Raw genomic sequence first — 227,160 nt, 5'->3', positions numbered from 1 at the left:
CCAGGGCAGGGCGCCCGCGCCGGTGTCGGCCATGGAGCCGGACCCGGTGCCGCCCGAGGTCGTGGTGGCGGAGCCGCCGTTGCCCGGGGAGGCCGAGGCGTGACCGGTGCCCGGGGTCGCCGTGGCGCCGCCCGACGTCGAGCCCGTACCGCCCGTGGACGTGGTGGAGCCGTCACCCAGCTTGCCGTCGACGGTCACGGTGATGGGGGCGGTGTTGTTCTTGGTGTTGCTGTCCTTGTAGTCCCTGCTGCCGCTGTCCCGCTCGCGCTGCACCGTGATCGAGCCCGGGGCGAGGGCCTTGGGCTTGTCGATGCGCAGGTCGAAGACGAACGGCGCGGTCTGCCCCGCGTTGAGGTAGGTGTCGTGGAGGTCCTGGAGGCACCGGTAGGCCCTGGCGCCGGGGACACTGGTGTAGGGGGATGTCGTCGCGCGGCAGTCGGCCGGGACCTTGACCGCCGTCGTGCCCTGCGGGATCTTCACCGAGACGCCGGAAGTGGCGTCCTCGCCCGGATCCTCGCCCTCGTAGTTCACGAGGGTGGCCGGTCCGTTGTTGCGGGCGCCCAGCTCGGCCGTCACCACCTGCCCGGCCTTGCCGTCGAGGGTGGCGCCCAGCGCTTCGAGGTCCGTCGAGTTGTCCGCCGCGACCCCGCCGTAGAAGTAGAAACCCAGCTGCTTTCCGGGGCCTTCCGCGCGCTTCGTGAGCTTCAGCTCCCGTCCGGTACCGCGGTGCGGGGAGATGAGTTCGCTGCTGCGGTCGCGCTCACCGAGGCTGCCGGTCCATCGTTCGTACAGGGCAGTGGTGCCGATCTTCACTGCCGACACGTCCAGGTCGTACGTGGCGCCGGGCTCGACGGGCCCCTTGACGCGGCACATCATCGCCGTGTCCTCGGAGGGGTATCCGGACCGGTCACCGTACTCGCAGTTGCTGAACTCCTCGACGTACGACAACCCCTGGGTCATCATCACCGATACGTAGACGTCCTGCACGGTGCGGGTACTGAAGTTTCTGAAGCCCGCCAGGGGCTGGACGGTCCGGCCGGGCTGCGACTCCGGGGAGCGGGAGCCGTCCCTGTCGATGTACAGCCCCTCGTCCGCCACGGCCGCCTTCATCGTCGTCTTCCCGACGGGAACGCCGTTCGACGTGGCGGATATCCGGATCTGCCCGGCGAAGCCGGGCTGGGAATTCGCGAACACCCGCAGTTGCCCGCTCGTGACGAAGAACGCCCCCGGCTCGAGCGGCTTGCCACCGTTCACCCCCTGCTCCGAGCAGACGATGATCAGCTTCTCTTTCACCTCGCAGCCCGCCTCGTTGCTCGACAACGACATCTGGTCCTTGAACGCGGTGGCGTCGATCGTCACTGTCAGGTTCTTCAGGTCCTGCTCGCCTGTGTTGCGCGTGGAGAACGTGATACCGGACGAGCCGATCGGATCGACCTCGACCGAATCACGGTCCCCGGCGAACTCGAACTTCAGCGGCGCGTCCCCGTCGGCCGCCTGCCCGGGAGAAGCCGTGCCGAGCGCCAGCAGCCCCGCCGTGAGGGCGGCGGCGCCGGCGCGCAGTGCGTAGCGGGGTAGGGGTCTTGACGGCATGGCGCTCCTTCAGCGGTCACTGATCGAAGGTGTTCCGATCGGCGACTCAGACCGGCGATGCCGGATGAAGGTTGTATGAACGCGGAACAAACACCTGGGCGCGCGAGACGAACACCTAGGCGCGCGAGACGTTGCGCTCGTAGACCAGCCGCAGACCGATCAACGTCAGCCACGGCTCGTGCTCGTCGATGACCGAGGCCTCGCCGAGGATGATCGGGGCGAGGCCGCCGGTGGCGATGACGGTCACGTCGTCCGGGTCGTCCGCCAGCTCCTTGGCCATGCGCTGCACCACGCCGTCGACTTGGCCGGCGAAGCCGTAGACGATGCCCGACTGCATCGCCTCGACGGTGTTCTTGCCGATGACGCTGCGCGGCCGGGCCAGTTCGATCTTGCGCAGCTGCGCGCCGCGCACGCCGAGCGCCTCCACGGAGATCTCGATGCCGGGGGCGATGACGCCGCCGGTGTACTCGCCGCGCGCGGAGACCGCGTCGAACGTCGTCGCCGTGCCGAAGTCCACGACGATCGCCGGGCCGCCGTACAGCTCCACGGCCGCGACCGCGTTGATGATGCGGTCGGCGCCGACCTCCTTGGGGTTGTCCATGAGGATCGGGACGCCGGTCTTGATGCCGGGTTCGACCAGGACGGCGGGGACGTCGCCGTAGTAGCGGCGGGTGACCTCGCGCAGTTCGTGCAGGACCGAGGGGACGGTCGAGCAGATGGCGATGCCGTCGATGCCGTCGCCCAGTTCGTCGCCGAGCAGCGGGTGCATGCCCATCAGGCCCTGGAGCAGGACGGCGAGTTCGTCGGCTGTTCTGCGCGCGTCGGTGGAGATGCGCCAGTGCTCGACGATCTCCTCGCCGTCGAACAGGCCGAGGACGGTGTGGGTGTTGCCTACGTCGATGGTCAGGAGCATGGCGGCCGCGTCACTCCGCTTCGCGCAGGTCGAGGCCGATGTCCAGGATCGGCGAGGAGTGGGTGAGGGCGCCGACGGCGAGGAAGTCGACCCCGGTCTTCGCGTACTCCGCCGCGTTCTGCAGGGTCAGCCGGCCGGAGGACTCCAGGAGCGCGCGGCCGGCCGTGAGCGCCACCGCCTCCTCGGTCTCGGCGGGCGTGAAGTTGTCGAGCAGGACCAGGTCGGCGCCGGCGTCCAGGACCTCGCGGAGCTGGTGCAGCGTGTCGACCTCGACCTCGACGGGCAGGCCGGGGAAGCGGTCGCGGACCGCCTGGAACGCCTGGGCGACGCCGCCCGCGGCGACCACGTGGTTGTCCTTGACCAGGGCGGCGTCGGAGAGCGACATGCGGTGGTTGACGCCGCCGCCCGCGCGGACCGCGTACTTCTCCAGGGAGCGCAGACCGGGTGTGGTCTTGCGGGTGTCGCGGACCTTGGTCTTCGTGCCCTCCAGCGCGTCGGCCCACGCGCGCGTGGCCGTCGCGATGCCGGAGAGGCGGCACAGGAGGTTGAGCGCGCTGCGCTCGGCGGTCAGCAGGTCGCGGGTGCGGGTGGTGACGGACAGGAGCCTGTCGCCCGCGCTCACGAGGTCGCCGTCCTCGGCGTGCCGCTCGACCTCGAACTCGTCGGTGGCCACGACGGAGATGATCGCCTCGGCGACCCGCAGGCCGGCCACGACCCCGTTCTCCCGGGCCGTGAAGTCGGCGGTGGCGACCGCCTCTTCGGGGATCGTGGCGACGGTCGTCACGTCGACGCCGCCGTCCAGGTCCTCGGCGATCGCCATGTGGGCGATGTCCTCGATCTCGACCGGGTGCAGCCCCGCGTCGAGCAGCAGCTGGGCGAGCGAGGGGTCGAGGCCGCACTCCATGGCGGACTCGGCCCCGGCCGACGCCTGCGCGCAGCCGCACGCGTCGCCGCAGCCGTCGCTGTCGGCGTCTGCCAGGGGGAGGTCGGGGGTGGCGCTCACGTCGGTCACTGCTCCTGAAGGGTCGTTGCCGGGAAGTCTGCGGTCTGAGTGGTGTACGTGGCCAGAGTGCGGTCGGGATTGAGGCCCACGACGATGTGGCGGCGCCAGTTCGCGTCGTCGCGGTCGGCGTGGTCCTCGCGCCAGTGGCAGCCCCGGGTCTCCTCGCGGCGGCGGGCGGCGGCGACCAGGACGCGGGCCACGCAGAGCAGGTTCGTCGCCTCCCAGGTGTCCACGCCCGGCTCGGCCGTCTTGCCGTCCTCGGCCAGGGAGTTGACGGCGTCGGCGTGGATGCGGCCGAGCTGGGCCGCGGCCTCGGCGAGTGAGTCGGCGGAGCGCAGCACGCCCGCGCCCGCGGACATCACCCGCTGGATGGCGAACCGGGCCTCGCGGGGCAGCAGGGGGTGGGTCGGGGTCGACGGGTGCGGGACGGGTGCGGGCACGCGCGCGGGGAGCTGCTGCGCGGCGTGCTGGCGCGTGATGTCGTCCGCGATGCGCTCCGCGTAGACCAGGCCCTCCAGGAGGGAGTTGGAGGCGAGCCGGTTGGCGCCGTGGACGCCGGTGCAGGCGACCTCACCGCACGCGTACAGGCCGGGCACCGTGGTGCGGCCGTGCGGGTCGGTGCGTACGCCGCCGGAGGCGTAGTGCGCGGCCGGGGCGATCGGGACGGGCTCGGTGACGGGGTCGATGCCGTGGGCGCGGCAGGCGGCGAGGATGGTGGGGAAGCGGTGCTCCCACATGTCGGCCCCGAAGTGGCGCCCGTCCAGGTACATGTGGTCGGTGCCCTGCTCCTGCATGCGGCGCGTGATGCCCTTGGCGACGATGTCGCGGGGGGCGAGTTCGGCCAGTTCGTGCTGGCCCACCATGAAGCGCACGCCGTCCGCGTCCACCAGGTGGGCGCCCTCGCCACGGACGGCTTCGGAGACGAGCGGCTGCTGGCCCTCGGCGTCCGCGCCCAGGAAGAGCACCGTCGGGTGGAACTGGACGAACTCCAGGTCGCTGACCTCGGCTCCGGCGCGCAGGGCGAGGGCGACGCCGTCCCCGGTCGACACGTGCGGGTTCGTGGTCGCGGAGAAGACCTGGCCCATGCCGCCGGTCGCGAGGACCACGGCGGGGGCCAGGGCCGCGCCGACGCCGTCGTGCTGGCCCTCCCCCATGACGTGCAGGGAGACCCCGGCGGTGCGGCCGTCGGCATCCGTGAGCAGGTCCAGGACGAGGGCGTTCTCCACGGTGCGGATGCCGCGCGCGCGGACCGCGTCGACGAGGGCGCGGGAGACCTCCGCGCCCGTCGCGTCACCGCCGGCGTGCGCGATGCGGCGCCGGTGGTGGCCGCCCTCGCGGGTGAGGGCCAGCCCGCCGTCGTCGGCCGCGTCGAAGTGGGCGCCGGTGGCGATGAGCCGGCGTACGGCGCCGGGGCCCTCGGTGACGAGGGTGCGCACGGCCTCCTCGTCGCACAGGCCCACGCCCGCCACCAGGGTGTCGTCCAGGTGCTGGGCGGGGGTGTCGCCGTCGCCGAGCGCGGCGGCGATGCCGCCCTGCGCCCAGCGGGTGGAGCCGTCGTCGAGGCGGGCCTTGGTGACCACGACGGTGGTCAGGCCCGCGGCCTCGCAGCGCAGGGCCGCGGTCAGGCCCGCGACGCCGGAGCCGACGATCACGACGTCGGCCGCGACGGACCAGCCGGGGGCCGGGGCGTGCAGACGTATGCCGGTGGAGGTCACAGCTGGGCTCCGAACGTCAGGGGCAGATTGTCGATCAGCCGGGTCGTGCCGACGCGCGCGGCGACGGCGAGGAGCGCGTCGCCCTCGAAGTCCTCGCCCACGTCGGAGAGGTCGGCCGGGTCGACCAGGGCCAGGTAGTCCAGTTCGACCGGCGGCCGCAGGCGCGCGGCCTCGTCCAGGATCTGGCGGGCCGCCGCGCGGACGGCCGCGGGGCCGCCGGGGGTGGCGACGGCGTGGGCGTCGGCGGCGGCGCGGGCCTCACCGAGGGCGCCGAGGGCCTGGGCGCGGGCGCGCGTGGCGGGGTGCTCCGCGGCCCGTGCGCGCAGCGCCTGCTGGGCGGCGTGCCGCTCGCGGCCCGCGAACAGGGCGCGGGACAGCGCGAGCGCGCTGCGGCGCTCGTCCGGCGACAGGTAGCGGTTGCGGGAGGACAGGGCCAGGCCGTCGCTCTCGCGGACCGTGGGCACGGCGACGATCTCCACGTCGAAGTTCAGGTCGCGCACCATGCGGCGGATCAGGGCGAGTTGCTGGGCGTCCTTCTGGCCGAACAGGGCGACGTCCGCGCGCGTGAGGTGGAGCAGCTTGGCGACGACGGTGAGCATGCCGTCGAAGTGGCCCGGGCGCGCGGCGCCTTCGAGCAGCTCGCCCATGGGCCCGGCCGCGATGCGCACCTGCGGCTGCCCGCCGGGGTAGACCTCGTCGACGGAGGGCGCGAAGACGGCGTCGGCGCCCGCCTGTTCGGCGATCTTGAGGTCGGCGTCCAGGGTGCGCGGGTAGCGGTCGAGGTCCTCGCCCGCGCCGAACTGCAGCGGGTTCACGAAGACGGTGACGACCACCTCGCCGTCGGCGCCCGCGCGCTCGCGGGCCGTGCGGATCAAGGTGGCGTGGCCTTCGTGCAGGGCACCCATGGTCATGACGACGACGCGCTGCCCGCTACGCGCGCGTGTCCGCAGTTGTGCGCCCTCGTGCAGCAGGGCCGTGCTCCTCGTGCTCATCGGGTCTCCTCCGCGCCGGTCGCGAGGACGCCGAGCAGGTCCTCGGCGAGTTCGGGCTTGAGCAGGCCGTGCGCGAGGGCGCGGTCGGCGGTCGCGCGGGCCATCGCGAGGTAGCCGGGGACGGTCCCGGGGGCGTGTCTGCGCAACTCCGCGACGTGCGCGGCGACCGTGCCGGCGTCCCCGCGGGCGACGGGTCCGGTGAGGGCCGCGTCGCCGGACCTGAGGGCGTTGTCGAGCGCGGCGCCGAGCAGCGGGCCGAGCATCCGGTCGGGGGCGCTCACGCCTGCGTCGCGCAGCAGGTCCATGGCCTCGGCGACCAGCGTGACCAGGTGGTTCGCGCCCAGGGCGAGAGCCGCGTGGTAGAGCGGGCGCTTCTCCTCGGCGATCCACTCGGGCTCGCCGCCCATCTCGATCACCAGGGCCTCGGCGGCGAGGCGCAGCTCCTCGGGGGCGGTCACGCCGAACGAGCAGCCGGCCAGCCGCTGGACGTCGACGGCGGTGCCGGTGAAGGTCATCGCCGGGTGCAGCGCGAGGGGCAGGGCGCCCGCGCGCAGGGCCGGGTCGAGAACCTTGACGCCGTACCGGCCGGAGGTGTGGGCGAGCAGCTGGCCGGGGCGGATCGAGCCGGTCTCCACGAAGCCGTCGACGAGACCCGGCAGCGCGTCGTCCGGGACGGTGAGCAGCACGAGGTCGGCGCGGGCCAGGACCTCGGCGGGCGGCACCAGCGGCACGTCCGGCAGGAGGGCGGCGGCGCGGCGCACGGAGGCGTCGGAGACGCCGGAGACGGCGACGGGGCGGTGCCCGGCCAGCTGGAGCGAGGCGGCGAGCGCGGGCCCCACGCGGCCCGCGCCGACGACGCCGACGGTGAGGCGGGCCGGGCGGTCCTGGGGGTCGAGGGGCTCGGGTCGGGGGTTCGGGGAGGGAAGTGACACGGGGCGAGGGCCTTCCGTTCCAGTCCGCTCGGGGTACCGGACGATTTCTCGTCATGTTAACGCTATCTGGGCGCAGCGGGCTCGGTTGTCCACAGGCTGTGGGCAAGCGCACGCGCGTACGACATGATCCGTGGATGAACGCGAACGGCGAACCCGATGAACCTGAGGCCCGGCAGACGGCGCGACGGCTCGCGGCCCGCCGGGGCGCGAAGCGGACGCTGGCCCGGCAGCCGGGCGACAGCACGCTGGGCGAGCGGCTCGCCCAGGTGTCGGCCGCCGCGGACTCGGTGACCGACCTCGCGGGCGGCCTCGACTTCTACGGGGACGGCGTCGTCGCCGACCTGGAGGCGCGGGTGGCCACGCTACTCGGCAAGGAGGCGGCGGCGTTCTTCCCCACCGGCACGATGGCGCAGCAGGTCGCGCTGCGCTGCTGGGCCGGGCGCACCGGCAGCGCCACGGTCGCCCTGCATCCGCTGGCCCACCCGGAGGTGCACGAGCGCGGCGCTCTGGCGCAGGTGTCGGGGTTGCGCACGGTGCACCCCACTCGGGAGCCGCGCCCGTTCACGGCCGACGAGATCGACGCGCTGGACGAGCCGTTCGGGACGCTTATGCTCGAACTGCCGCTGCGGGACGCCGGGTTCGTACTGCCCTCGTGGCAGGAGCTGGTGGACGTGTGCGGGGCGGCACGCGCGCGGGACGCCGTCGTGCACTTCGACGGGGCGCGGCTGTGGGAGTGCGCGGCCCACTTCGGGCGCCCCCTGGACGAGATCGCGGAGCTGGCGGACAGCGTCTACGTGTCGTTCTACAAGACGCTCGGCGGGCTCAGCGGCGCCGCCCTCGCGGGCCCCCGGTCGTTCGTGGAGGAGGCGAGGGCCTGGCGGCACCGCTACGGGGGCCAGGTCTTCCAGCAGTTCCCCCAGGTGATCGCCGCGCTGGCGGGCCTGGACCAGGAGCTGCCCCGGCTGCCGCAGTACGTGGCGCACGCGCACGTGGTCGCGGAGGCGATGGAGGAGGGTTTCGCCGGGTCCGGGGTGGCGTGGGCGCGGGTCCACCCGCGGCCGCCGCACACCCACCAGTTCCGGGTCTGGCTGCCCTACGAGCCCGACGCGCTCACGGAGTCGGCCGTGACGCAGGCGGAGGAGACGAAGGTGGCGCTGTTCGGGCGCTGGTCGGCGAGCGGCACGGCGCCGGGCGTGTCGGTCACCGAGGTCACGGTCGCCGCGGCGGGCCTGGAATGGAGCGCCGACGACGTCCGCGCGGCCGTCGCGGATTTCGTGGGGCGGTTGCCGGGGCGGGCGTAGCGGAGCCTCAGCACCCCGCCGCGGGCCCGCGGCGGGTGCCGGGGTGCCGCAGCCAGGCGCGCACGGCGTGGCGGCGGCGGGCGAGCGCGGCCCGGACGCGGCCGCGGGCCGGGCGGCCGGCGAGGACCGCCTCGAACCGGCGGTGGTCGCGCAGTTCGCGCAGGGCGGCCCAGTCGTGCGTGCCCGGAACCGGTCCTGGTACCTCACCGCGCTGGGCGGCCCGGTAGACGTCGAGGGCGTACTGCTGGCTGACGGTCATGGCGAACACCTCGCTCCACATCAATTGTCACCCTGTGCCCCGGAATGCGCCGAGTCGCGGCGGTAAGGGCCGCTCTGCCGCGCTTCGGGGCCGATGACCAGGAGGTTGCTCCGCGCCCGGCGCCCCGGTCACGTCGATTGACGGGAGCTGTCAATCGACGTCCCGGATGTCGGTGGCGGCGGGCACCATGGGGCCCATGAGCGTGCGGATCGACATCACCGGCCTGACGCCCGAGCGCGTCGGCGTCGTGCCCTCCCCGCTGGCGGAGCTCGGCATGGCGCTGCACGCGCTGGCCGAGCCCGCCCACCACCCGGGGCTCCAGGGCTGGACGACGAGCGTGTCCGCCTGCCTGGACGCCTGCCTGGCCGACCGGTTGTGCGAGGCGGACTTCCTGTGGCGGACGACGTTCTCGGACGTCTTCACGCCGTCGGCCGGGATCGCCGGGCGCCGCACCCGTCCGGGAGCGACGCTCACCGAGGAGCTCGACCTGCTCGACAAGCTCTCCGACGAGCAGTTCGTGGACGCGGCCCTGGAGTTCACCTGCCAGTCCACGTACGCGAGCAGGACCGTCAGCCGGCTCGACGACCCGCGCACCCGCGAGCGCGCGCTCGACCTGGCGGCGGCGCGCGGAGCGCACCAGGTGCGGTTCACGCGGCGTCTGCTGGACGATCCGCCCGCGGTCCGGGCCTGGTTGCGCGAGCTGCTGCGCGACTGCGAGGAGGCGTTCTTCGCGGACGTGTGGTCACGGGTGCAGCACCAGCTGGCGGCGGACGCGCGGCACAAGACGGAGCTGATCCGCCGCAAGGGGCTCGGCGCCGCCCTCCAGGCCGCCTCCGCCGCGGTCTCGCTCGACGCGGCGGGCCGCACCGTCACCGTCGACAAGATCGCCGAGGGGGTCGCGTCGGTGGCGGACGGCGACCTCGTCCTGGTGCCGACCAGCCTGGGATGGCCGCACCTGTGGGTGCTGCACCGCGCGGGCTGGCAGCCGGTGATCACCTACCCCGTCTCGGCGCCGGGGCCCGCCGCGCCGCCCTCCGTGGAGCAGCTGACCCGGCGGATGTCCGCGCTGGCCCACCCGGTGCGGATGCGGCTCTGCCGGCACCTCGCGCGCGGCTCGTACACGACGGGCGAGCTGGCCGACGCGCACGGGAGGTCCGCGCCGGAGATATCCCGGCACCTGTCGGTGCTCAAGAAGGCCGGGCTGGTCACGACGCGGCGTCAGGGCCGCTACGTACAGCACCAGTTGGACCTGGGCGTGGTCGTCCGCCTGGGCGGCGACTTCATCGAGGGGGTGCTGCGGTGACGGCGGCTCAGCCGTGCCCGCCGGCGCGGACCAGACCCGTCTCGTAGGCGAGGACGACGACCTGGACGCGGTCGCGCAGGTCCAGTTTGGTGAGGATGCGGCCGACGTGCGTCTTCACGGTGGCCTCGGAGAGCACCAGGTGCGCCGCGATCTCGCCGTTCGACAGTCCCTGCGCGACCAGGATCATCACCTCGCGCTCGCGCTCGGTGAGCCGCTCCAGCTGCTTGTGCCGCGGCTCCTTGGAGCCGCTGGGCAGCATCGGCGCGAACCGGTCCAGCAGCCGCCGCGTAGTGGACGGCGCGACGACCGCGTCGCCGCTGTGCACGGAGCGGATCGCGGTGAGCAGCTCGCCCGGGGGCACGTCCTTGAGCATGAAGCCGGAGGCGCCCGCCTTCAGGCCGGAGAACGCGTACTCGTCGAGGTCGAACGTGGTCAGGATCAGCACCTTCGGCGGGTGGGGGTCCGCGCAGATCCGCCGCGTCGCCTCCACGCCGTCCAGCTTCGGCATGCGGACATCCATGAGGACCACGTCCACCGCCGTCGCGCGCAGCACCTCCAGGGCCTCGACGCCGTCGCCCGCTTCGGCGACGACCTCCATGTCCGGCTGGGCGGCGAGCACCATCCGGAAGCCGGTGCGCAGCAGCACCTGGTCGTCGACGAGCATGACCTTGATCGACATCAGGGAGGGTCCTCACATGTGGTGGCGACTTGTGCGGGTTCGGTTGCTGGTACGTGTCACTGGGCGGGCTTGAGAGGCAGCAGGGCGCTGATACGGAAGCCACCGCCGGGGCGCGGACCCGCGTCGAGCGTGCCGCCGACCATACCGATGCGCTCCCGCATCCCGATCAGACCGTGGCCGCGGCCGTCCGCGCCCCCGTCCTCGTACAGCTCGTGCGGGGCGCCCTTGCCGTCGTCCTCGACGAGCAGGCCGAGGCCGTCGTCGAAGTAGACCAGGCGCACGCTCGCGCCCGCGTTCGGGCCGCCGTGCTTGCGGGTGTTGGTGAGCGCTTCCTGCACGATGCGGTACGCGGTCAGCTCGACGCCGCTGGGCAGCGGGCGCGGCGTGCCCTCCACCTTGAAGTCGACCGGCAGTCCGGCGGTGCGCACCTGGTCGACGAGGTCCTCGATCTGCTCGACGTCGGGCTGCGGCACGTACTCGCCGCCCTCCTCGTGCTCGCCGGTGCGCAGCACGCCGAGCAGCCGGCGCATCTCGGCGAGCGCCTGGCGGCCCGTGCCCGAAATGGTCTCCAGCGCCTTCTTCGCCTGCTCGGGCGCCTGGTCGAGGACGTAGGCGGCGCCGTCGGCCTGCACCACCATCACCGACACGTTGTGGGCGACGACGTCGTGCAACTCGCGCGCGATGCGTGCCCGTTCGGCGGCGACCGCGACCTTCGACTGGGCCTCGCGCTCCTTCTCCAGGCGGTTGGCGCGCTCCTCCAGCTGCGCCAGGTAGGCGCGGCGGGTGCGCAGCGAGTCACCGAGCACCCAGGCGAGGGCGAAGGGCACCATCTGGAAGACCGTGACCCCGACCTGCTCGACGCCGCTGGAGGTGTCCGTGGGCCAGCGCAGCTCCGCGAGCGGCGCCGCGCACAGCCCGCCGGCGAGGGCGAGCCGGGACGCCCAGCGCGGACCGCTCACAGCGACGGTGTAGATGATCACCAGCATCGCGAAGTCCGACGGATTGACCCGCGCGCCGAGGACCAGCTGACCGAGGCCCGCGGCGATCGCGAGCAGGAGCATCTTCTGCGGCATCCGGCGGCGCAGCGCCACGACCGCCGCCAGCAGGACGGCGCAGACGACCGACGCCAGTTCGTTCCCGCGCGGCGGCGAGCCGTTCATGGTGCTGCCGCTCGCCACCGAGATCCCGAGCAGGATCACGGCCCAGAAGCCGTCGACCCACGTCGGGTGTCTGCGGAGGAAGTCGTAGAGGCGCTGCACGTAACCCAGCGTAGGCAGGCCCGCGGCGTGCCGGGGTCAACCGGAGGGCCGATCCGCGCCGGGCGCGCGTACTCCCCAAGGTGGAGGCGCGTCCGCCCCCTGCGCATAGCCTTCAGGCGTGGAGCACGGACGGCAGGGCGGAAGAACCGGGTGGCGCGAGGCCATGGAGGAGGCGCTGTACGGGCCGCGGGGCTTCTACCGCAGGCCCGAGGGGCCCGCCGGGCACTTCCGTACGTCGGTGCACGCCTCCGCGCTGTTCGCGCGCGCCGTGGCCACACTGCTGTGCCGGGTCGACGCGGCGCTCGGTGAGCCGGCCGAGCTGGCCTTCGTCGACATGGCGGCGGGCCGCGGCGAGCTGGTGTCCGGGGTCCTGAAGGAGCTGCCGGGGGACGTCGCCGCACGCGTGCGTGCCTGTGCGGTGGAGAAGGCGGACCGTCCCCCGGGCCTCGATGAGCGGATCGCCTGGCGGGCCGAGGCGCCCGCCGGGGTCAGCGGCCTCCTCTTCGCGAACGAGTGGCTCGACAACGTGCCCCTGGAGGTCGTCGAGACGGACGCCGCGGGCACGGCCCGGCGGGTGCTGGTGGGACCGGACGGCACGGAGAGCCTCGATCCGGCGCCGCTCGACGAGGAGGCGCGCCGCTGGCTGGACACCTGGTGGCCGATGGCGGCCGAGCCGGGGCTGCGCGCCGAGGTCGGGGCGGCCCGGGACGCGGCGTGGGCGGAGGCGGTCGGTTCGCTGCGGCGCGGTCTCGCCGTCGCCGTGGACTACGCCCACACGCGCGCGGCCCGGCCGCCCTTCGGCACGCTCACCGGTTTCCGGGACGGCCGCGCGACCACGCCGGTGCCGGACGGCTCCTGCGACCTCACCGCCCATGTGGCCCTGGACGCGTGCGCGGTGACCCCGCAGGCCCGCGTCGTGGCGCAGCGCACCGCCCTGCGGGCCCTGGGGGTCACCGCCGGGCGCCCCGCGCTCGCGCTGGCGTCCCAGGACCCGGCGGCGTACGTACGGGCGCTCACGCGGGCAGGAGAGGCCGCGGAGCTGACGGCCCGCGGCGGACTCGGCGACTTCGGCTGGCTGGTGGAGCCCGTGGACCTGGCGGGCGGTGCCCTACTTGTCGATGTCGCCGACGACGAACAACAGTGACCCCAGGATCGCCACCATGTCGGCGACCAGCGTGCCGGGCAGCAGCTCGGCGAGCGCCTGGATGTTGTTGTACGAGGCGGAGCGCAGTTTGAGCCGGTACGGCGTCTTCTCGCCCTTGCTGACGAGGTAGTAGCCGTTGATGCCGAGCGGGTTCTCCGTCCACGCGTACGTGTGGCCCTCGGGCGCCTTCAGGACCTTCGGCAGGCGCTGGTTGACCGGCCCCGGCGGGAGGTCGGCGAGCCGGTCCAGGCAGGCGTCCGCGAGGTCGAGGGCGACGTGGGACTGCTCCAAGAGGCACTCGAAACGCGCCAGGCAGTCGCCTTCGTGCCGCGTGACGACCTTCAGGGTGTCCTGCAGCTCCCCGTAGGCGAGGTACGGCTCGTCGCGGCGCAGGTCGAAGTCGACACCGGAGGCGCGGGCGATCGGACCGCTGACCCCGTAGGCGTGCACCGCCTCCGCCGACAGGACACCGACGCCGCGCGTACGGGCCCGGAAGATCTCGTTGCCGAGGACCAGCCGGTCGTACACGTCCATCCGGGAGCGCACGTCCGCCACGGCGGCACGCGCGCGTCCCGTCCAGCCGAGCGGCAGGTCCTCCTTGAGGCCGCCGACCCGGTTGAACATGTAGTGCATGCGGCCCCCGGAGACCTCCTCCATGACGTTCTGGAGTTCCTCGCGCTCACGGAAGGCATAGAAGACCGGAGTGATTCCGCCCAGTTCGAGCGGGTACGAACCCAGGAACATCAGATGGTTCAGCACCCGGTTCAGCTCGGCGAGCAGGGTCCGCAGCCAGACCGCGCGCTCGGGGACCTCCATGCCCAGCATCCGCTCCACGGCGAGCACGACGCCCAGCTCGTTCGAGAAGGCGGAGAGCCAGTCGTGGCGGTTGGCGAGCATCACGATCTGCCGGTAGTCACGTGCCTCGAAGAGCTTCTCGGCTCCTCGGTGCATGTAGCCGATGACCGGTTCCGCCTGCTGGATGCGCTCGCCGTCGAGCACGAGACGCAGCCGCAGCACGCCGTGCGTGGACGGGTGCTGCGGACCGATGTTGAGCACCATGTCCGTGCTCTCCGCGGCACCACCGATGCCGACCGTGGCCTGAGTCGTGGGCGTCATGCGGACAGTCTCTCCTACGTAGGGTGGTCGGATGGAAACGGGGACTACGGGGGCCGCAGAGCCCGCCGGCGGCATCGCGGGCCGCTCGGAGGCAGGACCGGTATGGACGGGTGTGCAGCCCGGCCTGCTGAAGGTGCGCCGGCTGCTGCTGGTGCTCTGGGTGGTGCCGCCCGCAGTGGCGGCCGGGGTGCTGCTCGGCCTCTTCGCGGGGCCGCTCTGGGCGCTCCTGGCCCTGCTGCCGCTGGCCGCGGTGGCGTGGGGCTGGCCGATGCTGGGCCGCAACTGGCGCTCGTGGCGGTACGCGGAACGCGCCGACGACCTGCTGATCAGCCGGGGCGTGCTGTGGCGCGAGGAAACGATCGTGCCGTACGGGCGGATGCAGCTGGTCGAGGTGACCTCGGGCCCGCTGGAGCGCAGGTTCGGCCTGTCCAGCCTGCAACTGCACACCGCGGCCGCCGCCACCGACGCGACCATCCCGGGCCTGGTGCCGGCCGAGGCGGAGCGGCTGCGCGACCGCCTCACCGAGCTCGGCGAGGCCCGATCGGCGGGCCTGTGAGGACCTCCCACGAGCCCAGGGGCTCCACGGACCCGGTGCCGCCCGACGCCGTACGAGAGCAGCGCCTGCACCCCGTCACGCCGCTGCGCCGGGCCTGGGCGCCGATCGCCGTCCTGTTCGGCTGGGCCGTCCACGACATGGACCAGGCCCAGCGCCAGCTGGCCCACCTCACCGGCACCGCACTGCTCATCGGGATCGCCGTGCTGGTCCCGGCCGCGGCCCTGTACGGCTTCCTCACCTGGTGGTTCACGCACTTCGCCGTGACCGACACCGAACTGCGCATCCGTACGGGCCTGCTGTTCCGCCGCACCGCCCACATCCGGCTGGACCGTCTCCAGGCGGTCGACATCACCCAGCCGCTGGTGGCCCGCCTCGTAGGCGTGGCCAAGCTGAAACTCGACGTCGTAGGCGCCGACAAGAAGGACGAGTTGTCCTACCTGGGCGAGAAGCAGGCGCGCGACCTGCGGGCCGAACTCCTGGCCCGCGCCGCCGGGTTCGCCCCCGAGTCGGCGCGTGAGGTGGGCGAGGCCCCGGCGCGGCAGATCCTGCGCACGCCCCCGCGCATGCTCGCGGTGGCGCTGCTCCTGACGGGCGCCCCCTGGGGGATGCTGCTGGCGGCTCTGGCGGTGCCGGCCTTCTTGTGGTTCGCCACCCACAACCTGTGGACAGTGATCGGCGCCGGGGTGCCGCTGGCCGGCGCGGCGTTCACCCAGAGCGCGGGCCGTTTCATCAAGGAGTACGACTGGACGGTCGGTGAGTCCCAGGACGGGTTGCGCATCGACCACGGGCTGCTGGACCGGGTGCACGAGACGGTGCCGCCCGGCCGCGTGCAGACCGTCCGCCTCGTCGAGCCACTGCTGTGGCGCAGGCTCGGCTGGGTCCGCGTCGAACTGCACGTCGCCGGGTCCGCCAACTCCGTGCTGGTCCCCGTCGCCCCGCGCGAGCACGCCGAGGACGTCGTCGCGCGGATACTGCCGGGCGTCGCGGTGCCCAAAGCGGGCGACTTCGTGCCCGCGCCGCGGCGCGGGCGCTGGTGCGTTCCGGTCTGGTGGCGGGCCTACGGGGTCGCCGTCACGGAGACGGCGTTCGCCGCGCGGGACGGGCTCCTGCGACGCCGGCTCTCGCTCGTCCCGCACGCCAAGGTCCAGAGCGTGCGCCTCACCCAGGGGCCCTGGGAGCGCTGCTGGCGGGTGGCGGGGCTGCACCTGGACACCGGGGCCGACAAGACCGTGACAGCCCGCCTGCGGGACGCGCAGGAGGCGGCGGAGCTGCTGCGGGCCCAGGCGGACCGGTCGCGGACCGGTCGGCGAGTGGCCTGGCCGGACCGGTGGATGAGCGGGGCGCCGCAGGGCGAGGGCGGGTCGTAGAGTCCGGGCCAGCAGGAAGCAAAATGGCGCCCTACTTCCTGTAGGGCGCCGTTCTCGTGGCGGTGGGGCTCCGTAGAAGGTCTCAGGCTCGCAGCGCGGAGCGCAGGTCACCCACGTCGATCTGCTCGGTCTCGTCGTGGGCGGTCAGGTCGATGACCTCCTGCTCGGCGAGCGCCTCTTCCCCGATGACATCGGCCAGGTCCTCGTCCTGCGCCGCACCGCCCTGGACCCGCGGCTGCGTCTCCGCGTCGGCGTCCGGGTCGGCCTCGGCGTCGGAGCCGCTCGTCCCGAAGAAGTCGAAGCCGCCCTGGGGCACCTTGCGCACCGGCGCCGCGGGCGCCACCGCCGCGGCGACCGGCACGGTGTAGTGACCGGACGCCGCGCGGGACTTCCCCCGCGCATCGCCCTCCTCGGCGGCGGCGACAGGCGTCTCGGAGCGCCGCGCGAGCCGGTCGAGGGCCGCATTCGCCCGCAGGTACAGGGCCGCGGTGGCTCCGGACCGGGGGCCGGACGGAGCCGGGGCCTGCTCCTGGGCCTGGCCCCGGGCCGGCGGCAGCGCCCGGGTCGGGACCGCCGCCTCGATGGCGAGCCGGCGCCGGCCCTCCAGCGCGCTGGCCCGCTCCGTCTCCGCGTTCGCGTACCGCCGCAGCAGCGCCGCGTGTTCGTTGCGCAGCCCGGCCAGCTCGGACCGCTTCGCGCGCAGCTTGGCCTCCAGCCTGGCGCGCAGCTCCCGCGACTCCTCGAGGTCGCCCTCCAGCTCCGCCACGGCCTCCTCGTGCCGCCAGCGCTCGCTGGCCGCGCCCCGGGTCAGATCGGCGACCTGCTTGCCCGCGAGCCGGTCCCAGCGGCGCATCACCACGGAGCCGACCACGGCGGCCGCCGCAGCGGCGGCGGTGACGCAGCGCAGGACGAGTGGATCACCGGACAGCCAGACGCCGCCCGCACAGACGAGCGGCACACCGGCGATCACCGAGGGCGGCAGGATGCGGTGCAGGGGTGGGGAATGGCGGTGGCGTCCACGTGGCATGGCCAGAAACTTACCGCGCGTAGGCGAATCGCGAAGCCCCGCCCGGCAAAATCCGGGCATCGGCGGCACAGAAACCTCCGAACTCCCACCAGAAGGCGCCCGCTTAAGCCCCTGTCACTCCCCTGAACCCGCTTCCGATCCCGCCCCTGATCCCACGCCCGAGCCACTCCCGGGCCCGATCAAGATCATTTTCCGATGAGGCCCTTGGACTCCAGATAGTCCTTCGCGACATCGGCTTCCTTCTGGCGCTCGGCGTCGACCTTGCGGTTCAACTCGACGAGATCCTCCGTCGTGAGCGTCTTGGTCAGCTTCCCGAGAACGTCGGTTATCCCCTGATCACCCGCGTCCTTCGCGTTCACCACCGGAATGATGTTGTCCGCGTTCTGCAGCTTCTTGTCGTCCTCCAGCAGGACGAGGCCGAAGTTCTTCAGCGTCGCGTCGGTCGTGGTCGTCAGGACCAGCTGGTCCGTGCCGTTCTTCACCGCCTGCTTGGACTGCGTGGTGCCGACGCCCTTGGGGTCGATGCCGGTGACGTCGATCCCGTACGTCTTCTTCAGGCCCGGCGCGCAGAACGGCCGCTCCTCGCATTCGTCGCCGGCCGCGATCTTGACCTTCTGGCCCGACGTGCCGAGATCGGAGAGCGTCTTGAGCTTGTGCTTCGCGGCGAAGCTCTCGCTCACCGCGAACGCGTTCTGGTCGACCGCTCCGCCCGCGTCCAGCACCTTCAGGCCCTGCGGCTCGGCGAGCTTGCGCAGCGCGGCGACGGTGGCGTCGACGTCGCTGGAGGCGACCGGCTTCGCGTCCGCGCCGTTCTTCTTCAGGTTCAGGAATTCGGTGAGCGTCGCCGCGTATTCGGGCACGACGTCGATCGCGCCCTTGGCGAGCTGCGGCTCGTAGATCTCGCGGTTCTCGACCGTCTTGACCGACGCGTCGTACCCGGCGTCGGAGAGGATCTGCCGGTACAGCTCACCGAGCACCTTGGCCTCGGTGAAACTGGCGGCGCCGACGACGACCTTGCCCTTCTCGGCGGCGGAGCCGCCGGAGCCGCCCGCGTCGTCCTTGCCCTCCAGGCTGTCGCCGCCGCACGCGACCAGCCCCGCGCCCAGCGCTCCGACCGCCACAGCGGTCACGGCCATTCGACGCATTCTGCTGTTCATCGCTCTCCTCGTTGAACTGGTCTGTCGCACTGCAGGAAATGCACACCACACCGCACGCGCCCGGTCGCCCGGCCGCGGCCGGGGCCGCAGCGGACGGGACGGCTCGTCGTCGCCTCAGGCCCTCCCCCGCATGGGGTCGAGCGCCCGGCCCAACGCCACGAACACGGCCTCCACCAGCAGCGCCAGCGCGGCCACGAGCATGGCCCCGGCCACCACTTGCGGGGTGTCCTGGAGGTTGAAGCCGGCCGTGATGATCCGTCCGAGCCCGCCCTCACCCGCCATCGCGGCCAGCGTCGCCGTCGCGATGACCTGTACCGCGGCCGACCGCAGCCCGGTCATCACCAGCGGGTACGCCAGCGGCAGCTCGACCCGGGCGAAGACCTGGCGGCCGCTCATGCCCATCCCGCGCGCGGCCTCCACCACCGAGCGGTCGACCTCGCGCATCCCCACATAGGCGTTGGTCAGCAGCGGCGGCACCGCGAAGAGCACCAGCGCGATCAGCGTCGGCACGTCCCCGTGGCGGCCGAGCGGGGTGAGGGTCAGCAGGACGAGGACGGCGAGGGTCGGCACCGCGCGCCCCACGTTCGACACGTTGATCGCGAGGGCGCCGCCCTTGCCGATGTGGCCGAGCCACAACGCGAGCGGCAGCGCCAGCAGGCAGGCGACGGCGAGCGCGACCCCGCTGAAGTACAGGTGCTCGGTGAGGCGGTGCCACACCCCCTTCTCGCCCTGCCAGTTGGCTCCGGTGCTCAGCCAGTCGTACGCACCCGATATCGCGTTCATGCCACCTTCTCCGGCTCCGCGGCGACCGCGGCCTTCCGTATGCGGGCTCCGCGCGCGGAGCGCCCGGCGCGCACGCGCGTCCACGGTGTGAGCCACCGCTGCACGCCGAGCAGCAGCAGGTCGGCGAGGATCGCGAGCACCACGCAGAGCACCGAGGCGGTGAGCACCTGGGCCTTGAAGTCACTGTCGAGGCCGTCGAGGATCAGCGTGCCGAGGCCGCCGTAGTCGACGATCGCGCCGACCGTGGTCAGCGCCACCGTGGAGACCGTGGCGATACGGACGCCGGCCAGCAGGGCCGGCAGCGCCAGCGGCAGTTCGACCTCCCACAGCAGCCGCAGCGGCCCGTACCCCATCCCGCGCGCGGCCTCCCGGGCCTCCTCGGGCACGGCCTGGAGCCCCGCCAATATGTTGCGCACGAGAATGGTCAGCGAATAGAGCACCAGCCCGGTGACCACCAGCGTCACCGAAAGCCCGAAAAGGGGCAGCAGCAGCGAGAACATCGCCAGCGACGGAATCGAGTAGAAGACGGTCGTCAGACCGAGGACCGGGCCCGCGAAAGCCCGCTTGTGCCGGGCGAGCAGCGCGAGCGGGAAGGCGATCAGGACGCCGATCAGCACCGAGACCACGGTGATTCCCACGTGCTGGACGGTCGCGTCGACCAATTCCTGGCTGCGCGTGCGCAGATACTCCCCGCACACCCAGTCGTTCGCCACCAGGCAGTTCTGTTCGCTCACCCCGCCCACCTCCCCCGATTCCCCCGAACGTATGTCAGGTGTCCGTACCCGCGCACGCACGTTTCCCGACTGCCGACGACCCTAGCGGCCGCCACTGACAATGGCCGAGACCCGCCCCCCGCCCGCAACATTCCCGTCACATGACTGCCGCACAAGGGCGTGCCGAACGCGGTCGCGGCGCGGCAGAATGGGCTCCCATGATCCGGTTCGAGCACGTCAGCAAGCGGTACGCGGACGGCACCACTGCCGTCGACGATCTGTCCTTCGAGGTGAACGAGGGCGAACTGGTCACGCTCGTCGGCCCGTCGGGCTGCGGCAAGACCACGACGATGAAGATGGTGAACCGGCTCATCGAACCCACTTCGGGCCGGATATTCCTCGACGGCGACGACATATCCGCCATCGACCCGGTCCAGCTGCGGCGCCGGATCGGCTACGTCATCCAGCAGGTGGGCCTCTTCCCGCACAAGACGGTGCTGGACAACACCGCGACCGTGCCGCACCTGCTCGGCGTCAAGCGCGCCAAGGCCCGCGAGCGCGCGGCGGAGCTGCTGGACCTGGTGGGCCTGGACCCGAAGACGTTCGGTGACCGCTACCCCGACCAGCTCTCGGGCGGCCAGCGCCAGCGCGTCGGCGTGGCCCGGGCGCTGGCCGCCGATCCGCCGGTGCTGCTGATGGACGAGCCGTTCGGCGCGGTCGACCCGGTGGTGCGCGACCACCTCCAGACCGAGTTCCTGCGGCTCCAGCAGACGCTCGGCAAGACGGTCCTGTTCGTCACGCACGACATCGAGGAGGCGGTGCGCCTCGGCGACCGCATCGCCGTCTACGGACAGGGCAGCATCGAGCAGTTCGACACCCCCTCGGCCGTCCTGGGCGCCCCCGCCACCCCGTACGTGGCTGATTTCGTCGGCGCCGACCGGGGTCTGAAGCGCCTGTCCGTGACGCCCATCGAGGAGGGCGACCTGGAGCAGCCGCCCGTCGTCCACCTCGACGACCCGCTGCCCCGGGAGCTGGCTGCCCCCTGGGCCGTCGTCCTGGACAGCGACAACAACCTGCACGGCTGGATCTCCGCCGAGCACGCGCGCGGGGGCGCGCGGCAGAGCGGCGCGACGGGCGGCACCGTACGCGACCACGCGCGCCGCATGGAGGCCTGGCTGCCGGTCGGCGCCTCGCTCAAGCAGGCGTTCGCGACGATGCTCCAGCACGACGCCGGATGGATCGCGGTCATCGACGCCCGCTCCGAAGGCCGCTTCCTGGGGGTGCTGACCCCGGCCAGGCTGCACGAGGCGCTGCGCCGCTCCACCGCCGCGGACGCCCGGGACATCGCGCGCGCGGAGGTCGAACTGGAGACGGTGGCACCGCTCCAGGCGTAGCGGCACCGCCGCGGAACGAGCCGTACCGCTTCGTCCGTCCGTCCGCGCAACCGGGTGCGCTCCGCAGTGAACCCGCGTCCGCCGCGAACCGTCCTAAAGGGCGCACGTCGCGGATGCCGCCTTTGGCCCCCGCGTTCACGTTTCATGCGGAACCCCGGGAATGCGATGTTCGTCAGGATGGATGCGGGAAGCTCGCGCGGGGCTCCGCGGCGGGTGCTGCGCGGCCCGCGCCCGCAGGCAGTGCCGCAGCTGGTGGCCGGGGCCTGCGTCCTGGCCGGGCTCCTGGATGTGGCGGCCGGCGTCCTGCCTCCCGCCCGGCACCACGGGCTCTCGCACCTCGCCCAGCCGCTGCCGGGTGCGCTCGCCCCGTACGCGGCGGCGCTCGCGCTCGGCAGCGGCGTCCTGGTGCTCCTGCTCGCGCGGGACCTGGGCCACCGCGAGCGGCGGGCCCGGCGGGCGGCCCTGGTGCTGCTGCCGCTCGGCGCCTGCGCGCAGGGCGCGTACCGGCCCTCGGTCGTGGGCGTCGTCGTCCCGCTGCTCCTCCTGTGGCCGCTCGTCACGCACCGGGAGCAGTTCGCCGCCCCGCCCGACCCGCACGGCCGCCGGCGCGCGCCGGCCACCTTCGTACTGATGGGCGCCGGTTCGATCCTGCTCGGCCTCGTCGTCGTCAGCGCCCACCCGGACCGGCTCGTCGGGGATCCGAGCCTGGCCGAGCGCCTGGAGCACGTCCTGTACGGCCTGTTCGGTGTCGCCGGGCCGCTCCACTACACGGGGCAGGTGGCGAGCACCGTCACGTTCTCGCTCCGCGCGCTCGGCACGGTCACGGTCCTCACCACGGTCTGGCTCGCGTGCCGTCCCGGCCGGCCGGCCGCACGTCTCGGCGAGGACGACGCGGCGCGACTCCGTGCCTTACTTGTGCAGCACGGCGACCGCGCCGCCGCCAGGCGCGTCGTCTGGCGCCGCGACAAGGGGGTGGTGTTCTCACCCAGCGGCAAAGCGGCCGTCCGCTACCGCGTCGTCTCCGGAGTGATGCTCGCCACCGGCGACCCGGTCGGCGCCAAGGAGGCCTGGCCCGGCGCCATCGAGCGCTTCATGGACGAGGCACGCGCCCACGCGTGGACCCCGGCGGTGACCGGCTGCTCCCGGACGGCCGGCGAGGTCTGGACCCACGAGACGGGCCTGACGCTCCACCAGACCCCCACCGGCCTCGCCCTCCCCCACCTCCCGCTCGGCCAGGTACTGCTGCGCCGGGCACGCGCGCGTGCGGGGGTGGAGGGCGGGGGTGCGGGGTCTGGGGGCGCCGGTTCTTAGGGCGCGGGGTTCGAGGGCGCCGGGTTCGAGGGCGCGGGGTTCGTGGGCGCCGGGTGCCGAGGGCGCCGGTTCCCCAGGGCGCCGGGTCTGAGGACGCCGGTTCCCCAGGGCGCCGAGTCTGAGGACGCCGGTTTCCAAGGCACGGGGTTCGTGGGCGCCGGTCCCGAGGACGCGGGTACCGAGGACCCTCGTGCCGAGGACCCTGGTGCCGCCTCGGGCCGCCAGGGCCGCCAGGGCCGCCAGGGCGGCCCTGGCGGCCAGGACGACGACCCCGCACCGGACACACCCCCGGCCCCGGGGCGGAGCCCCCCGCCCCGGCACAGCCACCCCCCACCCCGCTCTAGGCTGGAAGCCATGAGCACGTCCCAGGTCCTCCGCGGCCACGTAGCCCACCTCCCCGCCTGGGACCGCTGCGCGGTCATGGGCGTCGTCAATGTGACGCCCGACTCCTTCTCCGACGGTGGCCGCTGGTTCGACACCACCGCCGCCATCAAGCACGGCCTGGACCTGGTAGCCCAGGGCGCCGACCTCGTGGACGTCGGCGGCGAGTCCACCCGCCCCGGCGCCACCCGCGTCGACGAGGACGAGGAGCTCAAGCGCGTCATCCCCGTCGTGCGCGGGCTCGCCGCCGAGGGCGTCACGGTCTCCGTCGACACCATGCGCGCCTGCGTCGCCGAGCGGTCCCTCGCGGCGGGCGCCCGCCTGGTCAACGACGTCAGCGGCGGTCTCGCCGACCCCGCGATGGTCCCGGTCGTCGCCGCCGCGGGCGCCCCCTTCGTGGTGATGCACTGGCGCGGGTTCCTCCAGGGCGCGACCGTACGCGGCACCTACGAGGACGTCGTCCGCGAGGTCGTGAGCGAGTTGCACGCGCGCGTGGCGGCCGTCATCGAGGGCGGTATCGCCCCCGACCGCGTCGTCGTCGACCCGGGCCTCGGCTTCTCCAAGGAGCCGGGGCACGACCTCGCCCTCCTCGCCCACCTCGGCGAACTGCGCGCCCTGGGCCACCCGATCCTGGTCGCCGCCTCCCGCAAGCGGTTCCTCGGCCACGTCCTGGCCGGCGAGGAGGGCGCCCCGCCGCCCGCGCGCGAACGCGACGCCGCCACCGCCGCCGTCTCCGCGATCGCCGCGCACGCCGGAGCCTGGGCGGTGCGCGTCCACGAGGTGCGGGCCACCGCCGACGCGGTCCGCGTGGCCCGCGCCGTCGAGGGAGCCCGGTGACCGTCGCCGACACCCAGGCCGTCGAGGACGCCAACCGCGCCTACTACGAGGCGGTGGAGCGCGGCGACTTCGAGGAGCTGACGTCCCTGTGGCTGGCGCCCGAGGACGCCTCCTACGCGGAGGACGCGGACCCCGACGACGCCGAGGACACGTCCATCAGCTGCGTGCACCCCGGCTGGCCCGCGCTCACCGGACGCGGTGAGGTGCTGCGCTCGTACGCGCTGATCATGGCGAACACCGAGTACATCCAGTTCTTCCTGACCGATGTGCGGATCAGCGTCGTCGCCGACACCGCCCTGGTGACCTGCACGGAGAACATCCTGAGCGGCGGCCCCGCCCCCGGGGACGGCGACGAGCTCGGCCCGCTCGTCGGCCAGCGCGTCGTCGCCACGAACGTGTTCCGGCGCACCCGCGAGGGCTGGAAGCTGTGGTCGCACCACGCCTCGCCGGTGCTGGCCGACGCGGCCGACTCCTCCGACGAGGACGGCATCGTCGGCCTTCCCGACAACCCCGGGGACGAGGGGCCACTCGCCTGAGTGGTCACAGCCGTCGACGGGGCTGGAAATCTCCGCGTTCGGGTTGGGTTCCCGGCTGCCGGGGTATGGGCCGCTACCAGCCGGGGGCCGGTCTGTCCATAGCCCCCGCGGGCGGGCATTGTCAGTGCTCGCAGGTAGATTCGGGCGAGGCCGACCGGTCGACCGCACATCGACGGACCGGCCTCTACCGACGATTGCAGGAGTGATTCGCGTGGATCGTGTCGCGCTGCGCGGCCTCAAGGCCCGCGGGCACCATGGCGTCTTCCCCAAGGAGCGCGAGGAGGGCCAGACCTTCATCGTGGACCTGGTACTCGGGCTCGACACCCGGGCGGCGGCGGCCGACGACGACCTGGCGAAGACCGTGCACTACGGCGTGGTGGCGGAGGAGGTTGTGGCCGTTGTCGAAGGCGAGCCGGTCGACCTCATCGAGACGCTCTCCGAGCGCATCGCCCAGACCTGCCTGAAGCACGAAGGGGTCCTGGAGGTCGAGGTCTGCGTCCACAAGCCGGACGCCCCGATCACCGTGCCCTTCGACGACGTGACCGTCACCATCACCCGGAGCCGAGTATGAACCAGACTCAGTTCGACCCGACCGTCCAGCCGGTGCCGACCTCCGTGGTGGAGCAGGTGGACGCCGCCGACAGCACCCTGTCCAACCCGCGGCGCGCGGTGCTCTCGCTCGGCGCGAACCTGGGAAACCGTCTGGAGACCCTCCAGGGCGCCATCGACGCCCTGGAGGACACGCCCGGCGTCCGCGTCAAAGCCGTCTCCCCGGTGTACGAGACGGAGCCCTGGGGCGTCGAGCCCGGCAGCCAGCCGTCGTACTTCAACGCCGTGGTGGTCCTGAAGACGACGCTCCCGCCCGCCTCGCTCCTGGAGCGCGCCCACGCGGTCGAGGAGGCCTTCCACCGGGTCCGGGACGAGCGCTGGGGCCCGCGCACCCTCGACGTCGACATCGTGGCCTACGCCGAGGTCGTCTCGGACGACCCGACGCTCACGCTGCCCCACCCGCGGGCCCACGAGCGAGCCTTCGTGCTGGCGCCCTGGCACGACGTGGAGCCGCAGGCCCAGCTGCCCGGCCGCGGCGCGGTCGCCGAGCTGCTCACCGCTGTGGCCCGGGACGGCGTGACGCCCCGGGCCGACCTGGAACTTCGGCTGCCCGAGTAGTCGTTAAGGTCTAGCGGGCAGACCGAAGACACACGAGGGGCGAGCTACGGGGATGAAGCAACTGCGCATCAGGACTCTGGCCGGCCTTTTCCTGGCCGCCGGGGTGCTGTCCTGGGCCGGTGCCCGGCTGTGGGACTCGGTCGGCACCCTGCCGCGGGTCCCACCGGCCGCGCCCATCGTGCTGGCGGTGATCGCCGCCGCGCTCTTCGCGACGGCCCTCTCGCTCCGCTCCCGGCTGCGCGCCCAGCGCGAGCGCCGGCCCGGAGCGAAGGGCGTCGACCCGATGATGGCCGCGCGGGCGCTCGTCTTCGGCCAGGCCAGCGCGCTGGTCGCGGCGCTCGTGGCGGGGATGTACGGCGGGGCGGGCGCCTTCCTCCTGGAGTCCCTGGAGGTGCCGGCCCGGCGCGATCAGGCCATCTACGCCGGGTTCTCCGTCCTCGCCGGCATCGCGGTGATAGCGGCGGCCCTCTTCCTGGAGCGCGTCTGCAAGCTCCCCGAGGACGACGACACGGACGGCACGGCGGCCCCAGCGGCTTGACCTTCCCGGGGCTACGAGCAGCGCCGCCGACGGCCGACTCCAGCTCCACCGGCAAGCAGATCAAGCCCCTCCGGCGATTGAGGAGCGGCGACCGGGGCAGAGCCCCGTGCCCTCAGCCTCAGCGCCCCCGCTCCCCCCCAAGCGCCCGCGCTCAAAACCCCGCCCGCAAAACCTACTCAGCGCCCGATGATCAAGCTCATCGCCTCGGCCCGGGTCGCCGGATCCCGCAACTGCCCCCGCACGGCCGACGTAATGGTCTTGGCCCCTTGCTTGCGCACCCCGCGCATCGTCATGCACATGTGCTCGCACTCCACGACCACGATGACGCCGCGCGGCTCCAGGATCTCCATCAGGGAGTCCGCGATCTGCGTCGTCAGCCGCTCCTGCACCTGCGGGCGGCGGGCGTAGACGTCGACGAGCCGTGCCAGCTTCGACAGCCCCGTGATCTTCCCGTCGGCCGACGGGATGTAGCCGACGTGCGCGACGCCGACGAAGGGCACCAAATGATGTTCACAGCTTGATTGGACCTCGATGTCCTTCACCAGGACCATCTCGTCGTGCCCCAGGTCGAACGTCGTCGTCAGAACGTCCTCGGCCTTCTGCCACAGCCCCGCGAATATCTCCTTGTACGCCCGCGCGACCCGGGCCGGCGTCTCCCGCAGGCCCTCGCGGTCCGGGTCCTCGCCGACCGCGATGAGCAGCTCCCGCACGGCGTTCTCGGCCCGCTTCTCGTCGAACTCACCGATCGAGCCCTCGCCGTCCAGCGTCACCGGGTCGGTCATTGTGGTGCCTCTTCCTCGTCTGTACCGGCACGGCACCGCAAAAAGGCCGCGCCCCCCACACCGTAAAGCGTGGGGGACGCGGCCTGCATTCCGGGCCTGGTGAGGCTCCGGTCAGCTTTCGGGGCGCTCTTCCTTCACCGTGTCCACCGGGGGGGTGGTCTCGATGGCGGGCGTCGAACCGTTCGCCCCGTTCGTCAGCGACAGCTCCTTGGGGGAGAGCACCGGCGGGCGGGTCGAGGGGGTGCGGCGCGAGGAGCCGGTCCACGCGGGGCGGGCCGGGCGCTTCACGATCGGAGTGAAGATCTCGGCGATCTGCTCCTTGTTCAGCGTCTCCTTCTCGAGCAGCGCGAGGACGAGGTTGTCGAGGACGTCGCGGTTCTCGACCAGGATCTCCCAGGCCTCGTTGTGCGCGGTCTCGATGAGCTTCTTGACCTCTTCGTCGACGAGCGCGGCGACCTCTTCCGAGTAGTCGCGCTGGTGACCCATCTCACGGCCGAGGAAGGGCTCGCTGTTGTCGCCACCGAACTTGATCGCGCCGAGCCGCTCGGTCATGCCGTACTGCGTGACCATCGCGCGGGCCGTACTGGTGGCCTTCTCGATGTCGTTCGCCGCGCCCGTGGTCGGGTCGTGGAAGACGAGCTCCTCGGCCGCGCGGCCGCCCAGCATGTAGGCGAGCTGGTCGAGCATCTCGTTGCGCGTGGTCGAGTACTTGTCCTCGTCCGGCAGCACCATGGTGTAGCCCAGCGCACGGCCTCTGGAGAGGATCGTGATCTTGTGGACCGGGTCGGAGTTCGGTGAAGCCGCCGCGACCAGGGCGTGTCCGCCCTCGTGGTAGGCGGTGATCTTCTTCTCCTTGTCCGACATGATCCGGGTCCGCTTCTGCGGGCCCGCGACCACCCGGTCGATCGCCTCGTCGAGCGACAGGTTGTCGATCAGCTTCTTGTCCGAACGGGCCGTCAGCAGCGCGGCCTCGTTCAGCACGTTCGACAGATCGGCACCCGTGAAGCCCGGGGTGCGGCGCGCCACGGCCGACAGGTCGACGTCGGGCGCGACCGGCTTGCCCTTCTGGTGCACCTTGAGGATCTCCAGGCGGCCCTGCATGTCCGGGCGGTCGACCGCGATCTGCCGGTCGAAGCGGCCGGGGCGCAGCAGCGCCGGGTCGAGGATGTCCGGCCGGTTCGTGGCGGCGATCAGGATCACGCCGCCCTTCACGTCGAAGCCGTCCATCTCGACGAGCAGCTGGTTCAGCGTCTGCTCGCGCTCGTCGTGACCGCCGCCGAGGCCTGCGCCGCGGTGGCGGCCGACCGCGTCGATCTCGTCGACGAAGACGATCGCCGGAGCGTTCGCCTTGGCCTGCTCGAAGAGGTCGCGGACCCGGGAAGCACCGACACCGACGAACATCTCGACGAAGTCGGAGCCGGAGATCGAGTAGAACGGGACCCCCGCCTCGCCGGCGACGGCGCGCGCGAGCAGCGTCTTGCCGGTGCCGGGCGGGCCGTAGAGCAGCACGCCCTTGGGGATCTTGGCGCCGACGGCCTGGAACTTCGCCGGCTCCTGGAGGAACTCCTTGATCTCGTGGAGCTCCTCGACCGCCTCGTCCGAGCCCGCCACGTCGGCGAAGGTCGTCTTGGGGGTGTCCTTGGTGATGAGCTTGGCCTTGGACTTCCCGAACTGCATGACGCGGGAGCCGCCGCCCTGCATCTGATTCATCAGGAACAGGAAGACGACCACGATGAGGACGAAGGGCAGCAGCGTCAGCAGGATGCCCACGAAGGGGTTCTGCTTCGACGGGGAGACGGTGTACCCGTCGGGGATCTGCTTGTCCTCGAACTTGGCCTGCAAGTCCTTGGCCACCGCGACGCCCTGGTCGCCGATGTAACTGGCCTGGATCTTGCTCGAGCCGTCGACCTTCTGGCCGTCCTTCAGCTCGGCCTTGATGGTGTTGTCGTCACCGGTGGTCAGCTTGGCCGACTGCACCTTGTTGTCGTTGATGGCCTGAATGACCTGGCCGGTGTCCACCGTCTTGTAGCCGCCGGACGAACCGACGACCTGCATCAACACGACCACGGCAAGGACGGCCAGCACGATCCACATGACCGGCCCACGGAAGTATCGCTTCACGTCCATCCATACGGAGCGATGACGCCCCGTCCCTCCTGCCATAGTGAGTTTGATAAGGCTGTTTGAAGCTGTTTGAAGAACTGTTCTTCGGACGGTACCCCAGCATTGTCACCCGACGCCGCAGGGGACGACCGACAAACGGGCCTTCGCTTCTCCAACGGCGGGGACCCCGCGAGGGTTCCCGGCCGCCCGGCGCCGGCTCAGCCGCCGTAGACGTGCGGTGCGAGCGTGCCGACGAACGGCAGGTTCCGGTACTTCTCCGCGTAGTCCAGGCCGTACCCGACCACGAACTCGTTCGGGATGTCGAAGCCGACCCACTTCACGTCGATGGCGACCTTCGCCGCCTCCGGCTTGCGCAGCAGCGTGCACACCTCCAGGGAGGCGGGCTCGCGCGAACCGAGGTTCGTGAGCAGCCAGGACAGCGTGAGCCCGGAGTCGATGATGTCCTCGACGATCAGGACGTGCCGGCCCTTGATGTCGGTGTCGAGGTCCTTGAGGATCCGCACGACGCCGGACGACTGGGTGCCCGCGCCGTACGAGGACACCGCCATCCAGTCCATCGTGACGGGGGTGGCCAGCGCACGCGCCAGGTCCGCCATGACCATGACGGCGCCCTTGAGCACTCCGACGATCAGCAGGTCCTTGCCCGCGTACTCCGCGTCGACCTTCGCGGCCAGCTCTGCCAGCTTCGCGTCGATCTCTTCCTTGGTGATGAGCACCGACTGAAGGTCGGTGCCCATGTCTTTCGCGTCCACCCGCATCACTTTCGGTCGTCCCACCGGCCACTCGGAGCCCACCGAAAACGTGGCCTCTCGTCAGCCTTGCCGGATGACCAGTCTGCCACCCTGCCGCTGGGCGACGACTTTGCCCGGGAGGTTGATCTCTCCCTGGCCCCGCCAGCCGGTGATCAGGCGGTCGACCTCTTCGATGTGGCGGGCGAAGAGCGCGCCGGCCGGAGCGCCTGCCTCGATCGCGGCGCGGCGCAGGATGCGGCGGCGCACGGCGGGCGGCAGCGCGTAGAGCTTGGCGCATTCGAGGAGGCCCGCGGTGTCCCGTACGGAGTCGGCGGCCTGCTGGGCCCAGGCGTCGAGGGCGTCGGCGTCGTCCCGGGAGAGCTGGGCCGTCCGGGCGAGGGCCTCGACGACGCCTTTGCCGAGCGCCTTCTCCAGGGCGGGCAGCCCTTCGTGGCGCAGCCGGGAGCGGGTGTATGCCGGATCGGTGTTGTGCGGGTCGTCCCAGACGGGCAGGTGCTGGACGAGGCAGGCCTTGCGCGCGGTCTGCCGGTCGAGCTGGAGGAAGGGGCGGCGGTAGCGGCCGCCCGCCCCGGAGACGGCGGCCATGCCGGACAGGGAGCGGATGCCGGAGCCGCGGGCGAGGCCGAGCAGGACGGTCTCGGCCTGGTCGTCGCGGGTGTGGCCGAGCAGGACGGCGGCGGCGCCGTGGCGCTCCGCCGCGGCGTCGAGGGCGGCGTACCGGGCGTCGCGGGCGGCGGCTTCGGGGCCGCCGGCCCGGCCGACGGCGACGGCGACGGACTCGACGGGGTCCAGGCCGAGGGCGGTCAGGCGCAGGGCGACGTCCTCGGCGCGGCTGTCGGAGCCGGGCTGCAGACCGTGGTCGACGGTGATGCCACCGGCGCGGAGGCCGAGTTTGGGGGCTTCGAAGGCGAGGGCCGAGGCGAGCGCCATGGAGTCGGCGCCGCCCGAGCAGGCGACGAGCACGAGGGGCTGCGCGGCGGAGGAGGGCTGGGGGTGTGCGCTGAGGATGTCGTGGAGGACGCGGCGGACCGCCAGGCGTATCGCCGCGACCGCAGGATGGGGACCCATGTCCGGTTCCCTTCATTCCGTTGTCTAGGGGGGTGGGCGCCAGAAACTGCACCGGCTGGAACGCTCAACGGTGATCCGGCGGTTCGGTCACGCAGAGTGTGACGATGGTGACAGAGACGAGCGATTCCCCGAGCATCGCACGCCCACCCACGGGCCACGGTCCCTCGGATGGGTGATCCTGAGCAATTCCTGGCGTGCCCTACGGGGCGTCGTGGGCGCCGTCCGCCTTGTTGTGCACCCGTGCGACCCACTCCGCCGGTTTGGCGATCTCCGCCTTGGTGGGGAGGGTGTTGGGCGAGGTCCAGACGCGGTTGAAGCCGTCCATGCCGACCTGGTCGACGACCGCGCGGACGAACCGCTCGCCGTCGCGGTACTGGCGCAGCTTGGCGTCGAGGCCGAGGAGCTTGCGCAGCGCCATGTCGAGCCGGGAGGCGCCCTTCTGGCGGCGCTGCTGGAACTTCTCGCGGATCTCTTCCACCGAGGGCACGACGGCGGGTCCGACGCCGTCCATCACGTAGTCCGCGTGCCCTTCGAGCAGGGACATGACGGCGGTGAGGCGGGCGAGGATCTCGCGCTGGGCGGGGGACTGGACCAGCTCGACCAGGGAGCGTCCGCCGTCGTCCTCCTCGCCTTCGGGGCGGCCGCCGGCGAGGGACTGGGCGGCTTCCCTGATGCGCTCCAGGAACGTCGAGGGGTCGACCTCGGTCTCCGCGAGGAACGACTGGATCTCGCCCTCCAGGTGGTCGCGGAGCCAGGGCACGGCGGTGAACTGGGTGCGGTGGGTCTCCTCGTGCAGGCAGACCCAGAGCCGGAAGTCGTGCGGGGCCACGTCCAGTTCGCGCTCCACGTGCACGATGTTGGGCGCCACGAGCAGGAGGCGGCCACCGTTCGGCGCGGCCGGCAGGTCGCGGGAGGCGGGGGCGAAGGTCTCGTACTGGCCGAGGACGCGGGAGGACATGAAGGACAGGAGCATGCCCAGTTCGACGCCGGTGACCTTGCCGCCGACCGCGCCGAGCACGGCGCCGCCGGGGCCCGAGCGGCGCTGCTGCATCTTGTCGAGGAGCGGCTTGAGGATCTCGCGAAAGCCCTCGACGTTGGCCTGCACCCAGCCGGGCCTGTCCACCACCAGGACGGGGGTGTCGTGCACGTCCTCCGTGGCCATGCGCGTGTACGCGCGTACGTGCTCCTCGGACGCCTTGGCGTGCCGGCGCAGCTCCGCGACGATGGCGCGCGCCTCGTCGCGGCTGACCTCCGGTCCGGGTCGCACGAGTCGGGTCGCGGTGGTCACCGCGAGGTTCCAGTCGACCATCCCTGAAGCACCGCCGATGCTCGTCATGCGTCAACGGTACGTGACCCCTCCCGTACGCGGAGGGGGTCGGACCCCGGGAGCGGCCCCCAGTTCGCCCTTGTCGTCCCCTAGGGGAGGCCAGGGCTCAGCGGCATCCGCAGTTGGCGACGGAGGAGGCGAGGCGGTCCAGGCCCGCCTGGGCCGACTGGGGGCCGGGGGCGCCCTGGGTCATGAACGCGAAGACCAGCAGCCGGCCGTCGGCGTCGACGACCGTGCCCGCGAGGGTGTTGACCCCGGTGAGGGTGCCGGTCTTGGCGCGGACGAGGCCGATGCCCGAGGCGTCGGCCGCGTCCTCGTAGCGGCTGCTGAGGGTGCCGGTGAAGCCGGCGACGGGCAGGCCGGTCAGGACGGAGCGCAGGCCGGGGCGGCCGGGCTCGGCGGCCGCGGCGAGGAGGCGGGTGAGCAGGTCGGCGGAGACCTTGTCGGCGCGGTCGAGGCCGCTGCCGTCGGCGAAGCGGGTGCCGGAGAGCGGGAGGTGGAGCCGGGCCAGCTGCTTCCTGACCGCCCGGCCCGCGCCGTCGAAGTCGTGGCTCTCCTCGGCGGCGACGGCGGTCTGCCGGGCGAGGGCCTCGGCGATGTCGTTGTCGCTGTGCGTCAGCATCCGTTCGACCAGGGCGGAGAGCGGCGGCGAGGTGACCTTCGCGACGGCCTCGGCCTCGTCGGCGGCCTTGTGCGGGGCGGGGGCGCCGCCCTTCGTGCGGATGCCGCGGTCGTGCAGGAGGTCCGCGAACTTCTGCGCCGCCGAGGCCGCCGGGTCCACCGCGCGCGTGGCGGGGCCGCTGTCGGAGTCGTCGGTGCGGCCCTCGTCCACCATGAGGGCGGTGACCTCGGCCAGGTTCTCGTTGGGGCCGATCGGGTGGGTGGCGGGCCCGGAGTAGAGCGAGGTGTCGTACGTGAGGGTGATCTCGGTGCGGCCGTCCTTCTTCAAAGAAGCGGCCGTTCTGTCGGCGAGAGTGCGCAGGCTGGCGGCGCCGTAAGGATTCTTCTGACGCGCCGTCAGGGTGGGGTCGCCGCCGCCCACCAGGATCAGCCGTCCGGCGTCCTTCTCCAGGGCCGTACGGGTGGCGATGCGGTGGTCGGCACCGGCCGCCGTCAGGGCGCCGACGGCCGTGGCCAGCTTGATGGTGGACGCCGGGGTGAGGGCGTCCCCGGCGGACTTCCCGTACAGCTGCTCGCCGGTGACCGCGTCGACGACCGCGGCCGTGCGGTGCGTGCCCAGCGCCGGGTCCTTCAGCAGCGGATCCAGGACGTCGGCCAGCGCGCCGCGGGCCGGGCCGGGCACCGCCGCGCCGGGCGCGGCGAGGACCGCGGGCGCGCTCGGCGCGGCGGGCGGCACCCCGGGCCGCGTCCCGGGGGCACCGTGATCTGCGCCACCCCCGGCGTCCCGGGCGACCGCCCGGTGCGCCTCGGCCGTACGCTGACCCGAAGCGTCCCAGGGACCGGTCGTGGCCACCACGACGGCCGCGAGGGCAAGGCCCACCGCCGTCGCGCCCACCGTGACGTGCTTGGTCCCGCTCCTCGCAACCGACGTGGCAGCGGTCTTCGCCGCGCTCGTCAAGAGCTGCGAAGCCTTCAGCTCCGGCACCGCGGACCAGCCCCTTTCGCGATCACACACCTGCGTGAGGGACACTTAACCACCAGTCGTATGTGTTGATCATGGAGGAGCCACCGGTGGAGTTCGACGTCACGATCGAGATTCCGAAGGGATCGCGGAACAAGTACGAGGTCGACCACGAGTCCGGTCGGATCCGTCTGGACCGTCGTCTGTTCACCTCGACCGCCTACCCGACGGACTACGGCTTCGTCGAGAACACCCTCGGCGAGGACGGCGACCCGCTGGACGCCCTGGTCATCCTGGACGAGCCGACCTTCCCGGGCTGCCTCATCAAGTGCCGCGCCATCGGCATGTTCCGCATGACGGACGAGGCCGGCGGCGACGACAAGCTGCTGTGCGTCCCGGCGACCGACCCGCGGATGGAGCACCTGCGCGACATCCACCACGTCTCCGAGTTCGACCGCCTGGAGATCCAGCACTTCTTCGAGGTCTACAAGGACCTGGAGCCCGGCAAGTCCGTCGAGGGCGCCGACTGGGTGGGCCGCACCGAGGCCGAGGCCGAGATCGAGCGTTCGTACAAGCGCGCTCAGGACCAGGGCGGTCACTGACCGAACCGTTCACGAACGGGCCGTACGACCCCTGCCGGGGTTGTGCGGCCCGTTCGTGTATTCGTGCGCATACTGAGGCGTACGGGAGGCAGACGTCTACGTAGACGTGCGTAGACGTACGTAGACGCGCGAAGGCAAGGAACCACAGAGGTGCCGAACAGGTGACGGAGCGCGAGTCCCAGGCCCCGGAGGACCGCAAGCCGCAGTCCGACGAGGCCCGCAGTCAGTTCACGCAGCCCATCGGGGTGGTGGCGGCGGCCCCGGTGGTGGAGGAGGAGTCCTCGGTCACCTCCGAGTTCGCACTGCCCGACGGGCTGAACGTGCAGGCGCCCGAGACGGTCGACGCGGAGGGCTCCGCGTTCACGCCCCCGAAGACCTACAGCTCCCGGCAGTCCCCGGCCGCGTTCACCCCCGCGCACGGCGTCCCCATGGTCAAGCTGACCAAGGAGGCGCCCTGGCAGGACCGGATGCGCACGATGCTGCGGATGCCGGTCGCCGAGCGGCCCGCCCCCGAACCGGCGCAGAAGCAGGACGACGCCGGGCCCGCCGTGCCCCGCGTGCTCGACCTGACGCTGCGTATCGGGGAACTGCTGCTGGCCGGCGGTGAGGGCGCGGAGGACGTGGAGGCGGCGATGTTCGCCGTCTGCCGCTCCTACGGGCTCGACCGGTGCGAGCCGACGGTGACGTTCACGCTGCTGTCGATCACCTTCCAGCCGTCCCTGGTCGACGACCCGGTGAGCGCCTCGCGCACCGTGCGCCGCCGCGGCACCGACTACAACCGGCTCGCCGCGGTGTTCCGGCTCGTCGACGACATCAGCGACGAGGACGACGAGGTCGACATCACGCTGGAGGAGGCCTACCGGCGGCTCGCGGAGATCCGCCGCAACCGCCACCCCTACCCCGGCTGGGCGCTCACCGGGGCGAACGGGCTGCTCGCCGGCTCCGCCTCGATCCTCGTCGGCGGTGATCTGCTGGTGTTCGTCGCCGCGGCCGTCGGCGCGATGCTGGGCGACCGGCTGGCGTGGCTCTGCGCGGGGCGCGGCTTCCCGGAGTTCTACCAGTTCACGGTGGCCGCGATGCCGCCCGCGGCGATCGGCCTGGTGCTCAGTCTCGCCCACGTGGACGTGAAGGCGTCGGCGGTGATCACCGGTGGGCTCTTCGCGCTGCTGCCCGGGCGGGCGCTCGTGGCGGGCGTGCAGGACGGCCTGACCGGCTTCTACATCACGGCCTCGGCGCGGCTCCTGGAGGTCATGTACTTCTTCGTCGGCATCGTCATCGGCGTGCTGATCATGCTGTACGTGGGGGTGCAGCTCAACGCGCAGCTCAATCCGGAGGCGGCGCTGAAGCCCGTCGAGCGGCCGCTGTGGCAGATCGCCGCGTCGATGGCGCTCTCGCTCGCGTTCGCGGTGCTGTTGCAGCAGGAGCGGTCCACCGTGCTCGCGGTGACCCTCAACGGCGGCGTGGCGTGGGTCGTCTACGGGGCGATGCACGACGCGGGCCAGATCTCGCCGGTCGCCTCCACCGCCGCCGCGGCCGGGCTCGTCGGCCTCTTCGGCCAGCTGTTCTCCCGGTACCGGTTCGCGTCGGCGCTGCCCTACGTCACGGCCGCGATCGGGCCGCTGCTCCCCGGTTCGGCGACGTACTTCGGGCTGCTCGCGATCGCCCACAACGACGTGAACCAGGGGCTGGTGTCGCTGTCCAAGGCGGCCGCCCTCGCGATGGCCATCGCCATCGGGGTGAACCTCGGTGGTGAGATCTCCCGGCTGTTCATCCGCTCCCCCGGGGCGGCGAACCGCCGCGCGGCCAAGCGCACACGCGGCTTCTGAGGCCCGGCGCGGGGCGCCGGGGCCCGTCCTACCGCTTGGCGTGCCGGCCGCGCTGCGAGGGGGCCTGGGCCGGGTCCGCGGGGCCGCCCTGCTGGGCCCGGGCCGCCTTCTTGGACTTGCCGCGCGCCCGCAGGAACTCGATGGCGATGGGCACCACCGAGACCAGGACGATCAGGATCAGGATCGCCTCGATGTTCTTGTGGACGAACTCGATGTTGCCCAGCCAGGAGCCGAGCAGCGTCACACCGGCGCCCCACAGCACCCCGCCGATCACGTTGAACGTGAGGAACGAGCGGTACTTCATGCCGGAGACGCCGGCGATGATCGGCGTGAACGTGCGCACGATCGGCACGAACCGGGCCAGGACCAGCGACTTCGGGCCGTACTTCTCGAAGAACTCGTGCGCCTTCTGCACGTTCTCCTGCTTGAAGAGCTTGGAGTCCGGGCGCCGGAAGAGCGAGGGGCCGACCTTCTTGCCGAAGACGTACCCCGCCTGGTCGCCGAGGACCGCGGCGAGGCAGATCAGGGCGACGGCCCCCCAGAGCGGGAAGTCCATGGTGCCGGCGGTGATCAGCAGACCCGTGGTGAACAGCAGCGAGTCACCGGGCAGGAAGAAGCCGATCAGCAGCCCCGACTCCGCGAACACGATCAGGAGCAGGCCCCAGATGCCGAACGTGTTCAGCAAGTAGTCCGGGTCCAGCCAGCTTGGTCCGAGAGCAAGCGTCATCACGGGTCCGGGCTCCTGAGGGCTTGGGAAAAGGAACAGAACGAGATCAGCCAAGGCAATGGCGATGCAAAGTTATCAACGCCGCTCGCCGCCGCCAGGTTCCAGTGGCCCTCTCAGGATGCACTGTGCGTCAACTGTGGCAAACCTGCCGGTATGTGCGGCCACGCGCGCGTGGCCGCACCACCTCAGCCGGTGTGCCGGGCCGCGTTCGCGTGGATCGCGTCCCGCAGGTGCCGGGCGACGCCCTCGCCCATGGCGTCGTAGTACGCCGTGAAGCGCTCGTCGGCCACATACATGTCGCCGAAACAGACGTGCAGCTCGTACGAGCACGCGTGGAACCAGCGCCCGATGTGTACGCGGTGCTCCTCGGCCAGGTCCATGGCCGGCCCGCCCGCGGGGTCCTCGCCCGCGGCGACCAGGGCGGCGTAGCGCGCGCTCCAGTCGTCGACCTCGGCCTGGAGACGCTTCCAGTCCTCCTTGGTGTAGGCCGCGGTCCGCCGCTGCGTCTCCGCGTACGCCTCCGTGCCGCCCCAGCGCTGTTCGGCCTCCTCGGCGTACTGCTCGGGGTCCTTCTCCCCGAAGACCTCGAACCGCTCCTCCGGGGTGAGCTGGATTCCCATCTTCTGTGCCTCCATGGCGTGTTCGACGGCGTCCGCCATCTCCTGCAGTCTCTGGATGCGGGCGACGAGCTCCTCGTGCCGGCGCCGCAGGTGGGCGCGCGGGTCCGTGGCCGGGTCGTCGAGCAGGGTGCGGACCTCCTCCAGCGGGAAGCCGAGCTCCCGGTAGAAGAGGATCTGCTGGAGCCGGTCCAGGTCCTTGTCGCTGTAGCGGCGGTGGCCGGCGGTGTTGCGCTCGCCGGGTACGAGCAGGCCGATCTCGTCGTAGTGGTGCAGGGTGCGCACCGTGACACCGGCCAGTGCGGCCACGTGCCCCACCGCGTAGTTCATCCACAACTCCCTGGTCGTCGCGTTCCCGCTCCCTTCCGTTGGTCAGCTTGGCTCCTCACGTCACGTGAGGAGCAAGCCCGGCCACACGCTCCGGGTGTTATGCGCCCAATGTCCGCTTAAGGTGACGCCGTGAGCAATGAAGCCGCCGTCGCGCCGCCCCCGGCCGCACCGCCCGCCGTCTCCGCTCGCACCCTGCTGCCCCTCGTCGCGCCCGCCCTGGTGGTGGGCGTCGGGTGCAGTCTGCTGTTCCTCGCGGTGAGTGAGGCCGCCGAGAGGCTCCAGGACGTCCTGTGGACGCGGCTGCCCGGCGCGCTGGGCGTCAGCGGCTACGGCGCGCTGTGGATGATCGTGATGCTCACGGCCACCGGTGTGCTGGTCGGCCTCGTGGTGTGGAAGGCCCCCGGGCACGCCGGCCCCGATCCGGCCACGCTGGGCCTGGGCGCCGAGGAGCCGGTGGCGCCCTACGTGCTGCCGGGGCTGGTCGTCGCGGCGGCCCTGATGCTCGCGGGCGGCCCCAGCCTCGGCCCGGAGAACCCGATCATCGCCACCAATGTCGCGCTGGCGTTCTGGCTCGGCCGCAAGGCGGCGCCGGCGTCCCCCGGCGCCCTGTGGGCCTCGCTCGCCTCGGCGGCCACGCTCGGCGCCCTGTTCGGCACCCCGGTCGCCGCCGCGCTCGTCGTCTCCGAGGCGCTGGCCGGCAAGCCCCTGCCGATCAAGGGGTCGCTCTGGGACAACCTCTTCGCGCCGCTGCTCGCCGCCGCCGCGGGCGCGCTGACGACGACGCTGATCGCCTCGCCCTCCTTCGACCTGGGCCTGCCGCCCTTCGGCCGGCCCGGCTGGGGCGATCTGCTGGCCGCGCTCGTCGTCTCCTGCGCGGCCACCGTGCTCGGCATGCTCGCCGTCCACGCCTTCCCCTACGTCCACGCCGCCTTCGCGCGGCTGCGCCACCCGATGCTCATGCTGCCGCTCGGCGGGCTGCTGCTCGGTCTGCTGGGCGCGCTCGGCGGGCATCTGACGCTTTTCAAGGGGCTGCACGAGGTGGGGGAGCTGGCCGCCGACCCGCAGGGCTGGTCGGCCGGGCAGTTCGCGGTGATGACCGTGGTGAAACTCGCCGCACTGGTGACCGCCGCGGCGTGCGGGTTCCGGGGCGGGCGGATCTTTCCCGCCGTGTTCGTCGGCGCCGCGTTCGGCCTGTGCGCGCACGCGCTCGTACCGGCGGTGAACGTGTCGGTCGGCGTCGCGGCGGGCGTCCTCGGCATCCTGCTCGCGATCACCCGGCAGGGCTGGATCAGCCTCTTCACCTCCGCCGTCCTCGTCGCCTCGCCCGCGATCCTCGCCCTGATGTGCGTCGCGTCCCTGCCCGCCTGGCTCCTCGTGACGGGCCGCCCCCAGATGCAACTGTCGGCGGACGGCACGTCCGTGCGCTGAACCGCCCCGCCCCGCCCGTTCGCGACCCAGGAGTTGACGTCATGGCCCCGCTGCACCAGAGCCCCTCCGGCGAGCCCGGCGAGGAGCGCCACCTGTCCGTGAACCCCTTCTACGGGGAGGCCGATCCGACGGCGGGCATGGCGGACGCGCCGCCCAAGCACCGGCTGCCGCAGAAGCCGCTCGCGCCCGCGACCGCGTACCAGCTCGTCCACGACGAACTGATGCTGGACGGCAACGCCCGCCTGAATCTGGCCACCTTCGTCACCACGTGGATGGAGCCGCAGGCCGGCGTCCTGCTGGCGGAGTGCCGGGACAAGAACATGATCGACAAGGATGAGTACCCGCGCACCGCGGAGCTGGAGAAGCGGTGTGTGGCGATGCTCGCCGATCTGTGGAACGCGCCCGACCCGTCGGCCGCCGTGGGCTGTTCGACGACCGGGTCGAGCGAGGCGTGCATGCTCGCCGGCATGGCGCTCAAGCGCCGCTGGATGAAGCGCAACACGGACCGCTACCCCTCGCGCGAGGCCCGGCCCAACCTCGTGATGGGCGTGAACGTGCAGGTCTGCTGGGAGAAGTTCTGCACCTTCTGGGAGGTGGAGGCCCGGCAGGTGCCCATGGAGGGCGACCGCTTCCACCTCGACCCGGCGGCCGCCGCCGAGCTGTGCGACGAGAACACGATCGGCGTCGTCGGCATCCTCGGCTCCACCTTCGACGGCTCCTACGAGCCGATCGCGGAGCTGTGCGCCGCGCTCGACGCCCTCCAGGAGCGCACCGGGCTCGACATCCCGGTCCACGTGGACGGGGCCTCGGGCGCGATGGTGGCGCCCTTCCTCGACCCCGAGCTGGTCTGGGACTTCCGGCTGCCGCGCGTGGCGTCCATCAACACCTCCGGCCACAAGTACGGCCTGGTCTACCCGGGCGTGGGCTGGGCCCTGTGGCGGACGGCGGACGCCCTCCCCGAGGAGCTGGTCTTCCGGGTCAACTACCTCGGCGGGGACATGCCCACCTTCGCCCTCAACTTCTCTCGGCCCGGCGCCCAGGTGGTCGCCCAGTACTACACGTTCCTGCGCCTGGGCCGCGAGGGCTTCCGGGCGGTGCAGCGGGCGACCCGCGACGTCGCCCGGGGCCTCGCCGAACGCATCGAGGCGCTCGGCGACTTCCGCCTCGTCACCCGCGGCGACGAGCTGCCGGTCTTCGCCTTCACGACCGCGCCGGACGTGAGCGCGTACGACGTGTTCGACGTCTCCCGGCGGCTGCGCGAGCGCGGCTGGCTGGTCCCCGCCTACACCTTCCCCGCGCACCGCGAGGACCTGGCTGTGTTGCGGGTGGTGTGCCGCAACGGGTTCTCGGCGGACCTCGCGCAGCTCCTGCTCGACGACCTGACCCGGCTCCTGCCCGAGCTGCGGAGGCAGCCGGGGCCCTTCACCCGGGACCGGGCCGCGGCGACCGGCTTCCACCACTGAGGCCGCGGCGGACTCAGCCCTGCGCGAGGGCCACCAGCTCGAACGCCGTCTTCCCGTCCAGCGACTCCCGGATGATGTCGGCGTGGCCCGCGTGCCGCGCCGTCTCGCGGATCAGGTGGAGGCCGAGCCAGCGCACCGAGACGGCGGGGCAGCCGTTGAACCAGGGCTGGTCCGGCAGCGGGAACGTGTCGTCCAGGCTGGGCACGGCGCGGAAGAACGCCTCGGTGCGGCGCGCGACGTCCGTGTAGCGGTCCAGGACGTCCTGGACCGTCTCGTCGCCGACCAGACGGAAGCTGTCGCCCCAGGTGTCGGGGGTGCGCTCGACGTCGGGGGCGATCTGCTGGGCCCGCGCGATCCAGCCCTGCTCGACTTCGGCCACATGCTTGAGCAGTCCGGCCAGGGAGAGCTCGGAGGCGCTGGGCCGGGACGCGGCCTGCTCGTCGGTGAGGCCGAGCAGGGCCCGGCGCACCCCGCCACGCTGTTCGGCGATGAAGGCGAGCAGCGCACCGCGCTCGTCGCCGGGAGCCTCGGGGTTCACGTGCATGACCATGAGGGCCACCTCTCGTCCGGAAATGTTCCTGGGCGCCGTCGCCGTACTCGCTCCGACACAGAGAAAGATATGCGCCATGTAGGTCAGATCGTGTCCTCTATCGTGGCGCGTGGGGTGTCACGATCCGGGGCAGGTGCGCAGTGCCCTGTAACCGCGGGACCACCCCCTGTGCACGTGCATCTGCCCATGCATTGGCATATGAACGCAGCTATGCTCCTGGGCAGTCGGGAAAGTTGATCACCGCATTCACCTCTGCCACAGGTCAGTTCACAGTCACAGCATCAGCGGGGGAGCGAACCGTGCATCAGGCGTACAACGGTATGGCGGCCACGGAGCTGCACGGAGTGGTCTGGCAGAAGAGCCGGCACAGCAACTCCCAGGGCTCCTGCGTGGAGTTGGCGAAGCTGCCCGGCGGCAGGGTGGCCATGCGCAACTCGAACTTCCCGGACGGCCCAGCCCTCGTCTACACGCCCGCCGAGATCGAGGCGCTGCTGCTCGGCGTCAAGGACGGCGAGTTCGACCACCTGATCGCGGGCGCCTGATCCGGCCACGGGAATCTCGACGCGCGTAGACATCGGGCCCGTCGCGGCCTGTTCGCCGTACAGCGAGACGGACGCGGTTTCAGAGGGTGAACAGGGCCCAGACCACTTTGCCGCTGAGCGTGCCGGCCAGCGGGTGCCAGCCCCAGCCGTCGCTGAAGGACTCGACGAGGAACAGGCCGCGCCCGGACTCGGCCGCGAAGTCCTCCCCCGCGCCCCCCGCCACCGGGCTCTCGTAGCTGGGGTCGCGCACCGCGCAGACCGCCCGCGAGGCCCACCGCATCAAGTGCAGCCGCACCGGCGGCTCCTGGCCGAGCGGGGCGTCGGCGGGGAGCGCGTGCCGCAGGGCGTTGGTCACCAGCTCGGAGACGACCAGGCAGATGTCGTCGAACCGCTCGGGCACCTCCCAGTCCGCGAGCGTGCGGCGGGTGAACTGCCGGGCGCTGCGCACCGCTTCGTAGCGGGCGGGCAGGGCGCAGGACGCGGAGCTGGAGACGGCCGAGGGATCGAGCGGCGGCAGCCCCTGCCGCAACGCGTCGACGGGCTCGAGCATGGCCGATCTGTTCGTCCCCATGCGAGGCACTCCCCAGATTCGCGGTACGTAGCGAGCGGTGGCGTGGCCATCGTTCCGAATGCGTACATCGGATGCAAGGGCAGATGCACGTGCACGCGCCGGAACTGTCCCTTCCCGTACCGCTTCTTGTTCATTTCTTCCTACGACTTATTGCGCAGGTCTTTCGCGATCTTTCCATTTCCGTAACCGGACGAGTACGGGGTGGAGCGTTTTAATGGCAGACTTCGGCCCTTGAACCGATGGGGAGGCAGTGACGTGAGCGCTGGGGACGCGAGCGGCTCAGTGGTGCGGCGCATTCTGCTGGGCTCGCAACTGCGGCGCCTGAGGGAGGCGCGCGGCATCACCCGCGAGGCCGCCGGGTACTCGATCCGCGCCTCCGAATCCAAGATCAGCCGCTTGGAGTTGGGACGGGTGAGCTTCAAGGCCAGGGACGTCGAGGACCTGCTCACCCTGTACGGGGTGAGCGACGAGGCCGAGCGCGAGGCGCTGCTCGCCCTCGTGAAGGCCGCCAACGTGGCGGGCTGGTGGCACAGTTACTCCGACGTCCTGCCCGGCTGGTTCCAGACGTACATCGGGCTCGAAGGCGCCGCGTCGGTGATCCGCGGGTACGAGGCGCAGTTCGTGCACGGGCTGTTGCAGACCGAGGCGTACGCGCACGCGGTGGTCGAGAAGGGCATGCGGGGCGCGTCCCGGGAGGACGTGGACCGGCGGGTGGCACTGCGTCTGGAGCGGCAGAAGGTGCTGGTCTCCGAGCGGGCGCCACAGGTCCGGATCGTGCTCGACGAGGCCGCGCTGCGGCGGGTGCACGGCGGGCCCGGCGTGATGCGGGGCCAGCTGGAGCACCTGGTGGAGATGGCCCAGCTGCCGCAGGTGACCGTGCAGGTCCTGCCGTTCAGCCAGGGCTGGCACGCGGGCGAGTCCGGCACCTTCACCCTGCTCTCCTTCCCCGAGTCCGACCTCTCGGACCTCGTCTTCCTCGAACAGCTCACCAGCGCCCTGTACCTGGACAAGGCCGAGGACGTGGCCCAGTACGAGCGGGCGATGGCGCGGCTGGGGGAGGAGTGCCCCGCGCCGGACGAGAGCCTGGCGCTCCTGCGCCGCATCGCGACCGAATTCGACTGAGTACATGGCTAGTTGATGCCGTAAACGCTGCGACTCGCTGGTAACAACCGTACGATGACGTCCCATCAGGTGTCCGGCGCTGCAGCAAGGATCTCCCCCATGACAACGCAACCGACGCAACCGTCACAGTCCGCCCGGGACTACTTCACGGAGCTGGACCGCCAGTACATCGACGGCACCTGGCGTCAGGGCCGCGGCGCGTGGGACATCCTCGACTTCAACCCGTACAACGGCGACAAGCTCGCCTCCATCACCGCCGCCTCGGTCGAGGAGGTCGACGAGGCGTACCGGGCGGCCGAGCGGGCGCAGAAGGAGTGGGCGAAGACCAACGCCTACACGCGCCGGCTCGTCTTCGAGCAGGCGCTGCGGCTGGTCGAGGAGCGCGAGGGCGAGATAGCCGAGGCGATCATCGACGAGCTGGGCGGCACCCGGGTCAAGGCCGGGTTCGAGCTGCACCTCGCCAAGGAGTTCCTGCGGGAGGCGGTCCAGCTGGCGCTGCGCCCGCAGGGCCGCGTCATCCCCTCCCCCGTGGACGGCAAGGAGAACCGCCTCTACCGGGTGCCGGTGGGCGTGGTGGGCGTGATCTCGCCGTTCAACTTCCCGTTCCTGCTGTCGCTGAAGTCGGTGGCGCCCGCGCTGGCGCTCGGCAACGGCGTGGTGCTCAAGCCGCACCAGAACACCCCGATCGTCGGCGGCTCGCTGGTCGCGAAGATCTTCGAGGACGCGGGGCTGCCGCCCGGGCTGCTGAACGTGGTGATCACCGACATCGCCGAGATCGGCGACGCGCTGCTGACCCACCCGGTGCCGAAGGTCATCTCCTTCACCGGCTCGGACAAGGTCGGCCAGCACGTCGCGACGGTCTGCGCCGCGCAGTTCAAGCACGCGGTCCTGGAGCTCGGCGGCAACAGCGCGCTGACCGTCCTGGACGACGCCGACATCGACTACGCCGTCGACGCGGCGGTCTTCAGCCGCTACGTCCACCAGGGCCAGGTCTGCATGGCCGCCAACCGCATCCTCGTGGACCGCAAGGTCGAGCGGGAGTTCACCGAGAAGTTCGTCGCGAAGGTGGCGACGCTCAAGGCGGGCGACCCGCGCGACCCGGCGACGGTCATCGGCCCGGTCATCAACTCCACACAGGCGGAGGCGGTGACGGGCGTCGTCGACCAGGCGGTCCGGGAGGGCGCGACGGTGCTGCTGCGCGGCGAGGTCGACGGGAACCTGGTGGAGCCCGTGGTGCTGACCGGGCTGCCCGCCGACTCCCCCGTGCTGCGCCAGGAGATCTTCGGTCCCGTCGCGCTCCTCATCCCCTTCGACGGGGACGAGGAGGCTGTCCGGATCGCGAACGACACCCCGTACGGGCTGAGCGGGGCCGTGCACACCGGCGACATCGAGCGGGGCGTGGCGTTCGCGCACCGGATCGACACCGGCATGATCCACGTCAACGACGGCACCGTGCACGACGAACCGCTCGTCGCGTTCGGCGGCGAGAAGCGCTCGGGCCTCGGCCGCCTGAACGGCGAGGCCACCGTGGAGTCCTTCACCACCCAGAAGTGGATCTCGGTGCAGCACGGGCGCAGCCGCTTCCCGTTCTGACCCCGGCTACGCGGTGGTGCCGTAGCGGCGCTCGAAGCGCTCCACGCGGCCCGCGGTGTCCAGGACCCGCTGGTTGCCGGTGAAGAAGGGGTGGCTGACGTCGGAGATCTCGACGTCGACGACGGGGTAGGCGGCGCCGTCCTGCCACACGATCGTGCGCTCGCTCGTCATGGTCGAGCGGGTGAGGAACGCGTGGCCGGCGGCGCGGTCGCGGAAGACGACCGGGGCATAGGCGGGGTGGATGGCGTTGTTCATGGTCAGCGCTCCTCTCGGAAGTCGGTGTGCCGGCCGGCGACGGGGTCGTACTTGCGCAGCGTCACGCGGTCGGGGTCGTTGCGGCGGTTCTTGCGGGTCACGTACGTGTAGCCGGTCCCCGCGGTGGACCTGAGCTTGATCACTGGGCGGAGTTCGTTGCGTGCCATGCGGCCAGTATATGGAAATGGTACCCATTTTCAATAAGCCAGCGGGCCTCCGTGCGGTGAGATGCGTCACTCCCGCTCCCGGCCGTAACGGCTGGTAACTTCGGCGGCGACAGCGGCGAGTAGGGGGATGGTGTGCGGATCAGGAATCGGATGGCCGTGGGTGCCGCGGCGGTCGTGGCGGCCCTGGCCGTGACCGGCTGCAGCGGCGACGACGGCAACGACACGGCGTCGGACGGCCCGTCGTCCGCGGCGTCCGGCGGGGCCTCGTCCGGAGCGGACGACTCCGGTGCGGCCGGCTCGGGCTCGCCGGGCTCCGCCAAGGACAGCGAGGGCATCTGGAGCGCCACCACCGGCGGGCAGGCCGTCGTCCTCGTGGTCGGGGGCGCGCAGGCGTCGCTGAGCACCGGCGACGGGCACCTGTGCACCGGGACCGTGACGGGCGCGCAGAAGCCGGCGCTCGACCTCAAGTGCGCGGACGGGAACACCGACCGCACCGTGGGGACGGTCGAGTCCAACGACGGCACGACCATGAAGGTGACCTGGAAGGCCGGGACCGCCGACACGTTCACGAAGTCGGCGGACGGCAAGCTGCCCACAGGGCTGCCGACCGGGCTCCCGAGCGGCATGCCGACCGGCTGATCCCGCTCCTCCAGGCTTCGACGGGCCGCACGACCTCAGGGTTCGCGCGGCCCGTCCGTCTCGTGCGCCGGTTTGACGGTCATCGGCGGCACGTCGGTGTCCAGCGCGTCCGAGAGCGCCTCCAGCGCCTCCAGGAGCATGCCGGCGCCGCGCCGCACGACACGGTCCGGGACCCCCTCGCCGTCCCAGGCCTCGAGGGCCGCGCGGACCGGCCCCCACCGCGGGACGCGGCGTTCGCGCAGGGCGCGGGCGCCGTCGCGGGTCGCTGTGCGCAGGGCGTCGGCGAGGGCGGCCGCGGCGGGGACGGGGGTGGCGTCGCGCTCCGGGAGGTGGGCCTCCATCAGCATCGCGACGCGGCCCAGATGGTGCAGGGCGTGCGCGGCGTCGTCGGCGGCGGCGTTCGACAGGCCCCGGTGGCGGACGGGTTCGGTGCCGGCCCGGTCGATCGCGTCCTGCCAGGCGATGTGGGCGTCCCGCGCCTTCAGCAGGGCCGCGCGCACCTCCGGTCCTGCCTTGCCCGCCGGGTGCGCGTAGTGGTCGACGACCACGGCCGCGTACTCCCCGAGCGCGCCGAGCCAGTCGGCGAGCCGGGTGCGCAGGCGCGGCGTCTCCCAGGCCGGGTAGAGCGCGTAGGAGAGCGTCGCCAGCAGGCCGCCGGCGAGGGTGAGCACCAGGCGCTCGGGGACCGTCTGGCTCCAGGTCTCGCCGCCCATGCCGAGCAGGAAGACGACGTACGCGGCGACGCAGGCCTGGGACGCGAGCTGGCCGGTGCGCATGAGCAGGTACATCAGCCCGGCGCAGAGGACGGCGAGGGCGGCGGAGAGCTCAGTGCCGGGGTGGGCGAGCTGGACGACACCGGTGGCCAGGGCGACCCCGACGAGGGTGCCGCCGAAGCGGGCGACGGCCCGGGAGTACGTCTGCGAGAAGTCCGGCCGCATGACCATGACGGCCGACATCGGCGCCCAGTAGCCGTGGCCGAGGGGCAGGGCGCCGCCGATGAGGTACCCCGCGACGGCGACCGCGCAGACCCGGGTGGCGTGCCGCAGGACCGGCGATCCGGGCCGGGCCTCCCGCCGGATCGCCCGCACCGCGGCGGGGACCAGCTCGAAGAGGGTGGGGCGGCGCAGCGGCCGGCCGGGGTCCCGGTACGGGGGCGCGGCCGGTGCCGCCGCGGTGAGCGGGGCCAGGTCCGGGGGCCGGGCCGCCGGACCTGCGCGGGGACGGCGGGGCCGGGTGAGGCGGCGGCGCAGGGCCGCGGCCGGGGGGAGCGCGGCGGCCTCCTCGGGCAGCGTGCCGCCCGCCGTCTCCACGACGTCCCGCAGGAGCGGCCCGAGGCGGTCGGCCGCGCGCTGCGCCGGGCCGGAGAGGATCGTCCCGTTGTCGGGCGTGCGGAACGCGGCGATCGCGCCGGGCGGGATGGTGACGGGGGTGCCGTGGCGGATGGCGCGGGCCGCCGCGTCCAGGATCGAGCCGGCGGCGGCCAGCAGTTCGCGGGCCCGGTCCCGCTCGGGCCCCTCGGCGGGGACGCCGACGGCCGGGTCGGCGAGGGAGGCGAGGACCGGGCGGATGCGCTCGGCGACCCCGCGCGTGCCGTGCAGTTGGGCGGGGCGGGTGCGGGCCTGGCGCGGGGTGAGCGCGGCGGCGCTGCGGGCCAGCATCAGCGGCGCCGGGTCGAACTCGGCGACCGGGTCGTGCCGCAGCCGCCGCGCGTAGTCGGCCTCGGCGGCCAGCGCGTCGGCGAGGGCGTCCCGGTGCGCTCCCCAGCGGCGTACGGGGAAGAGGATCACCAGCGCGGCCTGGACCAGGCCGCCGAAGACCATCATGGCGGCGTGGCCCGCGGCCTCGGCGACCGTCGTCGGCAGGGTGATGGTCACCAGCATCATCGCCACGTTCGAGGAGGCGATGATGCCGATGGTCGGGCCCGCCGCCCAGGACAGGCCCGCCAGGAACGTCCAGAGGCCGAGCAGCGGCAGGAACAGGAAGAGGTGGGAGCCGGTGAGGTAGCCGAGGAAGGTGGAGACGCCGAGGCTCGCGCCGGAGGCGAGCGCCAGCTCCGGCCGGGGCCGCCAGCTCCGCTGGAACGTGGCGATCGCCGCCTGGAACCCGCCGAACGCCGAGCCCGCCGCCACCGCCGGCCCGAACAGCGACAGGCTGATGGCGATCACGACCGCGAGGCCGGCCGTGCCGCGCAGGGCGATCAGGGGCTCCAGCCGTTTCCGCTCGACGGTCAGGCCCGAGCGGGTGGTGTCCTTGAGCGCCCGGAACCAACTCACTCCGCGATAATACGGGCATTTGGTGCGGGTGGGTGTGGTGCGCCGGGTGGCTTCGGGGAGTCGCTGCTGCGGCGCCGTCGTGGCTGGGCCGGCCGGGCTCATGTCGTGCCCCGCCAGGGGCGCGGGGAACTGCGCGAGCAAGGTACGACGGCGCGCACTCGCCCACGGGAGCCGCACCCACGGGCCCTATGAATCCCGCCGCACCCTGGCCCGCTCCGCCGCCGCCGCACCCTCGACCCAGCCCGCCTCGTCCACGACACCCCGCACCCGCGTCGTCACCGTCTCCGGGAACATCTCCTGCGCGCGGCCGGTCACCGCGACGTCCCGCGCGGCGAGCACCGGCAGCAACGTGTCCTGTCCGCCCACCACGTGTTCGGTCGCGGCCGTCAGCCGGTCGCCGATCCGGTGCGCGTACGCGGCCAGGAACGCCTGCCGGAACGTCTTCGTACGCTTGCGCCCCGCGGCCCGCTGCTCCGCCTCGGCCCGGGTCATGGCGGCGACCGCCTGCACAAGCAGCGACGTGTAGAGCACCTCGACCGCCTCCAGGTCGGGCGGGAAGCCGACGACCGTGGAGAAGCCGAACGCGCTGTTCCACACCGCGCGGCAGCGGTTCGCGCCGGCCACCGCGTCGAGCAGCACCGCCTTCGCCGTCTCGTACGGGGCGTCGACGCCGATCCGGCAGGCGCCGGGCGCGTCCGTGGCGTGCGTCCGGGCGGCGAGCAGCGCCTCGTCGACCGAGTGCCGGGCCATCAGCTCCTGCGCCTTGGCCGACAGCGCCTCGGCCTCGGGCGGGTAGCCGGTCGCCTCCGCCTTCGCCAGCAGCGCCCGGATCCGCGCCAGGGCGCGCGGCTCACCCGCGACCGGGGTGCCGACGGACTCCCCCGGCACCGGTCCCACCGGCTCGATCGCGGGCAGCCGCAGCAGCAGCCGGTACAGCTCCAGGGTCGCGGTGGCGGCCGAGAAACGGTCCCGGCGCGGCTCGTCGGCGGGCAGGGCGGCGATCTGCTCCGCCCAGCGCGGCGGCAGCGTCCCGTAGCGGCCGGTCTCGGCACGGATCAGCCGCGCGGCCAGCCCCGCGTGCTCGGGCGCCAGTTCACGCCCGGCCATCCGGAGCACATCGGCGGGCTGCCAGCCGCGCTCCCAGGTCCGGCGCACGAACTCCCGCCCCCGCAGCGCGAGTTCGGCGTCGGCGGACGGGTCGGCCGCGAGCAGGGACGCGGCGGTGTCCAGGTCGCCGTCGGCGGAGAACAGCGCGGTGGCGAAGGCGCGCTCGACGGTGGAGCCGGCGCTCATGCCGCTCCCGCGCCCGGCACGGGGCCGGCCGCCCCGCTGTGCCCCACTGTCATTCCGTGCCTCCTCGCGCGCGCCCTGCTCCTATGGTCGCAGCAGGGACGACGCGGCCCGGGACGGGTCCCCGCACGGGGACTTCTACGCGGCGGCGATCAGTTCGGCGGCCCGCGCCACCAGCGCGTCGTCGGCCACGGCGTCCCGCGCGGGCTCCGTGGTGAGCACGGACAGGACGACGGGGGTGCCGGACGGGGTCCAGGCGATGCCGACGTCGTTCGCCGTGCCGTACGAACCCGTCCCGGTCTTGTCGGCGAGCACCCAGCCGTCGGGCAGCCCCGCACGGAACCGCTTGTCGCTGGTGGTGTTGGCCAGCAGCCATCCCGCGAGGCGGGCCCGGTCGCCGCGGTCGAGGACCCGGCCGAGGACGAGCCGCGCGTACGTCGACCCGATGGCGCGCGGCGTGGTGGTGTCGGTGCGCCGCCGCGGCTCGGCCGAGTTCAGCTCGGGCTCCCACCGGTCGAGCCGGGTCACCCGGTCCCCGGCCGAGCGGGCGAAGCGGGTGACGGCGCTGGGGCCGCCGAGCCGGTCCAGGAGGAGGTTGGCGGCGGTGTTGTCGCTGTAGGAGATCGCGGCGCCGCAGAGCCCGGCGACGGTCATGCCGTGCGCGAGGTTCTCCGGCCGCCCCGTGACGGGGGCGCCCCCGGCCCGGTCGATGTCGGCCTGCGTGTAGCGGACGCGGCGCTCCAGGTACGTACCGTCGTGGTCGAGGTCGCGCAGGACCGCGGCGACCGCGAGGGTCTTGAACGTGGAGCACAGCGGGAAGCGTTCGTCCGCGCGGTGCGTGTGCACGGCTCCGGTGCGCAGGTTCTGGGCGAAGACGCCGAGGCGGGCGCCGTGCTCGCGCTCCAGGGCGGCGAGCCGGCGGCCGACCTCGCCGCCGGTGCGCGCGGCTGCGGGACCGGCGCCGATGACGGCGGTCGCGCCCAGGGCGGTACCGGTGGTCAGCAGGGTGCGGCGGCTGATGCGCAAGACGTTCTTCCTCCACGTTGCGGCGGTGCGGCGGTGCGGCGCCGGTACGGATCGCTGGGCCGTACCGGCACCGGCTCTCTGGGGCGCTCAACGGCCCCCGTGGGGATCTCTGTGGCGCTCTACGGCGGAGTCAAACAGCGGCGGTGGCCTGCCGGGGGCCTCCGCCGCGATCTGGCCGAAATGTTGGCGCACCGAAATGTCAGTGGCAGGTGTGAGACTCGGCCGTGTGAACGATCGCTGGGCACTCGCCCCCACCGAGCACGGCGGCGCCGAGCTCGTGCCGCTGGGCCCGGACGGGCTGCCCGCGGGGCCGGTGGCCAGGGAGGACGACCTGGTGGAGGCCGTGCGGAGCCGGCCCGGCGTGGCCCGGTGGGTGTGGCGGGAGACGCACGCGGTGTACCCGCGGCTGCTCGCCGCCGGGGTCGCGGTCGAGCGCTGTTACGACATCGAGGCGGCCGAGAATCTCCTGCTCGCCCACGAGGGGCGGCACGGCGAGCCCCGCTCCGCCGCCGCGGCCCTGGCCCGACTCCGCGGGCTGCCGGTCCCGCCGGACCCGCCGCCACGCGTCGCCGCGCCCGGCTCCCAGTCGCCGCTGTTCGAGCCGCGCCCGCCGGTCGACGTCCCGCTCGGCGACCTCGTCGAGGTCTACGCCGGCCAGCAGCGCAGACACGCGGCGACGGCGCTGCCGGAGCGGATGCGGCTGCTCACCGCGTCGGAGTCGGCGGGCATGCTGGTGGCCGCCGAGATGCACGCGGCCGGGGTGCCCTGGCGCGCCGACGTGCACCGGGACCTGCTGCACGAACTGCTCGGCGAGCGGTACGGGGGCGGCGGTGAGCCGCGCCGGCTCGCGGAGCTGGCGGACGAGGTCTCCGCGGCGTTCGGCCGGCGCGTGCGGCCCGAACTGCCCGCGGACGTGGTGAAGGCGTTCGCGGAGGCCGGCTTCAAGATCACCTCGACCCGGCGCTGGGAGATCGGCGCGCTCGACCACCCGGCGGTGCGGCCGCTGCTGGAGTACAAGAAGCTGTACCGGATCTACACCGCGCACGGCTGGTCGTGGCTGCAGGACTGGGTACGGGACGGGCGGTTCCGGCCCGAGTACCTGCCGGGCGGCTCGGTCTCGGGCCGCTGGACGACGAACGGCGGCGGGGCGCTGCAGATCCCGAAGATCATCCGCCGCGCGGTCGTCGCCGACCCCGGCTGGCGGCTCGTGGTGGCCGACGCCGCGCAGATGGAGCCGCGGGTACTCGCGGCGATCTCGCGGGACCCGGCGTTCATGGAGGTGGCGGGCCAGGAGGGCGACCTGTACCAGTCGGTCTCGGACCGCGCGTTCTCCGGCGACCGCGGCCAGGCCAAGCTGGCGGTGCTCGGCGCCATATACGGGCAGACGTCCGGCGACGGCCTGAAGAACCTCGCGCTGCTGCGCCGCCGCTTCCCGAAGGCGGTCGCGTACGTCGACGAGGCCGCCCGGGCCGGCGAGGAGGGCCGGCTCGTGCGCACCTGGCTGGGCCGCACCTGCCCGCCCGCGGCGGGCGCGGCCGAGGCCGAGGAGGCGGGCCTGCCGCAGGAGGCGTCCGGCGACCCGGACCCCGGCGGCACCCCGGCGCCGGGGTCCGGATACGGCTACGCGTCCTCGAACTCCCGCGCCCGCGGCCGCTTCACCCGTAACTTCGTCGTGCAGGGCAGCGCCGCCGACTGGGCCCTGCTGATGCTGGCCGCGCTGCGGCAGACCCTGGCGGGGACGGCGGCCGAGCTGGTCTTCTTCCAGCACGACGAGGTGATCGTGCACTGCCCCGAGGACGAGGCGCCCCGGGTGACCGAGGCGATCCGGGAGGCCGCGGAGCGGGCCGGCCGGCTGACGTTCGGCGCGACGCCGGTGCGGTTCCCGTTCACGGTGGCCGTGGTGGAGTGCTACGCCGAGGCGAAGTGAGCGCACGTGGCCCGCGGCCCGGCGGTCAGCGGGTGCGCCAGGCCGCCGACAGCACGATCTTGCGCAACTCGGCCATGGTCAGGGCCGGTTCGGGGCGGGTCGCGTCGGTGTGCTGCGACCCGGAGTTGAACGCGGAGACCACCACCCGGGACCAGGGAGTCGACGGTCCCCATGACGAGGCCGGAGCCGCCCTTGTCGTCACCGGCTCCCTTGTGCGTCGCCACCAGCGTGCCGTTCGGCAGGGTCTCGGCATCGGCGCCGAACAGGTCACCGGCCACACCACCCATCCCGGACTGCACATTGATCTGCACGAAGGTCGCGCCCTTGCCGTCGTCGACGACCACATACGCCTGCCCGTCCTCCTGCCCGCCCTTGCCGGTGACCCGGACCCGGGAGGGCAGCAGCAAGGTGAGCGTCTTCAGCGTCTGCGCCCCTTGCGTCTCGGGCGCGGACGGTGGCGCGCGTACGCCGCCGGATTGCCGAGCCGTACCGCGGGCCGGGCCCGGACCACGTACATCCGGCCCAGGGTCTCCTGCACCAGATCCTCGGCGAGATACGTGCCCCCGCTGGTCAGCAGAGATCCGGACCGGTACAGATGCCCGGTCCGTGCCTCGGCGGTGTTTCACGGCGCACGGAAAAACGTGACGGGCAGACGCCCCAGGCACCTCACCCGACGGTTGGGGCATCGGGCAGCGCCCGGATCAGGACCACCTCACGCACCCACTCGGTGTCGAGCCGGGCGAGCGATCCCGTGAGCCCGTCGAGGAAGACCACGTGTCCGCGGTCGTTGTGGGCGTAGAGCAGGTGGCCCGTCACGTCGTGACCGCCGATCGCGCGGCGGATCCAGAGCACTCCGCGGGTGCCCGGACCCGGATCCCGCTGAGCCCGGACCACGTCGTCCCAGTCCCGCACGGGCACGTGAGCGAAGCGCGGGAAGTAACGCCGGTGCAGCCTGGCCCACCAGCCAGGGGCCTCGTGTGCCGGCTGCCAGGGCACCGCGACCGACGGCCGGCCCTCGATCATGGAGTGCAGGGCGGCGACGCCCCCTCGGGCGTTGATCCTGCGACTCTGCTCGGTGACCCGCAGAGCGGACTCCGTCGGAGGCACGGCGCGCAGGTCCGCCAGCGGATCGGACGACGCGGGGTGGTGCGGGTAGCCGCCGATCCTGGGCACCACGACGGAAGCCGCGAGCATCGGCGTGCGCGGGAACCCCGGCTGGGCGACCGTGCGGCAGGCCATCAGCCACGCGGTCTCCGTCTCGGCCACCGGGCGCGGCGCGGCGAGTTCGGCCAGCCCGCCATAGACCTCGCCGAGCCACGCGGTCGCGCGCTGCGCCGGACCCTGCGGGCCGGGACTCCTCATAATGCTCCGTTCTCTCCCCTCCCCGCAGGTCAGCCCGCGTCGTCCCAGACGGCGGCCAGCGCGCTGATGCGGCCCTCGTACTCCAGGGCCGCGCGCCACTCCGGCGGCCAGTACACGAGTCCGCGAGCGGCACCGGCGAACGCGCCCGCCAGCGCGGCGATCGAGTCCGAGTCACCGGAGGAGTGCGCGGCGCGCGCCACCGCCCCGCGCGGGTCACCGCCGACGACGAGGAGGCAGTACAGGGCGGTGGCGAGGGCCTCCTCGGCGATCCACCCGGCGCCGACCGCCTCCGACGGATCGCGGCTCACGTCCTTCGCGCGGAGGGCGGCAGCGGCGGTGTCGAGAGCACGCAGGCACTCGTCCCAGCCCAGGGCGATGAAGGCCCGCGCGTCCGGGGCACCCGCCTTGGCGGCCAGGTCGCCCAGCCACTCCGCGTGGTACGTGTGCCGGGACTCCTGTGCGTAGGCCCGCAGCCGGGGCAGCAGGTCACCGAGTGCACAGCCGTGCGCGAGCAGCCAGGTGGCGTGCGCTGTCAGGTCGCTCGCCGCGAGGGCCGTGGGGTGGCCGTGGGTGAGCGCGGCCTGCAACTGTGCGATGCCCGCCCGCTGTTCGGGGGACAGACCGGGGACGAGGGCGACCGGGGTGACGCGCATATTGGCGCCGCACCCCTTGGAGCCCAGGACCGTGGCGTCCTGCCAGCGGATGCCGCGTTCTAGCGCCGCGCACGCACGCAGGCATGTCTGGCCGGGGGCCCTGTTGTTGTCGGGGTCGTGCAGCCAGCGCACGAAGTGCTTGCGCAGGGCGGCTTCGACCGTGGCGGGGGTGAGGGCGGTTGCCGCGCCCGCGCCACGGGCCCGGCGGACTCCCGGCTCACCGGCACTCGCCTCCACCAGCGCCTCTCCCACAGCCAATGCCATCTGGGTGTCGTCGGTCACCCGGACCACGTCACCCGCGGACAGCGGCAGACCCATGCGCTCCCACGGACCGAACTTGGCGGTGATCTGGGCCATGTTCAGGAACTCGGTGGGGTAGCCCATGGCGTCCCCGATGGCGAGGCCGAAGAGGGAGCCGGGAGTGGACTTCCATACGCGCTCATGGGCGGGGTGGCCGGCGAGTTGCTTCAGCGCCGTCAGACTCGGCGCTTCCCCGAGGGAGCCCGTGACGATGTGGGTGGAACGGGCGGAAGGCCACTGCTCGATCAGTTCGGTCACCGCTTGAGAGGGCGTGAGGCCACGTGCCTTGCCCGCCTCAAGTCGCACAGTCCATGCTTCGCCAAGGCTACTGGCGCGCGAGCCACCCGACTTGAGTGGTTCCCAGTCGGCGGCGTCGTCCTCGTCGTTGAACCACAAGTAGCCGACAAGGTCGTCCTGGTCGTCGGCCACGGCCACGTACTCGACGCGACCGCTGGTCCTGAACTTGTAACGTGGTGGCCCCCCGGAGACGATCTGCCCCGCGCCGTCGTCTTCGTGCAGGCGGGGGTTGGTCGTGCGCTTGACGAAGCGCGGTTCGGCACCGCCGTGATCGGAACTCATACGTGTCTTCCTCTTCTTACTTGCCGGGCAGGACTTCGCCGTAGATGTGCCATTGCCCGTTGTCCTGGAAGGCCCGGGTCACCCGGTACGTGGTGTCGCGCCCGAGGAGAAGTTCCCGCTCACCCATGCCGAAGTGGCTTACGTTCTCCATCCAGATGGCCGGATGCCCCTCAGGGACGCGAAGGTGCACGATGGCCTTCTCATTGGCGAAGCCCCCCACGGCCCCGTTGTCGCCAAGTGAAGACGAAAAGTAACCCGGCTCGGTGATTTCCTTCCCGACCATCTGCTCGGGGCGGCTGAAGCCTAGATAGTCCACCCCTTGCCCCCGCACCACTGTGACGTCCTCCGGCAGGGGCCGGCCGGCCAGCCCCTTGTCGGCGTGCTCGATGTGGTGCAGGACGTCGGGTGTACCCAGATCGGCGTTGCCCCGGAGGTACCCGTTCATCTCCTTGTAGGTGACGGGGGCGCCACCTTCTCGCGAGTAATCGTAGAGTGCGTCCCTTTCGGCCTGCGGAAGGTTGGCGGCGTGGTCGTTCCAGTAATCCCTGCCGTAGGAAATCGCCTCCGCGTCGTCAGCGAAGGTACGTACGCCGTCCCGCATTTCAGCAGACGCGACAGCATGCTTCTGCTCGACGCTGAGATCGGCGAATTCCTCTCTTGTGAGCTTCGAGGTGGACTGGAGACCGTCGTCGACATGTGCCGCAGCACCCTCGTCCAGCTTCCAAGAGTCCGGCAGATGCGGTGCGCCGCCGATGTCGTGCGTCGCACTCAGACCTCCGCGCGCGCCGCCGAAGTCGTCCGCCGCCCGTAGCCCCCTGCTCGCCGCACTGGTCGCGGCCGCCTCCGTGCCCTCCCTCATGGCGAGCCGCACACCGCTCTTGGCGAACCCCGCACCCTTGGTGCCGAGCAACTCCGGCAGGAGTCGCCCGACAAACTCCGACCGGTCGTTCTTGAGTCCCTCGACAGCCGCGCTGACGATGCGCTCGGGGTGCGTACCGGTGGAGACCAGGCCGGTGAGCGTCATGTTGAGGCTCTGGTAGTACGCGGCCGGATGCGTGAGGTTGTAGGGATCGCTGGGGTTGAGGCCCCGGGCGAAGTTGACCAGGCCCGCGCTGCCCTTGATCACACCGCCGAGGAGGTGCGTGGCCTCGACGTCGAGCGCCGTACTGGCGTCGCCGAGTGTGTTGCTCAGCTGGGTCAGGGGCGGTGGCTCGGCCGGCGCATGCGTCAGGGCGGCCGCCACGGCCGCCTCGGCACGGGCGCCGGCTTCGTCACGCGCGCGGCGGGCATCCTCCAAGATGTGCGCGGCCTTCGCGCGCTCCGCCTCACCCGGGTCCTTCCAGGGCTCCGGCTCGGGGCCGGGGTCCTCGCCGGAGAGGGCTTTGACGTTGTAGGCGTCGATCTTCTTGTTGTACGCCGCGGCGGACGCCGCACTGGTGCGCTTGCCGCGGTTGTACGCGTCGATCGCGTCCTGCGCCTTGTCCTGTGCCCACTTGACGGAGTCGGCGTAGGAGTCCAGCGCCTTCGCCGCGTCCTCGCACGCGTCGGCCGCCTGGGCCCACTTGGCGGGATGGGTGCTGATCTTGCGGTGGAAGACGTCACTGGCCTCGCCCTTCCACCCCGAGGCGTCGACCTTCCGCATGCCCCGGCCGACCTTGTCGAAGGCGGTGGAGAAGTCCTTGAGGTGCTTGGCCGCTTCCCGGATCGCGCCAGGCTTGCCATGGACGAGTTCCGTGGGGTCGTCCGTGTGGCCCAGGCCCTGTTCGGTCGGGGTCGCGCCCAGACCCGCCGCGACGTAGTCACCGCCCTCGTGGACCCAGTCGCCGGCCTTGTCCAGACCGACGTGGTCCAAGCCGTCGCCGAGCTTGTCGCTGCCGTAGTCGACGACCTCGCCGAGCTTCCTCTTTCCCGAGTCGATCAGCTCCCCGCCGGCCTTCAGGCCGTCGTTGAGACCGTCCTTGAGGTCGCCGATGAGGCCCACTACTGCTCGCCCCCGGTCCGACCGCCCTGCTGTTGTTCGGCGGCCTTGGCACGGGCTTCGGGGGAGGGCCCGAAGCGGTCGTCGAGCCACTGGTCGTACTCGGTGTCCGACATCCCGGCCTCATCGTGCAGGTTCTGCGGGTTCAGGCCGTACAACGCGGTGCGGGAGGTCATGATGTCGCGGCCCGCGTCCTTGTATCCCTGCTTGACGTTCTCGTGGGCCCGTTCCCAGGACTCCCCGCTGTAGTCCGGCCCACCGAGCACCCCGGAGGTGGTGATGTCTCCCCAGCCCTGCCGCGTGACCTCGTCCTCGGTGGCGTAAGGGTTGCCGATCGCGGAGTTCAGGCCGATCTTCAGGGCGCCCTCCACGTAGTGGTCGGTCTCGTAGTAGGTGCCCGCCGACAGCCCGACGCCCTCCGCGAACGTGTTCCCCTCATGGATCAGCGAGCGCACACCCCACTCCCACCGCTCACAGAACGACTGGAGCTTGTCCGTCACGCCCTCATGTCCCAACTCGAGCCCCGACAGCGCGATATCGCCGAAGCCACGTCCGGCCCCGGCCTCGCCGACCATCCCGAGTTCCTTCAGCTCTCCCAGCGCTTCGGTCAGCCCTCTCGCGACCAGGTCCAGGCCCTCGGCCTGAAGATCCTTCGCACCCTTGCCGCCCCCGTCGGTCACGCCTGCTTCTCCTCGCCGTAAAGGTCCACGGCGGCCTCGTCCGGCACGATGCCCTTCACAGGCGGGAAGACCATCCCTCCGTCCGGGGCGTCCGCACAGTCCAACGCGATGCCACACGGCACGCCGGCCGCCGGCACCGCCACATCCAGCAACTTCGCGCCGAGCACGGTCTGGTACACCCATTCACGGCCTGATTCGCCGCGCGCCCGTGCGTACCTGGCCAGCGCGTACTTGTCCGAGAAAGCCAGGATGAAACGGATCCCGTTGAGGTCGGCCGTCAGCCAGCCCTGCGCACCGTCGGAACCCGGCTCTCCGCCGAGCGGTACCAGTACCGCCGTGCGCCGGAACTCACCGAGCAGTTCTGCGAACTCCCGTCGCCTCGACGCCACGCCGAGGTCTTCAGCGGCTGGTCCGACACCGGACGGCCCGGCCGCACTTCGCGCCTCCGGCGGCTCACCAGGCTCCTGTGAGGCGGTCCGTCCCAATGGCGTGGTGCCCGGCATTCCGTCGCTGTGCACCGCTCCAGGGCGCGTCCTGCCTGCGGCGGGCGGAGTCTTCTCCGCGTACGTGTCGAACACGGAACGGCGAATCGGCTCCGGTGCCCCGCTGCTCCCCCCACCCCCTGACATGCCGAGCATCCTCACACCCACGCCTTGCCGATCGCAACGCGGGAAGACGAGGACCACTCGCAATAGTGCCGGGTGCCGCCGAGCCTCGCCCGGGGCCCACGGAGTACGGCGCAGAGCGGGTCCTACTGGCGGACGCCGTGGCCAGGGGCGGGTGTGGCGGACACGCGCCGCACTCCTGACGGCCCATGGCCTGGGTGGTGGGGTCCGTGGCACCGCTGACCGTGCCGCCCTTGGGCGGCAGTTCCACTCCGTTCCTCGGCTGCCCTTCCGGGTAGGTGACGCTGCCGTCCGCGTTGACCGTGAGTTTCCGGGATTCCGCGTCATCCAAAGCCGACTGGAGCTTCTTCTTCGCCGCGTCCATGTCATGGGCGAAGCCGTTCAGCGCCGTGCTGACCAATCCGCATTCGATCTGCGTGTAGTGGAAGTTGGCCGAGAGCTGTTTCAGCTCCCTGAGTGCGGCGTCGAGGGCCTGTCCCTTGAGGGCTTTGCGCATCCCGGCTGCGACCACATTGTCGATCTCGTCCTTGGCCGCGCATGCCATGTCGCCGACCGCGCGATAGCCGTCGGCAGCCTGCTCGTACTCGGCCGGCTTCAGCTTCTTGAGCGTGGCGAGGTCCATGTCAGCCCGTCACCGAACCGAATCCTGGCCGCCGACGGCGGGAGTGTCCGTGTAGGCGACGTCGATGTTGCCGAACGCTGCACGGACCCCTTCATCTGTAAGAACCAGGTCATGGCCGACCTGCTCAAGTACCTCTTCGATGCTGCCGCAGCGTTCGTCGACGGACTTCACATAGCGAGCCCAGGAGCTGTACACGTCCTGCTGGACGCCGGCGGTCAGGCACCCGGCACCGTCGCCGAGCCCCTTCTGCCCCTCCGACAACTTGGTCAGCGCCTTGCCGATGCCGTCCCGCAAACTGCCGACGCCCTCGCCCGCCTTGTTCCACGCAGCCTTCGTCGACTTGAGCCCGCCGGTGACACCGCTCTGGGCCGGCCCGGACCCCCCGTCGTCCGCGACGTGGTCGATCCGCATATGGGCCGGGCCGCCGCGTGCGGCAGCATCGGCTTTGAGCTGTTCCCACTCGTACCACGCCATGCGCGGCCCCTCCCCCGTAGCCCGGGCACGTCACCCAGGCGAACTCCACCAACTCCCGCCGTGCTCTGTGAGGTTGCTGCAACGGACGTTATCGGGCGGGTGCGCTGCGTGACGTCCGCGCGATCGCTCAACCGGACCTGAGTATCCGTACCTACGCGGGGAGAGACCGGAAGAAACACACCGGCGAAACGTGCCTCGGCTCAAACCTGTCGCTCGACGCACGAGAGGCTTCGAGGATCTGGGCTGGTGGGCTCGGTGCCACGGAGGAGCCGGGTGGCCAGGTCGCACAGACGGATTGGCTTGATGGGGTAGGTGAGCCGCGCGAGAGGGCTGAGTCGCGACGACCGCTGCCGTCACGGCTCCGCACGGCACCACGCCCATGGTGCGTCGCTCACCGCCCGCCCTACCCGGGCATGAAAAAACCCCAGGTCACGGCGAGTGAGTCCTGGGGTTGATCCGAGCCGCCTTCGGGATTCGAACCCGAGACCTACGCATTACGAGGGCCTGCAAGATCATCCCGGATGATGTTGCGAGATGCCAGGAAATCCCGTTTTCGCTGATCAGGGCCTCGCAGCCGTGATCGTCGTGACAGCTGGTCCACCCCTGTGCCACCCAGTCCGCTCACGCAGCGCTCACGCAATTCCGCCGCCTTCGACCTCGCCGGCACCCGGGCTGACCAGCCTCGGGACCGGGCTGAACGACGGAACAGAGACATGACACTCCCTGGTGGAGAGGCGCGGAACACTGCTCACTTCCCCCTGCCCGTCCGCGTGACGCTGCAGCTCTTCCGCGACACCGACCAGCGCCTGCTCGACGGCAGCCACAGCCATCCGTGATGCGCTCATCGCGCCACCAGACCCCATCAGTTGCCCCGTTATCTCTTTCGCGGTCCTGCAAGAGGGCCGCTGGCCTCCGGGCCCGGCATGACTGTTGCCCCTGTCGATGGGATGACCTGGGGGGTGGTGTCACCGGGTCTGAGGGGTGCCGTCGGAGACGCTGATCAGAGGTCCGACCACCGCCCGGCCTGGCGCAATGCCAGGCCGCTTGCGGGCGGCAGGTCTGTATAACGTGGATGCGGGAGAACGGCTCCCGACCTTGAGGCCGGCACGCATCGACGCATGTGGGGGCACGGTGATCAGCATCAACGGGGTGGACGTCTTCCTGGCCTGGACGTCGGCAAGCAGACACATCACGGCCACGGCCTGACCCCGGCCGGGAAGAAGGTGTTCGACAAGCAGCTGCCGAACAGCGAACCGAAGCTGCGGGCTGTCTTCGACAAGCTCACGGCCAAGTTCGGCACCGTCCTGGTGGTTGTGGACCAGCCCGCCTCCATCGGCGCCCTCCCACTGACCGTCGCCCGGGACGCCGGCTGCCAGGTCGCCTACCTGCCCGGACTGGCGGTGCGACGGATCGCCGACCTCTACCCCGGCGAGCCCAAGACCGACGCGAAGGACGCCGTGGTCATAGCGGACGCTGCCCGCACCATGCCCCACACCCTGCGCACCCTTGACCTGACCGATGAGGTCACCGCGGAGCTGACCATGCTGGTCGGCTTCGACCAGGACCTCGCAGGCGAGGCCAACCGCACCTCCAACCGCATCCGCGGCCTGCTCACCCAGTTCCACCCCAGCCTGGAGCGCGTCCTTGGCCGCGCCTGGATCATCCGGCAGTGACCTGGCTCCTCGAGCGCTACGGATCCCCGCAAGCACTCCGCAAAGCGGGCCGCCGCAAGCTGGTCGAGGTCGTCCGGCCCCGGGCACCGCGCATGGCCGAGCGGCTGGTCGACGGCATCTTCACCGCACTCGACGAGCAGACCGTCGTGGTCCCGGGCACCGGCACCCTCGACGTGGTCGACCCGTCGCCGGCGAAGTCGCCGGCCGCCGTTCACGAACAACGCCGGGCCCTGGAAAGCCGGATCGAGGCACTGCTGGGGGCCCACCCTCTTTCCCAGGTCCTGACCTTGATGCCCGGCATCGGCGTCAGGACCGCCGCAGTCCTCCTGACCACCGTCGGCGACGGCAGCAGCTTTCCCACCGCAGCTCACCTGGCCTCCTACGCCGGCCTCGCCCCGGCAACCCGGCAGTCCGGCACCTCGATCCACGGCGAGCACGCCCCCAGAGGCGGCAACCGGCAGCTGAAACGAGCGATGTTCCTCTCCGCGTTCGCAGCCCTGCACGATCCCGCCTCCCGCACCTACTACGACCGCTGCCGAGCCCGCGGCAAAACCCACACCCAGGCCCTCCTCCGCCTCGCCCGCCACCGCATCAGCGTCCTGTTCGCCATGCTCCGCGACGGAACCCCTACGAGCCGAGGAGCCTCAACTCGCTTGACGAAGGACATAGCGGCACCCCCCGGCTCAGGAGGCAGTAGGCGGTGCCGAGTGAGCGAGGATCCGACGCCGCTCAACCTCGTAAATCTCGCACGCGGCGCGCTTGCGATCGTAGAACTCTTCCCAGAAACCGACCTGATTCCACGCGTCAGGACACAGGGAAACAGAGCCAGTCTCAAGCTGGAAGTACTTCCAGCTCGGCGGGATTTCATGCGACGTGACAGCGAACAGCCTGCTGTCGAACAAGGCGGAGTCTTCTCCGTCGATGAATTCGACCCTGAAGAGCGGACTCTTCCCCTCAGGAATGAAAACCTCAAGGACGACATATTCCAGCCCCTCTTTGAGCGATCCGGCACCTTGCAGCATGCCCTTGTCCGCGCTCTCAGGGTTGACGAATCGCGCGCGCAGCTCAATCACGACCTTCTATGTGTGGCTAATTCTGGGGCCTTCTGTTCATGATCACCTTGTAATCATAATTCAGCACTCTACCCGTCTCGGGGTTGTAGTAGTAATGCACCTGGAAGTCCCCGTACGGCGACTGATGGGTCCGCGTCGTGTACTTTGCCCCAGTCACTCAGCTTACTGCCGTCCTGCACCATGAGATCGCGGACTACCTGATTCCCGAGCCTGTCGCCGGGGATGACGCGACGGGACTCCGCTATCACTTCGGGAGTGAGCCAGCCGTTCTCGTTGAAGAGGGAGTTAGCGGACTCTCCGCGTAGCCGGTCAGCGAGCTTCTGACCTTCCGCAGATCCGGAAATGTAGTCCTCATCGGCGGTCTTTCCTTCCTTGCCGGTCTGGTTGAGGCAGCGAGGATAGAGCCCGAGCGGGTCCGCCCATGTGGTCGGGTTGTGTACGTAGGTTGCCGGATTGGGCGCCGGGGCGAGGCCGAGGGGATCAGACGAGAGATAGCGGGATGTTTCTGGGTCGTAGTAACGGAAGTAGTTGTGATGGAGTCCGGATTCCGGGTCGTAGTACTGACCCGGGAAGCGGAGAGGCGTGTATGTGGAAGCGTCAACGTTCCAGGTGGTGGTTCCCCAGAGGGTGCTGCGCGTACGCCACGCGATCTCACCGTCCTCCCCCACGAGTTCGCGCGGAGTGCCGACCAGATCCGTGACAATCGCGAAGAACCGGGAGTCGATCTCCTCCTGCGATGTGCCCGAAGCCGTAGATGTGATGCGTTCGGTCTGGGCGATCGGTTGGAGGTTCTGGTGGTCCCAGGTGAGGGTGACCGGATTCGGCAACTCACTGGCGTGCGTGGTCTGTTCGCACAGGATCGTGCCGTCCCAGGTGAACGTGACCCGCTCGGCGACCGTCGCGCCGTCCGCCTCCATGCGTAGCTTGGCCGTGCGGCGTCCCAGCGGGTCGTAGCAGTAGCGCCACACCGTGCCGTCGGGCGTCGTCACCTGGGTAAGACGATCTTCCGCGTCCCATGCGTAGCGCCAAGTGTCCGGCTTACGGGACAGCCGCGTCTTCTGACGCAGGATGGTTCGGCCGAGCGCATCGTGTTCGTAACGGACGCCGCCGGCGCGGGTGATGCGGGTGCCCGAATAAGCGCGCTCGCCGGTGGCCTCGTGGCCGGGGCGGGTCGCGGGCCAGGTGGCCGAAGCCTGGTTACCCGCCGCGTCATACGCGTACGTTTCCGACCAGCTGGCGGCGTGGACCGCTGTGATGCGGCCAGCCGGGCTCCTTGCCTTCGCGCTCTTTGACGCCAGGACCGGGCTCGGAGGCTTTGCCGGGCACACCCGCGAAGTCGTAGAGCTGGCGGGGCACATCCTTCACCGCGGTAAGCGCCTCGTCCGTGGTGGCGGTGCCGGAGTCAGGAACTTTAGTTAGCGGAGGCGTCCGACGTGTTGGCGTCACCGCTCGGCGACATGGTCATGTCGTCGCTGTCAGTCATGCCACATCCGCTGAGGAGAAGTCCGGTAAGTGCACGTGCCATGGGAGCGCCGCTCGCTCGTGGCCGACGGGTGGCGGAGCGTAGTGCACGGAGCATGGGCCCCTAGGGGTGCTTGAAGCGGGTCGGATGCGGGCCGGCACGCGGCAGTACGGTCCCCGGCCGCGGTGTTCAGTTGGGTGCCGTGACGTCGCCACCTCGGCCGACCACGACCAGTGTCTGATTCTTCAACGCGGTCGTGCCCGGTTCCAGTGCTCACTGTGGCTGTGCCCTTCCAGTCCCGTGGGCGCGTGTTGATCTGGTTCGCGGCGAAGACCTCGTCACTGGGGATGAGGAAGGTGCCGCCGCCGAGTTTCCACTGGCTGCCGCCGTGTCCTTCAGCGGCCGATGTTGGCTCACCGGGGCCGCTGTGTGAAGTGTCGAGGCCCATACCCCGCCGATCTGCGATGTAGGGCTGTAGAGGATGTAGTGGATTTCCCAGAAGGGCCCCGAAGTCCCGCCTAGGAGGCCCACGCCCCGAGTTCTCCGTTCGGGGCGCCTCGCGCATTGGCCGACCATCATGGAGATCCTGCGGCACACGCAAATCCGATAGACGCGCCCCTGCGTCAAGGGCCGCTCGCATCTCTCCAAGGACGCCCTGCGGCGTAGGGGAGACGCCTTCCTGCCTGCCCGGCGCTACCCTGTGAGCCCGCGACCGAGGCTGGAACTGAGACGGAGGCCCGACGCGCGGCCCTCGCGTGACGGCGCCGTCGTATCCGGCAAAAGCAAAAGCCCCAGATCACGGCGAGTGAGTTCTGGGGCTTCCACAGAGCCGCCTTCGGGATTCGAACCCGAGACCTACGCATTACGAGTGCGTTGCTCTGGCCATCTGAGCTAAGGCGGCGCCGCCGCGCGCACCGGAGTGCGTCAGCAACGTCGCCAATCCTACACGGTCCGCCGGGGTGCTCCGCCCGGGGTTTTCGCCCCCGGTGATCACCGGGGGCAACTGCGGGGCACCGGTCGGCCGGCGTCCGCTCACCCCTTACGAGCAGCGCTTTCCGTCCTTCGGCGGGGTGCCCGTCAGCAGGTACGTGTCGATCGCCCCGTCGATGCAGTCGCTGCCGCGGCCGTACGCCGTGTGGCCGTCGCCGTCGTAGGTCAGGAGGCGGCCGGAGGAGAGCTGGGCGGCCAGGGCCTTGGCCCAGGGGTAGGGGGTGGCCGGGTCGCGCAGGGTGCCGACCACCAGGATGGGGGCGGCGCCGTCGGCCGTGATGCGGTGGGCCTCCCCCGTGGCCTTGACCGGCCAGGACGCGCAGTTCAGGGCGGACCAGGCGAGCCCCGCGCCGAAGACCGGGGACGCCTTCTCGAACGCGGGCAGCGCCTCCTCGACCTCCTTGGTGGAGGAGAAGGAGGGCGGCTGGTCGAGGCAGTTCACGGCGGCGTTGGCGGCCATCAGGTTGGTGTACGTGCCGTCGGGGTCGCGCTCGTAGTAGCTGTCGGAGAGGGCCAGCAACCCCGCCCCGTCCTTCTTGGTCATCGCCGCGGTGAGGGCCTCGCGCAGTTGCGGCCAGGCCCCTTCGTCGTACATCGCCGCGATCACACCGGTCGTCGCGAGGGACTCGACCAGCTTGCGGCCGTCGGGGTCGCCGGTGGCGATGGGGGTCCGGTCCAGCTCGTCGAAGAAGGCCTTCAGGCGTTGCCCCTGCCGCGTCGGGGTGCCCGTCCCGAGCGGGCACCCGGCCCGGGACGCGCAGTCCTTCGCGAAGGACGTGAACGCCGTCTCGAACCCGGCGGTCTGCTGCCGGTTCATCTCCCGGGCCGGCAGCGAGGGGTCCATCGCCCCGTCGAGCACGAGCCGCCCCACCCGCTCCGGGTACAGACCGGCGTACGTGGCGCCCAGGAACGTGCCGTAGGAGGCACCGACGTAGTTCAGCTTCTCGTCGCCGACCGCGGCGCGTACCAGGTCCATGTCGCGGGCCGCCTCGACGGTGGAGACGTGCGGCAGCACCCGCTTGGAGACCCGGTCGCCCGTCTGGCAGCCGGACGCGAACTGCTCGAACGCGGTGGAGAGCTGCTGCTGCTCCCGGGCGTCGTCCGGGGTGACGTCGGTCTGTGTGTACGTGTCCATCCGCTTGCCGTCGAGACAGGTGACGGGTGCGCTGCGGGCGACGCCGCGCGGGTCGACGGCGACCATGTCGTAGCGGGCGCGGACCTTCTTGGGGTAGCCGATGCCCGCGTACGCCTGGAGGTAGCCGACCGCGGAGCCGCCGGGGCCGCCCGGGTTGACCAGGAGCGAGCCGAGGCGCTTGCCCGGCCCGGTGGCCTTCTTCCGGGAGACCGCGAGGTCGATGTCGCCCGCGGACGGCTTGTCGTAGTCGAGCGGCGCCTTGAGCGTGGCGCATTCGAAGCCGGACGTGCCGCACGCGCGCCACTTGGGGCTCTGGTCGTAGTAGGCGCTCAGCCGCGTCTGGTCGGAGCTGGGCAGCGCGGCGAGCGCGACGTCCGTGGAGCCCGAACTCCCCTGTGAGCAGGCCGACATGCCGGCCACGAGCAGTCCGGTGGCGGCGGCGAGCAGGGCGGTACGGCGACGAACGGTGGAGGGGTGGCGCCTGAAGTCCATCGAGTGAGCGTAACGCTCCGCGCGGAGTTGGTCACTTTCAGTACCGATGGGCGAGAGGCGCCCGCCCGGCCTACCCCGCCCGCAGCGCCAACGTCATCGCCTCCACCGCGAGCAGCGGCGCGACATTGCGGTCCAGGGCGACCCGGCACGTCCCGATCGCCTCGATCCGTCTCAGCGTGGACTCCGGCGACGTGTCCCGCGCCAGCCGCTCCAGCGTGTCCTGGATGTCGGTGTTGGCCAGCGCCACCCGTGAGCCGAGCTGGAGCGCCAGCACGTCCCGGTAGACCCCGGTCAGCTCGGTGAGCGCCAGGTCGAGCGAGTCGCGCTGCGAACGCGTCCGGCGCCGCTTCTGCTTGTCCTCCAGGTCCTTCATGACCCCGGCCGTACCGCGCGGCATCCGGCCGCCGGGCCCCGCGCCGAGCGCCGCCTTCAGCTCGTCGGTCTCCTTGGTGTCGACCTCCTCGGCGAGCTGCTTGGAGTCCTCCGCCGCCGCGTCGACCAGCTCCTGCGCCGCCTTGAGGCAGCCGCCGACATCCGCGACGCGCAGCGGCACCTTCAGCACGGCTGCTCTGCGCTCCCGCGCGCGCGGGTCCGTGGCCAGGCGGCGGGCCCGGTCGATGTGGCCCTGGGTGGCGCGGGCGGCGGTCGCGGCGACGTCCGGCTCGATGCCGTCGCGCCGTACGAGCATGTCGGCGACCGCGTCCACGGCGGGCGTGCTCAGAGTCAGCAGCCGGCAGCGGGAGCGGATCGTGGGCAGCACGTCCTCCACCGAGGGCGCGCAGAGCAGCCACACCGTGCGGGGAGCGGGCTCCTCTACGGCCTTCAGCACGGCGTTCGCCGATTTCTCGTTCAGCCGCTCCGCGTCCTCGACGAGGATCACCTGCCAGCGGCCCGTCGCCGGTGACGTGTACGACTTGCGGACGGTGTCGCGCATGTCCTCGGCCAGGATCTGCGTGCCGACCGCGGCCACCGCCGAGACGTCGGCGTGCGTGCCGAGCAGGGCGGTGTGGCAGCCGTCGCAGAACCCGCAGCCGGGGGCGCCGCCGAGCGCCCGGTCCGGCGACACGCACTGCAGTGCCGCGGCGAAGGCCCGCGCGGCGGTGACCCGGCCCGCGCCGGGCGGCCCGGTGAACAGCCAGGCGTGCGTCATCTTCGACGCGGCGGGCGGCGCGGCCCCGGACCCGGCCGCGGTCACCTGGGCGTCCGCGTCCCGCGCCGCCGCGCTCAACTCCGCGACCACGCGCTCCTGACCGACCAGGTCGTCCCATACGGCCATGGGGACACCGCCCTTCCTCGTGCTTCCGCCATTGTGCCGGGCGCCACTGACAAGACGGGCCACGCCGGTTGGCTCCGCGGATGACCGCACGGGTTCTGCCCGCAAACCGGGGACGCGGGTTCGGGCGGGCGCCCGGTACCGGCTGGGCGGTGACACTGTGGGCCGGGGTGGAGTCGGGGCTGCGGCCGCCCCGGGCCCAGCCAAGCAAAGCTATAGCCGACCTGAGCCGCCCCGCACCCAGCGGGCAGAGCTGAAACTGCTGCCCCGAGCCACCCGGACCCAGCCGGGCGGAGCTAAGCCAGGCCGACCTGCGCCGGCCCGGGACCAGCCGCGCGCCCCGCCTCACTCCACCCCACCGAGCGACGCCCCGTCTACCGGCGGCGCCGGTTCTTGCGGCCCCCGCCCGTGGCGCCCCCGTCATCACCCTCGGCGTGCTCATCGTCCTGGTCGCCCAGCAACTCGTCCGCCAGCGTCGGCAGGTCGTCCAGCGGGGTCTCCTCCGCCCAGTCCGGGCGGGGGCGGCGGCGCGGCCGGCCCTCCTCGTCGAGTTGCGGCAGCTCCGCCGTACGGTCGGCGGCGCTCTCCGGCGGTGCCTCGTGCGCGGGGTGCTCGTCCCGGAAGTAACCCTGCGGCACCCGGTCCCCGGCCCCCTCGGAGACCTGCGGCAGGACGGCCGTCTCGTCGGCGGGGCCGGCGGAGAGCCGGGGCAGCTGCGCCGTCTCCTCCGCCTCCCGGGCAGGCTCCGGGGCCGCGTCCCGGACGGGCGGCAGCACCGCCGTCTCCTCGGCCGCGGACGGCGCCTGCGGCCGCACGATCGGCGTCTGCACCGTCGTCTCGTTGTCCGGCACGGGCGGCACGGGCGGCGCGGAGGGCGCGGGCCGGTCCGGGGTCGCGGCGGGCGTCGATGAAGGCGCCTCCGGCTTGCGGGGATGCGCCGGCGCGGCGGGCGCGGACCGGTTCACCGTCGTACTCGCCCGGGCCTCCTGCGCGGCCTGGGCCGCCTGCGCCGCGAGGCGTCGGGCCTCCTCCGCGCGCAGCAACGCCTCCTCGGCCTTGCGCTGCTTCTCCAGGCGCCGCTCCTCGGCCTCGGCCCGCAGTCGCGCCTCCTCCTCGGCCCGCTTGCGCAGCCGTTCCTGCTCGGCGGCGCGGGCCTTCTCCTCGGCGAGGAGGCGGGCCTGCTCGGCCTCGGCCTTCTTGCGGGACTCCTCGGCGCGCTGCCGGGCCTCCTCCGCCTGCCGCTCGGCCTCGATGCGCTGCGCCTCCTCCAGCTCGCGGCGCTTGCGCTCCTCCTCCTCGGCGCGGAGTTTGGCGAGCTGCTCCTGGCGCTCGCGCTCGATCCGCTCCTCCTCCGCCTTACGCGCGGCCTCTTCCTCGGCCTTGCGCCGAGCCTCTTCCTCGGCGGCCCTGCGGGCCTCTTCCCGCGCCTCGATCTCGGCTTCCGAGAGCGGCAGGAGCTGGTCGAGACGGTGGCGGACCACCGTCGTCACGGCCTCCGGCTCCTGGCCCGCGTCGACGACGAGGTAGCGGCCCGCGTCGCCGGCGGCCAGCGTCAGGAAACCGGCGCGCACGCGCGCGTGGAACTCCGCCGGCTCCGACTCGAGCCGGTCCGGTGCCTCGGTGAACCGCTCGCGCGCGGCCTCGGGGTCCACGTCGAGCAGCACCGTCAGGTGCGGTACGAGCCCGCCGGTGGCCCAGCGGTTGATGCGGGCGACCTCGGTCGGGGACAGGTCGCGGCCCGCGCCCTGGTAGGCGACGGACGAGTCGATGTACCGGTCGGAGATGACGACGGCGCCGCGCTCCAGCGCGGGCCGCACGACCGTGTCGACGTGCTCGGCGCGGTCGGCGGCGTACAGCAGTGCCTCGGCGCGGTGCGAGAGGCCGGCGGACGAGACGTCGAGGAGGATCGAGCGCAGCCGCTTGCCGACGGGTGTCGCGCCGGGTTCGCGGGTGAGCACGACCTCGTGGCCCTTGGCGCGGATCCATTCGGCGAGGGCCTCGGCCTGCGTCGACTTGCCGGCGCCGTCGCCGCCTTCCAGGGCGATGAAGTATCCGGTGGCGGCCGGGGCCTGCGCCGGGTCGTTCCCCCCGAGCAGCGCGTCCCTCAGGTCGTGCCGCAGGGGGACGCCGCTGCGGTCGTCGGCCTTGGCGAGGACCAGCGCGGCGACGGGCAGCAGCAGGGCGCCCACCAGCATCAGCGTGAACGCGGCGCCGCCGTGGGCGAAGACGAACTTGCCGTTCTCCAGGCGGTGCGGCCCGATGAGCCCGGCGAGCACCGGCGCGAGCACGGCGCCGAGCGCGACGCTGACGCGGACGACGGCCTGGAGGTGCTCGGTGACCCGGGCCCGCCGGTACTCCTCGCTCTCCTGGTCGAGCAGCGTGTGCCCGGTGTTGGCGGCGATGCCCGCGGTGACACCGGCGAGGCTCACCATGAGGAGCACGGTCGTCACGTCCGGGACGAGCCCGGCGGCGAGCAGCGCGATGCCGGTGAGGGCGAGGACGAGCGCGAGCAGCCGGCGCCGGGACAGCGCGGGCAGCACGGTCGGCGCGGTGCGGATGCCGACGACGGTGCCGCCGGTCAGGCCGAGGACGAGCAGCCCGAACGTCACCGGGCCGCCGCCCAGGTCCTTGGCGTGCAGCACGGAGACGGCGACGGCGGCGGCGATCGCCCCGGCGACGGCGGCGCAGGCCAGGACGAGCAGCGGGATCGCGCCCGTACGGCCCTTGTCGACGCCGTTGCCGGTGCGCGGGCGGCGCAGTCCTTCCAGCGGCGAGCGCGCGCGGGGCGTCTGCGCGCCGGGCAGTTCGAGGAAGAAGACGACGGAGAGCGAGGCGGCGAAGAGGCCCGCGCCCACGTACGACGAGAGCGCGACCTGGTGCTGGGCGAACCAGTCGAGGCCGGCGCCCAGCAGGTTCTGCACCAGCGTCACGAGGACGAGGACGGCGGCGGCCAGCGGGATCGCCACGAAGCCGGTGCGCAGGGAGAGCCGGCGCAGCGCGTCCATGTGGTCGGGCAGCGGCCGCACGGCCGCGCCCTCCAGGGGCGGCGCGGGCAGCAGCGCGGGCGCCGCGCTCTCCTTGGCGACGGTCCAGAACCGCTCGGCGACACCGGCGACGAACGCGGTGACGAGGAGCAGCGCCGGTGCGTTGTCCGGGGTCCAGTCGATCCACAGGGGCGCGACGATCAGCAGGGCGGCGCGCAGTCCGTCGGCGCCGACCATGGTCCAGCGCCGGTCGAGGGGTCCGCCGGGGGTGGTGAGCGAGGTCAGCGGTCCCAGCAGGACGGCGCCGAACAGCAGGGTCGACAGGATGCGCGCCCCGAAGACCGCGGCGACGGCGAGGGCCACGCCCCGGTATCCGCCGCCGAACGTCCCTTGGGCGATCGCCGCCTGGAGCGCGAGCACCACGAGCACAAGCAGCCCGAGTACATCACCGACCCCGCCGACGAGCTGCGCGGACCACAGTCGCTTCAACTCGGGTACCCGCAGGAGAGCGCGCACGGCGCGCTCCCGGGAGTCCGCTACCAGGGCGTCGTCTGGGGCCTCGTGGGGGGCCGTTGGCTGCTCGGCACGGGTCATTCGTCCAGCCTATCGGGAGGGACCGACACTCCGGAGGCGCACCCGAACAAACGGACGCCTCCAGGTCACCGGACCCGGAGGCGTCCCGTCCACATATGCCGCGAACCGCCCGCGGGCGGACGCGCTGCCCGCTACTCGGCCGGAGCCGCCTTCGTGGCCGCGGTCGTCTTGGCCGCCGCCTTCTTGGCGGTCGTCGTCTTGGCAGCGGTCTTCTTGGCGACCGCCTTCTTCGCGGGGGCCTTCTTGGCCGGTGCCTTCTTGGCGGCCTTCTTCGCGGTCTTCTTGGCGGGCCCCTTCGCCCGCTTCTCCGCGAGCAGCTCGTAGCCGCGCTCGGGGGTGATCTCCTCCACGGAGTCGTCGGAGCGCAGTGTGGCGTTGGTCTCGCCATCGGTGACGTACGCGCCGAAGCGGCCGTCCTTCACGACGACCGGCTTGCCGCTGACCGGGTCCTCGCCGAGCTCCTTGAGCGGCGGCTTGGCGGCCGCGCGCCCGCGCTGCTTGGGCTGCGCGTAGATCGCCAGCGCCTCTTCGAGGGTGATCGTGAAGAGCTGGTCCTCGCTCTGCAGCGAGCGGGAGTCCGTGCCCTTCTTCAGGTACGGGCCGTACCGCCCGTTCTGCGCGGTGATCTCCACGCCCTCCGCGTCGGTGCCCACCACGCGCGGCAGCGACATCAGCTTCAGGGCGTCTTCCAGCGTCACCGTGTCGAGCGTCATCGTCTTGAAGAGCGAGGCGGTCCGCGGCTTCACCGCGTTCTTGCCGGTCTTCGGGGTGCCCTCGGGGAGCACCTCGGTGACGTAGGGCCCGTAGCGCCCGTCCTTGGCGACGATCTGGTGGCCGCTGGCCGGGTCCGTGCCCAGCTCGAAGTCGCCGCTCGGCTTGGCGAGCAGCTCCTCGGCGTACTCCACGGAGAGCTCGTCGGGGGCGAGGTCCTCGGGGACGTCCGCGCGCTGGTGGTTCTCGGAGTCGCGCTCGCCGCGCTCTACGTAGGGGCCGTAGCGCCCGACCCGCAGCACGATGTCGTTGCCGACGGGGAAGGACGAGACCTCGCGGGCGTCGATCGCGCCCAGGTCGGTCACCAGCTCCTTGAGGCCGCCGAGGTGGTCGCCGTCGCCGTTGCCCGCCTCCGCGGCCGAGCCGGAGCCGTCGCCCTCGCCGAAGTAGAAGCGGCGCAGCCACGGCACGGCCTGCGCCTCGCCGCGCGCGATGCGGTCGAGGTCGTCCTCCATCTTGGCGGTGAAGTCGTAGTCGACGAGCCGGCCGAAGTGCTTCTCCAGCAGGTTCACGACGGCGAAGGACAAGAAGGAGGGGACCAGCGCGGTCCCCTTCTTGAAGACGTAGCCGCGGTCGAGGATCGTGCCGATGATCGACGCGTACGTCGACGGGCGGCCGATCTCGCGCTCTTCCAGCTCCTTGACGAGCGAGGCCTCGGTGTAGCGGGCCGGCGGCTTGGTCGCGTGGCCGTCGACCGTCAGCTCCTCGGCGGTCAGCGGGTCGCCCTCGGTGACCTGCGGCAGGCGCCGCTCGCGGTCGTCCAGCTCCGCGTTCGGGTCGTCGGCGCCCTCGACGTAGGCCTTGAGGAAGCCGTGGAAGGTGATGGTCTTGCCGGACGCGCTGAACTCGGCGTCGCGGCCGTCGCTGGAGCGGCCGGCGATCTTCACGGTGACCGAGTTGCCGACGGCGTCCTTCATCTGGGAGGCGACGGTGCGCTTCCAGATCAGCTCGTACAGCTTGAACTGGTCGCCGGAGAGTCCCGTCTCGGCGGGCGTGCGGAAGCGGTCGCCGGAGGGGCGGATCGCCTCGTGCGCCTCCTGCGCGTTCTTCACCTTGCCGGCGTACGTGCGCGGCTTGTCCGGCAGGTAGTCGCCGCCGTACAACTGCGTGACCTGGGCGCGGGCCGCCGTGACGGCCGTGTCCGAGAGCGTCGTGGAGTCCGTACGCATGTAGGTGATGAAGCCGTTCTCGTACAGCTTCTGCGCCACCTGCATGGTCGCCTTCGCGCCGAAGCCGAGCTTGCGCGAGGCCTCCTGCTGCAACGTCGTCGTCCGGAAGGGCGCGTACGGCGAGCGGCGGTAGGGCTTGGACTCCACCGAGCGGACAGCGAACGAGGTGTCCTGGAGGGCGGCGGCGAGCGCACGGGCGTTCGCCTCGTCCAGGTGGAGGGTGTTCGCCGAGTTCCCGCCCTTGATCTGGCCGAGCGAGTCGAAGTCGCGGCCCTGGGCGATGCGCTTGCCGTCGACCGCGCTGAGCCGTGCGACCAGCGCCGAGGGGTCGGACGGGTCGCCGGCCCGGCCGGTCGCGAAGGTGCCGGTCAGGTCCCAGTACTCGGCGGAGCGGAAGGCGATCCGCTCGCGCTCGCGCTCGACGACGAGCCGGGTCGCCACGGACTGCACGCGCCCGGCCGACAGGCGCGGCATGACCTTCTTCCACAGGACCGGCGAGACCTCGTAGCCGTAGAGGCGGTCGAGGATGCGGCGGGTCTCCTGGGCGTCGACCATCCGCTTGTTCAGCTCGCGCGGGTTGGCGACGGCGGCGCGGATCGCGTCCTTGGTGATCTCGTGGAAGACCATCCGGTGGACGGGGACCTTGGGCTTCAGGACTTCGAGGAGGTGCCACGCGATGGCCTCGCCCTCGCGGTCCTCATCGGTGGCGAGGAAGAGTTCGTCGGAGTCCTTCAGCAGGTCCTTGAGCTTCTTGACCTGTGCCTTCTTGTCGGCGTTGACGACGTAGACCGGCTCGAAGTCGTTGTCTACGTCCACGCCGAGGCGGCGCACCTCACCCGTGTACTTGTCGGGCACCTCCGCGGCGCCGTTGGGGAGGTCGCGGATGTGCCCGACGCTCGCTTCGACGACGTACCCAGGGCCGAGATAGCCCTTGATCGTCTTCGCCTTGGCGGGCGACTCGACGATGACGAGTCGGCGGCCGCCCTGTGCGGTCTCGCTGGTCGGGGACAACTTCGCTCTTCTCTCCGGTCGGCGGTCGGGGCCGTGCGGTGACGGTGTCCCGTCGGTCATCGGGGGTGGTCGGGGCCGTGTCGGCGACGGGTGTCCCGTCGGTGGTCGCGGCACTGCTGCGGAGTGTGACGCTACCTCCCGCCGGTGTGTCAAACGGGAAAAGCACGCAGCAGCCACTCGGAACGGTAACCCGACTCTTCTTGATCCTGCCCGCGGACCGGGGAGCGGACCCTTCGCCTCCGTGTAGCCGGGAGATCACGGTGCGTGGCGCGCGGTGCCACACTCTCGTCACGAGCGTCCCTATTGCGCTCCTATCGTGCTCCCTCACTCCCCAGCCCTTATCCGCTCCTGACAAGATGGCGGATGGCTGGGGGAGCCCGAGGGAAGCCCCGGTCCGTCCCCACCGGCATCCCGACCCAGGAGCATCCCGATGTCCGACAGCAATCCCTACGGCCAGCAGCCCCCGCAGGACCCGCCGGGAGCCGGCCCGTACGGCTACCCGCAGCAGGGCGGGCAGCCCGGATACGGCGCGGCACCGGGCCAGCCGCCGCAGGGCGGCCAGCCCACCTACGGCTACCCCTACCCGGGCTCCGCCCCGGCCGGGGGCGGCTACCCGCCCCAGCCGCAGCCCGGCATGCCCGCGCCCTACGACCCGATGGCGCCGTACGGCTACGACCCGTACGGGCGGCCGTACTCGGACAAGTCGAAGATGACGGCGGGCCTGCTCGGCATATTCCTCGGCACGTTCGGTGTCGGCCGCTTCTACACCGGCCACACCGGCCTGGCCGTCGGACAGCTGCTCGTCGGCGTGCTGACCTGCGGCATCGGCGGCATGTGGGGCTTCATCGACGGCATCGTCATGCTCGCCGGCAGCAACACGACCGACGCGCAGGGCCGCATCCTGCGCTCCTAGTGGCCACCCCCTCGCGCCGCTCGCCCCGCGCCCCGGCCGCGGCGCCCCTCGCGGTGTTCGCCGCCGGGGCCGCCGGGGCCGCGTACCTCTACGGCACCGACCCGCACGAGCCGGGGCACTGGCTGCCCGGCTGCCCGTTCCGCGCGCTCACCGGGCTGCTCTGCCCCGGCTGCGGCGGCACCCGCATGGCGTACGACGTGCTGCACGGCCGGCTCGGCACGGCCTGGCACGACAACGGCCTGCTGCTGGCCGCGTCCCCGTTCGTCCTGTACCTGCTGGGGCGCTGGCTCTACGCGGGGCTGCGCGGACGGCGGTGGCGGCCGGTGGTGAGCGTCCGCCTCCAGGTGGCCCTGCTGGGCGTCGCCGCCGTGTGGACCGTGGCGCGCAACGTCATCTGACCCGGCATCACCGCGCCGCGCACAAGGTCACGAACTCGCCACGATCACCTGCCCGGGTACATGACACCCCCGGGTCCCCCTCTACGCTTCGTTCTCCCGAGGCCACGCCGTGTCCCCACCGGTGCGTCGCTCTCGGCTTCTTCCGCTCACCGGCGCGCTCCGTCGCGCCATTTTTCCGTCCCTAGGAGCAACTCCCATGTCCCAGCCCTTCCCCGGCGCCACGCCCGAGGCCCCGTTCGGCGTCGACCCGCAGGGCCGCCCGTACTCCGACAAGCAGAAGCTGGTCGCCGGCCTGCTCGGCATCTTCCTCGGCTCGTTCGGCGTCGGTCGCTTCTACGTGGGCGACACCAAGACCGGTGTCTGGCAGCTCGTCGTCTCCATCGTGACCTGTGGCGCGGGTGGCCTGTGGGGCTTCATCGACGGCATCATCTTCCTCACCAGCAACGACCGCACGGACGCCCAGGGCCGCCCCCTGCGCTGACGTCGCGACGCGCCGACGCCCGCCCCCGGACCCGATCCGGAGGCGGGCGTCGCCGTGTCCGGGCGCCGCGCTGACGCCATGTCACATCTGGCCGAAACACCACGCTCCCAGCGCCAGGCAGACGAGACCCGCCACCCCGGCGGCCACCGCCGACGCCACCGGGCGCGCCCCGTGCGCCACCGGCTCGCGGTGCGCCGTGCGCGCCCCCGTCCACACCACGAGCCCCGCGCCGAACAACGCGAACACCGTGCCCGCGAAGACCGCAGGTGCACTCTCCATCGCCTTGCCTCCCGCCTTCGGGCGGCGCGCGCCGCCCTGGCCGGACGCTGGCACGGGCGGGGGAACCCCGGGTGAACTCCCGGGCAGCGGCAGGCGAAGAGGAGCTAGCCGCCGTGCCCGGCGGGGGTGATGAAGCCCTGCTCGATCAGGGTGCGGATCTGAGCCGGCGTGCGGTCGCGCAGCAACACCTGCTCCTCGCCGACCAGTTGCGCGATGGCGTCCAGGATGCGTCCGGCACTCAGCGACCCGTCGCACACGCCCGCGAACCCGGCGCCGATCGTGTCCACCTTCGTCGCCCGGCGCATGCCGCGCCCCTGGCGGAGCACGACGTGCTCGGGGTCCTCGGCCCCCGGCAGCCCGACCTGCTCCTGCACGACCTCGCCGGCGAGCGTGAACGAGGCTTCCAGGAGCGCGGCGTCGTCGTGCGTGCGGAGCCAGTCGACCCGCTCGAAGTGCGCCCGGACCGTCTCGCCGAGCGGCTGCTCGACCGGGTGCGGCCACTCCTCCACGACGATCGAGGGCTCCGCGGCGGCGCTCTTGCGGAGCGTGATCCACCCGAAGCCGACAGCGGTCACCCGGCGCGCCTCGAACTCGTCGAGCCACGCGTCGTACCGGGCCGCGTACTGCGCCGGGTCGGTGCGGTGGTCACCGGCGTCGCGCAGCCACAGCTCGGCGTACTGCGTGATGTCCTGCACCTCGCGCTGCACGATCCAGGCGTCGCAGCCACGCGGCACCCACGAGCGCAGCCGCTCGGTCCACTCCTCGCCCTCCACGTGCTGCCAGTTGGCGAGGAACTGGGCGTATCCCCCCTCGTTCAGATGCTCCCCCGCTCCCTGCACGAGCGAGCGGCACAGATCGTCCCCGCCCATCCCGCCGTCGCGGTAGGTCAGCCGCGCGCCGGGCGAGATGACGAACGGCGGGTTCGACACGATCAGGTCGTACGTGGCCTCGCCCACCGGCTCGTACAGGGAGCCCTCGCACAGGTCGGCGGCGGGCACACCGGACAGCGCGAGGGTGAGCGCGGTGATGTGCAGGGCACGGGGGTTGAGGTCGGTCGCCGTGACGCGGGTGGCGTGCCGCGCGGCGTGCAGGGCCTGGATGCCGGAGCCGGTGCCGAGGTCCAGCGCCGAGGCGACGGGGGTGCGCACGGTGATGCCGGCGAGCGTCGTGGAGGCGCCGCCGACGCCGAGCACGACGCCCTGCGCGTGGCTGCCGATGCCACCGGCGCCGCCGACCGCGCAGCCGAGGTCGGAGACGATGAACCAGTCCTCGCCGTCCGGTCCGCCGTAGGGGCGTACGTCGACGGCCGCGGCCACCTCGTCGCCTCCGGTCTCCCGCAGCCAGCCGTCCTCCAGGCAGGCGGCGAGGGGCAGCACCGCGGTGGCGTGCTCGCGCGGCACGGGCTGTTGCAGCAGGAAGAGCCGGACGAGTGTTTCCAGGGGCGTGTCGCCCCGGGTGGCGCGCAGGGCGGGCACGGTCTCGCTGCGGGCGAGCGCGGCGTAGGCGGGCGCCCCGAGCAGGTCGAGCAGCCCGTCGGCGGTGAACTCGGCTTCGAGGAGGGCGTCGCGCAGGGCGCGGGCGGTGTCCGGACGGTCGGCGGCGGGCAGCGGGGCGGCAACGGGTGAACTCACACCGCCCATTGTGACCCGGCCCGCGCCGTCCCGGAGGTGCGCCCCGCGTCGCTGGGAGCGCCACCCGGCACCTCGGGCGTCCCGGGCCGCGTTTCCCTGCCGCGTTCCCGGCGGGCCGGCGCGAAGCGACCCCGGACAGCCGGAACCCCCGGGCACGGCGCACGGCGGCACCGCCCCCGGGGGCACGTGACAGCAGGGGCCGGGCTACGAGGCCGACGGCGTGGCGGACGCCCTCTTGCAGCTCTCCTGCTTGGCCATCGCCTTGCCGACGTCGCCCTCTTCCAGGTTCTTCAGGGCGTCGCTGCCGCTCTGGCTCAGCTTGTCCAGCTCGCCCGCGATGCTCTTGAGGCCCTCGGCGAACTTCGCCTGGTCGCCGGTGTCCAGCTTGTCGACCTGCTTGCGCAGGTCGGCGTAGGACGTCGAGATCTTGTCCAGTTCCTTGACGGCGTCCTGCTGCTTCTTCTCGCCGCCGTCGACGTTCGGGGCGCCCGCCTTGTCGACGGCGTCCCCGATCGCCTTGTAGGCGTCGGACATGTCCTGGAACGCCTTCGAGTCCGTCTTCTTGACGTCGGCCGGCGCGCTGTTGTCCGACGTCTCCTTCTGGATCGCGGCGTTGGCCGACTCGATCTTCTTCGCCTGCGGCTGGACCTTGTCGCAGACCTGCTTGGCCCAGGAGTCGAGCTTGTCGTTGCCGTCGTCGCCGCAGCCCGACAAGGCCATTACCAGTACCGCACCGCCGGACAGTGCGGCAGCAAGCTTCTTGTTCACCGGATCGGTCCCTTCCATGGCTCTCGGCCCCGGAACTTACACGCCGGGCACACGACCATCGCACGTCAGCCATCCCATACGACCGCTTTGTTCACCTTTAGCAGCCATTTGCACCAAGGGAGAGAAGGCTCACGGAAGAGAGGCCCGCCGGCGCGGGAGACGGAACGAAGACGCAGGTGGCGCGGGGTGCGGACACGGCAGCGGGCAGACAGCGCGTCAGGAGCCGCTGTCCGCCCGCCTGTTGGGACCGCCTGTTGAGACGCCGGTTCGCCGTGGGCGTACGCCGCTACGTACGGGAGGGTGCCACCGCCGGGTCGGCCGGCTTCGGCACCCGCCCGGCGCCCGGGCCGCTGTCGCCGTCGTCGTCGCTGACCGCGATCCCACGCCGTTTGGAGACGTAGACGGCGCCGATGATGACGGCGAGCGAGATGACGGCGACCACGACCCGTACGGGCACGCTCGCGTCGTCCCCGTAGCTGAACTTGACCACCGCGGGCGCGATGAGCAGCGCGACCAGGTTCATCACCTTCAGCAGCGGGTTGATGGCGGGTCCCGCGGTGTCCTTGAAGGGGTCCCCGACCGTGTCGCCGATCACGGTCGCCGCATGGGCCTCACTGCCCTTGCCGCCGTGGTGGCCGTCCTCGACGAGTTTCTTCGCGTTGTCCCAGGCGCCGCCGGAGTTGGCGAGGAAGACCGCCATCAGCGTCCCCGTGCCGATGGCGCCGGCGAGGTAGGCGCCGAGCGCGCCGACGCCGAGCGTGAAACCGACCGCGATGGGCGCCATGACGGCGAGCAGCCCGGGCGTGGCGAGTTCCCGCAGCGCGTCCTTGGTGCAGATGTCGACGACGCGCCCGTACTCCGGTTCTTCCGTGTAGTCCATGATCCCGGGGTGCTCGCGGAACTGCCGGCGCACCTCGTAGACGACCGCCCCCGCCGACCGGGACACGGCGTTGATGGCGAGCCCGGAGAAGAGGAAGACGACCGCGGCGCCGCCGATGAGCCCCACCAGGTTGTTGGGCTGGGAGATGTCCATCACGAGGTTCATCGGCCCGCCGTCGCCGACCTTCTCCCCCACGTCATGGGCGGCGGTGAGGATCGCGTCCCGGTACGAGCCGAACAGCGCCGCCGCCGCGAGGACGGCCGTGGCGATGGCGATGCCCTTGGTGATGGCCTTGGTGGTGTTGCCGACGGCGTCCAGGTCGGTGAGGACCTGCGCGCCCGAGCCCTGGACGTCGCCGGACATCTCGGCGATGCCCTGCGCGTTGTCGGAGACCGGGCCGAAGGTGTCCATCGCGACGATGACGCCGACGGTGGTGAGCAGTCCGGTGCCCGCCAGCGCCACCGCGAAGAGCGCGAGCATGATCGAGGTGCCGCCGAGCAGGAACGCCCCGTAGACGCCGAGCCCGATCAGCACGGCCGTGTAGACCGCCGATTCGAGGCCGAGGGAGATGCCCGCGAGCACGACGGTCGCCGGTCCGGTCAGCGACGTCTTGCCGATGTCCCTGACCGGGCGCCGGGTCGTCTCGGTGAAGTACCCGGTGAGCTGCTGGATCAGCGCGGCGAGCACGATGCCGATCGCGACCGCGATGACGGCGAGGACGCGCGGGTCGCCGCCCTTGGCGCGGATCGCCGCGTCGGTGACCCCGTCCAGGTCGGCGTAGCTGCCGGGGAGGTAGACGAAGACCGCCGCCGCCACGAGGACGAGCGAGATCACCGCCGAGATGAAGAACCCGCGGTTGATGGCGCTCATCCCGCTGCGGTCGGCCCGGCGCGGCGCGACGGCGAAGATGCCGATCATCGCCGTGACGACCCCGATGGCGGGGACGATCAGCGGGAAGGCGAGACCGGCGTCGCCGAACGCCGCCTTGCCGAGGATCAGCGCGGCCACCAGTGTGACGGCGTAGGACTCGAAGAGGTCGGCGGCCATGCCGGCGCAGTCCCCGACGTTGTCGCCCACGTTGTCGGCGATCGTCGCGGCGTTGCGCGGGTCGTCCTCCGGGATGCCCTGCTCGACCTTGCCGACCAGGTCGGCCCCGACGTCGGCCGCCTTGGTGAAGATGCCGCCGCCGACCCTCATGAACATCGCGATCAGCGCGGCGCCGAGCCCGAATCCTTCGAGCACCTTGGGCGCGTCGGCCGCGTAGACGAGCACGACACACGAGGCGCCGAGCAGTCCGAGCCCCACCGTGAACATGCCGACGACGCCGCCCGTACGGAAAGCGATCTTCATGGCTTTGTGCGAGACGGCGGTGAGATCCTTTTCCGGCTCGCCTTCCGTGGGGGTCGCTTCCCGGGCCGCGGCGGCGACGCGCACATTGCTGCGCACCGCGAGCCACATTCCGATATAGCCGGTGACCGCCGAGAAGAGGGCGCCGATCAAGAAGAAGATCGACCGCCCCGCGCGCTGATTCCAGTCGTCCGCCGGAAGCAGCATGAGCAGGAAGAACACCACGACGGCGAAAATGCCGAGGGTGCGCAGCTGCCGGTCCAGATAGGCTTTCGCGCCTTCCTGGACCGCGGCCGCGATCTTCTTCATGGAATCCGTTCCCTCGCCGGCCGCGAGCACCTGGCGCACCAGGACTGCGGCGACGGCGAGCGCCGCGAGCGCGACGACGGCGATGATGATCACGATCAGACGGTTGCCGTCCGTCAGGACTGCGGCTGCGAAGGTAGAAGGCTCCGCCATTCGTCCTCCTTGACGCTTGGGCTGAGCTCAAGATGTGGACGGATTGTAGGGAGCGGAACCTGATCAAAACAGTGCGCGGGCAAACGTTGATGTTCTTCTTCTTGCTACCCGACAAATGATCGCCGGACACCAAAGGGGCCGGTCCGGAGGACAAATGGATAACACCCTCAGGGCATTAACGGAGATCACCGATCAAGAAATGCGGAGGCGTTCACGCAGGTCGAGACAGGTGCACACGAAATACGTCCCACAAACCCCGGGGAACGCAGAAGAGGCCCGGTTCACCACGTGGGCGAACGGGACCTCGTCGAAAAAAACGGCTCGGAAAGGTCGGAAGGCCGCAGCGGGCGGGGCGCGGTCAGCGCGGCCGCGAACTGGGCCGGCCGCGGTCCGCCAGTCGCGCCCGGGAGCTACGGCAGCGGTGGCTGCGGCAGCGTCAACGGCGCGGTCGGCCATGTCATCCGAAGGAGACCTCCGGACTCGTCCGCGGTGACCTCGACATCGTCGACGAGGCCGCTGATGACGGCGAGACCCATCTCGTCCTCGCCCTCCGCCTCCAGCTCCTCGGCGCCATGGGCACCGGGTGCGCCGGGATCGGCCACCGTACGGGGAGCCTCGTCACCGACCTCGATGGAGAACTGCTTCTCCTCCTCGATCAACGCCACCCGCACCGGCGCCTGGATGGAGCTGCTCTGGTGCAGCCCGACCGCGCGCGTGCACGCCTCACCGACGGCCAGCCTGACCTCGTCGAGGACCGCCTCGTCCACCCCGGCCCGGCGCGCCACGGCGGCCGCCACGAGCCGAGCGGTCCTGACGTGCTCGGGCAGAGGGCTGAAGCGGAGTTCGACGGTGGCCATGCATCCCCCTCGGTCGTACGGGCGTGCTTTCGGGGACCGGGCCGGCCAGGCCCGATCCCCGCCATCAAGCTGATCCACCGGACCGGCCTGACCGACTGACGAGTCAGTCGGTCGCCGCCACGGCTTCCTCGACCGAGGTGTGAATGGGGAACACCTTGGTCAGGCCCGTGATCCTGAAGATCTTGAGAATGCGCTCCTGGTTGCAGACCAGGCGCAGCGAGCCCTCATGGGCCCGCACCCGCTTCAGGCCGCCGACCAGCACGCCGAGCCCGGTGGAGTCGAGGAAATCCACGCCCTCCATGTCGACGACAAGGTGGAAACTGCCGTCGTTCACCAGCTCGACCAGCTGCTCGCGCAGCTTGGGCGCGGTATATACATCGATTTCGCCACCGACCTCGACGACCGTACGATCGCCGACGGTACGGGTCGACAGGGACAGGTCCACGGATCCTCCAGCACCTTGCTATCGAGCGGTCGCCCCTCGGGGATACCTCGGCTTGATCCCCCGGGACGGTTCGCCAGCCGCGATGGCATTCAATCACTTACCGGCAGGCGTGCACGACGCCTTGGAGGCATTGTCCGTCACGCCGGTGACACACTCGGTGCCGATGGCCAAGAAACACCGACCCGACCGACCCCTGTCGTCCGCTGCCTCCCGCCCCTCTCCGGGGGCGGTTCTGGAGCGGCTCGCCTCGGGTCCGGACAGGGCTGCGCGCATCACTCATACGGAGCACTTGCCCCCTCGACCGGGTCGTCATGCAGTCTGGCCGGACCGGATCCGTCCCGAGGTCATCGCGGCCGTGCGGGCGGCCGGGATCGACGACCCCTGGGCCCACCAGGCCCGCGCGGCGGAGCACGCCCTGGACGGCGAGTCGGTGATCGTCGCCACCGGCACCGCCTCCGGCAAGTCCCTCGCCTATCTGGTCCCGGTCCTGTCGCGGCTGCTCGACGGGGCCGAGGCACCGAACGGGCGCGGCGCGACCGCTCTGTACCTCTCCCCGACGAAAGCGCTCGCCGCGGACCAGTGCCGATCGGTGAAGGAACTTTCACAACCGCTCGGCACGGCGATCCGTCCCGCGGTCTACGACGGCGACACCCCCTTCGAGGAACGCGAGTGGGTACGCCAGTACGCCAACTACGTCCTCACCAACCCCGACATGCTCCACCGCGGGATACTGCCCTCGCACCCGCGCTGGTCCTCCTTCCTGAAAGCCCTCAAGTACGTCGTCGTCGACGAGTGCCACACCTACCGCGGCGTCTTCGGCTCCCACGTCGCCCAGGTGCTGCGACGCCTGCGCCGCCTGTGTGCCCGCTACGGCTCCTCCCCGGTCTTCCTGCTCGCCTCGGCCACGGCGGCCGATCCCGCGGTCTCAGCGGGCCGTCTGACGGGCCTGCCGGTCGTCGAGGTCGCCGACGACGCCTCCCCCCGCGGCGACCTCGTCTTCGCCCTGTGGGAGCCGCCCCTCACCGAGATACGGGGCGAGAAGGGCGCGCCCGTGCGGCGCACCGCCACCGCCGAGACCGCGGACCTGCTCACCGACCTGACCGTGCAGGGCGTCCGCTCGGTCGCCTTCGTCCGCTCCCGCCGCGGCGCGGAGCTGATCTCGGTCATCGCCCAGGAACGCCTGGCCGAGATCGACCGCTCGCTCGTCCGCCGCGTCGCCGCCTACCGGGGCGGCTACCTCGCGGAGGAACGCCGCGCCCTCGAAGCCGCCCTCCACTCCGGCGAGCTCCTGGGCCTCGCCGCCACCACCGCCCTCGAACTCGGCATCGACGTCTCCGGCCTCGACGCCGTCGTCATCGCCGGCTACCCGGGCACCCGCGCCTCCCTGTGGCAGCAGGCGGGCCGGGCCGGACGGTCGGGGCAGGGCGCCCTCGCCGTCCTCGTGGCCCGCGACGACCCGCTGGACACCTACCTGGTCCACCACCCAGAGGCCCTCTTCGACCAGCCGGTCGAGTCGACGGTCCTGGACCCGGACAACCCGTACGTCCTCGCCCCGCACCTGTGCGCGGCCGCGGCGGAGCTTCCGCTCACGGAGGCGGACCTTGCCCTGTTCGGCCCGACGACGACAGAGCTCCTCCCCCAGCTCGAAGCGGCGAAGCTGCTGCGCCGCCGGGTGAAGTCCTGGCACTGGACGCGCCGCGAGTCCGCCGCCGACCTGGCCGACATCCGCGGCGAGGGCGGCAACCCCGTCCAGATCGTCGAAGCCGCCACGGGTCGCCTCCTCGGCACGGTCGACGCCGGCTCCGCACACACCACCGTCCACGACGGCGCGGTCCATCTCCACCAGGGCCGCACGTACGTGGTGAAGCACCTCGACCTCGACGACGACGTCGCCCTCGTCGAACCCGGCAACCCCACCTACTCGACCACCGCCCGCGACACCACGGCCATCTCCATCCTGGAGACGGACGTCGAAGTCCCCTGGGGCGAGGGCCGGTTGTGCTACGGCTCGGTCGAGGTCACCAACCAGGTCGTCGGCTATCTCCGCCGCCGTCTCATCACCGGCGAGGTCCTCGGCGAGACCAAGCTCGACCTCCCTCCCCGTACGCTGCGCACCCGCGCCGTGTGGTGGACGGTCACCGAGGACCAGCTCGACGCGGCCCGCATCAACCCCGAGATCCTCGGCGGCGCCCTGCACGCCGCCGAACACGCCTCCATCGGCATGCTCCCCCTCTTCGCCACGTGTGACCGCTGGGACATCGGCGGCGTCTCCGTCCCCCTCCACCCGGACACGCTGTTGCCCACGGTTTTCGTCTACGACGGCCACCCCGGCGGGGCGGGCTTCGCCGAACGCGCCTTCCACACCGCCGAGGAGTGGCTCACCGCCACCCGCGCGGCCATCGCCTCCTGCGAGTGCGAGGCCGGCTGCCCCTCCTGCATCCAGTCCCCCAAGTGCGGCAACGGCAACGATCCCCTCCACAAACGGGGGGCGGTCCGCCTGCTCACGACGCTGCTTGCGGGGGCGCGGGGTGGGGGGAGTGCGGGTGCGCCGGGTGGGGCTGGGGTGGGTGCGGGGTGAGTGCGGGGGCTGGGTTGAGCCTGGCGGGGCTGAGCTGACCGGGCCTAGGTAGGAGTGGGTTCGACCCGCTCGACGGGTTGGAGCGGCTGCGCCGAGCGGAGCCCGGCGGGGCTGGGCTGACCGGGCCGAGGTAGGAGTGCGTTCGACCCGCCCGACGGGCTGGAGCGGCTGCGCCCAGCGGAGCCCGGCAGGTCTGGAGCGGATGCCCCTAGTGAACCGAGCCTCGCTCGGTTCCGCCGGCCCCGCCGGCCCCGCCCGGGCTCTGACCTGCGCGGCGAACGGCGCTGTTCCGGCCGCCGCCGTCACGTCCGAGACCTCCTCGTACACCGAACAACGGACGATCCTCGCCCCTTGTGCCCGCGCCACCCGCCCGGCCAGGGCACACGCGTCATCGCGGCCCTCCATCCAGTGATCGGCCGCCGCGAGCGCCGCCAGATCGGCCGCGCCGCCCGCCCGGTGCCGTGCCTCCACCGCCCGGCCCATCGCCAACACGCCTCCGAAGAGCGCCCCGATGGCGGCCAGTGCCATGGCGACCCACACGGTCGCGGACCCGCGATCCGACCCCACCCGGCCGGACCACCACCCCTGGAGCCTTTCCCGCAAGCCCCTCCATTCGCCCCTCCACACGCCTTCCCGCACGCGCCTCCCCCTGACCCACCAAGCGCCTCCTCGCACCTGCTTCCACCCGCCCCTGCCAGCCCCTTCCCGCACGGATCTCCTCCCGCCCCGCCAGGCGCCTCCCCGCACATCAACACCCCGCGCATCACCACCCGCACCCCGCGGCAGCGGCACAGCTTCGCTCACGTCTCCCTCACCGTGTCCTCCGCCACCGCCACGGCCTGCGCGCTCAGTTCGACGGCGAGGGGGCCCGGGCCGGCCGCTCGGGCCCGCACTGTCACCCGGACCAGGTCGCCCTCCCGGCTCACCTCGACCCGCGCCCCGCGCGGGGCGGCCTGGCGCGCAGCGTCGACGGCGGGGCCGCGTGCCTCCTGCCGGGCCACCGCCCTGGCCCCGGTCCGCGCCGCGTCCACGCACCGGATCTGCGCCGACGCCGCGAGGAGCGCCCAGAGCAGGCCCATCGTGAACGCCACCAGCACCGGCAGCACCACAGCAGCCTCGGCCGTCACCATGCCCCGGTCCCGCCGCCATCCGCGCACCGCCTCAGAACGATCCATGGAGCGCCTTCGCCACCAGGGACTGCAGCGCCGACTGCACGCCACCGCTCGTCATCACCTGGTACAGCAACCCGGCGAAACCCACCGCCGCGATCAGCCCGACGGCGTACTCGGCGCTGACCATGCCCGCATCCCGGCGCACCGACCGCACCGCCCGCACCCAGCGCAGCACCCGGTTCCACCACCGCCCGCGCGCCCGTACTCCGCGGCCGCCACGCGTTCCCCGTGTTTCCTGTGTCTCTGCCCTCATGACCTCAACCCCTCTTCTCATCAACGTCGTTCCCCCCTCACCCACGGAGGCGGCCCGGGTACGGGCTCCTCGCGGGCGTCCCCTCAGCGGCCGCCCAGCACCCCGTCCGCAAGGCCGATCACCACCGGCACCACCCCGATCACGAGAAATGCGGGCAGGAAACAGAGCCCCACCGGCGCGGTGATGATCACCGCGGCCCGGCGCGCGACCGCCGTCGCCCGCCGCCCCCGCTCGGCTCTGCACTCCGCGGCGAACTGCGCCACGGGTGCCGCCGCCGGGGCCCCGGACTCGCCGGCCCGTTCCAGCAGCCGGACCAGTGCCACGGCCCGGGGTATCGCTCTCAACTCCCTCCAAGCGACCCCTGGTTCGCCACCGAGCCGAACCTGCGCGGCGCCCCGCTCCATCGCCCGGCCGACCGGTCCTCCGACGGACTCCCCGACCACCCGCGCGGCCACCACCGGTTCGGCACCCGCCGCGATACACGCCGCCAACAGATCGGCCACGAGCGGGAGTTGTCGCTCGGCCTCGGCCCGCTCTCCTGCGTCCGGCACCGACGACGCCCCCACCCCCGCGGTCCGCCGCCCCTCCCGCTCACCCCACCATTTCCAGACGAACGCGCCTGCGATCACCCCGGTCACCAGGCCCGCCGGACCACCCACGAGCACATAACCCGCGCTCATCGCCCCGGCCGCCGGAGCCCATCGCCGAAACACGCCCGGCACTCCCCGCGACCGTCGCTCCGGCCGTGCTTCCGCTGCCGCCAGTACGATCCGCACGCGTCGCAGGGCCGCTCGTTCCCGCCGCCGCGCCGCGACCTCCTCCACCAGCAACGCCACCAGTACGGCAACGCACAGCACTACCCCCAGCCTGTGGAAAACCTCCATCACCTCTCCCTCCCTCGCTCCGAAGCGCCCTGTTCACGAGGCGCTCGGACATCACGCCGGTCACCACTGCGGACATCACGAACCCCGCCCGCACCCCTCCGCCCCCCGCACGATCCGCACGGCCCACCACAACCCCGCCGCCTCCAACGCCCCGCCCACCACCAGGCACCCCACCCCGGCTCCGGTGTGCAGCAACACCCGCAGCGGCTGCGCCCCCATGGCCGAGCCGAGCAACAGCCCCAGTGCCGGCAACCCCGCGAGCATCACCGCGGTCGACCAGGGACCGGCCAACTGCGCTTGCAGGTCGGCCCGCTGGTCCCGCTCCGCCCGCAGTGCTCCCGCCAGGCGATCGAGCCCGGCCGCCAGCCCGGCACCCCGGTCCACGGCCACCCGCCAGCACGCCGCGAGCCCATGCAGCCCCTCCGCTCCCGGCCGGCGCGCCGCCTCCCGCAGAGCACCGGCCACGTCGCCACCGAACCGCGCCGCGGCCACCACCCCCGCACCTCTCGCCCCGGGAAGCGCGTCCGACTCCCGGGCCGCGACAGCGAGCGCCTCTCCCGGCTGGCGGCCGGCCCGCACCTCGCCCGCCATGAGCCCGCACATCCGGATCACCGCGTCCCCGTGCCGCTCCCGCTCCCGGCGCGCCTCCCGGGCCCGCCGCGCCCGCGCCGCCCCGGGAACCGCGCCCAACCCGAGCAGAAGCGGCAACGGCGACGCCCCGGCCACCCCGATCACCGCCCCGGCGACCGCACACCCCCATTCCGGCCGCGCCCGGCCCCACCCCCACCACCGCTCGACCGCGCCCCGCCATCCCGGCACCGCCGCAGCGCCGAGCCCGCCGCCCATCACCACCCGGGCCCGCCGCACCTCAGCCTCCCGACGCGCGGCGGCCCACACCACCGCCACCACGCCCACCACGCCCAGCAGCGCCCCCGTCACCACTCCGCTCCTCACAGCGTCCGCACCCCCAACAGCCCCGCGAGCCGCGGCCACCCGTCCCCCGGTACGAACCCACGCTCGCCCCACTCCAACGCCGACACCGTCCGCACCCACCCCGCCGCGTCCCGCTCCAGCACATGGACCTGCGCGACCCGACGGCGCCCGCCCCGGTCCCGTACGAGATGGAGCACCACCGACACCGCGGCGGCCAACTGGCTGTGCAGCGCGGCCCGGTCGAGTCCGGCCGCCGTCCCCAGGGCCTCCAGGCGCACGGGAACATCGCCCGCCGCGTTGGCGTGGACCGTCCCGCTGCCTCCTTCGTGCCCGGTGTTCAGCGCGGCGAGCAGCGAGACCACCTCGGCGCCGCGCACCTCACCGACGACCAGCCGGTCGGGCCGCATCCGGAGGGCCTGCCGCACCAGGTCCGCGAGGTCGACCGCGCCGGCCCCCTCCTGGTTGGCCGGCCGCGCCTCCAACCGCACCACGTGGGGATGGTCGGGCCGCAACTCGGCGGAGTCCTCGGCCAGTACGATCCGCTCCTGCGGCCCGGCCAGACCCAGCAGCGCGCTCAGCAGCGTCGTCTTGCCGCTGCCCGTACCGCCGCTGATGAGATAAGACAGCCGCGCGTCGAGCAGCGCTCGCAGCACGCGGTCGCCGCCCGGTGGCACCGTGCCCGCCGCCACCAGTTCCTCCAGCGTGAAGGCGCGGGGCCGCACGACGCGCAGCGACAGGCAGGTGCAGCCGACCGCGATCGGCGGCAGCACCGCGTGCAGCCGCGTCCCGTCGGGCAGTCTCGCGTCCACCCAGGGCCGGGCATCGTCGAGGCGCCGCCCCACCACCGCCGCGAGGCGTTGCGCCAACCTCCTTACGGCGGCGGCACTTTCGAAGGAGACCGTGGTCGGTTCCAGGCCGCCACCCCGGTCCACCCACACCCGGTCCGGCGCCGACACCAGGACGTCCGTCACCGACGCGTCCGCGAGCAACGGCTCCAACGGCCCCGCACCCACCAGCTCGGAGCGCAGCTGCCCCGCCGCCCCCAACACCTCGGCGTCACCGAGGATCCGCCCCTGCGCCCGCAACGCCTCGGCCACGCGGGCCGGCGTCGCCTCCGCCCCGTTCTCCGCGAGCCACTGGCGCACGCCGTCCAGCATCCGCGCCCCCACCACCGCACTCATCCGCACTCCCCCGCATCCCTCGCCCACCACACCGACACCGACACCACAGCCACCACCGCCACCGCCACCACCGCCACAACTCCCGTCACTGCCAGCAGCACCGCCGCCGGAAGCTTCCGACTCACCCCGCTCACCCGAGCCATCGCCCAACCAGCTCCTCCACCCGCACCAGCACCACCGGCACAACTCCCGCCGCCACCACGGACACCACTCCCACCACCACCGGAACCATCCGCCTCACCCCACTCACACCACTCGCCCCCCTCACTGCACTCGCCCTGCTCACGCCACCCGCCCCACTCACTGCACCCGCCCTGCTCACCCCACCCGCCCCACTCACCCAACCCCGCTCATCACGCCCCACCCCCCTCCTCCACCCCCACCGGCATCCGCTCCCAGAACGCCGTGCAGAACCGCCCCAACGGCCCACCCGCCCCGAGCCCAGCCCCCGCACCGACCCCCGCGCAAGGCCCCGCCCCCGAACCCGTCCCGAGCCACCCCCGTCCCGGCCCCGCCGGCACCCGCCCGTCCACCGGGACCTCACCCGCGAGCGGCAGCCCCAGCAGCCGTGCCACCTCATCCCCGTCGAGCGTCCCGGCTCCGGACGCGGGTGCCGTGAGCACGCGCAGGTCCCGCAGCACCATCCCGACCGCGCCGGCCACCCGCCGGGCCGCCGCGACGGCTCGCAGCTCGGGTGGCACCACGAGCAGCCCGAGGTCGAGCTGGGCCAGCACCTCCACCGCCGCGGCGTCGACCCGGCGTGGCAGGTCCACCACGACGACCCCACCCCGGCGGCGGCCGGCCGCGAGCACCGCTCGTACCGCTTCGGGCGGCACCGGGGCCGACTCCCCGCGGTCCCAGCTCAGCAGCCGCAGATCGTGCAGCCGGGGCAGCGACTCCTCCAGCGCGGTACTGCCGACACGCCCCCGCGACTGAGCAAACGCGGGCCAGCGCAGGCCCTCCACCGCCTCGCCGCCGAGCAGTACGTCGAGCCCGCCGCCGAGCGGATCGGCGTCCACCAGGAGCGTGCGGTGGCCGGCGCGCGCGGCGGCCACCGCCAGCGCGCAGGCCAGCGTCGAGGCCCCCGCCCCGCCCCGGCCGCCGATCAGCCCGACGGTCAGCGCGGGGCGTCCCGCGCCCTCGGCGACATCGGCGATCCGGTCCATCAGCCACTGCTCGCCGTCGGGCAGCATCAGCACATGGTCGGCGCCGATCCCGACGGCGCGCTCCCACACCCCGGAGTCGTCCTGATCCCGCCCGACCAGGACGACGCCACGCCGCCGGGGCGCTCCGCGCAGCCGTACCGCCGCGTCGTCCCCGACCAGCACCAACGGCGCCGACTCCCAGCCGCCTCTGCCCCCGGGCGCCCCGTGCCCGACCTCCGGCCGTACGCCCGCCGCGGCGCACAGCCGCAGGAGGTCGTCAAGCAGCTCCACGTCCTCCGTCACGATCAGCGGCGCACGGCGCGCTCGCCACGCCTCGCCCGTCATGGCCTCCACCACGATCCGTCCCCCTTCTCGGCGCGCGCACCTGCACGCCCTCCGCACGCGTCCACACCGTCCGCACGCCTGTCGCGCACATCCGCATGCGTCCGCCCGCACCACCCGCCCGCACCCGCGGGCGATCCGACTGCCGCGAGGCCCGGCGCCCGGGCGCCGAATACCGGCCGTCCCGGCAGGGCCCGGCCATAACGAACCGGCCATGAACACCGGTCCGAACTTCGCGTGCGGAAACACCGTGCAGCGATCCCGGAAATCGTGGGGATCTTGGTCAATAACTGTGGACGTGAGAAGACTTGTGAATATCCCCATCACCCATACCGGTGACAAGCTGGATCCCGCGCAAAACTTTCACAGAGCAGCCCAACGGTCACGTAGAGTGACGACACGGGCCAAGGGCCGGATCCGGGCACTACACGAGGCGCGCACCGGCTCGAGGGCCGGGCGGACATGAAAAAAGGACCCGAAAACGGGTCCGGACATGCGACGACCCCCGCCGGGGGGGAGAGCGGGGGTCGTCCCCACGATCTGACTCGGGGGGGGAGGAGCCAGATCGGGGTAAACACGGTCGCGAACGATCCGTGACTTCCATGGTGTACCCGAGAGCCTTCTCAAGCAAACCCACACGCCACAGCTTACGCCGAATGGTGGGCGCCTATGCTCGAACTCGTGGAAATCCAGTCCTTGAGCCACTCCATGCCGCGCACAGCCGCCTTCTTTGACCTGGACAAGACGGTCATCGCTAAGTCGAGCACGCTCACCTTCAGCAAGTCGTTCTACCAAGGCGGGCTGATCAACCGCAGGGCCGTGCTGCGCACCGCGTACGCGCAGTTCGTCTTCCTGGCCGGCGGCGCCGACCACGACCAGATGGAGCGGATGCGCGCGTACCTGTCGGCCCTGTGCCGCGGCTGGAACGTGGAGCAGGTGAAGGAGATCGTCGCCGAGACGCTGCACGACCTGATCGACCCGATCATCTACGACGAGGCGGCGTCGCTCATCGAGGAGCACCACGGCGCCGGACGGGACGTCGTCATCGTCTCCACGTCGGGCGCCGAGGTGGTCGAGCCGATCGGCGGCCTGCTCGGCGCGGACCGGGTGGTGGCCACACGCATGGTCGTCGGCGAGGACGGCTGCTTCACCGGTGAGGTGGAGTACTACGCCTACGGGCCGACCAAGGCGGACGCCGTCAAGGAGCTGGCCGCGTCCGAGGGGTACGACCTCGCACGCTGCTACGCCTACAGCGACTCGGCGACCGACCTGCCGATGCTGAGCGCCGTGGGGCACCCGCACGCGGTCAATCCCGACCGGGCGCTGCGTCGCGAGGCGCTCGCGCGCGCATGGCCGATCCTGGATTTCCATCGGCCGGTCAGGCTCAAGCAGCGGCTGCCGAACCTCTCCGCCCCCTCCCGCCCGGCCCTTGTCGCGGCCGCGGCGGTGAGCGCCGCGGCCGTCACCGCGGGCCTGGTCTGGTACGCCAGCCGCCGCGGGACGGCAGCAGGCTCCCAGTAGGGCGCGCAGCCTCCCGGTAGGGCGGCACGCGGTGCGCCCGATTCGCCCCTAGTTGACCGTAAAAGTAAAGAAGTGGATCCAGGGCTTTCTCTTCCCCGAGGGGAGGAGTACAAAGGAATCAACGGCCCGCGAGACCAGGGACATCCGAGAGGATCACCTTCAACCGCAGTAAGGCCCCACGGACCGAAGCATGAACGCCGGGCACCCACGCGACGTCGACCCGTCGATTACGGGCCAGCCGCACCAGGCCACGGGCAACGTCCCGACCTGATGGGCAACTTTCGAGGACGCTTGGTAACCCGACGCTTCATGCATGGCGGCGGTACGAGTGCTCGTACCGCCGCACCCCTTTTCTTTGGCCCTACTACGGGCTCACACCGGCGGGCGTCCTATGCGGCGCCGCGTTGCAGCGCCTCGCACACCGCGGTGGACTCCCGGACACCGAGTTCCACGGCCTTGCCGCAGTGCGCGATCCACGCGGCCATCCCCTCCGGCGTACCGGACACATAGCCTTCGAGCGCCGCCGCGTACGCGGCCCGCCCCAGCTCCGCGTGGCCGACCTCGGCCGGGCAGATCGACTTCGGGTCGAGGCCGCTGCCCACCAGGACGACGCGCTCGGCGGCCCGGGCGACCAGGCCGTTGTGCGAGCCGAACGGGCGCAGGGCCAGCAGTTCGCCATGGACGACCGCGGCGCTCACCAGGGCGGGCGCCGAGGTGCCGCCGATGACCAGCTGCGAGAGCCCCTCCAGCCGGCCCGCCACCTCGGCGGCGTCCGGCAGCGGGAGTTCGATCAGCGGCTCGTCGACCGGTTCGCCCGCGGTGCGCGGACGCCCCACCGCCTCCGCCCGGTCGGCGGCGGCCACCAGGTGCAGCCGCGCGAGCACCCGCAGGGGCGACTGCCGCCAGATGGACAGGAGCTGGCCCGCCTCGGCGGTCAGCCGCAGGGCCGCGCCGACCGCGGGGGCCTGGTCGTCGCCGTCCGCGCCGCTGAAGTCGGTGCGCCGGCGCACCTCTTCCAGCGCCCAGTCGGCGCCGGACAGCGCCGCACTGCCGCGCGCGCCGCGCAGTGCCGCCTCCGAGGTGACCTCGTTGCTGCGGCGCCGCATGACCCGGTGTCCGTAGACCCGGTCCACGGCCTTGCGCACGGAGTCCACGGAGTCGCTCACGCCAGGGAGCGTGCCGAGCGTGGCAAGGGGATCGGCTGTCGTACTCATGAGTACGACCCTACGGGCCGCGGGACCGCGCCCCACGAAGGAGTGGTCTTCTTCACGCCCTTTCGCCACCACCCGCAGTCATACCACTACGCTACGTGAACATGAAGATCGCTTTCGTGGGGAAGGGCGGCAGCGGCAAGACCACGCTGTCCTCGCTCTTCATCCGTCACCTCGCCACCACCGGGTCCCCGGTCGTCGCCGTGGACGCCGACATCAACCAGCACCTCGGAGCCGCGCTCGGGCTCGACGAGGAGGTCTCCGCCGAGCTGCCCGCCATGGGCGCGCGGCTGCCGCTCATCAAGGAGTACCTGCGCGGCTCGAACCCGCGGATCGCCTCGGTCGACACGATGATCAAGACGACGCCGCCCGGGGAGGGCTCCCGGCTGCTGCGCGTCGGTGAGAACAACCCGGTCTACGACGCCTGCGCGCGGCCGGTGGAACTCGACGGCGCCACCGTGCGTTTGATGGTCACCGGACCCTTCACCGAGGCCGACCTCGGTGTCGCCTGCTACCACTCCAAGACCGGAGCGGTGGAGCTCTGCCTGAACCACCTCGTCGACGGCAGAGGGGAGTACGTGGTGGTCGACATGACCGCGGGCTCCGACTCCTTCGCCTCGGGCATGTTCACCCGCTTCGACATGACCTTCCTCGTGGTCGAGCCGACGCGCAAGGGCGTCTCCGTCTACCGCCAGTACAAGGAGTACGCGCAGGACTTCGGCGTCGCGCTGCGGGTGGCGGGGAACAAGGTGCGGGACGACAGCGACCTCGACTTCCTGCGCTCCGAGATCGGGGACGACCTGCTCGTCACCGTCGGCCATTCGGACTGGGTGCGCGCCATGGAGAAGGGGCGTCCGCCGCGCTTCGACCTCCTGGAGGAGCACAACAAGGCGGCCCTGCTGGCGCTTCAGGACGCCGTCGACGCGACGTACGAGGCGCGGGACTGGGAGCGGTACACGCGGCAGATGGTGCACTTCCACCGCAAGAACGCGCAGAGCTGGGGCAACGAGAGGACCGGAGCCGATCTCGTGGCGCAGATCGACCCCGGCTTCGTCCTTCAGGAGAGCGTCAGCGCGCCTGTCTGACCGGGCTCACGACCTGGTGGCCGGTGTCCCCGAGGCCGCTGGGGACGCCGGAGCGGCAGCGGCCGGCTTGTCCGTGAGGAGGGCGTCCCAGCCGTGCTCGGGCGCCTTCCCCACTTCGAGGCCGGCGAGCTTGTCCAGGGTCTTCGGGTCCTGGGCGTCGAGCCAGTCGGCGAGCTGCCGGAAGGAGACGCAGCGGACCTCGGGCTTGTTGCAGACCGTCTCGACGGTCTGTTCGACGGCCCGCATGTAGACGCCGCCGTTCCAGGACTCGAAGTGGTTGCCGATGAGCAGCGGGGCGCGGTTGCCGTTGTAGGCGCGCTCGAAGCCCGCCAGGAGGCTGTCGCGCATCTGGTCACCCCAGTAGGCGCGACGGGAGGGGTCGCCCTTCGTCGTGCCCGACTGGTTGACCATGAAGTTGTAGTCCATGGTGAGCTGCTCGTAGGAGTGCCCGCGGAAGGGGACGAGCTGCATGGACAGGTCCCACAGGCCTTCCTTCTTCTTGGGCCACAGCTGGTTGTTGACGCCGCTGGTGTCGTAGCGGAAGCCGAGGTCGTGGCCGGCGCGCATGAAGTTCTTCTGGCCTTCGAGGCAGGGGGTGCGGGCGCCGACGAGTTCCTTGTCGTAGTCGAAGGGCAGCGGCGCCGCCTTGTGGGTGCCCGTGTTGGTCTTCCACGTCTTGACGAAGGACTTGGCCTGCTCGATCTCGCTCTTCCACTCGTCCACCGACCACTCGCCGACGCCGCCGCCGCCGCAGAAGTGGCCGTTGAAGTGGGTGCCGATCTCGTTGCCCTCGAGCCAGGCGCCGCGCAGTTGCTCGACGGTGTCCTTGATTCCCCTGGCGTCGTTGAAGCCGATGTCCGAGCGGCCGGGCGAGTGCTGCGGCGGGTGGTAGAGGTCCTTCTTGGCCCCGGGCAGCATGTACACGCCGCTGAGGAAGTACGTCATGGTCGCGTGGTTCTTCTTGGCGACCTCGCGGAAGTGCGAGAAGAGGTGCTGGCTGTCCTCCCCGGCGCCGTCCCAGGAGAAGACCACGAACTGCGGGGGCTTCTGTCCGGGTCTGAGCCGCTTGGCCGTGGGCAGGTGCGGCTGCCGGCCGGTGTACGCGGTCGAGCCGTCGCCGATCAGCTGGACGGCGGTGCCGGGTGCGGCGGGAGCGGCTTTCTTGGGACCCCCCGCGCCCGGGTCGGGCGCCGCGGGGGTGGCGCGGTGCGCGCAGCCGGCGAGGGCCGCGGCACACGCCGCGGCGGCGGCGACGGCCGCGGTGATCCTCAGGGTGTCGATCCTCTGGGTGGCGGCCATCGGTGGCCCACCTGCTCTCTGGAGTCGGCCCGCAAGACGGGTGGCGTGGGCCGCCCGCGCACGTGCGGGCGGCCCCGTCAACGTCGCACGAAGATCGCGCCGTATTAATACGACAAGCCGACTTAAATGACGAATAACTCCATAGAGTTGATTTCTAGCCCATTTGCACCATTTATCCGACCCCAAGCTTTACTCTGCATTACGATCCATTTACCGAGTGTTGCATTCCTCCCGCCGCTGCACGCCGTGAACCACGGCCGCGAACCGACCCCGCCCACCGTTCGGGGTCCCCCCTTTCCGCGACCGCGCTGCACCCCTCAGGAGACGGGATCCATGACAGCCTGCGTACCCACCCGCCCCAGTGACCCCGACCGGACGGACGAGCCCACCGCCACCGCCCGCACGGCGCACAGCCCCCCACCGGCGCCCCGCCGCTTCCGGATCGCGGGAGCCGACCTGTCGGCCTCCATCGCGGTCTTCCTCATCGCCCTGCCCCTGTCCCTCGGCATCGCCCTGGCCACCGGCGCCCCCCTCGAAGCGGGGCTCGTCGCCGCCGCCGTCGGCGGACTGCTCGCCGGGCTGCTGGGCGGCGCCGCACTCCAGGTCAGCGGCCCCGCGGCCGGACTGACCGTGGTCACCGCCGAGCTCATCCAGCGGTACGGCTGGCGGACCACCTGCGCCATCACCGTCCTCGCCGGCGTGGCCCAACTCGGCCTCGGCTGCCTGCGGGTGGCCCGCACGGCGCTCGCCGTCAGCCCCGCCGTCGTCCACGGCATGCTCGCCGGCATCGGCGTCACCATCGCCGTCGCCCAGCTGCACATCGTCCTCGGCGGCACCCCCGAGAGCGCGGTGCTCGCCAATGTGGCGGCGCTGCCCGCCCAGTTGCTCCACGCCCAGCCGGCCGCGTACGGCGTCGGCCTCCTCACCCTCGCCGTCCTCTTCTCCTGGCCGCGCCTGCCGGGCCGGGCCGGACGCCTGCTGCGCAAGGTGCCCGCGGCGCTCGTCGCGGTGACCTCCGCGACCGTGGTGACCGCGCTGTTCGGCCTCACCCTGCCCAAGGTCGACCTGCCCTCATGGAGCAGCCATGCGCTGGCCGGGCTGCCCGACGGGCCCGTCCTCGGGATCGCCGCCGCCGTCCTGACCACCACCCTGGTCTGCAGCGTGCAGTCGCTGCTCGGCGCCGTCGCCGTCGACAAGCTGGCCGCCTCCCGCTCCGACCTGCCGCCCACGGCGCGCCGCTCGAACCTGAACAGGGAGCTGCTGGGCCAGGGCGCCGCGAACATCGTCTCCGGATCGCTCGGCGGCCTGCCCGTCGCCGGGGTCGCGGTCCGCTCGACGGCGAATGTGAACGCGGGCGCGGTCAGCCGGAACTCCACGATGCTGCACGGCGTTTGGGTAGTAGCGGCCACCCTGCTCCTGGTTCCCGTCCTGGAGCTGATCCCGCTCGCCTCGCTCGCCGCCCTGGTGATGGCCGTCGGCATCCAGATGGTCTCCCTCCACCACATCCGCACGGTCACCCGCCACCGTGAGGTCCTGGTCTACGTCGTGACCACCCTCGGCGTCGTCGTCCTCGGCGTCCTCGCAGGCGTGGGGCTCGGGGTCGCGGTGGCCGTCGCCGTCGCGCTCCACCGCCTCGCCCGCACCCGTATCACGCACGAGGAGGACGCGCGGGGCGCCCACCACGTGCGCGTGCGCGGGCAGTTGACGTTCCTCGCGGTGCCGCGGCTCAGCCGGGTGCTGCACCACGTACCGCACGGCGCGCAATGCGTCGTGGAGCTGGACGGATCATTCATGGACCATGCCGCGTACGAGGCGTTGCAGGACTGGGAGAAGACGCACACCGCGCAGGGCGGCCAGGTGGAGCTGGCCGGGCGCGGGGGGCGGCGGATCGCCGAGCCCGCGCGCGCGAGCCACTCCTGCTGCCGGCCCTGGACGCCGTGGCGCAACCACCACTGCGACCGGCCCACCGCCGCGGCGCCCGAGACCGCCCCGCCGCGCGGCGCGTACCAGCTGGCCAGCGGGATCAGCGCGTTCCAGCGCACCACGGCACCGCTGGTCCGTGGTGAGCTGGCCCGGCTGGCCGCGGAGGGGCAGCAGCCCACCCAGCTCTTCCTCACCTGCGCCGACTCACGGCTCGTCACGTCGATGATCACGTCGAGCGGACCGGGCGACCTCTTCGTCGTGCGGAACGTGGGGAATCTGGTCCCGCTGCCCGGCGCCGAGAGCGGCGACGACTCGGTGGCGGCCGCCATCGAGTACGCCGTGGACGTGCTGAAGGTGCAGTCGATCACCGTCTGCGGGCACTCCGGATGCGGGGCCATGCAGGCGCTGCTGAGCACTCCGCCGGCCGGGGCGGGGGCGCTCACCCCGCTCAAGCGGTGGCTGCGGCACGGCGCGCCGAGCCTGGCGCGGCTGGCCGACGAGGGGCTGCCAGGGGCGCGGCTCGCCGGGCGGGCGCCCGCCGACGAGGTCGAGCGGCTCGGTCTCACCAACGTCGTCCAGCAGTTGGAGCACCTGCGGGCGCACGGGTCGGTGGCCGCGGCCCTGGCGCAGGGCACGTTGGAGTTGCACGGCATGTACTTCCACGTGGGCGAGGCGCAGGCGTATCTGCTGGAGGAGTCCGATCTCGTCTTCGGACAGGTCGCCGCGGCCCCCTTCGACGAGAGCGAGGTGGGCGGCGAGGTCACCGGCGGCGCGCGGAGCTGAACCCTTCCTGTCCCTCTCCCGTGCCCTGGGTGAGCACGTACGGCTCCCGGCTCTCACGGCCGGGGGCCGTCTACAGGTCTAAACCAATTCGCCGACCCCCCTTGTCACCAGGGGCCGGCGTCTGATGAGCTGTGGTTTGGGACACAACGGTCGCCCGGCGAAGCACCGTAAGGGAGATGTCGTGAGCAACGAAAGCCTGGCCAACCTCTTGAAGGAGGAGCGTCGCTTTGCGCCGCCCGCCGACCTGGCGGCGCACGCCAACGTCACGGCGGAGGCGTATGAGCGGGCCAAGGCTGACCGGCTCGGTTTCTGGGCCGAGCAGGCCCGCCGCCTGAGCTGGGAGACCGAGCCGACCGAGACGCTGGACTGGTCGAACCCGCCGTTCGCGAAGTGGTTCGCCGACGGGAAGCTGAACGTCGCCTACAACTGCGTCGACCGGCACGTCGAGGCGGGGAACGGTGAGCGGGTCGCGATCCACTTCGAGGGCGAGCCGGGCGACAGCCGGGCGATCACCTACGCGGAGCTGAAGGACGAGGTCAGCCGGGCGGCGAACGCGCTGACCGAGCTGGGCGTCCAGCAGGGCGACCGGGTCGCGGTCTACCTGCCGATGATCCCCGAGGCGGTCATCGCGATGCTGGCCTGCGCCCGGATCGGCGCCGCGCACTCGGTGGTCTTCGGCGGGTTCTCCGCCGACGCGATCGCCAAGCGGATCGAGGACGCGGACGCCAAGGTCGTCATCACCTCCGACGGCGGTTACCGCCGCGGCAAGCCCTCCGCGCTCAAGCCCGCCGTCGACGAGGCCGTCGGCCGGGTCGCCGGTGTCGAGAGCGTGCTCGTCGTGCGCCGCACCGGGCAGGACGTGGCCTGGACCGAGGGCCGTGACGTGTGGTGGCACGACGTCGTCGGACGTCAGTCGGCCGAGCACACGCCGCAGGCGTTCGACGCCGAGCAGCCGCTGTTCATCCTCTACACCTCCGGCACGACGGGGAAGCCGAAGGGCATCCTGCACACGTCCGGCGGCTACCTCACCCAGGCCAGCTACACGCACCACGCGGTCTTCGACCTCAAGCCGGAGAGCGACGTGTACTGGTGCACGGCCGACATCGGCTGGGTCACCGGGCACTCCTACATCACCTACGGGCCGCTCTCGAACGGTGCGACGCAGGTCATCTACGAGGGCACCCCGGACACCCCGCACCAGGGCCGGTTCTGGGAGATCGTGCAGAAGTACGGCGTCACGATTCTCTACACGGCCCCCACGGCCATCCGTACGTTCATGAAGTGGGGCGACGACATCCCCGCCAAGTTCGACCTGTCCACCCTGCGCGTGCTGGGCTCGGTGGGCGAGCCGATCAACCCCGAGGCGTGGGTCTGGTACCGCAAGAACATCGGCGGCGACCGGTGTCCGATCGTCGACACCTGGTGGCAGACCGAGACCGGCGCCATCATGATCTCGCCGCTGCCCGGTGTCACCGAGACCAAGCCCGGCTCCGCCCAGCGCGCCCTGCCCGGCATCGCGGCGACCGTCGTCGACGACGAGGCCCGCGAGGTACCCGACGGCGGTGGAGGCTACCTGGTCCTCACCGAGCCGTGGCCCTCCATGCTGCGCACCATCTGGGGCGACGACCAGCGGTTCATCGACACGTACTGGTCGCGTTTCGAGGGCCGCTACTTCGCCGGCGACGGCGCCAAGAAGGACGACGACGGCGACCTCTGGCTGCTCGGCCGCGTGGACGACGTGATGCTCGTCTCCGGCCACAACATCTCGACCACCGAGGTCGAATCGGCGCTCGTCTCCCACCCGGCCGTCGCCGAGGCCGCCGTGGTCGGCGCCGCCGACGCCACGACCGGCCAGGCCATCGTCGCCTTCGTCATCCTGCGCTCCACCGCCGACGCCGAGGACGAGGGCCTCGTGGCCGAGTTGCGCAACCACGTCGGCACGGTCCTCGGCCCGATCGCCAAGCCCAAGCGGGTCCTGCCCGTCGCCGAGCTGCCCAAGACCCGCTCCGGCAAGATCATGCGCCGCCTCCTGCGCGACGTCGCGGAGAACCGCGCGGTCGGCGACGTCACCACCCTCGCCGACTCCTCCGTGATGGACCTCATCCAGACCAAGCTGCCCGCGGCCCCCAGCGAGGACTGACCGGCCGGCCCGCCAAAAGCGGCGGCAGACGTGACGGGCACCCGGCGAGCGCGCCGGGTGCCCGTCTCGTGCGTATCGTGATGATCACCAGGCACGCCTGGTGCACCCGGTAGGGTGAAGACGCGTCACGAACGCGAGAGCAGTCCACAGGGTGTGCCGGGAAGTCTGGTCGGCGATGTCGTCAGCCGTACCCGACCGGAGGTCCCCCGCCCGTGAGCACCCCCCAGAAGAGCGGCCGCACCGTGTTCGGCCGGCTCTCCCTGTCCGAGCGGACCTTCGTGGCCGACGCCCTGCGGACCGAGACGGTCGGCGGGATGCTGCTGCTCGTCGCCGCCGTCGCGGCGGTCGTCTGGGCGAACGTACCGGCGCTGCACCACGGCTACGAGACCTTCCGCGACGTCCATCTCGGGCCCGGCGTGCTCGGCCTTAACCTCTCGCTCGAACACTGGGCCGCCGACGGCCTGCTGGCCGTCTTCTTCTTCGTCGCCGGTATCGAACTCAAACGCGAACTCGTCGCGGGTGACCTGCGCGACCCACGCGCCGCCGCGCTCCCGGTCGCCGCCGCGGTCTGCGGCATGGCCGCGCCCGCGCTCGTCTACACGGTGGTGAACGTCGTCGGAGGCGGGTCGCTGGGCGGCTGGGCCGTGCCGACCGCGACCGACATCGCGTTCGCGCTGGCCGTCCTCGCCGTCCTCGGTACCTCGCTGCCGAACGCCCTGCGCGCCTTCCTGCTCACCCTCGCGGTCGTCGACGACCTGCTCGCCATCCTGATCATCGCGGTCTTCTTCACCGACCAGCTGAACTTCGCCGCCCTCGGCGGCGCCTTCGCCGGCCTCGTCCTCTTCTGGCTGCTGCTGCGCAAGAACGTCCGCGGCTGGTACGTCTACGTGCCGCTCGCCCTCGTCATCTGGGGGCTGATGTACAACAGCGGCGTCCACGCCACCATCGCCGGTGTCGCCATGGGGCTGATGCTGCGCTGCACCCGCCGCGACGGCGAGGAGCACTCCCCCGGCGAGCACATCGAGCATCTGGTGCGCCCGCTCTCGGCCGGTCTCGCGGTGCCGCTGTTCGCCCTGTTCAGCGCGGGTGTGCTGGTGTCGGGCAAGGCGCTCGGGGACGTGTTCACCGCGCCCGAGACGCTCGGGGTCGTCCTCGGCCTCGTCGTCGGCAAGGCGCTCGGCATCTTCGGCGGTACGTGGCTGACGGCCCGGTTCACCAGCGCCTCGCTCTCCTCCGAGCTGGCCTGGCCGGACGTCTTCGCGGTGGCCTCGCTCGCGGGGATCGGCTTCACCGTCTCGCTCCTGATCGGCGAACTCGCCTTCGCCGACGACGCCCTGCTGACCGACGAGGTCAAGGCGGCCGTGCTCATCGGCTCGGTGATCGCGGCCCTGTTCAGCGCCGTACTGCTGAAGATCCGCAACGCCAAGTACCGCGCCCTGTGGGAGGCGGAGGAGCGCGACGAGGACCAGGACGGCGTGCCCGACATCTACCAGGAGGGCCGTCCGGAGTACCACCTGCGGATGGCCGCGCTCTACGAGGAGAAGGCCGCGGAGCACCGAAGGCTTGCCGAAGTGGCGGCCGGGGAAGGCGCCGGAGGCGAGCGTCCGGCATGATCTGACATCAAGTCCGCACATCCGGAGCATCCACCGGCTTCTATCAGGAAACAGGGAGTACGCGATGAGCGCACCCGACGGCAGCACGGTCAGCACAGTCGGCGCCGAACGCAGCATCGGCCAGCTGTTCGCCTCGGCGACGACCGAGATGTCCGCACTGGTGCACGACGAGATCGCCCTCGCCAAGGCGCAGCTCAAGCAGGACGTGAAGAAGGGCGCGGTCAGCGGCGGCGCCTTCTCCGCGGCGCTGACGGTGCTGATCTTCTCGCTGCCGATGCTGAGCTTCGCGCTGGCGTACGGCATCAACGCCTGGACGGGCGGGCACAACGGCAACGGCGGCTGGAACCTCGCCTGGTGCTTCCTGCTCTCGTTCGCCGCGAGCCTGCTCCTCGCCGGGCTGCTCGCGCTGATCGGCTCGTCCTTCGCGAAGAAGGCCAAGAAGGGCAAGGGCCCGCAGAAGGTCGCCGCCTCGGTCAAGGAGACGGCGGGCGTACTGGGGAACGCCAAGCCGCACCCCCGTCAGGTGACGCCCGGCGACCATGTCCCCGAGGCCATCGAGGCTGTGGCACGCTCGTCTTCATGACGGACCCCGCCACTCCTTCGGCCCAACCGCCTTCCTCGGTCGTACGGCTCGACGTCCCGGGCGCGCCCGGCGTGATCCACCGGGACGTCGCGGCGAACGGCGCGCGCTTTCACATCGCGGAGCTGGGTGACGGGCCGCTCGTGCTGCTGCTGCACGGTTTCCCGCAGTTCTGGTGGACGTGGCGCCACCAGCTCGGCGCGCTCGCCGACGCCGGGTTCCGGGCCGTCGCCATGGACCTGCGGGGCGTGGGCGGCAGCGACCGCACGCCACGCGGGTACGACCCGGCCAACCTCGCGCTCGACATCACCGGGGTGGTGCGCTCGCTCGGCGAGCCGGACGCGGCGCTGGTCGGGCACGACCTCGGCGGCTACCTCGCGTGGACGGCGGCGGTGATGCGGCCCAAGCTGGTGCGCCGGCTCGCGGTCTCCTCGATGCCGCACCCGCGCCGCTGGCGCTCGGCCATGGTGTCGGACCTCAAGCAGACCGCCGCCGGGTCGTACATCTGGGGGTTCCAGCGGCCGTGGCTGCCCGAGCGGCAACTGGCGGCGGACGACGCGGCCTTGGTGGGCCGGCTGGTCCGCGACTGGTCGGGGCCGCGCCAGCCCGACGACGAGAGCGTCGAGGCGTACCGGCGGGCGATGTCCATCCCCTCGACGCCGCACTGCTCGATCGAGCCGTACCGGTGGATGGTGCGGTCGCTGGCCCGGCCCGACGGCATCCAGTTCAACCGGCGCATGAAGCGGCCGGTGCGGGTGCCGACGCTGCATCTGCACGGCTCGCTCGACCCGGTGATGCGCACACGCAGCGCCGCGGGGTCCGGCGAGTACGTCGAAGCGCCCTACCGCTGGCGGCTCTTCGACGGTCTGGGCCACTTCCCGCACGAGGAAGATCCGGCCGCGTTCTCCAAGGAACTGGTGAGCTGGCTCCAGGACCCCGAGCCCGACCGGTGAGCGGGCCGGGTGCGGGTGGGAACGCCTGTCCTACGAACAGCCAAATGCCTGCCGCATAGGCCAATTTGGGGGGCGTGGGCGAGATTACCGACCATGGGGCCCGGGCAGACGTCGGTGTATGGGCTGGACGCACGACTTCAGTGACGCAGCACGCAATCGCCGCCCAGCGATGACGCTGGGCTCTCCCCAGAGGGGCGCGCCGCAGAGCCATGTGGCGCACGATCCCCGGCTGGGAATTCCGCGCATCCTGCGGCGCCGGGCCCGGTGGGTGTCGGCCCGGCTGCGCCACAGCGGGCGCGGCTGACATGACGCCCGGCACCTGAGCGCGCGCCGGGCTACAGCGCGCAGGCGTCCGTGCCGACCTGCTGGACCGCCGTGCGGCCGCGGGTGATGTCGGTGTCGATCTCGTCCCTGGTGAGCGCGTAGCCCGTCTCCGTGCTGTCCAGGGACTTGGCGAAGACCACGCCGTAGACCCGGCCGTCCGGGGTCAGCAGTGGGCCGCCGGAGTTGCCCTGACGGACCGTCGCGTACAGCGAGTACACGTCGCGCCGGATCGTGCCCCGGTGGTAGATGTCCGGGCCGTCCGCGGTGATGCGGCCGCGCAGCCGCGCGGGGCGCACGTCGTACGCGCCGTTCTCCGGGAAGCCCGCGACGATCGCACCGCCGCCGCGCCGCGCGTCCGTCGCCGTGAACCGCAGCGGGGGCGCCGTCAGCTCCGGCACGTCCAGGACGGCGATGTCGCGCTTCCAGTCGTAGAGCACGACCTTGGCGTCGTACTTGATGCCCTCGCCGCCGATCTGCACGGTGGGCGCCTCGACCCCGCCGACCACGTGCGCGTTGGTCATCACCCGGCGGTCGGAGAAGACGAAGCCGGTGCCTTCGAGGACCTTGCCGCAACTGGGGGCCTGGCCCACGACCTTGACGATCGAGCGCCGCGCGGTCCGTGCGGCCGCGCTGTGCGCGAGCGCCGGGTCGGGCGGCTGAACCTCGGTGATCGGCTCGTCGGCGAACGGGCTGAAGACCTGGGGGAAACCGTTCTGCGCGAGCGTGGAGGAGAAGTCGGCGAACCAGGTGTCGGCCTGGGTGGGCAGCACCCGCGCCACCCCGAGCAGCACCTTCGAGCCGCGCACCTCGGTGCCGAGCGTGGGCAGCGCCGTGCCGGCGAGGGCGGAACCTATCAGCCAGGCGACCAGGAGCATCGCCCCCACGTTGACCAGGGCGCCGCCCGTCGCGTCGACCGCGCGCGCCGGGGACCAGGTGATGTACCGCCGCAGCTTGTTGCCCAGATGCGTGGTGAAGGCCTGGCCCACCGAGGCGCAGACGATCACGACGACCACCGCGACGACCGCGGCGGTCGTGGTCACCTCGGCGTCACTGGTGGCGGCGCCCCAGACGGCGGGCAGCGCGTAGACGGCGACGAGACCTCCGCCCAGGAAACCGGTCACCGACAGGACACCGACCACGAAGCCCTGGCGGTACCCCACGATCGCGAACCAGACGGCGGCCGCCAGCAGCAGAATGTCCAGCACGTTCACCGAATTCCGGCCTCGCCTCGCATCGCACGTGTCCACTTCCGCGCCGGAGCGCCGGGGGAGGTCCCCGGGACGGCACGGCACGGGGGCCACCCTGTCATGCGCGCCAGTCGAGTGGGACCGTCTTGGCCCGGTCCCAGGGGCGCTCCCACCCCGCGTGGTGCAGGATCCGGTCGATCACGCCGGCCGTGAAACCCCAGACCAGAGCCGATTCCACCAGGAACGCGGGGCCGCGGTGGCCGCTGGGGTGGACCGTCGTCGCGCGGTTCGCCGGGTCCGTGAGATCCGCCACCGGGACCGTGAAGACGCGCGCCGTCTCCGCCGGATCGACCGCCGCGACCGGGGTCGGCACCCGCCACCAGCCGAGCACGGGCGTCACCACGAACCGGCTCACCGGGATGTACAGCGGCGGCAGCACGCCGAAGAGCTGGACGCCGCGCGGGTCGAGCCCCGTCTCCTCCCACGCCTCGCGCAGCGCGGCCCGCAACGGGCCCTCGCTGCGCGGGTCGCCGTCCTCGGGGTCGAGGGCGCCGCCGGGGAAGGACGGCTGGCCCGCATGCGATCTGAGCGAGCCCGCCCGCTCCATCAGGAGCAGCTCGGGGCCGCGCTCGCCCTCGCCGAACAGGATGAGGACCGCGGACTGCCGGCCGCCGCCGTCCTCGGGCGGCAGGAAGCGGCTCAGCTGGTCGCCGGTGAGGGTGCGGGCCGCGTCCGCGACGGGGGTCAGCCAGGCGGGCAGGCCGGCCGTGCGCACCCCGACGTCCGGGACGGGCGGCAGTCCCCCTGCGGGGCCGGCCCCACCGCCCCCGGGTGCCGTCGCACCGGGCACGTCCCCGGCGACGCCGAGGTCAGCGGCCCCGGCGTGCTCTCCGGTGGCGTCGCCGGACGCGGGGGCGCCGCCGCTCGGCGCCCCGCTCCCGCTCACCCGCTTCATCTCACTCACGTGCTTCATCTCGCCGCCCCCGTACCCGTCGTGACTCGCCCAACGCCTGGCCGTCCCCGTTTCGTTCCGCGCTCACGGGATGTCACCCCGTCGTGTCACCGGCCGTGTCACCCGCCGGGCCGCCGGGGGTGCCGCCCAGCGGCGGGGCCGGGATGCCGCCCGCGTCCAGGTACGACTGCGGGGGCTTGAGCCGCTGGCCGGGGAAGCCGCCCTTCTCGTACTTGAGCAGCTTCTTCGCCTTCTCCGGGTCCGTCTCGCCCTCGCCGTACGCCGGGCAGAGCGGGGCGATGGGGCAGACGCCGCAGGCCGGCTTGCGGGCGTGGCACATGCGGCGGCCGTGGAAGATGACGTGGTGGCTCAGCATCGTCCAGTCACTCTTCGGGAACAGCTCGCCGACGGCCTTCTCGACCTTGTCGGGGTCGGTCTCCTCGGTCCACTTCCAGCGGCGGACGAGCCGCCCGAAGTGGGTGTCCACGGTGATCCCCGGCCGTCCGAACGCGTTGCCCAACACCACGAACGCGGTCTTGCGGCCCACCCCGGGCAGCTTCACGAGGTCCTCGACCCGGCCGGGCACCTCGCCCCCGAAGTCCTCGGTCAGCGCCTTGGCCAGACCCATGATCGACTTCGTCTTGGCCCGGAAGAAGCCGGTGGGCCGGATCAGCTCCTCGACCTTCTCCGGGTCGGCGGCGGCGAGATCCTCCGGTGTCGGGTACGCGGCGAACAGCGCCGGCGTCGTCTGATTGACCCTCAGGTCCGTCGTCTGCGCGGAGAGCACCGTGGCGACGACGAGCTGGTACGGGTTCTCGAAGTCCAGCTCCGGGTGGGCGTACGGATACGTCTCCGCCAGTTCCCGGTCGATCTTCCTGGCCCGCCGGACCAGGGCGGTGCGCGACTCGGTCCCGGCCGGGCGGGCCGCCTTGGCGGCGGGGGCCGGCTGCGCGGCCCCGGTCGGGGTCTTCTTCGTGGCGGCTCGCTTCTTCGCGGGCATGTGCTGGGCGGCCTTTCCCTGTTCGGACGGGGTGCGGGGTGGGGTCGCGCCGGTGGAGCGAGTCTCGCCCCGCTCCTGTTCGCCCACAGCGGAATCGTGCTCCTCCGCCACCGTTCCAGCCCCCTCTGCCTGCGTGGTCACCGGCTTTTTGGACACCCGTCCAGCCTAGAGCCCGCCACCGACATCCGCCCCGGAGCCTGGGGATCGGCCCCCGATTGGCCCCCTCCCCGTCGGGTTGTGACGCAGGTGCGGCAGACTTGTGTCTGAGTGACTGATCACACTGTTTGGACCGTCCGGCAAAATGGGTGGCGGGAAACATCCGTACCCCACAGTGCAGGCGACATAGGAGAGAAACTCGTGGACGACGTTCTGCGGCGCGCCCCGCTCTTCGCGGCGCTCGATGACGAGCAGGCCGCGGAGCTCCGCGCCTCCATGAGTGAGGTGACCCTCGCGCGCGGCGATGCCCTGTTTCACGAGGGCGACCCCGGAGACCGCCTCTACGTGGTCACCGAGGGCAAGGTGAAGCTCCACCGCACCTCCCCCGACGGCCGCGAGAACATGCTGGCCGTGCTCGGCCCCGGCGAGCTGATCGGAGAGCTGTCGCTCTTTGACCCCGGCCCGCGGACCGCGACCGCCAGCGCGCTGACCGAGGTCAAGCTGCTCGGCCTCGGCCACGGCGACCTCCAGCCCTGGCTGAACGCACGGCCCGAGGTGGCCGCCGCGCTGCTGCGCGCCGTCGCCCGGCGGCTGCGCAAGACCAACGACCAGATGTCCGACCTGGTCTTCTCCGACGTGCCGGGCCGAGTGGCCCGCGCGCTGCTCGACCTGTCGCGCCGGTTCGGCGTGCAGTCCGAGGAGGGCATCCACGTCGTGCACGACCTGACGCAGGAAGAGCTGGCCCAGCTGGTCGGCGCCTCCCGCGAGACCGTGAACAAGGCGCTGGCCGACTTCGCGGGCCGCGGCTGGCTGCGGCTGGAGGCCCGCGCCGTGATCCTGCTCGACGTGGAGCGCCTCGCCAAGCGTTCGCGCTGAGTTCACACGCCTCGTACGCAGCCGGGTCCCGCCACACCACGTGGCGGGACCCGGCTTCGTAGCGGCACGCGCCCGGGCTTCGTAGGAGCACGGCACCTTGATCCGGAAGGACGTCCGGCATGACGCAGGATCAGTCCGGGGGCCGGTCCCCGGCGCCGTCGCGGTCGGTGGCCGGCCTGGCCGCCCGGTTCGAGGCGGAGCGCGGGCGGCTGCGGTCCGTGGCGTACCGCATGCTCGGTTCGTTCAGCGAGGCCGAGGACGCGGTCCAGGAGAGCTGGCTGCGGCTCCAGCGCTCCGCCGACGGCGGCGACGCCGTGGAGAACCTGGGCGGCTGGCTCACCACCGTCGTCGGGCGGATCTGCCTGGACATGCTGCGCGCCCGCGCCTCCCGCCGGGAGGACCCCTTCGAGGCGGGCGCCGCCGAGACCCGCGTCCCCGACGTGGTGGTGCGGCCCGCCGACCCGGGCCAGGAGGCCGAACTCGCGGACTCGGTCGGGCTCGCGCTGCTCGTCGTGCTCGACACGCTCGCGCCGGCCGAGCGGCTCGCGTTCGTGCTGCACGACATGTTCGCCGTGCCGTTCGAGGAGCTGGCGCCGGTCGTCGCGCGGACCCCGGCCGCCACCCGGCAGCTGGCCAGCCGGGCCCGGCGCCGGGTGCGGGGCGCCACCGCCCCGGCCACGACCGACCTGGCCCGCCGGCGGGAGGTCGCCGAGGCCTGGCTCGCCGCGACCCGCGCCGGGGACTTCGAGGCGCTGCTCGCGCTCCTCGACCCGGACGTGCTGCTGAGGGTCGACGCGGGCCCGGGGACGGCCTCCAAGCTGGTGCGGGGCGCACGGGAGGTGGCTGGGCAGGCGACGTACTTCGGGCAGCTGGTGGACACGGCGTGCGTGGCGTACGCGGGCGACGGCGTGGGCATCGTGCAGGCGCCCCGGGGCCAGGTCGTCTCGGTGCTCGTCCTCACGTTCCGGGACGGCCGGGTCAGCGGCGTCGACATCATCGCGGACCCGCCGCGGCTCGCCGCGATGGGCGTCACCTGGCCGCTGGAGCCCCGGCAGGAGCGCCTCTGACCTGTTACGCGCTCGGGATCAGGCCGTGCTCCCGCAGATACTCCAGCTGGGCCAGGACGGACAGCTCCGCGGCCGGCCACAGGGAGCGGTCCACGTCGGCGTAGACGTGGGCCACGACGTCGGACGCGGACGCGTGCCCGTTCTCGACGGCGGTCTCCACCTGGGCGAGGCGGTGGGCGCGGTGCGCGAGATAGAACTCGACCGCCCCCTGCGCGTCCTCCAGGACGGGGCCGTGGCCCGGGAGCACCGTGTGCACCCCGTCGTCGACGGTCAGGGACCGCAGCCGGCGCAGGGAGTCGAGGTAGTCGCCGAGGCGGCCGTCCGGGTGGGCGACGACCGTGGTGCCGCGGCCGAGGATCGTGTCGCCGGTCAGCACGGCCTGATCGGCCGGGAGATGGAAGCAGAGCGAGTCCGCGGTGTGGCCGGGGGTCGGCACGACGCGCAGCTCCAGGCCGCCCGTCCTGACCACGTCCCCGGCGGCGAGCCCCTCGTCGCCCAGGCGCAGCGCGGGGTCGAGGGCGCGCACCTTCGTGCCGGTCAGCTCGGCGAAGCGGCCCGCGCCTTCGGCGTGGTCGGGGTGGCCGTGAGTGAGCAGGGTGAGGGCGACGCGGCGGCCGGCCCGTTCGGCGGTGGCGATCACGTGCGCGAGGTGGGTCTCGTCCAGCGGGCCCGGGTCGATGACGACGGCGAGGTCGCTGCCGGGCTCGGCGACGATCCAGGTGTTGGTGCCGTCGAGGGTCATCGCGGACGCGTTCGGCGCCAGGACGTTGACGGCGCGGGCGGTGGCGGGGCCGGAGAGCACCCCGCCGCGTGGCTGCCCGGGCAGGGCGGCGGCCTCGGTCATCGGCGGGTCCCCCCGGTCTGCGGGTCCGGAACGGTCGGGATGTGCTTGGTGAACTCGTCGTGCCCCGGCCAGGACAGCACCAGTTCGCCGCCCGCGAGGTGTGCCTGTGCCAGGACGGGCGTCAGGTCGCGCTCGGCCGCGCCGGCCAGGGCGCCGGCCACCGAGTCGTACGCGGTCAGCGCGCGCAGCGTGGCGACGGTCGGCGGCATCATCGACAGCTCGCCCCGGTCGTACGCGGCCGCGGCCCGGTGCGGGCGGATCCACACCGTGCGGTCGGCCTCCGAGGAGTCGTCGCTGGTGCGCTGGCCCGCGGGGAGCGCGGCCACGAAGAACCAGGTGTCGTAGCGGCGCGGCTCGAACTCCGGGGTGATCCAGCGCGCCCAGGCGCCCAGCAGGTCGGAGCGGAGCACGAGGCCGCGGCGGTCCAGGAACGCGGCGAAGGACAGCTCCCGCGCGATCAGCGCCTGCCGGTCGGCAACCCAGTCCTCGCCCGTCGTGTCGTCGACGACGGTGTCCGGGGTGGGCCCGGCGAGCAGCACGCCCGCCTCCTCGAAGGTCTCGCGCACCGCGGCGCAGACGATCGCCTGCGCGGCCCGCCCGTCCGCCACGTCCAGGCGTGCGGCCCACTCCTCGCGGGTGGGCCCGGCCCAGCGAACCTGCCGGTCGTCGTCCCGCGGGTCGACGCCGCCGCCGGGGTAGGCGTACGCACCGGCGGCGAACGCCATGGACGTGCGGCGCCGCAGCATGTGCACCTCGACGCCGCCGGCGTCCCTGAGGAGCATCACGGTCGCGGCGCGCCGGGGCGCCGCCGGCACCAGCGTGCCGGCGGCCAGGGCGCGGATGCGCTCCGGCCACTCGGGGGGATACCACTGCCCGTCTGCCATGGCCGGAGGCTATCCGGTGACGGGCTGATGTTCGAGAGCCGGCTTCGTCCCCAGGGCGCTCCGCGCGGGTGAGCCCCCCTGGAGACCTGCGGGACAGACCCCGCCCACCGGGCGCGGCGCCCCTACCGGTGAGGTCCACCGGGGCACGGCGCCCCTACCGGTGACGCTCACCGGGGCACGGCGCCCACATCGGTGAAGCCCACCGGGGCACAGCACCCCCACCCGTGAAACCCACCAGGCGCGGCGCCCCTACCGGTGAGACCCACCGGGGCACGGCACCCCTACCGGTGAGACCCACCGGGGCACGGCACCCGTACCGATGAAGCCCACCGGGGCAAGACGCCCGTACCGATGAAGCCCACCGGGCGCGGCGCCCCTACCGGTGAAGCCCACCAAGGCACGGCGCTCCCACCGGTGAAGCCCATCGGGGCACGGCGCCCCGCCGGTGAAACCCATCGGGGCACGGCGCCCCGCCGGTGAAACCCATCGGGGCACGGCGCCCCGCCGGTGAAACCCACCGGTCGCGGCGCCCCTACCGATGAGGCCCACCGCGGCAAGACGCCCACAGCGGTGAAGCCCACCGGGGCACAGCACCCCCACCGATAAAACCCACCAGGGCACGGCACCCGGTGAAACCCATCAGGCACCGCACCCCCACCGGTGAAACCCACCCAGGGCACGGCACCCCTGAAGCCCACCCGTGGCACGTCGCCCCGCTCGAGCCCTGCGTCCCCGCGCACGTCACCCGGGGCCCGCCGGAGGCGCTACGCCTCCGTCAGTTCCACCTGGATCTCGACCTCGACCGGCGCGTCCAGCGGCAGGACCGCGACGCCGACGGCACTGCGCGCGTGCACGCCCTTGTCGCCGAGCACCTCGCCGAGCAGCTCGCTGGCGCCGTTGATGACGCCGGGCTGGCCGGTGAAGTCGGTCGCGGAGGCCACGAAGCCGACGACCTTCACCACGCGCGCGACGCGGTCCAGGTCACCGGCGACCGACTTGACGGCGGCCAGCGCGTTCAGCGCGCAGGTGCGGGCCAGGTCCTTGGCCTGCTCGGCGGTGACCTCGTCGCCGACCTTGCCGGTCAGCGGCAGCTTGCCGTCGACCATGGGCAGTTGTCCGGCCGTGTACACGTACACCCCGGAGCGCACGGCCGGCTGGTACGCCGCGACCGGCGGCACGACGGGCGGCAGGGTCAGGCCCAGCTCCGCGAGGCGCGCCTCGACGTTCCCGCTCACGCCGCCTTCTCCCGCTTCAGGTACGCCACCAGCTGCTCCGGGTTGTTGGGCCCCGGCACGACCTGGACCAGCTCCCAGCCGTCCTCGCCCCAGGTGTCGAGGATCTGCTTCGTCGCGTGCACGAGGAGCGGCACGGTCGCGTATTCCCACTTCTTAGCCATGGGGCCGACTGTATCGGCCGGAACGTGCGGCTCCGTTCCCCAGGCTCCTGGGTGATCCGCGCGTGCACTGGTTAGGCTCGAATACGTGAGCAGGCTCCAGGTCGTCAGCGGCAAGGGCGGTACCGGAAAGACCACGGTCGCCGCCGCACTCGCGCTCGCCCTCGCGACCGAGGGCAAGCGCACTCTCCTCGTGGAGGTGGAGGGCAGACAAGGCATCGCACAGCTCTTCGAGACGGAAGTGCTCCCCTACGAGGAGCGCAGGATCGCCGTCGCCCCCGGCGGCGGGGAGGTGCACGCGCTCGCCATCGATCCCGAGCTGGCGCTGCTCGACTACCTCCAGATGTTCTACAAACTGGGCGGTGCCGGACGCGCCCTGAAGAAGCTCGGCGCCATCGACTTCGCGACCACGGTCGCGCCGGGCCTGCGCGACGTGCTCCTGACCGGCAAGGCGTGCGAGGCGGTACGCCGCAAGGAGAAGCAGGGCGGCTACGCGTACGACCACGTCGTGATGGACGCGCCCCCGACAGGCCGCATCACACGCTTCCTGAACGTGAACGACGAGGTCGCCGGGCTCGCCCGGATCGGCCCGATACACAACCAGGCGCAGGCGGTCATGCGGGTCCTCAAGTCCCGGGAGACGGCCGTGCACCTGGTCACCCTGCTGGAGGAGATGCCGGTGCAGGAGACCCTCGACGGGCTCGGCGAACTGCGCGCCGCGCAGCTGCCGGTGGGACGGATCATGGTGAACATGGTGCGGCCCGCCCCGCTGGGGGAAGGCGCCGTGGAACTGAGCCGCGACGCCTCGGTGCGGCCCGCCGTCACCGAGGCCCTCGCGGCGGCCGGGCTCAGCGGCGCGGACACGCTCGTCGAGCCGCTCCTCGCGCAGGCCGGGGAGTACGCGGAGCGCTACGCCCTGGAGGGCACCCAGCGCGCGCTGCTCACCGAGGCCGGGCTACCGCTGCACGAACTGCCGCTGCTCACCGAGGGACTGAACCTGGCCGGGCTCTACACGCTCGCCGGGGAACTGCGACAGCAAGGGATTCAGGGGACCGTTCGATGACGCTCGATCCTGAGGGCACGCTCCGCGTCGACCCGTTGCTCGACGACCCGGACACCCGCATCGTGGTGTGCTGCGGCAGCGGCGGCGTGGGCAAGACGACGACCGCCGCGGCGCTCGGGCTGCGCGCCGCCGAGCGCGGCCGCAAGGTCGTCGTGCTCACCATCGACCCGGCCCGCCGCCTCGCCCAGTCCATGGGCATCGACTCGCTGGACAACACGCCGCGCCGGGTGAAGGACATCACCGCCGACGGCGCCGAGGGCGGCGAACTGCACGCGATGATGCTCGACATGAAGCGCACCTTCGACGAGATCGTCGAGGCGCACGCGGACAAGGAGCGGGCCCGCGCGATCCTCTCCAACCCCTTCTACCAGTCGCTCTCCGCGGGCTTCGCCGGCACGCAGGAGTACATGGCGATGGAGAAGCTGGGGCAGCTGCGCGCCCGCGACGAGTGGGACCTGATCGTCGTGGACACCCCGCCGTCCCGCTCGGCGCTCGACTTCCTGGACGCGCCCAAGCGGCTCGGTTCCTTCCTCGACGGGAAGCTGATCCGGGTCCTGATGGCCCCGGCCAAGGTCGGCGGGCGCGCGGGGATGAAGTTCCTGAACGTCGGGATGTCGATGATGACCGGCGCCCTCGGCAAGCTGCTCGGCGGGCAACTTCTGCGGGACGTGCAGACGTTCGTGGCCGCGATGGACACCATGTTCGGCGGTTTCCGCACCCGCGCCGACGCCACGTACAAGCTGCTCCAGGCGCCCGGCACGGCGTTCCTCGTCGTCGCCGCGCCCGAGCGGGACGCGCTGCGCGAGGCGGCGTACTTCGTGGAGCGTCTCGCCGCGGAGCGGATGCCGCTCGCCGGGCTCGTGCTCAACCGGGTGCACGGCAGCGACGCCGGCCGGCTCTCCGCCGAGCGCGCGCTGGCCGCCGCGGAAAATCTTGAAGAGCGCGGCATTGTGGATCAACCGGTAGGGAAGAAAGACGGTCGTACTACTCCCACCGCTCCGACCACTCCACCGTCAGATCCCGGTGCAGGCTCCCCCGCCGCAGCGGATCCGCCGTCCGGCCCGGCCACGGAACAACTGCCTACCGATCAGCCGCCTGCGGACCAGCGGCCGACGGACCAACTGGCCGCGGAGCAGCTCACCGCGGGGCTGCTGCGCCTGCACGCGGAGCGCATGCAGGTGGTGGCGCGTGAACAACGCACGCGTGACCGCTTCGTCGCGCTCCACCCCGAGGTCGCCGTGGTCGAGGTCGCGGCGCTGCCCGGCGACGTCCACGACCTGGCCGGCCTGCGGGACATCGGAGAACGGCTCGCGGCCGGTGACACTCCGGCCGGAGCTGCGTGAGCCGTACGCGCCGCTTGGCGCGGCGCGCGTGCGCACCGGTGTCGCTGACGATGTCGCTGCCGGTGTCGGCGAGGTGCGGGTCCGGGGCTACCCGACCGCCGCGAACCTCTCGTACGTCTCGTCGTCCTCGAGCTCCGCGGGCAGCAGGCCCGCGCCGCGCTCGTACTCCGTCCGCGCCGTCTCCAGGAGCCGGCGCCATGACGTGACCGTCGGCCGCCTGCGCAGCAGAGCGCGGCGTTCCCGCTCCGTCATACCGCCCCACACGCCGAACTCGACGCGATTGTCCAGCGCGTCCGCCAGGCACTCGGTCCGCACGGGACATCCCGTGCACACCGCCTTGGCCCGGTTCTGCGCTGCTCCTTGTACGAACAGTTCATCCGGATCGGTAGTGCGGCAGGCCGCCTGCGCACTCCAGTCGACTACCCAGCCCATACCGGCGCCGTCCTCTCCCGAATCGAGGCTCCCCCACGGCGGCAGCGGCATATTCACCGCCGCCAGTTGAGGACGTTACGGAAGGTGGGCACAGCGCAACACCCCCTTCGGGCCCAATCTTGGATGGCCCGAACGGACTATGCGTAAGCGGCAGATCACCCGACGGAGTGACCGGGGGACATGCGTAATAACCCCGGCAAACCGGGACAGTTCACTTGGGCCACAAGGGACGCTGGACGACACACAAGGCGATTCCGGACACCCGGCGGGCCCCTGACGGGCGGCCACAGAAGGGTCCGGGAATGACTACAAGAGGCTCGGAGAAGATGCCGGGAACGATTCGGGTTCGCCCCACGTCTTGATACGAGACCGCACTGCTGTGACAGTTGAGTGCAGCTTAGGCCAAGGCATATACGCCTGTCCGGAGAATCGACACGTAGGCTGCCCCGCATGGGAAAGAAGCGCTCGGCCGGTAGCGGCGGCGGTCTGTCGCCGGCCCAACAGGCCGCCAAGTTCCTCGGTGTCAGCGTCCTCGCGGGCGCTGTCCTCGCCGGCATCGCCCTGCCCGCCGCGGGCGCGCTCGGCCTGGCGGCCAAGGGTTCCGTCGAGGGATTCGACGAGATCCCCGCCAACCTGAAGACCCCGCCGCTGAGTCAGCGCACCACCATCCTGGACAACCAGGGCGGGAAGATCGCCACCGTCTACTCGCGCGACCGCACCGTGGTCCCGCTCTCGGCCATCTCGCCGTACATGCAGAAGGCGCTCGTCGCGATCGAGGACTCGCGCTTCTACGAGCACGGGGCGGTCGACGCGAAGGGCATCCTGCGCGCCATCAACGCCAACGCGCGCGACGGCGGCGTCTCCCAGGGCGCCTCCACCCTGACGCAGCAGTACGTGAAGAACGTCTTCATCGAGGAGGCGGGCGACGACCCGACCAAGGTCGCGCAGGCCACCCAGCAGACGATCGGCCGCAAGGTCCGCGAGCTCAAGTACGCGATCCAGGTCGAGGAGGAGCTGGGCAAGAAGAAGATCCTCGCCAACTACCTGAACATCACGTACTTCGGGCAGCAGGCGTACGGCGTCGAAGCCGCGGCCCAGCGCTACTTCTCCAAGCACGCCAAGGACCTGAACCTCCAGGAGTCGGCGCTGCTCGCCGGCATCGTGCAGTCGCCGAGCCGCTACGACCCCGTCAACGACGGGACCGAGGCGACGAAGCGGCGCAACACCGTGCTGACGCGCATGGCGCAGGTGCACGACATCTCGCCCGCCGAGGCCGCCGCGGCGAAGCAGACGCCGCTCGGCCTGAAGGTCAGCCGCCCGCAGAACGGGTGCATCACGGCGGTCAAGGGCGCGGCCTTCTTCTGCAAGTACGTGGAGAAGGTCTTCAAGAGCGAACCGGTCTTCGGCAAGACGAGGGAAGAGCGGGCGAAGGTCTGGGACCGCGGCGGACTGACGATCAAGACGACGCTCGACCCGCAGGCGCAGGACTCGGTCCAGACCTCCATCAAGCAGAACGTCTACAAGTCGGACAAGGTCGCCACGGCGCTCACGCTGGTCGAGCCCGGCACCGGCAAGATCCTCGGCATGGGCCAGTCGAAGCCCTATGGCTACGACAAGAACGAGACGGAGATCAACTACTCCGTCGACAACAGGTACGGCGGCTCCAACTTCGGCTTCCCGACGGGTTCGACGTTCAAGCCGTTCCTCGCCGCGGCCGCGCTGGAGCAGGGCAAGCCGGCGACGCAGGAGTATCCGGCGCCGTACCAGATGCCGTACCCCAGCTCGGTGCAGTCGTGCAGCGGCAAGCCGTGGGTCAACGACCGTGGCTACAAGGTGGAGAACGAGAACGAGTCCGAGGTCGGCCCCTTCCAGCTCAGGGAGGCCATGGAGAAGTCGGTCAACACCTACTTCGTGCAGATGCTCGGCGACATCGGCATGTGCCCGGTCGTCAAGATGACCGACAAGCTCGGCGTGGTGCAGGGCAACGGCGCGAAGGTGCCCGAGGTGCCCTCGTCGATGACCCTCGGTGCGACGGGTCTGTCGCCGCTGACCATGGCCTCCGCGTACGCCGCCTTCGCCAACGAGGGCACGTACTGCACGCCGATCGCGTTGGAGTCGATCACGGGCCCCGGCGGCAAGGCACTGCCCGTGCCGAAGACGACGTGCTCGCGCGCGATGTCGACGGGGACCGCGGACAAGATCAACACGCTGCTCAGCGGCGTGGTCGACTCCGGTACGGGCCAGGAGGCCGGACTCGACGACCGGGACAACGCCGGTAAGACCGGTACCACCGACGCCCGTAAGAACGCCTGGTTCGTCGGCTACACGCCGAACCTGGCGGGCGCCGTCTGGGTCGGCAGCGCGCAGCAGGACGTGGAGATGACCGACATCATCATCGGCGGCCGCTACCACGGCGAGGTCTACGGCGCCGACACCCCGGGCCCGATCTGGCGCGCCGCGATGACCGGCGCGCTCTCCGGCAAGCCCGCGCCGAAGTTCACCCTCGTCGACATTCCCGACGGGAAGAAGGACAAGGGCACGGGCGGGGACAAGAGCGACGACGGCAAGCCGGGAAACGGCGGCGGTGACGGTGGCGCCGGTGGTGGGAACGGCGGGGGCGGCGACAACCGGCCCGGCTTCCACCTCCCGCCGGGCCTGTTCGGCGGCAACGGGAACGGTGGGAACGGCGACGGGGGCGGCAGGGGCCGCTGATCCCGGCGGGCCCGCCCGGCTCCGCACCGTGTGACACGGGTGGGGACGCCCTCGCCGTTCAGGGCGCCCCCACCATCTTCCTGCTCCGTACGGCCGTCTTCCGGCTCTCTGCACGGCCGTCTTCCGACTCCGTACGAGCGTCTTCCGGCTCCGTACTTCGTACGGTCGCTTCCTGCCTCGTACGACTCCTACGGGCGCGGGTCAGCCGGCCAGCAGCCGCTTCACGGTCGCGGCGACCCGGCCGCCCTCGGCGCGGCCCGCGATCTTCGGGTTCGCGATCTTCATGACCTGGCCCATGGCGCGCGGCCCCTCCGCGCCGGCCGCCCTGGCCTCCGCGACGGCCTGGCCGACGATCTCCGCCAGCTCCGCGTCGCTGAGCTGCTGCGGCAGGTACACGGCGAGGACCTCGCCCTCCGCCAGCTCGCGGGCGGCGGACTCGGCGCGGCCGCCCTTCTCGAACGCGTCGGCGGCCTCGCGGCGCTTCTTCGCCTCCTTGGCGATCACCTTCTGCACCTCGTCGTCGGAGAGCTCCCGCTTCTGCGTACCCGCGACCTCCTGGTTCGTGATCGCGGAGAGGGTCAGGCGCAGCGTCGAGGAGCGCAGCTCATCGCGCTCCTTGATCGCGGCGTTGAGGTCGTCCTGCAGCTTCGACTTGAGCGTGGTCATGGCCTGATTGTCGCAGGTGCGGGGTGAGCGGCGCCCGCCGATTTCCGGGGACCGGCGGGTCTGACACGATGGGCCACATGCGCGTGCGATACGAAGCTCCCCTCCAGGCTTCCTCGAAGACGTCCCAGCTGCTGAAGACCTCCCTGAAGACCTCTCTGAAGGTGACGGCGGGCGTCGCGGCCGTCGGCGCCGCCGGAGTCGCCTACGCGGCCGGCTTCGAAGCCCGCTCCTTCCGGCTGCGCCGGGTGACGGTCCCCGTCCTGCCGCAGGGCATGCGCCCGTTGCGCGTCCTCCAGGTCTCCGACATCCACATGGTCGGGGACCAGCGCAAGAAGCAGCGCTGGCTGCGTTCGCTGGCCGGGCTGCGGCCCGACTTCGTCATCAACACGGGCGACAACCTCTCGGACCCCGAGGCCGTCCCGGAGGTCCTGGACGCGCTCGGCCCGCTGATGGAGTTCCCGGGCGCGTACGTCTTCGGCTCGAACGACTACTACGGGCCCCGGTTCCTCAACCCCGCCCGCTACTTGGTGAACAAGACCCGCGGCAAGCACGGCCTGAACGGCAACGCGCCCGCCGTCGGCGTCGTCCACAACCCGTGGGAGGGGCTGCGCGACGGGTTCGACGAGGCGGGCTGGCTGAACCTCACCAACACGCGGGGCGTGCTGAAGGTGGCCGGCACCGAGATCGGCCTGACGGGCCTGGACGACCCGCACATCAAGCGCGACCGTTACGCGGAGGTGGCCGGCGGCCCGCTGAGCGGCCCCGACTTCTCCCTCGGCGTGGTCCACGCGCCGTACCTGCGGGTGCTCGACGCGTTCACGGCGGACGGCTACCCGCTGGTCCTCGCCGGTCACACGCACGGCGGCCAGCTCTGCATCCCCTTCTACGGCGCCCTCGTCACCAACTGCGACCTGGACACCGACCGGGTGAAGGGCCTGTCCCGGCACACTGCTGAGGGCAACACGTCGTACCTCCACGTCTCGGCCGGCTGCGGCACCAACCGCTACACCCCGGTCCGCTTCGCGTGCCCACCGGAGGCGTCCCTGTTGACGCTGACGGCGGCGCCGCGGGGGCGATGATCCGGGGGGGTTTCGGGTTGGGGGGAGCCCGGGTTCACCGCCCCTGACAGGTGCGGGGCCGGGGCGCCGGCCGGGTCGCTGAGCCCTTACGCGCGAGGCCGCCTTGCCGCGGCGCCGCTTCCGCTCGCTCAGCGGGGCCCTCGTGCCCCTTCACCTGTGCGGCTGTCCGCCCCCTACGGTGGACGGATGATCGGCCCCAGCTCATCCCGTGCCGCCGGTGGCTCCTCAGTACCGGCGGAGGCAGTCGTCCCCCGGCGCCGCCGCCCCCTGGCCGCCGCGTTCCGCGCGCTCATCGCGCTGGCGGCGCTGACCGGCACCGTCATCGACCTGTGGATCAGCGACAGCGCACTGCGTGTCCTGAGCTACTTCACGATCCAGTCGAACATCCTGCTCGCGGTCGTCCTGGCCCTCGGAGCCCGGCGCGCCTGGCGGGCCCGCCGCCCCCTCCCCGCCGTGGTGACCGGCGGTGTCCTGCTCTTCATCTGCATCACCGGCCTCGTCTACCACGTCATCCTGGCCAACGACTCCAGCGGCTTCTCCATGACGGACGACCCCGACCACGCGATGACCGGGGCGCGCCAGGTCTCGAACCAGCTCCTGCACACGGTCACCCCGATCGGCGCCGTCCTGGACTGGCTCCTGCTGACCCGCCCGGGCGCCCTGCGCCTGCGCCACGCGGGCCTCTGGCTCACCTATCCCCTGGCCTACTTCGGTTTCGCGCTGATCCGCGGCGCGCTCATGAGCCCGGGCACGCCGGCGCGCTACCCGTACCCGTTCCTGGACGTCGACGCCCACGGCTACGCGGGCGTCCTGGGCAACGCCGCGATCTTCGGCCTGGCCTTCTACATCCTGGCCCTGCTCCTGGTCACGGCGGACCGCTTCCGCCCCGAGGTCCGGGGCCGCGAAAACCGGATTTCGTCTCAGGCCGCCGGTCCGCTAAAGTAATCGATGTCGCCGCGACCAGCAGCAGCGGGAAGCGGAGCAACGACATCGGGGTGTAGCGCAGCTTGGCAGCGCGCTTCGTTCGGGACGAAGAGGTCGTGGGTTCAAATCCCGCCACCCCGACAGCCAAAACAGCAGGTGAGGGACCTACTCTTGAGAGTAGGTCCCTCACCTGCTTCTGTGTGTCTACGGCTGCAGGGCAGCGGCCGTGGAACCCTGGATCACCCGAGCTCCCCGAGCTCAGAGCCCCAGTTTCGATGCTCGTCACCCGCTCCACACTAGAGCCCAGGTCGGAGAACCGGGGCCTTTCGGTGGCGGGCCTGCTCGCGGTCCGGCGAGATTGCCTCGCCTGTTTCAGCCGGTGGACCACGGTGGAACCCGGGGTGGCCTCGGTCAGATCAAGGCGCGGGCCCTGCGCTCCCAGTTCGCGATCCGGGTCATCACGCCACTGACCTGCTTGAGCGCGACCGTGAGGTCCCGGCCCGGCGCCCGCAGGTCCCGGCTCATCTTTACCAGCCACCGCATGCCGACCTCGACCTCGCCGAGCACGCCGACCACTTCCTGGGTGGACTCGGCAGTGCTGATCATCTGCTCTAGGAAACCGGTCGGTGAACCGGCGCGCTGCTCCGGTGGCATCGCCTCGATGACGTCGAACGCAGACTGCACCGCCGCGTCCATCTCGACCATCTGCCCGGCGAAACGGGTGCAGGCTTCCCGGAGACCGGAGGCCGGCTCGGCCATCGACCTGGCCAATTCGGTCATCACAGGCAGCCAGGCGCTCATCGGCGTCCCCGGCTGGGCAGCCCGCTCCATCACGGGCCCGATCTGCTGGGTGACTTCAGCGATCACCGTCATGAACCCGGCGATCGCCTCCGTAGTCTCACCGACCGCCTCCGTCTGCGCCTCCACCCGGGCGAACCGTTCGAGGAGACCGAGGGCCTCCGGGTCGTCCGGATCCGGCTCGACCACAGCTTCCGGCGGAGGCACCGTCGGCAGCCCGAACAGGATCCGGGCCGGGGTCAGCGGCTCGAACCGGTTGTCCAGGGCGCCCTTCAGTGCGGTCTCCAGATCACGCCGTGCTTTGACCAGACCACTTCGGCTGCGCTTGAACATGATCGTCCGAATCAGCGAGAGGTCGAACGGCAGCTGCCCGTGCTCGCCGAGGTGGATAATCGCTTTGCCCGTCAGGTGCCGGATCCCGAGCTCGTAGGTGACATTCGCATTGCCTCCCGTGAGGTCGGCGATCACGATGTCGTCCTGCAGCACGTGGCGGCAGATCTGCTCGTTGATCTCACCCGTGTCGGCGATTCCGTCCGCCCGGACCGGGACGATGCCGTGCCTGGCGCAGGCGGGCAGGATCACCTTCTCGTAGATCTCCAGGTTCTCCTCGTACGCCTGAAGTTCCGGACTCCCGTCCGGGGCGTGCTCGTTGCCGATGGGCGCGATGACGAAGCAGGTCGTCATCGGCGGATCCTCGGGCTTCGGCTCGGTGACGGCCACGATGCTCATGTGTAGTCCTCCGTTGCGAACTCCGTTGCGGGACGGCGCTGTTCCTGGAAGTCGGCTCCGGCGGTCAGATCGGCCGGGTAGACGGGGCGTTCCTCAATCCCGAGCGCACGGAGCAGGTCGGCGGTGGGGATCCGGTACTGCCACCCAAGGCGTAGGAACCGGCAGGGGAAAGTGCCCTCGTGAATGAGCTTGTACGCGGTGGCGGAGCAGAGTCCGAGCGCCTGGGCGGCGGTGCGCAGGTCTACGACCAGCGGCAGGTCGAACGCCTCGGCGAACGACAGCCAGGTCCTGGAACGCGGGGTCACCGTCGCCCTCCTGCGGGGCGCAGCGACAGGGTGCCGATGCGGTCGCCCCCGCTCGGGCGTCGCGCCCGGTGCACTATCTCTTCGAGACCCAAGTGGCCCGCCAGCTCGCCCAGTCGGAAGCTCTCCAGCCGGTCCGGCGCGACGCTGAACCGCACGGTCGCTGACAATCCGTCGGGTCGGGCGGGCGGTGACACCCGCAGCTCCCAGCCGTCGTGCCATTCGCCGACCGGCGACTCCGCAGGGGACTCCACGGAGAGGTGAGCGGCGGCCAGCGCTCCGATGTCCGCCACCGGCCGCTCTCGAGTCCGTGCCCGGGCGAATGCCCAGACCCGGTTGATGGCGGGTCGTAACAGTGCGCGGCCCACCTCATGGGTCTGCGGGTCCACGTCCGCCAGTACGGTCAGGAGGATGAGAAGTGACTCGGCTTCGAGCTCCCGCCGGTCGATCGGCCACCGGATCGCGATGCGGTGGAGGGTGCGCCGCATGGCGGGCAGGGCCAGCCAGAGAGTCAGCAGCCGTTCGGATCCGGCCGCGCCGGTGTCACGGCGCGCCGCGTCGACGGCCTCGCGCCAGATCGTTTCGCGAAGCCGCGGATCCGCCGGCCTGGCGTACAGTGCCCGCCTGGCGGTCAGGGCGGAGACCCGGGTCGGTCCCTCGGCCGTCATGACCGGGAAGGGCAGTTCAGAGAGCCGGAATCGGTGCTCCAGCACATCGAACATCCGGTTGTAGGGGATCAGTCCCATGGCGAACCTTCCGAATCGTCACCCATGCTGTCCACGATGCGTGAGCAGGCCCGGGCAATCCGGTGCAACTCCTCGCGCAGCGTCTCGTAGGAGACCGGCGAGAAGCCGGCCGTGTACCGCGGCGTGTTCGCGGCGGAGCGGTGGTCACAGGCGGCGGCGTAGTAGTGAACGTCGCCGGTCCGGCCCTGGACGGAGAGGCCCCGGGTGTCCTGCTGGCGGTTGCCGCCTGCCGCGTTCCTGCATGAGGCGCAGCCTCCGGCGACCGGGACGTCGTTCATCGGCCTGCCTCGCCGGGCACCGCCCCGTGGACGACGGACCCGTGAATCACACCCTGGACGGCGGTGCCGTGGACGCCATGCTGGATGAAGCTCGGCCGTTCCACGTCCGCTGCCCGCGCCGGGGGTCGCGGTCCGCCCTCCGGCTTGTCCCGCCAGGCCTTCCCCGCATCCCGTGGGTCCACGCCGGGCAACCGCACCCAGCCGTAGCCGGCGAACCCCTTCTGCTCGACATGGATAGGGCGGTACTGCTCCGGGTCGTGTCCGTGGGACCGCAAGCGCACCACGTCCTGGTAGAGCCGGTCGGAGATCACCACGACCAGGTTCGCGGATGTGACAGCCGCCAAGACCCGCTTCACCTCGGGTGCGTCCAGGTAGCGCGCCACAGCGATCGGGGCGGGGCCGGAGAAGCCGAGAGCGGCGGTGGCGGCCACGCCGGTATCGATGGCCAGCCGAAGCCGTATCCGCCCCGCGGGTCTGCGGGTGGCGTTGTAGCCGCCGAGCTCGGCCGCGAGGTGGGTGACGTACTTACCCAGCACCACCTGCTCGGACGTGCCAGCCGGAAGGACCGCGAACTCCATGTCGCCCTGCGGCTGGACGGACCACGTGCCGTGGTCCAGCCCGCTGCGTTCGGCTGCCGCCCTCAGCACCCGGGAGAGCTGGGCCTGTGCGGTCCGCTGGCCCGGGGTGTCGAAGCGGCTGTACTGCTCGATGTCCGCCGCCAGGCAGAGGCGGCGGTAGTCATCCGGCCTGGGCTTGTCCCCTGACCGGACGGTCGGCTGCGACGTCATGTGAACCATCACCTGCTCGATGAGTTCGGATAGTCGGTGTGCTGGTCGCAACTGTGTTGCCGACGCACTGAACTCTGCGGAGACGCCGCAAAAATGCGGGATGCCGGTTCCTGTCAGCGGCCGATCGGCGGCAGGAGGCCAATCGCCCGGAGGCGGCCCGGCTCGAGGATCGCCATCTCGCGGTTCCTGGTCCGCACGATCCCTGCGTCGCGGAGCCCCGCCAGCGCGAGCTGCACCGCCCTATCACGTGCTCCGATGAGCGTGGCGAGTTCGGTCTGCGTGAGTTCGACGCAGATCAGCGTGTGCGAGCCGATGGGCTCCCCGTGATTCTCGGCGAGTTCGGCGAGCACCCGGGCGAGCCGTACACGAACCGGGAACTCGCCGAACACGATGCGCCAGGAATTAGCGCTTTGCAGGCGGCGGTTACTGAGTCGCATGATGTGAAGGGTGATCTCGGGATACTTGCCGAGAAAATCCTGCACCGCTCGGCGTTGGATGACGTGTACGTCGATGTCCTCACCCGCCGTCACCGTGGCCGACCTGGGCGCGCCGTCGATCACGGCCATCTCCCCGACCACGTCTCCGCCGGCCCGGATGGCGATCAGGGCTTCATGCCCGTTGCTGCGCTTCCTGGTGACCTTGACGTAGCCGGTCACGAGGAGCATCAGGCAATCGCCCGGTGCCCCTTCCACGAGGATCTTCGCTCCGGGCGGATACTGCCGTGGGGACCCGATACTCAACAGTTCTTCCTTGGCCTCTTCCGACAGGCTGCCGAGGAAGTGGCCGGGCTGCCGCTCGGTGACGCCATACGTACCGCGCTGTGCTGCCCGCTGGGTCGCGCGCTCCATACCCCACCTCGTGGTCGATTCCAGATGCCTTCCTGACCAGGGAATCAGGCCTGGATTCGAGCGGTAAGAGCGTGCGAGGAGCAATAGATGTGGTGCGTGTGCAGGGTGCGGCGCGTCGGGGCGAAAGCCCCTTACGGTCTCCCCACGTGTTTGTGCGGGGGCGGCATCGGGCATCGGCGCGTGCCCTCACAAGGGACCGTGGCACCGCACGGCGACACCTCGCATACTCCAGTATGCTTGCATCATGTCCTCAGCGACTCGCATCACCGTCACGCTCCCCAGCGAGCAGGTGGCGGAACTCCGTAAGCTCACGGACAACGTCTCCGGTTACGTAGCCGAGGCCGTGGCCCGTCAGATCCGGCACCAGCTCCTGGGCGACGACCTCCGCCGTCACGAGGAGGAGCACGGGTCGTTCAGCGGCGAAGAGCTCGCCCAAGCCCACGCTAAGATCTTCGGCTCCGTCGACTTCTCTAAGGGCGCGGGCGCCGCGTGAGTGAGCGCGTCGAAACCGTCGTCCTGGACTCTGAGGGGCTCTCCGCCTGGGTCGCGCAGGACCGCAAGCTCCTCGCGATGCTGCGGATCTTCCACGACATGGGTGCAGACCTGGTCATCGGGGCCAACACCATCGTGGAGGTCACCCACTCCCGCACCGACATGCCCCGCCTGAACTGGACCCTGTCCCGCGTCAAGGTGGAGCCGGTCACTGAACAAACGGCGAAAGCGGCGGCGGAACTCCTCAAGGGCGCCGGACTGCACGGGCACAAGTACGCCATCGACGCCACGGTCGCCGAGGTCGCCCTGCGCCAGCCGAGACCCGTTGCGCTCCTGACCTCCGACAGCGACGACATGACCAAGCTCTGCGGAAGCCAAGTCCGCATCATCCCTCTCTGACCCGCCGACGGCACTCGCGCCAAATCGCTTGGGGCCGAAGGGGTAGGGCCGGCCGGAAGGCGGCGGGCGTGGGTCGCGTACACCGTTGGCGACGGCATGCCGGAAGACGGGGCGGCGGCAGCGGGTCGCCGGGGGCGAGTGTCCGGGAGACGGTGTCCTCGCCTTATTCACAGCGCGCCGCAGCCTGTGCTCAATACCGTGTATGGACTGGACTGCGCCTCTGAGCGCCCTAGCGGGCGCATTCGCCGGCATCATCGCTACGTTCGTCGTGGACCGGGATCGCTGGAAGCGGGGCCAACGAGCGGATGCGCAGACCGGTCTGCGCGAGGCCTCCGTGACCTACCTCGCTCACCTGGCCCGCTCGGCGGAGGGCATGCGTTTTGCTGCCGAAGCCGCACATGACACACCTGAAGACCGCAGGCGTGCGGTCCGTGTCGCCTTCACGGAGTCTGGCCTGTTCGAGCAACGGTTCGGTCTGACGATGCTTGCCCCGCCTCGCGTCGTCGCTCTGGGCGTCGAAGCGTTCCGCACCGTTCGGCTCTACGTGATCTGCTCGCGGACGGCGCCCACGTGACGGACGGCACCTTTCAGACCGCTCAGCACACCTACGACAAGGCCGTTCAGGCCACCGCCTCCGCCATGCGTCGAGAACTCGGCATTCCAGAGCTGCCCTTCGAACCCTGGCGACCAGCCACGACGCCCGCACCCGGCAGTGCCCCTGAGCACCGCTCCTCGGTCCATCAGGGCGTCCCCGCCCCCCACCAGGTACCCTGGACCCGCAAGCGAAGGGGAGTAGCCCCGCGAACCGGTCGTCGACACACTGGAGCCCCCGGGTTCCCGGTGGCCGGGCTCGGGCCGGTGACGGTTCGGGTGGGCGAGACCTTCGACCAGGCAGAACGACTGACGCGTAGGGCATACGTGTCATGGCTGCCGGGTCGAGTGGTCCTCTCCGCGCGGCGGGTGGGCGCGCCGGCCCGGCCCGTACAGAAAGCACCCGCTGATGCACCTCGACCCCCTGGCGATCCTCACCGCCTTCGGGCTGATCTTCCTCGCCGAGCTGCCGGACAAGACCATGTTCGCCTCGCTGGCCATGGGCACCCGGATGAAGCCGCTGTATGTGTGGTTCGGGACCTCCGCCGCCTTCATCGTGCACGTGGCCATCGCCGTCGGCGCCGGCTCGCTGCTCGGGCTGCTGCCCGACTGGATCGTGAAGGTCGTCTCGGCGCTGTTGTTCGCGTTCGGCGCCTTCATGCTGCTGCGCGGGGGCGGTGACGACGAGGACGACGAGGCGGGCGCGCGTACCGTGACCGGGTTCTGGCCCGTCTTCGGTACCGCCTTCATGGCCGTCTTCATCAGCGAGTGGGGCGATCTGACGCAGATCACCACCGCCAACCTCGCCGCCACCAACGGCACCTGGTCCACCGCCATCGGCTCCGCCGCCGCCCTGATGTCCGTCTCCGCGCTCGCGCTCGTCGCCGGGCGGTTCATCGCCAAGCGCGTGCCGCTGAAGACCGTGCAGCGGGTGGGTGGCGTGTGCATGCTGCTGCTCGCCGTGTGGACCCTGGTGGAGATCTTCGTCTGACCGGCCCCGCCGTGCGCCGCCCCGACCCCTTGTCGATACAGGAACGTATCGAATACGTTCCTGTATCCGATGGAGGGGGCGATGATGCCTGGCACCGTGACGACGCGGCGCGCCCGCACAAGGCAGCGGCTGCTCGACGCCGCGCTCGGGGTCTTCGCCGAGGTGGGGTTCGGGCGCTCCACCGTCGAGCAGGTCTGTGAGCGGGCCGGCTTCACCCGCGGCGCGTTCTACTCGAACTTCTCCTCCCTGGACGAGCTGTTCCTCGCCCTGTGGGAGGAGCGGTCGGCGCGGATGCTCGGCGAGGTGCGCACCGCGCTGGCCGGTATCGATCCGGCCGACCCCGGCTCCGCCGTGCGGGCCGCCATCGCCGCGGCCCCGGTGGACGACGCCTGGTACCGGATCACCGCCGAGTTCACCGCGCACGCCCTGCGCAATCCGGGGCTGCGGCGCGTGATGGCGGCCCGGGAGGTGGCGATCAGGGACGCCGTCCTGCCGGTCCTCGTCGCCGCCCTGGCGCGGCTCGGCCGCCGGGTCGACGACGAGAACGCCCTCGGCGACGCGCTCGTCGCCGTGCACGACGGGACCGCCGTACAGGTTCTGCTGCGACCGGACGACGCGGGCGCCCGGGCCCGTCGCGAGGCCCTGTTCCGGAACGTACTCGACGCCTACAGCACACCCATGGAGAGCGCATGAGCGACAGCGGTGGCACCGCGGACCGTGCCGATGTGATCGTCGTGGGGGGCGGGCTCGCCGGGCTCGTCGCCACCTACGAACTGACCCGCGCGGGCAAGCGCGTCGTCCTCGTCGACCAGGAGAACGAGGCCAACCTCGGCGGGCAGGCCTTCTGGTCGCTCGGCGGGCTCTTCCTCGTCGACAGCCCCGAGCAGCGCCGCATGGGCATCAAGGACAGCTACGAGCTGGCGCTCGCGGACTGGCTGGGCTCCGCCGGTTTCGACCGGGAGCGGGAGGACCGGTGGCCGCGCAAGTGGGCCGAGGCCTATGTGCGCTTCGCGGCCGGGGAGAAGCGCGCCTACCTGTACGGGCTCGGGCTGCGGGTCACGCCGAACGTCGGGTGGGCCGAGCGCGGCACCGGGACCGCGACCGGGCACGGCAACTCCGTGCCCCGCTTCCACCTCACGTGGGGGACGGGGCCCGAGGTCGTGCGCGTGTTCCGGGAGCCTGTCCTGGAGGCGGCCGCCCGGGGGCTTGTGACCTTCAAGTACCGGCACCGCGTGGACGAGTTGATCGTGGAGGGCGGGGCCGCGGTCGGGGTGCGCGGGGCGCTGCTCGAACCGTCCGACGCGGCGCGCGGCGTCGCCTCCTCGCGGGAGACCGCGGGCGACTTCGAACTGCGCGCGCAGGCCGTCGTCGTCACCTCGGGCGGCATCGGCGGCAACCACGATCTGGTCCGCGAGAACTGGCCGGTCGAGCGGATGGGACAGCCGCCCGCCTCGATGGTGACCGGGGTGCCCGCCTACGTCGACGGGCGGATGCTGGGGATCAGCGAGGGCGCGGGCGCGTCCCTGGTGAACCGGGACCGGATGTGGCACTACACGGAGGGCCTGAAGAACTGGGACCCGGTCTGGCCCGGCCACGGCATCCGGATCATCCCGGGCCCCTCCTCGCTGTGGCTGGACGCGACCGGCCGGCGGCTGCCCGCGCCGCTCTTCCCCGGGCACGACACGCTCGCCACGCTCAAGCACATCACCGCGACCGGGTACGACCACACGTGGTTCGTGCTGACCCGGGCCGTCGTGGAGAAGGAGTTCGCGCTCTCCGGCTCCGAGCAGAACCCCGACCTCACCGGCAAGGACCTGAAGCTGGTGCTCCAGCGGGTGAAGAAGGGGGCGCCCGGACCCGTCCAGGCGTTCCTGGAGCGCGGCGAGGACTTCGTCGTACGGCGCAGCCTGAAGGATCTCGTCGCCGGGATGAACGCGCTGACGCCCGAGACGCCGGTCGCGTACGAGCAGGTGGAACGGGAGATCACCGCCCGGGACCGGGAGGCGGAGCACGGCTACGGCAAGGACCTCCAGCTGATGGCGGTCCGCAACGCCCGCGCCTACTGGCCCGACCGGATCACCCGGGTCGCCAAGCCGCACCGGCTGCTCGACCCGGCGCAGGGGCCGCTGATCGCCGTACGGCTGCACGTGCTGACCCGCAAGACGCTGGGCGGCCTGGAGACCACGCTCGACTCGCAGGTCGTGCGGCCCGACGGCTCCGTCTTCGAGGGGCTGTACGCGGCCGGGGAGGTCGCCGGGTTCGGCGGCGGTGGCGTGCACGGGTACAACGCGCTGGAGGGGACCTTCCTCGGCGGCTGCATCTTCTCCGGCCGCGCGGCCGGGCGGGCGCTCGCCCGGAGCCTGGCGTGAGCGGGGCGCCGGCCGGCGGCGACGGCCGGGCCGGGGCGCGGGGGACGGCCCTGGTGACGGGGGCGTCCTCCGGGATCGGGGCGGCCGTCGCGGCGGCGCTGGTGCGGCGCGGCTACCGGGTGTACGGCACGAGCCGCGACCCACGGACGGTCGGCGCGCCGGTGCCGGGCGTCACCTACCTCGCCCTGGACCTGGCCGACGACGCGAGCATCGAGGCGTGCGCGGCCGCGGCGGGGGACGTGGACGTGCTGGTCAACAACGCGGGTGAATCGCAGAGCGGGCCGTTCGAGGAGCTGCCGATGGACGCGGTCCGGCGGCTGTTCCAGCTCAACGTCTTCGGGGCCGTGCGGCTCAGCCAGCTGGTGCTGCCCGGCATGCGGGAGCGGCGGCGCGGGCGGGTGGTCATGGTCGGCTCGATGCTGGCCAGCTTCCCGCTCGCCTACCGCTCGTCGTACGTCGCCTCGAAGGCCGCGGTCAAGGGGTTCGCGAGTGCGGCGCGGCGGGAGTACGCGCCGTACGGGGTCGGGGTGACGACGGTCGAGCCCGGCTCCATCGCCACCGGGATCAGTGCGCGCCGCACCCAGTACGTGCGGGATGGGTCGCCCTTCCGGAGGGAGTACGACACGATGCTCGCGGCTCTGAACGGCCATGAGGCGCGGGGGATCCCGGCGGAGAAGGTCGCGGCGAAGATCGTGGGCGTGGTCGAGGCGCGGCGGTTGCGGTCCTTCTATGCGGTGGGGAGCGGGGCGCCGGTGGTGTTCGCGGTGCGGCGGGTGGTGTCGCGGGGGGTGAGTGAGCGGATGGTGGCGCGGCGGCACGGGTTGGGGTGACGGGACCGCCCACGCGCCGTGGGTGGCCGTCGATCCGTCGGCGCGTGCCGGCCGGTGGGGCTACTCGCGCAGTTCCCCGCACCCCCGAAGCATGCGGCTCCGCCGCAGCTCCACAGGGCGCGTCCCACGCACCGCCCCTGAGATGGCGCACGCAGTGCGCATCTCAGGGGCGCGGGGAACCGCGCGAGAAGTCCCACCGAGGCCGCGGGCGAAGACGGTCGCACACGCAGTGTGCCTGTCATGGGCGCGGGGAACCGCGCGAGAAGCTCCGCGGCGGGACGGCCGAAGACTCAGTCCTAAGGGCGCGGGCCCTTGGCGCGGATGGTCCACGTGACACGGTCCGTCGCGGCGCGCCTGGCCGCCGGGTCGCGGAGCGCCACCGTGTGGTCGACGGCCGACGCCGTCACCCGGTGCGTGCCCTTGCGCAGCCCCAGGGACGCGGCCTTCAGGGCGTGCCGGCCCCGCGCGGCAGGCACCTCGACCCCGTCCACGGACCAGCGGATCCGCACATCGGCGAGCCCCTTCGGCAGGGGAGCCAGGTCGACGCGGAGCGTACCCGCGGAGGTGAGGAGGTCGGCGGCGCGGTAGAAGCCGGCGATCATCGCCTCCCGGCCGGGCAGGTTGAACGCCTCGGTGTCCAGGGAGCGCATGATCGAGTTCTGGGTCGGGCGGTAGATGCCGTACTCGTAGTAGCCGGCCCCCTCGTACGCGCCGACGGTGCCGCCCGACGGGTCGTCCTGGCCGAGCCAGCGGTACCACTTGGTCCGCGTGCTCTCCATACCGGCGGCGCTCTGCTTGGTGGTGTTCGGCTCGGCCGGTTCGGCGCCGGGGTAGGTGCCGTAGCCGTCATACTGGTACTCGTCCGCCAGCAGGCCGATGGAGTGGCCGAGTTCGTGGGCGCCGATGAGGTACGAGCGGTCGTTGTCGGAGGACATGGTGGCGATGCCGGTGTGCCCGGCCGTGGAGGTCAGTCCGCTGTAGCCGGCGCCGCCGTACTTGGTGGAGTTCGCGATGACGAAGACGATGTCGGAGGCGGGGGCCTGCCGGGCGTAGGTGTCGACCTTCTTCTCGTCGACGCAGAGCAACCGTTCGGTGTCGGAGCAGAAGAAGTAGCTGCTCACCGCGGTGTCCTTGACGTCGCCCTTGGCCGGGTCGCCGGAGACGCCCGACTGGTTCGACACGGCGTTCACCAGCCAGAAGTTGAACAGTCCGCGGTAGCTCTTGTAGGGCTCGACCGCGAAGATCGCGTCCAGTTTGGCCTGGGCGTCCTGTGCGAAGTCGCTCTGCTGGCCGGCGGTGTAGCCGTCGCCGATGACCACGAGGTCCAGGCGGCCGTCGGTGGGGCCGGTCTTCTGCAGGGCCGTGACGGCGGTGGCCGCGGGGGCCTGGGCCGGGGCCTGCTGCACGCGGCCGATCCGCGCGGGGACGGAGGCGGGCGCCGGGACGTGGCGTCCCTGGCCGTGCGCGTCCGGGAAGTACTCGACCGTCCTGGCGCCGGTCCGGCCGCCGTCACCGGCGGCGGCGTGGCTCGCCGTCCCCGCGGCGCCGAGCACGGCGGTCGCGAGGAGGCCCGCGGCGAGCGCGGTGACCAGAGGGGTGCGGACAGGCACGGGGACCTCGCAGTAAGTTGAGGGTTAAGCAGACTTAACTTGCCTTAACTGGTCGCTCAACCTAGGGGGTTGGCGGGAGCGGGGGCAAGAGGTGACACTCCAGGGACCTCCCGCGAAAGGCGGCACTCCCACGCCATGCCCGAAGAACCGCCCCCGTCCGTGGGCCGTCGCGTCCTGCGGCTGCGCACCGCGCGGGGCCTCACCCAGCGCCAGGTCGCCGAGCCCGCCTACACCCCGGCCTACATCTCCACCCTCGAAGCGGGCCGGGTCCGCCCCTCCGAGGCGGCGCTGCGGCACATCGCCGAGCGGCTCGGCGTCACGTACGAGGAGCTGGCCACCGGGCAGCCGGCCCACCTCGCGACCGGCGTGCGGCTGCGGCTGACCGAGGCCCAGCGCGCCCTCGCCACCGGCGCCGCCGACGAGGCCGCCGTGCTCTACCGGGCGCTGAGCGCGGAAGCCGCGGAGCACGGCCTCGGCGCGGAACACGCGGCGGCCGAACTGGGGCTCGGCGAGTGCGCCCTGGAGACCGGTGAACTGGCCCTGGCCCGCGCCCACTTCGACACTGCCGGCGCCCTGCTCGCCGAGGCGGGGGCGCCGCTGCCCCAGCGCGCTCCGGTGATCCGGGCCCGCGCGGTCGCCCACTACCTCTCCGGCTCGCTGCGCTACGCCTGCTACCTGCTGGAGTCCGCCCTGGACGAGCTGAACACCGGCGGCCTGCACGACCCGGACGCGCTGGTGCTGCTCTACACCGCCTCGATCGCCCCGTACATGGACATGGGCGCGCACGCGCGGGCCGCGCAGGCCGCCGAACTGGCGCTCGCGCTCGCCCCGCGCGTGGGCGACCCGGCGCTCGTCGCCCAGATGCACCGCTCGGTGGCCCGCACCCTGCTCGCCGAGGGCAAGGTGGCGCAGGCCGACGCCTCCCTGGCCAAGGCCGCGGAGCTCTACCAGCAGCTCCAGATCCGTACGGAGCTGGCGCACTGCCACTGGATGCGCGGCTATGTCCACGCCCAGGCGGGCCGGCTCACCGACGCCGAGAGCGAGCTGCGGACGGCGCGCGACATGCTCCGCGCCAAGCGGGCCGCCCTCTACACGCAGCAGGTCGAGGTCGAGCTGGCCGACGTGCTGCGCCGGCTCGGCCGCCCGCGGGAGGCGGCGGAGCTGCTGCGCTCCCTGCTCGGCGAGATCGGCCCGGAGCGCGGCGCGGTGCACGCGGCGGGCGCGCACCGGCTGCTCGGACTGATCGCGCAGGAGTCGGCGGCGGTCGAGGAGGCGGAGGAGCACTACGTCAGCGCGCTCAGCCTGCTGGAGCGGGCGGGCGCCGCGGGCGACCTGGCGGACCTGTGCCGGCTGCTCGGCGACCTGTACCGGCGCTCGGGCCGCATCGAGGCGGCGCTCGACACCTACCGCACGGGCCTCGGCCACCGCGCGGCGCCCGGCACGACGACCCTCGGACCGGCCCCGGCGCGCCCGCCGCTGTGACCCGCCCCCGACGATCGGCGTAGATATATGCGCCAGGTATTCCGGGCCGGGGCCGCCGGGCGTACATTCCTCACACCGTCGCCGCTCCGGGGCGTACGGATGAACCGCGTCGGCGCGGTTCATCCTCCCCTCCTCGCCCCGGCCCGGCCGGCGGACGGCAGGCACGCTCAGCGGGAGCACCTGCATGGCGGACCCGGCCACTCCCCCCGGAGGCACGGCCCCCGGCCGGGTCACGCCGCCCCCCTCTCCGGACCGGCCGGAGTCATCCACAGGCCGGGGGCCCTCTCGGCGGCGGTGCGGCCCGGGCGGGCACTATGGGGCCATGACTGAGAGCTTGCCGACCGCACCGTCCACGCCGCCCGTGCCGGACTGGGAGCAGCGTTTCCGCGCCCCGCGGGTCTCGCTGCCCGACTGGGCCGGGGACGCCCCGGACCGCTCCTTGTTCGTGTCGAACGCGACGGGGACGTACGAGCTGTACGCCTGGGACCGGGCCACGGGCGAGCGGCGCCAGGTGACGGACCGGGCCAACGGGACGACGGACGGGGTGCTCTCCCCCGACGGCGAGTGGATCTGGTGGTTCAGCGACACCGACGGGGACGAGTTCGGCGTGTGGCTGCGCCAGCCCTTCGCCGGCGGCCCGGACACCGAGGCGGTACCGGGGCTCGCGCCGTCCTATCCGGCGGGGCTCGCGCTCGGCCGCGACGGGCGCACCGCCGTGATCGGCCGCTCCACCGACGAGGACGGCACGACGATCCACGTCGTGGGGCCCGGGGGCGGCGCGCCCGCGGAGATCTACCGGCACCGCGAGTCGGCCGGCGTCGGTGACCTGAGCCACGACAGCACGCTCATCGCGATCGAGCACACCGAGCACGGCGACGCGATGCACTCGGCGCTGCGCGTGGTCCGCCTCGACGGGTCGGCCGTGGCCGAGCTGGACGACACGAAGGGCGGTCAGGAGGAGCTGGGCCTGGAGGTCCTCGGCTTCGCCCCGGTCGCCGGCGATGCCCGGCTGCTGATCGGACACCAGCGGCGCGGCCGCTGGGAGCCGCTGGTGTGGGACGTGACCACCGGCGAGCAGACCGATCTCGCCCTCGACCTGCCGGGCGACGTGTCGGCGCAGTGGTACCCGGACGGTTCGGCGCTGTTGGTCGTCCACGAGTTCGAGGCCCGCTCCGAGCTGTGGCGCTACGACCTCGTGTCGGGGGCGCTGACCCGGGTCGAGACCCCGGCCGGTTCGGTCTCGGGCGCCTCGGCCCGCCCGGACGGCAGCGTGGAGTTCCTCTGGTCCTCGGCCGAGCAGCCGCCCGCGGTCCGCTCCACCACGGGCGCCGTCGTCCTGGACCCGCCCGGCCCGAAGGCTCCGGCGTCCGTCCCGGTCGAGGACGCCTGGGTGGACGGCCCCGGCGGCCGCATCCACGCCCTGGTGCAGCGGCCGGCCGGGGCGAGCGGCCCGCTGCCCACGGTCTTCGAGATCCACGGCGGTCCGACCTGGCACGACGCGGACGCCTTCGCCGCGGGCCCGGCCGCCTGGGTCGACCACGGGTACGCGGTGGTGCGGGTGAACTACCGCGGTTCGACCGGGTACGGCCGGGAGTGGACCGACGCCCTCAAGCACCGCGTCGGCCTGATCGAGCTGGAGGACATCGCGGCGGTCCGCGCCTGGGCCGTGGAGTCGGGGCTCGCCGACCCCGCGCGGCTGGTGCTGGCCGGCGGCTCCTGGGGCGGCTACCTCACGCTCCTCGGCCTCGGGACGCAGCCCGGCGCGTGGGCGGTGGGCCTGGCGGCGGTACCGGTCGCGGACTACGTGACGGCGTACGAGGACGAGATGGAGGCCCTCAAGGCCCTGGACCGCACCCTCTTCGGCGGCTCGCCGGACGAGGTCCCCGACCGCTTCACGGTCTCCTCGCCGCTGACGTACGTGGACGACGTGCGGGCCCCGGTCTTCATCTCGGCGGGGGTGAACGACCCGCGCTGCCCGATCCGCCAGATCGACAACTACGTGGACCGGCTCGCCGCCCGGGACGCGCCGCACGAGGTGTACCGGTACGACGCGGGTCACGGCTCGCTCGTCGTGGAGGAGCGCATCAAGCAGGTCGGCCTCGAACTGGACTTCGCCGGCCGTCACTTGCCCGGCCCGCGGGGCTGAGAACCGCCCGGCGGGGGCCGCGGCGGGGCGCGGGGCACCGGACCCGTACCGTGTAGGTGTGTACCGGTTCCTGCTGACTCCCCGCTGGTGGGGGATCACGATCTTCGTCCTGCTCGCGGTCCCCGTCTGCGTCTTCATGGGCTCGTGGCAGCTCAGCCGCTTCGAGGACCGGGTGCAGGACCACCGCTCCGCGGGCGAGCGGACGACGGCGAACGAGAAGGCGGCCGCCGTGCCGCTCGCCTCGGTGCTGCCGGTGGACCAGAACACCTCCGGCAAGCGCACCACGGCGACCGGCCGCTACGGCAAGCAGTTCCTGGTGCCCGACCGCGACCTCGACCGGCGCACCGGCTTCTACGTCGTGACGCTCCTGAAGGTCGACGGCACCGGCAAGGCGCTGCCCGTGCTCCGCGGCTGGCTGCCCGGCGCGGCCTCCGCCGCGAAGGCGCCCGCCCCGCCCAAGGGCGAGGTCACCGTGGTCGGCGCGGTGCAGGCCTCGGAGTCCGCCGGGTCGGACGGCGTGAGCACCGCGGGCGGCCTGCCCGCGGGTCAGATCAGCATGATCAGCGCGGCGTCCCTGGTGAACGTGGTGCCCTACGACGTGTACGACGCGTGGGTCACGCTCGACCGGGCGGACGGGGCGATGACGCCGGTCCCGGCCGGCACCGCGCAGGGCAGCGGCCTGGACCTGAAGGCGTTCCAGAATCTCGGCTACACCGGCGAGTGGTTCGTCTTCGCGGGCTTCGTGCTCTTCATGTGGTTCCGGCTCGTCCGCCGCGAGGCCGAGGCTCTGCGCGACGCGGAGCTGGGACTCACCGAGGAGACGGCCTGACCGGGCGGGGCGCGGCCTACGACGCCGGCAGGACACCCGTGCGGTAGACGGTCCCGGCACACGCGTCCGGGATGGTCGCGGCGGCGCTCGGCGCCCCGGGCTCCGCGGTGTGCGACACGACCACGCTGCCGTCCGCCTCGTCGGTGCCGAGCTGCGCCGACAGGTTGGCGTCGGCCGTGGCGGTCCCGTCGGAGGGGCCCGTGCTGCTTGAGGGGGTCGGCGCGGGGGTCTCCGGGCCGCCGGTGCCCCCGGTGGTGGTGCCCGTCGCCGGGCAGGTCGCCGACGGCACCCAGGCGAACCGCACCTCGTAGGCCATGCCGGGCTCCAGGATGAGCTGGCCCGGCTCGGCCGAGGGGTCGGGCAGGCCGGTCGCCCGGTCGCCCGCCGTGTGGTCGACGACGGTGACCCTGGCCGGGTCGGCCGCGCCCTCGGCGATGGTGACCACGCTGCCGGGGCTGTCGACCGTGCAGTTGCCCGTCGAGCTGTTCGACACGCGGAACGAGCCGTAGACCGTGCCGCCGGCGTCGGGCTGGCCGACGCTCGCCACCGCCTCGCTCAGATCGTTCGCGTCGCAGGACGGGGAGCTGGCGGCGGCCGTGGAGGCGGGGCCCGGGCCGCCGGTGGCGCCGCCGCCCGCGCCCTTCCCCTTGCCGCCCTTGCCCTTGTCCTTCTTCCCGTCCTTGTCCTTGTCCGCGGCGTGGGACGGGGAGCCCGCGGCATCCTTGCCGCCGCTGCCGTCCGACGTGCCGGCGTCGGTACCGCCGTGCGTCGCCTCGCTGTGGCCGGCGATGGAGGGCCGGTCGGAGGAGCCGTTGTTCGCCACGTGCAGCACCGCGGGCACCGCCATCGCCACGAAGACCCCGGCGGCGACGGCGCCGACGAGGGCCTGCCGCTTGCGGGCCCTGCGGGCGGGCACCGCGCGGCGCAACTGGTCCAGGGCCTCGTCCGAGGGGTCGATCTCGGCGACGGCCTGGCGCATCAGGCGCCGCAGTTCCAGCTCGTCGTCGGCCGCCGCACCGGCCGGACGACGGGGTCCGTCGTTCACAGTTTCGTTCCCAGCGTGCTCGTCCTGCTCGTGCTTGCTGAACCGCTCGTGCGGCCCGTGGGCCCCGGCGCTCATGCCGGCGCCTCCATCGCGATGCGCAGGGCCGCGATCCCGCGGGAACCGTACGCCTTCACCGAGCCGAGGGATATCCCGAGCGCCTCGGCGACCTGCGCCTCGGTCATGTCGGCGAAGTACCGCATGACGAGGACCTCGCGCTGGCGGCGCTGGAGCCCGCGCAGGGCCGCCTTGAGGGCGTCGCGCTCCAGCAGGTCGTACGCGCCCTCCTCCGCGCTCGCCATGTCGGGCATCGGCTTGGTGAGGAGCTTCAGGCCGAGGATGCGGCGGCGCAGCGTGGAGCGCGAGAGGTTGACGACGGTCTGGCGCAGGTACGCCAGCGTCTTCTCGGGTTCACGGACGCGCTTGCGCGCGGAGTGGACGCGGATGAACGCCTCCTGGACCACGTCCTCGCAGGAGGCCGTGTCGTCCAGGAGCAGCGCCGCGAGCCCCAGCAGGGAGCGGTAGTGCGCGCGGTACGTCTCCGTGAGGTGATCGACTGTGGTGCCCGCCGTCGTCACCTCGTCAGCGCCCTGCTGCGCCGGGAGCTGCGCCGGCCGTGCCGCGGGCATGGGGGCGATCACCGGCATGCCGCCGGCCGCGCCCCCGCGGGGACGACGTGCCCCGAGGGGTGCGAGGGGGGGCCGCAGCGCCGCGCCTCTCGCCTGTACCGCTGTGAAGTCGAGTACCTCTGCCACGCCTGTTGGACACGCTTCCCCCCGTCAGGGTTGTACGCGTCGGGCGAGTCATTTGCGACAGACCTCGTCATCCCCACCGATGACGACCCGTCAAATGCCGACATGCGTACCTGCTCTTCCCCTAAGCCCCAATTGCCCTCTGCGTCCGGCCACTGCCTGATGACGACCGCTCACCCCCCACAAGACGACCGCAGAGACGCTCCCCGCCCTGCGTGCGGTTGCAGGACGGGGAGCGAAACTTCGGGCGATCAAGGTCTGGTTCCAGCGGTGCGGGCAGTGGTGTGGACCACTGCCCTCCACAGAACTCTCACAGATCCTACGAGTCAATCCGAATATGGGAAGGGGTTGCCCGGCAGACGGACGTCCGGAGAGGCGTAGATCACTTACAGGTGTCAGGAGCCGGTGAGTTCGGCGGCGACCAACTCCGCGATCTGCGCAGTGTTCAGGGCGGCGCCTTTGCGGAGATTGTCGCCGCAGACGAAGAGTTCGAGCCCCGCCGGGTCGTCGAGCGAGCGCCGCACCCGGCCGACCCAGGTCGGGTCGGTGCCGACCACGTCGGCGGGCGTGGGGAACTCTCCGGCGGCCGGGTTGTCGAAGAGGACGACCCCGGGCGCGGTCGCGAGGATCTCGCGCGCCTTGTCCACGGTGACCTCGCTCTGGAAGCGGGCGTGCACGGTGGCGGAGTGCGTCGTGACGACCGGTACCCGCACACAGGTGACGGCCACCGGGAGGTGGGGCAGGCCGAGGATCTTGCGGGTCTCGTCCCGCACCTTCATCTCCTCGGACGACCAGCCGTCCTCGCGCAGCGAGCCGGCCCACGGCACGACGTTCAGCGCGACGGGCTCGGGGAAGGGCCCGGTCCGCTCGCCGACGGCCCGGCGCACATCGCCCGGGCTGGTCCCCAGCTCGGTACCGGCGACCAGGGAGAGCTGGGCGCGCAGGGTCTCGACTCCGGCCCGGCCCGCGCCGCTGACCGCCTGATAGCTGGAGACGACCAGCTCGCTCAGGCCGAACTCGGCGTGCAGCGCGCCCACGGCCACGATCATCGACAGGGTCGTGCAGTTGGGGCTGGAGATGATCCCGCGCGGGCGCACGCGCGCGGCGTGCGGATTGAGCTCGGGGACGACCAGCGGCACCTGCGGGTCCGTCCGGAAGGCCGCCGAGTTGTCCACGACGACGGCCCCCTTGGCGGCGGCGACCGGCGCCCACTCGGCGGCGACCTCGTCGGGCACGTCGAACATGACGACGTCGACGCCGTCGAAGAGGGACTCCTCCAGGGCCACGACCTCGACCTCGGCGCCGCGCAGGGTGAGCTTGCGCCCGGCCGAGCGCGGCGAGGCGGCGAGCCGGATCTCGCCCCAGATGTCGGCGTGCTGCGACAGGATCTGCAACAGCACCGCGCCGACGCTCCCGGTCGCTCCCACGACCGCGAGCGTCGGACGCCCGGTGGAGTTCGGGGCCATCAGCGGCCGGTGCCTCCGTAGACCACGGCCTCGTCGGAGTCCGAGTCGAGTCCGAAGGCGGAGTGCACGGCGCGCACCGCCTCGTTCACGTCGTCGGCCCGCGTCACCACGGAGATGCGGATCTCGGAGGTGGAGATCAGCTCGATGTTGACGCCCGCGTCGGTGAGGGCCTCGAAGAACCCGGCCGTGACGCCCGGGTTGGTCTTCATACCGGCGCCGACCAGCGAGATCTTGGCGATCTGGTCGTCGTAGCGCAGCGAGTCGAAGCCGACGTTGGCCCGCTGCTTCTCCAGCGCGTCGATGGCCTTGCGGCCCTCGGTCTTGGGCAGCGTGAAGGAGATGTCGGTCAGACCGGTCGACGCCGCCGACACGTTCTGGACGATCATGTCGAGGTTGATCGCGGCGTCCGCGACGGCACGGAAGATCTTCGCGGCCTCGCCCGGCTTGTCCGGCACGCCCACCACGGTGACCTTGGCCTCGGAGGTGTCGTGCGCGACACCGGAGATGATCGCCTGCTCCACGGCCTTGTCCCCTTGCTGCTTCTTCTTCTCGATCGGCTCGTTGCTGACCCAGGTGCCCTGCAGCCCGCTGAAGCTGGAGCGCACGTGGATCGGGATGTTGTACCGGCGGGCGTACTCCACACAGCGGTGGAGCAGCACCTTCGACCCGGAGCTGGCCAGCTCCAGCATGTCCTCGAAGGAGATCCAGTCGATCTTCCGCGCCTTCTTCACGACGCGCGGGTCGGCGGTGAAGACACCGTCGACGTCCGTGTAGATCTCACAGACCTCCGCGTCGAGCGCCGCGGCCAGGGCGACGGCGGTCGTGTCCGACCCGCCGCGGCCCAGCGTCGTGATGTTCTTGCCCTCCTGGCTGACGCCCTGGAACCCCGCGACGATGGCGATGTTGCCCTCTTCGATGGAGGTCCGGATGCGCCCCGGGGTGACGTCGATGATCCGGGCTTTGTTGTGGACCGAGTCGGTGATGACGCCGGCCTGGCTGCCCGTGAACGACTGGGCCTCGTGGCCCAGGCTTTTGATCGCCATGGCCAGCAGGGCCATGGAGATCCGCTCCCCGGCGGTCAGCAGCATGTCGAATTCGCGCCCGGCAGGGATCGGGGATACCTGCTCGGCGAGATCGATCAACTCATCCGTCGTGTCACCCATCGCGGACACCACGACAACCACCTGGTTGCCGTTCTTCTTGGCGTCCACCACGCGCTTGGCGACCCGCTTGATGCCCTCGGCATCGGCTACGGAGGAGCCTCCGTACTTCTGCACGACAAGGCCCACGTGCGCTCCTCGCTCAGTCCGTCTGTCACCACATGTACGTATGCGTACTGCGGTCGGCTCAGTTTAACGAGCGGCCGAGATCCACCCCCGCCGTACCGCATCGTGAGATGTCCCGCTCACGGTGTGATCAACGAGGTTTCGGTTGCGGCTTCTGCGGCCACCCGGACAAGCTCATGCCCGGCGCCACCGGGGACAACCGGAAAGTGGGACAGGTCACGTGACCGGGCGCAGCCCCAGCGGGCCGCCGATCTCCTCCAGCATGACCTGGCCCGCCTCCTCCGCGAGGGTGTCCTCGGTGCGGGCGAGGTCCTCGTCCGTGTCCAGGCCGTCGAGGTCGTCGAGGGGCTGGTCGAGCCGGACGTGCGCCACCAGGGACTGCAGGGCGCGCAGGGTCGCGGAGGCGGTGGAGCCCCAGTTCGAGAAGTACGAGAACTGCCACCACCACAGCGCCTCGCTGACGCGGCCCGCGCGGTAGTGGGCCATGCCGTGGCGCAGGTCGGCGACGACATCGGTCAGGTCGTCGGAGATCCGGGCCGCGACCCGGGGCTTGCGCGGCTCGTAGGGGTCGAAGACCTCGGAGTACACGTCGACGGGCGCGAGCATCCGCGCCAGCCGCTCGCGCATCTCGTCCACGTCCAGCTCCGGGCCGAGGTCCGGCTCGTAGCGCTCGTCCGGGACGATGTCCTCGTGCGCGCCGAGCCGGCCGCCCGCGAGCATCAGCTGGGAGACCTCCAGGAGCAGGAAGGGGATCGCCGAGTCGGGCTCGTCGCCCTTGGCGATCTCGGTGACCGCGACGATGAAGGATTCGATCTGGTCCGAGATCTGGACCGCGAAGTCGTCCGGGTCCGGAGCGGTGGCGTGCAGCGTGGCGTCAGACATCTAGGAGTCGTCTCCCCTCGAAGGCCCGGCCGAGGGTCACCTCGTCCGCGTACTCCAGGTCGCCCCCGACGGGGAGGCCGCTGGCCAGGCGGGTGACCTTCAGGCCCATGGGCTTGATCATGCGGGCGAGGTACGTCGCCGTGGCCTCGCCCTCCAGGTTCGGGTCCGTGGCCAGGATGAGCTCCGTGACCGTCCCGTCGGCCAACCGTGCGAGAAGTTCTCGTATACGCAGGTCGTCCGGGCCCACGCCCTCGATCGGGCTGATGGCGCCGCCGAGCACGTGGTACTTGCCGCGGAACTCACGCGTGCGCTCGATGGCGACGACGTCCTTGGGTTCCTCGACGACACAGATGACGCTGGGGTCGCGGCGCGGGTCGCGGCAGATGCCGCACAGCTCCTCCTGCGCGACGTTCCCGCACGTCGCGCAGAAGCGGACCTTCGCCTTGACCTCCATCAGCGCCTGCGCGAGCCGCCGTACGTCGGTGGGCTCCGCCTGCAGGATGTGGAAGGCGATCCGCTGCGCGCTCTTGGGACCGACGCCGGGCAGCCTGCCCAACTCGTCGATGAGGTCCTGGACCACGCCTTCGTACACGGGTCGAACGCCTTCCGTAAGTGCTGCTGCGGTGCCTGGTACGTACGGTAGTCGGCGCCGGGCCTAGAAGGGGAGGCCCGGGATGCCGCTGCCGCCGCCCAGGCCCTGGGCGAGCGGGCCGAGCTTCTGCTGCTGGAGCGTCTGCGCGTTCTCGTTGGCCGCCTGGACCGCCGCGACCACCAGGTCGGCGAGGGTCTCGGTGTCCTCCGGGTCGACCGCCTTCGGGTCGATGACCAGGCCGCGCAGCTCGCCGGAGCCGGTCACCGTGGCCCGGACCAGGCCACCGCCCGCCTGGCCCTCGACCTGCGTCTGCGCCAGCTCCTCCTGGGCCACCGCGAGGTCCTGCTGCATCTTCTGGGCCTGCTGGAGCAGCTGCTGCATGTTGGGCTGGCCACCACCGGGGATCACGATCAGCTCCTGTTCCGCATGTGTCGCGTTACGTCGTTCGGCGGGCGGGCCGGCGGAGGCATCCGCGGGGCCGCGCCCATGAAACGAGCCTACGTGGTCCGGGAGGCGCGCGCCCCGGCACCTCGCTCTGCACTCTTTCGAGTGAGATGCGCCGCTTTCCTATACCTGATGAGGGCCCACGTCAGGGCGGAAAACCCGCGAAAGCGGGGCCTCGGCCACCCATTGGGCGGTAGGAAGATGCTGCACATTCAGCCCCATCCGTAACCGTCCGTAACCGTCCGTGACCAGATCGAGGGAGTGCCGGGTGAGTCAGCCGGAGATGCAGCCCGAAGGACCGCCCCAGGAGGGGCAGGGCGAGGGCCGGGGCTCTCCGGGCGATCTCACGGCCCGCGCGTTCCCGCTCGGCGACTGGGCCGAGCCCGCCGAGCGGCTCGACGAGCTGTACCGGTGGGTCGAGGACGGGGCGTTGCGGACCGCGGGCTGGTACCTCGCCGGGCGGCGGTGGAAGCGGCACGGTGCGCGGGCGCTGCGCGCCGGGACGGTGGCCGGGGCGCTCACCGGGGCCGTGCTGCCGCTGCTCGACCTGAGCGGGGTGCTGGGCGGCTCGGCTCCCTGGGGGTACGTCGCGCTGCTCCTCGCGGTGGCCTGCGCCGGCTGCGACCGTCACTTCGGCCTGACGTCCGGCTGGATGAGGGACGTGGCCACCGCGCAGGCGGTGCAGCGGCGGCTCCTGGCCCTGCAGTTCGACTGGGCCTCGGAGTGCGTGCGTGAGGTCCTCGGGCCGACGGAGGGCACGGCGAGCGAGGCCGCCGAGCGGTGCCTGTCGGTGCTGCGCCGCTTCTCGGAGGACGTGACGGAGCTGGTGCGGGCCGAGACGGCGGACTGGATGCTCGCGTTCCGCTCCGGCCCCGCGCCCCTGACCATGCAGGCCACGATCCCCTCCCCGGCCCGCCCCCCGGAGCCACCCCCGGGCCGCTTCCCACTCCCACCGAACGCCCGCCCGAACATGCCACGCCAGCGGCCCCCGGAGCCCCGCTAGACCCTCCGGGGGGAGCGGGACCAAGGGGGGCGGGGCCTATGGGGGCAGCGTCTACGGGGGGCGGGACCAATAGGGCGGGGCCTATGGAGGCAGCGCCTACCGAGGGGCGGGACCAATGGGGGCAGCGCCCCCCGCCCGGGCCTGCACACCCGCCGGGCCGGCATACGGGGGCGGGATCGACCCGGGGGGCCGCCCCGGAACGCGGGACCGCCAGATCCCGCCGGACCGCGCCCCGCCTCCAGGGGCGGGATCGATCCGGGGTGGTGGCCCCCGGAGCGCAGCACCGCCAGATCTTGCCGGGCCGCGCCCGGCCTACGGGGAGGGAAATAGACCCGGGGCTGTGGCCCCGAAGCGCAGGACCACCAGGTCCCGCCGGGCCGCGCCCGGCCCGTGGGGACGGGATCGACCCGGGGCGGTGGCCCCGAAGCGCAGCGCCGCCAGACCCCACCCGACCGCGCCCCGCCTGCGGGGACGGGATGGGCCCGGGGGGTGCCGTCCACCCGCCCGGGCCCGCACCCCGCCGGGCCGCGGGGAGGGGTGGGATCGGCCCGGGGCGGGGCACCGGAGCGCAGGGGCGTTAGATCCCGCCTGGCCGCCGGAGGCATAGGGTGCGGGCAGGACCAGCTCGCCAGCCGACCCGGGGGACCCGATCGTGCCCGCCTTCGACGGACCCGCCGTCACCCGCAACACCCTGCGCCGGCAGATCGCGGACGCGCTGCGCGACGAGATCCTGGCCGGCCGGCTCTGCCCCGGCCAGGAGTTCACCGTCAAGGAGATCGCCGAGGGGTACGGGGTGTCGGCGACGCCGGTGCGCGAGGCGCTGGTCGACCTCACCGCGAAGGGGCTGCTCGACTCCGCCGAGCACCGCGGCTTCCGCGTCCACGAGTACTCCCTGGCGGACTACCGCGCCATGGTCGAGGCCCGCAGCCTCGTCGCCGACGGCATCTTCCGGGGCCTGTCCGAGGGGTCCGACCCCCGGCTGCCGGTGGCCCTCGCCGGAGTGCGCCGCCGCGGCGAGGAGGCGGCCCGCGCCGCCGCGGCCGGTGACCTGACCGTCCTGATCGGCTACGACCTGCGGTTCTGGCGCGAACTCTCCGTCCTCTTCGGCAACGCCTACCTCTCCGACTTCTTCCACCGGCTGCGGGTCCAGTCCTGGATGTGCGCGGTGCCCTATCTGCGCCGCTGCGGCGACCTGCGGGGCAGCCTCTGGTCGGGCCATTGCGACCTCGTGGACGCCCTGGCCCGCCAGGACGCCCGCGAAGCGCACGCGATCGTCGCCGCGTACAACAACGACTCGCTGCGCCTGATCGAGCGCCTGGCGGGCATGGCGCAGGGCTGAGGCAGGGCCGGGGCGGGACCGCGGCCAAGGCCGGCAAGAGCGGGCTGCGCGGCGCCCTCGCGCATTACGCTGGCGTACGCCGTAAGCCCGCCGCGCAACCGGAGACCTGAGGAGCCCCCTTGGCCTGTGACCTGTGGCTCGTCCCCCTCGTCGACGTGCTGTGCCACAGCCCCGACAACCCCTTCGCCGAGGAACTCGCGCTCTACGACAAGGCGTTGCACGCGGCCGGCCTGCCCCCGGTACCGGTCTACGCGTACATGCCGGGGCTCTCCGGGGACGTGGCCCCGGTCGCGGGGTTCGACTACGACGCGCTGCACTTCCTGCGCCGGGCCTACCTGTTGCAGATGTGCGGCCTCGCCGTCACGCCGGTGGACGAACTGGGCGGGGACTACGAGCAGTTGCTGGAGATGTTCGAGCCGACGGCGCAGAGCTCGCACCTGGTGTGGCACTACGACCACGCGGGCGCGTACGTCCCCGTGGACTTCCCCGCGCCGCTGTCCAATGACGAACTCCTGGAGGACGGCGGCCCGTTGGGCTCCTCCCACGCGCTGCTGCGCGAACTGGAGTACGTGGCGCCCGCCATCGGGATAGACCCGGCGAACCCGCCCCGGCCGCCGGCGCCGCCATCCGCGCCGACCGCCCTGGAGGAACCGGCCGCGCCCGTGCCCCCCGGCGAGGGCCCCTTCGCGCGGGAGCGGCACGTCTGGCTGGGGCTGCACCAGGCCGCGACCCGCAGCCTGGCCCAGGGCTCGATGATCATCTTCAGCTGACGCCGGGACGGCGTGCGCGGGTGTCCGGCGCACGCCGCCCCGGCCCCGCGCTACGCCACGTGCTCGTCCGCCACGCCCAGCGCGGTGTCCAGGGCGGCCAGGCCCTCCTTGGCCTCGGCCTCCGTGATGTTGAGCGGCGGCACCACGTGGGTGCGGTTCATGTTCACGAAGGGCCACAGACCCTGCTTCTTCGCGGCGGCGGCGAACGCGGCCATCGGCGCGTTCGCCTCCCCGGCCGCGTTGTAGGGCACCAGCGGCTCCCGCGTCCGACGGTCCCGGACGAGGTCGAGCGCCCAGAACATGCCGACGCCGCGCACCTCGCCCACCGACGGGTGCCGCTCGGCCAGCTCCCGCAGCGCGGGCTCGATCACCTCCGAGCCCAGTTTCGCGGCGTGCGCGACGATGCCCTCCTCCTCCATCACGGTGAGGGTGGCGACGGCGGCGGCGCAGGCCAGCGGGTGCCCGGAGTAGGTGAGGCCGCCGGGGTAGGGGCGCTTGGCGAAGGTCTCGGCGATCGCGCCGGAGATCGCCACGCCGCCCAGCGGCACGTACCCCGAGTTCACGCCCTTGGCGAAGGTCAGCAGGTCGGGCGTGACGCCGTACAGGTCGGCGGCGAACCAGCTGCCGGTGCGGCCGAAGCCCGCCATGACCTCGTCGAGGACGAAGACGATGCCGTAGCGGTCGCACAGCTCGCGGACCCCGGCCAGGTAGCCCGCGGGCGGCAGCATGATGCCGGCCGTGCCCGGGACCGTCTCCAGGATGATCGCGGCGATCGTCGCGGGGCCCTCGAACTGGATGGTGGCTTCCAGGTGCTCCAGGGCGCGCTCGCACTCCTGCTCCTCCGTCTGCGCGTAGAAGCGCGAGCGGTACAGGAAGGGCGCCCAGAAGCGGACGACGCCGGCGGTGCCGGTGTCGTTGGCCCAGCGGCGCGGGTCGCCCGTGACGTTCACGGCCTGCTGGGTGCCGCCGTGGTAGGAGCGGTAGGCGGAGAGCACCTTCGGGCGGCCCGTGTGCAGGCGGGCCATCCGCAGGGCGTGCTCGACGGCGTCGGCGCCGCCGTTGGTGAAGAAGATCTTGTCGAGGTCGCCGGGGGTGCGCGCGGCGATGAGGCGTGCGGCCTCGGAGCGCGCCTCGACGGCGAAGGCGGGCGCGAACGTCGTCATGGTCGCGGCCTGCTCCTGGATCGCGGCGACGACCTTCGGGTGCTGGTACCCGATGTTCGTGTAGACGAGCCCGGAGGAAAAATCGAGGTAGCGGTTGCCGTCGTAGTCCCAGAAGTACGAGCCTTCGGCACCGGCGACGGCGAGCGGATCGATGAGCTCCTGTGCGGACCAGGAGTGGAACACATGTGCGCGGTCCGCGGCCTTCACGGCGGCGCCGACCTGGGGATTCGGCTGAGGGGTCATGGGCCCGAGGGTAAAGGCGACGGCTCCCGCGGCACTATCGGCGTCCTGTCTGTGGGACGGCGCCGAACACGACACCCTGTCGCCCCGGGCCCCGCCCCGCCGCGGCCGCCCGCACCGGTGCCCGCGCACCCGTTACAGAACCGAAGAAGCCAGTCATGTCCTCTCTGTCGTAAGTCCGCACTACTCTCAGTCTGTTGGGCACTTACGGGGGAGGGTGGCGCGACATGGAGAGGTCCGAGGGAAGCATCGGCGCGTACCGGTTGCTGGGGCGGCTCGGCGCGGGCGGTATGGGTGAGGTGTACCTGGCGCGTTCCGAGCGGGGCCGCACCGTCGCGGTGAAGGTGGTCCGCCAGGAGCTGGCCGAGCAGGAGGAGTTCCGGAGCCGGTTCAAGCAGGAGGTGCAGGCCGCGCGGCGGGTCGGCGGCGCCTGGACGGCGCCCGTGCTCGACGCGGACACGGACGCGGAGATCCCCTGGGTGGCGACGGGGTACGTCGCGGGCCCGGCCCTCCAGCAGGTCGTCTCGCACGACTACGGCGCGTTGCCGGAGCGCTCCGTGCGCATCCTCGCGGCGGGGCTCGCGCACGCGCTGAAGGACATCCACGCGGCGGGTCTGATCCACCGCGACCTGAAGCCGTCGAACGTGCTGGTCACCATCGACGGCCCGCGCGTCATCGACTTCGGCATCGCCCGCGCCCTGGAGACCGTCACCGACGGCGGTCTGACCCGCACCGGCGCGCTGGTCGGCTCGCCCGGCTTCATGGCGCCCGAGCAGGTGCGCGGCGACCGGATCACCCCGGCGTGCGACGTGTTCTGCCTGGGCTCGGTGCTGGCGTACGCGGCGACGGGCGCCCTGCCCTTCGGCACGTCCAACAGCGGGGTGCACGCCCTGATGTTCCGCATCGCCCAGGAGGAGCCGGACCTGGCGGCCCTCCCGGAGGGGCTGCGGGACTTGGTCCGGGACTGCCTGCGCAAGGACCCCGCGCAGCGGCCCACGCCGGCCGAGATCCTGGAGCGCACCGGCGCCGAGGACACCCTGGGCGACGGCGGCCGCACCCGCGACCCGTGGCTGCCCGGCGCGCTCGTCGCCCAGCTGGGCCGGCACGCGGTGCAGCTGCTGGACGTCGAGGACCCGGCGCCGGCGCCCGCGCCGGTCCCCGCCCCGGCGCTGCCGCCCGCGCCGTCGGCCGCGCCCGCGGCCGCCGCGGCGGCGGACTCCGGCTCGGTGCCACCCCCGCCGGGGACGCCGGGCGCCGCCCGGCTCAACCACCTGCCCACGATGGTCGTCGGCCAGGAGGCGCAGGCACCGCCGGCCCCGGGCCCGGTCGCGCGGCCCGCGCTGCCGCCCGCGCGGCCCGCACCCGATCCGGCCGGGTACGGCTACCCGCACCACGCGCCGCCGCCGCCCGGCTACGGCTATCCGCAGGGCGGCTGGAGCCACACCCCGCCGTACGGGCCGGGGACGGTGCCGCTGGTCGCGCCGCAGCCGCCGCCGCGGCGCGGGAGCCGCTCCTCGGCGGCGCTGATCGTGGTCGCGGTGATAGTGGCGCTCGGCGCGGGCGGCTCGGTCTACGCGCTGATGAAGGACGACGGTTCGACGGGCACGGCCGCCCAGGACGGCACGCTTTCCCCGTCACCGTCGGCCACGGCCCCCGTCCAGCCCGGCCCGGACGCGGCGACGCCCACGCCGGCGCCCTCCACGCAGCCGGAGAGCTCCCCGCAGACCGCGGCGGGCGAGATCCCCACTAAGTTCCTGGGCACCTGGACGAGCGGGATCGACAACGCGCGGGGCCACCACCCCCGGCGCATCGTCCTCCAGCAGGGCGCCACCGGCGACACGGTGCTCTCCATGACGGCCGACGGCACGCAGAACAACGGCGACTCCTACCACTGCGTGTTCCAGGGCAAGCTGACCTCGGCGACGGACTCCACGCTGCGTATCGGCGGCACCGACCCGGTGGTCGCCCAGCCGGCGTCCGCCTGCACTCCGGGCGAGCCGAGCACGATCACCTTCCTCTCCTCGGGGCAGCTGCGCCGCACCATGACCGACTCGGCCGGCAAGGAGCAGGTCCTGACGTACGACAAGTCGGACTGAGCGCCGCACGCGCCGCGCCCCGGCCCGCCGAAGCGGACCGGGGCGCGGTGGAGGCGGGCGGCCGAAGCCGCGCGCGGGCCGGTGGCCTACAGGAAGGAATTGATCTCGATGGTCTCGTCGCGGCCGGGACCGACGCCGATCGCCGAGATCGGGGCGCCGGACATCTCCTCCAGCGCCTTGACGTAGTCCTGCGCGTTCTTCGGCAGGTCCGCGAAGGTCTTCGCCTTGGTGATGTCCTCGGACCAGCCCGGCAGCATCTCGTAGACCGGCTTCGCGTGGTGGAAGTCGGACTGCGAGTACGGCAGCTCCTCGACGCGCTTGCCGTCGATCTCGTAGGCGACGCAGACCGGGATCTGCTCCCAGCCGGTGAGGACGTCGAGCTTGGTGAGGAAGAAGTCGGTGAGGCCGTTCACGCGGGTCGCGTAGCGGGCGATCACCGCGTCGAACCAGCCGCAGCGGCGGTCCCGGCCGGTGGTCACACCGCGCTCGCCGCCGATGCGGCGCAGCGCCTCGCCGTCCTCGTCGAACAGCTCGGTCGGGAACGGGCCCGCGCCGACGCGCGTCGTGTAGGCCTTCAGGATGCCGATGACGCGGCTGATCTTCGTCGGTCCGACGCCGGCGCCCGTGCAGGCGCCGCCCGCGGTCGGGTTGGACGAGGTGACGAAGGGGTACGTGCCGTGGTCGATGTCGAGCAGCGTGCCCTGGCCGCCCTCGAAGAGCACGACCTTGTCGTCGTCGAGCGCCTTGTTGAGGATCAGGGTGGTGTCGGCGACGTAGCCCTTGATCTGCTCCGCGTAGCCGAGCAGCTCCTCGACGACCTGCTGGGTCTCGATGGCGCGGCGGTTGAAGACCTTGGTGAGCAGCTGGTTCTTGCCCTCCAGGGCCGCTTCGACCTTCTGGGTGAGGATCGACTCGTCGTAGAGGTCCTGGACGCGGATGCCGACGCGGTTGATCTTGTCCGCGTAGGTCGGGCCGATGCCGCGCCCGGTGGTACCGATCTTGCGCTTGCCGAGGAACCGTTCCGTCACCTTGTCGACGGTCACGTTGTACGGCGTGATGATGTGCGCGTTGCCGCTGAGCAGGAGCTTGGACGTGTCGACGCCGCGCTCGTTCAGACCGCTCAGCTCGGAGAGCAGGACCGACGGGTCGACGACGACACCGTTTCCGATGACCGGTGTGCACTCCGGCGAGAGGATTCCGGAAGGGAGGAGGTGCAGCGCGTACTTCTGGTCGCCGACGACGACCGTGTGGCCGGCGTTGTTGCCGCCTTGGTAGCGCACTACATAGTCCACGGATCCACCGAGCAGGTCGGTGGCCTTTCCCTTGCCTTCGTCACCCCACTGAGCACCGAGCAGCACAAGTGCGGGCACAGGCGTACACCCCTTCCGGGCGGGGCATGTCCAAGGTCAGGGGTCGCAGCCACTGATGAGTGCGGAAGCCTTGGGGTGCCCCGGAATAGACGAAGCCCCTGGCGCAATAGCGCAAGGGGCTCTTGCACAAAGATGCTACCCGAGGAAGCGAGGCACGGCCGAGGTGGCGGCTTTGGACCATCCCATTGACCGGACGGACGAGGGGCTGTCACGGCAGGTTCTGGTGCTCGTGGACCCCCTCGCCCGGCGTACGGACGGGGAGTCCGTGCGGATCGCCAAGGACGTGCTGTGCGCGGGCGCCGCCGTCCGGGTGTGCCTGCCCGAGGGACCGGAGGAATTCGCGAAAGCGCTGGCCAGACGGGGTGCGAGGCGGCCCGTGGTGATCGGCGACGACCGGGCGCTGCTGCGGGCGGTGACCCTGCTGCACCGGGAGCGGGAGCTGTCCGGGGCGGTGCTCTCGATGGTCCCGGTGGGCGGCGCCGTCTCCCTCGCGCACGCGCTCGGAATTCCCGCGCAGACGGTGGCGGCGGCGCGCGCCGCGCTGGACGGGACGGAGCGCCGGCTCGATCTGCTGGTCGACGACAGCGACGGGGTGGTGCTCGGGGAGCTGCGGATCCCGCCGGTCGTCGCGCCGGTCGCCGGGGCGGACGGCGCGGCGCCCTGGCTGCGTACGTGCCGTTCACTGGTCCGCACCCTCGGCGCCCGCCCCGGGCGTCCGGCGGCGCCCCCGTCCGGGGCGCCGGCCCGGCTGCGGGTGGAGGCGGACGGGGTGACGCTGGCCGACCTCGACGAGCCGGTGGAGGGCGTCTCGGTGGGCCCGGCCACGGGTACGGGCCTGGCGCGGGTCGAGGTGCGGCGCACGGCGGGGGCGCCGCCGCTGCGCGTGGCGGCCCGCACGGTCAGCGTCTCCGGACCGGACTTCCGCTACCGCGCGGACGATCTGTCCGTCGGCGGCCCGGTCCGCCGACGGACCTGGACGGTCCAGGTGTCCGCGTGGGGTCTGGCCCTGCCCTGAGCGCGCCGCGCCGCCGGCCCGGACCGAGCGCCGTGCGGCGCGGGCCGTCCAGCACAGGGCAAGCTGAGCAAGGGGCTCGCCCGGAGCTGGGGGCCGCGCCCCCGGAGCCACCCGTCCGCGCGGAGCCCGCCCCCGCCCACCCCCGCAACGCACCCGGCCCTAGTCCAGGCCGAGCGTCTTGCGGTGCGCCCGCCAGCGCTCCATCAGGCCGCCCAGCTCGCTCTGGACGAACTCGAAGAATGCCAGCGTCTCGCCGAGGCGGCGGCCAGGACCGGACGCGGCGCCGAAGCTGTCGACGCCGTCGGCCAGCGCGTCGATCCAGCCCTTGAGGACGCTGTCCCGGCTGGCCAGCGTCTCGTACCACTGGTTGGCGTGTACCCGGAACAGGTCGCGCCGCGTCCCGGGCTCCCGCTCGCGCGTGACCATGTGCACCTGCGTCAGGTAGCGCACCGCGCCGGAGACCGCGGCCGGGCTGACCCGCAGCCGCTCCCCCAGCTGCGCCGCGGTCAGCGCGCCGTCCTCGGAGGAGAGCAGCGCCGCGAAGACCCGCGCGGGCATCCGCGGCAGCCCCGACTCGACCAGCCGGCCCGCGAACCGCTCGACGAAGCGGGAGGCGGCGGCCGCGTCGGCGGTCTCCTGCGCGGGCCCGGCGTCCTGGCTCATGTCCCGATCATCTCCCCTGCGTCTGCCCCGGCCGTTGCCATGCCCGGGAGTTTATACGCTTCCTTAACTTCACAAGTTTGTGAAATCCGCGTACGTTCAAAAACATGACGAAGGCAATCACGGTCTCCGGACTGCACAAGTCGTTCGGCGGGACGCGGGCCCTCGACGGCCTCGACCTGGAGGTCGCGGCCGGCGAGGTGCACGGCTTCCTCGGGCCGAACGGTTCGGGGAAGTCCACCACCATCCGGGTCCTGCTCGGCCTGCTGCGCGCCGATTCCGGCGCCGCCCAGCTGCTCGGCCGCGACCCCTGGGCCGACGCCGTCGAGCTGCACCGCAAGGTCGCTTACGTCCCCGGCGACGTCACGCTGTGGCGCAACCTCAGCGGCGGCGAGGTCATCGACCTGTACGGGCGGCTGCGCGGCGGCCTCGACGCGCGGCGCCGGGCGGAGCTGCTCGAACGCTTCGAGCTCGACCCGGCCAAGAAGGGCCGTACGTACTCCAAGGGCAACCGGCAGAAGGTCGCGCTCGTCGCCGCCTTCGCCGCGTCCGGCGTCGACCTGCTCATCCTGGACGAGCCGACCTCCGGGCTCGACCCGCTGATGGAGGAGGTCTTCCAGGCCTGCGTCCAGGAGGCGGCGCGTGAGCGCGGCCAGACGGTGCTGCTCTCCTCGCACATCCTCAGCGAGGTCGAGGAGCTGTGCGACCGCGTCAGCATCATCCGCCGGGGCCGGACCGTGGAGAGCGGCACCCTCGCCCAGCTGCGGCACCTGACGCGCACCAGCGTCACCGCCGACCTCGCCTCCCCCGCACGGGGGTTGGCCGCTCTGCCCGGCGTGCACGACCTCGACGTCCAGGGCGACCGGGTCAGGTTGCAGGTCGACACCGCCGGACTCGACGCGGTGCTGAAGGCGCTGACCGCGGCGGGCGTGCGCACGCTGACCAGCACGCCGCCGACCCTGGAGGAGCTGTTCCTGCGGCACTACCAGGAGGAGGCGCCCGGCGCGCGGCAGGGCCGGGCCCCGCTGGACGAGGCGGTGTCCCGGTGACCGCCCTCGCTCCCGCCCGGGCCGGCGCCGGCCCGCGCACCGGCGGCGGACGTCATCTCGCGGGCACCGGCGCCCTGTTGCGGCTCGCGCTGCGCCGGGACCGCGTGCTGATCCCCGTCTGGGTCGCCCTGATCGCGGTCATGGTGCTCTCCATGCCGAACTCGCTCCAGAGCGTCTACGGCACGGCCGCCGAACGCGCCGACGTGCTGCGCACCATGAACACCAACGGCTCGATGCGCGCCATGTACGGGCCGGTCTTCGCCGACTCCCTGGGCGCGCTGACGGCCTGGCGCATCGGCACGATCGCCGCGGTGCTCACCGCCGTGATGAGCCTGCTCATCGTCGTCCGGCACACCCGGGACGAGGAGGAGAGCGGCCGCCAGGAGCTGGTCTCCTCCGCGGTGGTCGGGCGCCGGGCCCCGCTGACCGCCGCGCTGCTCGCGGCCGCGGTGGCCGACGGCGTGCTCGTGCTGCTGCTCACGGCCGGCCTCGCGGCCCAGGGAGCCGCCGGGGCGCTCGCGTTCGGCCTCGCCGTCGGCGGCGCCGGGATGGTCTTCGCCTCGATGGCGGCGATCGTCGCGCAGTTCACGCAGGGCGCGCGGCTCGCGCGGGGCGGGACGGCGGCGCTGCTCGGCGCGGCGTTCGTCCTGCGGGCGGCCGGTGACGCGGGGACCGGCGGCGGTTCCTCCCCGCTGACCTGGCTCTCGCCGGTCGGCTGGGCCGAGCACGTCCGGGCGTTCGCCGGTGAGCGGTGGTGGGTGCTGCTGCTGTTCGCCGGGGCGGTGGCCGCGCAGGGCGCGGTGGCGTACGCGCTGGCCGGGCGGCGCGACGTCGGCATGAGCTTCCTGCCGAGCCGCCCCGGGCCCGCGCACGGGCGGCTGCGCTCCGCGGGCGCCCTGGCCTGGCGGTTGCAGCGCGGCAGTGTGGCCGGCTGGTCGGCCGCCTTCCTCGCCGCGGGCGCCGTCTTCGGCGGGATGACCCAGGGCGCGGCCGACCTCGTCGGCGACAACCAGGACACCATCGACATCATCGAGCGGATGGGCGGCCGCTCCGGCATCACCGACGCCTTCCTCGCCACGGTGGCCGGGATGCTCGGGATGGTCGCCGCGCTGTACGTCGTCCAGTCCGTGCTGCGGCTGCACGGCGAGGAGACCTCGCAGCGGGCGGAGCCGGTCCTGGCGGGCGCGGTGGGGCGGCTCGGCTGGGCCGCGGGCCACCTGGTGACCGCCTTCGCGGGCGCCGCGCTGATCCTGCTGCTCGGCGGAGCGGGCATGGCGCTCGGGTACGGCGAGGACGGCGTCGCCGTCCTCGGGGCGTGCCTCGTCCAGCTCCCGGCGGTCTGGGTGGTCGGCGGCCTCGCGGTCCTGCTGTACGGGTGCGCGCCCCGCCTCGCGCCGGCCGCGTGGGGCGTGGCGGGCGCGGCGCTGCTGCTCGGCTGGATCGGCCCGGCCCTCAAGGTCCCCCAGGCCGTCCTCGACCTCTCCCCGTACGGCCACCTGCCGAAGCTGCCGGGCGCGGCGATGGCGTGGGGCCCGGTGCTGGTGCTGACGCTGCTCGCGGCCGCGCTGGTGGCCGCGGGGCTCATGGGGCTGCGCCGCCGGGACCTGACCGCCTGAGCGCGGAACCCCGGCGGGGGCGGCAGGCGTCCACGGACCATGGGACAACGGACGCAGGCGGCGGCCGGCTGCCTGGTCGCGCTCGCCGGACTCGGGGCCGGGCTCGCGGTGTGGGCCGGGCGCGCGCGGGGCCGGGTGCACCGGTTCGAGCAGGGGCCCGACTGGCGGGTGTTCGTCGTCGAGCTGCCCCTGTGCGTGGTCGGCGGCGTCGGCGCGGGGGCGCTGGCCGGCGCCCTGCTGCACCGGCTGTTCAGAGCGCGACGGGCAGCTCCGCCAGGCCCCTGATCACGAAGCCGGGCTTGCGGGAGGGCTCGGCGGCGACGCGCAGGGTCGGCGCCTGGTTGAGCAACGCCCGCAGGGAGGCGGCCAGTTCGATGCGGGCCAGGGACGCGCCGATGCAGTAGTGGATGCCCGCGCTGAAGGAGATGTGCGGATTGTCGGCGCGGCTCAGGTCGAGCCCTGCCGGGTCGGTGAAGACCGCCGGGTCGTGGTTGGCCGAGCCGAAGAGGAGGGCCACTTCGGAGCCGCGCGGGAGGGTGACGCCGGCCAGCTCGATGTCGTCCAGGACCCAGCGTTCGAAGAGCTGGAGCGGGGTGTCGTGGCGCAGCAGCTCCTCGACGGCGCGCGGGACCAGGGTGTGGTCCGCGCGCAGGGCCGCCAGTTGGTCCGGGTGGCGGAACAGGGCCCACCAGCCGTTCACGGTGGCGTTGACGGTGGCCTCGTGCCCGGCGTTCAGGAGCAGCACGCAGGTCGAGATCATCTCCTGTTCGGTGAGCCGGTCGCCGTCCTCGTCGTGCGCGGCGATCAGCCCGGAGATCAGGTCGGCGGCGGGGCGGCGGCGCCGCTCGGCGATCAACTCCCGCAGGTAGGCGGTGAACTCGACGGAGGCGCGGACCGCCGCGCGGGCCGTGTCCGGCGCCGGGTTCAGCTCGTACATGCCGCAGATCGCCGCCGACCAGGGGCGCAGCAGCGGGCGGTCCGCCGACGGGATGCCGAGCATCTCCGCGATGACGGCGACGGGCAGGGGTTCGGCGACGGCCGTGAGCAGGTCGCCGCCGCCGTCCGCGACCAGCGCCGCCACCAGGTCCCCGGCGAGCCGCTCCACGTACGGGGTGAGCCGTTCGACCGTGCGCGGGGTGAACGCCTTGGCGACGAGCCGGCGGATGCGGGTGTGGTCCGGCGGTTCGAGGTCGAGCATGCCGTGGTCGTTGAGGGTGTGGAACGGCTCGTGCTCGGGCGGCGGTGCGCAGCGGCCGAACTCCTCGTGCGCGTACCGGTGTTGATAGGTGCGGCCGAGGCGGCGGTCGCGCAGCAGCGCCGAGACGTCCGCGTGGTGCGGGACCAGGTACTGGCGCGTGGGCTCGAACCAGTGGACCCGTCCGGCCGCGCGCAGCGCCGCGTACGCGGGGTACGGGTCGGCGACGAAGGCCGGGGACCACGGGTCGAAGGCGGACGGGACCGCGTCGGCACTCATGCGCCGACGCTAGCCCGCTCACCCGGGGGTGACCAGACGCGCTTCGTAGGCGAAGACGGCGGCCTGCGTGCGGTCGCGCAGCCCCAGTTTGACCAGGACGCGGCTGACGTGGGTCTTGATCGTCGACTCGGCGACGACGAGCCGCTCGGCGATCTCCGCGTTCGACAGGCCCTGGGCGATGAGGACGAGCACCTCCGTCTCGCGGTCGGTCAGCTCGCCGTACGCCTGCGGGTTCTGCACGGCGGGCAGCTTCGGGATCTCCGACAGCTTGGCGAACTCGGTGATCAGGCGGCGGGTGACCGACGGCGCGAGCAGTGCCTCGCCGCTCGCCACCACCCGTACGCCGTCGGCCAGCTGGCGGGCCGAGGCGTCCTTGAGGAGGAAGCCCGAGGCGCCCGCGCGCAGCGCCTGGTACACGTACTCGTCGAGGTCGAAGGTGGTCAGCACGAGGACCCGGGCGCCCGCGTCGGCCGCGACGATCTCGCGGGTCGCCTCGATGCCGTTCAGCTCGGGCATGCGGATGTCCATGAGGACGACGTCGGGGCGCAGTTCGCGGACCCTGGCGACCGCCTCGATCCCGTTGACCGCCTCCCCGACGACCTCGATGTCCGGCATCGCGCCGAGCAGGACCGAGAACCCCTCGCGCACCATCATCTGGTCGTCGGCGATCAGTACCTTGATCATGCGTCCGCTCCGCCGGTGCGCTCACTGCTCGCGTCGTCCGGCTCGCGCCGCTCGGGCACGTGCGCGGCGACCGGCACGAAGACCGTGATCTCGTAGCCGCCGTCCTCGGTCCGGCCGGCCGTCATCTCGCCGCTGAGCATCGAGACGCGTTCGCGCATGCCGGTGATGCCGTGCCCGGCGCCCGGCGAGGGCTTGGCGAGCGCGTTCGGCCTGCCGTTGACGATGCGCAGGCCGAGACCGCCGAGGACGTACGACACCTCGACCGCCGCCGCCGCGCCCGGCGCGTGCCGCAGCACGTTGCTGAGCGCCTCCTGCACAATCCGGTACGCCGACAGCTCGACGCCCTGCGGCAGCTCGCGGACGGCGCCCGTGACGGCCTTGGTGACGGTCAGGCCCGCGTCCCCCACGTTCTCCAGGAGCTTGTCGAGGTCGGCGAGCGTGGGCTGCGGCGCCTCGGGGGCCTCGTAGTCCTCCGCGCGTACGACGCCGAGGACGCGGCGCAGTTCGGTCAGGGCCGCCACCGCGTTCTCCCGGATCGTGGCGAAGGCCTGCTCCAGTTCGGGCGGCGGGTTCTCCACCCGGTAGGGCGCGGCCTCCGCCTGGATCGCCACGACCGACATGTGGTGGGCGACGACGTCGTGCAGTTCGCGGGCGATGTTCGTGCGCTCCTCCAGGAGCGTGCGCTTGTCGCGCTCGACGGCGGTGACCGTGCGCTCCTGGACGACCTGGCGCTGGGTGGTGCGGTTGACCTGGACCAGGGTGACGATCGCGACGGCGACCCCGGAGAGGACCAGCATCGGCACGGTGACGCCGGCGTCCAGGCCGCCCATGACCTCGCCGGCCAGGACCGAGTACACGGCGCTGAGGGCCCACATCCAGGCCGCCGTGCGGGGCCGGGTGCGGGCGGCGACCACCATCATCACGGCGGTGTGGCCCACGATGCTGGCGGACGACCACGGGTAGAGGCCGTCGCTCGTCCACACGACCAGGACGGGGGCCGCCGCGAGCGAGAGCCACCAGGCGAGGACCGGCCGCAGCAGGGTGAGCGCCACCGGCACCGCCGCGCAGAGGCCGGCCGCGGTCGCCACGAACGCGTCGGTGTACATGCCGGTGCTCGCCACGGCCACGAAGAACGTGATCAGGGCCAGGAAGAGCACCACGGCGTGCGGGAAGTACCGCAGGTACCGGCGGGTACGCGCCGGGAACAGCCGGGTCCAGGGACCGTCCGCGGCCGCCTCGGGCAGCGGGCGGTAGGCGGGCACGTCCCGGAACAGGTCCTCGCGCAGCCCGTGCAGCGCCGAGCGCGCGAGGCTGAACTCGGGGCTGCGGTCGCGGGGCACCCCGGAGGTGGTGGTCGTCTCGGTCATGGTCCGACGGTACGGTCCCGGGCGGGGCCCGGTCGTCCCCAGCCAGACGGGTCCCGCGCCTCCGCCGTGAGTACTACGCGGCGCCGCCCGGGCCGGCGCCCCGCTCCTCACCAGGCCAGTTGTGCGATCTCCTCCGCGACGACGGCGCAGGCGTCCGCCGCCGGGTCGATCAGCGGGAAGTGCCCGACGCCCGCCAGGTACGTGACGCCCACCACCTCGCCCGCACGGGCCGCCGCGTCCGCGTACGCCTCGGCCACCGCGTGCGGCACCGTCGTGTCCGCGCGGCCCTGGACCAGGGTCGTCGCGATGCCGGTGGGCAGCAGGGCGGCCGGGTCGGCGAAGGGACGCCGCGCCTCGAACAGCTCGCCCTCGCCGCCGAGGAGCTGGGCGCTCGCCCCGCCGCACACGCCGAGCTTCTGGGCGAGCGCCAGGTCCGCGAGGGGGGCCAGCGCCACGACCCCGCGCAGGGCGGGCGGCGCGGGGGTGTACCAGGGCGCGTCCGCCGGCAGGACGTGCCGGGCGGCGGCCCACAGCGCGAGGTGGCCGCCGGCCGAGTGGCCGGTGATCACGGTGCGCCGCGGGTCGGCGGCGGGCAGATGGCGCGCGACGAGGGCGGGCAGGGCGTCGAGCGCGGCCGCCACGTCGTCGAAGGTCTCCGGCCAGCGTCCGGCCACCGGTCCGTCGGCACCCTGGTGCGGCAGCGGGCTGCCGCGGCGGTACTCGACGTTGGCGACGGCGAAGCCGCGCCGCGCGAGGAAGCCGGCGAACGGGCTCACGTGCCGCCGGTCGTACGGCGCCCGCCACGCGCCGCCGTGCAGGACCACGACCAGCGGGGCGGCGCGCACCTCGTCGCGGGGCGCGTAGAAGTCGACGACCTGATCCGGGTGAACGCCGTACGCGGCGGTGACGTCCGGCGGGACGGCGGGGTGGGAGAAGGCCGAGGCCTCCTCCGCCGCGTCGCGCGCGGTGGCTTCGTCCGCCATGCTCCAACCTCTCGACGTAGCAGTGCGTTTGCGCGGGCCACCGGGGGACCGGCAGCGCTCCGGCGGGGTAAGCGGACGCTACCAGGCCCATGACATGCGCCGACCCGCGCAGTCACGGGTAAACGGTCCCGCGGTTCCGTTACCCTGGCGGTCATGAGCAGCGATCCCGAACCCGGCACGCTCCGCCCCGGTGGCCGCACGGCCCGGGTCCGCGCCGCGGTGCTCGACGCCGCCGGTGACGTCCTGGCCGAGCAGGGCTTCGACCGGCTCGACCTGGCCGACATCGCGCGCCGCGCGGACGTCGGCAAGACCACGGTGTACCGGCGCTGGTCCTCCCCGGCCGGCCTTGTCGCCGACCTGCTCGCACAGATGGCCCAGGAGTCGCTGCCGCGCACCACCACCGGTTCGCTCCGCGGCGACCTCACCGCGAACGCGCGGCTGGTGCGCACCACGCTCGCGGACCCGCGCCAGGGGCCCCTCTTCCGTGCCGTGATCGCGGCGGCGGCCTGCGACGCGCGCACGGCCGACGCGCTGCGCCGGTTCTACGAGGTCCGGGTCGCCGAGTGGGCGCCCTGCGTCGAGGAGGCCGCCGCCCGGGGCGAGGTGCCGGCCGGGACCGACGCGGCGGAGGTCGTCCGCGCGGTCTCCGCCCCGCTCTACTACCGCCTGCTGACGACGGGGACCGCGCCCACCGAGGCGGACGCGGCCCGGGCGGTGGCCGCCGCCGTGGCGGCGGCCGAGGCCGGCGTCTACGTCAGCCGGCTGTCTCCGCCAGCACCCGCGCCGCCCGCTCCACCTCGGCGAAGCCCAGGTACAGCGGCGTGAAGCCGAACCGCAGCACGTCCGGTGCCCGGTAGTCACCGACCACACCCGCCGCGACGAGCCGCTCCATGACCGCGCCGGCGTCCGCGCACCGCAGCGCCACCTGGCTGCCCCGCTCGGCGTGCGCCACCGGGGTCACCGCCTCGACCCGCCCTGCCGGGACGTACGCCTCGACGCACTCCAGGAAGAAGTCGGTCAGGGCGAGGGACTTGGCGCGCACCGCCGCGATTGAGACGTCCGGGCGCGACCACACCTCCAGGGCCGCCTCCAGAGCCAGCATCGACAGGATGTCCGGCGTCCCCACCCGCCCGCGCACCGCGCCGTCGGCGGCCTCGTACTCCGCGCGCATCCCGAACGGCTCGGCGTGCGAGTTCCATCCCGGCAGCGGCGAGTCGAACGCCGCCTGGTGCGCGCCGCGCACGTACAGGTACGCGGGTGAACCCGGGCCGCCGTTCAGGAACTTGTACGTGCAGCCGACCGCGAGGTCGACCCCGTGCGCGTCCAGGCCGACCGGCAGCGCGCCCGCGCTGTGGCACAGGTCCCAGACGCTCACCGCACCCGCCGCGCGGACGGCCGCCGTCAGCGACGGCAGGTCGTGCAGCCGCCCGGTGCGGTAGTCGACGTGGTTCAGGAGCACGGCGGCGGTACGCGAGGTGAGGGCGCCCGGCACCTCGCCCGGGGCCACCGCCCGCACCGTGCACCCCGTCAGCCGGGCCGCGGAGGCGGCGATATAACCGTCCGTGGGAAAGGTGGCCGCGTCCACGAGGATCTCGTCGCGCCCCTCCCCCGCCAGGCGCACCGCGCCCACCAGCGCCTTGAACACGTTGACGCTCGTGGAGTCGCCGACCACGATCTGGCCGGGCGCCGCGCCGACCAGCGGCGCGATCCGGTCCCCGATCCGCTCCGGGGCGGTCCACCACCCGGACTCGCTCCAGGAGCGGATGCGCAGCTGCCCCCATTCGCGGCGCACGACATCGTCGAGGCGGCCGGGGACGTTCGCGGGCAGCGCGCCCAGCGAGTTCCCGTCCAGGTAGACCCCATCGCCAGGGTCGTCCAGCACGAAGTCGGCGCGCACCGCGGCCAGCGGGTCGGCGGCGTCCAGCTCGCGCGCCCGCTCCCGAAGGTCAGACATGGGACCTCGCCGTCCACAGCTCGGGGAACACGGTCTTCTGCGCGCGCTTCTCCAGCCACGCCACCCCGGCGGAGCCGCCGGTGCCGGTCTTGGACCCCATGGCACGGCGCGTGGCCACCAGATGGTCGTTGCGCCAGCGCCACACCAGCTCGGCGACGTCGGTCAGCACCTCGCCGAGCCGCGCCAGTTCGGCGCTCTCGTCACCCGCGTACAGCTGCGTCCAGACGGCCTCGACCTCGGGCGAGGGCTCGTAGCGCCGCGACACGTCCCGCTCCAGGACCGCGCGCGGCACCGCGTGCCCGCGCCGGGCGAGTAGCCGCAGCACCTCGTCGTAGAGGCTGGGCTCGTGCAGCGCCTTCTCCAGCTCGGCGTGGACCCGGGGCGCGCCCCGGTGCGGCACCAGCATCGACGCCGACTTGTCGCCGAGCAGGAACTCCATCCGCCGGTACATCGCCGACTGGAAGCCGGAGCCCTCGCCGAGCGAGGACCGGTAGGAGTTGAACTGGGCCGGGGTGAGCCCCGACAGCGGCCGCCACGAGGCGTTGAGCGCCTCCAGCTCGCGCAGCGAGCGCTTCAGCGCGGCGACGGCGGTCGGCACGTCGTCCTCGGCGAGGGCCGCGGTGGCGGTCTGCCACTCGTGCACGATGACGGTGAACCAGAGCTCCATCACCTGGGTCGTCACCAGGAAGACCATCTCGCCGGGGTCGTCCGAGCGCAGGTGCTGGAGGTGGGTGAGGACATCGGCCTGGACGTAGTCCTCGTACGGCGTGGTGCCCGCGAAGTCGAGATGCGGTGTCGCTTCCGCGTCATGGGACATCGCTGTCTCCTGAATGTGTATCCGGGTAGCGGTCCGCCCTGCCGTTACCGGCACGGGGCCCCGGTCCCCACCGCGCATCCTTCACAATGGTCCCCCACCACGGCAAGGCCCGCCTGACCACCGGCGGGCCCCACCGTCGGTGACCGCTCAGCCCAGGGTCTGCGCCGCCGCCGGCGAGGAGTCCTTGAGGAACTGCGCGCAGCGCTCGTGCTCCTCCCGCTCGCCGATGGAGCCGGCGGCGCGGGCGAGGGCGTGCAGGGCGCGCAGGAAGCCGCGGTTGGGCTCGTGCTCCCACGGCACGGGCCCGTGGCCCTTCCAGCCGCTGCGCCGCAGGGAGTCGAGCCCGCGGTGGTAGCCGGTGCGCGCGTAGGCGTACGACTCGACGACACTGCCCCGCTCGAACGCCTCGTCGGCGAGCTGTGCCCAGGCGAGCGAGGAGGTCGGGTACTTGGCGGCCACCTCCGCCGGCGGCGTACCGCCCGCGAGCAGCTCGCGCGGCTCCGGGTCGTCGGGCAGGTGGGTCGGGGGCGGTCCCCCGAGCAGGTTCTCGTGAAGGCTCATGGTTTCCAGTCTGCGCCATCCGGGCGTCTGTCCTTCACGTGGGTGATCAGTCACGCCCCGTGACGGTGCGCACCCCGCGCACCAGCGCGTCGATGCCCGCCTCGGCCTTGCTCCGCGGGCAGCCGAGGTTGAGCCGCACGAAGCCGGGCGCCCCGTACGTGCCACCTGGCATGACGGCGACCTTCTCCTGCTCGACGAGGACGCGCTGGAGTTCGTCGTCGGCGCTCACGCCGAGGGGCCGCAGGTCGATCCAGGCCAGGTAACCGGCGTCCGGGATCGCCCACTTCAGCTCGGGGAAGGCCGCGCCGAGCCGCTCCTGGAGCAGCCGCAGATTGCCGTACGTGTAGGCGCGCAGGGCGTCCAGCCACGCGCCGCCCTCGCGGTAGGCCGCGATGTGGGCCGTCAGCGTGAGCACGGCCGGGGAGGCGAGCCCCTCCCCGGTGTTCATCCGCCGGACGAACGCGGCGTGGTCGTCCGGGTCGCCCACGAATCCGTAACTGCCGCTGAGCGCCGGGAAGTTGAAGGACTTCGTTGCCGAGGTGACCAGCGCCCAGCGCACCCCGTCGGCGTACCGCGTCCACGGCAGGTGGGTCTGCCCGTCGTGGGTGAGGTCGGCGTGGATCTCGTCGCTGATCACCGCCACGTCGTACGTCCGCGCGAGGTCGGCGAAGCGGCGCAGCTCGGTGTCGGTCCAGACGCGGCCGGTCGGGTTGTGCGGCGAGCAGAGGATGAGGACGCGGCTGTCCGGGCGGGCCAGCTCCCGCTCCAGGCCCGCCCGGTCGTCGAGCCCCACGGTCCGCATGTCGCGCCCGAGCCCGGAGACCGCCTTGCGGAAGCCGTCGTACGTCGGCGTGTGCAGGACGACCCCGTCGCCGGGCGCGGTCCACATCCGCAGCAACTGCGATATCTGGTTGAGGACGGAGGGGGCGTAGACGAGCCGGCCGGTGTCGACGTCGGTGGCGTACCGGGTGCGGAACCAGTCGCGGACCGCGCCGCGGAAGTCCTCGGTCTGCCAGTCCGTGTAGCCGAACACGCCGTGCGCGAGGCGGGCGCCGAGGGCGCTCAGCACCTCGGGCGCACAGGGGAAGTCCATGTCGGAGATGGTGAACGGCAGCAGGTCCGGCACGGGGAAGCGGTCCGCGACGCCGTCCCACTGCACGCACCAGGTGCCGTGCCGGTCGACAGGGGTGTCGAAGTCGTACGTCATGGCGGGCGCCTCCGGGCATGGCGCGGGCCCGGCCCCCCGAAGGACGGCCGGGCCCGCACACGGGCTGGTCAGGGACTACTTGATGCGGGTGCCCGTCGACCGCAGGCTCTCGCAGGCCTCGACGATGCGGGCGGTCATGCTCGACTCGGCCTTCTTGCCCCAGACGCGGGGGTCGTAGGTCTTCTTGTTGCCGACCTCGCCGTCCACCTTCAGGACACCGTCGTAGTTCTCGAACATGTGGCCGGCGATGGGCCGCGTGAACGCGTACTGGGTGTCGGTGTCGAGGTTCATCTTCACCACGCCGTTCTCCAGCGCGGTGCGGATCTCCTCCAGGGTGGAGCCCGAACCGCCGTGGAAGACGAAGTCGAACGGCTGGGAGCCGGCCGGCTTGCCGTACTTCTCGGCGACGCCCGCGTTCAGCTCGGCGAGCAGGTCGGGGCGGAGCACGACGTTGCCCGGCTTGTACACGCCGTGCACGTTGCCGAACGAGGCGGCCAGCAGGTAGCGGCCCTTCTCGCCCAGGCCGAGCGCCTCGACGGTGCGCACCGCGTCGTCGACCGTGGTGTAGAGGTTGTCGTTGATCTCGTGCGAGACGCCGTCCTCCTCACCACCCGTCGGGGTGATCTCGATCTCCAGGATGATGTTCGCGGCCTTGGCCTTGGCGAGCAGCTCCTCGGCGATGGTGAGGTTGTCGGCGAGGGTCTCGGCCGAGCCGTCCCACATGTGCGACTGGAACAGCGGCAGGCCGCCGTTCTTGACGCGCTCGGCGGAGATGTCGATCAGCGGGCGCACGTACCCGTCCAGCTTGCCCTTGGGGCAGTGGTCGGTGTGGAGCGCGATCTTGTTCCCGTACCGGGCTGCGGCGACGTGCGCGAACTCGGCGAGCGCCTGGGCGCCGACCACCATGTCCTTCACACCCTGGCCCGAGAGGTACTCGGCGCCACCGGTCGAGATCTGGATGATGCCGTCGCTCTCCGCCTCGGCGAAGCCCTGGAGGGCCGCGTTCAGGGTCTGCGTCGAGGAGACGTTGATGGCCGGGTAGGCGAACTTCCCCGCCTTGGCCCGGTCGAGCATCTCGTTGTACTGATCCGGGGTTGCGATGGCCATCTGCCGACTCCTCGTGAAGCGCGCGATTGCGGGTTTGGGTTGTTCAGGTGTCCCGACCGGTGGTCCGACCCTCACCAGCACCATGGGGTGACATCATCGTCGCCCCCATCTTTCCAGACGTGGCGGTGGGCCGGGCGCCGGGTTTCAGTCCAGACCCAGCTCGTCCTTGGAGAAGGCGAAGAGGTACGGCACTCCCGCGCCTTCGGTGATCTTCTCCGCGGCGCCGGTGGCCCGGTCCACGATGGTCGCCACGCCCACGACCTCGGCGCCCGCCTCGCGGACGGCCTCGACGGCGGTCAGCGGGGAGCCGCCGGTGGTGGAGGTGTCCTCGACGACGAGCACCCGGCGGCCCTTGATGTCGGGGCCCTCCACCCGGCGCTGCATCCCGTGTGCCTTGGCGGCCTTGCGCACCACGAACGCGTCGAGCCGCTCCCCGCGGGCGGCGGCGGCGTGCAGCATCGCGCCGGCGACCGGGTCGGCGCCCATGGTCAGACCGCCCACCGCGTCGTACTCCAGGTCGGCGGTCAGGTCGAGCAGCACCTGCCCGACCAGCGGAGCGGCCTCGCCGTCGAGGGTGACGCGGCGCAGGTCGACGTAGTAGTCGGCCTCCAGGCCGGAGGAGAGCGTCACCTTGCCGTGCACCACGGCCTTGTCCTTGATCTGCTTCAGCAGCGCCGCGCGCACGTCGTTCGTCGTCATGGCTACGAGCTTAGAGCCTGCTCCCGGAGCCGCCGCCAGGTCCAGGTGGTGCTCGCCTCCAGCGGCTCCACCGGGGTGACCAGGCGCGGAGCGGTGTTCAGGCCGTTCGGCGGGCCCGTCTGCGGCTCGACGCAGACCGCCGCCTCCTGCTCGTCGTAGACCACGGCCCACTGCTCGCGGCTGGTGACCTTCAGCTCCAGGGCGCCGGGCCAGGTCAGTGTCACGTCCACGCCGTCGGGCATCCCGAAGCAGTCGTCCCAGGGGCCGGGCTTCGGCGCGACGCGGTGGCCGGTGGGCAGGTGGTCGTCGCCGCGCTCCTCCTGCCAGGCGGCCTCGAAGGCGAGCGCCACGTCGGCGCCGCCGACCGTCCGGTTGAACCAGGGGTGCCAGCCGGCCTGCGCCGGGAACGAGTCGCCGTACGTCTCGACGCCCAGGGTCAGCGTCAGCGCGTCCTCGCCGAGCGCGACGATCTGTGTGACGCGCCCGCTGTAGGGCCACGGGTCGGTCAGGTCGTACGTGAACACGGCCTCGGCGGCGCTGACACGCGCGGTGGTCCACTCCGCGTCGCGGCCGAAGCCGTGGATGGCGTGCGGCGGGGAGTTCAGCGGCATCTGGTGGAGCCGGCCGCCGTCGCGGAACCGGCCGTCCCTGATCCGCCCGCACCACGGCACCATCGGGAAGCAGCCGTACCGCTCCCCCTGGCGCAGCAGCTCGGTCCCGGCGATCTTCAAGCTGCTGACGCGGCAGCCGTTGCCCGGCGCCACGGCCACCTCCGCGTCGCCCGCGGTCAGCGTCGTCTCCTGTGTCGTCACAGTCACCGAGCCTATGCCGAGGCTCGCTACCGGCGCCTGCGCAGGGCCCGTCCGACGACGATCGCGGAGGCGAGCGCGAGGGCGGCGGCGGGCCCGGCCCAGCGCAGGGTGGCACTCGCGGTGACGCCCTCCGGCGCGGGCACCGGGGCGTACCGGCCGCGCGGCGGCGCGTGGTCGACCTCCTCGGCGCTGCGGCCGATCATCGTGCGGCGGGCGTGGGCGGCCGCGGGCTCGGCCGGCAGCTCGCCCTCCCGGGCCGGGCCACCGGGGTAGGGGACCTCGTCCGAGGCGGGGTCGAGGGAGGGGGGCGGGACGGGGGTGTCGTAGAGGGAGGCGTGTGCGGTCCCGGCGGGTGCGCCGGGACCGCCGTCGGGGGCGTCGGCGTCGAGTTCGTCGCCGTCGGCGGCCGGGGCGGGCCCGTCGAGGGCGTCTCCCGCGAGCAGCTCGTCGCCCTCGTCGTCAGCGTCGTCTTCGTCGTCGTCGATCGCGTCGAGGGCCGCGTCCGGCTCCTCCTCCGAGCCGGGTTCCTGCCCGGCGGCGCCGAGATTCCCAGCGAAACGGTTCAGCAGCCGGTGGGCCGCCGCGGTGACGGCCTGGGCCGGGAGGTCGGTGACGCGGCCGTCCCCGGCGGCGGTGCCGGTGAAGGTGAGGGCGGAGCCGCCGTCGGAGGCGCTGACCCGCGCGGTCAGGGCGAAGCGGACGCCGCCCGTGCCGCGGGCCTCGGTCCCCTCGCCCGTCATGGCGTACGAACCGTCGGGCTCCTCCGTGACGCGGACGCTGCCGCGGTACGTGATGGTGTGCCCGTCGATACGTACCTTGAGGCGGCCTCCCTCACCCGACGCGTCGCGCTGGAACCCGGGCAGGGCCCGGGCCACGCGAAGGGGGTCGCAGAGCACCGCCCGCAGGGACTCCGCCGGAACCGGAACGAACACCTCATGCTCCATGGCACCCGAGCGTAGCGACTCCGTCGGTTCCGGGGGTCCTCTTGGGGGTGGCCGGGGTCGGTTTCGTCGGGGGGTGGGGGTCCTGGGCGCCGTGGTGGGGGTGATCGTGCGGAGGGGTGTGCGGGTCCGGTGGGGCTTCTCGCGCAGCTCCCCGCGCCCCTGGAGCATGGGGCTGCGCTGCAGCCCCATGGGCGCACGCAGTGCGCCCTTCAGGGGCGCGGGGAACTGCGCGACCAGCCACGACGGCGCCGCGCCCGGCGGGTCAGCCGGGGTAGCGCGGGTGGACCAGGGTGGAGGGGGCGTACCGGTGCGGGGGGTGGAGGGTCCGGACGGTGTCGCCGAGCCGGGGCACCGCCCAGCCCCCCACGACGAACCCGGCCGCACCCTCGCGCCCCCGATACGCCACCACCCGCAACCCCACGGACCGCACAGAGGCCGCCACCGTCCAGAACCGGTCCCGGTCCGCCACATCGCCGCCGTGCACCACCACCCGCCCACCCGCAGCGAGCACCCGCCCCACGAGCCCGTAGAACTCCTGCGAGTACGGCGTCGTGCTCGGTGCCCGCCCGGGCCCGGGCAGATCGCAGATCACCACGTCATAGGCGCGGCCGCGCGGCACCTCCCGGAGCCGGTCGAACACGTCCCCCGTGCTCACCCGCACCCGCGCGTCGTCCAGCGCCCCGCGGTTCAGCGCCCGCAGCCCCGGATCGGTCCGGGCGAGGCGGACGACGCCGGGGTCGGTGTCGATGACGTCCACCCGGCGCACGCCCGGCCGGCGCAGCACCTCGCGCACGGCGAGCCCGTCACCGCCGCCGAGTACGAGGACCCGCGCGTGCGGCCCGCCGCGCAGCACGGGTCCGACGAGCGCCGCGTGGTAGCGCGCCTCGTCGCGGCCACTGACCCGCAGCCGGCCGTCCAGGTACAGGGCGAGGGGGCGCCGTCCGCCGCCGGTGAGGACGACCTCCTGCACCGCGGTCCGCTCGGCGACCCGCACGTGCGCCCCGAACATGGCCTGCCGCGCGGCCCGCTCGAAGTCGTCGACGTGGGCCCACGCCGCGCCGAGCAGGCTCAGCACCACGACGTCGGCGGCGAGCAGCAGCCGGCGGCCCCGCACGCTCAGGTCCCGCCGGAGCAGCCCGAGCACGAGCGCGCCGCCCGCCACCGCGTTGACCACGCCGGTCAGCAGCGCGCCGGTCAGCTGCCCGAACAGGGGAAGCAGCAGGAAGGGGAAGGCGAGGCCGCCCACCAGCGCGCCCACGTAGTCGGCCGCGAACAGGTCGGCGACGGCGCCGCCCGCGTCCTGGCGTCTGATCCGCTGGATGAGCACCATCAGCAGCGGCACCTCCGCGCCGATCAGCACGCCGATCCCGAGCGAGAAGGCCACGAGCAGCCAGCGCGCGCCCTCGGTCCAGGCCCCGTCCCGGCCGCCGGTCCAGGCGAAGACCGCGTAGAGCGCCATCGCGCTGCATCCGCCGACGAGCGCGAGCGCGGCCTCGACGAGGCCGAACCCGGCGGCGGCGCGCGGCCGCAGCCGCTTGGCGGCGAGCGAGCCGAGGCCCATGGCGAAGACCATGACGGAGAGCACGACGGAGGCCTGGGTGACCGAATCGCCCAGGAAGTACGTGGCGAGGGCGACCAGTTCGAGTTCGTAGACGAGCCCGCAGGCCGCGCAGACGAAGACGCAGACGAGCACCAGGAACCGGCCCGTGCCCGGTCTCACCGGGAGCGGCGCCCGGCCGCGCTCGCCCACGGGCCGGGTCGTGGCGCGTCCCGTGGGCCGGGCGGACACCTGCGGTTCGATCACGCCTGGAACGCTACGTGACCACTCGACCCCGCCTCGTCACCCACACGTGTGGAACCGGCGCATCGCACGCATACTTCCGCCGGTTCCACCGCACGGGTTACCGCGCCGCGGCGGCGGGCATCCGCGCGACCACCCGGCTGCGGGTGGCGACCAGCTGTCCGTCCTGCGGGTAGGCGTGCCAGGTGCGCCAGCTCACCTGTCCGTCGTGGCGCTGGGCGAGCATCGCGGTGAAGGCGTGCGGGCTGCCGGGGAAGACACCCGCGAGACCGTTCGGGTGGTCGGCGACGAGGGCCAGCAACTCCTGTGCGCGGCCCGCGAACTGGCCCTCCGTCAGGTTCTCCACCCGGGCGGCGAACTCGTACTCCCAGTCGCCGACGCGCTTGGCGACGCCGAGCGGGAGCGGGGTGCTGCTGCCCGGGATGCAGGCGACGGTCTCGGAGCAACTGCCGTGCTCCTCCTCCAGGAGGACCTGGTGGGAGGCGCCGAGCAGCCGCAACTGGAGCGTGGCCCCGGCCAGTGCGAGGTCGAGGGTGGCCAGGGCGGGGAGCGGCTCGCGCCCCAGGGCCCAGGCCAGATCGGCGGCGTTCGTGTCGGTGTAGGCGGTGTTCAGGGTCGTGAGCATGGTCGGCTCCGCTAGCACGCAAAGGGAGATGGGGCCGGCTACGTCAAGGGGACCGGCTCGTGCCCACGCGAACGCGAGAAGAACGTAGTACGGGGGCTGAGTTGACGGTTAGAAGGGAATCACGGGCGGTGGCGCCCGCACTGCGTTTTTACCCAACTTCGGAGGGTTTCCATCCCCCCGAGGGCCCCACAGTTCAACTGTTCAACTGTTGCCGTCATCTTTCGCGGTCAACGCACCACTGCCGGGTGTCAAGGGGAACGTGCGTGCGGCCCGCGCGGACCGACTGCCCCGTGTCAGTCGCCTCCGCGCGGGCCGCAGGCCCCGGGCCCCGCGTCAGCTGCCGCCGCCGCACCCGCCGCCGCCCCCGCAGGAGGAGCCGCCCCCGCAGGAGCTGCCGCCGCCGCACGAGGAGTTGCCCCCGCAGGAGTTACCGCCGCCGCACGACGAGTGGGAGCCGTGGTGATGGTGGTGCCCGGAGGAGCCGGACGAATCCGCACCGCCGCCGGCGCCCGCGGCCCACCAGCTGGCGTTGTGGCGCCCGGCGCGCGAACCGCGGCCCTTCTTGAGAGACGTACGCGAACGGCTGCCGCCGCCCTTGCTCCGGGCCAGGACGAAAGTGACCAACAGGACCACGAAGACCATGGCGATGACTGCTCCCATCACGGGTCCTCCTCTCTCTACCCCCGTGTCCCCCGAGGGGCGCCCCGTGCGGGCGTGCCAGGGGGATGCCCGGGCGCGCACGCGGCCAAAGCAGAGTTGAGCAACTCCAGAGCTTTCCCGGTTCTTGGCCCGCGTCCGACAGGATGGGACGGTCACGGTCGGGGTGCGCTGGTGAGGAGAGGGTGCGAGATGAGCGGCAGGCCATTGCTCAATCGGAGGCTGGACGGGTTCGGGACGACGATCTTCGCGGAGATGTCGGCGCTCGCGGCGCGGACCGGCGCGATCAACCTCGGCCAGGGGTTCCCGGACACCGACGGCCCGGAGGCGGTGCGCGAGGCGGCCGTGCGGGCACTGCGCGACGGCCGGGGCAACCAGTACCCGCCGGGCCCCGGCGTCCCCGAACTGCGGACCGCCGTCGCGGCGCACCAACAGCGGTTCTACGGGCTGGAGTTCGACCCCGACACCGAGGTCCTGGTCACCGCAGGCGCGACGGAGGCGATCGCCGCCACGATGCTCGCGCTGCTCGAACCCGGCGACGAGGTCATCGCCTTCGAGCCCTACTACGACTCCTACGCGGCCTGCGTCAGCATGGCCGGCGCCACCCGCGTCCCGCTGACCCTGCGCGCCCCGGACTTCCGCCCGGACCTCGACGCGCTGCGCGCCGCGGTGACCGACCGCACCCGCCTGCTGCTGCTCAACTCCCCGCACAACCCGACGGGCATGGTGCTGACCCGCGACGAGCTGACCGCCATCGCCGAGCTGGCGGTCGAGCGGGATCTGATCGTGGTCACGGACGAGGTGTACGAGCACCTGACCTACGACGGCGCCGAGCACATCCCGCTGATCTCGCTGCCGGGCATGCGCGAGCGCACGGTCGCCATCTCCTCCGCGGGCAAGACCTTCTCCTTCACCGGATGGAAGGTCGGCTGGGTCACCGCGTCCGCGCCGCTGATCGGGGCCGTCCGCACGGCGAAGCAGTTCCTGACGTACGTGTCGGCGGGCCCGTTCCAGTACGCGGTCGCGGAGGCGCTGGCGCTGCCGGAGTCCTACTTCACCGGTTTCCGGGACGACCTGCGGGCCAAGCGCGACATCCTCGCCGATGGGCTGACGGCGGCGGGCTTCGAGGTCTTCCGCCCGCAGGGCACGTACTTCATCACCACCGACATCGCGGGCCTCGGCGAGAGGGACGCCCTGGCCTTCTGCCGCGCCCTGCCGGAGCGGTGCGGCGTGGTCGCCGTCCCCGCCTCGGTCTTCTACGACGACCCGGAACCGGGGCGCGGGCAGGTCCGTTTCGCGTTCTGCAAGCGGGAGGACGTCCTGCGCGAGGCCGCGGCCCGGCTGCGGCGGTGACCCGGCGCGCTCCGTCGCCGGCGTTCCCCGGCCGACGCCCCGCGCCAGGCCCTCCCCCGCCTAACCGACCGGTGCGCGGTCGGCGGCGGCGACCCGTGGTTCCGCCAGGGTTCTGCGTTCGATCATCCCGAGGGCGACGCCGGTGATGATGATGGCGCCGCCGAGGACCTGGGGCAGCCGGACCGACTCGCCGTTGATCACCACCGCGCCCAGGACGCCGAAGACGGGCACCAGGTTCAGGATGTTGACCGCGACGCTCGACGTCATGCGGCTCAGGCCGTAGTTGTAGAGCAGGAAGCCGCCGACGGAGCACGCCACGGCGAGGTAGGCGAGGAGCGCCGCGGCCGTCGCGCCGGGCAGGTGCCAGTCCCCGGCCTCCCAGAGGGAGGCGACCAGGAAGCCGCCGGCGCCGGCCACGGTCTGGTGGTAGGTGAGGCTCAGGGCGTCCTGTCCGCGGCCCGCGGTCTTGGCCAGCACGTTGTACCCGGCCCAGACCAGGCCGCCGAGGAGCAGCAGGATGTCGCCGAGCCAGCGGTCGCCGCCGCCGACCTCGGCGCCGTTGCGTACCACCAGGAAGGCTCCCAGGGCGGCGAGCAGCACGCCGCCGATGCGCGGGAGCGGCAGTCTGGTCCGGAAGGCGGCCAGTTCCAGGAGCATGGTCATCAGCGGGTAGACGGCGACGATCAGCGAGGCGTCGGAGGCGGTCGACAGTTCGACGCCGATGTTCTCCAGCACGAAGTAGGCCGTGATGCCGAGCAGTCCGCTCGCGTGGATGAGCCGGCGCTGCCGGGGGCCGGGGCGTCCGGCGCCGCCCCGGCGCACGCGCAGCATGATCCCGAGCAGCAGGGCGGCCAGGGTGAAGCGGATGGCGCCGATGCTCAGCGGTCCGACGTCCGCCAGCGCTTCCTTGGTCACCGCGTACGAACTGCTCCAGAACAGCGCGGCCGCCACCACGGCGCAGACCGCCCGGGTCCGGCCCTTCCCCTCGCCTACGTCCCCGTCCACGTCCGCTCTCCCCTCCGCGCTCACCTGGACCCCGCCCGGAGCCCCGCGGCAGAGCGGCGAATCTTCATCGGACCCGCCGCGCGCAGGCTAGCAATATGGCGCGCATCAAGGCACTATCTCCGAATATGATTCGGCTACGGGGAGACGCTGGTGAACATGGACGAACTTGATTCGGCATTGCTCCGCCTTCTGCAACAGGACGGTCGGCGCACCAACCGGGACCTCGCGGAGAAACTGGGGATCGCCCCCTCCACGTGTCTGGAGCGGGTCCGGGCCCTGCGCGAGCGCGGCGCGCTGCTCGGCTTCCACGCGGAGGTGGACCTCGCCGCGCTGAACCGCGGGTTGCAGGCGATGATCGCCGTACGGGTCCGGCCGCCGACCCGCGCGGTCATCGAGCAGTTCCAGGACTTCGTGGCCCGGATGCCGGAGGTGGTCTCGGTCTTCGTGCTGACCGGCACCGACGACTTCCTGATCCACGTGGCGGTGCGCGACGCCGACCATCTCCACTCGGTGGTCCTGGACAAGCTGACCGAACGTCAGGAACTGGCGGACGTCCGCACCTCCGTCATCTACGGCCATCTGCGCAAGAACGTCATCGAGCCGATGTGAGCGGGCCAGGGGCGCGGGTCAGGCCGTCCGGCCCTACCCAGGGGGGCGGCGGCCACACAGCCCGCCCCGGGCCCGCCCAGGCGCGGGGCATGGCCCCACCCGCCACCGTCCCGCACCGCCCGTCGCGCGCGGTCTTCTCCCGGGAAGCAGCGGCCGCACGGCCCGTCCCCGAGCCTCCCGGGTAGCGGCGGCCACGCGACCCGTCCCGAGCCCGCCAGGCGCGGGGCAGGGCCCCACCCGCCACCGGCCCGCACCGCCCCTCACCCGCGGCCTTCTCCCGGGAAGCAGCGGCCGCACGGCCCGTCCCCGGCCCGCCAGGACGCGGGGCAGAGCGCCACCCCCACCGGGCCCCCACCAGAGCCCCCAGGCCCCCACCCCCGCCCGTCTGGCGGAGCCCAACGCGCGGGTGCGGCACGCGCATCGCAGGGTTCGGATGTGACCGAGTCCCCCGCCGCCGTCCTCGACGGCCCCTCAGCCACCACAACCGGACCCCGCGACCTGCCCCGGCTGCTGACGTCCGGGGCGGCCCGCGCCATCGGTCTCTTCGCCGCCGCCCGGCTCACCGGCATCCTCGCCGTCACCGTCGCGGCGTGGCTGAGCGGACGGCGGCCCCTGGCGCTGCTGGGCCGGTCCTGGGACTCGTTCTGGTACCTGCACATCGCCGCGCACGGCTACGGCGCCCGCACCCTGCATTTCAAACCCGGCGTCGTCTTCAGCGACCTGGCGTTCTTCCCGCTCTACCCGGCCCTGATCCGCGCCCTGCACGAGGTGCTGCCGCTGAGCGCCGGCGCCTGCGCCCTGCTGCTCGCCTGGAGCGCCGTGCTCGCCGCCGCACTCGGCATCTACCGCGTCGGCGAACTCCTGCACGGCCGCGCCGTGGCCACGCTCCTGGTCGTCCTGTGGGGCCTGCTCCCGCACTCCGCCGTCCTCACCCTGGCGTACACGGAACCGCTCCTGACCGCGTTCGGCGCGTGGGCGCTGTACGCGCTGCTGAAGGAGCGCTGGCTCTGGGCGGGCGCGCTGGCGGCGCTCGCCGGGCTCTCCCGCCCCAACGGCTTCGCGGTCGCCGCGGCCGTCCTGGTCACCGCCGGGTGCGAGGTCGTCCGGCGCCGCGGTCGCGTCACCCCCAGGCTGTGGACGGGCGCGCTGCTCGCGCCGGCCGGCTGGACCGCGTACGTGCTCTGGGTCGGCGTGCGCAAGGGCGATCCGCTCGGCGGGTACTTCGCGGTGCAGCGCGGCTGGGGCTCACGGTTCGACTTCGGGGCCGGGTCGGTGCGGTTCGTGAGGCGAATGCTGCTGCACGGGGACCGCTTCGTCTTCCCGATGACGCTGGTGATCGTCGCGGCCGCGGTGCTGCTCTACACCCTGCTGCTGCTGGACCGCCCGCCGCTGCCGCTGCTCGCGTACAGCGGCGTGCTGCTCCTGGTCGCCCTCGGCGGGTCCGGCTTCTTCGAGTCCAAGCCGCGCTTCCTGCTCCCCGCGTTCCCGCTGCTGCTCCCCCTGGCGTGCGCACTGGCCAGAACGGCGAGAGCCCGGCCGCGGCACGCCCTCCTGGTGGTGGGCGCCCTGGCCGGGCTCTCCGTGTCGTACGGGACGTATCTGGTCGTCTACGCCCGCATGCCCCTGTGAGGAGCCGGACTCACTCGGAGTCGTCGCCCTCGGGCTTCTCCTCGGCCGAGTCGACCGCGGACTCCAGGCCGAGCTGCTCCACGAGCCAGCGGTCGAACTCGATCGCGGCACGCACCCAGCTGACGGTCGACGACACGAAGTGCTCCAGGGAGACTCCGGTGCCGATCAGCATCTGGGCCTCGCCGATGAGGCGGACCGTGCCGTCGTCGTGGGTGTGGCTGTAGACCTTGGGCCACAGCGTGCGCCGGTTCCAGTCGTCGATGGACTCCAGGAGCTGCGGCTTCAACTCGATGCCGTGCGGGCGGTCGTAGAAGGTCCGCACCGAGAAGACCTGCTGGTCGCCCTCGCCACGGAACATGAAGTACGTACGGAACTCCTCCCACGGCGCGGCGAGGTCACCCTCGTCGTCCAGGACGTACTTGAGCTCCATCTGCTCCAGGAGCTGCTTCACCAGGTCCTGGTCGGGGATGACGGGGCCTGCCGGTCCCGCTCCCTGCTGCGGTTCGGGCTGTCCCCCGAAATTGGGAATCGAGGACGGGTCGATGCTCACGCTCTTGGTCCCTTCGTATGGCTGGGGCCCATCCTCTCCCAGGAGGGTCCCGCGTCAAACCCCTGCCGGGCCCGGCCGCGGGTTTCCGTCGTTCGCCGTGCGCGGACAGGTCGTGACCCGCTCGCGCGGAGCCCCCCGCCCCCGCGCGGCGCACGGGCGTGCGCCGCCCGGGGGGCCGGGACCCTACAACGTCTTGCCCGTGGCCGGACCCACGATCAGCCCGTCCTCGAACGTGTCCACCCGCACCGTGTCCCCGTCCGTGACCTCGCCGGAGAGGATCTCCCTGGCGAGGCGGTCGCCGATGGCCGACTGGACCAGGCGGCGCAGCGGGCGGGCGCCGTACGCCGGGTCGTTGCCCTCCTCGGCCAGCCAGGTGAGCGCCTCCTCGCTGACGTCGAGCGTGAGGCGGCGGTCGGCGAGGCGCTTGGCGAGGCGGTCGAGCTGGAGCCGCGCGATGCGGCGCAGTTCGTCCTTGTCCAGGGCGGAGAAGACCACCAGATCGTCGAGGCGGTTGAGGAACTCCGGCTTGAACGAGGCCCGGACGACCTCCAGGACCTGCTGCTTCTTCTCCTCGGCCGAGGTGAGCGGGTCCACCAGGTACTGCGAGCCCAGGTTCGAGGTGAGGACCAGGATCGTGTTGCGGAAGTCGACCGTGCGGCCCTGGCCGTCGGTGAGGCGGCCGTCGTCGAGCACCTGGAGCAGGACGTCGAAGACCTCCGGGTGGGCCTTCTCCACCTCGTCGAGCAGGACCACCGAGTACGGGCGGCGGCGCACGGCCTCGGTGAGCTGGCCGCCCTCCTCGTAGCCGACGTAGCCGGGCGGGGCGCCGACGAGCCGGGCCACGCTGTGCTTCTCGCCGTACTCGCTCATGTCGATGCGGATCATCGCCCGCTCGTCGTCGAAGAGGAAGTCCGCGAGCGCCTTGGCCAGCTCCGTCTTGCCGACACCGGTCGGGCCGAGGAAGAGGAACGAGCCGGTGGGCCGGTCGGGGTCGGCGATCCCGGCGCGCGTGCGGCGCACCGCGTCCGACACCGCCTGCACGGCCTCGCTCTGCCCGATGAGGCGCTTGCCCAGCTCCTCCTCCATACGCAGCAGCTTCTGCGTCTCGCCTTCCAGGAGGCGCCCGGCCGGGATGCCGGTCCAGGAGGCGACGACGTCGGCGATGTCGTCCGGGCCGACCTCCTCCTTGACCATCGGGCTCTGCGAGGAGTCCGGCTTGGCGGCCTCCTCCTCGGCCTCCGATGCCTCCTCCAGGTCGCGCTCCAGGGACGGGATCTCGCCGTAGAGCAGCTTGCTGGCGGTGTCGAAGTCGCCGTCGCGCTGCGCCCGCTCGGCCTGGCCGCGCAGGTCGTCGAGCTTCTCCTTCAGCTCACCGACGCGGTTGAGGGACTGCTTCTCCTTCTCCCAGCGGGCGGTGAGCCCGCGCAGCTCCTCCTCCTTGTCGGCGAGGTCGCGGCGCAGCTTCTCCAGACGCTGGCGGCTGGCCGGGTCGGTCTCCTTGCCGATCGCCAGCTCCTCCATCTTCAGCCGGTCGACGGCGCGCTGGAGCTCGTCGATCTCGACGGGCGAGGAGTCGATCTCCATACGCAGCCGGGAGGCGGCCTCGTCGACGAGGTCGATGGCCTTGTCCGGCAGGAACCGGGAGGTGATGTACCGGTCGGAGAGCGTGGCGGCGGCGACCAGCGCGCTGTCCGCGATCTGCACCTTGTGGTGCGCCTCGTAGCGGCCCTTGAGTCCGCGCAGGATCGCGATGGAGTCCTCCACGCTCGGCTCGGCGACCAGCACCTGCTGGAAGCGCCGCTCCAGGGCGGGGTCCTTCTCGATCCGCTCGCGGTACTCGTCGAGCGTGGTGGCGCCGACCATGCGCAGCTCACCACGGGCGAGCATGGGCTTCAGCATGTTCCCCGCGTCCATGGCGGAGTCGCCGCCCGCGCCCGCGCCGACGACGGTGTGCAGCTCGTCGATGAAGGTGATGATCTGGCCGTCGCTCTCCTTGATCTCGGAGAGGACGGTCTTGAGCCGCTCCTCGAACTCGCCGCGGTACTTGGCGCCCGCGACCATCGCCCCGAGGTCGAGCGAGACGAGCCGCTTGTTCTTCAGGCTCTCCGGCACGTCCCCCTTGACGATGCGCTGGGCGAGCCCCTCGACGACGGCGGTCTTGCCGACGCCGGGCTCACCGATGAGGACGGGGTTGTTCTTCGTGCGCCGGGACAGGACCTGGACGACCCGGCGGATCTCCTGGTCCCGTCCGATGACGGGGTCGAGCCGCCCCTCGCGCGCGGCGGCGGTGAAATCGGTACCGAACTTCTCCAGGGCCTTGTACGAACCCTCGGGGTCGGGTGTGGTCACCCGGCGCCCTCCCCTGCTCTTCGTGAATGCCTCGGCCAGCTTCTTCGCGCCGGCCCCGTTCTCGGTCAGTACGTCGCCCGCGGCGCCGCCCTTGGCGGCGATGCCGATGAGCAGGTGTTCGGTGGAGAGGAACTCGTCGCCCAGTTCCTTGGCCCGCTCGGCGGCGTCGGCGACGACGGCCAGCAGGTCGCGGTTGGGCTGGGGCGGCGCGACGGTCGACCCGGCGACGCTGGGCAGCGCGCCGACGACGCGCTCGGCGCCGGCCCGCACCTGCGCCTGATCGGCGCCGACCGCGGCCAACAGATCGGTGATGTTCTCGTTCTCCTGGCCCTCCAAGAGGGCGAGCAACAGGTGCGCCGGGGTGAGATCCGGGTGCCCCCCGGACACGGCCCGGCTGGTGGCCGCGTTGATCGCGTCGCGGCTCCGGTTCGTCAGCTCGGCGTCCACGTAACTGTTCTCCTTCTCCTCCACGTCACGGCAACTCTGACCTATTCAGCGTACACAAAGTTGAGTCTATTCCGCTCAAGGTGCGGAGAACAGGGGTGCGCGACCCCAGGTTCGGGTGGTTGTGCGGTGGTTGGCCCAGTGGTTGTCCTGGTGGTTGTCCTGGTGGGGATAGATTCCGGGCCATGGCCAAAGCGATCGACCTGGACTCCCCCGGCGCCTCCTTCCTCAGCTTCTGGCGGGAACGGCACCTGTGCACCTTGACGACCCTGCGCCCGGACGGCACCCCGCACGTCGTCCCGGTGGGCGTGACGTACGACGCCGGGGAGCGGGTGGCCCGGGTCATCACGGACGGGGGGAGCCGGAAGGTCGCCCACGTCCGCGCGGCGACGGCCCCGGCGCGGGCCGCGGTCTGCCAGGTCGACGGACGGCGCTGGACGACCCTGGAGGGCACCGCGACCGTCCGCACCGACCCGGCCTCGGTCGCCGACGCCGAACGCCGCTACGCCGAGCGCTACCAGCACCCGCCGCGCCGCAACCCGAACCGGGTGGTCATCGAGATCGCCGTGGACCGGGGCACGGGCAACGCGGTCTTCGACGAGTAGCCCGCGCGCTGCGGCGTACACCCGCCGGGAGACAAAACTGCAGCGGCGCCACCGTGTTCAGGTCCACGGTGACGCCGCTGCGGGGGGAAGCACCTGCGCGATCTACTACGACGGGGGAATCGCGTCAGGCACTGCGGGGGGTGGCAGAGGTGGTACTGGTCTGCGGGAGCTCGGCTCCCGCGTCGCCGACCAGCTGGTGGTCGCGCTGGTCGAGATTGACGAAGATCATCCCGTACCGGACGACGGTCCGCACCGGCTGCGGGGCGCCGCGCGGACGACGCAGACACCGGTAGGCCCGGACGTCGTCGTCATCGTCGCGCACCACGATGATCGGCTCCCCGAACAAGGTGACCATGAGCGAGTCACCCGGGTTCGGGACCGCCGTCACGAGGTCGATGGTGTGCCAGCCGGACCGGTAGGCGATCGCCATCTCGCGGCGGAGGGATCTGTCGTCGGGCGGGGTGATCATGCGTCCGCGCCCGTCGGCGCTATGTTCCAGCCGAGATCCGGCGGAGCGGCGGTGACCTTCGTGGGCGTGCCGTTCCAGCCGAGGTCCGGCGGGGCGGCGGCGGCCGCGGCCGGCGCGCTGTTCCAGCCGAGGTCCGGCGGGGCGGCGGTGACCTTCGCCGGCGTGCCGTTCCAGCCGAGGTCCGGCGGGGCGGCGGCGACCGTGGCCGGCGCGCTGTTCCAGCCAAGGTCCGGCGGAACGGCCGCGCCCGCTGCGGGCGCGCTGTTCCATCCGAGATCGAGAGTGCTCACCGCACTGACGGCCAGCCCGGCGGAAAAGGCGGCGATCACCACCGAGCGAAGCGTGCGCTTCAACATAGTCGGCTTCGTCCTCACTTGGTAAGTTCCTCTCCCCCGGCTGCAACAAGACGATGTCTCAATCCGGCACGTCAAAGCCACAGAGTCGATGCATCATGTTCCTGCACGTTCAGGACCCTGGGGGGTGGAGATTGTTCGCAACAAGCACCAAACCGACACATCCTCACCCCAGAACTCCGCTCTGTGACGAAGGTGCGCGTCTCTACACCGCCGCTCTGAACGAGGGCCGCCTCGCCCGCGCGAACGCGGAGAACGCGCCCTGCCTCCTCGAAGCGGCCCTGCTGCACCCGGATCCGGACGACGCGAGCTGGCTCCGTCCGGTTCCGCCCTCCGCGGCGCTCGCGCAGTGGCTGCTGCCGCTGGAGCGGGAGATCCAGGAGCGGCGGAAGGCGGCCGTCCGGCTGACCGACCTCTTCGAGCCCTTCCTGGCCATCACCGCACGGGCGGAGCCGACCACCCACGCCATCACGGTGCTCGAAGGCGACGCCCGGATCAACGCCGGGATCGAACGGCTCACCGCCGAGTGCCGCTTCGAGGTCCTCACCGTGCAGCCCGGCGGCGGCCGCAGCGAGAACACCCTGAACGTGGCGCTCAAGCGCGGCCAGACGATCCTGGACCGGGGCGTCGCCATGCGGACCATCTACCAGCACACCGTGCGCCACAGCCAGGGCACCCTCGCCTACGCGGCCCGCATCGAGCGGGCCAACGTGGAGATCCGCACCCTCGAAGAGCTGGTCGACCGGCTGATGATCTTCGACCGGAGCGCGGCCCTCATCCCCGTGGGCGAGGACCGGCAGACCGCGCTCGAACTGCGCCACCCCGGGCTCGTCGAGTACCTCACCAAGGTCTTCGAGGACCTGTGGCGGCGCGCGACACCGCTCCTGGAGGACCCGCCCTACCCGCCGTCCACCGACGGCATCACCGGCGTCCAGCGCTCCATAGCCAAGCTGCTGATCGAGGGCCACGTGGACGAGGCGATCGCCCGCCGGCTCGGGATGAACGTCCGCACGTGCCGCGCCCACATCGCGAAGATCGCCGCGTCGCTCGGCAGCGGCAGCCGTGCCCAGCTGGGCTTCCTCATCGCCCGGTCCGGGATCCTCGACCAGGAACCCGGACTGCCGACCGGAGAGAGCAGCAAGTGACAGTCGGCGCGCACCCCCACGGGGTCGAGGAGTTCTGCGACGCGGGATCACAGCTCTACGCCCACGCGCTGCACTGGGGCCGGGTGCGCCGCGAGGAGGCCGACGACACGCCCTGCCTGCTGGAGAACGGGCTGCTGACGCCCGACCCGGCGGACCCCGAGTGGATGCGGCCGGTCGCCCCCGCGGTGGCGCTGCCGGCCCTGCTGAACGGCATCGAGGACGAGATCGCGCGCCAGCGGCACCGCGAGACCCGGCTCGCCCAGACCTTCGCCCCGCTCATGACGCTGGACGCCGAGCGTGCGGCGGTGCCGAACGCGCCGATGCTGACCGTCCTCATGGGCTTCCAGCGGATCAACGCGGCGATCGCCGACGCGATGCTCGCCTCCTCGCAGGAGCTGCTCACCATCCAGCCCGGCGGCTTCCGCCCGCCCGACCTGCTCGCCGACGTCCTCCCGCGCGAGCAGCGGCTGCTCTCGCGCGGCTGCCGGATGCGCACGCTGTACCAGCACAGCACCCGCCACTCGCCCGCCGTCCGCGCCCACTTCGAGCAGCTCGACGGGGACGTGCAGGTCCGCACCCTGGACGAGGTGACCGAGCGGCTCGTCCTGCTCGACCGCACCGTGGCCTTCATCCCGGCCAACCCGGACCGGACCGTCGCCCTGGAGATCCGCCACCCGGCGCTGATCAGCTACCTGGTGACCACCTTCGAGCGGCTCTGGCGGCTGGCGACACCGATGTACCCCGTGGCGGCGCCGGAGTCCGCTCCGCCCAGCGATCCGTCGGACCGGCAGCGCACCATCGCGGCGCTGCTCATCGAGGGGCACACCGACGCCGTCATCGCGGACCGCCTCGGGGTCAACATCCGCACGGTCCGCCACCACATCGCCAAGCTGGCCGCCACCCTGGGCAGCGAGAGCCGGGCCCAGCTGGGCTATCTGATCGGCCGCTCGGGCATCCTTACGCAGGACCGCTGAGCGGCCCGGCGGGGGCGCTCGGCGCCGCTACGTCAGACCCGCCGCGGCGCACGCTGCCGCGTACTTCGGCGTGCAGATCTCCTTCACCTTGAGGATGCCGTCCTTGACGACGGTCTGCTTGATGTTGTCGCGGGTCAGCGCGACGACGCTCACACTCGCCGTGCGGACCTGCTTCGTCGTCGGGCTGTCGGTCCGGTCCATGGCGAGGGCCTCGAACTCGATGGTCCGGCCCTGGGCGACCCGGACCGCCATCTCGGCGGCGGTGGCGGCCTCTTCGGGGTAGGGCTTGTAGACGCTCATGTACTGGTCGCCGGTGAGAATGCGCTGGACGGCCGCGAGTTCGGCGTCCTGTCCGGTGATCGGCGGCATCTTGGTGACGCCGGCCTCCTTGAGCGCCGCGACCACGCCGCCCGCCATGCCGTCGTTGGCGGAGTACACCCCCGCGATGTGGGAGGCGCCGAGCGCGGCGATGGCCTGTGCCATGTTGGCCTTGGCGTTCTGCGGCTTCCAGGCCACGGTGTCGTACGACTTCGCGATGGTCACCGAGTTCGCCAGCTCCGCGCGGGCGGCTTCCTTGAACTCGACGGCGTTCGGGTCGGTCGGCGAACCGTTGATCATGACGATCTTGCTGTTCTTGGTGGCCTTGTCGCCGAGGGCCTGGACCAGCTCCTTGCCCTGGGTCTGGCCGACGAGCCCGTTGTCGAAGCCCACGTAGGCGTCCACCGGGCCCTCGGCGAGCCGGTCGTAGGCGATGACGTGGACGCCCGCGTCCTTGGCCTTGCGGACCGAGGCGGAGATCGTCTTGGCGTCGACGGCATCAACGATCAGCGCGTCCACCTTCTTGGCGATCATCTGCTCGACCTGCCGGTTCTGCAGATCGGCGTCCTGTTCGGCGTTGGCGTAGACCAGCTCACCCTTGCCGTCGGTGAGTTCGGCTATCTCCTGCTTGATGTGCGGATAGTCGAACTTCTCGTAGCGCGCGGTCTCCGTCTCCGGAAGCAGCAGGCCGATCTTGACATCGTTGCCCTTGCGCACGGGCGCGCTGCTCTCGCTGTCCCCGCCGGGCAGCACACCACCGCAGGCCGAGACCGAGACCATGAGGACGGATGCGGCACCGGCCAGCGCGGCACATCGCATTCGCGTGTTCATTACGGATACCTCCCTGACGTGGCCGCAACGGTGCGGCCGAGGTGGCTCGAAGCCAACTCGGCCGCCCACATCACGTCAAGAGGTGAAGCAACACCGCAACGAAACCGCATCCGTTACTTCCCCACATGAAGCCAGATACGACGAATACCGGACATGTGTACCCGGCGGTAACACCCTTGGCGTCAGACCTCGGCGGGGACCCGGTCCAGGAACCCGTGCACGGCCCGGATCCGCCCGTCCCCGGCCAGCTCGATCACGTCGGACCCGGCGACGGGCGCGCCGTCGTCCGCCTCCGACACCAGCTCCCAGCCGAACCGGACGATCATGTGGTGCCCCTCGACCGTCCCGAGCGGCCGGAAGGAGAAACCGGGGAACTGCTCCCGCGCGGCGCCGATGACCGCGGCGATCCCGTCGTGCCCCGCGACCTCGGCGAGCGGGTCGGTGTAGGTACCGTCCTCGGTCCAGGCGGCGGCGACGGCCTTGCCGCGCTCCTCGGCGTCCGGCGCGTTCCAGGCTTCGAAGTAGCGGGCGACGGCGGTCTCGTACAGGTCGGATCCGGTCATGGCTCGGCCCTCCAGAAGGGTGCCTCGGCAGGTCAGGAAAGCCGGAGCCCGAACGGAGTGCGCCGCCCGGGTCCCGGTGACCTCAGCGTGCCGGGCGGCCGGCGCCGGGTCGATTACGCCGGAGGTAAGCGGGGTGCCCTTGCGGCCCCCTGTGACGGCGGCGCCGATGGTGAAGCCCGCTTCCGCACGCGGTCGCGGTCCTGGTTGCGCTGCCCGGGGAGACGACTTCGACGACGAGCCGGACGGCCGCGGCGGTGACGCCGAGGCCGTCGGCGGTCACGTGCCGATCGACGTCCCTGGGAACGATGAACAGGTCCGGGATCCACACGCTGCCCCGGTGCACCACGGTCGTCGGCTGGCTGGAACGGGGCCTGACCCCGGCCGCCGTCCGCCACGCCCTCACCCGTGACCTGCCCGGGGACCGCCCGATCCACCGCCCGGCGGGCTTCCTCACCCACCGCCTGACGGCGCAACTCCCGCCCAGGGCAACCCCCTTCGCCACGCGCGGCTTCTTCGGGGCCGCAGGGTGACGGGGCGACATCGAGTTCGGCCCAGATCGTCTTTCGGGGGCTCGGCCCGACGGTGACGCCCCAGCGCTCGGCGAGTGCCGCTACGAGGACGAGGCCCCGGCCCGACTCGGCGCCGGCCGGGCTGAGTTGCAGCTCGGGAAGGCGTGACCCCGGGCGTCGCAGACCTCGATCCGCAGGGTGCCCCCGGTGACGTGGAGGCCGAGGCGGAAGTCGCGGCCGGGCAGCCGGGCGTGGGTGACGGCATTAGTGGCCAGTTCGGCGATGACGAGCGCTGCCGCGTCGAGATCGTGGGGCAGGCCCCAGGCGCGGAGCCGCTCGGTGGCGAGGTGCCGGGCGAGGTGGGCGCCTCGGGGGGGTGGAGGAGAGCTGGACGGTGAAGTGGTGGGTGGGGAGCGGACGTTCGGCGGCCCTGTCGTTTTCTCGGTTCACGTCACTCAGCGTGGCCATGTCCTCGTACGCTCACCACCGACACGCCCCTCACGTACGGCGACTGTCCAGCGTTTGTCCAAGGCTGTACAGGCTGTCCACGGTGCGGCTGGGGTACGGACGTTGACGGTACGTGGCCGGGCAGCTGGACGGGTCGGAGGTGCGCACGGATGACCGAGGCGACGGAGGGTGACGGGTGGGAGGTCGACCCGGACGACGAACAGGGGGCGGCCGTCGTGGCCACGGCCGGGCGTCAGTTACGCAGTTGGCGCGAGGCGGCGGGGCTGCGCGTCCCCGAACTCGCGGAGGCGATGGGATACGGCGAGGGCATCGTCTACAAAGTGGAGGCGGGCAAGCGGATTCCCCGGCCCGAGTATCTGGAGCGGGCCGATGAGGTGCTCGGGGCGCGCGGGATCCTGGCGGGGTTGAGGGAGGACCTCAAGGAGGTCCGGTACCCGAAGAAGGTGCGGGATCTTGCGCGGATGGAGGCCCAGGCCGTAGAGCTGCTGGCTTACGGGGATCACAATTTCCACGGGTTGCTTCAGACACCGGAGTACGCCCGAGCGCTCTTCGAGATGCGGCTCCCCGCCTACGACCCCGACGAGATCGAACGGGCCGTCGCTGCCCGTGAGGCCAGGAAGGCCGTCTTCGAGCGCAGCCCGTCCCCCGCACTCAGCTTCGTACAGGAAGAGGTGACGCTGAGGCGGCCGCTCGGGGGCAGAATGGTGATGCGCCAACAACTCGAACACCTTGTTGCACTCGCGCAGAAACGGGCCGTGTCCATCCAGGTGATGCCGACAGCGAGTGAGGAACATGCCGGTATGCAAGGCGAGTTGCAGGTGCTGAAGTTCAAGGACGGTACGGCTGTGGGACGCTCCGAGGGCGCGTTCAACGGGCGGCCGGTCACAGAGCCCAAACAGCTCCGCGTGCTGGAACTGCGGTATGGCATGATCCGGGCCCAGGCTCTCACGCCGGGGGAGTCGCTGGCCTTCATCGAGCAAGTGCTGGGAGAGACATGATCCGCAAGACCTCCGCCGGGGACTCGTCCGAACTGGCCTGGTTCAAGAGCAGCTACAGCAGCAACAGCAGCGAGGCCGACTGCGTAGAGGTCGCCCACACCCCCGCCGCCACCCACCTCCGCGACTCCAAGAACCCCAGCGGACCCCAGCTCACCGTGACCGGCACAGCCTGGACGGACTTCCTGGAGACTCTATGAGCACCCAAGAGCTGGCCTGGTTCAAGAGCAGCTACAGCAGCAGTAGCAGCGAGGCGGACTGCGTAGAAGTCGCCCACACCCCCGCCGCCACCCACCTCCGCGACTCCAAGAACCCCCACGGACCCCGCGTCACCGTGACAGCCGCCACCTGGACGGAGTTCCTGGTCGGTCAGCCCTGGAACTCGGTCAAGTCGATGGCGTAGAGGCGGACCCCGTTCGTCTGGCCGGTCTGGGTCATGCCCAACTTCGCCAGGAGCTTCGGGGAGGACGTGTCGCCGTCCTGGACGGCCGCGACCACCCGGTCGATGCCGCGGTCCTGGAGGGCGAACTCCAGGGACGCCTGCGCGGCCTCCGAGGCGTACCCCTGGCCCCAGAACTGGCGGGCGAGCCGCCACTGGATGCCGATGTGGTCGGCGATCTGCGGCGGGGCGTCGGGGACGTAGAGGCCGACCGCGCCGGCCAGCTCGCCGGAGCCGAGGAGTTCGACGGCGAAGACGCCGAAGCCCTCGTCGTCCCACTCGTCCTCCCAGCGCTCGATGGACTCGGCGGTCTCGTCGAGGGAGAGCGGGGCGCCGTCGCCGATGTACTGCATCACGGCCGGGTCGGCCTGGAGGTCGGCGAGCGGCGCGAGGTCGTCATCGGGCGACCAGCGGCGCAGCAGGAGACGGGGGGTGCGGATCTCGGTCATGGGTCCATCTTCCGGTACGGATCAGGTGTGCCGTACAACCATGCGGGGTCCGCGGCGGTCATATGCGGCGTGACTGCACACATAACCGATCCCGCCGGCCCCGCCGCGACCCGCACCGCGCTGCTCTCCGGCCCCTCCCCGTGGTGAGCGTGAAGGCCGAGGGCTACGACAAGCAGGGCTCGCGGACCCGGCGCCGTAGGGTCCGCGGGCTGATCGGGCTGGTGCTCGCCCTGCTGGTGCTCGGCGGTGTCACCTGGTTCGCCGGGGCCGCGGGGAACACCGAGCGGGTCACCCGGATGTGGGTGAGCGCTCAGGTCGCCGCGGACGGCGGCGCCCGGATCACCGAAGTGATCGACTACGACTTCGGGCACCCGGCGGAGAGCCGGCACGGCATCTTCCGCGACATCCCCGGCCTGACCTACGACGTCGGCGACGAGGACGTCAGCGCCACGATGGACGGCGCCCCGGTCCCCTACGAACTGTCGTACGGCGAGACGACGGAGCGGAGCATCAGGATCGGCGACGCCGGTCGCACGGTCGACGGCCCGCACCGCTACCGGATCAGCTACCCGCTCCCGGACGTCGTCAAGAAGGGCAGGCTCGCCTGGGACGCGGTCGGTGCGGGCTGGAAGGTCGACCTGCACGACGTGGAAGTCCATGTCACTGCCGCCGCGCCGTGGTCCGGTGCACGGTGTGTGCGGGGCCGGACCGGATCGGCGCAGAGCTGCGGGGCCGAGCGGTCCGGGGTGGCGCAGCCGACCCCCGGTCAGCTCACCGCCCGCGTCGGGAAGCTCGCGCCCGGCAACGGAGTCACGCTGTACGGCGCCGCCGGCACTGGGTCCGCGCATGACGCCGTCCAGGCGGCCCGCCCCACCCCGCCCGCGGGCGCGCGGCCCGACGCCGGACCGGGCCCCGACCCCCTGCGGACGGCCCTGTGGGTGACCGGGATCGCGCTGGCCTGCTGCCTGGCGACCGTGGGCGCGCTGCGGCTGCTCGGCCGGGACCGGCGCCCCGCCGCCCTGGCGCAGCCGGCCGAGGGGACGCCCCCCGAGGGGCTGACCCCGGCGCAGGGCGGCATCCTGCTCACCGAACGCGTCGAGCCGCGCCACAAGGTCGCATGGCTGCTCGACACGGCGAACCGCGGGCACCTCAGCATCACGGGCACCGGCCAACTCCCGACGCTGCGCCGCACACCCGGGGGCGACCCGGACGAAGACACCGCGGCGGTGCTCGACGACATGTTCGCGGGCGGCCGCGTGTGGTTCACCCTGGGGACGTACGACACGTACTTCCGGTCGGCCTGGCAGTCGCTCGGCATCCGGCTCACCGCCTGGCAGCGGACCAGCGACCTCTGGGACCCGGCCGGTCAGCGGCGCGTCACCGTGGCCGTCGGCACCGGGCTGATCGGCACGCTGCTCGGTGTCGTGGCCGCCCTCACCGGCGCCGTGCTCATCGGCCATCTGAACGCGGCGGGCCGGCCCGTCGCGGCCGTCGGCGCGGTGCTCATGGGGGCGGGCCCGGCGCTGTGCGTCCGCGCCTGGGAGCTGAAGCGGCGCACCGCCCGCGGCGCGGCGCTGCTGGCCCAGGTGGAGGCGTTGCAGCACTGGCTCGCCACCGCGTCCCCGCGCTCCGTCGACGACACCGACCGGCTGGAGCAGCTCACGGCGTGGGCCGTGGCGCTGGGCGTGGCGCAGCGCTGGGAGCGGAGCATCGCCGCCGCGACGACCCCGCCCGCCACCGGCGCCCGCCGCCCGACCACCCTCACCCAGCTCGGCCCGGCGCTCGCGGTGGGCCTCCTGGTCGCCACGGCACGGACCGCCAACGCCCCGGCCGCCACGTCCGCCAGTGGATCCGGTGGATCCGGTGGCTTCTCGGGCGGCGGAGGCAGTTCGGACAGCGGGGTCGGCGGCGGCACCGGCGGAGGCGGCGGCGGGTCCTGGTGACCCCGCACGCGGCGGACGCGGACAGGTGAAGGGGCCCGGAGTTCACGAACTCCGGGCCCCTTCACCTGTGTCCAGGTCAGTCCTGCGGCCGCTTGGGCCGCCACACCACCAGCGCGCCGGCCTGCTTGACCTCCTGGTACGGGACCAGGTCACGGCGGTACGAGGCGTGCACCGCCGCTTCACGCTGCTGCATGGCGGCCGCGGCGCCGTCCAAGGCGGCGGAGAGCTCCGCCACCCGGGACTGGAGCGCCGCCACCTGGTTCTCCAGCTCGATGATGCGCTTGATGCCGGCGAGGTTGATCCCCTCGTCCTGCGACAACTGCTGCACGGTGCGCAGCAGTTCGATGTCGCGGGCCGAGTAGCGGCGGCCACGGCCCGCCGTGCGGCCCGGGGAGACCAGGCCGAGGCGGTCGTACTGCCGCAGGGTCTGCGGATGGAGGCCGGAGAGCTGTGCCGCCACCGAGATGACGTACACCGGGGTCTCCTCGGTGAGTTCGTACGGGTTCATGCGACGCCGGCCGTCCATCTCGCTCAAGCTCCCTTCGCGGCCTGAAACAGTTCTGCCCGCACATCGGTGTCCTCAGTCGCCTTGCGCAGCGACTCCAGGGCCGACCGGGCCTCGTCGGAAAGGTCCTCCTCCTTGGGGACGGCCACCTCGACCGTGACCAGGAGGTCGCCACGCGTGCCGTCCTTGCGGACGGCGCCCTTGCCGCGGGCCCGCATCGTCCGCCCGTTCGGCGTGCCCGGCGGCAGCTTCAGGGTGACGGCGGGACCGCCGAGCGTGGGCACCTTGACCTCGCCGCCGAGCGTCGCCTCGGTGAACGTGACGGGCACGGTCACCGTGAGGTTGTCGCCCTTGCGGCCGAAGACGGGGTGCGCGGCGACGTGGACGACCACGTACAGATCGCCCGCCGGGCCGCCCCGCTCACCGGGGCCGCCCTTGCCGCGCAGCCGGATGCGCTGCCCGTCCGCGACCCCGGCCGGGATACGGACCTGCATGGTGCGCGAGGACTTGGCGCGGCCCGAGCCCTTGCAGACCTCGCAGGGGGTCTCGGCGATGAGGCCGCGCCCCTTGCAGTCCACGCAGGGGTCGGTGAGGGAGAAGCCGCCACCGCCACCCCGCGAGACCTGCCCGGTGCCGACGCAGGTCGGGCAGACGCGCGGTGTGCCGTTCTTGTCGCCGGTGCCCGAGCACGCCTTGCAGGGCGCCTGGGAGGACATGCGCAGCGGAACCGTCGCGCCGTCCACCGCCTCGGTGAAGCTGAGCGACACCTCGGACTCGATGTCCTGGCCGCGGCGCGGCTGGGTACGGGTGCCCGCGCCCGCGCCGCCCCGGTTGAACAGGCCGCCGAAGACATCGCCGATGCCGCCGCCGAACCCGCCCGAGCCGCCCTGGCCCTGGGCGCCGCCTCCGAAGAGGTCGCCCAGGTCGAAGTTGAACGTGCCGCCGCCGGCGCCGCCGGGTCCCGGACGGAACCCTCCGTTGCCGAAGAGGGCGCGTGCCTCGTCGTACTCCTTGCGCTTCTTGGGGTCCCCCAGGACGTCGTTCGCCTCGGAGATCTCCTTGAAGCGCTCCTCCGCCTTCTCGTTGCCCTTGTTGGCGTCCGGGTGGTTCTCCCGGGCGAGCTTGCGGTACGCCTTCTTGACCTCGGCGTCGGTGGCGTCCTTGGGGACGCCGAGGACCTTGTAGTAGTCCTTCTCGATGAAGTCCTTGGTGCTCATCGGCCTCGACGTCCCTCCTCACTCACTTCGGTTGTCCTGCGGATGACGTCAGCCCTCGTCCGGGCCACCGCTCTCCTTCTCCGCGTCCGCCTCGGAGGCGTCCGCCGCGTCGGACGTGCCGGCCTGCGCGCCCGGCTGCGGCTCGGCCACGGCCACCCGCGCGGGGCGGATGGTGCGCTCGCCGATCCGGTAACCCGGCTGCAGGATCGCCACACAGGTCGTCTCGGTGACGTCCGGCGCGTAGCTGTGCATCAGGGCCTCGTGGACCGTCGGGTCGAAGGGCTCGCCCTCCTTGCCGAACTGCTGGAGGCCCAGCTTGGCCGCGGCCGTCTCCAGCGACTCCGCGACGGACTTGAAGCCGCCGACGAGTTCGCCGTGCTCACGGGCCCGGCCGACGTCGTCGAGGACGGGCAGCAGCTCGGTCAGGAGGTTCGCGACCGCGATCTCCTTGACCTGCACCCGGTCCCGCTCCACGCGGCGCCGGTAGTTCTGGTACTCGGCCTGCAGGCGCTGGAGGTCCGCGGTGCGCTCACTGAGCGCGGCGCGTGCCTGGTCCAGCTGGGCGGTCACACCCGCGTCCTGCTCCGCCTTGCTCGCGTCCCCGGCCGGGGCCGCCGGGCCCTCCTGGGTGGAGGGCTCGGGGGCCTTCGGCGCGGCGTCGTCGGCGCCGGAGGGGACGTCAGGCTGCTCGGCGTTCTCGCCGCCCAGGCCCGGGGTCTCCTCCGTCATCAGGCGGCGCCACCCTTCTGGTCCTTCTCGTCGTCGACGATCTCGGCGTCGACGACGTCGTCGTCCTTGGACATGTTCGGACCCGCGGCGCCCTCGGCGCCCGGGGCCGCGCCCTCGGCGCCTGCGGCCTGCGCGTCCGCGTACATGGCCTGGCCCAGCTTCTGGGAGACCGCGGCGACCTTCTCGGTGGCGGTGCGGATCTCGGCCGTGTCCTCGCCCTTGAGCTTCTCCTTCAGCTCGCCGACGGCTTCCTCGACCTCGGTCTTCACGTCACCGGGGACCTTCTCCGCGTTGTCCGCGAGGAACTTCTCCGTCTGGTAGACGAGCTGCTCGCCCTGGTTGCGCGACTCGGCGGCCTCGCGGCGGGCGTGGTCCTCCTCGGCGTACTTCTCGGCCTCTTCGCGCATCCGGTTGACCTCGTCCTTCGGCAGCGAGGAGCCACCGGTGACGGTCATCTTCTGCTCCTTGCCCGTGCCGAGGTCCTTCGCGGTCACGTGCATGATGCCGTTGGCGTCGATGTCGAAGGCGACCTCGATCTGCGGGACACCGCGCGGGGCCGGCGGCAGACCGGTCAGCTCGAACATCCCGAGCTTCTTGTTGTACGCCGCGATCTCGCGCTCGCCCTGGTAGACCTGGATCTGCACCGACGGCTGGTTGTCCTCGGCCGTCGTGAAGATCTCCGAGCGCTTGGTCGGGATCGTGGTGTTGCGCTCGATGAGCTTCGTCATGATGCCGCCCTTGGTCTCGATGCCCAGGGACAGCGGGGTGACGTCGAGCAGCAGGACGTCCTTGACCTCGCCCTTGAGGACACCGGCCTGGAGCGCGGCGCCGATGGCGACGACCTCGTCCGGGTTCACGCCCTTGTTCGCCTCGTTGCCGCCCGTCAGCTCCTTGACGAGCTCGGCGACGGCCGGCATACGGGTCGAGCCACCGACGAGAACGACGTGGTCGATCTCGGAGAGCTGGATGCCCGCGTCCTTGATGACGTTGTGGAACGGCGTCTTGCAGCGCTCCAGGAGGTCGGACGTGAGCTGCTGGAACTGGGCGCGGGTGAGCTTCTCGTCCAGGTGCAGCGGGCCCTCGGCGGAGGCCGTGATGTAGGGCAGGTTGATCGTGGTCTCGGTCGAGGACGAGAGCTCGATCTTGGCCTTCTCGGCCGCCTCGCGCAGGCGCTGGAGCGCCATCTTGTCCTTGGCGAGGTCCACGCCGTGGCCGTTGTTGAACTGCTTGACCAGGTAGTCGACGACGCGCTGGTCCCAGTCGTCACCACCGAGGTGGTTGTCGCCGTTCGTGGCCTTCACCTCGACGACGCCGTCGCCGATCTCCAGGAGGGACACGTCGAAGGTGCCGCCACCGAGGTCGAAGACGAGGATCGTCTGGTCGTCCTTGTCGAGGCCGTACGCGAGAGCGGCGGCCGTCGGCTCGTTCACGATGCGCAGGACGTTCAGGCCCGCGATCTCGCCGGCCTCCTTCGTCGCCTGACGCTCCGAGTCGTTGAAGTACGCCGGGACGGTGATGACCGCGTCCGTGACCTTCTCGCCGAGGTACGACTCCGCGTCCCGCTTCAGCTTCTGCAGGATGAACGCGGAGATCTGCTGCGGGTTGAAGTCCTTGCCATCCAGGTCGATCTTCCAGTCAGTGCCCATGTGGCGCTTGACGGAGCGGATGGTCCGGTCCACGTTCGTGACCGCCTGGCGCTTGGCGACCTCGCCGACGAGCACCTCACCGTTCTTGGCGAAGGCGACGACGGACGGCGTGGTCCTGGCGCCCTCGGCGTTGGTGATGACGGTGGGCTCGCCGCCTTCGAGAACGCTGACGACGGAGTTAGTCGTGCCCAGGTCGATGCCGACCGCACGTGCCATTTCGATTCCTCCAGCTGATACTTGAGTGGAACTGACTCAAGACTGCAACATCACCCCCCTCCGCGTCAACAGACATGAGTCGAACTCGCTCAACTTTTATCCTGCGCTTATGAGCAGACTCCCGCCGCACCAGCCCTGACCAGCACTTTTACCGAGACGCCAACGGATCGCACACCGTGAGGAGCCTCCGTGGAACTGCCCCGGGTCGCCGTCGTCGCCGTCCTGATGACCACCCACAACCGCCGCGACACGACCCTCGCGGCCCTCGACGCCCTCGCCGCGCAGCGCTCGCTGCCGGCCGGTACCCGCGTACGGGTGCATCTGGTCGACGCGGGTTCCACGGACGGCACCGCCGAAACGGTGCGCCGCGCCCACCCCGGCGTCCAGGTGACGGTCGTCGGCGCGGACGTCCACTGGGGCGAGGGGATGCGGCTCGCCAGCCGCAACAGCCGGGCGGCCGGTCGCGCGGAGCCCACGCACCAACTGTGGCTCGACGACGGCGTCCTGCTCGCCCCGGACGCGCTCGCCCAGCTCCTGGACGTGTCGGCCGCCCTGGACGAGGAGGCCGTCGTCGTGGGCGCCGTCCGGTACGAGGGCGCCACCGTCCACTCGGGCCGCCGCCACGGCCGCGCGCTCGCCCTGGTCGAACCGGACGGCCTCCCCGAGCCCTGCGACACGTACGACGGCGACGTTGTCCTGCTGCCCTGGGGCGTACGGGAGCGGGTCGGCGACATCGACAAGGTCTTCCGGCACGGCATGGGCGACTACGACCACGGCTTCCGCGCCCGGCGCGCGGGCGTCGCCGCCTACGTCGCCCCGCGCCACGTCGGCGACCGCCACCTCGCCCACCGCCCGGCGCCCGAGCTGCCGGTATGGCAGTGGTGGGTCTACTGCTGGCGGCACACCGGTGTCCGGGCCCCCGTCCTGATGGTCGCTCCCTACGTGGTGACCGTCGTGCGCGCCGTCACGGCGGGGCGGGCAGCGCCCTGAGCCGCAGCGCCCTAGGTCAGCGAGGTGTAGAGCTGCTCCATGCGCTCCACCCACACCTGCTCCCCGTACCGCTTCGCGCAGACCCCGCGGCAGTGGGCGCGCAGGGTCGGGAAGAGGCGCGCGGCCGCGTCGAGCGCCGGCGCCAGCGGGGCGTCCCACGCGGCGACCGTGCCGGTGCCGTCGGCCCGCACGGCACGCGGCGCCGCCGACCCCTCGAAGGCGAGCACGGGCAGCCCCGCCGCCAGCGCCTGCGGATACACGGCGGGCACCGCGCCCGCGGCCCAGGGGCCGGGGTGGACGAGCCCGCGGCAGGCGGGCAGCAGGCGGCGCAGCGCGGGCCGCCCGAGCGCGCCGAGGAACCGGACCGACGCGGGCGCGGCCGCCCGGCAGGCGTGCTCCAGCGGGCCCGTGCCCACCACGTCGAGCCGCCGACCCGCGGGCCAGTGGCGCAGCAGGCCGAGGACGTTCTCCTCCGGCGCGAGCCGCGCGACGACCACGAAGGCGTCGCCGCCCATGCTCACCACGTCGTCCGCCACGGGCACGAAGTGCGGCACCACGGTGAGCCGCTCCGCTGGCAGCCCGGCCCGCTCGTACGTCTCCCGGCTCAGGTCGGAGAGCACGATCACGCGGTCGGCCCGCCGCAGCAGCGGATCGCGCCGCACCCCGCCGCGGGCCGCCGCCCACGCGCGCGGGAGCGTCGCCAGGCGCGCGCCCAGGTGCGGGGCGTGCCACAGCCCGGTCCGCCGCTCCCCGTCGACGCACGGGCACGGCGCGCCGTCCGCAGACGGGGCGGCCGCGCCGCACAGCGGCCGGTGGTCGTGCAGGGTCGTCACGAGCGGCCGGGTCCACTCCGCGGTCCAGGAGCGGCCGGCGCCGGACGGCAGGTCGTGGACGTGCACCACGTCCGGCGCGAAGGCGCGCAGCGCGGGCAGCGGGTCGCGGCCGTGCCCGCTGACGGGGGTGACGGCGCGCCGGGCGGCGGGCCGGGCCGGGTGGCGCGGGCCGTCGGCGCGGGTGGTGACGAGGCGGACCTCGTGGCCCGCGCGGCCCAGGGCCGCGGCCTGGTCGAGGACGGCCTCGTCCGCGGCGCCGCTCGCGTCCGGGCCCGAAAAGTGGTGGACCAGCGCGACCCTCACGCGAACACCGCCTCGTGGGCGACACCGGTCCGTACGAGTGCCAGGTCGCCGCCGAACTCCCCCGCCCCGGCGAGGACCTGGGGCAGCTCGGGCCCGGAGTCGACCTGGAGCAGCACCCGCTCGCCGGGCGCGACGACCTCCTCCCAGACCCCGTCCAGGCGCCGCACCCAGGCGCGGTCCCGGTCGCCGAGCGCGTACGGCAGCACGTGCCAGCCCCGGTCGCGGGCGGCGGCCCGGCGCACTCCGGCCCGGGGCCCGCCGAACGGCTCGAAGGAGACGATCCGGCCCCGGTAGCCGCGCCGCCGCAGCGCCCGCCCGAAGGCGCCGTCCTGGCCGCCGGAGTCCAGCACCAGGTCGATCTCGAAGTGGGCGAGTTGCCGTGCCAGCTCCCGCATCCGGCCGAGACCCGTCATCCGTCTGCTCCTTCGCGTGGGGGTGTACGTGTACACCGGCGTGTCCCTCAGTACGTGTACGGGCGCCGCCGCCCTCACAGCTCGGCCCGCATCAGCTCCGCCGCCTGTGCCCGGGCCGCCCGCGGCCGCCCGCGCCCCGCCGGGACCGGCACCCGCACCAGCAGCGCCACCGAGACCAGCGCGGCCCCGGCCAGCCACCACGCGGCCGGGGCGCCGACGGTGCCGCGGTGCAGCAGCACCCCGGTGGCCGTGCCCAGCGCGCTCGCCGCGCCGAGCACCACCGCGACGCCGGGCGGGGTGAGCCCGAGGCGGCGCAGCCGGTGCCCGAGGTGGTCGGGGCCGCGGCGCAGCACCCCGCGCCCCGCGAGCCGCCGCGCCAGCACCACCAGCGCCGCGTCGGTGCTCACCACGACGGTCAGGGCGAACAGGGCGGCGGGCGTGGCGGCCGTCGCGGGCCCGGTGGTGAGGATCAGGGCCGCGCCCGCCAGCAGGAACCCGGTGAGCAGCGCGCCGCAGCTGCCGGCCCGGATGCGCGCCGGATACCAGTTGTGCGCCAGGAAGCCGGTGAGGGAGGCGGCGAGCAGGCCGAGGACGACGGCGAGCGAGCCGGCCCGCTGCGCCCCGGCACAGACGCACAGGCCGAGCGCGGTGACGGTGCCGACGACGCCGAGCGCCCCGTCGAAGGCGTCCAGGAGCGCGAAGGCGTTCGTCACGAAGACGATCCACAGCACGGCCGCCGCGCCCGCCACCAGGCCGAGCTGGGTGCCGTGCACCACCACGCTGGCGGCGGCCGCCTGCACGACGACGCGGGCCCGCACCCCGCGCGGGCGCAGGTCGTCGAGGAACCCCAGGAGGGCGACGGCGCCCGCGGCGAGCAGCAGCGGGCCGGCGGCGGTGTCCGGCGCGACGCGCCCGGTGGCGATGCCCGCCCCGAGCACGACGGCGAGGGTCCCGGCCACCGCGGCCCCGCCGAGCCGCGGCACGGCCCGGGTCCGCGCCGGGCGCGCGCCGCGCCGCCGGTCGCCGGGGGCCGCCAGGCGCAGAGCGGCGGTCAGGGAGAGGGAGAGCAGCAGGGCGGTCGCCGCGGCGGCGGTCCCGTACAGCATGGTCAGGCCCGGGCCGGGGGGACCGGACACGGCGCGGCTGCGGTCATCGTGGGGCCCCTCGGTGGGTCGCGGCGTCCCAGGGACGCCGGGCGGTGGCGGGGTGGCACCGGCGGGCGCGCCCGTCCGGAGCCCTCCACAAGCTAATCCGTAATGTCCGCATATGGGGTGAATAACACGATCGGCTTTGCCGGCGGCCGCGCGGACCCGGGAGACCGGCGGCCCGGCGAGGGTGCCCTCAGCGACGCAGATCACGACCCGGGCGACTACATTGCGATCGCGTAAGTGGGTAGTCTCAGACGGACTGCATAAGTTACCGCTTAGTAATCACTGGTACGTCAACGACGAGACCACCTCGCAGGCCCGAGGAGCCCTCAATGCAACTCGCCGCGATCATCGTGTCGCTGGTTCTGATCGTGGTCGGCACGGCCCTGTTCGCCCGCGCCGTCCTGCAGATCTACAACTTCATGCGGCTCGGCCAGAACGTGCCCGCGGGCACCCGCACCGACGAGCCCGTACAGCGCACCGTCACCGTGGCCAAGGAATTCCTCGGCCACACCCGGATGAACCGCTGGGGCATCATCGGTGTCGCGCACTGGTTCGTGGCGGTGGGCTTCTTCACGCTGCTGCTGACGATCGTCAACGCCATCGGCCAGCTCTTCAAGGCCGACTGGCTGCTGCCGGTCCTCGGCGACTGGGCGCCCTACAACGTCTTCGTCGAGTTCATCGGCACCATGACGGTGCTCGGCATCCTCGTCCTGATCGTGGTCCGCCAGCTGAGCAAGCCGAACAAGCCGGGCCGCAAGTCCCGCTTCGCCGGCTCCAACTTCGGCCAGGCGTACTTCGTCGAGGCCGTCATCCTCGTCGTCGGCGTCTGCATCTTCATGCTGCACGCCCTCGAAGGCGCCCAGCACCACGTCGACTCGTACGAGTCCTCGTTCTTCATCTCCTACCCGGTGGTGAACTGGCTGGAGGGCATGGACCTCTCCACCCTCCAGACCCTCACCTACTTCTTCGCCGGGCTGAAGATCGCGACCTCCTTCATCTGGATGATCACGGTCGCCCTCAAGACCGACATGGGCGTGGCCTGGCACCGCTTCCTGGCCTTCCCGAACATCTGGTTCAAGCGCAAGGCCGACGGCGCCACGTCGCTGGGCGCGCTGCTGCCGATGACCTCCCAGGGCGAGGCGATCGACTGGGAGGACCCGGCCGAGGACGCCGTCTTCGGCGTCTCCCAGGTCGAGCAGTTCTCCTGGAAGGGCCTGCTCGACTTCTCCACCTGCACCGAGTGCGGCCGCTGCCAGTCGCAGTGCCCCGCCTGGAACACCGGCAAGCCGCTCTCCCCCAAGCTCCTGATCATGTCGCTGCGCGACCACGCGCACGCCAAGGCGCCCTACCTGCTCGCCGGTGGCGGCAAGACCATGGAGGGCGAGGAGAAGGCCACCGAGGAGCAGCTCAAGGACGTGCCCGCCGCCGCCCTCGCGGAAGCCGAGCGCCCGCTGATCGGCACCCTCGAAGAGAACGGCGTCATCGACCCGGACGTCCTGTGGTCCTGCACCACCTGCGGCGCCTGCGTCGAGCAGTGCCCGGTCGACATCGAGCACATCGACCACATCGTCGACATGCGCCGCTACCAGGTGATGATCGAGTCCGCGTTCCCGTCCGAGGCGGGCACGATGCTCAAGAACCTGGAGAAGAAGGGCAACCCCTGGGGCCTGGCGAAGAAGCAGCGCCTGGAGTGGCTCAAGGAACTCGACTTCGAGGTGCCGGTCGTCGGCAAGGACATCGAGGACCTCACCGAGATCGAGTACCTCTACTGGGTCGGCTGCGCCGGCGCCCTGGAGGACCGCGCCAAGAAGACCACCAAGGCCTTCGCCGAGCTGCTGAACATCGCGGGCGTGAAGTTCGCGATCATGGGCGGCGACGAGAAGTGCACCGGTGACTCCGCCCGCCGCCTGGGCAACGAGCCGCTCTTCCAGCAGCTCGGCCAGGAGAACGTCATGGCCCTGAACATGGCCTTCGGCGAGGAGTACGACGACGACGGCAAGGTCACCGCCGAGTCGAAGAAGCCGAAGACGGTCAAGAAGATCGTCGCCACCTGCCCGCACTGCCTCAACACGATCGGCAACGAGTACCCGCAGCTCGGCGGCGACTACGAGGTCATCCACCACACGCAGTTGCTCCAGCACCTCGTCGACGAGGGCAAGCTCGTCCCCGTCACGCCGGTCGAGGGCCTCATCACCTACCACGACCCGTGCTACCTGGGCCGCCACAACAAGATCTACTCCCCGCCACGCGAGATCATCTCCAGCGTCCCCGGTCTGCGCAACGAGGAGATGCACCGCCACAAGGAGCGCGGCTTCTGCTGCGGCGCCGGCGGCGCCCGCATGTGGATGGAGGAGCGGATCGGCAAGCGCATCAACAACGAGCGCGTCGACGAGGCCCTCTCGCTCAACCCGGACATCGTCTCCACCGCCTGCCCGTTCTGCCTCGTCATGCTGACCGACTCGGTCAACGGCAAGAAGAACGACGGCAAGGCCAAGGAGTCCGTCCAGGTCGTCGACGTGGCCCAGCTGCTGCTCGACTCGGTGAAGACCCCCTCCGACCCGCCGCCCGCGGGTGAGCCGGAGCCGACGGACGCGCCGGAACCGGAACCGGCCAAGTAGCCGGATCCCGTACGCCGTTGAGGGCACCCCGCCTGTGCGGGGTGCCCTCTTCGCTGCCCGGGCGAGCCGAGCGCCCGCCCCCTACGGGTCCCCTAGGGGATGTCACAGCTCAGACGCAAAGCCGCACCGAGGCCCTCGGGCCCGGCACACGTCCCGGGAAACCAGGTACGTTCGACGTGTGGCTGGATTCAGGAACGGACGCGGCCGGGACAACCGCGAAGCGCCGCAGGGGCAACCGCAGCACCACGGGGCCCGGCAGTGGCCCCAGGGCGGCAACGGGCACGGTGAGCCGGAGTACTTCGGCGACCCCGGCACGCCCCGGCCCCCGCAGGGCGGCTACGACCCGTACGCGGCGAACAACCCGGGCCACACCCAGGCGTTCTCCGTGCACGACGACCCCTACCCCCAGGGCCAGGGCGCCCCGTACGGCCAGGACGCCTACACCCAGGGCGCCACGTACCAGGCGGGCTCGGCGCCCGGCCCGGTCGGCCCGCGCCTGCACTGGAAGCAGTTGCTCAGCGGCGTGATCCTGCGCCCCGCCCCCACCTACCTCCAGATGCGCGACTACGCGATGTGGGCCCCGGCCCTCATCGTCACGTTCCTCTACGGCCTGCTGGCGGTCTTCGGTTTCGACGGCGCCCGCGAGGACGTGATCAACGCCACGCTCGGCACGGCGATCCCTTACGTCCTGTTCACCGGCGTCGCCATCACGATCAGCTTCTTCGTGCTCGGCGTGGTCACCCACACCCTGGCCCGCCAGCTCCAGGGCGACGGCGCCTGGCAGCCCACGGTCGGCATGTCGATGCTGATCGCCGCCCTCACCGACACCCCCCGCCTGATCGTCGGCATGTTCCTCGGCGGCGACGAGAGCTTCGTCCAGCTGCTCGGCTGGGTGACCTGGCTGGGCGCCGGCGCGCTGCTCACCACGATGGTGGCCAAGTCGCACGACCTGCCGTGGCCCAAGGCGCTCGCGGCGAGCGCGATCCAGCTGATCGCGCTGCTGTCGATCATCAAGCTCGGCACGTTCTGAGCGAGCCGGCCGCCGGTGCGGGGCCGGCCCCTTGACCGGGCCCGACCCTTGACCGGGCCGGCCCCTCGCCCGGGTCGGCCCCGGGCAAGGGAGAGCGCCCGCTACTGCTTCCCGTACACGAGGTCTTTCAGCGGCCGGGAGTTGTTCAGCGCGGCCCCGAACTGCGGGTACCCCACCGGGTCCATCTCGGCTTCCTTGCCGCGCAGCCGGACCACGCCGGGCACCTCAGCGCTCACCTTCTGCCCGTCCGAGGGCAGCACGGTCACCGAACCGTCGCCGTTGTCGTCCCACAGGGCACCGACCGCCACGTCCGCCCGGTGATCCCCGTTCAGGTCGTTCATCAGCACGTTCGAGCCGAACGCCGCCCCGGAACGCCATGCACCGGGAACACCCGGGCTGGCCTGGTGGAAGTACTGCACACGGTCGGTGGTGTCGGCGCCCTCCGCGCTGCCGTACAGCAGCGTGACCGAACCCGCCCGGTAGTACATCTGGCCGTCGGCGCCCCGGAAGTCCTCCTGCTGGGCGCCGATCGCCAGATCCGCTCTGCCGTCACCGTCGATGTCCCCGAGCGCGACGGAACTGCCGAACTTGTCCCAGTCCTCCGAGTCGCCGGGTATGTTCCCCGACTCCTCGGTGAGGGTCTGCGTACGCGCCGAAACACCTTTGGCGGAACCGTAGTTGATGACGACCCGGCCGCCGATCGGACCGTCCGCCGTGGTCCGGCCCCAGAAGGCACCGATGGCGATGTCACCGAAACCGTCACCGTCGATGTCGCCGACGGCCGCGCTCTCCCCGCCGCCGAGCCGCTTGCTGCCGACCGCGGTCAGCCCGCTCGCCGAACCCGGCAGGTAGTAGTTGGTGTTGTTATGGACGCCCGCCGCGTCCGCCTTGTCGCTCAGCCCGTCCACGACCAGGTCCGTACGACCGTCCTTGTTGACGTCGCCCGCGGTGAGACCCAGAATTCCCGCGTCCGTGGCACCGCGCAGCGGCAGGGCACGCGAACCCGTCGCGCCCGGCCTGCCGTCCTTGCCGACACCGCCTGTGAAGATGTCCAGGGTGCCGGAGGAGGACCCGGCCACCAGGTCGGTCTTCCCGTCCCCGTCGAAGTCACCGGCGGCGAGCGCCACACCGAAGTGATCGTGCCGGGTCGGCGCGGGATCCGCGAGAACCGTGCCCTTGCCGAGCCCCTCCGGGGAGCCCCACAGGATCTGCACCTCGCCGTTGTCCTTGTCACCCGGCACGTCTTCGCGCGGCGCGCCGACCGCGAGGTCCGCGAACCCGTCCCCGTCGAAGTCACCGGCGGCGGTCGCCGCACCGAACAGGTCGTACGCCTCGGCGCTGCCGGGCCCGTCGGCCTTGTCCTGGTCCACGTAGGTGTGGCGGGCGGGGGTCACCCCGTCGGCCCCGGCGTAGTAGGCGACGACGGACCCGGCACCGTTGATCCCGTCGCTGCCCTTGCCGAAGACCTTGCCGCCGACGCGGGTCCCCGGCGCACCGACGGCCAGGTCGGCCCGCCCGTCACCATTGAAGTCACTCGGGACACCGGACCCGGCCGCGACCGCCGCCCCTGGGGCCACGACCAGCAGCCCTCCCGCCACGGCGGCGACGACGGATGCGGCCAGTGCGGCGCGGCGATATCTGCGTTTCACGGCGGTTCTCCTGGTGTTCGTGTTGCGGACAACAACACCGGCAAGACCCGCGAAGGCCGACGATGGTTGCCCCCTGAACCCAGGAGACGCGCGCGGGTCTACGCGTCCAGGACCTGCCCGGCCCGCTTCACGACGGGCTTGTTCACGCTTAGGCTGACTTGACCGTATGAGAGTAGTAGTCTCCTCACACTGAGTTGCATGGGGAGGCCCGGTCATCGTGGCGCGCAAAGTGGGGATCTACACCCGAATCTCTCGGGACGACGAGGGCGAAGCGCTTGGCGTGGCCCGCCAGCAACAGGACTGCGAGCGTCTTGCCGACCTTCGGTCCTGGCAGGCTGTGAAGGTCTACGCGGACAACGACGTCTCAGCGTTCAAGCGGAATGTCGTGCGCGACGAGTTCGAGCTGATGCTGAACGATCTCCGGGCTGGCCTTATCGACGGCATTGTCGCGTACGACCTTGACCGGCTCGCTCGCCAGCCGCGGGACCTCGAACGGCTCATCGAAATCTACGACCAACGGCCCAAGTCGGAGTTCGCCACGGTCACGAACGACGTGAACCTGGGAACGCCCGACGGCCGGACGATGGCCCGCGTCATGGTGGCGTTCGCCGACAAGTCGTCTCACGACGCGTCCCGGCGCATCAAGCGCAAGCATCTGGAATTGGCCCAGCAGGGCAAGGACAGCGGCGGACCCGCTCCGTACGGATGGCAGAAGGACGACCGCACCAAGGTCGACCCTGTTGCCGCGAAGGCCATCAAGGAGGCCCAACAGGAGATCCTGGCCGGCGTCCGCGTCGGCACGATCCGCACGCGATGGTGGGAACAGGGCCTCGGCAACCCGCGCGCCGGCACCAAACGCATGGCACACCACCACGTAGAACACATCCTGACCAACCCCCGGCTGGTTGGCTACCGGACCTATCACGGCGAGATTCTGACCGGCGACAACGGCGAGCCCATCAAGGGCGAGTGGGAGCCGATCAACACACTTGCCGAGTGGGAGGCGGTACGCGCAGCCGTCGCGGAGCGAAAGTTGCAGCAGCGGCCGGGGCAGAACCGGGGCCGCAAGTACCTGCTCTCTGGGATCGCGCGATGCGGGCTATGCAAGACCAAGATCCGAGGCCAGGTCAACCAGAAATGGAAGCCTGAATCCAAGGCATCGCGGTTCTCGTACCAGTGCTCAGTCGTCAACGGCGGGTGCGGCAAGGTGGGGCGGGTGGGCGATCCCGTGGACAAGCTGATCGCGGAACTCGTACTTGAAGAACAGCGGGACAAGGCGGCAGCGCGCGGGGTGCCCGTCGAGCAACAGTGGCTCGGAGAGGGCGAGTTGGCAGCAGTTCAGGCCGACATTGCCCAGCTCCTTGAAGCGGAGAAGTCGAAGCAAATCACCGTTTCCACGCTGCTTCAGCTCCTTCCCTCCAAGGAGAAGGAGCGCGACGAACTCAAGTTGGCGCGGGCCCGCTTCTATAAGGACCAGAAGCAGGCGGAGGCCCAGGAAGCGGTTAGCGATCTGTCGTTGGCCGAGTTCTTCGACCTCCCCGTGGAGCGCCAGCAGGAGATCGTGTTGCACAGCCTGTCGGCGGTAATGATTCACCCAGCAGGGCGCGGCCGGCGCGTCTTCGATCCGGCGCTGATCGAACCGGTCTGGCGGTAGCTCTACGAACGTCCGTGGAGCAGGCGAGCGCGACGAACCCACTCCTCATCCCGAGCCGGCGCGCGACGCAGATGCTTCTTCAACCACTCCTGCCGCGACATGGACTCAGACGGTCAGTCTCATTGAGGCCCCGCCCCCCGTCGCCGCCGCACACGGACTCCCTGAAGGAGCAGAGGTCTACGCGCGTGCTCGGCTCGTGAAGGAAGGCGAGCCGCCGACCCACTCCCTGACCAGCTACTACCGGCACGAACATGTCGAGGGCACGCGGCTTGTGGACCCGACTCCGGGCCCGGCCGGGCGTGGGGATGGCTTTCGGGTGCTGTTCGACGCCGGGTACGAGATCGACCACATGAAGGAGGAGATCTTCGCGCGTGCTCCCTCTGCCGATGAAGTGAAGACCCTCCAGCTTCCCCCAGGCGAACCCGTCGTCGAACTGCACCGAACGACCTTCACTGCCTCTGGCACAGTGGTTGAGTCCGCCATCGGCGTGCACGCGGCTTCGCGCTTCGCCTGGAAGTACGACTTCAAGGTTCCGGACTCAGCGCAGACCGAGAAGGGACAGGGATGATCTCGACGCAGGCATGGGCCGACACGCGTCGCCTGTGGGACTACCACCAGATGGGCCACGTCCTGAAACCGTGCTCAGTCGCGATCGGCCTAGGAGTCACGACTTGGGCGTGGCGGACACGGCGGTAGACCTGTACAGGCGCGGCCTCACCCCCCTGCTTGTGTTCACGGGAGCCACCAGTCCCACTACGCGCGAACGCATGCCGCGGGGAGAGGCGGTCCATTACCGCGAGCGGGCCATCGAACTCGGCGTTCCCGGTTCGGCGGTGCTCGTGGAACCTGAGGCGCGCAACACTGGCGAAAACATTCGCTTCTCCAGGGCCGTGCTGGAAGGAGCCGGAGTTGACGTTTCCCCCGTGCTCCTGATCACCAAGCCGTACGAGGAGCGGCGGGCTTACGCGACGGCGCGAAAGCTATGGCCCGACGTCGAGATCGTCAGCGCGTCTACGCCGATGACGCTCGACAAGTACGTCGACTCCATCGGGGACGCCCGTCTTGTGATCGACATGCTTGTCGGAGCCCTGCAGAGACTCCTGATCTACCCGGAGCAGACATTCATGGTCGCTCAGCAAGTACCTGACGACGTGATCGCCGCATACGAACGGCTCTGCCAAGAAGGCTTTACCGGCCGGCTGGTGAGGAACGAGCAGGGTCAGGCTCTGAGCCAGACACGTTGATGACGCGCCACCGCGTACACCTGCTCCACCTGGTCCGGTTCGAGGACTCCGTGGAGCGGACCGAGCGCTGACACCTCGCGCTCTTGGTAGACGCGCACGACGTGTTGCGTCGCCTCACGGTCAAGCGCCGCGATATCGACGAATACCAAGACCGGCTCGACAATGATCGAGAAATCACAATGCCGCTCCAGCACCCTGCGCACGTAGGAAGCCTCTGCCTTACTCGCAGCCACGTAGGGGTACGGCTGACCTCTGTTGATCTTCGCCATGGTGTCGCCGACCCAGACTGACGCGCCCGGGTGGGTCTTGGTGTTGAGGCTGAAGACTCCGCCGGGGCCGATCAACAGGTGATCAATGTCCCCACCGTTGCTCTTGGCGATCCCATGCAGGACTCGCCAGCCGAACGTAGTGAGGCGTTCCAGTTCTCGACCAACGCGACGCTCCCCCTCCAGGCCGGTGTACCAACTGTCCCACTCAGAGGGGCGCCGCAGGAGCTTTGCCCGAAGCCGCTCCACAGTTGAGGGGCCGCGCTCTGCGATCATCCCAAGGAGACGTGAGCCCGGCCGATTGCGTGCCAGATCCTCTCCAGGGCTGAGGGACGGTAGGGGTGGGGGCTTACTGCCGACGAGAGGGGGTCGGGGGCGGGGAGATTCCTCAGAGATCGACGGACGCGGCACGGACGATTTCCCTGGAGTCTGGACGACTGTGATGCCGGGGCCGAGGTGTTGCCGGAGCAGTTCGAGCGCTTCTTCCTGGTACCTCGGGACCATGATCGTTACAGCCTTCGTGGCGCGATCCGCCCAGGCAACCGCAGTTCTGTCTGGAAGGTTCACGTAGAGCCGGTCCCGCCCGTGCCGCTTCCACGAACTTACCGATAAGCCGTTCACCGCTCGCCCCCCTGACGCGTGCCGTCTCCACATATGCCACCAGCCGAGGGCCACGCCGACAAGACCGCAAGTCGGTGAGAGCTGTTACGAGTTTCTCTACCTCATCAAGTCGGTGAGAGCTGTTACGAGTGGCTCCGCTGGGGCTGCCGCTCCTGCCTTCGGCCCGCTGCGCCCCGCTGCGCCGACGCCCGCCCTTGCGGGGGCGGGCCCATGGCATGAGTCGATCACCCGACGAACGCGGCCCACGGTCGCAGATAATGCCTCCGGCGGAGGATCGGCCGACTCCGGGATGGAGGGGGCGCCGTTTTCGGCCGCGGGCACATCGTGGCGAGCGTGGGGAGGCTCCCATCCCGTCCGCCGTCGACCCAGGCAGAGCCGAGCAGACGCGGCCCATGGCGTCCAGGTCGTTCGTACAGTGGCGCGCTCCACCTGGACGCCATGAACCACGCCCGCTCCACATGCGTGTGGGTCGACGGCGGACGGGATGGGGAGCGAGGTTGGTAGTGGGTTGAGGAGGACGGGTCACCTACCGGCCCGTGGATCTCTCATTCGCCGAATCAGCATTCTCACGATCGCTGGACATAGCGCCTGCGAGCTCTGAAATCTGGCCATGTGCCATCGAAGCGTGACGAGCCGCCCGGCTCAAAATTTGCCGAATGCGGAAAAGGGGAACCGCCATAACCCAGAGGAACCCCAGCAATAGCACAAGCGCGCAATACTTAGCAATTTCCGGACTTTCATCACCCTCCGGTTGAGCAAGCCATCTCAGCGAAAGCGATTCAACGGAGAGGAGGGAGAGGCAGAAAGCCACCCAAACAATAGTCTGCACCAACGCGAAGGCGGTAACGTCAAAATTAGGGTACCGAGCAAGAAGTTCCCTATATTCCTCATCGCTTACCGGGGCCGAATCACCCTGCTCCCGCCTCCTCTTCAGAATCGCGATAGCACGGGCCGACCACTCTTCGTAACTAGTCGCTCCCTGTTTAATGCGACGGCGGAGCTGTTCTATTTCGACAACACCGAGAAGCAAGATCACGGGCGCACCCGCAGCTACGGTCGCAGCGAAGGACTCAGTCATCTGCATGGCACACAGCCTGCCGCTCGCCGGTAACGTCGCTGGTCTCTTCACCCAACCGTGATCTTGCCCATTACGGCATCACAGCTCAGACGGCTTCCTTGTTCTCCTTGGCCGCCTCGCCCGACCTATGTACCGGAGGCAAGACACTCCACGGGAAGTTGATCCAGTCATCGGTGCGCTTCCACACGTACTCGCACTTCACGAGCGAGTGGGACTTCTCATAGATGACCGCGGAGCGGACCTCGGCCACGGTGTCGAGGCAGAAGTCGTGCACGAGCTTGAGCGTCTTGCCCGTGTCGGCGACGTCGTCGGTGATGAGCACCTTCTTGTCGCTGAAGTCGATCGCGTTCGGGACGGGGGCCAGCATGACCGGCATCTCCAGCGTCGTCCCCACCCCGGTGTAGAACTCGACGTTCACCAGGTGGATGTTCTTGCAGTCGAGCGCGTACGCGAGCCCTCCGGCCACGAACACGCCACCGCGCGCGATGCTCAGCACGACGTCCGGCTCGTAGCCGTCGTCGGCGATGGTCTGGGCCAGTTCGCGCACGGCGCCGCCGAACGCCTCGTACGTAAGGTTCTCGCGCACGTTGCTCATGTCGCTGCTGCTCACACCTGGGTCCGATGGAAATTGAGGAAGGAACGGGAGGCGGTGGGACCGCGCTGCCCTTGGTAACGCGACCCGTAGCGCTCGCTGCCGTACGGGAACTCGGCGGGCGACGACAGCTGGAACATGCACAGCTGCCCGATCTTCATGCCCGGCCAGAGCTTGATCGGCAGGGTCGCGAGGTTCGACAGCTCAAGGGTGACGTGTCCGCTGAAGCCGGGGTCGATGAACCCGGCGGTGGAGTGGGTCACAAGCCCGAGCCGCCCGAGCGAGCTCTTGCCCTCCAGGCGCGAGGCGAGATCCTCGGGGAGCGAGATGACCTCGTACGTGGAGGCGAGCACGAACTCGCCCGGGTGCAGGATGAACGGCTCGTCACCCTCGGGCTCCACGAGCCGCGTCAGGTCGGCCTGCTCGACGCTCGGGTCGATGTGGGGGTACTTGTGGTTCTCGAACACCCGGAAGTAGCGGTCGAGACGTACGTCGATGCTCGACGGCTGCACCATGGATTCGTCATAGGGATCGATCCGGACCCGGCCGGCGTCGATCTCGGCCCGGATGTCCTTGTCTGAGAGAAGCACGTAGCGAGGATACGCAGAGCGCGCGGACCCGCCACAATCGGCGGTCCCGCGCGCTCTGCGCCTGCTGGTGTCCCTACTGCTTACCAGGTCCCACGGGAACGGCATGCCGCAGTCGCGCACAGCGCGGGCACCGGATGAGCCGGCCGGGACCGAGCCGGTCCGCCTTCTGCATCGGGAACGAAGCGGTGCTGAACACATGCCCTTCGGCGCATCGGACGACGGTGCGCTCCATCTGGTCCATCAAAGTCCCGGAGTCCCTTCCCCACGAGCCATGTGGCCAGTTTCCTGGCCGACGACGAAAGCCACGTTACGGGATGAAAGGGACGGCACTCCAGGCGGCACTCCGACCCTGGACACCCCTCTCGCGGTCCCCCGCACCGTACGCCTCAACTCCCTTCACCCGCAGTGACATCCAGGCCCCGCAACGCAGCCGGGCCCCGGGGCGTGAGCGCCCGGGGCCCGGTATGAGGTAGAGTGACGGCCAGTACATCGCCCTTCGGGGGACGTGCTGTGCGGGTGTAGTTTAGTGGTAGAACATCAGCTTCCCAAGCTGAGAGTGCGAGTTCGATTCTCGTCACCCGCTCCACAATCATCACCGAGGCTCAGGTCGGCGACCTGGGCCTTTTTGCTGTGCGCTTCCGCTCGGTGGCGGCGTGACACCTCCGTGCCATCTGCCCGCTCGTCCGGTACCGCGCCCGAATCGGGCCCCAGGCATGGCACGCGAAGGGCCAGTGGTCCCGCCCCTTGCGGGCCCAGGGCCGGCCCGTACCGCGAGCGTCGCTCACAAACTGCCGCTGCTCAGACCTTCTCCGCGCTGACGCGACGGTGCTCGGCGGTGAGTAGTTCGATGTCTTCCACGTCCGAAGTCAGGATCGTCACCCGGCCGGGATGCTGGAGGGCAGTCGCGCACAGCATGGCGTCGATGGCGTACTTGTGGCCGTGCAGTCCCGCTGTACGCAGCAATGCGCCGGCGGAGTGCGCGACGGCCTGGGTCACCGGCTCGACACTCAGGCGGGACAGGGTCCATCGCAGAGCGACGTCGTTGATCTTCGGATGGATCACCTCGACCAGCACGGCAGTTGAGGTGAGCACCGGCAGGTCCGCGTCACGGGCCGCCGTCAGCCACTCGTGGATCTCCCGGTCACGCTGCACGGCTTTTGCCAGGCCCTCGCTGTCCAGGACGAGGACACCGCTCACGCGGCCACCTCGGCGTTCGGGGCGCCGCCGGTCAGCCGAGCGCGCTTGGCTGCCACGGCTGCCGGGTCGGCCGGGCCGTGCACCTCGTCGAAGTCCGCGACCAGCTCGTCGAGGTTGTCGCGCTCGATCTGGCGCTGGGCCGCCTTCTCCAGGTAGGCCGAGACGCCTCGCTTGCCTACCCGCTCACGAATCGCCTGTAGCGTCCCGGCGGTCAGGGTGACGGAAATACCGCTGGTGGGGCCGTCGCCCGGCGAGAAGTCAACGTCGTCATCAGCCATACGTCGAGTATGGCATTGGATATGGCATTACACGCGGCAAGTGTACGGACCGCTGGGCGGACAGCGAGGGGATCCCGGGAGTGCGGGGTGCTTGCTGTCCAGGTCCCTTCGGTGCGGAAATCGGTGAGTCTGCTGCGCCGCCCCCGTCGCCCTAACTCCGCCCGGCACCGGGTGCCAGAGCTGTCGACGGGGCCGACGAACGCACCGATCAGGGCCTACGGAACTGGTACGCGCAGGTGCTCGGCGAGAAGGCGGCGCCGCTGGGCGATGTGTCACTGCCCCCTGGACATCTCGTCCGGAACAGCGTCCGGCCGCGGCCTCTCCGCCGGCCCGCCCCGCTTCCCGGACCCGTTCGCTTGACGCCGGGCGATCGGCGTGAGGAGATCACTCTCACTGATCCACTGGGGGGCATTCCTGTGTCGTACGTGCGCGTGGCGGGGGACTTCGCCGAGTCGGCGGGTGAGCATCTGCAGCTCGCCCTCTTCACGGCGGGGTCCGCGGCACTGCTCATCTGGGTCGGGCTTCGCCAACGGCGCACCGGTCGGCGGCTGTTCGCCCCGACCGAGACGATGCGGACGGAGGATCGTCTGGTTCCCCCGGCGCCGGTGAGCCGTGGCCGGCGTGCTGCCGGGACCGCATGGATCGTGGTCGGCTCCGTCTTCGCGCTGCCCGCCGTGTTCAACCTCATCGCCGCGATCAACTCCCTGGTCGGCTGAGGTCACCGGAGCGTCCCCCCACGCCGCCGTCGCCGGAAGAGCCGGAAGAGCCGGAAGAGGGGGACTGGGACTCCGGCACGGCCTGACCGAGCCCCGGATGCCAGGCCCAGGCCGGCCACCCCCGCGTACTCCCTGCGGTCTCGCCACTCCGTGGGATCCGGGCCACGTTCACACATATGCCCGGTGTTCATATACATAGCCTACGGATTATGTACGTGAACCTTGACGCGTCCACGACGGACCTCCTACCGTCCAACCAGAGAGCGCTTTCTACCGGCAATCCCAAGCCATACGCGTCCCAGCACGCGCCCCACTCAGGGAGACCGAACCATGGACATGAGACCTCTCGTCGCCTCCGCCGGCCTGCTCGTCGGCACCCTCGCCGCCGTCGCCTCCGGCACCACCGCCCAGGCCGCCCCGCAGGCGCAGACAACCGTGTACGTGGCGCCGTCGGGGACCGACTCCGCCGCCGGGACCCTGGCCGCGCCGACCACGCTGGCCTCCGCGATCAGCCGCGTCGCCCCGGGCGGCACCATCTACCTGCGTGGCGGGACGTACGCGTACGGGCAGACCGTGACCGTGCCGGACGCCGCCGACGGGACCGCCGCCGCGCGCACCACGCTCACCGCCTACCAGGGCGAGAAGCCGGTCCTGAACTTCGCGGCGCAGAGCGAGAGTTCGAGCAACCGGGGGCTTCAGCTCTTCGCCTCGTACTGGCATGTCGCGGGCATCGTCGTGGAGCACGCCGGGGACAACGGGATCTACGTCGGCGGCAGCGGCAACGTCATCGAGCGCACCGTCACCCGCTACAACCGCGACACCGGGCTCCAGCTGGGCCGGATCGCCTCCAGCACGCCGAAGGCGCAGTGGCCCGCGAACAACCTGATCGTGAGCGCCGAGTCGCACGACAACGCCGACTCCGACGGTGAGGACGCCGACGGGTTCGCCGCGAAGCTCACCACCGGTACCGGGAACGTCTTCCGGTACGCCGTCTCGCACCACAACATCGACGACGGCTGGGATCTGTACACCAAGACCGATACGGGGGCGATCGGCCCGGTCACCGTCGAGGACTCGCTGTCGTACGGCAACGGCACCCTGTCCAACGGGACCGTGAACAAGAACGGTGACCGCAACGGCTACAAGCTCGGCGGCGACGACATCGCCGTCAACCACGTCGTGCGGCGCTCCATCGCCTTCGGCAACGGCCACCACGGGTTCACGTACAACTCCAACCCCGGATCCATGGCCATCTCGGACAACCTCAGCATCGACAACGCCGAACGCAACTTCTCGTTCGACAAGGGCACTTCGGTGTTCAAGGGCAACACCTCGTGCCGCTTCTCCGTCGACGGGTCCAACGACAAGACCGTGGGCAGCGCGGACAGTTCGAACCAGTTCTGGACGGGGAGCAACGGGTCGCGTTGCTCCTCCTACAGCGGCGCCCTGAAGTGGTCGTACGCCTCCGACGGCAGGCTCGTCGTGACGCTCGGCGGGAAGACCGTGTCGCTGTAGCGACGGCCCGGGTACGACGGCCCGGGCCCGGGGCATGTCCCGGGCCCGGGCCCCCGCTCAGGCCAGCAGCACCGCGTCACCCCCCTCCAGGACGGCCCGCTCCGCGGCGGTGGCCGCCGGGATCCACTCCGGGGCGAGGGCCGCGTACGTCGTGACGTCGTGCCAGGCGCCCTGGGTGTGGAACAGCTCGCGCAGGGTCGCCTCCGGGCGCAGTCCGGCCGCGAGCATCACCTGCCGCATCCGGGTGTGGTCGGTGCGGTGGCCGGCCCAGACGCGGTGCAGGCCGAGGCGGCCGAAGGCGTACGCCATCAGCAGCCGGCCCGCTTCGTGGCCGTGGCCACGGACCGGGGCGTCAGGGAGCAGGACGAGGCCGGTGAGCATGGCGTTGCGGCCGTACTCCTCTACGAGCAGGCCCACCGTGCCGACCATCGTCCCGTCGCCGGGCGCGCACACCGCGAGGGTGTGTTTGCGGCGCGGGTGGGTGTAGGGCTGGGCCAGGCACTGGGCGAAGGCGTCCTGGGCCTGGCGGGCGTCCATCCGGTCGGCGCCGAGGTAGCGGGTGAGGACGGGGTGGGTGTGGATGCGTTCGAAGGGGGCGAGGTCGGTGGCGCGCATCTCACGCAGCCAGAGCCGTTCGCCGTGCAGTTCGGGCAGGTGGGTCACAGGGCGGCTCCGGCGGGTTCGCGGACGGGGTCGGCGCCGATGAGGGCTTCGAGGTCGATGTAGTACCGGCCCGAGCGGACCGGGTGGCCGAGCAGGACGCGGCGCGCGGTGTCGGTGACGAGGGCGCCGCCGAGCTGGACGCCGCTGGCGAGCTGGGGCCAGCTGGAGAGGGTGGAGCCGACGCGGCCGAGCGCGTCGGTCATCGCGGGGCTCAGCCGGTCGGCGTCGCAGACCCGCAGCAGGAAGGCGAGGAGCCCCGCGGGGTCGAGGGCGCGCAGGTCGCCGGCGGTGACGGGGCCGGCCAGGCCGTGGAAGAGGGGGCGGCCGGGTTCCTCGTCGAAGCGCTCGACGTCCAGCATGCCGCGGTCGTTGGTGTCCATCAGGACGGGGACGCGGCGGGCGCGGGCGTACTCGCGGGCGGCGACCTTCACCCAGGTCGTGTCGCACTCCTCGATCAGCAGGTCGAGGGGGTGGTCGCGGTCGCCGAAGAAGGAGTCGAGGGTGGACTCCGTGAGGCCCTCGGGCCACAGCTCGATGTCGAGATAGGGGTCGATCTCGTACATCTGGCGGGCGCACAGGACGGTCTTGGGCAGGCCCAGGTCGTGGACGCCGGCCCGCAGGCGGTTCAGGTTGCTCAGGCCGAGGTGGTCGAAGTCCGCCAGGCGGAACGATCCTCCTACGCCTTCCATGGCGCAGGTGAGCGCCGCGCTGTTGCCGACGGACAGGCCGATCACGCCGATCCGGCGGCCGAGCAGATGGCGCTGCTCGGTGGTGCTGATCTTGTCCCGGTTGCGGTCGGTGCGCACCCGGCGGAACTGCGGCTCCGGCAGGACGTGGACCAGCCGCCCCGACCACGGGTACCAGACCCAGGTGCCGTACCGGTGCCGGTCGGGCCCGGCGCACAGCTCCTCGGCGGCGGCGTCGAGCCGCGCGCCGGTCAGCGCGTCGGCGGGGCGCAGACAGCGCGCCAGCTCCGCGAGTTGCTCGTCGATGCGGTCGTGCGTCTCCCGTACGGCGCCCGAGGCGGTGAGCGCGTCGAAACGCGCCCGGTCAGCGGCCTCGGACAGGCACAGGAGGACGGGCTGGAAAACGTCTCCTTGCAGTGAAATATCGGAAATGATCACGAGGCGGGAAGGTAGCAGTCTCCGGAACACGGAAAGCCCTTGCTCACCGGGGTGCCGGGCGCCGAATAAATGATCGGATCCCGGCCGCCGCGCCCCTTGTCGCCCGCCCGGCCGTCTGCTTGACTCCCGCCGCCGAGCCCTGCCGACCCGGCGTCACCCCGCGCGTGGAGGAGACCCGATGGAGATCACCCGCAGACGCCTGCTCGCCGCCCTCTCCGCCGCCGGGGTCCTGGCCGCCGTGCCCACCGGGCGGGCGAGTGCGGCGGAGGTCGCGCAGGGGGTGGCACGGCTGCTCGCCAATACCGTGGAGGTGTTCGCGGGGAACGCGGCGGCCGGCGCCCGCGCGGAGACCGCGGCCAAGCGCGCCGCCGTGGAGAAGACGGCACGGGCCGACCTGGCCTCCCTGGACGCGGCCTCCGGCGACGGCGAACTCTTCGCCGGGCTGCCGCTCGGCACCAGCGCCCCGAACCTGAACACCACCTACCAGCGCCTCTACGAGATCGCCCTCGCCACCCGCATGCCGGGGCTCTCCCCCGACCTGTACGCGAACACGGCCGTGCAGGACCGGGTCCTCGACGCCCTCGCGTGGCTGCACGCGCACTACTACGGCGACCAGGCGACGGGGTACTACGGCAACTGGTTCACCTGGGAGATCGGCCTCTCGCAGCACATCAGCAGGACGCTGGTGCTGCTCGCCGACCGCGCCCCGGCCGCGCTCGTCACCGCCTACCTCGCCTCCATGGACGCGTATCTGCGCAACGGCGAGGACGGTGACGTCGACCTCGACTCGCGGTTCCACACCGGCGCCAACCTCGCCGACATCACCACCAACCGCATCCTCCAGGGCGCGCTCACCGGCGGCGCCGCGGGCGAGGCACGCATCCGCAAGGCGCTCACCGACCAGCTGACCGTCTTCGCGACCATCGATCCGTACGCCCTGGAGCACGGGGTCACGGACGGGTACTACGCCGACGGGTCCTTCATCCAGCACGCCTCCGTCGCCTACACGGGCTCGTACGGCAAGGGCCTGCTCAGCCGGGTCGTGCAGACGCTGAAGCTGCTGGACGGGACCGGGTTCGCGCACGGCGGCGAGCTGGTGCCCACCGTGTACGGCTGGGTGCGGGACGGGTTCGCGCCGCTGATCTTCGAGGGCTGGATGATGGAGGCGGTGAAGGGGCGGGCGGTGTCGCGCACCGGCACCGGGTACGCCGACGTCGCCACCATCGTGGAGGCCGTCGTCGACCTCGCCTCCCTGGCCACCGGGGACACGGCGAGCGCCCTGAAGTCGTACGTCAAACACCTGCGCGCCACGTCCCGGGCGGCCCTCGACCCAGCCGTCTTCGTCTCGCCGCTCAGCATCGTCCGCTACGCCGGCCTCCTCGCCGACACCTCCGTGCCCGCCGCCGACCTCAATCCGGCGGCGCGTTCGGTCGCCTTCGACGCCATGGACCGCACGGTGCACCGCAGACCCGGGTACGCGTTCGCGCTGGCCCGCAGCTCCCGCCGGATCAGCAAGTACGAGTACATGAGCGGCGAGAACCTGCTGCCCTGGTTCCAGGGTGACGGCGCGCACTACCTGTACCTCTCGGGGCAGGACCAGACGCAGGCGTACGGCGTCGACTACTTCACGGCCGTCTCCCCGTACGGACTTGCGGGGGTGACCGCGCCGGTCGAACACCGCGGGTCCGTACCGGAGTTGTACGACGGCAAGCTGTTCTACGACAACCCGGACCACCCGCTGGACTTCACGGCGTCGAGCGAGTCGCAGAACACGTACGTCTACTTCCCGACGGCCACGGGGGACCACTCGGGCGGCGCGGTGCTGGGCGCGTACGGCGCGGTGGGCTGGGTGCTCGGTGAGGACGTGCCGTGGCGGGACAAGCGGGCGGGGATCCTGCCGGACGACTTCGTGGTGTACCGCGGCGCGCGGGCGACGAAGTCGTGGTTCCTGCTCGACGACGAGATCGTGGTGCTCGCGGCCGGGGTCGGGGACGCACCGGGCGCGGGCCGGGCGGTGACGACGACGCTGGACGCGCGGATCGCGGCGGCGGGCGACGCGGTCTCCGTCACGGAGGGCGCGGGCTGGGTGCGGTACGCCAACGCGACCCAGGGCACGGCCGTCGGGTACGCGCTCCTGTCCGGTCCCGCCCCGAAGGCGCGGCTCGCCACAGTGACGCGCAGCCGCCGGGCCGTGCGCACCTCGAACCCGGACACGGCCGTCACCCGGCAGGTGTTCTCGCTGACGGTGGAACAGGCGGCGCGGGCCCGGCCGGCCGCCTTCGCCTACGCGCTGCTGCCGAACGCCTCCGAGGCGGCGGTCCGCCACCACCGCGGCGCGGAGGTCCTCGCCAACACCCCGCGCCTCCAGGCCGTACGGCACCGGGGGCTCGGTCTGACGGCCGCCAACGCCTTCGCCCCGGGCCCGCACCATGCGGCGGGGATCACCGTGGACGGCCCGGCGTCGGTCCTGGTGCGGCGGGACAAGGACGTGACGGTCGCGGTGTCCGACCCGACGACCGGCCGGTCCACGGTGACGGTGGTGCTGCGCGGGCGGGCCTTGCGGAAGGTGTCGGGTGACGACGCGGTGCGAGCGACCCGGGTACCGGGCGGCACCCGGATCGAGGTGCGCACGCACCACGCCTATGGGCGGAGCTTCACGGCGACGCTGCGCTAGCCGCTGCGGCTGTCAGAACTCGGAGGTCTCCAGCGCCCTGGCGGCGCTGCCGCGCTCAGCCGCATGGAGGCACCCTCGATGTCCGATGCTTCCAGGCGCCCCATGTCAGGCCTCGCCGCTCAGCGCGGACCTCGCCCCGCGGGCGGAGCCTACTCGTCGGACTCCAGGTCGCCCTCGGTCTCCAGGTAGACCTGGCGCAGGGCCTCCAGGGTCGCCGGGTCCGGCTTCTCCCACATGCCGCGGGACTCGGCCTCCAGGAGGCGTTCGGCGATGCCGTGCAGGGCCCAGGGGTTGGCCTCGGAGAGGAACTGGCGGTTCGTCTCGTCCAGGACGTACGTCTGCGTGAGCTTGTCGTACATCCAGTCGGCGATGACGCCGGTCGTCGCGTCGTAGCCGAAGAGGTAGTCGACCGTCGCGGCGAGTTCGAAGGCGCCCTTGTAGCCGTGGCGGCGCATCGCCTCGATCCACTTGGGGTTGACGACGCGGGCGCGGAAGACGCGGGAGGTCTCCTCGACGAGCGTGCGGGTGCGGACCGTCTCGGGGCGGGTCGAGTCGCCGATGTACGCCTCGGGGGCGGTGCCGCGCAGCGCGCGGACGGTCGCCACCATGCCGCCGTGGTACTGGAAGTAGTCGTCGGAGTCGGCGATGTCGTGCTCGCGGGTGTCGGTGTTCTTCGCCGCGACCGCGATGCGCTTGTAGGCCGTCTCCATCTCCGCGCGGGCCGACGTGCCGTCCAGGCCGCGGCCGTACGCGTAGCCGCCCCAGACCGTGTAGACCTCCGCGAGGTCCGCGTCCGTGCGCCAGTCCTTGGAGTCGATCAGCTGGAGGATGCCCGCGCCGTACGTGCCGGGGCGGGAGCCGAAGATGCGGGTGGTGGCGCGGCGTTCGTCGCCGTGCTCGGCGAGGTCGGCCTGGGTGTGGGCGCGCACGTGGTTGTGCTCGGCCGGTTCGTCGAGGGAGGCCGCGAGGCGGACCGCGTCGTCGAGCAGGCCGATGGTGTGCGGGAACGCGTCGCGGAAGAAGCCGGAGATGCGCAGCGTGACGTCGATGCGGGGGCGGTTCAGCTCCTCGTACGGGATGGGTTCCAGGCCCGTCACGCGGCGCGAGGCGTCGTCCCAGACCGGGCGGACGCCCAGGAGAGCGAGGGCTTCCGCGATGTCGTCGCCGGCGGTGCGCATGGCGCTGGTGCCCCACAGGGAGAGGCCCACAGAGGTGGGGTACTCCCCGTCGTTGTCCGACTTGTAGCGCTCGATCAGGGAGTCGGCCAGGGCCTGGCCCGTTTCCCAGGCGAGGCGGGAGGGGACGGCCTTGGGGTCCACGGAGTAGAAGTTGCGGCCGGTCGGCAGGACGTTGACCAGGCCGCGGAGCGGGGAGCCGCTCGGCCCTGCCGGGACGAAGCGGCCCTCCAGTGCGCGTACGGAGTTGTCCAGTTCGGCGGTGGTCGCGTCGAGGCGGGGGACCACTTCCGTGGCGGCGAAGGTGAGGATCTGGTGGACGGGGCTGTCCTGGGCGCCTGATTCATCCGTGCCCGGCGTCTGCCGCCTTGCCCACCCTGCCGCCCCAGGCGGCAGATCGCCCGAGGAGGGGTCGGCCAGGGCGGGAGGCGGGGAGGGGATGCCGGCCACGGCGGCGCTCACCTGGTCCGGGTTCCAGTCCGCCGCCTCCATCGCCTCGACCAGGGCGCGGGCCGCTTCCTCCGCCTCGTCCGCGGAGACGCGGGTCGCCTTCGACTCGTCCAGGCCGAGCGCCTCCCGCAACCCCGGCAGGGCCTGCGTGCCGCCCCAGATCTGGCGGGCGCGCAGGATCGCCAGGACGAGGTTGACGCGGTCGGGGCCGGCCGGGGCCTGGCCCAGGACGTGCAGGCCGTCGCGGATCTGGGCGTCCTTGATCTCACAGAGCCAGCCGTCGAGCTGCATGATGAACTCGTCGAAGCCCTCGTCCTCGGGCCGGTCCTCGACCCCCAGGTCGTGGTCCAGCTTCGCGGCCTGGATGAGGGTCCAGATCTGTGCGCGGATCGCGGGGAGCTTCGCCGGGTCCATGGCGGCGATCTGGGCGTGCTCGTCCAGGAGTTGTTCCAGGCGGGCGATGTCGCCGTAGGAGTCGGCGCGCGCCATCGGCGGCACCAGGTGGTCGATGAGGGTGGCGTGGACGCGGCGCTTGGCCTGGGTGCCCTCGCCGGGGTCGTTGACCAGGAACGGGTAGACCAGCGGCAGGTCGCCGAGGGCCGCGTCGGGGGCGCAGGCGGCGGAGAGGCCCGCGTTCTTGCCGGGCAGCCACTCCAGGTTGCCGTGCTTGCCGAGGTGGATCATCGCGTCCGCGCCGAACCCGCCGTCTTCGGCGGACGCCGCGATCCAGCGGTAGGCCGCCAAGTAGTGGTGCGAGGGCGGCAGATCGGGGTCGTGGTAGATCGCGATGGGGTTCTCGCCGAAGCCGCGCGGCGGCTGGATGAGGACGAGCAGGTTGCCGCGGCGCAGGGCCGCGAGCACGATGTCGCCCTCGGGGTTGCGGGAGCGGTCGAGGAACATCTCGCCGGGCGGCGGGCCCCAGTGCCGCTCGACGGCGTCGCGCAGCTCCCGCGGCAGCGTCCCGTACCAGCGCCGGTAGTCGGCGGCCGGGATGCGGACGGGGTTGCGGGCGAGCTGCTCCTCGGTCAGCCACTCCTGGTCGTGGCCGCCCGCGTCGATCAGCGCGCGGATCAGCTCGTCGCCGTCGCCGGAGGCGAGACCGGGGATGTCGGACTCGGGCCCGAAGTCGTAGCCCTCGGCGATCAGGCGCTTGAGCAGGACGATCGCGGAGGCGGGGGTGTCCAGGCCGACCGCGTTGCCGATCCGGGAGTGCTTGGTCGGGTACGCGGACAGGACGAGGGCCAGCTTCTTGTCCTGGGCGGGGATGTGGCGCAGGCGGGCGTGGCGGACGGCGATCCCGGCGACGCGGGCGGCGCGCTCGGGGTCGGCGACGTACGCGGGCAGGCCGTCCTCGTCGATCTCCTTGAACGAGAACGGCACGGTGATGAGGCGCCCGTCGAACTCCGGCACCGCGATCTGGCTCGCGGCGTCCAGCGGTGAGACGCCCTCGTCGTTCTGCTCCCAGTCGGCGCGGGAGGAGGTCAGGCACAGGGCCTGGAGGATCGGCACGTCGAGGCCGGTGAGGGCGCCCGCGTCCCACGACTCGTCGTCGCCGCCCGCGCTCGCCTCGGCGGGGCGGGTGCCGCCGGCCGCGAGGACGGTGGTGACGATGGCGTCGGCCGGGCGCAGCGCCTCGATCAGCTCCGGTTCGGGGGCGCGCAGCGAGGCCACGTAGAGCGGCAGCGGGCGGGCCCCGGCGCGCTCGATCGCGTCGCACAGGGCGTCGACGAAGGCCGTGTTGCCACTCATGTGGTGGGCGCGGTAGTAGAGCACGGCGACCGTCGGGCCCGCCGTCCGCGCCGGGGTGCGCTCCAGCGGGCCCCAGGACGGCGCGGGGGCGGGCGGGTCGAAGCCGTGGCCGGTGAGCAGGACCGTGTCGGAGAGGAAGTGCGCGAGCTGGCCGAGGTTGGCGGGGCCGCCGTGCGCGAGGTAGGCGTGGGCCTCCGCCGCGATGCCGACGGGGACCGTGGAGGCCGCCATCAGCTGGGCGTCGGGGGCCTGTTCACCGCTGAGCACGACCAGCGGGAGGCCGGCGGCGGTCAGCCGGTCGATGCCGTCCTGCCAGGCGCGGACTCCGCCCAGGAGGCGGACGACGACCAGGGCGACGCCGTCGAGGAGCGCCGGGAGTTCGCTCTCCACGTCGATCCGGGAGGGGTTCGCGAAGCGGTACGTGACCGGGGCGCCGGCGGCGGTGTTCGCCGCGCGGGCGCTGAGCAGGTCGGTGTCGGACGTCGACAGGAGCAGGAGCTGCGCGGGCTGCTGGGGCATGCGTCGGCTGGCCTTCCTCGGGGTGTCCGCGCCCCGGGTGGGTTCTGACGGCGGGAGTTCCTGGCTCACCCTCTGCGTATGAGAGGGCTCACAGTGGCGGGACCGCGCCGGATTCGCACCGGGCTTCCTCCCCTGTCGCCGTCGCTGGCGATGGCGGCGGACCGGACGGGGCCGCCGCGGTCATCGTACGGGTCGGGGGCATGACCTGGTACGGGAAGCCCGGCACAGGCGGTGGGTATGCTCCGTCGCATGCCCGCCTCCCCCATACCCATTGGTCCCGGCGCGTCCGGTACGCCCGGTACGTTCCGGGGTGACGCCTGTCCGGGCGCGCTGCGGCTGCACGCGGCGGACGACGGTTTCCTGGCCCGGGTCCGGGTCCCCGGCGGGGTGCTCGACGTGGCCGGGGCGCGGGCGCTCGGCGACGCGGCCCGGCGGCTCGGCGACGGCTCGCTGCACCTCACCTCGCGGGGCAACGTGCAGCTGCGCGGCCTGCGGGACGGGTGCGGCGGGGAGCTGGCGGAGCTGCTGGGCGCGGCCGGGCTGCTGCCGTCGGCGGCGCACGAGCGGGTCCGTAACGTGGTGGCTTCGCCGCTGTCCGGGCTCGACGGTCTCGGGTTCGTGGACGTACGGGGGTGGCTGACCGGGCTCGACGCGGGGGTGCTGGCCAGTTCCGTGACGCCCGCGCTGTCCGGGCGGTTTCTCTTCGGGCTCGACGACGGGCGCGGGGATGTGGCCGGGCTCGGCCCCGACGTGCTGCTGCGCGGCTGCCCGGACGGTTCCGCGGTGCTCGCGGTCGGCGGGGCGGAGTTCCTGGTGCGGTACGAGGATGCGGCGCGGGCGGCGGTGGTCGCGGCGGAGGTCTTCGTCGAGGCCGCGCGCGATGTCTCTGGCCGACGCGTCTGGCGGGTCCGCGAACTGGACCTTCCCGCACCGGAGTTGACCACTCGCATGGCTGCCCGCCTCCACGCGGCCGGCATCGAGTCGAACCCCGCCAGGGGCGCGGGGAACTGCGCGACCAGCCACGACGGCGTAGCACCGGCCGGTCAGGGCGCGCACGCCCTCACCGTGACCCCCCGGCTCGGCGCGGTCAGCGCCGCACAGTGGGCGGCCCTGACCACCCTGATCACCCAACTCCCCCCAGGAGAAATCCGCCTGACCCCCTGGAAGGGAATCGTCGTCCCCGCCGCGGGCCCCCCGCACGCCGCCCACCTCACCCGCACCGGCCTGGTGACCGACCCCGAATCCCCCTGGACCCGCATCGGCGCCTGCACAGGCCGCCCCGGCTGCGCCAAGGCCCACGCCGACGTGCGGGCCGACGCGACGGCCAGGCACCCGCACCTGCCCACCTACTGGTCCGGCTGTGAGCGCCGCTGCGGTCACCCGGCCGGACCGTACGTCGACGTCGTGGCCCGACCCGACGGCACGTACGCCGTCACGACCGAAAGAGCCGAACCCCGTGTATGACTACGAGAAGGACGGCGCCGCGATCTACCGCGAGTCCTTCGCCACCATCCGCGCCGAGGCGGCAGCCGGCCTCGCCGCGCTCCCCGCCGACGTCGCCCAGGCGGCGGTCCGCATGATCCACGCCTGCGGCCAGGTGGACCTCGTCCAGGACATCGGCCACTCCGCCGGTGTCGTGGCGAAGGCGCGGGCGGCCCTGCGCGGCGGGGCGCCGATCCTGTGCGACGCGCGGATGGTCGCCAGCGGGGTCACCCGTAAGCGGCTGCCCGCCGACAACGAGGTGCTCTGCACCCTGAACGAGCCGCAGGTGCCCGCGCTGGCGGCCGAGTTGGGGACCACGCGCAGCGCCGCCGCCCTGGAGCTGTGGCGGGACCGGCTGGACGGTGCCGTCGTCGCCATCGGCAACGCGCCGACCGCCCTCTTCCACCTCCTGGAGATGATCGGCAAGGGCGCGCCGCGGCCGGCGGCGGTCCTCGGCATCCCGGTCGGGTTCGTCGGTGCCGCCGAGTCCAAGGACGCGCTGGCCGCCAACGAGCTGGGCCTGGAGTACCTGATCGTCCGCGGGCGCCGTGGCGGCAGCGCCATCACCGCGGCCGCGATCAACGCCATAGCGACCGAGGTGGAGATCCAGGCATGAGCGACACCCCCGCCACCACCCCCGGCAAGCTGTACGGCGTCGGGCTCGGCCCCGGCGATCCGGAGCTGATGACCGTCGCCGCCGTCCGCGCCATCGCAGGCGCCGACGTCATCGCGTACCACTGCGCCCGCCACGGCCGTTCCATCGCCCGCTCGATCGCCGCGGAGCACATCCGGGAGGGGCAGATCGAGGAGCGGCTGATGTATCCGCTCACCGTCGAGACGACGGACCACCCCGGCGGGTACCGCGGCGCGCTCGACGACTTCTACGCCGAGGCCGCCGCCACGCTCGCCGCGCACCTCGACGCGGGCCGCACGGTCGCGGTCCTCGCGGAGGGCGACCCGTTCTTCTACGGCTCCTACCAGCACATGCACAAGCGGCTCGCGCACCGCTACGCCACCACCGTCATCCCGGGTGTCACCTCGGTGAGCGCGGCCGCCGCCCGGCTCGGGGAGCCCTTGTGCGAGGACACGGAGACGCTGACCGTCATCCCGGGGACGCTGCCCGAGGACGAGCTGACCGCGCGGATCGCGGCCGCGGACTCCGCGGTGGTGATGAAGCTGGGCCGCACGTTCACCAAGGTCCGCGCCGCGCTGGAGAGTTCGGGGCGGCTGGGCGACGCGCGCTATGTCGAGCGGGCCTTCATGGCGGGCGAGCGTACCGGCGCACTCGCCGGGATCGACCCGCAGTCCGTCCCGTACTTCTCCGTCGCGGTGCTGCCCTCGCGGATCGACCGCACCGACGCCGAGCCGGCCGACGCGCCGGGCCGCGGTGAGGTCGTGGTCGTCGGGACCGGCCCGGCGGGCGCGCCGTGGCTGACGCCCGAGTCGCGCGGCGCCCTCGCCAACGCCGACGACCTCGTCGGCTACACCACCTACCTCGACCGGGTGCCGCGGCGCCCGGGACAGCGCCGGCACGGTTCGGACAACAAGGTGGAGTCCGAGCGCGCCGAGTTCGCGCTCGACCTGGCCCGGCGCGGGCGGCGCGTGGCCGTCGTCTCGGGCGGTGACCCGGGGGTCTTCGCGATGGCGACGGCCGTCCTGGAGGTCGCCGCGCAGGAGGCGTACGCCGACGTGCCCGTCCGCGTCCTGCCGGGGGTGACCGCCGCCAACGCGGCCGCCGCGAAGGCGGGCGCCCCGCTCGGCCACGACTACGCGACGATCTCCCTCTCCGACCGGCTCAAGCCGTGGGAGGTGATCGCGGAGCGGCTGCGCACGGCGGCGGCGGCCGATCTGGTGCTGGCCCTCTACAACCCGGGTTCGCGCAGCCGCACCTGGCAGGTCGGCAAGGCGCGCGAACTCCTCCTCGAACTGCGGCTGCCGGACACCCCGGTCGTCCTCGCCCGGGACGTGGGCGGCCCCGAGGAGAGCGTCCGCACGGTCCGCCTGGCCGACCTCGACCCGGCCGTCGTCGACATGCGCACGCTGCTGATCGTGGGCTCGTCCCAGACGCAGGCGGTCGTACGGGGGGACGGGCGGGCGGTGACGTGGACGCCCCGCCGCTATCCGGAGGCCGGGGCGGAGAAGGACTGAGCCCAGGCGGCCGCCGCCTCGACGGTGGCCGCCACCGGTACGCCGCCGGGGGCGGGCGGGCGCCGCACCACGATCACCGGGATGCCCGCCTCCCGGGCCGCCGTCAGCTTGGGGGCGGTCGCGGCGCCGCCGCTGTCCTTGGTGAGCAGGACGTCGATGCGGTGCCGGGCGAGGAGGGCGCGCTCCCCCTCCAGGGTGAACGGGCCCCGGTCGAGCAGCAGCTCCATGCGGGGCGGGCAGGGCGGCTGCGGGGCGTCGACCGTGCGGACGAGGAAGAACGCGTCGTCCACGGGGGCGAACGTGGCGAGCCCGAGCCGCCCGGTGGTCAGGAACACCCTGCGGCCCGCCGCCGGCAGGGCCCGCGCCGCCTCGGCCAGAGAGGCGACCTCGCGCCAGTCGTCGCCCTCGCCCGGGACCCAGCCGGGCCGGCGCAGCGCCAGCAGGGGAACATGGGTGGTGGCGGCCGCCCGGGCCGCGTTGGAACTGATCTTCTCGGCGAAGGGATGCGTGGCGTCGATGACCGCGTCCACGGCGTGCTCGCGCAGCCAGGCGGCGAGGCCCGCGGCCCCGCCGAACCCGCCGATCCGCACCGCGCCGGGCGGCAGCCGCGGCGCGGCGACCCGGCCCGCGAGCGAGCTGGTCACCCGCAACCCGGGGTGCGGCCCGAGGGCCTCGGCGAGGCGCCGGGCCTCCGTGGTCCCGCCCAGGACGAGGACGTGTGCCGGGGGCGTCGGGTGCATCGGGGGGCTCCATGGGTGACATGCCTGAGGCGAAGGGCGGGCGCGGCGCCCAACTCAAGCACACCGGTCTGCGGCCCGGCTGGACCACGGGTGCCTGTGCGACGGCCGCGACGACCGCCGCGTACACGGCGCTGCTGACCGGCCACTTCCCGGACCCGGTAACGATCACGCTGCCGAAGGGCCAGACGCCCGCGTTCGCGCTCGCCGTCGAGGCGCACGACGGGGGGTCGGCGACGGCCGGGGTGGTCAAGGACGCGGGCGACGACCCGGACGTGACGCACGGGGCGCTGGTACGGGCCACGGTGCGGCTGCTGCCCGCCGGGTCCGGCGTCGTCTTCCGGGCGGGCCCCGGCGTCGGCACCGTCACCCGGCCCGGACTGCCGCTCGACGTGGGGGAGCCCGCGATCAATCCGGTGCCGCGGCAGCTGATCCGGGAGCATGTGGCGCGGGTCGCGGCGGAGTGCGGCGGGGGCGGCGACGTGGAGGTCACCGTCTCCATCGACCACGGCGAGGAGATCGCCCGCTCCACCTGGAACCCGCGGCTCGGCATCCTCGGCGGGCTCTCCGTCCTCGGCACCACCGGCGTCGTCGTGCCCTACTCCTGTTCGGCGTGGATCGACTCGATCCGGCGCGGGGTGGACGTGGCGCGGGCGGCGGGCCGTACGCACGTCGCCGGGTGCACGGGGTCCACCTCGGAGCGGACGGTGGTTCGGGAGTACGGGTTGCCGGAGGAGGCCTTGCTCGACATGGGGGACTTCGCGGGGGCCGTCTTGAAGTACATCCGGCGGCATCCGGTGGAGCGGCTCACGTTGTGCGGTGGTTTCGCGAAGCTGTCCAAGCTGGCGGCGGGCCATCTCGACCTGCACTCGGGGCGCTCGCAGGTGGACAAGGGGTTTCTGGCGGAGCTGGCGGTGCGGGGGGGTGCGGGTCCGGAGTTGGCGGCGTCCGTCTCTGCCGCGAATACGGGGTTGGCGGCGTTGCAGCTCTGTGCGGGGGCGGGGGTTCCGCTCGGGGACCTGGTGGCGGCGGAGGCGTGTCGCCAGGCCCAGCTCGTCCTGCGCGAGGCGCCCGTCTCGGTGGATGTCCTCTGCATTGACCGGGGCGGGGCAGTAGTGGGCCGGGGTTGACACCCCGCGCCCCTAGGCAGTCATTCGGCTGCCGGCCGGTGGGGACTTCTCGCGCAGTTCCCCGCGCCCCTGGAGCATGCGGCTTCGCCGCAGCCCCATGGGCCCGATGAGATGGCGCACGCAGTGCGCATCTCAGGGGC

General features: G+C 72.2%; 201 protein-coding genes, 3 tRNA genes, 10 pseudogenes and 1 riboswitch (1 of these 215 only partly in view). Of the genes and pseudogenes, 87 read left to right on the top strand and 127 right to left on the bottom strand.

Annotated features, from left to right (window positions below):
- From ABZY33_RS02305 to ABZY33_RS02280, 6 genes are all read right to left on the bottom strand, one after another.
- On the bottom strand, positions 1–1,590 hold the 5' portion of the coding sequence (locus tag ABZY33_RS02305) for a hypothetical protein (protein ID WP_356489536.1). The gene continues 84 nt to the left of window position 1, outside the view; only the first 1,590 of its 1,674 coding nucleotides appear in the window; it begins with the start codon at positions 1,588–1,590; its stop codon lies off the left edge, out of view.
- Positions 1,591–1,705: 115 nt separating this feature from the next.
- Positions 1,706–2,503: a type III pantothenate kinase gene (locus tag ABZY33_RS02300; RefSeq protein ID WP_356489535.1), complete on the bottom strand. Its 798-nt coding sequence runs from the start codon at positions 2,501–2,503 to the stop codon at positions 1,706–1,708.
- A 10-nt stretch (positions 2,504–2,513) separates the two neighbouring features.
- Positions 2,514–3,515, bottom strand: a complete 1,002-nt coding sequence (nadC, locus tag ABZY33_RS02295; protein WP_356489534.1) for a carboxylating nicotinate-nucleotide diphosphorylase — start codon at positions 3,513–3,515, stop codon at positions 2,514–2,516.
- Complete coding sequence (locus ABZY33_RS02290; RefSeq protein ID WP_356489533.1) at positions 3,512–5,221, bottom strand: L-aspartate oxidase; 1,710 nt, start codon at positions 5,219–5,221, stop codon at positions 3,512–3,514. The genes nadC and ABZY33_RS02290 overlap by 4 nt, the downstream gene beginning before the upstream one ends.
- Entirely contained in the window at positions 5,218–6,213 is a 996-nt protein-coding gene (panC, locus tag ABZY33_RS02285; protein WP_356489532.1) for a pantoate--beta-alanine ligase, read from the bottom strand. Before panC ends, ABZY33_RS02290 begins: the two co-directional genes overlap by 4 nt.
- Complete coding sequence (locus ABZY33_RS02280; RefSeq protein ID WP_356489531.1) at positions 6,210–7,145, bottom strand: DUF2520 domain-containing protein; 936 nt, start codon at positions 7,143–7,145, stop codon at positions 6,210–6,212. Before ABZY33_RS02280 ends, panC begins: the two co-directional genes overlap by 4 nt.
- 134 nt (positions 7,146–7,279) lie before the next feature.
- On the opposite strand from ABZY33_RS02280, the gene ABZY33_RS02275 reads away from it, so the two are divergent.
- Complete coding sequence (locus ABZY33_RS02275; protein ID WP_356489530.1) at positions 7,280–8,446, top strand: beta-eliminating lyase-related protein; 1,167 nt, start codon at positions 7,280–7,282, stop codon at positions 8,444–8,446.
- Between the two features lie 7 nt (positions 8,447–8,453).
- Here ABZY33_RS02275 and ABZY33_RS02270 read toward each other — a convergent pair whose 3' ends face one another.
- Positions 8,454–8,705, bottom strand: coding sequence for a hypothetical protein (locus tag ABZY33_RS02270; RefSeq protein ID WP_356489529.1), 252 nt, complete (start codon positions 8,703–8,705; stop codon positions 8,454–8,456).
- A gap of 196 nt (positions 8,706–8,901) precedes the next feature.
- On the opposite strand from ABZY33_RS02270, the gene ABZY33_RS02265 reads away from it, so the two are divergent.
- Complete coding sequence (locus tag ABZY33_RS02265) at positions 8,902–10,008, top strand: DUF5937 family protein (protein WP_356489528.1); 1,107 nt, start codon at positions 8,902–8,904, stop codon at positions 10,006–10,008.
- Positions 10,009–10,015: 7 nt separating this feature from the next.
- On the opposite strand, the gene ABZY33_RS02260 is transcribed toward ABZY33_RS02265, so the two are convergent.
- Positions 10,016–10,687 (bottom strand): response regulator transcription factor, encoded by a 672-nt coding sequence (locus ABZY33_RS02260; RefSeq protein ID WP_356489527.1) that lies wholly within the window; start codon positions 10,685–10,687, stop codon positions 10,016–10,018.
- 56 nt (positions 10,688–10,743) lie between these two features.
- On the bottom strand, positions 10,744–11,946 hold the full coding sequence (locus tag ABZY33_RS02255; protein ID WP_356489526.1) for a sensor histidine kinase: 1,203 nt from the start codon (positions 11,944–11,946) through the stop codon (positions 10,744–10,746).
- 163 nt (positions 11,947–12,109) lie between these two features.
- Between ABZY33_RS02255 and ABZY33_RS02250 the strand changes: the two genes are divergently transcribed.
- On the top strand, positions 12,110–13,090 hold the full coding sequence (locus tag ABZY33_RS02250; RefSeq protein WP_356489573.1) for an SAM-dependent methyltransferase: 981 nt from the start codon (positions 12,110–12,112) through the stop codon (positions 13,088–13,090).
- On the opposite strand, the gene ABZY33_RS02245 is transcribed toward ABZY33_RS02250, so the two are convergent.
- Entirely contained in the window at positions 13,055–14,206 is a 1,152-nt protein-coding gene (locus tag ABZY33_RS02245; RefSeq protein WP_356489525.1) for an NADH-quinone oxidoreductase subunit D, read from the bottom strand. The two genes, ABZY33_RS02250 and ABZY33_RS02245, sit on opposite strands and share 36 nt — an antisense overlap.
- 31 nt (positions 14,207–14,237) lie before the next feature.
- Between ABZY33_RS02245 and ABZY33_RS02240 the strand changes: the two genes are divergently transcribed.
- Positions 14,238–14,762, top strand: coding sequence for a PH domain-containing protein (locus ABZY33_RS02240; protein WP_356489524.1), 525 nt, complete (start codon positions 14,238–14,240; stop codon positions 14,760–14,762).
- Positions 14,759–16,129: a PH domain-containing protein gene (locus ABZY33_RS02235; RefSeq protein ID WP_356489523.1), complete on the top strand. Its 1,371-nt coding sequence runs from the start codon at positions 14,759–14,761 to the stop codon at positions 16,127–16,129. The genes ABZY33_RS02240 and ABZY33_RS02235 overlap by 4 nt, the downstream gene beginning before the upstream one ends.
- Before the next feature lie 82 nt (positions 16,130–16,211).
- On the opposite strand, the gene ABZY33_RS02230 is transcribed toward ABZY33_RS02235, so the two are convergent.
- The 4 genes from ABZY33_RS02230 to ABZY33_RS02215 form a co-directional block, all read right to left on the bottom strand.
- Positions 16,212–17,156, bottom strand: a complete 945-nt coding sequence (locus ABZY33_RS02230) for a hypothetical protein (protein ID WP_356489522.1) — start codon at positions 17,154–17,156, stop codon at positions 16,212–16,214.
- 185 nt (positions 17,157–17,341) lie between these two features.
- Entirely contained in the window at positions 17,342–18,292 is a 951-nt protein-coding gene (locus ABZY33_RS02225) for an ABC transporter substrate-binding protein (protein WP_356489521.1), read from the bottom strand.
- Between the two features lie 135 nt (positions 18,293–18,427).
- Positions 18,428–19,096, bottom strand: a complete 669-nt coding sequence (locus ABZY33_RS02220) for an ABC transporter permease (RefSeq protein WP_356489520.1) — start codon at positions 19,094–19,096, stop codon at positions 18,428–18,430.
- Positions 19,093–19,830, bottom strand: coding sequence for an ABC transporter permease (locus ABZY33_RS02215; protein WP_356489519.1), 738 nt, complete (start codon positions 19,828–19,830; stop codon positions 19,093–19,095). Before ABZY33_RS02215 ends, ABZY33_RS02220 begins: the two co-directional genes overlap by 4 nt.
- A gap of 197 nt (positions 19,831–20,027) precedes the next feature.
- Between ABZY33_RS02215 and ABZY33_RS02210 the strand changes: the two genes are divergently transcribed.
- The 7 genes and pseudogenes from ABZY33_RS02210 (at position 20,028) to ABZY33_RS02180 (ending at position 25,973) form a co-directional block, all read left to right on the top strand.
- Positions 20,028–21,203 carry a betaine/proline/choline family ABC transporter ATP-binding protein gene (locus tag ABZY33_RS02210; RefSeq protein WP_356489518.1) on the top strand — a complete coding sequence of 392 codons (1,176 nt, stop codon included), beginning with the start codon at positions 20,028–20,030 and terminating at the stop codon, positions 21,201–21,203.
- Positions 21,204–21,368: 165 nt separating this feature from the next.
- Positions 21,369–22,385: pseudogene (locus tag ABZY33_RS02205) on the top strand (phosphatidylglycerol lysyltransferase domain-containing protein); the annotation flags it as partial.
- A gap of 483 nt (positions 22,386–22,868) precedes the next feature.
- Positions 22,869–23,732 (top strand): dihydropteroate synthase, encoded by an 864-nt coding sequence (gene folP / locus ABZY33_RS02200; protein WP_356489517.1) that lies wholly within the window; start codon positions 22,869–22,871, stop codon positions 23,730–23,732.
- Positions 23,729–24,268: a nuclear transport factor 2 family protein gene (locus ABZY33_RS02195; RefSeq protein ID WP_356489516.1), complete on the top strand. Its 540-nt coding sequence runs from the start codon at positions 23,729–23,731 to the stop codon at positions 24,266–24,268. The genes folP and ABZY33_RS02195 overlap by 4 nt, the downstream gene beginning before the upstream one ends.
- A 211-nt stretch (positions 24,269–24,479) precedes the next feature.
- Positions 24,480–24,839 (top strand): dihydroneopterin aldolase, encoded by a 360-nt coding sequence (gene folB / locus ABZY33_RS02190; protein WP_356489515.1) that lies wholly within the window; start codon positions 24,480–24,482, stop codon positions 24,837–24,839.
- Positions 24,836–25,435: a 2-amino-4-hydroxy-6-hydroxymethyldihydropteridine diphosphokinase gene (gene folK, locus ABZY33_RS02185; RefSeq protein ID WP_356489514.1), complete on the top strand. Its 600-nt coding sequence runs from the start codon at positions 24,836–24,838 to the stop codon at positions 25,433–25,435. The genes folB and folK overlap by 4 nt, the downstream gene beginning before the upstream one ends.
- A gap of 52 nt (positions 25,436–25,487) precedes the next feature.
- Positions 25,488–25,973 carry a DUF3180 domain-containing protein gene (locus tag ABZY33_RS02180; RefSeq protein ID WP_356489513.1) on the top strand — a complete coding sequence of 162 codons (486 nt, stop codon included), beginning with the start codon at positions 25,488–25,490 and terminating at the stop codon, positions 25,971–25,973.
- Between the two features lie 176 nt (positions 25,974–26,149).
- Here the strand turns inward: ABZY33_RS02180 and folE are convergent, their stop codons facing one another.
- The 6 genes from folE to dacB form a co-directional block, all read right to left on the bottom strand.
- The gene (gene folE / locus ABZY33_RS02175; protein ID WP_356489512.1) at positions 26,150–26,755 is read right to left on the bottom strand and encodes a GTP cyclohydrolase I FolE; all 606 of its coding nucleotides are present in this window, start codon (positions 26,753–26,755) and stop codon (positions 26,150–26,152) included.
- 111 nt (positions 26,756–26,866) lie between these two features.
- Positions 26,867–28,882: an ATP-dependent zinc metalloprotease FtsH gene (gene ftsH, locus ABZY33_RS02170; RefSeq protein WP_356489511.1), complete on the bottom strand. Its 2,016-nt coding sequence runs from the start codon at positions 28,880–28,882 to the stop codon at positions 26,867–26,869.
- Positions 28,883–29,076: 194 nt separating this feature from the next.
- Positions 29,077–29,637 carry a hypoxanthine phosphoribosyltransferase gene (gene hpt, locus ABZY33_RS02165; RefSeq protein ID WP_356489572.1) on the bottom strand — a complete coding sequence of 187 codons (561 nt, stop codon included), beginning with the start codon at positions 29,635–29,637 and terminating at the stop codon, positions 29,077–29,079.
- A 54-nt stretch (positions 29,638–29,691) separates the two neighbouring features.
- A complete protein-coding gene (gene tilS, locus ABZY33_RS02160; RefSeq protein ID WP_356489510.1) occupies positions 29,692–30,699 on the bottom strand; it encodes a tRNA lysidine(34) synthetase TilS in 1,008 nt (335 codons plus the stop codon).
- A 199-nt stretch (positions 30,700–30,898) separates the two neighbouring features.
- Entirely contained in the window at positions 30,899–32,035 is a 1,137-nt protein-coding gene (locus tag ABZY33_RS02155; protein WP_356489509.1) for a zinc-dependent metalloprotease, read from the bottom strand.
- A 97-nt stretch (positions 32,036–32,132) separates the two neighbouring features.
- Positions 32,133–33,632, bottom strand: coding sequence for a D-alanyl-D-alanine carboxypeptidase/D-alanyl-D-alanine-endopeptidase (gene dacB, locus ABZY33_RS02150; protein ID WP_356489508.1), 1,500 nt, complete (start codon positions 33,630–33,632; stop codon positions 32,133–32,135).
- An 86-nt stretch (positions 33,633–33,718) separates the two neighbouring features.
- Here dacB and ABZY33_RS02145 point away from each other — a divergent pair, with 86 nt between their 5' ends.
- Together ABZY33_RS02145 and ABZY33_RS02140 are read left to right on the top strand one after the other, a co-directional pair.
- A complete protein-coding gene (locus tag ABZY33_RS02145; RefSeq protein WP_164303342.1) occupies positions 33,719–34,210 on the top strand; it encodes an inorganic diphosphatase in 492 nt (163 codons plus the stop codon).
- A 161-nt stretch (positions 34,211–34,371) separates the two neighbouring features.
- Positions 34,372–36,036 carry a threonine/serine exporter family protein gene (locus tag ABZY33_RS02140; protein ID WP_356489507.1) on the top strand — a complete coding sequence of 555 codons (1,665 nt, stop codon included), beginning with the start codon at positions 34,372–34,374 and terminating at the stop codon, positions 36,034–36,036.
- A 106-nt stretch (positions 36,037–36,142) separates the two neighbouring features.
- Here the strand turns inward: ABZY33_RS02140 and ABZY33_RS02135 are convergent.
- Both ABZY33_RS02135 and ABZY33_RS02130 read right to left on the bottom strand, forming a co-directional pair.
- Positions 36,143–36,766: pseudogene (locus ABZY33_RS02135) on the bottom strand (VTT domain-containing protein); the annotation flags it as partial.
- Between the two features lie 182 nt (positions 36,767–36,948).
- The gene (locus tag ABZY33_RS02130) at positions 36,949–37,710 is read right to left on the bottom strand and encodes a MerR family transcriptional regulator (protein ID WP_356489506.1); all 762 of its coding nucleotides are present in this window, start codon (positions 37,708–37,710) and stop codon (positions 36,949–36,951) included.
- 129 nt (positions 37,711–37,839) lie between these two features.
- Here ABZY33_RS02130 and ABZY33_RS02125 point away from each other — a divergent pair, with 129 nt between their 5' ends.
- Together ABZY33_RS02125 and ABZY33_RS02120 are read left to right on the top strand one after the other, a co-directional pair.
- Entirely contained in the window at positions 37,840–39,138 is a 1,299-nt protein-coding gene (locus ABZY33_RS02125; RefSeq protein ID WP_356489505.1) for an ion channel protein, read from the top strand.
- 41 nt (positions 39,139–39,179) lie between these two features.
- Positions 39,180–40,601: a glutamate decarboxylase gene (locus ABZY33_RS02120; protein WP_356489504.1), complete on the top strand. Its 1,422-nt coding sequence runs from the start codon at positions 39,180–39,182 to the stop codon at positions 40,599–40,601.
- Between the two features lie 13 nt (positions 40,602–40,614).
- On the opposite strand, the gene ABZY33_RS02115 is transcribed toward ABZY33_RS02120, so the two are convergent.
- Positions 40,615–41,151 (bottom strand): DinB family protein, encoded by a 537-nt coding sequence (locus ABZY33_RS02115; RefSeq protein WP_356489503.1) that lies wholly within the window; start codon positions 41,149–41,151, stop codon positions 40,615–40,617.
- 299 nt (positions 41,152–41,450) lie between these two features.
- Here ABZY33_RS02115 and ABZY33_RS02110 point away from each other — a divergent pair, with 299 nt between their 5' ends.
- A complete protein-coding gene (locus ABZY33_RS02110; protein WP_356489502.1) occupies positions 41,451–41,693 on the top strand; it encodes a DUF397 domain-containing protein in 243 nt (80 codons plus the stop codon).
- A 79-nt stretch (positions 41,694–41,772) separates the two neighbouring features.
- On the opposite strand, the gene ABZY33_RS02105 is transcribed toward ABZY33_RS02110, so the two are convergent.
- Positions 41,773–42,264, bottom strand: a complete 492-nt coding sequence (locus ABZY33_RS02105) for an ATP-binding protein (protein WP_356489501.1) — start codon at positions 42,262–42,264, stop codon at positions 41,773–41,775.
- 255 nt (positions 42,265–42,519) lie between these two features.
- Here ABZY33_RS02105 and ABZY33_RS02100 point away from each other — a divergent pair, with 255 nt between their 5' ends.
- The gene (locus tag ABZY33_RS02100) at positions 42,520–43,386 is read left to right on the top strand and encodes a helix-turn-helix transcriptional regulator (protein ID WP_356489500.1); all 867 of its coding nucleotides are present in this window, start codon (positions 42,520–42,522) and stop codon (positions 43,384–43,386) included.
- 99 nt (positions 43,387–43,485) lie between these two features.
- Positions 43,486–44,979, top strand: coding sequence for an aldehyde dehydrogenase family protein (locus tag ABZY33_RS02095; protein ID WP_356489499.1), 1,494 nt, complete (start codon positions 43,486–43,488; stop codon positions 44,977–44,979).
- A 6-nt stretch (positions 44,980–44,985) separates the two neighbouring features.
- On the opposite strand, the gene ABZY33_RS02090 is transcribed toward ABZY33_RS02095, so the two are convergent.
- Positions 44,986–45,234: a type B 50S ribosomal protein L31 gene (locus tag ABZY33_RS02090; RefSeq protein ID WP_356489498.1), complete on the bottom strand. Its 249-nt coding sequence runs from the start codon at positions 45,232–45,234 to the stop codon at positions 44,986–44,988.
- 2 nt (positions 45,235–45,236) lie between these two features.
- The gene (gene rpmG, locus ABZY33_RS02085) at positions 45,237–45,401 is read right to left on the bottom strand and encodes a 50S ribosomal protein L33 (RefSeq protein WP_356489497.1); all 165 of its coding nucleotides are present in this window, start codon (positions 45,399–45,401) and stop codon (positions 45,237–45,239) included.
- 150 nt (positions 45,402–45,551) lie between these two features.
- Between rpmG and ABZY33_RS02080 the strand changes: the two genes are divergently transcribed.
- The gene (locus ABZY33_RS02080; RefSeq protein WP_356489496.1) at positions 45,552–46,040 is read left to right on the top strand and encodes a hypothetical protein; all 489 of its coding nucleotides are present in this window, start codon (positions 45,552–45,554) and stop codon (positions 46,038–46,040) included.
- Between the two features lie 35 nt (positions 46,041–46,075).
- Here ABZY33_RS02080 and ABZY33_RS02075 read toward each other — a convergent pair whose 3' ends face one another.
- The 3 genes from ABZY33_RS02075 to bla all read right to left on the bottom strand — a co-directional run bounded on the left by ABZY33_RS02075 (position 46,076) and on the right by bla (position 50,629).
- The gene (locus ABZY33_RS02075; RefSeq protein ID WP_356489495.1) at positions 46,076–48,313 is read right to left on the bottom strand and encodes an FUSC family protein; all 2,238 of its coding nucleotides are present in this window, start codon (positions 48,311–48,313) and stop codon (positions 46,076–46,078) included.
- A 186-nt stretch (positions 48,314–48,499) separates the two neighbouring features.
- On the bottom strand, positions 48,500–49,606 hold the full coding sequence (locus tag ABZY33_RS02070) for a DUF2786 domain-containing protein (protein WP_356489494.1): 1,107 nt from the start codon (positions 49,604–49,606) through the stop codon (positions 48,500–48,502).
- Between the two features lie 135 nt (positions 49,607–49,741).
- The gene (gene bla / locus ABZY33_RS02065; RefSeq protein WP_356489493.1) at positions 49,742–50,629 is read right to left on the bottom strand and encodes a class A beta-lactamase; all 888 of its coding nucleotides are present in this window, start codon (positions 50,627–50,629) and stop codon (positions 49,742–49,744) included.
- A 226-nt stretch (positions 50,630–50,855) separates the two neighbouring features.
- Between bla and ABZY33_RS02060 the strand changes: the two genes are divergently transcribed.
- Positions 50,856–52,556, top strand: a complete 1,701-nt coding sequence (locus ABZY33_RS02060; protein WP_356489492.1) for a bifunctional 3'-5' exonuclease/DNA polymerase — start codon at positions 50,856–50,858, stop codon at positions 52,554–52,556.
- Here ABZY33_RS02060 and ABZY33_RS02055 read toward each other — a convergent pair.
- The 9 genes and pseudogenes from ABZY33_RS02055 to ABZY33_RS02015 all read right to left on the bottom strand — a co-directional run bounded on the left by ABZY33_RS02055 (position 52,538) and on the right by ABZY33_RS02015 (position 59,830).
- Positions 52,538–52,963, bottom strand: a complete 426-nt coding sequence (locus ABZY33_RS02055; RefSeq protein WP_356489491.1) for a hypothetical protein — start codon at positions 52,961–52,963, stop codon at positions 52,538–52,540. The two genes, ABZY33_RS02060 and ABZY33_RS02055, sit on opposite strands and share 19 nt — an antisense overlap.
- 50 nt (positions 52,964–53,013) lie before the next feature.
- Positions 53,014–53,151: pseudogene (locus ABZY33_RS02050) on the bottom strand (SigE family RNA polymerase sigma factor); the annotation flags it as partial.
- Between the two features lie 71 nt (positions 53,152–53,222).
- Positions 53,223–53,918 carry a toxin glutamine deamidase domain-containing protein gene (locus ABZY33_RS02045; protein ID WP_356489490.1) on the bottom strand — a complete coding sequence of 232 codons (696 nt, stop codon included), beginning with the start codon at positions 53,916–53,918 and terminating at the stop codon, positions 53,223–53,225.
- A gap of 29 nt (positions 53,919–53,947) precedes the next feature.
- On the bottom strand, positions 53,948–55,042 hold the full coding sequence (locus ABZY33_RS02040; protein WP_356489571.1) for an ADP-ribosylglycohydrolase family protein: 1,095 nt from the start codon (positions 55,040–55,042) through the stop codon (positions 53,948–53,950).
- A 424-nt stretch (positions 55,043–55,466) separates the two neighbouring features.
- Complete coding sequence (locus ABZY33_RS02035; RefSeq protein WP_356489489.1) at positions 55,467–57,431, bottom strand: putative T7SS-secreted protein; 1,965 nt, start codon at positions 57,429–57,431, stop codon at positions 55,467–55,469.
- Positions 57,431–58,108 carry a hypothetical protein gene (locus ABZY33_RS02030; RefSeq protein ID WP_356489488.1) on the bottom strand — a complete coding sequence of 226 codons (678 nt, stop codon included), beginning with the start codon at positions 58,106–58,108 and terminating at the stop codon, positions 57,431–57,433. Before ABZY33_RS02030 ends, ABZY33_RS02035 begins: the two co-directional genes overlap by 1 nt.
- The gene (locus ABZY33_RS02025) at positions 58,105–58,611 is read right to left on the bottom strand and encodes a hypothetical protein (RefSeq protein ID WP_356489487.1); all 507 of its coding nucleotides are present in this window, start codon (positions 58,609–58,611) and stop codon (positions 58,105–58,107) included. The genes ABZY33_RS02030 and ABZY33_RS02025 overlap by 4 nt, the downstream gene beginning before the upstream one ends.
- Positions 58,562–59,356 (bottom strand): hypothetical protein, encoded by a 795-nt coding sequence (locus tag ABZY33_RS02020; RefSeq protein WP_356489486.1) that lies wholly within the window; start codon positions 59,354–59,356, stop codon positions 58,562–58,564. Before ABZY33_RS02020 ends, ABZY33_RS02025 begins: the two co-directional genes overlap by 50 nt.
- 9 nt (positions 59,357–59,365) lie before the next feature.
- Complete coding sequence (locus ABZY33_RS02015; RefSeq protein ID WP_356489485.1) at positions 59,366–59,830, bottom strand: hypothetical protein; 465 nt, start codon at positions 59,828–59,830, stop codon at positions 59,366–59,368.
- A 713-nt stretch (positions 59,831–60,543) separates the two neighbouring features.
- On the opposite strand from ABZY33_RS02015, the gene ABZY33_RS02010 reads away from it, so the two are divergent.
- Positions 60,544–60,666, top strand: coding sequence for a hypothetical protein (locus ABZY33_RS02010; protein WP_356489484.1), 123 nt, complete (start codon positions 60,544–60,546; stop codon positions 60,664–60,666).
- Between the two features lie 295 nt (positions 60,667–60,961).
- Positions 60,962–62,129 (top strand): annotated as a pseudogene (locus ABZY33_RS02005) (IS110 family transposase); the annotation flags it as partial.
- An 842-nt stretch (positions 62,130–62,971) separates the two neighbouring features.
- Here the strand turns inward: ABZY33_RS02005 and ABZY33_RS02000 are convergent.
- From ABZY33_RS02000 to topA, 6 genes and pseudogenes are all read right to left on the bottom strand, one after another.
- Positions 62,972–63,838 (bottom strand): annotated as a pseudogene (locus ABZY33_RS02000) (RHS repeat-associated core domain-containing protein); the annotation flags it as partial.
- A gap of 1,027 nt (positions 63,839–64,865) precedes the next feature.
- Positions 64,866–64,939 (bottom strand) — tRNA-Thr (locus ABZY33_RS01995).
- A gap of 138 nt (positions 64,940–65,077) precedes the next feature.
- Entirely contained in the window at positions 65,078–66,655 is a 1,578-nt protein-coding gene (locus ABZY33_RS01990; RefSeq protein WP_356489483.1) for an alpha/beta hydrolase, read from the bottom strand.
- Between the two features lie 70 nt (positions 66,656–66,725).
- The gene (locus ABZY33_RS01985; RefSeq protein ID WP_356489482.1) at positions 66,726–67,931 is read right to left on the bottom strand and encodes a DNA polymerase III subunit delta'; all 1,206 of its coding nucleotides are present in this window, start codon (positions 67,929–67,931) and stop codon (positions 66,726–66,728) included.
- Between the two features lie 371 nt (positions 67,932–68,302).
- Positions 68,303–71,506 carry a dTMP kinase gene (gene tmk / locus ABZY33_RS01980; RefSeq protein ID WP_356489481.1) on the bottom strand — a complete coding sequence of 1,068 codons (3,204 nt, stop codon included), beginning with the start codon at positions 71,504–71,506 and terminating at the stop codon, positions 68,303–68,305.
- A 131-nt stretch (positions 71,507–71,637) separates the two neighbouring features.
- A complete protein-coding gene (topA, locus tag ABZY33_RS01975) occupies positions 71,638–74,457 on the bottom strand; it encodes a type I DNA topoisomerase (protein WP_356489480.1) in 2,820 nt (939 codons plus the stop codon).
- A gap of 430 nt (positions 74,458–74,887) precedes the next feature.
- Between topA and ABZY33_RS01970 the strand changes: the two genes are divergently transcribed.
- From ABZY33_RS01970 to ABZY33_RS01960, 3 genes are all read left to right on the top strand, one after another.
- Positions 74,888–75,370 (top strand): NINE protein, encoded by a 483-nt coding sequence (locus ABZY33_RS01970; RefSeq protein ID WP_356489479.1) that lies wholly within the window; start codon positions 74,888–74,890, stop codon positions 75,368–75,370.
- Positions 75,370–75,768, top strand: coding sequence for a DUF2752 domain-containing protein (locus tag ABZY33_RS01965; RefSeq protein WP_356489478.1), 399 nt, complete (start codon positions 75,370–75,372; stop codon positions 75,766–75,768). Before ABZY33_RS01970 ends, ABZY33_RS01965 begins: the two co-directional genes overlap by 1 nt.
- A 196-nt stretch (positions 75,769–75,964) precedes the next feature.
- Positions 75,965–76,249 carry a TM2 domain-containing protein gene (locus tag ABZY33_RS01960; RefSeq protein ID WP_356489477.1) on the top strand — a complete coding sequence of 95 codons (285 nt, stop codon included), beginning with the start codon at positions 75,965–75,967 and terminating at the stop codon, positions 76,247–76,249.
- Positions 76,250–76,330: 81 nt separating this feature from the next.
- On the opposite strand, the gene ABZY33_RS01955 is transcribed toward ABZY33_RS01960, so the two are convergent.
- The 6 genes from ABZY33_RS01955 to bldG all read right to left on the bottom strand — a co-directional run bounded on the left by ABZY33_RS01955 (position 76,331) and on the right by bldG (position 82,915).
- Positions 76,331–76,528 (bottom strand): hypothetical protein, encoded by a 198-nt coding sequence (locus ABZY33_RS01955; protein ID WP_356489476.1) that lies wholly within the window; start codon positions 76,526–76,528, stop codon positions 76,331–76,333.
- A gap of 104 nt (positions 76,529–76,632) precedes the next feature.
- The gene (locus ABZY33_RS01950; RefSeq protein WP_356489475.1) at positions 76,633–78,168 is read right to left on the bottom strand and encodes a methyltransferase; all 1,536 of its coding nucleotides are present in this window, start codon (positions 78,166–78,168) and stop codon (positions 76,633–76,635) included.
- 195 nt (positions 78,169–78,363) lie between these two features.
- Positions 78,364–78,945, bottom strand: coding sequence for a small secreted protein (locus tag ABZY33_RS01945; RefSeq protein WP_356489474.1), 582 nt, complete (start codon positions 78,943–78,945; stop codon positions 78,364–78,366).
- A gap of 268 nt (positions 78,946–79,213) precedes the next feature.
- Positions 79,214–81,613, bottom strand: a complete 2,400-nt coding sequence (locus ABZY33_RS01940; protein ID WP_356489473.1) for a sodium-translocating pyrophosphatase — start codon at positions 81,611–81,613, stop codon at positions 79,214–79,216.
- A gap of 410 nt (positions 81,614–82,023) precedes the next feature.
- Complete coding sequence (locus ABZY33_RS01935) at positions 82,024–82,470, bottom strand: ATP-binding protein (protein ID WP_356489472.1); 447 nt, start codon at positions 82,468–82,470, stop codon at positions 82,024–82,026.
- Positions 82,471–82,573: 103 nt separating this feature from the next.
- The gene (bldG, locus tag ABZY33_RS01930) at positions 82,574–82,915 is read right to left on the bottom strand and encodes an anti-sigma factor antagonist BldG (protein WP_003975386.1); all 342 of its coding nucleotides are present in this window, start codon (positions 82,913–82,915) and stop codon (positions 82,574–82,576) included.
- An 82-nt stretch (positions 82,916–82,997) separates the two neighbouring features.
- On the opposite strand from bldG, the gene ABZY33_RS01925 reads away from it, so the two are divergent.
- Complete coding sequence (locus tag ABZY33_RS01925) at positions 82,998–85,493, top strand: DEAD/DEAH box helicase (protein WP_356489471.1); 2,496 nt, start codon at positions 82,998–83,000, stop codon at positions 85,491–85,493.
- A 234-nt stretch (positions 85,494–85,727) separates the two neighbouring features.
- Here ABZY33_RS01925 and ABZY33_RS01920 read toward each other — a convergent pair.
- From ABZY33_RS01920 to ssd, 7 genes and pseudogenes are all read right to left on the bottom strand, one after another.
- A pseudogene (locus ABZY33_RS01920) lies at positions 85,728–86,096 on the bottom strand (Rv3654c family TadE-like protein); the annotation flags it as partial.
- Positions 86,097–86,293: 197 nt separating this feature from the next.
- Positions 86,294–86,668: a TadE family type IV pilus minor pilin gene (locus ABZY33_RS01915; RefSeq protein ID WP_356489470.1), complete on the bottom strand. Its 375-nt coding sequence runs from the start codon at positions 86,666–86,668 to the stop codon at positions 86,294–86,296.
- On the bottom strand, positions 86,655–86,918 hold the full coding sequence (locus ABZY33_RS01910; protein WP_356489469.1) for a DUF4244 domain-containing protein: 264 nt from the start codon (positions 86,916–86,918) through the stop codon (positions 86,655–86,657). The genes ABZY33_RS01915 and ABZY33_RS01910 overlap by 14 nt, the downstream gene beginning before the upstream one ends.
- Positions 86,919–87,001: 83 nt before the next feature.
- Entirely contained in the window at positions 87,002–87,802 is an 801-nt protein-coding gene (locus ABZY33_RS01905) for a type II secretion system F family protein (protein ID WP_356489468.1), read from the bottom strand.
- Positions 87,803–87,877: 75 nt separating this feature from the next.
- A complete protein-coding gene (locus ABZY33_RS01900; RefSeq protein ID WP_356489570.1) occupies positions 87,878–88,726 on the bottom strand; it encodes a type II secretion system F family protein in 849 nt (282 codons plus the stop codon).
- Between the two features lie 26 nt (positions 88,727–88,752).
- Positions 88,753–89,916 (bottom strand): TadA family conjugal transfer-associated ATPase, encoded by a 1,164-nt coding sequence (locus ABZY33_RS01895; protein ID WP_356489467.1) that lies wholly within the window; start codon positions 89,914–89,916, stop codon positions 88,753–88,755.
- Between the two features lie 353 nt (positions 89,917–90,269).
- A complete protein-coding gene (ssd, locus tag ABZY33_RS01890) occupies positions 90,270–91,406 on the bottom strand; it encodes a septum site-determining protein Ssd (RefSeq protein ID WP_356489569.1) in 1,137 nt (378 codons plus the stop codon).
- Positions 91,407–92,072: 666 nt separating this feature from the next.
- Between ssd and ABZY33_RS01885 the strand changes: the two genes are divergently transcribed.
- Positions 92,073–92,924 carry an HAD-IB family hydrolase gene (locus ABZY33_RS01885; protein ID WP_356489466.1) on the top strand — a complete coding sequence of 284 codons (852 nt, stop codon included), beginning with the start codon at positions 92,073–92,075 and terminating at the stop codon, positions 92,922–92,924.
- A gap of 389 nt (positions 92,925–93,313) precedes the next feature.
- Here ABZY33_RS01885 and ABZY33_RS01880 read toward each other — a convergent pair whose 3' ends face one another.
- Positions 93,314–94,138 carry an oxidoreductase gene (locus ABZY33_RS01880; protein WP_356489465.1) on the bottom strand — a complete coding sequence of 275 codons (825 nt, stop codon included), beginning with the start codon at positions 94,136–94,138 and terminating at the stop codon, positions 93,314–93,316.
- Between the two features lie 101 nt (positions 94,139–94,239).
- On the opposite strand from ABZY33_RS01880, the gene ABZY33_RS01875 reads away from it, so the two are divergent.
- Positions 94,240–95,220, top strand: a complete 981-nt coding sequence (locus tag ABZY33_RS01875) for an ATP-binding protein (RefSeq protein WP_356489464.1) — start codon at positions 94,240–94,242, stop codon at positions 95,218–95,220.
- Positions 95,221–95,226: 6 nt separating this feature from the next.
- Here ABZY33_RS01875 and ABZY33_RS01870 read toward each other — a convergent pair whose 3' ends face one another.
- Positions 95,227–96,519 carry a hypothetical protein gene (locus ABZY33_RS01870; RefSeq protein WP_356489463.1) on the bottom strand — a complete coding sequence of 431 codons (1,293 nt, stop codon included), beginning with the start codon at positions 96,517–96,519 and terminating at the stop codon, positions 95,227–95,229.
- 333 nt (positions 96,520–96,852) lie between these two features.
- On the opposite strand from ABZY33_RS01870, the gene ABZY33_RS01865 reads away from it, so the two are divergent.
- The 6 genes from ABZY33_RS01865 to ABZY33_RS01840 all read left to right on the top strand — a co-directional run bounded on the left by ABZY33_RS01865 (position 96,853) and on the right by ABZY33_RS01840 (position 104,815).
- Entirely contained in the window at positions 96,853–99,225 is a 2,373-nt protein-coding gene (locus ABZY33_RS01865) for a SulP family inorganic anion transporter (protein ID WP_356489462.1), read from the top strand.
- Between the two features lie 124 nt (positions 99,226–99,349).
- Complete coding sequence (gene acs, locus ABZY33_RS01860) at positions 99,350–101,365, top strand: acetate--CoA ligase (protein ID WP_356489461.1); 2,016 nt, start codon at positions 99,350–99,352, stop codon at positions 101,363–101,365.
- A 212-nt stretch (positions 101,366–101,577) separates the two neighbouring features.
- Positions 101,578–102,978: a Na+/H+ antiporter NhaA gene (gene nhaA, locus ABZY33_RS01855; protein ID WP_356489460.1), complete on the top strand. Its 1,401-nt coding sequence runs from the start codon at positions 101,578–101,580 to the stop codon at positions 102,976–102,978.
- A gap of 64 nt (positions 102,979–103,042) precedes the next feature.
- Complete coding sequence (locus ABZY33_RS01850) at positions 103,043–103,561, top strand: phage holin family protein (protein ID WP_356489459.1); 519 nt, start codon at positions 103,043–103,045, stop codon at positions 103,559–103,561.
- Positions 103,558–104,511 (top strand): alpha/beta hydrolase, encoded by a 954-nt coding sequence (locus ABZY33_RS01845; protein ID WP_356489458.1) that lies wholly within the window; start codon positions 103,558–103,560, stop codon positions 104,509–104,511. The genes ABZY33_RS01850 and ABZY33_RS01845 overlap by 4 nt, the downstream gene beginning before the upstream one ends.
- A gap of 118 nt (positions 104,512–104,629) precedes the next feature.
- Positions 104,630–104,815, top strand: coding sequence for a hypothetical protein (locus tag ABZY33_RS01840; protein WP_356489457.1), 186 nt, complete (start codon positions 104,630–104,632; stop codon positions 104,813–104,815).
- A gap of 31 nt (positions 104,816–104,846) precedes the next feature.
- Here the strand turns inward: ABZY33_RS01840 and ABZY33_RS01835 are convergent, their stop codons facing one another.
- From ABZY33_RS01835 to nth, 3 genes are all read right to left on the bottom strand, one after another.
- Positions 104,847–106,046, bottom strand: coding sequence for a MarP family serine protease (locus ABZY33_RS01835; protein WP_356489456.1), 1,200 nt, complete (start codon positions 106,044–106,046; stop codon positions 104,847–104,849).
- Positions 106,047–106,140: 94 nt separating this feature from the next.
- The gene (locus ABZY33_RS01830) at positions 106,141–106,986 is read right to left on the bottom strand and encodes a CoA pyrophosphatase (protein WP_356489455.1); all 846 of its coding nucleotides are present in this window, start codon (positions 106,984–106,986) and stop codon (positions 106,141–106,143) included.
- An 82-nt stretch (positions 106,987–107,068) separates the two neighbouring features.
- A complete protein-coding gene (nth, locus tag ABZY33_RS01825) occupies positions 107,069–108,061 on the bottom strand; it encodes an endonuclease III (RefSeq protein ID WP_356489454.1) in 993 nt (330 codons plus the stop codon).
- Between the two features lie 270 nt (positions 108,062–108,331).
- Here nth and ABZY33_RS01820 point away from each other — a divergent pair, with 270 nt between their 5' ends.
- Both ABZY33_RS01820 and ABZY33_RS01815 read left to right on the top strand, forming a co-directional pair.
- Positions 108,332–109,006 (top strand): Crp/Fnr family transcriptional regulator, encoded by a 675-nt coding sequence (locus tag ABZY33_RS01820; protein ID WP_016642758.1) that lies wholly within the window; start codon positions 108,332–108,334, stop codon positions 109,004–109,006.
- Between the two features lie 119 nt (positions 109,007–109,125).
- Positions 109,126–110,073 (top strand): sigma-70 family RNA polymerase sigma factor, encoded by a 948-nt coding sequence (locus tag ABZY33_RS01815; RefSeq protein WP_356489453.1) that lies wholly within the window; start codon positions 109,126–109,128, stop codon positions 110,071–110,073.
- Positions 110,074–110,077: 4 nt separating this feature from the next.
- Here ABZY33_RS01815 and ABZY33_RS01810 read toward each other — a convergent pair whose 3' ends face one another.
- The 4 genes from ABZY33_RS01810 to ABZY33_RS01795 form a co-directional block, all read right to left on the bottom strand.
- Positions 110,078–110,917, bottom strand: a complete 840-nt coding sequence (locus ABZY33_RS01810) for an MBL fold metallo-hydrolase (RefSeq protein ID WP_356489452.1) — start codon at positions 110,915–110,917, stop codon at positions 110,078–110,080.
- The gene (locus tag ABZY33_RS01805; protein WP_356489451.1) at positions 110,914–111,801 is read right to left on the bottom strand and encodes an NUDIX hydrolase; all 888 of its coding nucleotides are present in this window, start codon (positions 111,799–111,801) and stop codon (positions 110,914–110,916) included. Before ABZY33_RS01805 ends, ABZY33_RS01810 begins: the two co-directional genes overlap by 4 nt.
- A gap of 764 nt (positions 111,802–112,565) precedes the next feature.
- A complete protein-coding gene (locus tag ABZY33_RS01800) occupies positions 112,566–113,036 on the bottom strand; it encodes a RidA family protein (RefSeq protein WP_356489450.1) in 471 nt (156 codons plus the stop codon).
- Entirely contained in the window at positions 113,033–113,197 is a 165-nt protein-coding gene (locus ABZY33_RS01795) for a DUF4177 domain-containing protein (RefSeq protein ID WP_107498797.1), read from the bottom strand. Before ABZY33_RS01795 ends, ABZY33_RS01800 begins: the two co-directional genes overlap by 4 nt.
- Positions 113,198–113,282: 85 nt before the next feature.
- Between ABZY33_RS01795 and ABZY33_RS01790 the strand changes: the two genes are divergently transcribed.
- Together ABZY33_RS01790 and ABZY33_RS01785 are read left to right on the top strand one after the other, a co-directional pair.
- A complete protein-coding gene (locus tag ABZY33_RS01790; RefSeq protein ID WP_356489449.1) occupies positions 113,283–114,257 on the top strand; it encodes an ArsA-related P-loop ATPase in 975 nt (324 codons plus the stop codon).
- Positions 114,254–115,600 (top strand): ArsA family ATPase, encoded by a 1,347-nt coding sequence (locus tag ABZY33_RS01785; protein ID WP_356489448.1) that lies wholly within the window; start codon positions 114,254–114,256, stop codon positions 115,598–115,600. Before ABZY33_RS01790 ends, ABZY33_RS01785 begins: the two co-directional genes overlap by 4 nt.
- Before the next feature lie 87 nt (positions 115,601–115,687).
- Here ABZY33_RS01785 and ABZY33_RS01780 read toward each other — a convergent pair whose 3' ends face one another.
- The gene (locus tag ABZY33_RS01780) at positions 115,688–116,032 is read right to left on the bottom strand and encodes a WhiB family transcriptional regulator (protein ID WP_324771306.1); all 345 of its coding nucleotides are present in this window, start codon (positions 116,030–116,032) and stop codon (positions 115,688–115,690) included.
- Between the two features lie 450 nt (positions 116,033–116,482).
- Here ABZY33_RS01780 and ABZY33_RS01775 point away from each other — a divergent pair, with 450 nt between their 5' ends.
- Positions 116,483–118,744, top strand: coding sequence for a transglycosylase domain-containing protein (locus ABZY33_RS01775; RefSeq protein ID WP_356489447.1), 2,262 nt, complete (start codon positions 116,483–116,485; stop codon positions 118,742–118,744).
- A 201-nt stretch (positions 118,745–118,945) separates the two neighbouring features.
- On the opposite strand, the gene ABZY33_RS01770 is transcribed toward ABZY33_RS01775, so the two are convergent.
- Complete coding sequence (locus ABZY33_RS01770; RefSeq protein WP_356489446.1) at positions 118,946–119,410, bottom strand: GatB/YqeY domain-containing protein; 465 nt, start codon at positions 119,408–119,410, stop codon at positions 118,946–118,948.
- A 77-nt stretch (positions 119,411–119,487) separates the two neighbouring features.
- Between ABZY33_RS01770 and ABZY33_RS01765 the strand changes: the two genes are divergently transcribed.
- The 3 genes from ABZY33_RS01765 to ABZY33_RS01755 all read left to right on the top strand — a co-directional run bounded on the left by ABZY33_RS01765 (position 119,488) and on the right by ABZY33_RS01755 (position 121,554).
- Positions 119,488–120,489, top strand: a complete 1,002-nt coding sequence (locus tag ABZY33_RS01765) for a metallophosphoesterase (protein ID WP_356489445.1) — start codon at positions 119,488–119,490, stop codon at positions 120,487–120,489.
- Positions 120,490–120,675: 186 nt separating this feature from the next.
- A complete protein-coding gene (locus tag ABZY33_RS01760; RefSeq protein WP_356489444.1) occupies positions 120,676–121,434 on the top strand; it encodes a Pr6Pr family membrane protein in 759 nt (252 codons plus the stop codon).
- A gap of 46 nt (positions 121,435–121,480) precedes the next feature.
- Positions 121,481–121,554: transfer RNA gene (locus ABZY33_RS01755), tRNA-Pro, on the top strand.
- A gap of 270 nt (positions 121,555–121,824) precedes the next feature.
- Here ABZY33_RS01755 and ABZY33_RS01750 read toward each other — a convergent pair.
- From ABZY33_RS01750 to ABZY33_RS01725, 6 genes are all read right to left on the bottom strand, one after another.
- Complete coding sequence (locus ABZY33_RS01750) at positions 121,825–122,940, bottom strand: hypothetical protein (RefSeq protein ID WP_356489443.1); 1,116 nt, start codon at positions 122,938–122,940, stop codon at positions 121,825–121,827.
- Entirely contained in the window at positions 122,937–123,245 is a 309-nt protein-coding gene (locus tag ABZY33_RS01745; RefSeq protein WP_356489442.1) for a helix-turn-helix domain-containing protein, read from the bottom strand. Before ABZY33_RS01745 ends, ABZY33_RS01750 begins: the two co-directional genes overlap by 4 nt.
- Entirely contained in the window at positions 123,242–123,988 is a 747-nt protein-coding gene (locus ABZY33_RS01740) for a hypothetical protein (protein ID WP_356489441.1), read from the bottom strand. Before ABZY33_RS01740 ends, ABZY33_RS01745 begins: the two co-directional genes overlap by 4 nt.
- Positions 123,979–124,266: a hypothetical protein gene (locus tag ABZY33_RS01735; protein ID WP_356489440.1), complete on the bottom strand. Its 288-nt coding sequence runs from the start codon at positions 124,264–124,266 to the stop codon at positions 123,979–123,981. The genes ABZY33_RS01740 and ABZY33_RS01735 overlap by 10 nt, the downstream gene beginning before the upstream one ends.
- Positions 124,263–125,054, bottom strand: coding sequence for a hypothetical protein (locus tag ABZY33_RS01730; protein ID WP_356489439.1), 792 nt, complete (start codon positions 125,052–125,054; stop codon positions 124,263–124,265). Before ABZY33_RS01730 ends, ABZY33_RS01735 begins: the two co-directional genes overlap by 4 nt.
- 113 nt (positions 125,055–125,167) lie before the next feature.
- On the bottom strand, positions 125,168–125,902 hold the full coding sequence (locus ABZY33_RS01725; RefSeq protein ID WP_356489438.1) for a Crp/Fnr family transcriptional regulator: 735 nt from the start codon (positions 125,900–125,902) through the stop codon (positions 125,168–125,170).
- 244 nt (positions 125,903–126,146) lie between these two features.
- Between ABZY33_RS01725 and ABZY33_RS01720 the strand changes: the two genes are divergently transcribed.
- The 7 genes from ABZY33_RS01720 to ABZY33_RS01690 all read left to right on the top strand — a co-directional run bounded on the left by ABZY33_RS01720 (position 126,147) and on the right by ABZY33_RS01690 (position 131,574).
- Positions 126,147–126,395 carry a type II toxin-antitoxin system CcdA family antitoxin gene (locus ABZY33_RS01720; protein ID WP_356489437.1) on the top strand — a complete coding sequence of 83 codons (249 nt, stop codon included), beginning with the start codon at positions 126,147–126,149 and terminating at the stop codon, positions 126,393–126,395.
- Positions 126,392–126,793: a DNA-binding protein gene (locus ABZY33_RS01715; protein ID WP_356489436.1), complete on the top strand. Its 402-nt coding sequence runs from the start codon at positions 126,392–126,394 to the stop codon at positions 126,791–126,793. The genes ABZY33_RS01720 and ABZY33_RS01715 overlap by 4 nt, the downstream gene beginning before the upstream one ends.
- 202 nt (positions 126,794–126,995) lie before the next feature.
- Positions 126,996–127,367 carry a hypothetical protein gene (locus ABZY33_RS01710; protein ID WP_356489435.1) on the top strand — a complete coding sequence of 124 codons (372 nt, stop codon included), beginning with the start codon at positions 126,996–126,998 and terminating at the stop codon, positions 127,365–127,367.
- 426 nt (positions 127,368–127,793) lie between these two features.
- Positions 127,794–128,375, top strand: a complete 582-nt coding sequence (locus ABZY33_RS01705) for a TMEM165/GDT1 family protein (RefSeq protein ID WP_356489434.1) — start codon at positions 127,794–127,796, stop codon at positions 128,373–128,375.
- Between the two features lie 81 nt (positions 128,376–128,456).
- Complete coding sequence (locus tag ABZY33_RS01700) at positions 128,457–129,068, top strand: TetR/AcrR family transcriptional regulator (protein ID WP_356489433.1); 612 nt, start codon at positions 128,457–128,459, stop codon at positions 129,066–129,068.
- On the top strand, positions 129,065–130,744 hold the full coding sequence (locus tag ABZY33_RS01695; protein ID WP_356489432.1) for an FAD-binding dehydrogenase: 1,680 nt from the start codon (positions 129,065–129,067) through the stop codon (positions 130,742–130,744). The genes ABZY33_RS01700 and ABZY33_RS01695 overlap by 4 nt, the downstream gene beginning before the upstream one ends.
- On the top strand, positions 130,741–131,574 hold the full coding sequence (locus tag ABZY33_RS01690) for an SDR family oxidoreductase (protein ID WP_356489431.1): 834 nt from the start codon (positions 130,741–130,743) through the stop codon (positions 131,572–131,574). Before ABZY33_RS01695 ends, ABZY33_RS01690 begins: the two co-directional genes overlap by 4 nt.
- 296 nt (positions 131,575–131,870) lie before the next feature.
- Here the strand turns inward: ABZY33_RS01690 and ABZY33_RS01685 are convergent, their stop codons facing one another.
- Entirely contained in the window at positions 131,871–133,184 is a 1,314-nt protein-coding gene (locus tag ABZY33_RS01685) for a M64 family metallopeptidase (protein WP_356489430.1), read from the bottom strand.
- Between the two features lie 135 nt (positions 133,185–133,319).
- On the opposite strand from ABZY33_RS01685, the gene ABZY33_RS01680 reads away from it, so the two are divergent.
- The 3 genes from ABZY33_RS01680 (at position 133,320) to ABZY33_RS01670 (ending at position 137,641) form a co-directional block, all read left to right on the top strand.
- The gene (locus tag ABZY33_RS01680; protein WP_356489429.1) at positions 133,320–134,666 is read left to right on the top strand and encodes a helix-turn-helix transcriptional regulator; all 1,347 of its coding nucleotides are present in this window, start codon (positions 133,320–133,322) and stop codon (positions 134,664–134,666) included.
- Positions 134,667–134,988: 322 nt separating this feature from the next.
- The gene (locus tag ABZY33_RS01675) at positions 134,989–136,812 is read left to right on the top strand and encodes a prolyl oligopeptidase family serine peptidase (RefSeq protein ID WP_356489428.1); all 1,824 of its coding nucleotides are present in this window, start codon (positions 134,989–134,991) and stop codon (positions 136,810–136,812) included.
- A gap of 58 nt (positions 136,813–136,870) precedes the next feature.
- A complete protein-coding gene (locus tag ABZY33_RS01670) occupies positions 136,871–137,641 on the top strand; it encodes an SURF1 family protein (protein WP_356489427.1) in 771 nt (256 codons plus the stop codon).
- A gap of 16 nt (positions 137,642–137,657) precedes the next feature.
- On the opposite strand, the gene ABZY33_RS01665 is transcribed toward ABZY33_RS01670, so the two are convergent.
- The 7 genes from ABZY33_RS01665 to ABZY33_RS01635 form a co-directional block, all read right to left on the bottom strand.
- On the bottom strand, positions 137,658–138,761 hold the full coding sequence (locus tag ABZY33_RS01665; protein ID WP_356489426.1) for a hypothetical protein: 1,104 nt from the start codon (positions 138,759–138,761) through the stop codon (positions 137,658–137,660).
- Positions 138,758–139,438 (bottom strand): SigE family RNA polymerase sigma factor, encoded by a 681-nt coding sequence (locus tag ABZY33_RS01660; protein WP_356489425.1) that lies wholly within the window; start codon positions 139,436–139,438, stop codon positions 138,758–138,760. Before ABZY33_RS01660 ends, ABZY33_RS01665 begins: the two co-directional genes overlap by 4 nt.
- A gap of 392 nt (positions 139,439–139,830) precedes the next feature.
- Positions 139,831–140,901 carry an aspartate-semialdehyde dehydrogenase gene (locus ABZY33_RS01655; protein WP_356489424.1) on the bottom strand — a complete coding sequence of 357 codons (1,071 nt, stop codon included), beginning with the start codon at positions 140,899–140,901 and terminating at the stop codon, positions 139,831–139,833.
- Positions 140,901–142,190, bottom strand: a complete 1,290-nt coding sequence (locus ABZY33_RS01650; protein WP_356489423.1) for an aspartate kinase — start codon at positions 142,188–142,190, stop codon at positions 140,901–140,903. The genes ABZY33_RS01655 and ABZY33_RS01650 overlap by 1 nt, the downstream gene beginning before the upstream one ends.
- A 213-nt stretch (positions 142,191–142,403) precedes the next feature.
- Positions 142,404–143,069, bottom strand: coding sequence for a DUF5063 domain-containing protein (locus ABZY33_RS01645; protein ID WP_356489422.1), 666 nt, complete (start codon positions 143,067–143,069; stop codon positions 142,404–142,406).
- Positions 143,062–143,661 (bottom strand): recombination mediator RecR, encoded by a 600-nt coding sequence (gene recR, locus ABZY33_RS01640; protein ID WP_356489421.1) that lies wholly within the window; start codon positions 143,659–143,661, stop codon positions 143,062–143,064. The genes ABZY33_RS01645 and recR overlap by 8 nt, the downstream gene beginning before the upstream one ends.
- Positions 143,662–143,724: 63 nt before the next feature.
- Positions 143,725–144,069 (bottom strand): YbaB/EbfC family nucleoid-associated protein, encoded by a 345-nt coding sequence (locus ABZY33_RS01635; RefSeq protein ID WP_356489420.1) that lies wholly within the window; start codon positions 144,067–144,069, stop codon positions 143,725–143,727.
- A 304-nt stretch (positions 144,070–144,373) separates the two neighbouring features.
- Between ABZY33_RS01635 and ABZY33_RS01630 the strand changes: the two genes are divergently transcribed.
- The 3 genes from ABZY33_RS01630 (at position 144,374) to ABZY33_RS01620 (ending at position 147,217) form a co-directional block, all read left to right on the top strand.
- Positions 144,374–145,108 carry an SLATT domain-containing protein gene (locus tag ABZY33_RS01630; protein ID WP_356489419.1) on the top strand — a complete coding sequence of 245 codons (735 nt, stop codon included), beginning with the start codon at positions 144,374–144,376 and terminating at the stop codon, positions 145,106–145,108.
- 649 nt (positions 145,109–145,757) lie between these two features.
- Positions 145,758–146,447, top strand: coding sequence for a GntR family transcriptional regulator (locus tag ABZY33_RS01625; RefSeq protein ID WP_356489568.1), 690 nt, complete (start codon positions 145,758–145,760; stop codon positions 146,445–146,447).
- A 119-nt stretch (positions 146,448–146,566) separates the two neighbouring features.
- Positions 146,567–147,217 (top strand): hypothetical protein, encoded by a 651-nt coding sequence (locus ABZY33_RS01620; protein WP_356489418.1) that lies wholly within the window; start codon positions 146,567–146,569, stop codon positions 147,215–147,217.
- Positions 147,218–147,267: 50 nt separating this feature from the next.
- Here the strand turns inward: ABZY33_RS01620 and ABZY33_RS01615 are convergent, their stop codons facing one another.
- Positions 147,268–148,623 carry an aspartate aminotransferase family protein gene (locus ABZY33_RS01615; RefSeq protein WP_356489417.1) on the bottom strand — a complete coding sequence of 452 codons (1,356 nt, stop codon included), beginning with the start codon at positions 148,621–148,623 and terminating at the stop codon, positions 147,268–147,270.
- Positions 148,624–148,847: 224 nt separating this feature from the next.
- Between ABZY33_RS01615 and ABZY33_RS01610 the strand changes: the two genes are divergently transcribed.
- Positions 148,848–150,716, top strand: a complete 1,869-nt coding sequence (locus ABZY33_RS01610; protein ID WP_356489416.1) for a protein kinase — start codon at positions 148,848–148,850, stop codon at positions 150,714–150,716.
- Positions 150,717–150,802: 86 nt separating this feature from the next.
- Here ABZY33_RS01610 and ABZY33_RS01605 read toward each other — a convergent pair whose 3' ends face one another.
- The gene (locus ABZY33_RS01605) at positions 150,803–152,086 is read right to left on the bottom strand and encodes an adenylosuccinate synthase (protein ID WP_356489415.1); all 1,284 of its coding nucleotides are present in this window, start codon (positions 152,084–152,086) and stop codon (positions 150,803–150,805) included.
- A gap of 172 nt (positions 152,087–152,258) precedes the next feature.
- On the opposite strand from ABZY33_RS01605, the gene ABZY33_RS01600 reads away from it, so the two are divergent.
- Entirely contained in the window at positions 152,259–153,101 is an 843-nt protein-coding gene (locus tag ABZY33_RS01600; protein WP_356489414.1) for a diacylglycerol kinase, read from the top strand.
- 159 nt (positions 153,102–153,260) lie between these two features.
- On the opposite strand, the gene ABZY33_RS01595 is transcribed toward ABZY33_RS01600, so the two are convergent.
- Positions 153,261–153,764: a MarR family transcriptional regulator gene (locus tag ABZY33_RS01595; protein WP_356489413.1), complete on the bottom strand. Its 504-nt coding sequence runs from the start codon at positions 153,762–153,764 to the stop codon at positions 153,261–153,263.
- A 104-nt stretch (positions 153,765–153,868) separates the two neighbouring features.
- On the opposite strand from ABZY33_RS01595, the gene ABZY33_RS01590 reads away from it, so the two are divergent.
- From ABZY33_RS01590 to ABZY33_RS01580, 3 genes are read left to right on the top strand one after another with little or no spacing between them, the layout of a single operon-like run.
- On the top strand, positions 153,869–154,810 hold the full coding sequence (locus ABZY33_RS01590) for an ABC transporter ATP-binding protein (RefSeq protein ID WP_356489412.1): 942 nt from the start codon (positions 153,869–153,871) through the stop codon (positions 154,808–154,810).
- On the top strand, positions 154,807–156,426 hold the full coding sequence (locus ABZY33_RS01585) for an ABC transporter permease (RefSeq protein WP_356489411.1): 1,620 nt from the start codon (positions 154,807–154,809) through the stop codon (positions 156,424–156,426). Before ABZY33_RS01590 ends, ABZY33_RS01585 begins: the two co-directional genes overlap by 4 nt.
- 39 nt (positions 156,427–156,465) lie before the next feature.
- Positions 156,466–156,711 carry a hypothetical protein gene (locus ABZY33_RS01580; RefSeq protein WP_356489410.1) on the top strand — a complete coding sequence of 82 codons (246 nt, stop codon included), beginning with the start codon at positions 156,466–156,468 and terminating at the stop codon, positions 156,709–156,711.
- Here ABZY33_RS01580 and ABZY33_RS01575 read toward each other — a convergent pair.
- The 4 genes from ABZY33_RS01575 to ABZY33_RS01560 all read right to left on the bottom strand — a co-directional run bounded on the left by ABZY33_RS01575 (position 156,677) and on the right by ABZY33_RS01560 (position 160,934).
- Complete coding sequence (locus ABZY33_RS01575; protein ID WP_356489409.1) at positions 156,677–157,900, bottom strand: cytochrome P450; 1,224 nt, start codon at positions 157,898–157,900, stop codon at positions 156,677–156,679. The genes ABZY33_RS01580 and ABZY33_RS01575 overlap by 35 nt on opposite strands.
- Positions 157,901–157,918: 18 nt before the next feature.
- Positions 157,919–158,584, bottom strand: coding sequence for a response regulator transcription factor (locus ABZY33_RS01570; protein WP_356489408.1), 666 nt, complete (start codon positions 158,582–158,584; stop codon positions 157,919–157,921).
- Positions 158,581–159,951: a histidine kinase gene (locus tag ABZY33_RS01565; protein ID WP_356489407.1), complete on the bottom strand. Its 1,371-nt coding sequence runs from the start codon at positions 159,949–159,951 to the stop codon at positions 158,581–158,583. Before ABZY33_RS01565 ends, ABZY33_RS01570 begins: the two co-directional genes overlap by 4 nt.
- Positions 159,952–160,058: 107 nt before the next feature.
- Positions 160,059–160,934 carry an alpha/beta hydrolase gene (locus tag ABZY33_RS01560; RefSeq protein WP_356489406.1) on the bottom strand — a complete coding sequence of 292 codons (876 nt, stop codon included), beginning with the start codon at positions 160,932–160,934 and terminating at the stop codon, positions 160,059–160,061.
- 153 nt (positions 160,935–161,087) lie between these two features.
- Between ABZY33_RS01560 and ABZY33_RS01555 the strand changes: the two genes are divergently transcribed.
- Positions 161,088–161,759, top strand: a complete 672-nt coding sequence (locus ABZY33_RS01555; RefSeq protein ID WP_356489405.1) for a TetR/AcrR family transcriptional regulator — start codon at positions 161,088–161,090, stop codon at positions 161,757–161,759.
- Here the strand turns inward: ABZY33_RS01555 and kynU are convergent.
- From kynU to ABZY33_RS01500, 11 genes are all read right to left on the bottom strand, one after another.
- Positions 161,689–162,888: a kynureninase gene (gene kynU, locus ABZY33_RS01550; protein WP_356489404.1), complete on the bottom strand. Its 1,200-nt coding sequence runs from the start codon at positions 162,886–162,888 to the stop codon at positions 161,689–161,691. The genes ABZY33_RS01555 and kynU overlap by 71 nt on opposite strands.
- A complete protein-coding gene (locus tag ABZY33_RS01545) occupies positions 162,881–163,705 on the bottom strand; it encodes a tryptophan 2,3-dioxygenase family protein (RefSeq protein ID WP_356489403.1) in 825 nt (274 codons plus the stop codon). The genes kynU and ABZY33_RS01545 overlap by 8 nt, the downstream gene beginning before the upstream one ends.
- A 147-nt stretch (positions 163,706–163,852) precedes the next feature.
- On the bottom strand, positions 163,853–164,266 hold the full coding sequence (locus ABZY33_RS01540; RefSeq protein WP_356489402.1) for a DUF3151 domain-containing protein: 414 nt from the start codon (positions 164,264–164,266) through the stop codon (positions 163,853–163,855).
- 46 nt (positions 164,267–164,312) lie between these two features.
- Entirely contained in the window at positions 164,313–165,473 is a 1,161-nt protein-coding gene (locus ABZY33_RS01535) for an aminotransferase class I/II-fold pyridoxal phosphate-dependent enzyme (protein WP_356489401.1), read from the bottom strand.
- A 75-nt stretch (positions 165,474–165,548) separates the two neighbouring features.
- Complete coding sequence (gene fbaA / locus ABZY33_RS01530; RefSeq protein WP_356489400.1) at positions 165,549–166,580, bottom strand: class II fructose-bisphosphate aldolase; 1,032 nt, start codon at positions 166,578–166,580, stop codon at positions 165,549–165,551.
- A gap of 144 nt (positions 166,581–166,724) precedes the next feature.
- Complete coding sequence (gene pyrE / locus ABZY33_RS01525; protein ID WP_356489399.1) at positions 166,725–167,279, bottom strand: orotate phosphoribosyltransferase; 555 nt, start codon at positions 167,277–167,279, stop codon at positions 166,725–166,727.
- Positions 167,280–167,281: 2 nt separating this feature from the next.
- Positions 167,282–168,091 carry an aldose 1-epimerase gene (locus ABZY33_RS01520; RefSeq protein ID WP_356489398.1) on the bottom strand — a complete coding sequence of 270 codons (810 nt, stop codon included), beginning with the start codon at positions 168,089–168,091 and terminating at the stop codon, positions 167,282–167,284.
- A 26-nt stretch (positions 168,092–168,117) separates the two neighbouring features.
- Positions 168,118–169,035: an SRPBCC domain-containing protein gene (locus tag ABZY33_RS01515; protein ID WP_356489397.1), complete on the bottom strand. Its 918-nt coding sequence runs from the start codon at positions 169,033–169,035 to the stop codon at positions 168,118–168,120.
- Between the two features lie 262 nt (positions 169,036–169,297).
- Complete coding sequence (locus ABZY33_RS01510) at positions 169,298–170,785, bottom strand: polyamine aminopropyltransferase (RefSeq protein WP_356489567.1); 1,488 nt, start codon at positions 170,783–170,785, stop codon at positions 169,298–169,300.
- Positions 170,786–170,936: 151 nt separating this feature from the next.
- Complete coding sequence (locus ABZY33_RS01505; protein WP_356489396.1) at positions 170,937–171,461, bottom strand: DUF2617 family protein; 525 nt, start codon at positions 171,459–171,461, stop codon at positions 170,937–170,939.
- A 333-nt stretch (positions 171,462–171,794) separates the two neighbouring features.
- Complete coding sequence (locus ABZY33_RS01500; RefSeq protein ID WP_356489395.1) at positions 171,795–172,124, bottom strand: hypothetical protein; 330 nt, start codon at positions 172,122–172,124, stop codon at positions 171,795–171,797.
- A 186-nt stretch (positions 172,125–172,310) separates the two neighbouring features.
- Between ABZY33_RS01500 and ABZY33_RS01495 the strand changes: the two genes are divergently transcribed.
- Complete coding sequence (locus tag ABZY33_RS01495; protein ID WP_356489394.1) at positions 172,311–173,471, top strand: pyridoxal phosphate-dependent aminotransferase; 1,161 nt, start codon at positions 172,311–172,313, stop codon at positions 173,469–173,471.
- A gap of 60 nt (positions 173,472–173,531) precedes the next feature.
- Here ABZY33_RS01495 and ABZY33_RS01490 read toward each other — a convergent pair whose 3' ends face one another.
- A complete protein-coding gene (locus ABZY33_RS01490; RefSeq protein WP_356489393.1) occupies positions 173,532–174,476 on the bottom strand; it encodes a DMT family transporter in 945 nt (314 codons plus the stop codon).
- 156 nt (positions 174,477–174,632) lie between these two features.
- Between ABZY33_RS01490 and ABZY33_RS01485 the strand changes: the two genes are divergently transcribed.
- Entirely contained in the window at positions 174,633–175,085 is a 453-nt protein-coding gene (locus ABZY33_RS01485) for an Lrp/AsnC family transcriptional regulator (protein ID WP_356489392.1), read from the top strand.
- 498 nt (positions 175,086–175,583) lie between these two features.
- The gene (locus tag ABZY33_RS01480; RefSeq protein WP_356489566.1) at positions 175,584–176,714 is read left to right on the top strand and encodes a hypothetical protein; all 1,131 of its coding nucleotides are present in this window, start codon (positions 175,584–175,586) and stop codon (positions 176,712–176,714) included.
- A 10-nt stretch (positions 176,715–176,724) separates the two neighbouring features.
- Here the strand turns inward: ABZY33_RS01480 and ABZY33_RS01475 are convergent, their stop codons facing one another.
- Together ABZY33_RS01475 and clpB are read right to left on the bottom strand one after the other, a co-directional pair.
- Positions 176,725–177,264 (bottom strand): YbjN domain-containing protein, encoded by a 540-nt coding sequence (locus ABZY33_RS01475; protein WP_356489391.1) that lies wholly within the window; start codon positions 177,262–177,264, stop codon positions 176,725–176,727.
- A 183-nt stretch (positions 177,265–177,447) separates the two neighbouring features.
- The gene (gene clpB, locus ABZY33_RS01470) at positions 177,448–180,060 is read right to left on the bottom strand and encodes an ATP-dependent chaperone ClpB (protein WP_356489565.1); all 2,613 of its coding nucleotides are present in this window, start codon (positions 180,058–180,060) and stop codon (positions 177,448–177,450) included.
- 182 nt (positions 180,061–180,242) lie between these two features.
- On the opposite strand from clpB, the gene ABZY33_RS01465 reads away from it, so the two are divergent.
- Positions 180,243–180,662: a TIGR03618 family F420-dependent PPOX class oxidoreductase gene (locus ABZY33_RS01465; protein WP_356489390.1), complete on the top strand. Its 420-nt coding sequence runs from the start codon at positions 180,243–180,245 to the stop codon at positions 180,660–180,662.
- 124 nt (positions 180,663–180,786) lie between these two features.
- Here the strand turns inward: ABZY33_RS01465 and ABZY33_RS01460 are convergent, their stop codons facing one another.
- Together ABZY33_RS01460 and ABZY33_RS01455 are read right to left on the bottom strand one after the other, a co-directional pair.
- The gene (locus ABZY33_RS01460; RefSeq protein ID WP_356489389.1) at positions 180,787–181,131 is read right to left on the bottom strand and encodes a hypothetical protein; all 345 of its coding nucleotides are present in this window, start codon (positions 181,129–181,131) and stop codon (positions 180,787–180,789) included.
- Positions 181,128–181,505 (bottom strand): hypothetical protein, encoded by a 378-nt coding sequence (locus ABZY33_RS01455; protein ID WP_356489388.1) that lies wholly within the window; start codon positions 181,503–181,505, stop codon positions 181,128–181,130. Before ABZY33_RS01455 ends, ABZY33_RS01460 begins: the two co-directional genes overlap by 4 nt.
- Before the next feature lie 113 nt (positions 181,506–181,618).
- Here ABZY33_RS01455 and ABZY33_RS01450 point away from each other — a divergent pair, with 113 nt between their 5' ends.
- Both ABZY33_RS01450 and ABZY33_RS01445 read left to right on the top strand, forming a co-directional pair.
- Positions 181,619–182,629 carry a helix-turn-helix transcriptional regulator gene (locus tag ABZY33_RS01450; RefSeq protein WP_356489387.1) on the top strand — a complete coding sequence of 337 codons (1,011 nt, stop codon included), beginning with the start codon at positions 181,619–181,621 and terminating at the stop codon, positions 182,627–182,629.
- The gene (locus tag ABZY33_RS01445) at positions 182,626–183,603 is read left to right on the top strand and encodes a helix-turn-helix transcriptional regulator (RefSeq protein WP_356489386.1); all 978 of its coding nucleotides are present in this window, start codon (positions 182,626–182,628) and stop codon (positions 183,601–183,603) included. Before ABZY33_RS01450 ends, ABZY33_RS01445 begins: the two co-directional genes overlap by 4 nt.
- A gap of 27 nt (positions 183,604–183,630) precedes the next feature.
- Here ABZY33_RS01445 and ABZY33_RS01440 read toward each other — a convergent pair whose 3' ends face one another.
- Together ABZY33_RS01440 and ABZY33_RS01435 are read right to left on the bottom strand one after the other, a co-directional pair.
- Positions 183,631–184,752, bottom strand: a complete 1,122-nt coding sequence (locus ABZY33_RS01440) for a substrate-binding domain-containing protein (protein ID WP_356489385.1) — start codon at positions 184,750–184,752, stop codon at positions 183,631–183,633.
- A gap of 182 nt (positions 184,753–184,934) precedes the next feature.
- Entirely contained in the window at positions 184,935–185,315 is a 381-nt protein-coding gene (locus tag ABZY33_RS01435) for a nuclear transport factor 2 family protein (RefSeq protein WP_356489384.1), read from the bottom strand.
- Positions 185,316–185,671: 356 nt separating this feature from the next.
- Between ABZY33_RS01435 and ABZY33_RS01430 the strand changes: the two are divergent.
- Positions 185,672–185,797 (top strand): annotated as a pseudogene (locus tag ABZY33_RS01430) (helix-turn-helix domain-containing protein); the annotation flags it as partial.
- Between the two features lie 42 nt (positions 185,798–185,839).
- On the opposite strand, the pseudogene ABZY33_RS01425 reads toward ABZY33_RS01430, so the two are convergent.
- Positions 185,840–186,292: pseudogene (locus ABZY33_RS01425) on the bottom strand (ATP-binding protein); the annotation flags it as partial.
- A 149-nt stretch (positions 186,293–186,441) separates the two neighbouring features.
- Between ABZY33_RS01425 and ABZY33_RS01420 the strand changes: the two are divergent.
- The 3 genes from ABZY33_RS01420 to ABZY33_RS01410 are packed head-to-tail and all read left to right on the top strand — an operon-like array spanning position 186,442 to position 187,690.
- Entirely contained in the window at positions 186,442–187,290 is an 849-nt protein-coding gene (locus ABZY33_RS01420; protein WP_356489383.1) for a helix-turn-helix transcriptional regulator, read from the top strand.
- Entirely contained in the window at positions 187,287–187,487 is a 201-nt protein-coding gene (locus tag ABZY33_RS01415; RefSeq protein WP_356489382.1) for a DUF397 domain-containing protein, read from the top strand. Before ABZY33_RS01420 ends, ABZY33_RS01415 begins: the two co-directional genes overlap by 4 nt.
- Complete coding sequence (locus ABZY33_RS01410; protein WP_356489381.1) at positions 187,484–187,690, top strand: DUF397 domain-containing protein; 207 nt, start codon at positions 187,484–187,486, stop codon at positions 187,688–187,690. Before ABZY33_RS01415 ends, ABZY33_RS01410 begins: the two co-directional genes overlap by 4 nt.
- Here ABZY33_RS01410 and ABZY33_RS01405 read toward each other — a convergent pair.
- Complete coding sequence (locus ABZY33_RS01405) at positions 187,657–188,175, bottom strand: GNAT family N-acetyltransferase (protein WP_356489380.1); 519 nt, start codon at positions 188,173–188,175, stop codon at positions 187,657–187,659. The two genes, ABZY33_RS01410 and ABZY33_RS01405, sit on opposite strands and share 34 nt — an antisense overlap.
- 143 nt (positions 188,176–188,318) lie before the next feature.
- On the opposite strand from ABZY33_RS01405, the gene ABZY33_RS01400 reads away from it, so the two are divergent.
- The gene (locus ABZY33_RS01400) at positions 188,319–190,118 is read left to right on the top strand and encodes a DUF2207 domain-containing protein (RefSeq protein WP_356489379.1); all 1,800 of its coding nucleotides are present in this window, start codon (positions 188,319–188,321) and stop codon (positions 190,116–190,118) included.
- A 76-nt stretch (positions 190,119–190,194) separates the two neighbouring features.
- On the opposite strand, the gene ABZY33_RS01395 is transcribed toward ABZY33_RS01400, so the two are convergent.
- From ABZY33_RS01395 to dnaK, 4 genes are read right to left on the bottom strand one after another with little or no spacing between them, the layout of a single operon-like run.
- Positions 190,195–190,644 carry a helix-turn-helix domain-containing protein gene (locus ABZY33_RS01395; protein WP_356489378.1) on the bottom strand — a complete coding sequence of 150 codons (450 nt, stop codon included), beginning with the start codon at positions 190,642–190,644 and terminating at the stop codon, positions 190,195–190,197.
- A gap of 5 nt (positions 190,645–190,649) precedes the next feature.
- Positions 190,650–191,840 carry a molecular chaperone DnaJ gene (gene dnaJ, locus ABZY33_RS01390; protein ID WP_356489377.1) on the bottom strand — a complete coding sequence of 397 codons (1,191 nt, stop codon included), beginning with the start codon at positions 191,838–191,840 and terminating at the stop codon, positions 190,650–190,652.
- Positions 191,841–191,888: 48 nt separating this feature from the next.
- Positions 191,889–192,569 carry a nucleotide exchange factor GrpE gene (gene grpE / locus ABZY33_RS01385; RefSeq protein ID WP_356489376.1) on the bottom strand — a complete coding sequence of 227 codons (681 nt, stop codon included), beginning with the start codon at positions 192,567–192,569 and terminating at the stop codon, positions 191,889–191,891.
- Positions 192,569–194,431: a molecular chaperone DnaK gene (gene dnaK / locus ABZY33_RS01380; RefSeq protein WP_356489375.1), complete on the bottom strand. Its 1,863-nt coding sequence runs from the start codon at positions 194,429–194,431 to the stop codon at positions 192,569–192,571. The genes grpE and dnaK overlap by 1 nt, the downstream gene beginning before the upstream one ends.
- A 225-nt stretch (positions 194,432–194,656) precedes the next feature.
- Between dnaK and ABZY33_RS01375 the strand changes: the two genes are divergently transcribed.
- Positions 194,657–195,421 (top strand): glycosyltransferase, encoded by a 765-nt coding sequence (locus tag ABZY33_RS01375; protein WP_356489564.1) that lies wholly within the window; start codon positions 194,657–194,659, stop codon positions 195,419–195,421.
- A gap of 11 nt (positions 195,422–195,432) precedes the next feature.
- Here the strand turns inward: ABZY33_RS01375 and ABZY33_RS01370 are convergent, their stop codons facing one another.
- The 3 genes from ABZY33_RS01370 to ABZY33_RS01360 all read right to left on the bottom strand — a co-directional run bounded on the left by ABZY33_RS01370 (position 195,433) and on the right by ABZY33_RS01360 (position 198,106).
- On the bottom strand, positions 195,433–196,557 hold the full coding sequence (locus ABZY33_RS01370) for a glycosyltransferase family 4 protein (protein ID WP_356489374.1): 1,125 nt from the start codon (positions 196,555–196,557) through the stop codon (positions 195,433–195,435).
- Complete coding sequence (locus tag ABZY33_RS01365) at positions 196,554–196,970, bottom strand: hypothetical protein (protein ID WP_356489373.1); 417 nt, start codon at positions 196,968–196,970, stop codon at positions 196,554–196,556. The genes ABZY33_RS01370 and ABZY33_RS01365 overlap by 4 nt, the downstream gene beginning before the upstream one ends.
- Positions 196,971–197,044: 74 nt before the next feature.
- Complete coding sequence (locus tag ABZY33_RS01360; protein ID WP_356489372.1) at positions 197,045–198,106, bottom strand: MraY family glycosyltransferase; 1,062 nt, start codon at positions 198,104–198,106, stop codon at positions 197,045–197,047.
- 344 nt (positions 198,107–198,450) lie between these two features.
- Between ABZY33_RS01360 and ABZY33_RS01355 the strand changes: the two genes are divergently transcribed.
- On the top strand, positions 198,451–200,739 hold the full coding sequence (locus tag ABZY33_RS01355) for a (Fe-S)-binding protein (RefSeq protein WP_356489371.1): 2,289 nt from the start codon (positions 198,451–198,453) through the stop codon (positions 200,737–200,739).
- Positions 200,740–200,917: 178 nt separating this feature from the next.
- On the top strand, positions 200,918–201,769 hold the full coding sequence (locus tag ABZY33_RS01350; RefSeq protein WP_356489370.1) for a Yip1 family protein: 852 nt from the start codon (positions 200,918–200,920) through the stop codon (positions 201,767–201,769).
- 101 nt (positions 201,770–201,870) lie between these two features.
- On the opposite strand, the gene ABZY33_RS01345 is transcribed toward ABZY33_RS01350, so the two are convergent.
- Positions 201,871–203,418, bottom strand: coding sequence for an FG-GAP-like repeat-containing protein (locus ABZY33_RS01345; protein ID WP_356489369.1), 1,548 nt, complete (start codon positions 203,416–203,418; stop codon positions 201,871–201,873).
- 217 nt (positions 203,419–203,635) lie between these two features.
- On the opposite strand from ABZY33_RS01345, the gene ABZY33_RS01340 reads away from it, so the two are divergent.
- From ABZY33_RS01340 to ABZY33_RS01330, 3 genes and pseudogenes are all read left to right on the top strand, one after another.
- Positions 203,636–205,072 (top strand): recombinase family protein, encoded by a 1,437-nt coding sequence (locus ABZY33_RS01340; RefSeq protein WP_356489368.1) that lies wholly within the window; start codon positions 203,636–203,638, stop codon positions 205,070–205,072.
- Positions 205,073–205,175: 103 nt separating this feature from the next.
- Positions 205,176–205,640, top strand: a pseudogene (locus tag ABZY33_RS01335) (UTRA domain-containing protein); the annotation flags it as partial.
- Positions 205,637–206,316, top strand: a pseudogene (locus ABZY33_RS01330) (YdcF family protein). The pseudogenes ABZY33_RS01335 and ABZY33_RS01330, both read left to right, overlap by 4 nt.
- On the opposite strand, the gene ABZY33_RS01325 reads toward ABZY33_RS01330, so the two are convergent.
- From ABZY33_RS01325 to dcd, 4 genes are all read right to left on the bottom strand, one after another.
- Complete coding sequence (locus ABZY33_RS01325) at positions 206,292–206,858, bottom strand: nuclease-related domain-containing protein (protein WP_356489367.1); 567 nt, start codon at positions 206,856–206,858, stop codon at positions 206,292–206,294. The pseudogene ABZY33_RS01330 and the gene ABZY33_RS01325 overlap by 25 nt on opposite strands.
- Positions 206,859–207,729: 871 nt before the next feature.
- On the bottom strand, positions 207,730–208,287 hold the full coding sequence (locus ABZY33_RS01320; protein ID WP_356489366.1) for a hypothetical protein: 558 nt from the start codon (positions 208,285–208,287) through the stop codon (positions 207,730–207,732).
- Positions 208,288–208,366: 79 nt separating this feature from the next.
- Complete coding sequence (locus tag ABZY33_RS01315; protein ID WP_356489563.1) at positions 208,367–208,876, bottom strand: phosphoribosyltransferase; 510 nt, start codon at positions 208,874–208,876, stop codon at positions 208,367–208,369.
- An 11-nt stretch (positions 208,877–208,887) separates the two neighbouring features.
- Positions 208,888–209,463, bottom strand: coding sequence for a dCTP deaminase (gene dcd / locus ABZY33_RS01310; protein ID WP_356489365.1), 576 nt, complete (start codon positions 209,461–209,463; stop codon positions 208,888–208,890).
- Between the two features lie 512 nt (positions 209,464–209,975).
- Here dcd and ABZY33_RS01305 point away from each other — a divergent pair.
- Positions 209,976–210,049 (top strand) — tRNA-Gly (locus ABZY33_RS01305).
- 212 nt (positions 210,050–210,261) lie between these two features.
- Here ABZY33_RS01305 and ABZY33_RS01300 read toward each other — a convergent pair.
- Together ABZY33_RS01300 and ABZY33_RS01295 are read right to left on the bottom strand one after the other, a co-directional pair.
- Positions 210,262–210,660 carry a PIN domain-containing protein gene (locus ABZY33_RS01300; RefSeq protein WP_356489364.1) on the bottom strand — a complete coding sequence of 133 codons (399 nt, stop codon included), beginning with the start codon at positions 210,658–210,660 and terminating at the stop codon, positions 210,262–210,264.
- The gene (locus tag ABZY33_RS01295; protein WP_356489363.1) at positions 210,657–210,938 is read right to left on the bottom strand and encodes a hypothetical protein; all 282 of its coding nucleotides are present in this window, start codon (positions 210,936–210,938) and stop codon (positions 210,657–210,659) included. Before ABZY33_RS01295 ends, ABZY33_RS01300 begins: the two co-directional genes overlap by 4 nt.
- Positions 210,939–211,354: 416 nt before the next feature.
- On the opposite strand from ABZY33_RS01295, the gene ABZY33_RS01290 reads away from it, so the two are divergent.
- Both ABZY33_RS01290 and ABZY33_RS01285 read left to right on the top strand, forming a co-directional pair.
- Positions 211,355–211,654: a hypothetical protein gene (locus ABZY33_RS01290; RefSeq protein WP_356489362.1), complete on the top strand. Its 300-nt coding sequence runs from the start codon at positions 211,355–211,357 to the stop codon at positions 211,652–211,654.
- A 279-nt stretch (positions 211,655–211,933) separates the two neighbouring features.
- Complete coding sequence (locus ABZY33_RS01285) at positions 211,934–213,169, top strand: right-handed parallel beta-helix repeat-containing protein (RefSeq protein WP_356489562.1); 1,236 nt, start codon at positions 211,934–211,936, stop codon at positions 213,167–213,169.
- Between the two features lie 57 nt (positions 213,170–213,226).
- On the opposite strand, the gene ABZY33_RS01280 is transcribed toward ABZY33_RS01285, so the two are convergent.
- Together ABZY33_RS01280 and ABZY33_RS01275 are read right to left on the bottom strand one after the other, a co-directional pair.
- Complete coding sequence (locus ABZY33_RS01280) at positions 213,227–213,832, bottom strand: GNAT family protein (RefSeq protein WP_356489361.1); 606 nt, start codon at positions 213,830–213,832, stop codon at positions 213,227–213,229.
- The gene (locus tag ABZY33_RS01275) at positions 213,829–214,956 is read right to left on the bottom strand and encodes a ThiF family adenylyltransferase (RefSeq protein WP_356489360.1); all 1,128 of its coding nucleotides are present in this window, start codon (positions 214,954–214,956) and stop codon (positions 213,829–213,831) included. Before ABZY33_RS01275 ends, ABZY33_RS01280 begins: the two co-directional genes overlap by 4 nt.
- Before the next feature lie 178 nt (positions 214,957–215,134).
- Between ABZY33_RS01275 and ABZY33_RS01270 the strand changes: the two genes are divergently transcribed.
- Entirely contained in the window at positions 215,135–217,630 is a 2,496-nt protein-coding gene (locus ABZY33_RS01270) for a polysaccharide lyase family 8 super-sandwich domain-containing protein (RefSeq protein WP_356489359.1), read from the top strand.
- A 149-nt stretch (positions 217,631–217,779) separates the two neighbouring features.
- On the opposite strand, the gene cobN is transcribed toward ABZY33_RS01270, so the two are convergent.
- Positions 217,780–221,523 carry a cobaltochelatase subunit CobN gene (gene cobN / locus ABZY33_RS01265; protein ID WP_356489358.1) on the bottom strand — a complete coding sequence of 1,248 codons (3,744 nt, stop codon included), beginning with the start codon at positions 221,521–221,523 and terminating at the stop codon, positions 217,780–217,782.
- Positions 221,524–221,577: 54 nt separating this feature from the next.
- Positions 221,578–221,653: riboswitch (cobalamin riboswitch) on the bottom strand.
- Between the two features lie 119 nt (positions 221,654–221,772).
- Here cobN and ABZY33_RS01260 point away from each other — a divergent pair.
- The 3 genes from ABZY33_RS01260 to cobJ are packed head-to-tail and all read left to right on the top strand — an operon-like array spanning position 221,773 to position 225,153.
- Positions 221,773–222,987 carry a cobalamin biosynthesis protein CobG gene (locus ABZY33_RS01260; protein WP_356489357.1) on the top strand — a complete coding sequence of 405 codons (1,215 nt, stop codon included), beginning with the start codon at positions 221,773–221,775 and terminating at the stop codon, positions 222,985–222,987.
- Positions 222,980–223,621 carry a precorrin-8X methylmutase gene (locus ABZY33_RS01255; protein ID WP_356489356.1) on the top strand — a complete coding sequence of 214 codons (642 nt, stop codon included), beginning with the start codon at positions 222,980–222,982 and terminating at the stop codon, positions 223,619–223,621. Before ABZY33_RS01260 ends, ABZY33_RS01255 begins: the two co-directional genes overlap by 8 nt.
- On the top strand, positions 223,618–225,153 hold the full coding sequence (gene cobJ, locus ABZY33_RS01250; protein ID WP_356489355.1) for a precorrin-3B C(17)-methyltransferase: 1,536 nt from the start codon (positions 223,618–223,620) through the stop codon (positions 225,151–225,153). Before ABZY33_RS01255 ends, cobJ begins: the two co-directional genes overlap by 4 nt.
- On the opposite strand, the gene ABZY33_RS01245 is transcribed toward cobJ, so the two are convergent.
- Positions 225,123–225,893, bottom strand: a complete 771-nt coding sequence (locus ABZY33_RS01245) for a cobalt-precorrin-6A reductase (RefSeq protein WP_356489354.1) — start codon at positions 225,891–225,893, stop codon at positions 225,123–225,125. The genes cobJ and ABZY33_RS01245 overlap by 31 nt on opposite strands.
- 11 nt (positions 225,894–225,904) lie before the next feature.
- Here ABZY33_RS01245 and ABZY33_RS01240 point away from each other — a divergent pair, with 11 nt between their 5' ends.
- A complete protein-coding gene (locus ABZY33_RS01240; protein ID WP_356489353.1) occupies positions 225,905–227,020 on the top strand; it encodes a cobalt-precorrin-5B (C(1))-methyltransferase in 1,116 nt (371 codons plus the stop codon).
- Positions 227,021–227,160 lie beyond the last annotated feature (140 nt).

This window comes from Streptomyces sp. NPDC006552, assembly GCF_040611655.1.
Taxonomy (GTDB): Bacteria; Actinomycetota; Actinomycetes; order Streptomycetales; family Streptomycetaceae; genus Streptomyces.
The sequence above is the reverse complement of the archived record's forward strand: the minus strand, read 5'-3'. Positions and strand labels throughout refer to the sequence as shown.

Coding starts and splice junctions, on each gene's coding strand:
- ABZY33_RS02300 (WP_356489535.1), bottom strand. CDS start 2,503: ATGCTCCTGACCATCGACGTAGGCAACACCCACACCGTCCTCGGCCTG.
- panC (WP_356489532.1), bottom strand. CDS start 6,213: ATGAGCACGAGGAGCACGGCCCTGCTGCACGAGGGCGCACAACTGCGG.
- ABZY33_RS02275 (WP_356489530.1), top strand. CDS start 7,280: ATGAACGCGAACGGCGAACCCGATGAACCTGAGGCCCGGCAGACGGCG.
- ABZY33_RS02270 (WP_356489529.1), bottom strand. CDS start 8,705: ATGACCGTCAGCCAGCAGTACGCCCTCGACGTCTACCGGGCCGCCCAG.
- ABZY33_RS02265 (WP_356489528.1), top strand. CDS start 8,902: ATGAGCGTGCGGATCGACATCACCGGCCTGACGCCCGAGCGCGTCGGC.
- ABZY33_RS02260 (WP_356489527.1), bottom strand. CDS start 10,687: ATGTCGATCAAGGTCATGCTCGTCGACGACCAGGTGCTGCTGCGCACC.
- ABZY33_RS02250 (WP_356489573.1), top strand. CDS start 12,110: ATGGAGGAGGCGCTGTACGGGCCGCGGGGCTTCTACCGCAGGCCCGAG.
- ABZY33_RS02245 (WP_356489525.1), bottom strand. CDS start 14,206: ATGACGCCCACGACTCAGGCCACGGTCGGCATCGGTGGTGCCGCGGAG.
- ABZY33_RS02240 (WP_356489524.1), top strand. CDS start 14,238: ATGGAAACGGGGACTACGGGGGCCGCAGAGCCCGCCGGCGGCATCGCG.
- ABZY33_RS02230 (WP_356489522.1), bottom strand. CDS start 17,156: ATGCCACGTGGACGCCACCGCCATTCCCCACCCCTGCACCGCATCCTG.
- ABZY33_RS02225 (WP_356489521.1), bottom strand. CDS start 18,292: ATGGCCGTGACCGCTGTGGCGGTCGGAGCGCTGGGCGCGGGGCTGGTC.
- ABZY33_RS02220 (WP_356489520.1), bottom strand. CDS start 19,096: ATGAACGCGATATCGGGTGCGTACGACTGGCTGAGCACCGGAGCCAAC.
- ABZY33_RS02210 (WP_356489518.1), top strand. CDS start 20,028: ATGATCCGGTTCGAGCACGTCAGCAAGCGGTACGCGGACGGCACCACT.
- folP (WP_356489517.1), top strand. CDS start 22,869: ATGAGCACGTCCCAGGTCCTCCGCGGCCACGTAGCCCACCTCCCCGCC.
- folK (WP_356489514.1), top strand. CDS start 24,836: ATGAACCAGACTCAGTTCGACCCGACCGTCCAGCCGGTGCCGACCTCC.
- ABZY33_RS02180 (WP_356489513.1), top strand. CDS start 25,488: ATGAAGCAACTGCGCATCAGGACTCTGGCCGGCCTTTTCCTGGCCGCC.
- folE (WP_356489512.1), bottom strand. CDS start 26,755: ATGACCGACCCGGTGACGCTGGACGGCGAGGGCTCGATCGGTGAGTTC.
- ftsH (WP_356489511.1), bottom strand. CDS start 28,882: ATGGACGTGAAGCGATACTTCCGTGGGCCGGTCATGTGGATCGTGCTG.
- hpt (WP_356489572.1), bottom strand. CDS start 29,637: ATGCGGGTGGACGCGAAAGACATGGGCACCGACCTTCAGTCGGTGCTC.
- tilS (WP_356489510.1), bottom strand. CDS start 30,699: ATGGGTCCCCATCCTGCGGTCGCGGCGATACGCCTGGCGGTCCGCCGC.
- ABZY33_RS02155 (WP_356489509.1), bottom strand. CDS start 32,035: ATGACGAGCATCGGCGGTGCTTCAGGGATGGTCGACTGGAACCTCGCG.
- ABZY33_RS02130 (WP_356489506.1), bottom strand. CDS start 37,710: ATGAACTACGCGGTGGGGCACGTGGCCGCACTGGCCGGTGTCACGGTG.
- ABZY33_RS02120 (WP_356489504.1), top strand. CDS start 39,180: ATGGCCCCGCTGCACCAGAGCCCCTCCGGCGAGCCCGGCGAGGAGCGC.
- ABZY33_RS02115 (WP_356489503.1), bottom strand. CDS start 41,151: ATGGTCATGCACGTGAACCCCGAGGCTCCCGGCGACGAGCGCGGTGCG.
- ABZY33_RS02105 (WP_356489501.1), bottom strand. CDS start 42,264: ATGGGGACGAACAGATCGGCCATGCTCGAGCCCGTCGACGCGTTGCGG.
- ABZY33_RS02095 (WP_356489499.1), top strand. CDS start 43,486: ATGACAACGCAACCGACGCAACCGTCACAGTCCGCCCGGGACTACTTC.
- ABZY33_RS02090 (WP_356489498.1), bottom strand. CDS start 45,234: ATGAACAACGCCATCCACCCCGCCTATGCCCCGGTCGTCTTCCGCGAC.
- rpmG (WP_356489497.1), bottom strand. CDS start 45,401: ATGGCACGCAACGAACTCCGCCCAGTGATCAAGCTCAGGTCCACCGCG.
- ABZY33_RS02080 (WP_356489496.1), top strand. CDS start 45,552: ATGGCCGTGGGTGCCGCGGCGGTCGTGGCGGCCCTGGCCGTGACCGGC.
- ABZY33_RS02070 (WP_356489494.1), bottom strand. CDS start 49,606: ATGAGCGCCGGCTCCACCGTCGAGCGCGCCTTCGCCACCGCGCTGTTC.
- ABZY33_RS02045 (WP_356489490.1), bottom strand. CDS start 53,918: ATGAGGAGTCCCGGCCCGCAGGGTCCGGCGCAGCGCGCGACCGCGTGG.
- ABZY33_RS02025 (WP_356489487.1), bottom strand. CDS start 58,611: ATGCCGGGCACCACGCCATTGGGACGGACCGCCTCACAGGAGCCTGGT.
- ABZY33_RS02020 (WP_356489486.1), bottom strand. CDS start 59,356: ATGGACCTCGCCACGCTCAAGAAGCTGAAGCCGGCCGAGTACGAGCAG.
- ABZY33_RS02015 (WP_356489485.1), bottom strand. CDS start 59,830: ATGGCGTGGTACGAGTGGGAACAGCTCAAAGCCGATGCTGCCGCACGC.
- ABZY33_RS02010 (WP_356489484.1), top strand. CDS start 60,544: ATGACACTCCCTGGTGGAGAGGCGCGGAACACTGCTCACTTCCCCCTG.
- ABZY33_RS01990 (WP_356489483.1), bottom strand. CDS start 66,655: ATGGACTTCAGGCGCCACCCCTCCACCGTTCGTCGCCGTACCGCCCTG.
- ABZY33_RS01985 (WP_356489482.1), bottom strand. CDS start 67,931: ATGGCCGTATGGGACGACCTGGTCGGTCAGGAGCGCGTGGTCGCGGAG.
- tmk (WP_356489481.1), bottom strand. CDS start 71,506: ATGACCCGTGCCGAGCAGCCAACGGCCCCCCACGAGGCCCCAGACGAC.
- ABZY33_RS01970 (WP_356489479.1), top strand. CDS start 74,888: ATGTCCGACAGCAATCCCTACGGCCAGCAGCCCCCGCAGGACCCGCCG.
- ABZY33_RS01960 (WP_356489477.1), top strand. CDS start 75,965: ATGTCCCAGCCCTTCCCCGGCGCCACGCCCGAGGCCCCGTTCGGCGTC.
- ABZY33_RS01955 (WP_356489476.1), bottom strand. CDS start 76,528: ATGGAGAGTGCACCTGCGGTCTTCGCGGGCACGGTGTTCGCGTTGTTC.
- ABZY33_RS01950 (WP_356489475.1), bottom strand. CDS start 78,168: ATGGGCGGTGTGAGTTCACCCGTTGCCGCCCCGCTGCCCGCCGCCGAC.
- ABZY33_RS01945 (WP_356489474.1), bottom strand. CDS start 78,945: ATGGAAGGGACCGATCCGGTGAACAAGAAGCTTGCTGCCGCACTGTCC.
- ABZY33_RS01940 (WP_356489473.1), bottom strand. CDS start 81,613: ATGGCGGAGCCTTCTACCTTCGCAGCCGCAGTCCTGACGGACGGCAAC.
- ABZY33_RS01935 (WP_356489472.1), bottom strand. CDS start 82,470: ATGGCCACCGTCGAACTCCGCTTCAGCCCTCTGCCCGAGCACGTCAGG.
- ABZY33_RS01925 (WP_356489471.1), top strand. CDS start 82,998: ATGGCATTCAATCACTTACCGGCAGGCGTGCACGACGCCTTGGAGGCA.
- ABZY33_RS01915 (WP_356489470.1), bottom strand. CDS start 86,668: ATGGATCGTTCTGAGGCGGTGCGCGGATGGCGGCGGGACCGGGGCATG.
- ABZY33_RS01910 (WP_356489469.1), bottom strand. CDS start 86,918: ATGAGGGCAGAGACACAGGAAACACGGGGAACGCGTGGCGGCCGCGGA.
- ABZY33_RS01905 (WP_356489468.1), bottom strand. CDS start 87,802: ATGGAGGTTTTCCACAGGCTGGGGGTAGTGCTGTGCGTTGCCGTACTG.
- ABZY33_RS01895 (WP_356489467.1), bottom strand. CDS start 89,916: ATGAGTGCGGTGGTGGGGGCGCGGATGCTGGACGGCGTGCGCCAGTGG.
- ssd (WP_356489569.1), bottom strand. CDS start 91,406: ATGACGGGCGAGGCGTGGCGAGCGCGCCGTGCGCCGCTGATCGTGACG.
- ABZY33_RS01885 (WP_356489466.1), top strand. CDS start 92,073: ATGCTCGAACTCGTGGAAATCCAGTCCTTGAGCCACTCCATGCCGCGC.
- ABZY33_RS01880 (WP_356489465.1), bottom strand. CDS start 94,138: ATGAGTACGACAGCCGATCCCCTTGCCACGCTCGGCACGCTCCCTGGC.
- ABZY33_RS01875 (WP_356489464.1), top strand. CDS start 94,240: ATGAAGATCGCTTTCGTGGGGAAGGGCGGCAGCGGCAAGACCACGCTG.
- ABZY33_RS01870 (WP_356489463.1), bottom strand. CDS start 96,519: ATGGCCGCCACCCAGAGGATCGACACCCTGAGGATCACCGCGGCCGTC.
- ABZY33_RS01865 (WP_356489462.1), top strand. CDS start 96,853: ATGACAGCCTGCGTACCCACCCGCCCCAGTGACCCCGACCGGACGGAC.
- acs (WP_356489461.1), top strand. CDS start 99,350: ATGAGCTGTGGTTTGGGACACAACGGTCGCCCGGCGAAGCACCGTAAG.
- ABZY33_RS01850 (WP_356489459.1), top strand. CDS start 103,043: ATGAGCGCACCCGACGGCAGCACGGTCAGCACAGTCGGCGCCGAACGC.
- ABZY33_RS01845 (WP_356489458.1), top strand. CDS start 103,558: ATGACGGACCCCGCCACTCCTTCGGCCCAACCGCCTTCCTCGGTCGTA.
- ABZY33_RS01840 (WP_356489457.1), top strand. CDS start 104,630: ATGGGCTGGACGCACGACTTCAGTGACGCAGCACGCAATCGCCGCCCA.
- ABZY33_RS01815 (WP_356489453.1), top strand. CDS start 109,126: ATGACGCAGGATCAGTCCGGGGGCCGGTCCCCGGCGCCGTCGCGGTCG.
- ABZY33_RS01810 (WP_356489452.1), bottom strand. CDS start 110,917: ATGACCGAGGCCGCCGCCCTGCCCGGGCAGCCACGCGGCGGGGTGCTC.
- ABZY33_RS01805 (WP_356489451.1), bottom strand. CDS start 111,801: ATGGCAGACGGGCAGTGGTATCCCCCCGAGTGGCCGGAGCGCATCCGC.
- ABZY33_RS01795 (WP_107498797.1), bottom strand. CDS start 113,197: ATGGCTAAGAAGTGGGAATACGCGACCGTGCCGCTCCTCGTGCACGCG.
- ABZY33_RS01785 (WP_356489448.1), top strand. CDS start 114,254: ATGACGCTCGATCCTGAGGGCACGCTCCGCGTCGACCCGTTGCTCGAC.
- ABZY33_RS01780 (WP_324771306.1), bottom strand. CDS start 116,032: ATGGGCTGGGTAGTCGACTGGAGTGCGCAGGCGGCCTGCCGCACTACC.
- ABZY33_RS01775 (WP_356489447.1), top strand. CDS start 116,483: ATGGGAAAGAAGCGCTCGGCCGGTAGCGGCGGCGGTCTGTCGCCGGCC.
- ABZY33_RS01770 (WP_356489446.1), bottom strand. CDS start 119,410: ATGACCACGCTCAAGTCGAAGCTGCAGGACGACCTCAACGCCGCGATC.
- ABZY33_RS01765 (WP_356489445.1), top strand. CDS start 119,488: ATGCGCGTGCGATACGAAGCTCCCCTCCAGGCTTCCTCGAAGACGTCC.
- ABZY33_RS01760 (WP_356489444.1), top strand. CDS start 120,676: ATGATCGGCCCCAGCTCATCCCGTGCCGCCGGTGGCTCCTCAGTACCG.
- ABZY33_RS01750 (WP_356489443.1), bottom strand. CDS start 122,940: ATGAGCATCGTGGCCGTCACCGAGCCGAAGCCCGAGGATCCGCCGATG.
- ABZY33_RS01740 (WP_356489441.1), bottom strand. CDS start 123,988: ATGGGACTGATCCCCTACAACCGGATGTTCGATGTGCTGGAGCACCGA.
- ABZY33_RS01735 (WP_356489440.1), bottom strand. CDS start 124,266: ATGAACGACGTCCCGGTCGCCGGAGGCTGCGCCTCATGCAGGAACGCG.
- ABZY33_RS01730 (WP_356489439.1), bottom strand. CDS start 125,054: ATGACGTCGCAGCCGACCGTCCGGTCAGGGGACAAGCCCAGGCCGGAT.
- ABZY33_RS01725 (WP_356489438.1), bottom strand. CDS start 125,902: ATGGAGCGCGCGACCCAGCGGGCAGCACAGCGCGGTACGTATGGCGTC.
- ABZY33_RS01720 (WP_356489437.1), top strand. CDS start 126,147: ATGTCCTCAGCGACTCGCATCACCGTCACGCTCCCCAGCGAGCAGGTG.
- ABZY33_RS01710 (WP_356489435.1), top strand. CDS start 126,996: ATGGACTGGACTGCGCCTCTGAGCGCCCTAGCGGGCGCATTCGCCGGC.
- ABZY33_RS01705 (WP_356489434.1), top strand. CDS start 127,794: ATGCACCTCGACCCCCTGGCGATCCTCACCGCCTTCGGGCTGATCTTC.
- ABZY33_RS01700 (WP_356489433.1), top strand. CDS start 128,457: ATGATGCCTGGCACCGTGACGACGCGGCGCGCCCGCACAAGGCAGCGG.
- ABZY33_RS01695 (WP_356489432.1), top strand. CDS start 129,065: ATGAGCGACAGCGGTGGCACCGCGGACCGTGCCGATGTGATCGTCGTG.
- ABZY33_RS01680 (WP_356489429.1), top strand. CDS start 133,320: ATGCCCGAAGAACCGCCCCCGTCCGTGGGCCGTCGCGTCCTGCGGCTG.
- ABZY33_RS01675 (WP_356489428.1), top strand. CDS start 134,989: ATGACTGAGAGCTTGCCGACCGCACCGTCCACGCCGCCCGTGCCGGAC.
- ABZY33_RS01665 (WP_356489426.1), bottom strand. CDS start 138,761: ATGAGCGCCGGGGCCCACGGGCCGCACGAGCGGTTCAGCAAGCACGAG.
- ABZY33_RS01655 (WP_356489424.1), bottom strand. CDS start 140,901: ATGGCCCCGAACTCCACCGGGCGTCCGACGCTCGCGGTCGTGGGAGCG.
- ABZY33_RS01645 (WP_356489422.1), bottom strand. CDS start 143,069: ATGTCTGACGCCACGCTGCACGCCACCGCTCCGGACCCGGACGACTTC.
- ABZY33_RS01615 (WP_356489417.1), bottom strand. CDS start 148,623: ATGACCCCTCAGCCGAATCCCCAGGTCGGCGCCGCCGTGAAGGCCGCG.
- ABZY33_RS01610 (WP_356489416.1), top strand. CDS start 148,848: ATGGAGAGGTCCGAGGGAAGCATCGGCGCGTACCGGTTGCTGGGGCGG.
- ABZY33_RS01595 (WP_356489413.1), bottom strand. CDS start 153,764: ATGAGCCAGGACGCCGGGCCCGCGCAGGAGACCGCCGACGCGGCCGCC.
- ABZY33_RS01590 (WP_356489412.1), top strand. CDS start 153,869: ATGACGAAGGCAATCACGGTCTCCGGACTGCACAAGTCGTTCGGCGGG.
- ABZY33_RS01580 (WP_356489410.1), top strand. CDS start 156,466: ATGGGACAACGGACGCAGGCGGCGGCCGGCTGCCTGGTCGCGCTCGCC.
- ABZY33_RS01575 (WP_356489409.1), bottom strand. CDS start 157,900: ATGAGTGCCGACGCGGTCCCGTCCGCCTTCGACCCGTGGTCCCCGGCC.
- ABZY33_RS01570 (WP_356489408.1), bottom strand. CDS start 158,584: ATGATCAAGGTACTGATCGCCGACGACCAGATGATGGTGCGCGAGGGG.
- ABZY33_RS01565 (WP_356489407.1), bottom strand. CDS start 159,951: ATGACCGAGACGACCACCACCTCCGGGGTGCCCCGCGACCGCAGCCCC.
- ABZY33_RS01560 (WP_356489406.1), bottom strand. CDS start 160,934: ATGGCGGACGAAGCCACCGCGCGCGACGCGGCGGAGGAGGCCTCGGCC.
- ABZY33_RS01555 (WP_356489405.1), top strand. CDS start 161,088: ATGAGCAGCGATCCCGAACCCGGCACGCTCCGCCCCGGTGGCCGCACG.
- kynU (WP_356489404.1), bottom strand. CDS start 162,888: ATGTCTGACCTTCGGGAGCGGGCGCGCGAGCTGGACGCCGCCGACCCG.
- ABZY33_RS01545 (WP_356489403.1), bottom strand. CDS start 163,705: ATGTCCCATGACGCGGAAGCGACACCGCATCTCGACTTCGCGGGCACC.
- ABZY33_RS01540 (WP_356489402.1), bottom strand. CDS start 164,266: ATGAGCCTTCACGAGAACCTGCTCGGGGGACCGCCCCCGACCCACCTG.
- ABZY33_RS01535 (WP_356489401.1), bottom strand. CDS start 165,473: ATGACGTACGACTTCGACACCCCTGTCGACCGGCACGGCACCTGGTGC.
- fbaA (WP_356489400.1), bottom strand. CDS start 166,580: ATGGCCATCGCAACCCCGGATCAGTACAACGAGATGCTCGACCGGGCC.
- pyrE (WP_356489399.1), bottom strand. CDS start 167,279: ATGACGACGAACGACGTGCGCGCGGCGCTGCTGAAGCAGATCAAGGAC.
- ABZY33_RS01515 (WP_356489397.1), bottom strand. CDS start 169,035: ATGGAGCATGAGGTGTTCGTTCCGGTTCCGGCGGAGTCCCTGCGGGCG.
- ABZY33_RS01505 (WP_356489396.1), bottom strand. CDS start 171,461: ATGCTCACGACCCTGAACACCGCCTACACCGACACGAACGCCGCCGAT.
- ABZY33_RS01495 (WP_356489394.1), top strand. CDS start 172,311: ATGAGCGGCAGGCCATTGCTCAATCGGAGGCTGGACGGGTTCGGGACG.
- ABZY33_RS01485 (WP_356489392.1), top strand. CDS start 174,633: ATGGACGAACTTGATTCGGCATTGCTCCGCCTTCTGCAACAGGACGGT.
- ABZY33_RS01465 (WP_356489390.1), top strand. CDS start 180,243: ATGGCCAAAGCGATCGACCTGGACTCCCCCGGCGCCTCCTTCCTCAGC.
- ABZY33_RS01460 (WP_356489389.1), bottom strand. CDS start 181,131: ATGATCACCCCGCCCGACGACAGATCCCTCCGCCGCGAGATGGCGATC.
- ABZY33_RS01440 (WP_356489385.1), bottom strand. CDS start 184,752: ATGAACACGCGAATGCGATGTGCCGCGCTGGCCGGTGCCGCATCCGTC.
- ABZY33_RS01435 (WP_356489384.1), bottom strand. CDS start 185,315: ATGACCGGATCCGACCTGTACGAGACCGCCGTCGCCCGCTACTTCGAA.
- ABZY33_RS01420 (WP_356489383.1), top strand. CDS start 186,442: ATGACCGAGGCGACGGAGGGTGACGGGTGGGAGGTCGACCCGGACGAC.
- ABZY33_RS01415 (WP_356489382.1), top strand. CDS start 187,287: ATGATCCGCAAGACCTCCGCCGGGGACTCGTCCGAACTGGCCTGGTTC.
- ABZY33_RS01410 (WP_356489381.1), top strand. CDS start 187,484: ATGAGCACCCAAGAGCTGGCCTGGTTCAAGAGCAGCTACAGCAGCAGT.
- ABZY33_RS01405 (WP_356489380.1), bottom strand. CDS start 188,175: ATGACCGAGATCCGCACCCCCCGTCTCCTGCTGCGCCGCTGGTCGCCC.
- ABZY33_RS01395 (WP_356489378.1), bottom strand. CDS start 190,644: ATGGACGGCCGGCGTCGCATGAACCCGTACGAACTCACCGAGGAGACC.
- dnaJ (WP_356489377.1), bottom strand. CDS start 191,840: ATGAGCACCAAGGACTTCATCGAGAAGGACTACTACAAGGTCCTCGGC.
- grpE (WP_356489376.1), bottom strand. CDS start 192,569: ATGACGGAGGAGACCCCGGGCCTGGGCGGCGAGAACGCCGAGCAGCCT.
- dnaK (WP_356489375.1), bottom strand. CDS start 194,431: ATGGCACGTGCGGTCGGCATCGACCTGGGCACGACTAACTCCGTCGTC.
- ABZY33_RS01375 (WP_356489564.1), top strand. CDS start 194,657: ATGACCACCCACAACCGCCGCGACACGACCCTCGCGGCCCTCGACGCC.
- ABZY33_RS01365 (WP_356489373.1), bottom strand. CDS start 196,970: ATGACGGGTCTCGGCCGGATGCGGGAGCTGGCACGGCAACTCGCCCAC.
- ABZY33_RS01355 (WP_356489371.1), top strand. CDS start 198,451: ATGCAACTCGCCGCGATCATCGTGTCGCTGGTTCTGATCGTGGTCGGC.
- ABZY33_RS01325 (WP_356489367.1), bottom strand. CDS start 206,858: ATGATCGCAGAGCGCGGCCCCTCAACTGTGGAGCGGCTTCGGGCAAAG.
- ABZY33_RS01320 (WP_356489366.1), bottom strand. CDS start 208,287: ATGCAGATGACTGAGTCCTTCGCTGCGACCGTAGCTGCGGGTGCGCCC.
- ABZY33_RS01315 (WP_356489563.1), bottom strand. CDS start 208,876: ATGAGCAACGTGCGCGAGAACCTTACGTACGAGGCGTTCGGCGGCGCC.
- ABZY33_RS01295 (WP_356489363.1), bottom strand. CDS start 210,938: ATGGCTGATGACGACGTTGACTTCTCGCCGGGCGACGGCCCCACCAGC.
- ABZY33_RS01270 (WP_356489359.1), top strand. CDS start 215,135: ATGGAGATCACCCGCAGACGCCTGCTCGCCGCCCTCTCCGCCGCCGGG.
- cobN (WP_356489358.1), bottom strand. CDS start 221,523: ATGCCCCAGCAGCCCGCGCAGCTCCTGCTCCTGTCGACGTCCGACACC.
- ABZY33_RS01260 (WP_356489357.1), top strand. CDS start 221,773: ATGCCCGCCTCCCCCATACCCATTGGTCCCGGCGCGTCCGGTACGCCC.
- cobJ (WP_356489355.1), top strand. CDS start 223,618: ATGAGCGACACCCCCGCCACCACCCCCGGCAAGCTGTACGGCGTCGGG.
- ABZY33_RS01245 (WP_356489354.1), bottom strand. CDS start 225,893: ATGCACCCGACGCCCCCGGCACACGTCCTCGTCCTGGGCGGGACCACG.
- ABZY33_RS01240 (WP_356489353.1), top strand. CDS start 225,905: ATGGGTGACATGCCTGAGGCGAAGGGCGGGCGCGGCGCCCAACTCAAG.